A 224,424-nucleotide genomic window follows, 5' to 3' on the forward strand; every position below is an offset into this window, starting at 1 on the left:
CAGCGCGTGGGTGATGCCGTCATCGGCGATATGCGCCATCAGCGCGGCCTTCATATCAGGGTCGTTGTGGCCATAGTTCAGAGACGAACAGCCCGACAGAAAATCGGTATAGCTGTTGCCCTCGGCATCAAGCAGGGTCGAGCCTATGGCGCGGTCAAACACCGCGTCAAAGCTGCGGCAATAGCTGCGCACCTGGGATTCGCGGCGCTCAAAGATGGTCTTGTCGGCTGAAGTCTCAGTCGTCATAACAGGTTCCTCTTCTTTTGTGGGTATTCGGTCCGGCATCAGGCGCGGCGTTCAGGCCACCGCCCCCAGCTCGTCGGACTCGGGCAGCTGGATCGTCACCATGTGCTCGGTGTCCTGCTCGCCCTTGAAATGGGTGTCTTTTTCGAAATGGGCCTCATGGTCCAGTTCGCCGTCCTGCGCGTCCGCGAAGCTGCGAAACAGCGCCCAGCTTGCGTCGTTGTCCTTGGTGATCGTGGTCTGCATCCGGGTCACGCCCTGGCATTCGTCGCGCGCCAGCAATTGCTCCAGCATCCGCGAGGCCAGGCCCAGACCGCGCGCTTTTTGCGAGACGGCGACCTGCCAGACAAAGAACGATTCCGCATCATTGGGCAGGACATAGCCGGAAATCCAGCCGACCGGCGTGCCGTCCAGTTCGGCCAGGATGCAGGTATCGCGGAAATGATCGCACTGGATCAGGTTGCAATACATAGAATTCTCGTCGAGCGGCTTGCACGCCGCGATCAACTCCCAAATAGCCGCGCCGTCCTCGGCGTCGGGTTTGCGGAACTGAACGTCATCGTGACGCGACTTGATCTGGTGGATATCGACCACGGGCTACCTCGGCTTCTGCTTCGTTCAGGTGAATAGATATACGAACCTTCATCATAAAATCAATTAGGCTAAGCAATAATATTCCAACTGTTTTTTATCGTTATATTACCTATACTTGATATCTCATTAACGCAGACACCAGTGCGACACCGCGCTTTTTACATATCCTTTAGTTTGTTAGGCTAACTAAAAAATTACCTTGCGAACCAGAGCTTGAATCTGTAGTTTACCTCTGTGATCTGGTGCAGGAGAGTGTGTGGATCGGACCGACATTTCCCTCATCGCCCTGCGCCGAATCCTGCGGGCCACCGAACTCTACGGCCGCACGCTGGCCCGGACGGCGGGACTGACCCCGGTGCAGGTTCGCGTGCTGCAAATCGTGCTGAGCCGTGACAGCGTCACGCCAAAGGAGATATCAAAGCAGTTGGGCGTCAGCCCGGCTACGGTCTCCACCTTGCTCGACAGGCTCGCCGCCAAGTCAATGATCGAGCGCCAGCGCTCGGATGTCGACCGGCGCCAGACCAACATCGTGCTGACCGACACCGGGCGGGGCACGATCGAAGGCGTGCCAGACCCCCTTCAGCAGAAATATGTCGACGAGTTCGAGGCGTTGGAAGATTGGGAGCAGGCAATGATCGTGGCCGCGCTGGAACGGGTGGTATCCATGCTGAATGCGTCGGCCTTGGACGCATCGCCCCTGCTCGACATGGGAGAGATACATCGGGCCCAATCGCCAGACCTGCCGCTTCCTGACTGATATTTCAAAAGCGCGTTCTGCGCCGGAATGGATCGGGCAGCATAGGGCGGTTTTCTCGAACCTATACGATGATCATGACCACGGCGAATGAGTCGGTAACTCCCGTGCATCCGGACCGTATCCCCGGTCATCCTGCGGCCTGGTGATTATGAGCAATAGCTACATGGCAGCGGCAAAGACGCGCGACAGGATAATGGGCTACAGATCAAAGCCGGGCTACATTATATTGACCGTATTCAGGTTGGTTGCACAGTTACAATAATCCATATACGTTATTGTTTTCGCTAACCTCGATCAGTTGTCCAGCCTCTCACCCTTTCCCTACCCAACACTTTGTGACGACAGGAAGGCCCGGCGTGCAAATGTTTGCGTCCGGTCCATAGCGACGCTCCCGGTTTCAAACCTGACTCTGCCTGGCTGGCAAGGTTTGCGACATGACAGGGCATGACGCATGTCGAGCGCACCACTCGCGAGACTTCGGGTGAGCAGATAATCAAAATGGTCCGCAACCACCCTGCCCACTCGGCCTGGAAGACGCGCGCGCGTTCGACATGGCATCTTCAGGATGTTCGTGAATGACAACGAGATGCGTGACATCGCGATGACCAACAGGGCGACGCGCAGGCACGCCACTGGACATTTCTCACGACGGGCGCGGAGGGTGGCGCCAACAGGTCGAAGCGCAGAAGACTACGGCGGCTCAGAGCCTTGCAGACAAGGCGATCCTCTCAGAGCGTTCGCGAATGCCCTGCAATGGATCGTCCATACACGGCCACAGCCCGGCGCCACCTCGGCGATAGTCGAAATTCCGGAAATCCGGCGAGGCGCCGCCCGGCGTTGCAATTGAATGACGCGCGGCGCGATCGCGCGGAACCGGGCGTAGAAGTGAAACGTCACGCCGTGCTTGCGCGTCATGAGGTTGGCGGTCTTAAGATCGACCTTGTCGACCAGATCGACATCGCCCGAGGCGGCGGCTGTCATGCGCGCGTTGGTGCCGAGGAGCGCCGGCCGGCGCCACCCACCCACATGCGCGACCTCGCTGTTCCAATTGTTCTCAAAGCGCGACAGATCGGCCGAGACGCCCGGCTTGAAGCTGTTGAGGCGGTAAGGCCCGGTACTCCAGACGCATCATCCGGCCTGTCACACCGACTGCATGAGCAGCGCTTTGCCAGCCCAGCGATCGTCCTCGACGGCGTTGGCGAGGACATGGGCCACATCGCCCCGTGCCGCCTTTCCCTGGGCGTCCACTGCGTCTCCGAACACCATGTCACGGGAGCCATCATCATCCGTCAGGTTGACAGGCCGAACAATGGCATACCCCATACCGGACGCCTTCAGATGCTCATCCGCCTCATGTTTGGCCATAAGGTAGTGGCCTAGGTCGCTATCAGGATCGGGATTGTCCGCCCCGACGGAGCTGAGCATCACAAACCGCGCCACGCCCGCCTTGACGGCCAGATCAATCAGCTTTTTCGCACCGTCGCGATCAACCTTGTCGGTCATCTCGGCGCTTGTATCGCCGCCCGATCCAGCCGCAAAGATTACAGCGTCACAACCGGAACAAACCCCATCCTGCAAGTTCGTCAGATCGCCTTTGCGCAGCTCGATGTCCGTTGGCAAGGTCGACGTATCAGACGTCTCGCGCACCAATGCGATGGGCGAATGGCCCTTGCTCTTCAATTCATCGACCACTCTCAGGCCGGTTTTGCCGGTCGCTCCGGCGACGAGGATTTTCATTTTCGATCTCCTATTTTTCTGAAAAATGTCAGGGTGGCAAGGACATCGCGCCGCGATCCCCTTGCCGACCTTCTTCACAGTAGTGCGAGCAACTTTCGGGCCGCCTCTTCGGATGAGGCCGGGTTCTGACCGGTTACCAGCTTGCCATCGACCACGACGAAGGACGTCCAGTCGTCGCCTTTCTTGTAGTTGCCGCCTTTTGCCTTGAGCATGTCCTCGACCAGAAACGGTACGACATCGGCAAGGCCGACGCCCTCTTCCTCGGTATTGGTGAAGCCGGTGACGCTCTTGCCCGACACGAGCGGCGCACCCCCCGCCCCTTTGGTGTGCTTGAAAACAGCGGGCGCGTGACAGACCGCGCCGACGGGTCGGTCGCTGGCGGCAAATGCCTCGATCAGCTTCGCACTGTCCGCGCTTTCAGACAGGTCCCACAGGGGTCCGTGTCCGCCGGGATAAAAGACGGCGTCGAACTCGGCTGCCGATACGTCGGCAAGCATCTCGGTATTGGCCAGATCCTTCTGCGCCGCATCATCCCCCTTGAAGCGCTTGGTCGCCTCGGTCTGGGCATCGTCGCTGTCGCTTGTCGGGTCCAGCGGGGGCTGGCCGCCCTTGGGCGAGGCCAACGTTATTTCTGCGCCCGCATCCTTGAAGACGTAATAGGGCGCAGCGAACTCCTCGAGCCAGAAGCCCGTCTTGTTGCCTGTGTCGCCGAGCTTGTCGTGCGACGTGAGAACCATGAGAATTTTCATTGAAAGTGCCTTTGCAAATCGTGTTTCAGTCGCTCAGCTTGACGACGCGTTTGCCGAAAGCCTTGCCATTGAGCAGACCAACAAATGCCTGCGGTGCTTGTTCCAGGCCGTCGATCACCTCTTCGCGATACTGGATTTTGCCCTGGCTCACCCATTCGCCCATCTGGTCGGCGAATTCGGGGTAAAGGTGGCCGAAATCGTTGAAGACGATAAAGCCGCGCAGGGTCATTCGCTTGCGCAGGATGGTTCCCATCAGCAGGCTCAGGCGATCGGGGCCGTCAGGCAGTGACGTAGCGTTATATTGCGAGATGAGGCCGCAAACCGGAATGCGGGCCGAGGTATTGAGCAGCGGCAAGACGGCATCGAAGACCGCGCCGCCGACATTCTCGTAGTAGATATCGATGCCATCTGGCACCGCGTCCTTCAGAGCGTCCGGAAAGCCATCGGCCTTGTAGTCGATGCAGGCGTCGAAGCCCATATTATCGACGACATGGCCGCATTTCTCGGGCCCGCCCGCGATGCCAACAACGTGGCACCCCAGGATCTTGCCGATCTGGCCTACCGTAGCACCCACCGGGCCGCTGGCCGCCGCAACCACGAGGGTTTCGCCCTCCTTGGGCTGGCCGATCTGGGTCAGGCCCGACCAGGCGGTGAGCCCCGGCATGCCGAGAACGCCCAGCGCCCAAGACGGATTGTCGGGATTCTTGCCCAGGTTGATTACGCCCTCGCCACTCGACAGAGCATAATCCTGCCAGCCGCCAAAGGCCGAAACCCAGTCACCGGCCTCGAACCCCTCAATGTTCGAGGTGATCACCTCGGCAACCGTGCCGCCAACCATGACCTCGCCGATCTCGACCGGATCGGCATAAGAGGGCGCATCGCTCATCCTGCCGCGCATATAGGGGTCAAGCGATAGATACACGTTGCGCAACAGCATCTGGTCCTTGCCAGCTTGGGGGCGCGGCTCGGTCTCCAGGCGCAGGGTATTATCATCCGGCTCGCCCTCGGGGCGCTCGGCCAGCACGAATTTTCGGTTCTGGGTATCGGATTGTGTCATGGCTTGTCTCCTTTTTCCGCCGGCCCGTGGTACGGCGGGTCTTGGATCAACGCGGCGGCGGCCATTTGGCTCCATGATCGCCGCAACGTCAGGGGTGCGATCATCTGCGCCAGTTGAAAACCCTCGGCTTTGGCACGCTTCCCGTTCGGCTCGCTTATGCAAACGATCTTTTCTCGCTGAACTTTCCGGACGAATTCGAGGGGCCCGAGGCCTTGCGCATCCGCACATTCGGCAAGCAGATCGGCCAGCTCAACGCGCCGATAACCGAAGGTGATCGGCTATAACCTGCTGTTTCAAATTGGCGTCGATGCCTTTTCAGGCAAGAACCGCATTCGCGTTCCCCGGCTCCCCGAGGGCAGCATCATGATTTATCGGTCCTGCCGTCATTTACCGTGAAACAGGCGCCCGGTACGCGCCGGAAGCCTGGATCGCAGCGCCCCGGCCGGTCACTCCATTTCGCGCAGGCCCTGCGTGCCATGTTCCGACAGGCACTCGCCATGATCGCGCAAGACTTCAAGGACGCGGCAATCTGCCACCGCCCCGCCGGAGCATTCCGCAATCATGCGCTTCAACTCCTTGCGCAGGGCATTGAGGCGCACGATCCGCGCCTCGACCGCCTTCAACTGCTTTTGCGCAATGGCATCGACATGGGCGCAGGCATGGTCAGGGGTGTCCGAAAGGTCGATCAACTCTCGTATCGCCCCCAGAGAAAATCCCAAATCGCGCGCGTGACGGATAAAGGACAGCCGGTCCAGCGCAGCCCCGTCATAGCGGCGCTGCCCGCCTGCGGTGCGCCCCGGCTCGGGCATCAGGCCGATCTGCTCGTAATAGCGGATCGTCTGCACCTTGCTGCCGGTCCGCTTTGCCATTGCTCCAATCGTCAGCATGATCCCTCCAAATTCTACGAAGATAGTAGGTTTTACGCGCAATACCGGCAATGGTACGGGTGCATTTTTCGCGCGAGCAAAGAATTTGAAACTCCCCTTGAACCTAAAGCGGCTGTAGCTCTTACATTGCCTGCCATGGCACAGACAAGGCGTGGACAGACGACATGAACACCATTTCCCCCGATCCGATCGAGTGGCGCGTGACAGGCATGGATTGCGGCGCGTGCGCCGCCAAGGTGCGCGGCGCGGTTGAGCGCTTGCCGGGTGTCAGCGAGGTGGACGTCGCCCTCATGGCCGAACGGCTGCGCCTGCGGCTGGATGCGGATCAGACCTCGGCGACGCAAGTCGAAAAGGCGGTGCGGGGGCTGGGCTTCGGCATCGCGGCAAAGGGCGCCGCGCCGGAAAAGCCGAAGGGCGGATTCATTCTGCCGGATAGCGCCGAGGCGGCGCTGCAGCCCGGCGCGCCCGAGGGGGAGGCGCCACGCGCGGCTTCGTGGTACCAGACCGGCAAGGGCCGGATGCTGATCGGCACCGGCGCCTTGCTGGCGCTGGCCTGGAGTGTCGAGCTCATCATCGGCGGTGCCGCCGCGCATTGGGCCTTCGTGGTGGCGACGCTTCTTGGCGTCGCGCCGATTGCCAGAAAAGCTGCCTTGATGGCGCGCTCAGGTATGCCTTTTACCATCGAAATGCTGATGAGCATTGCCGCGCTCGGCGCACTTGTCATCGGTGCGGCGGGCGAAGCGGCTTTGGTCGTCTTCCTCTTCGCCGTCGGCGAGATGCTGGAAGGGCTGGCCGCGGGCAAGGCCCGCGACGGCATCCGCGCCTTGGCCGATCTGGTGCCAAAGACGGCGCGCGTGGTCGTCGGCCCTCGCATCCGTGAGGTACCGGCCCAGCAGCTGGTCATCGGGCAGATCGTGCAGGTCCGGCCCGGCGACCGCGTGCCAGCGGATGGCACCGTGGCCAGTGGCACCTCGGGCGTGGATGAGAGCCCCGTCACGGGCGAGAGCGTGCCCGTGCTGAAAGAGCCGGGTGCCGAGGTCTTTGCCGGGTCGATCAACGCCGAGGCCGAGCTGCGCGTCCGCGTCAGCCGCGCCGCCGAGGACAACACCATCGCCCGGATCGTCCGCCTCGTGGAAGAGGCCGAAAGCACACGCGCGCCCACCGAGCGCTTCATCGAACGCTTCAGCCGCTGGTATATGCCTGCTGTCGTCGGCGCCGCTGCGCTGGTCGCGGTGCTGCCGCCGCTGGTGGCCGGCGGCCTGTGGGAGACGTGGATCTACCGCGGCCTCGCGCTCCTGCTGATCGGTTGCCCCTGCGCGCTGGTGATCTCGGTTCCGGCCTCGATCGCCTCCGCGCTCTCAACCGGCGCGCGGCACGGATTGCTCGTGAAAGGCGGCGCGGTGATCGAGAGCGCGGCGCGCACCGATCTGGTGGCATTTGACAAGACCGGCACGCTGACCGAAGGCCGCCCGCAAGTCACCGAGATCGTCGCGCTATCGGGGAGCGAGCGGGATGTGCTGCGCATCGCCGCCGCCGTCGAAACAGGGGCCAGCCATCCCTTGGGCAAGGCCATCACCGACCGCGCCGAGGCGGACGGCGTCGACTGGCCCGAGATCCGCGATGCCGGGGCCATCCCCGGCAAGGGCGCCTTCGCCGTGCTGGACAGCACGCGCTGGACTGTCGGCGCACCGCGCCTTGCGGTGGAGGCAGGCGTCATGTCCGGCGATGGCAGCGCGCAGGCCGAGGCGCTGGAGGCCGAGGGCAAGACCGTGGTCGCCGTCTTTTCCTCGGACCGCCTTCTGGGCCTTCTGGCGCTGCGCGACGAGCCGCGCGGCGATGCCGCAGCCGCCGTTTCGGAACTGGCGCAGATGGGTGTGACCAGCATCATGCTGACCGGCGACAACGCCCGGACCGGCGCGGCCCTTGGCCAGCAGATCGGGCTGCAGCATCAGGCGGGCCTTTTGCCGCAGGACAAGGTGGACGCCCTCAAGGAGTTGATCGCGGGCCACCATGTCATGATGGTCGGCGACGGCATCAATGACGCGCCGGCGCTGGCCACCGCGCATGTCGGCATCGCGATGGGCTCGGGCACGGACGTAGCGCTGGAGACGGCGGATGGCGCGCTCCTGCGCAACAGGGTGGCAGATGTCGTCGCCATGCTGCGCCTATCGCGCGCGACCATGGCCAATATCCGGCAAAACGTCCTCATCGCGCTGGGTCTGAAAGGCGTATTTCTGGTCACTACCGTGCTGGGCGTGACGGGGCTTTGGATTGCGATCCTTGCCGATACCGGGGCGACTGTGCTGGTCACGCTGAACGCGCTGCGCCTGCTGGGCTTCCATCCGGACCGGCGCCGGGCGCGCGGGGGCGGATGACCCCTTGTGTCAGTTGCAATATCGCGACTGCACATCAAGACCCTGCATCTCGGTATAGGGCGGGAGGTCTTCGGGATAGCGCAGCTTTTCGAAGAAACCAAGCGGCCGTCCGGTGACCCGACTGCCATGCGCCCATACATCCTCGGGCGGGTCGACTTCCCAAGCGCGCCCTACCTCCAGACCCTCGTAAATCGAGGTCGGAAAATCCAGCCGGACGGATTGGCAGATCAGCTGATCCTTCACTCTGGCTTCGACAATTTCACCCTGCGGTGCGCCCACCAGATCCACCAGATGACCTGCCTTGGTATCGTAGCCGCGCGTCTCGAATGTCAGTGGATCGCGCAATTCAAAGATCTGTGTCTGCGCGCCAGGTCCGAACAGATCGTCCTCGCCCTGCCACTTGTCTCCGGCGGCGAATTTCACCCTGAATATGCCTGGGGGAACGAGAACCTTGAAGAAGGTGCCGCCCTCGATATAGGCGGCCAGGGCGGGGCTGTCGGTGCTGGCATCGATCAAGGTCAGGAAATAGTCCTGCCCCGGCGGCGTCTTGACCTGCAAAGGGAACACGGCCGGCAAGCCGGACCTGTTCCACATCAGCCCGGCCGCCTGCTCGGATCGGGGCTCCGTATTTTTCGCCGCACCAGCCGCTGGCGCAGACAGGCAAATAGCCATCAGTATCGCAGCAGCGGCCAGTCCTCCCCTGTGTATCAAATCCACCACATCAGCCCCATTCGCATCCAGTGTTATGAATTCAAATGCCGTTATGAAACCTAATGCCGAGAGCCGCGCGTTTAAAGGCACGGCCAGTTTTCGCCGCATCTGTCACGAAAATGGCGGCGCCGGGTTAGATTGATGCGGCCAACGCGCTAACCTGACCCATGTCGGTTCGGCGCCAGATCAGGCGCCCGGCCTGCCTGACCTGTGGAGTTGCGCCATGATCCCGGAACCGATGACCCGCCTGCATACACCGCTATGTGACATGCTGGGCTGTGATCTGCCCATTTTGTTGGCGGGAATGGGCGGTGTGGCGCGATGGGAATTGGCCGCCTCTGTTGCCAATGCGGGCGGCTTCGCGGCGCTCGGGATGGTGCGCGAAAGTCCCGCGTTGATCGCCGCCGAGATCACGGCGCTGCAGGCCGCCACGGACCGCCGGTTTGCGGTCAACCTGATCCCCGCCGCGACCGACCCCGCGCTGCTGGATGCCCAGATCGATCAGTGCCTCACGCTGGGCGTCGACGCCTTTTCGTTCTTTTGGGACGTGCGCGCCGAGGTGATCGCCAGGGTCAAATCCGAGGGCGCGCTGGTGCTGCACCAGGTTGGCAGCATGCGTCAGGCACGTCTGGCCGAACAGGCCGGCGCCGATGTCATCATCGCGCAAGGCATCGAGGCGGGTGGGCACGTGCATGGCCGCTGCGGATCTTTCGCACTGGCTGAGGCGATCCTGCAGGAGACGGCGCTGCCTGTCGTGGTGTCGGGCGGTATCTCGACGGGCAAAGGCCTTGCCTCGGCGCTGATGCTGGGGGCGCAAGGCGTGCAATGCGGCACTGCCTTTCTGGCGACGGACGAATCCTTCGCCCATACCTATCACAAGCAGCGCGTCGTCGAGGCAGAAGGCGAGGACACGGTTCTGACCGATATCTTTGTACTGAACTGGCCCAAGGGCGCTGCGGTGCGCGTGATTGGCAACAGCATCACCGACACGCTTGATGGTCAGCTGATTGGCCATGACCCGGACACCCTGCCCCGCGATACCATCGCGTGGGAAGACGGGCAGAACCGCTATCGCTACAGCACCGACTCGCCCCTGCGCACGACAACCGGCGATCTTGAGGCGATGCCGAATTACGCGGGCCAGGGCGCCGGTCTGATCCGGTCGATCCTGCCGGCGGGTCAGCGGGTTACGCAGATGGCGCAGGAAGCGATGACCTGCCTTGACAAGGGGGCGGTGCCCGCGCACCGGCAACGCATATGAGTGATAAAACCGATAAAAAGCGGGTATCTGGCACCTATGCCTCCCCGCCATGTCTGGCGCATGAGATCGATCCGGCCTATTTTGACCCCATGGCAGTCGATCCTGAACAGGCGCATGATGTGGCCCGCTGGCGCAAGTCCAAGCGGCAGGAACTGCTGGCTGCCCGCAAGGCGCTAAGCGTTGAGGATCTTAACGCTGTCTCGCAGCGGATCGCGAGTCGGGTGGCCAAGATCCTGCAGGACAAGTTCAACGGCGCCAAAGGCCTCACCTTCTCGGCCTATTGGCCTATCAAGGGCGAGCCCAATCTGCGCCCCCTGATGGAAGAACTGCACCACGAGGGCGTCCGGATTGCGCTGCCCGTGGTCGTTACCAAGGCCGCGCCGCTTGAATTCAGGCTCTGGACGCCCGACACGAAAATGGTGCGCGGCGATTGGAACATTCCCGTGCCGCCCGATGACGCGCCGGTGGCGCACCCGGTTATCGCCCTCGCGCCGCTCGTGGGCTGGGACCGCGAGGCTTACCGTCTGGGCTATGGCGGCGGGTATTTCGACCGGACCCTGGCCGCGCTCGACCCGCCTCCGTTCAAGATCGGGGTTGGATATGCCTCGGCAGAACTGGGGACGATTTTTCCGCAGCCGCATGATATCGCGATGGACATGATCGTGACGGAAAACACTACCTTCCCGGCGGGCCACTCCACCTAAGTACGCGGACCAACGGCGCCGCCACCCGAGAATGGGCGGCGGCGCCATGAGCCTTTCTGAGCCTCGCTCGACGTGCTCGGGCAGGTCCCTATTCCCCGACATCCGGGCGCGGATCGGAGACAAAGCCATCCGCGTTGGGCATTTCGACCTTCGCAAATGCCTCGGCGTCCATCACACTGTCCGGCTCGGTGCTGGTGATGCCGGCTTTGCCCAGCACATAGGCGCTGATTGCATAGACCTCGTCGGCGCTTAGCGATCCGGGTTCGGTCATTGGCATCGCCCGGTGCGTGTAGTCGAAGAACGTGCTGGCATAGGGCCAGTAGCTTTCGACCGTCTTGACCGGCGCGTCGGTGGCCAGCGTGCCGCGTCCGCCGATCAGCTGGGGCGCGCCCAGCTCTGCGATGCCCATCATGTCCGGGCCATGGCAGGCGGCGCAGATCGTCTCGTAGAGCTCCTCGCCCTCGGCATAGGTGCCGCTGCCATCCGGCAGGCCGCGCCCGTCCGGCATCACGTCGATATTGATCGCCGCGATCTCCTCCTCGGTGGCGGGCTGGCCGACGCCAAAGGCATTCTCGGCGGGCGCGATCTCGCCCACCTCCCCGGCGCTGGATTTCGGCACCTCCATCGGGGCGCGCTCGCCGGATTCCAGTGTCTCCGGCAGTTCGGCGAAACTGCGCGCGACGTCCTGCGCAAAAGCAGGCAAGGCCAGCGCCGAGACGGCGCAGATGAGTGTCAGGTTACGCGTGAACATTGTGCACCTCCCCGTCCGGCGCGATATGCCAGCTCTGGATTGCGTTGAGATGATAGACCGATTTCAGCCCGCGCACCTCGACCAGCTGTTCGAGGGTCGGCTGCACATAGCCCGTGTCGTCCACAGCGCGGCTTTGCAGCACGGCTTCCTCGCCCGTCCATGTCCATGGCAATCGGAACCGCGTGTGGCACTTGTCGAGCACGGGGCTGTCCAGCGTGGCCTCCTGCCATGTCTCGCCACCATCGGCCGAGACCTCGACTTTCGTGATCTTGCCGCGGCCGGACCATGCGATGCCCGTCACCTCGTAGAACCCCGCGCGCGGCAGCTTCATCGCGCCCGAAGGGAAGGTGATGACAGATTTCGCCTCCATCTCCAGCGAGAATTGGCGCGCGGTGCCATCCGGCATGAGGTCAGTATATTTCGACGTTTCCTCGCGGGTCATGAACGGCTTGTCGCTGACCTCCAGCCGGCGCAGCCACTTGATATGCGTGTTGCCCTCATAGCCGGGCAACAGCAGGCGCAGAGGGTAACCTTGTTCAGGGCGGATCGCCTCGCCGTTCTGGGCATAGGCCAGGATCGCGTCGTCCATTGCCTTGTCCAACGGGACCGAACGGGTCATCACCGCCGCGTCCGCACCTTCGGCGAGGATCCACGCGGCGCTGTCCTGCACGCCCGCCATCTCCAGCAGTGTCGACAGGCGCACGCCGGTCCATTCCGAGGTCGATGTCAGGCCATGCGTGCCCTGCACCGTCTTGAGCGTCGGCTTGGCCCATTCGGTCAGGCCGTTGCCCGAGCATTCGATGAAGTGGATCTTGCTGACCGAGGGCAGCCGTTTCAGATCATCCATGGTAAAACGCATCGGCTGATCGACCATGCCATGCAGGATGAGTTCGTGCGTCTGCGGGTCGATCGTGGGGATGCCCGCATGATGCCGCTCGAAATGCAGGCCCGAGGGGGTGATCATCCCCCGCCCCGAGGCGAGCGGCGTCATCGACCAGCTGGAGTCAATGCTGGCAGTTGGATAGCGCCAGCGCACTTCGTTCTCGAACTGCGAGCGCGAGCCATAGCCGCCGTCGTCGAGGATGAGGCGCCCCTGCTCCTTGGTCGGGTCGGGCTGCACGTCGTATTCGATTGCACCGGGAGGCGCCTCGGCCCGCGCGCGGCCACCGGCCAATGCGCTGCCGCCGAGGGCCACACCGCCCATCAGGAGGCCGCGACGCGTCAGGCCGTTGAACATGCCGTCCTTGCAGTCGCAGTCTTCGTCATCCTCAAGGGCCTGGCGCTCGATCTCGACCAGGCTTTCGGCCATGCGCTTTTCGGCGGGGCCATACAGAGATGCGGGAAATCTATCAGTTTCGGACATTGCAACCTCCAATGCAATTGCGCGACGTCAAGAGTCTACATGCTAGGGAGGGATCCGGTTCCCTGAACGAATGGCATGGAATCACACTGACGCCCTTGCCCGTTCCCAGAGGTGATCCTGGGCGGACTGCGACATGATAGCACAGGATGAACGACCTCCCGAGGCTCTTTGTCGAATGAGGGGTAGTGGCTGCGCCTATGGCCGCGCCGCGGTCACGCCTCCAGCTCGGCATCCCAGTAGAGGAAATCCAGCCAGCTATCATGCAGATATCCCGGGGGAAACTTTCGGCCCGTGTTGCGCAGCTCTTCGGCGCCGGGTGGGCGCGGCGGCTTGCGCAGCGACATGCCCGAGCGCGCGAGGCTCTTCGATCCCTTTGCAAGATTGCAGCGCGCGCAGGCCGCGACGACGTTTTCCCAACTGGTGCGCCCGCCACTGGCGCGCGGCACCACGTGATCAAAGGTCAGATCGCCTCGTGCGCCGCAATACTGGCAGCAGAACTCGTCCCGCAGAAAAAGATTGAAGCGCGTGAATGCCACGCGCTTCTGAGGTTTGACGAAGTCCTTCAGGACAATGACCGAGGGGATCCGTATCCTCGTACTGGGCGAGTGGACCACATGGTCATACTCGGCCACGATATCGACCCGGTCCAGCCAGACCGCCTTGATCGCATCCTGCCATGACCAGAGCGAAAGTGGATAGTAACTGAGCGGCCGGTAATCGGCGTTGAGAACCAGCGCCGGGTGCTGGCGCAGCGCCGATGGCGCGCGTACGAATTCGGTCCTGAAATCACCTTCCATTATCGTGATCGTCCCCGCCTGCGCTGATCCGTCCCGATGACTATATCTCGTATGCGGTGATCGGCAACCCTGCCGTTCATGGCGCATCTGGGTATGCCATCGCAAGATTGCGTGACAGGCGCATGACAGGGAACGGATTGATCGCAAGGGGCGTGGCCGGCGGGCCGGGATCCAGGCTGCGCGGAGCCGCCGGCATCACATGCTCAAAGCTGGGCCATGACCTCGTCCGAGGCTTCGAAATTGGTGGTGACGCGCTGCACGTCGTCGTCATCCTCCAGCGCATCGACCAGCTTCATCAGCTTTTGCATCGCGTCCAGGTCCATCTCGGTCGTTGTCACCGGACGCCAGGCCAGGCGGGTCGCTTCACTCTCGCCCAGCGCCGCCTCGAGCGCGGTGGAGACGTCATTGAGATCGGTATCGGCGCACCAGATCGTGTGACCATCCTCCGAGGATTCGACATCCTCGGCCCCCGCCTCGATCGCGGCCATCATCACGGTGTCGGCATCGCCTACATCGGCGCCATAGACGATCTCGCCCTTGCGCTCGAACATGAAGCCGACGCTACCCGTCTCGCCTAGGTTGCCACCATTCTTGGTGAAGGTGCTGCGCACGGTGCTGGCGGTGCGGTTGCGGTTGTCGGTCATCGCCTCGACAATGACGGCCACGCCATTGGGGCCGTAGCCCTCATAGCGGATTTCCTCGTAATCTTCGCTGTCGCCAGCCTGGGATTTCTTGATCGCGCGGTCGATCACGTCCTTGGGCACGGATTGCGTCTTGGCCTCCTTGACGGCCATGCGCAGGCGCGGGTTCTTCTCGGGGTCGGGATCGCCCATCTTGGCGGCAACGGTGATTTCCTTGCTCAGCTTGGAAAACAGCTTGGAGCGTGCGGCATCCTGCCGTCCCTTGCGGTGCTGGATGTTTGCCCATTTGGAATGGCCGGCCATGAATTACCTCTGAAAAGGATGATGTGGATTTTGCGCCTCTATAAGACACGAGGCGCCCTGCGCGCAAGCCGCGCCTAAAGCGGCCAGATGAACGGGATCAGGGCCGAGGCCACAAGGCCGACGCTCAGGTTCAGCGGCACTCCGATGCGCAAGAAATCGGTAAAGCGATAGCCGCCGGGGCCGTAGACCAACGTATTGGTCTGATAGCCGATGGGCGTCGCGAAACTGGCCGAGGCCGCGACCATGACCGCCACCACCAGCGGGCGCGGATCGATCCCCATCGCCTGCCCCAGCCCGATGGCGATGGGGGTGACGACGACGGCGACGGCATTGTTGCTGACCATCTCGGTCAGGATGGAGGTCATCAGGTAGACCGAATAGATCAGCAGAACGCCCGGCAGCAGCATCAGCGAGGGCGCGATACTGCCCACGATCAGCCCGACCGCGCCGCTTTCCTCCAGTGCGGCCCCGATGGCCAGCATGGCAAAAATCAGGGCCAGAAGCCGCCCATCGACGAATGAGAACGCCTCGTCTGCATCGATGCAGCGTGCCAGCAGCACGGCGGCGACAGCCACCACTGCCAGCGCAAGGATCGGCGCTACACCGAGGCCCGCCAATCCGACGATGGAGATCAGCGCGGCAATGGCGATCGGCGCATGGCCCCGGCGAAAGGCCCGCGCCGAGGGTTGCGAGACATCGACCATGTCCATCTCGGACGACAGGCGCCGGATATCCTCGGGCGCGCCTTCCAGCAGAAGGGTATCGCCCACCTTGACGATCAGGGTGTCCAGTTGGCGGCCAATATTCTGGTTCCGCCGGTGCACGGCCAGCGGATAGACACCATAGCGCCGCCGCAGCCGCAGCGAGCCAAGGCTGCGCCCCACCATTTTACAGCCCGGCGTGATCAGCACTTCGACGGTCGTTGTTTCGACCGCGCTGACCTGATCGACGCGGCGCAGGCTCTTGTTGTTCTGCAGGCTAAGAAGTTCGGTCATCTGGGTGCGCAGCACCACGCGGTCCCCGACTTCCAGCGCGACACCCGTCAGGTCCCGGCGCAGCGACTGGTCGCCGCGCACCACGTCGACCAGGCGCACGCCCTCACGCTTGAACAGTTGCACGCCGGTGACCTCGCGCCCGATCAGGTTGCTTTCGGGGGGGATCACCGCCTCGGTAAAGAACTTCATGCGGCTGCGATCCGACAGCATGTCGGCCATGCTGTCGCGATGCGGCAGCAACAGCGGCCCGATGAAACGCAGATAGATCATGCCCCAGGCGACCAGCACGATGGCCAGCGGCGTGATCTCGAAAATGCCGAAGGCCTCCATGCCGCGCGCCCGCGCCACACCGTCGACCAGGAGGTTCGTGGAGGTGCCGATCAGGGTCAGGGTGCCACCAAGAATCGCCGCATAGCTGAGTGGAATCAGCAGCCGCGAAGCCGGGATCTTCAACGTGCGGGCCAGTTGCACAAAAACCGGGATCATCACCACGACGACAGGCGTGTTGTTCATCACCGCCGAGCCGATGATCACCAGCCCCAGCAGCATCACCACCGCCAGCTTGGGATTGGTGCGCGCCTGCCTGTCGGCCAGCGATGTGAACGCTTCCAGCGCACCAGTGCGCACCAGTGCCCCCATAATGATGAACATGACCGCGATGGTCCAGGGCGCAGGGTTCGACAGCACCTCCAGTGCGGCGTCGTAGGGCAGCAGCCCCAGCACCAGCATCGCTGCCGCCCCGGACATCGCCACCACCTCGGTTGGATAGATCTCGCGAATGAAAAAGACGAACATCACCGCAACGACGCCGAGCGTCATGACAGCCTGCGTCGTTTGCGACACGTCGAAATATGCAATCACCGGGGGGATCTGCCTTTTACTGGTTCACACCATTTTCGCCGATGGGCCGCACCGGTGCAAGCGGCGACGTGCGGGACCGCGGCTGGACCAGAGCGATGCCGATCATCATGATGCCCAGCGCCAGCCAGACCCAGATGGCATAGCGCTCGTGCAGCAGCAGCATGGACCATATCACGCCAAATCCTGTCACCAGATAGCTGGCCTGCGCGGCAAAGACCGATCCCGCGCGGCCCACCAGCCAGACGTAGACGGCATAGACCAGCCCGTGTAGGGCCGCCGAGGCGGCCAGCGCCAGTTCGGGTGCACCAAAGCTGTCCAGCGGGTTGATCCACTGGCCCGTCAGCAGCGCCAGAGGCGCGGTGACGACCATGCCAAGCAGCGAGGCACCGAGGATCACCTGCATCGAATCCAGCCCCTGGATACCCCATTTCGCCACCAGGTTCCCCTCGGTCGCATAAAGCAGCGGCGCCATCAGGGCGACGGGGATGAAAACGGCCATCGCCTTTTCGGGCAGGCTGGCCTCAGGCCCGATCAGCAGCAGGATGCCGATGATGCCAAAGCTGAGGCCCATGACCCGCCGCCATGAAAAGGCTTCGTTGCCGAGCGCCAGCGCGATGGGCAGCGAGAAAAGCGGCACGCTCGCGATGATGATGGCCATGATCCCGCCCGGCAGCCGCGCCGCCGCGAGGTAGAAGAATATATCCGGCAGCACCGCGCCGCAGAGCGCCACAACCGCGTAAAGCCGCCAGTATTGGCGGCCCAGTTCCAGCGGCTTGCCGCGCACGGCGCAGATCGCGCCCAGAAGCGCGACGATCACCACCTCCTGCCAAAAGATCAGGCCAAGGGGCAGATGCCCGGTGCTGACAGCGATCTTGGACAGGGGCACGCTTAGCCCCCATCCCGCCCCCATCACCATCAGGATGGCATAGGGGCCAAGCTCGCGCCCGCTCACGGCCCTGCCGGGGCAAGGCGCCCGCCTTGGCGCACCATCTCGATCCGGGTGGCGCGGCCGGTGCGGTCGTCGGTTTCGACATAGACACCCGAGACGGTGACTTCCTCCATCGCAGGCGAGAACCGACCCTTGGGCATTCCGGTGACAAAGCGGCGCAGCGGCTCTTCCTTGTCCATGCCGATGACGCTGTTGTAATCGCCGCACATGCCCGCATCGCTCAGAAATGCGGTGCCGCCCGGCAGGATCTGCGCATCGGCGGTGGGCACATGGGTGTGCGTGCCCACAACCAGCGACGCGCGCCCGTCGCAGAAATGTCCGACACCCATCTTCTCACTTGTCGCCTCGCAATGAATGTCGATGATCGCGGCCTGAACGGCACCGCCCAGCACATGCGCACGCAAGGTGGCATCCAGCGCCGAGAACGGATCATCAAAGGCCCGTTTCATGAAGACCTGACCCAACACCTGCGCCACCAGAACCTTGCGCCCGCGCGCATCGGAAAAGACGCGCGCTCCGCGTCCCGGCGCGCTCTTGGCAAAGTTTATCGGCCGGATGATGCGCGGCTCGCACTCAATGGCGCGCAGCATGTCCTTTTGATCGAACGCATGATCGCCCAGCGTCACGCAATCCGCGCCCGCATCCAGAATACCCTTGGCATGCTCGCCGCTCAGGCCCATGCCGCCGGTCGCATTCTCGCCATTGACCACGACGAAATCGAGACCCCATTCCGCGCGCAACCCCGGTAGCATCTCTGCTATCGCCCGGCGGCCACCGCGCCCCATCACATCGCCAAGAAAGAGTAATTTCATGGGTCAAGTGTTAGGCTGCGCAAGGTGCACGCGCAAGAGCACATGATCGCGCGGACAGTGTGCGCCACAGGTGGCGGAACAGAGTATTTCCGCCAAGATGAAGCCATGGACGCGCAAGGTTTTTTCTTGGTGCCAAATACCCCCGCCGGAGGAAACAAAGACGGATCCGGCTCGGCCAAATCCGGCGGGTCGTTGATACGCTCGAAGCTGTCGCAGAAGACGCCTATGAGACACATGGAAAGACATTGAAGCGCGATGACGGCCGCTAGTTTGGCCCGCTGCGTCGGCATGTGCTGCCCAAACTCAGAAGGACTCCGATCGACCGGATCGACCAGCGCGACATCAAGCGAACGCTCCAGCGCGCAGCTTCTCTCACAGCCCTCCCAGGTCCGGTGGCCGGACCCGCTGTAATCGATGATGCGCTCCAGCTCCACCTCAGTCCGAGGGACGCGGGCAGTCGGCCCAACGAAGAAATTGTGCCGGTGCCTCGCAGTACCGCGCGGACCGTATCCCAAGCCAGACCGCTGTCTTGTACCAGCTTATAGAGAGATACCTGCATGCGCTCGAAGCCCGTCGGAAGAATGATTGGGCCCATGTCGAATTATTGGAGCTTACGATCCAGCTTTTCGACACACCGCAGTTCCGCTCGGGTCATGAGGTCCAATACGCTTTTTGCCCTTGTCGTCGCGGTGCTTGCGGCTGTCGTTGTTGGGCGGATTGGTCATCGAAGGCGTCACGTTCACCGACGGTGTCGCAGAAGCCGACGCGGATAACCGCGCCACTTGATCAAGCCGCATCACTCAAAATCTCGCATTTCTCTCGCAGTTACAATCAACAGCCTTTGGGGCCGTATGCATCGTCATGCCCACCTATCACTACAAGTCCCGGCGAGCGGACCGGATGGGCTCAAGAAGCTTGAGACAGAGAACCACCGGCTGACACGTGCTGTCTTGGATCTCACGCTTGAGAAGCTGATCCTGATCGGGACCGCAAAGGAAGATTCCTGAGCCCTTAACTTCGCCGCAGATTCATTGATCAGGTGCGGCAGGTTCTGGGCATACCAGCCCTCGACATATGCATTGATTGGAATTTGAGATCCTGTCAATATGATTGAACACACTGATAATGGGGGAAGTCATGAGAATACTATTCGCAGCCCTGATTATAGCGGGCGTATCTGTGACGCAGGTTTCTGCAGAGGAGCTTGACGTAAAGATAAATGGAGACCTCAGCAGCGTCACCGTCGAAACGTCGGGCGGACCGGTCGAAATCATTCGCAATCAGGACACTGATGCGACGATTGATCCGAGCTACGCCAAGACATCGCGCAAATGTCCCCCTTTTTGCATTCAGCCCATGCAGATCGCGCCCGGCGTGACCACTGTCGGCGAGATCGAAGTTCTGAAATTCGCCGAAAAAGGTGGCAAACTCATCGATGGCAGAACCTTGGACTGGCATCTCGATGGAACTATCCCGAGCGCAATCAATATGCCCTATACGGAAATGGCCAGCCGCCTCGACGAAATCGGCTGCACTGGCAGTGAGGGCAGTTGGGATTGCACGAGTGCAGAAGAGGTCCTGTTGTTCTGCAATGGCCCGTGGTGCGGCCAATCCCCAATGGCGATCAAGGCGATGCTCCGCGAAGGGTATCCGCCCGAAAAGATATTTTATTATCGCGGTGGCATGCAGGGGTGGAACAGCCTCGGCCTGACCGTCATCGAAGGTGAGATGTGATCGACACTGGCTGCGGAAGTTAGTCAATGAAATCCAAACTCCGCGCTCGAGACATTCCGGAGCGCAAAACCTGCTGACAGCAATGTCAGCCCGGCGCAGACTGCGCCGGGCATTCACTGGAATTGGCGGCCAGCTGGTATGACGCTTGTTATAGAATTATCGCCAAGGCTTTGGAGCGGTCTTTTGCAGCAATGACGCTCGACGTCCGCAATGGGCCAATGCGTGCTATCGTCGGCCTGCATCAACATCAGAGAGACGGGCCAAAAACCGCTTCATGACTGCAATAGCGTCTCGAAATGTTGCTTCACCAGTTCTAGAAAGCGGGAGGCCACCCTGGACGGGCGGCGCATCGCAGGCAGCAGAAGATCGTAGCGGAACGGCTGTTCAGGATCGAGCAGCCGCGTAGAGATCTTTCCTGCGGTCGCAAAATTCGTCGCGGTGACGGGTTCGACGATGGATAGTCCGGCACCGCTGGCGACCAGCTCGCAGATGGAAGCCGACAACTGAGCTTCGGCAATGATCCGCGGCCGCGCGTTTCGCGACGCAAAGAAAAGATCGGTCTCGGAGCGGGTCCCTATCTCGGCGCCGAGGGCGATGAAGGATTGCTGGTCGAAGTCTGACGGCGTGAGGCTGTCCTTGCGCTCAAGTTCGTGGCCCGGGGGCAGCACGGCAAGCATCGGCGCGGTGAAAATCGGTGTGCGTGTGACGGCGGGATGATCGTTATCAAGTGCGGCGAACCCAAGATCGAATTGCTGCGAGCTGAGATGTCGCAGCACAGCCTGTGAGCTGCGGGCGCGCAAGGATACAGTGATGCCCGGCTCTTCAGCGACAAACTGCGCAATCACGTCGGGCAGGAACTTGAGCGCGAGTGCGGGCATTCCGGCTATCAGCAAGCTGCCTTTACGAAAATCACGTATATCCTCAATGACGCGGGAAATTTCGGACATTCCGACGAAGGATCGCTCGACTTCCTCGTATAGTGCCAGTGCCTCGGACGTGGGGATGACCTGTCGCCCGCGCCGCTCGAAAAGTGCGAAGCCGGCGGCATTTTCTAGATCGGCAATCAGTTTGCTGATGGACGGCTGCGTCGTCGCCAAGACCTCTGCGGCCGAAGTGACCTTGCCGGTCTCGATAACGGCGCGAAAGGCTTCGATCTGACGGTGAGTGAGGCGAGGGAGCATTGCTAATGCATATCCAAATGGAATGTATAAAGCAAATATTACGATTATTATTATGCCTCCGCTTTAGCCATGATGACGGCGGAGGAGCCCTATGGATCGCAAGTTGCCTGATATCACAGTCATCGGAGGCGGCGTCGTCGGCCTTTCGGTCGCGCTCGGCCTGCTGCTGGCCGGACGGCGGGTGCGGGTGCTTGATGGAGCCGATATTGATGCGCGCGCATCGCAGGGCAATTTCGGATTGGTCTGGGGCCAGGGCAAGGGATGGAATTTCGCGCCCTATGCCCGGTGGACGAGTGATGCGCTGGCCGCTTGGCCTGAATTTTCGAAGCGTCTTGAAGATCTGTCAGGTATCGACGTCGCGCTCGATCAATGCGGTGGCTTTGAATTCTTTACCTGCGAAGAGGAGCTGCGCTCTTTCGCCCGTATCCTCATGGAGCAGCAACGGCATCTCGGCAACCGCTTCGCCCATGATGTGCTCCACGGTGACGATCTGCGCCGGGACATTCCCGGGATCGGGCCCGAGGTGGTCGGCGCTACATTTTCGCGAGCCGACGGGCATGTGAACCCGTTGCGTCTCTTGCGGGCTCTGCGGCGCGGCGTGTTGGCTGCAGGCGGCCACATCAGCGCTGGATCGCATGTGACAAGCGTCACCGCGCGCCCGGGTGGCGGCTTCGAGATTTCTGTTGCTGACCGCGCACCGCTGCACGCCGGAACGGTCGTTCTATGCGCCGGTCTGGGCACGGCCTCGCTCGCCTCGGATCTGGGGTTCGAGACGAAAGTCACGCCGCAGCGGGGCGAGCTGCTCATTACCGAAAAACTGGCGGATCGTCTGCCCTTTCTGTCCAGCACGATCCGGCAGGTCGACGAAGGGGGCCTCCAGATTGGCGGCACCAAGGCGGATGCGGGCTATGACGATGGCGAAACGCTGGACGTGATGGCGGGCCTGGCGCGACATGCCGTCTCCGTTTTCCCCGCCCTCGCCGATGTGCGTGTGATCAGGTCATGGGGGGCGCTGAGGGTCATGTCGCCGGACGGCTATCCCGTCTATGCGCGCTCTAACGCCTGCCCGGGCGCGTTTCTGGTTACCTGTCACAGCGGCATCACCCTTGCGCCGCTTCATGCGAATGTCCTGCCCGGCTGGATCGAAGGACGCGCTGATGCGCCAGAACTGGAGGCATTCGATGAACGTCGTTTCGCGCTTTCAAGCGCCGCCTGAGCCGGGCGCGCTGGTAGAGTTTGATTTTGAAGGCACGCCCGTCTCGGCGCCAGCCGGTGCATCTGTGGCTGCGGCCCTACTGGCGCATTCCGGCGCGCCAACCCGCCAGACGGCGGGGGGCGCCGCGCGCACGCCTTACTGCATGATGGGCGTCTGCTTCGATTGTCTGGTCGAGATCGACGGCAGGCCCAACGTGCAGGCCTGCATGACACCTGTCCGCGAGGGCATGATCGTGAAACGCCAGATCGGCCTGCGGAAGCTGGCGGAGGCGCGCGATGTCTGACGCTGACATCATCATCATTGGCGCAGGGCCAGCAGGCATGACGGCAGCCAGCATTGCTGCGCAGAACGGTCTGCGCGTATTGCTGCTTGATGAGCAGTCCCGGCCGGGTGGGCAGATTTTCCGCAACGTCTCACAGAGCGGCGACCGCCTCAATTGGCTCGGTAAGGATTACCGGGCAGGCGCAAGGCTTGTAGACGCGCTGGATCATCCGAACATCGACCATCGGCCGGGTGCCCGCCTCTGGCGGATCGAGGCCGGCCCCCGCGTGATCTGGTCCGATGGCGAGGCCAGCCATGTCGCCGTTGCGCCACATGTTCTTTTGGCCAGTGGCGCGCAAGAGCGGCCCGTGCCATTTCCCGGCTGGACGCTTCCGGGTGTCATGACCGCGGGGGCTGCGCAGATACTGATGAAGACGTCCGGGCTGCTGCCGCGAAACGCCGTTCTCGCGGGTTCTGGGCCTTTGCTTTATCTCGTGGCCGCGCAGATGATCAACGCGGGCCACGCGCCGCTGGCGCTGGTTGAAACGCAGGGCAAGCGGATGCTGCTGCGCGCGCTGCCGCACTTGCCGAAGGCGCTCTTCGGCGCAAGAACGCTGGCGAAGGGGCTCGGCCTTCTGGCCAGGATTCGCGCGGCGGGCGTGCCGCGCTACACGGACGCCTCATGCTTCAGCGCAAGCGCAGATGACGATGACAGGATTGAGTTCAGGTTTCGCAGGAAAGGGCGCACGGAGCGCATCGCCTGTGATCTTTTGCTGACGCATCAGGGCGTGATTCCATCAACCCACATGAGCCGATCTGCAGGAATTGCCCATGTCTGGAACCCGGCCCAGGTCGCGTTGCAACCTGTCTGCGACGCCTGGGGCCGGACCGATCGGCCGGGGGTTTACGTCGCCGGCGACGGCGCCGGGATCGGTGGCGCCGAGGCGGCCGAAGCGGCCGGTGAGATGGCCGCGCTGGACATATTGCGCAGCAGCGGGCGCATCAGCGAGGATGCGCGCAACCAAGGGTCGGCGCCCGCCCGCGCGACGCTCTTTCGTGCCCGTGCGATCCGGCCTTTTCTGGATGCCGCCTACAGGCCACCCGCCGAAATCCTGTCGCCGCCCGACGAGACCATCGTCTGCCGCTGCGAAGAACTGAGTGCAGGCGCCATACGGCAGGGCATCGCGGAAGGCGCGGCGGGGCCTCGCCAGATCAAGACAGCTCTGCGCGCCGGTATGGGCCCTTGCCAAGGGCGCATGTGCGAAGGCACCATACGCGGCATCGTTGCAGACGGTGACGCAACTGCAATGGCGCGGGTCGATCCGCCGCGGGCGCGCACACCGGTCACGCCGGTCCGCCTCGGAGAACTGGCCACCCTGAAAACCCGACTGGAGGAAAGCGCATGAGCGATCCCGCCGCATTGAAGGTCACCGACCTCTACAAGAGCTTTGGCGCACATGACGTCATCAAGGGCGTCTCGCTCGAAGCGCAAAAAGGCGAGGTGATCGCCATCCTCGGCGCGTCCGGTTCGGGCAAAAGCACGTTCCTGCGCTGTATCAATCTGCTTGAGACGCCCAATTCCGGCGAGGTTTGGCTGGCGGGCGAGCAGATGCGGATGACACGCAACCGCCGCGGCGAGACGGTGCCCGAAGATATCCGCCAGGTCGAGCGGATGCGTGCGCGGCTGGCCATGGTGTTTCAGGGCTTTAACCTCTGGTCGCACATGACGGTCATGGAAAATGTCCTTGAGGGACCGCTCTACGTGCAAAAGGCGCCCAAGCGTGATGCCCGCGACAAGGCGGCGGCGCTGCTGGAGAAGGTCGGTCTGTCGGACCGCGCCGACTATTACCCCGCGCACCTCTCAGGCGGTCAGCAGCAGCGCGTGGCAATCGCCCGCGCGCTGGCCATGGACCCCGATGTGATGCTGTTTGACGAGCCGACCTCGGCGCTCGATCCCGAGCTGGTCGGCGAAGTGCTGAGCGTGATGCGCGATCTGGCGGACGAGGGCCGCACGATGCTGGTTGTCACGCACGAAATGGGCTTTGCCCGCGACGTGTCGTCCAAAACCGTGTTCCTGCATCAGGGCGAGGTCTGCGAACAGGGCCCGCCGGCGCAACTCTTTTCCAACCCGGAGACGCCTGAATTCCAGGCGTTTCTGTCCCGCATGAACTGACCCAAACACCAAAAGAAAGGACTACCCCATGTTTCGCAGAACCCTAATGACCACCGCCGCGGCAGCCGCCCTTGGACTGATGGCGATCCCCGCCACCGCGCAGGAGACTTTGCGCATCGGCGTCGAGGGCGCCTATCCTCCGTTCTCGTCCAAGGAGGCGGATGGCACGCTCGTCGGCTTCGACATCGAGATCGCGCAGGCGCTGTGCGCCGAGATGCAGCGTGAATGCGAGCTGGTCGAGCAGGAATGGGATGGCATGATCCCGGCGCTCAAGGCCCGCAAGTTCGACGCCATCGTCGCATCGATGTCGATCACCGAAGAGCGCAAGCGCCAGATCGACTTCTCGGACAAGTATTACCAGACGCCCGCTCGTCTCGTCGCAGCGAAGGATGCCGGTTTCGAAGGCACGCCCGAGGGCCTCGCTGGCAAGCGTATCGGCGTTCAGCGCGGCGCAACGCATCAGTGCTACGCTGAAAAGATGTTCCCGGATGCCGAGATCGTTCTTTACGGAACGCAGGAAGAAGTCTTCCGCGACCTTTCGCTCGGCCGTATCGACGCACAGCTTTCGGACAGCCTGATCGCGCAGGAAGCATTCCTTACCAAGGAAGAAGGGGCCGATTATACCTTTCTCGGCGGCGATCACACCGATGTCGAATGCTACGGCGAAGGCGTCGGGATTGCCCTGCGGCAGGGCGAGGAAGACCTCAAGCAGGCACTGAGCGAGGCCATTCTGGCCATCCGCGAGGACGGCACCTATGCGGAAATCAACGACAAGTATTTTCCGTTCGATATCTACGGCGCCCGCCCCGAGGGTCAGTAAACCATTCGCCGGAGCGGGCCGCGCCGCTCCGGCCATTACCCCGAAGGACGCGCGATGGACCTGATACTGGAATATCGATCCCAACTGATCGACGGCACGCTGATGACGATACAACTCGCGCTGTCATCTTTGGCAATCGCGCTGGTCTTCGGCCTTCTGGGCGCCTGGGCCAAGCTTTCAGCCAGTCGCGCAGCACAGCGCATCGCGGGGCTTTACACGACCATCGTGCGCGGCGTACCGGATCTGGTGCTGATCCTGCTGGTCTTCTTCGGCGGTCAGGTGACGCTGAACAATATCGGCGCCGCGACGGGCCTTTGGGGCTATGTCGAGGTCAGCCAGTTCGCGGCCGGCGCCTGCACGATCGGCGTCATTTTCGGCGCCTATTTCACCGAAACGTTTCGCGGCGCCATCATGGCGATCCCGCGCGGCCAGATCGAGGCCGGTATCAGCTGCGGAATGCCCCGATCTTTGATCTTTCGCCACATCATCTGGCCGCAGATGGTGCGTTATGCCCTGCCCGGCTTTACCAACAACTGGCTGGTCCAGCTCAAGACGACGGCGCTGGTGTCGGTCATCGGACTGCAGGATCTGGTCTATAACGCCTTCACCGCTGGCCGCTCGACCGGGCAGCTCTTTACCTTCATGGCGGCCGCTTTCGTCATCTACCTTGCGCTGACCGGCATTTCGGATCTGGTCCTGCGGGCGGTCGAACGGCGCTATAGCCGCGGCGTGGTGAGGGCGTAGCCATGGAAACCTTGCTCAACTACATCCCCCTAGATATCGCGCTGATCGCCGAGAATTTCGATCGCTTTCTCTACGGCGTCTGGACCACGCTGAACCTCACCTTTCTGGCGCTGCTTCTGGGCGGGCTGATGGCGATCCCGATGGCGATCGCGCGCGCGTCCGGCCACCGTGTCTTCAACCCGCTCGTACAGACCTACACCTATGTTTTCCGCGGCACGCCGCTCTTGGTGCAGACCTATCTGATCTATTACGGCGTGGGCCAGTTCGCCGTGATCCGCGAAAGCTTCCTCTGGGATCCGATCCTGTCTTCGGCCTGGTGGTGCGCGCTGATCGCCTTCACGCTCAACACCGCGGCCTATACGACCGAGCTCCTGCGCGGCGCCATCGCCGACACGCCGAAAGGCGAGGTCGAGGCCGCCATCGCGACGGGCCATTCCTATCGCAGCCGCATGCGCCGCATCATCCTGCCCTCAGCCTTTCGCCGCGCGATCCCTGCCTATTCCAACGAGGTGATCTTCATGCTGCACGGCTCGGTCATCGCCAGCACCATCACGCTGCAGGATATCCTGGGCGTCGGGCGCTGGCTGAACGGGCGCTACTACCTGGCCTATGAGGGGTTCATTACGGCGGCAGTCCTCTATTTCCTGATTGTCCTGTGCATCGCATGGGCCTTCCGCTGGTTCGAGCGGCGATACCTGCGCCATCTCGCCACCCGAAAAACCACCTCTGCGCCCGTTGCCAACGTGGCGCCCTGAACCCGGGGAGACATCCATATGATCGAACGTCAAAAGACCGGCCCGAGGATGAGCCGCATCGTCAAACATCGCGGCACCGTTTACCTGTGCGGACAGGTCGGCAGCGGCGCAGGTGTGTTGATGAGCACTCTTTACTGGTTGAGCGAAGATCAGATGGCGCGGCGTCGGCCAAAGTAAATGGCCTACGCTGGTGCTTTGCTTTGTCGGTCACAAGATTGCAAAGAGCAAATATGACAGGCCATCAGACTGATGTGCCATCAGTCCATAAACACTGCGAGATGTCCTTCGGTCTTGACGCCTCGGCGTTCTGAAGACCGAGGCGTTCCATCGAAATGTGTGTCCGCAATGATGGGGCCGACCGTGGCACTGCCTGACGGCGACTTGCGAGCTGAGCGACTAGACGTTTGCCGTCGTCCGACATAACTTCTCAATTAGAAATGAACCATATGGGACAGAAAGGAGGAGCAATGCAGTTCATCCAGATGTTGGTGGAACTTTAATGTTCTGATGGTGGATCAGCTGGTAGATACGAAATCAGCATCTTTCGTCAATCGCCGCTTTCAGAATGAAAATTCTTCATTGACAGTACCCCCGCCGGAGGCCCCGCCATCTCAGTCCTCGACGTCTTCGGTTACGAGGCGATAGTCCAGCAACTCCTCGGGCAAGAGCACGTAGATATCATCCGGCCCGGTCGCCAGTGCCGGACGCATCAGGCGGATATCGACGCCCATGTCATGCAGGTATTCCATCACCTCGCCCTGCCCGCGCTGGATATCCTCGACCGCCAGAAAGGCGGGTAGCACGGTATTCTTGCCAAAATAATGCTGGTGCACGCCCACCTGGGCTCCGTCGGGCGCGCTGCGCGCCACGCCGGCCGCCAGCATGTAGGGACAGGCGGAAAAGCAGACATCGCCCGCCTCGACCTTCGTGTCGAGCGCGCCAGCGCGAATGCTGCGACCGATCTCCAGCGCATCGCGGACCGACCCGCCAGGGCTGTTCAGCACGACAAGTTCCAGCCCGGCCTCGGTCCCCAGCCGCTCGGCCAGACGCTCATCGTCGCCGGGGGCGATGGTGCCGGTCACGCGCAGCGCAGCGCCCTCGCGCAGAAATTCCAGCCGGCCGGGCATGTCGCCGGTGTTGCGGTAAGGCCGCTCAGGCGCGCCCGGCGCGCGTTTGGGCAACGGCATGTCGCGCGGGGCATAGCGGCGGATCTGATCACCCGGCGCAACCGGGCTGTCGACGCCCGGCGCGGTGGACGGCCAGCCAGGGCGCGGCAGCGCGCCCAGCACGTCAGAACCAGCCAGAAGCCCGGCCATGACCAGTTGCAGCCCCAGCACTGCATAGAGAACACGGCGCGCGTCCCAGCCGCGTTTTGCCTTTTCGATCATGGCGTGGCGGACCCGTTGCCGCCCGCCCTGCTGGGCGCCTGCACCGGGGCGCTATCGGCCCGCGCGACGGGCGGCACCGGATGGCGCACCTCGTCCATCTCGTGCAGGACCATCATCGCCGCGCGCAGCTCGGACAGGGTCAGCGTCTGCTCGATTCCAACGCCCTCTCGCCCTGACCGGATCGCCGCCTGGGTCACCATCAGGATAAAGACCAGAACCGCCGGCAGAAGGTCAATCGCGATGGCCCCTGCCCAGGATGGGGCGAAATTGCCAGCATAGCGGATCACCGCATCCGCCGTCGAGATCGGCGTATAGGTCGTCTCGCTCGGCGGCGGCATGGACACGACGGCATCGGCGGCACTGCGCAGCGTCGCCGCCCGCTGGCCCAAGACCTCAAGAACCGAGCTGATCGTGGTTTGCTGATCGCCGCGCGCCGCATCGCTACGCCCGTCCAGTTCGGGCAGCACGACAGAGGCTGCCAGATCCTGCGCCGCGCGAGATACAAGAGGCGCGACCGACAACTGCCGCAGTTGCGTGATCAGGCCCGCAAGGCGCACTGCCTCTTCGGAAAACTGGACCGAGCGGGGCTCGACCGGGCCCGGCTCGACCGTCAGCGCGCGCATCCGGCTGAGCGTCGCGTTCCCCTCGGCAAAGGCCGCCTCGACCAGCGGCTGCTGCGAGGCGATCTGCGCCTCAAGGCCGCGCAACTCGTCCGACTTCTGGCTGAGCACCCGAAAGACCGCGCCGCGGCCGGCTAGGCCCGAGAGATCCCCGCTGGCCTCCTGCGCGCTCAGATCCTCGAAGGACTGGCGGACGCGGGCCACGTCACGCTCCAGCCCCTGCGCCGAGACGGCGATATCATGCGCCTGCTCCAGAGAGGACTGGTAATCCTGCACCGTCTTGGCCAGATGCTGCTCGACCGCGGCCGAGCCTGCCAGCGCGGCGGCATTCAGCCATGAGGACATGGCGATGATCGCAAGCGAGCCGATCCCCATCGAAACCAGCAGACCGATGCGCGACGCCATGCTGCGCACCGAGGGCAAAAGCCGCATGAGATAGGACCAGAAGACGAAGATGCCCACCGAAACGGCAATGGAGTAGGACGCGGCGGCAAAGAAACTGAGCGCGCCATTGTCGTCCAAGAGCGACGACACCCCCAGATAGGTATAAATGCCCGAGGCCGTCGCCAAAACGCCCAGCGCCGCGCCCGTGATGGCATCGAGCCAGCGAACATGGCCCTCCAGCTCGGCGGCATAGCGCACGCCCTGTGCCTCGGCGCGGCTGATGCCCGGTTGCGGGGGCGGTGCTTTGGTCTCGCTCATGCGCGGCTCTCCTGCTTGGCTTCGGTCCAATATGGGGCCGCGTGTGCGATTGGCAAAGTGACGGCTGTGCTAGAGCGCAAAGAGACGACCCGGACCCCAGCCCTCCGCGCCCGACTTGGCAAGCCGCAGCATATGCCAAAGGAGCGCCTGGTTGGACGTGATGACCGGCAAGCCCGTCTGCGCCTCGACCTCTGCGATGATGGGAAAGGTTTGCAAATTCGTGCAACTGGCAAAGAGCGCGTCTATTCCCGGCGCCTTGGCCGCCTCCAGCAGCGCCGCGCGGGTCGAGGCCGGATCGATGCGCGCCACACGCCGGTCATCGCCTTCGGCAAAGCTGACCTCGTGCAGCGTCTCGACACCGTTCGCCGCGAGAAGCGCGCGCATCGGGGCGGTCACGCTGGCAACATAGGGTGTGACCATGCCGATGCGCCGCGCACCCACCTGTGACAGCGCGGCGATCACGGCGCTGATCGGATCGGTCACTGCCGCTTCGGGATACACCGATTGCACTTGGGCGGCCACCCGCGCCTGCCCGATGACCGTCGCGCCCGAGGTGCACGCATAGCCGATCACCTCCAGCCCCTGAGGCAGGAGGGCGGCGGCGACGGGCATAGCCGCATCCATCTGCGCCAGCGTATTAGGCGTGATCTGCGCGGCCACCGGGATGCGCGCATGCAAAAGCTGCACGTCGCGGCCCGCCAACATCTGCCGCGCCTCGAATTCCAGCGTCTCATCCGTGGCCAGCACGATCAGGCCCAGCCGCGCGCTGCCGCCCCCGGCGCCGTTGTTCAGAGCATAGTCCATCACGTCTCTCCCGGCCTGCTGAGCGTGCCGCCCGATACCGCCGCGCGCACGCCTGTTGTCGCGCTGCAAGATGTCGGCAACCCGCGCGTCACCCGCACGGCCAGATAGCCAAAGGCCTGCGCCTCAAGCATATCGCCATCAAGGCCGACCTCCTCGACCGGCGCCACCTCGCAATCGAGGGCGGCGCGCAGCATGTCCATCATCACCGGGTTGTGCCGCCCCCCGCCGCAGACCAGCAGACGCGCGGGCGGCTCGGGGCAATGCTCCATTCCACGCAGCACGGCAGCAGCCGACATGGCGGTCAGCGTTGCGGCGGCATCGGCATCGGGCAGTTCCTCGACAAGGTCGATCATGTCGGCAAAGGCGTCCCGGTCCAGCGATTTGGGCGGCATCTTCAGGAAATATCCCTCGTCGAGGAAAAGCTCCAGCGCGCCCTCGGCCACGGTGCCCGCTTTGGCCAGCCTGCCGCCCTCGTCATAGGGCACACCGCGCCGGGCCATCATCAGATCGTTGATCGGCGCATTGGCCGGCCCTGTATCAAAGGCCACCAGCGCGCCGGCATCCTCGGGGCGGCGCACAGAAGGATCGACCCATGTCAGGTTGCCGACCCCGCCCAGATTAAGGAAGGCAATGGGCGCATCCGCGCCGACATAGCGCGCGCAGGCATGGTGGAAAAACGGCGCTAGCGGCGCGCCCTGCCCGCCCAGGCGCATATCCGCGCTGCGAAAATCCCAGACCACCGGCAGGCCCAGCGCGTCCGCCAGCGCCGCCCCGTCGCCCAGCTGATGCGTGCCGCGCCCGCCCGGCTCATGCGCCAGCGTCTGGCCGTGAAAGCCGACGAGGGCGGCATTGAGGCCGCTGAGCGCCTCGATATGCGCCTGCATCACCACGGCCTCGGCCGCGTCCAGATCATCGCCCGGCCAGCGGCCCAGCGCGGCGCTCAGCACCGCCTGCTCGTCCGCGGTATAGGCGCGATAGCGGCTATCCCCGAAGCCGAAAATCGACGCGCCATCGGTTTCGACAAGCGCGGCATCGACGCCGTCCAGAGACGTGCCTGACATCGCCCCCAGCGCCCACATCCGTTCGGCCTTCAACATGCTCTTTTCCTTTGCCCGATGCGCACCTATACATGCCGCGCAAAGCAATCCGGGACAAGCGCCATGACCTATCACCCCAAATCCGAATTCCTGAACGTCATGGTCTCGCGCGGCTATCTGGCCGACTGCACCGACATGCAGGGCCTCGACGATCGGTTGATGGCGGGGGTGACCCCCTGCTACATCGGCTATGATGCCACGGCCAAGTCGCTGCATATCGGGCATCTGCTCAACATCATGATGCTGCGCTGGCTGCAAAAGACGGGCCACAAGCCGATCACTCTCATGGGCGGCGGCACGACCAAGGTGGGCGATCCCAGCTTCCGCGCGGAAGAACGGCCGCTGCTCACGAACGAGGTGATCGACGAGAATATCAACGGCATGCAGCAGGTCTTTGCGCAATACCTCAGCTACGGCGAGGGTACGACCGATGCGATCATGGTCAACAATGCCGAATGGCTCGACGGGCTGAATTACCTCGAATTCCTGCGCGATATCGGACGGCATTTCTCGGTCAACCGGATGCTCAGCTTCGAGAGCGTGAAGTCGCGCCTCGACCGCGAGCAATCGCTGAGCTTTCTCGAATTCAACTACATGATCTTGCAAGCCTATGATTTCCTTGAGCTGAACCGCCGCTATGGCTGTGCGCTGCAGATGGGCGGATCGGACCAGTGGGGCAATATCGTCAACGGCATCGACCTGACTCGCCGCGTGATCGAGGGCCATGTCTTTGGCCTGACCTCGCCGCTGTTGACCACGTCGGACGGCAAGAAGATGGGCAAATCCGAAGGTGGCGCCGTGTGGCTCAATGGCGAGATGTGCAGCCCCTATACGTTCTGGCAATTCTGGCGGAACACCACGGATGCCGATACCGGACGCTTCCTCAAGCTCTATACCGAGCTGCCGTTGGACGAATGCGAGCGTCTGGGCGCGCTGGGAGGCTCCGAGATCAACGCGGCCAAGGTGATTTTGGCCAATGAAGTCACGGGGCTACTGCACGGAGTTGAAGCGGCGAAAGCCGCCGAGGCAACCGCGCGCGAGGTCTTCGAGAAGGGCGGCGTCGGGGACGATCTGCCGACGCTGGTGCTGGAACCCGGCGAGGCGGCAGAGGGCGTGTCGATCGTGCAGTTGATCGTGCGCACGGGCCTCGCCAAGTCCGGCAAGGATGCCAAACGTCTGATCGCCGAGAGCGGCGCGCGGATGAACGATGCGCCACTGGAGGATGCAGGGCTGATGATCGGGACGGCGGATCTTGCCCAGCCGATCAAGCTGAGCGCGGGCAAGAAGCGTCATGCGCTGGTGAAGTTGGGCTGAATTGCTGGCGCCAGCGCCTCGGGCGGGCGCCGGGATGTAAGTATTTTTGCCAGGATGAAACTGGAGTGCTCAGCGGGTGGCGAGCGCGTCCTGCAGCACCGAGAGGACAGCATCCGGTGGCACATCCGAGGTGACGAAAGCCTCGCCAATACCGCGCGCAAGGATGAAGTGCAGGCGCCCGTCCTTGACCTTCTTGTCTTGGGCCATGAGATCGAGGAGCCCCTGTGCGTCCGGCAAATCCCCTTGGATATCAGCCAGATCGGTCTTCATCTTCATCTGGCGCAGATGGGCGTGCACACGGCTGGGCGTCTCCTGCGGGCAGAGGCCGAGACGGGCCGACAGCTCAAACGCCAGCGCGCAGCCGATGGCGACGCCCTCGCCATGGAGCAGGCGATCCGAATAGCCGGTGGCGGCCTCGAGCGCGTGGCAGAAGGTATGGCCGAGGTTCAAAAGCGCGCGGTCGCCCTGCTCGGTCTCGTCGCGGGCGACGATATCAGCCTTCATCTGGACCGACCGCGCAACGGCATGGATGCGCGCGTCCATATCGCCTGCGGCCATCGCAGAGGCATTCTGCTCCAGCCAGTCGAAGAAGGTGGCATCGCCCAGCAGGCCATACTTCACGACCTCGCCATAACCGGCGAGGAAGTCACGGCAATTCAGCGTTGCCAGCAAGTCCGTATCGGCCAGCACGAGGCTGGGCTGGTGAAAGGCGCCGATGAGATTCTTGCCCTTGGCCGAGTTGATGCCGGTCTTGCCCCCGACCGAACTGTCGACCTGCGCCAGAAGGCTGGTCGGGATCTGCACGAAACGCACGCCGCGCCGCAGGATCGCCCCCGAAAAGCCCACCAGGTCGCCGATCACACCGCCGCCGAGGGCGATGACGACATCATTCCGCTCGACCTGTGCGGCCAGCAGCCATTCAGTGACATGCTCCAGCTGCGTCCAGCATTTCGTGGCCTCCCCTGCAGGGAGGGCCAGCGCGGTCATCCCGATGCCTGCCTCGGCCAGCCCGGCGCGCAGCGCGTCCAGATGCAGCGCGCCCACGGCCTCATCGGTGACGACCGCCACGCGGGGGCGGCGCAGCAAAGGCGCAATGAGCGCGCCCGAGCGCGCGAGCAGGCCGGGGCCGACATGGACGTCATAGGCGCGGTCGCCCAGGGGGACGTGGACGATATGGCTCATTCGGGCTCCAGTATTCCGGGGCGGGCGGCAAGCGCCTCGATCACGCGGGTGGTCATTGTTTCGATCGTGTAGCCGGGGCGACTGACGACCTCGATATCGGCCTGGGCGTAGATAGGCACGCGAGCCTCGTAGAGGCTGCGCAGCGTTGCATGTGGATCGGGCGTGCGCAGCAGCGGGCGCGTGTCCTTGTTCTTGACCCGATTCCAGAGCAGCCCCAGATCCGCGTTGAGCCAGACTGACACGCCCTTCTGCGCGATGATCTCCCGGTTGCGCGGCTGCAGAAAGGCACCGCCTCCGGTGCTGAGGATGCTGCGCTCGCCCGACAGAAGGCGATCAATGACTTCCGTCTCGCGGCAACGAAAGAACGCCTCGCCATCACGCTCAAAAATCTCGGAGATGCTCATCGCGGCAGCCGTCTCGATCTCAGCGTCGGAATCACGGAAGGGCACGCCCAGCCGCGCCGCCAGCGCCTTGCCCACTGCCGTCTTGCCGGCCCCCATCATGCCGATCAGGACCACTGTCCGGCTCAAGGTTGACGGCCCTTTGCCTGCCACTGTCGGCACTCCCCCGCCCATTTGCAACAATCCGTGACTGAATGACGTGATCTTGCCCGAAAGGCCAGTTATAAGTTGGGCAAAACGGATCGAACCGCAGGCAGGCATATCGTGTTCAGACTTATCAAGTGGTTGTTTTATCTCGCTATCCTGGGCTTCATCGCCCTGGTGGGATACGCCTATCTGGGCCCGTTCTTTGGCGCGGATTTCACGCCAGAAGCGACCGAGATTCGTCAGGACATCCTGCTAGATGCACAGTAGCCCCGGACGCGCCGCCGCGATTGCGCTGGCGCTGATGCCCGGCGCGGGTCTGGCGCAGGAGGTCGCGCCGCTCTCGGCGATCGACTGGCTGAACCAGCCCGGCGCGGGGCAATCGACGCCGGGCCGCCCGATCAGCGAGCCGCCGGTCGCCGGCGAGGTGAATATCCCGAGCATCGAGATGACCCCCCTTGCCGACGCGACCAGCGGCGCTGTGGGCCTTTTGCCGCCCTCGGTCACGGGCCTGCCCGCCACGCTCTGGGCGCAGAGCGGCGCCGAAGACCTGACCGCCCTCTGGCGCAGTGCGACGCAGCAGCCCCCTCCGGCCATCACGGCCCTCTATCACTCGCTCTTGCTGGCCGAGGCCGAGCCGCCCCATGGGCGCGAGGGCGCTTATCTACGCACACGGGTCGACATGCTGCGCCGTTTCGGTGCGGTCGAGCCTGCCATGGAGCTGCTGGCCCGCGCCGGCCCCGAAACACCTGGCATCTTTCCCGCATGGTTCGATTTGGCCCTGCTGGCAGGCGCTGAGACCGAGGCCTGCACCGCGCTTCAGGGATCGCCGGGGTTGATGGCGGGCGATGCCGCGCGGATCTATTGCGCAGCGCTGACCGGCGATTGGGCGACGGCCGCGCTGATGTATGACACCGGCGCCGCCCTTGGCACGATCAAGGGCACCGAAAGTGCCCTTCTGGCACAGTTTCTGGACCCCGAGCTGGCCGAAGAGGCCCCCGTCCCGGTGCCCAGCAGCGCGCCCTCGCCTCTGGAATTTCGCCTGTTCGAGGGGATCGGCGCGCCCCTGCCGACGCGCGGGCTGCCGCTGGCCTTTGCGATGTCGGATCTGCGCGGCACCGTTGGCTGGAAGGCCGAGATCGAAGCTGCCGAGCGCCTCACGCGCGCGGGCGCGCTGGCGCCGAACCGGCTGATGGGGCTTTACACGCGGCAGGATGCCTCGGCCTCGGGCGGGGTCTGGGATCGGGTGAGCGCCATTCAGGGGCTGGAGACCGCCCTGGCGGCTGGCGATGCCGCGCGCATCGGCGCCGCACTGGATGACGCTTGGGGGCAAATGCGCAGCGAGGGGCTGGAAGTGCCTTTTGCAGAACTTTTTGCCGAGGGCGTGAAGGATGCGAACCTTCCCGCTCGGCTGGACGCGCTGGCGTTTCAGATGGCACTCTTGACGCCCGATTACGAGGCGGCGGCAGCTCGCGTCCCGGCCGGGCGGGCCATGAAGTTTCTGGCCGGTCTGGCCCAAGGCCGCCCCGATCCGGCCCTGGCCGAGCGCCCGGCCGAGAGCATGATCGCCGCCGCCTTTGGTCAGCCCCCCGAGGCCGCACCCGAACATGCCTACCTGATCCGGCAGGGCAAGCTGGGCGAGGCGATCCTGTCGGCCGCGCTGCAATTCGACCGCGCCGATAGCGATCCGGGCGAAATGGCAAGCGCCCTGCGCACCTTGCGGGCCGTCGGCCTCGAGGATGCGGCCCGGCGCGCGGCGTTGCAGGCGCTGATCTTAGGGACGCCCGCATGAGCAATGCGGGCCAATGGTGCGCCGCCTTTCTAGAGGCGCAGGCCGCCGAACAGGGCGCAGCGCGCAACACGCTTGAGGCTTATGCGCGCGATCTGTCCGATTTCACCGGCTGGCTGACGCGGGAGGGCCTTGCACCCGATACCGCCAGCCAGGCGGATATCGAGCGCTACCTCGTCGGGCTGGAGGCGCAAGGGCTGGCCAAATCCACCCGTGCGCGGCGGCTCTCGGCGGTCAAACAGCTCTACCGCTTTGCCTTCGAGGACCGGCTGCGCGCCGACAATCCGGCGATGCGCATCAAGGGGCCGGGCCGCGACGCGCGCCTGCCCAAGACGCTGAGCGAGGACGAGGTCGACCGCCTTCTGGAGGCCGCCCGCACCACCGGGCGCAATGCGCGTGACCGGTGCCGCAACACCTGCCTGATGGAACTGCTCTATGCCACCGGCATGCGGGTGACCGAGCTCGTGTCGCTGCCCATCGCTGCGGCGCGGGGCAATCCCCAGATGCTGATGATCCGTGGCAAGGGCGGCAAGGAGCGGATGGTCCCCCTGTCGCCACCCGCCCGCGCCGCGTTGCAGGAGTGGCTTGCCATGCTGGACGCGCAGGCCGAGGCGGACCGCGCCAGGGGCAAACCGCCCTCGCCCTATCTTTTCGCCTCGTCGGGCAAATCGGGGCACCTGACCCGGCATCGCTTCTATGCGCTGATCAAGGAACTGGCCGTCGAGGCGGGCGTCAGCCCGGCGTCCGTTACACCGCATACACTTCGACACGCCTTCGCGACACATCTGCTGGCCAACGGGGCGGATCTCATGGCGATCCAGGCCCTTCTGGGCCATGCCGATGTCGCCACGACCGAGATCTACACCCACGTGCTCGACGCGCGCCTCTCGGCCCTCGTATTGGAGCATCATCCTCTCTCCGAGACGGCCACACGCAAATCCTCTGCAAGCGCGGCGCCGGAAGGCGAGTAGCGCGGACCAAGCGGGGAACGCCGCAGGATCATTGCTATCTGACGGCCATGATCCCTTGATCGTGGCCGCGGCAAACCCCATAACCCCTGTGGCACAAAAGGACAAAGGCCCCAATGGACGCGATCACCACGACTTTCGACGCCGCCTTCTGGATCACAGCGGCGGCGATCCTGCTGCTTTTGGTCATGTCGGGGCTTTTCTCGGGCAGCGAGACCGCCCTGACCGCCGCCTCGCGGGGCAAGCTGCGCGCCCGCGCCGACAAGGGCGACAAGGGGGCCGAGCGCGCGCTCAGCATCACCGAGGATAACGAGCGACTGATCGGCAGCGTCCTTTTGGGCAACAACCTGGTCAACATCCTTGCCACATCGTTGGCCACGGCGCTCTTTACCCGGCTTTTCGGGGAATCGGGCGTCGCACTGGCGACGCTGGTGATGACGCTGCTGGTCCTGATCTTTGCCGAGGTGCTGCCCAAGACCTATGCCATCACCAATGCCGAGGTGGCGGCCAGCCGCGTCGCGCCGGGCATCACCATCGTCATCCGCATCTTTTCGCCCATCGTGTCCGCTGTCCGAGTGCTGGTGCGGCTGATCTTGCGCCTCGTCGGCGTCAAGACCGACCCTGACGGCCAGATCCTCGCCGTGCGCGAGGAGATCGCCGGCGCGCTCTATCTCGGTCATTCCGAGGGCGTCGTTGAGAAGGAGGACCGCGACCGCATTCTGGGCGCGCTCGACCTGGGCGAGCGTGCCGTCGAGGAGATCATGCGCCACCGTAGCCAGATCGAGATGATCGACGCGGAACTCGAGCCCGTGGCCATCCTTGACCAGTGCCTCAAATCGCCCCATACCCGCCTGCCCGTCTACCGCAGTGATCCCGATAACATCATCGGCATCGTCCACGCCAAGGACCTTCTGCGTGCCATGCACAAGCTGGCGCTGGGGGATGGTGGCAGCACCGATGCCTGGCGCGCCTTCGACATTACCTCGGTCGTGATGAAGCCCTATTTCGTGCCCGAGACGACGACGCTTGATGACCAGATGCGCCAGTTTCTACGGATGCGCACGCATTTCGCGCTTGTGGTGGATGAGTATGGCTCACTGCAAGGGCTGATCACGCTAGAGGATATCCTCGAGGAGATCGTGGGCGAGATCACCGACGAATTCGACGCCGATGCCGAGCACCCGATCCGCCGCAGCGAGGACGGCCAATACCTGGTGGACGGCGCCATGACGATCCGCGACCTGAACCGCGCGACCGATTGGTCGCTGCCCGATGATGCCGCCAACACCATCGCGGGCCTGGTGATCCATGAGGCGCAGATGATCCCCAAGGTGAACCAGGTGTTCAACTTCCACGGCTTTCGCTTCGAAGTCATGGCGCGCAAGGACAACCGCATCACACGGCTGAAGATCGGCAAGGTCTAGGCGGCGCACCTAGCCGACGGCAGCGTTGATCAGCAGAAAGATACTGCCCGAGAGGATTGCGGCGGCAGGCACCGTTATAATCCACGCCGCAAGGATGGTCATGAAATGCGCGCGCCGCACCAGCTTGCGGCGGCGCCGCTCTTCGGGCGCGAAAGAGGCGCGGTCCGGCATGGCGAGGCGCGCGTTGCGCATCCGCCGCTCGGCATCCCATTCGCGGAAAAACCCGACGCCAAAAACGCCTCCCACCGCGATATGGGTCGAACTGACAGGCAAGCCCAGCCAGCTGGCAAGGATCACGGTGATCGCCGCCGACAGTGCCACGCAATAGGCGCGCATCGGATTCAGCTTGGTGATCTGGCTGCCGACCATGCGGATCAGCTTGGGGCCGAACAGAAAGAGACCGAAAGAGATACCGAAGGCACCGATCACCATCACCCAGAACGGCAGGCTGACAGCATCGGTAAAGCTGCCCGATTGTGAGGCCTGAACGATGGCCGCGAGCGGGCCGACCGCATTGGCCACGTCATTGGCCCCATGCGCAAAGCTGAGCAGCGCCGCAGAGGCAACCAGTGGAATACCGAAAAGGACCTTGAGCGACTTGTTCCGGTTCTCCAGGCCCACGGACTGGCGGCGCGTCACCGGGATCATCAACAGCCAGATCGGCACACCGATTCCTGTCCCGATCAGCAGCGCCAGCGGAAAGGTGACGTCCAGCACCTGTTTCAGCCCCTTGAGCGAAAGATAGGTGGCAAAAGCGCCTGCCATGATTCCGACAAGGATGGGCACCCAGACGCGCGCCGCCGCGATCTTGTCGTCGCGGTAGATGATGCGCGACTTGATCAACCACAAGAACCCGGCGGCCACCGCGCCCCCCATCAGGGGCGAGATCACCCAACTGGCGGCGATAGCGCCCATGGTGGGCCAGTTCACGGCGGCAAAGCCGGCCGCCGCGATGCCCGCGCCCATCACGCCGCCCACTACCGAATGCGTGGTCGAGACCGGCGCGCCGATCCATGTGGCCAGGTTCACCCATAACGCCGCCGACAACAGCGCCGCCATCATCGCCCAGATAAAGATCGAAGCGGTGCCCATGGTTTCGGGCGCGATGATGCCCTTGGCGATGGTCGACACCACGTCGCCCCCGGCCAGAAGCGCGCCCGCGCTCTCGAAGATCACCGCAATGGCGATGGCGCCGCCCATGGTCAGCGCATTGGCGCCCACCGCCGGCCCCATGTTGTTGGCGACATCATTGGCGCCGATGTTCAGCGCCATGTAGGCGCCAAGGCAGGTGGCGATCACCACGATGGCGGCATTGCTGGTCTGCCCGAAGAACAGCATCGCCGCGATGCCCGCCATCAGGATAAAGACCAGCGCGATGCCGGGACCGACCATGGGCCGCGAGATATAGCTCGTTGCGACCTCGAGGTTGGAATATCTGGCCAGATCGCGGTCCAGCGTATCAAGATGGCGCGCGTCGCCCTGATCGTCGTTCATATCGGTCATCCCCTTGACTGGCTGCGACGAGTAGCGCCACACGGACGACAATGGCAACCCGTCCATGCGATATCGCGGCGGAAAAGGCGGGGATCAGGCCCTGAGCCGGGCGCCCTCGGGGTCGAATGGCGGCCGTCCCAGGATCACGGCGCGGTGCGGGAGGCCCAGCAGCATGACCTCGACCGTATCGCCGGGCATCGCGCCTTTCACATAGCCCAGCGCGAGGCTCATCCCGACCGAGTAGCCATAACTGCCCGATGTGACGCGCCCGATACCATGGCCGTCCTTGAAGATCGGCTCGCCGCCGGTCGCGTCTGCATTCGACGCTTCGGTGTCTTCTTCGTTCAACTGCATCAGCACCAATGTCTCGCGCGCGTCATTCTCCATGTGAGCGGCGGCGGCCGCCTTGTGCAGAAAGTCCTTTTCCATCTTGCAAAGCCCCGCCAGCCCTACCTCCTGCGGCCAGTATTCGGGGCTGTATTCGCGCCCCCAACTGCCATAGCCTTTCTCGATGCGCAGGCTCATCAACGCGCGGCTGCCCACCGGGCCTGCGCCGATTTCGCGGCCCGTCTCGATCAGCACGGTGTAAAGCTGCACCTGGTCCTCGGCGGCGCAATGCAACTCCCAGCCCAGATCGCCGGTAAAGCTGACGCGCAGGGCAAGGCAGCGCACGCCGCCCAGCTCGATCCAGGCTGAGCGCATGAACGGAAAATCCGCCGTTTCCAGCGAAGCGTTCGTCAGCCGCGCCAGCATCTCGCGCGATTTGGGGCCGGCGACGTTGAAGCCACAGACCGCCTCGGTCAGGCTCTCGAATGTCGTGCCCTCGGGCAGCGGCACCATATCGAAGAATCGCTTGTGATAGCGTTCGGCCATGCCCGAGCCGATGATCCAGAACTCATCCTCGCCGGTACGCGTCACGGTGAAATCCCCGGCGATGCCGCCCCTTACGGAGATCAGCGGCGTGAGGCAGGACCGGCCGACGGCCTTCGGCATGGTATTGGCGAAAACGGCGTTCAGCCAGTACTCGGCCCCCGGCCCCTTGCAGCGGTATTTGGCGAAGTTCGAGATGTCGATGATGCCCGCCGCCTCGCGCAGCATGCGGCACTCGGCGCCCACAGTTGCCCACCAGTTCTGGCGGGTGAAGCCTTTGGTCTCCGTCACGCCGGGCTGATCCGCAAACCATAGCGGATGCTCCCAGCCGTAGTTGAGGCCGAAGACGGCGCCCATCTTCTTTTGCATTTCATAGACGGGCCGCACGCGGCAGGGACGGCCTGCGCTGCGCTCCTCATAGGGGAAGTGGATCGCGAAACGGTTGGCGTATTGGTCGCGCACGCGGGCCTTGGTAAAGGCCTTGTCGGCCCAGTCGCCGAAGCGGGCCATGTCCCAGGCGAACATGTCGTAGCGCATCTCGCCTTCGACGATCCAGTCGGCCACCATCAGGCCCATGCCAGCCGATTGGCTGAAGCCGGGGATGATGCCGTTGCAGCAGAAATAGCCGCGTCGCTCCGGCACCGGGCCAAGGATCACATTGGCATCGGGCGACCAGATCATCGGGCCGTTGATGACCCGCTTGATCCCCGCCTCTCCCACGGCAGGCACGCGGTCGATCGCGCGCATCATGTTGTCTTCGATCCGGTCCAGATCATCGGCGAAAAGCTCATGTGCGAAGTCAAGCGGCGTGCCCTCCTCGGCCCAGAAGCGCATGTCCTTCTCATAGGCGCCGATCAGCAGGCCCTTGCCCTCCTGCCGCAGGTAATATTCGCCATCGCGGTCGGCAACGGAGGGCAGGCGCCGATCCAGCGCCGCGATTTCCGCGATGGTCTCGGTGACGAAATACTGATGTTCGGTCGGTTGCAGCGGCAGGGTGATGCCCGCCAGCGCGGCCACCTCGCGGCCCCATAGTCCGGCAGCATTGATGATCCAAGGAGTCCTGATATTGCCCTTGGGCGTCTCGACGATCCATGTGCCATCGGGTTGCTGCACCGTCGCACTCACGGGGGTGAAGCGGTGGATCTCGGCCCCCGCCGCACGCGCACCCGCGGCATAGGCGGCGGTCACGCCCGAGGGGTCCACGTTGCCACCATCCGGCTCCCACATGATGCAGCGGATGCCGTCGAAATTGACCAGCGGATGCAGGCGCTCGGCCTCGGCGCGGCTCACTTCGTGGAACTTCATGCCATAAAGCTGGGCCTTGGCCGCTTGCAGGCGCAGCTGATGCTCGCGCGCCTCGGTCTGCGCAAGGTAGAGCGAGCCGGGCTGGAACACACCGCAGCTTTGCCCCGTCTCGGCCTCGAGCCGGTTGTAGAGCGTCATGGTGTAATGCTGCAGCCGGCTGATATTGGCGCTGTCATGCAGCCCATGGATATTGGCCGCCGCGTGCCATGTGCTGCCCGAGGTCAGCTCGTCCCGCTCCAGCAGCACGACATCGCTCCAGCCCAGCTTGGTCAGATGATAGAGGATCGAGCATCCGATGACGCCGCCGCCGATCACGACGGCCTGTGCGTGGGTTTTCATGGGCGCTGCTCCTGACCTGCGATTCGCGCCCAACTTGGCGCGCATGAGGACCAGCCGATTGCCTTGCCGCGACGGTGCATGTCGCGGTGAGACAACCGCGCTCAGGTTTCGGTCACGCGCAAGCGCAGCCGCTCGCTGACGCTGTCCAGCAGGCGGGTGCGGTCCGGCTCGAACTCCATCGACTGCAGCGCGCGGCGCAGGGCCAGTTCGGCAAAGTCGAAGGCGGCTTTGCGCAGCCCCTCGTCCGGGTGGCGCATCAGACCTGCCAGCGTTGCCTGCAGGCGGTGCTGCACCTCGTAGACCTGCGCGCCGTCACGCGTGAGCGCCCCGAACCCGTCATCCAGCAATTCATCCGGCGATAGCGGCGGCACCCAGAGACGGTCCAGCTCGGGGCCGGTGCCCTCCTTGTCCGGATCCTCTTCGCCGTCCTCATGCGCCTCGCGCCGCGTGTCGGTGCTGGAATAGCTCGACAGGATGCGCCCCACGCGGGTGATGACGTCGATGGCCGTGCCCGGATCGTTGATGCCGGGCGACAGCGCCTTGGACGCGATCTCGCCCATCACCACGAGGCCAAAGCGCGGGTCCTGATCGTAGTCGCGCAAATCCTCGACATTGATATGGCCCAGCACCAGCGATTCGAATTCCTCGCGATCCTCCTCGGCCACCTCGCCCTCGACCCAGACCAGGGGCTCGTGCAGGAAGACGAAATAACCGATGGGGCTCGGCAGGTAGAGCTTGACCTCATAGCGCTCGGCCACGGCATTGAGGCCTTCGGGATAGATATGCTGGATATACCCGCTTTGATCCGACTCTATGGGCCGCGCCGCGTCGGGCACCTCCTCGGTCAGCGGATTGGCCCCGAGGCAGGGCGTGCGCAGGCGTTCCTGAAAGCGTGCTTTGGTAATATCCTCAACCTGACGCGTGGTGTGCAGAAGGCTGCCGAAGGTCTGCAAATGCAGCACCCACCGGATGAGCGACCAGATCACCCAAGCCAGCACCAGCACCGTCAGCCAGAACAGCACCAGCGCATGATCGTCGCCGAAAATCCCCATCTCCCGCAGGATGATGGCGACCAGCGCATAGACATAGGCCCCGATGAAGGCGGCCAGAGTCTTTTGCGTGACGCTGTCCTTCATGATCAGGCGGTGCACCCGCGGCGTCCATTGCGAGGCCGAGCTGCGATAGACCGATACCATTACCGTCATCGAAAAGATCGTGACCGACAGCATGGCCGACGCGATGATGTCCAGCAGGCGGTCTGCAGACGCGCCCGACATGCTGGAGGATAAATCTTCGGGGATGAACAGCTCGATCAGCTGCGTGACCCCCAGCGACAGCACCGACAGAAGGCCCATCGCCAAGACCCGCACCCAGAGTTTCTGCGCATAGACGCGCGCCTTGCGCCAGAGCGTCGCCGGGATGAGGAGAATGTTGTTCATACTTGCCAATACCCCGCCTGCGGTCGCGGTTCCAGTCCCACGCAGCGTGGGGCGCGCCCCGTGCCCGCGCCGCCCGGCGGGATTGCCCGATCCCGACAGATGATGTCGCAAGCGTGCATGCGGCGCGCGGCGCCGCACGCGCATGCTGAGCCCAAACGAGGGGAGTGATCTGATGAAAACCACAGCTCGGGCCGTGATCATTGGCGGCGGTGTCGTCGGATGCAGCGTTCTTTATCACCTGACGCGGGCGGGCTGGACCGATGTGATGCTGATCGAACGGTCCGAGCTGACCTCCGGCTCCACATGGCACGCGGCGGGCGGGTTTCATACCCTGAACGGCGATACCAACATGGCCGCGCTGCAGGGCTACACCATCCGCCTCTACAAGGAGTTGGAGGAGATCACCGGCATGTCCTGCGGCCTGCACCATGTCGGGGGCGTCACTCTGGCCGACAATCAGGACCGCCTTGACATGCTGCTGGCCGAGCGGGCCAAGCATCGCTACATGGGCCTCGACACCCATATCGTGACGCCTGACGAGATCGCGAAGATCGCACCGGTGACGAATGTCGACGGCATCTTGGGCGGGCTCTACGACCCGCTCGACGGGCATCTGGACCCGTCCGGCACCACCCATGCCTATGCCAAGGCGGCCCGCATGGGCGGCGCTGCGATCGAGACGCATTGCATGATGCACGAAACGCGCCAGCGCCCCGACGGCACATGGGATGTGGTCACCGACAAGGGCACGGTGCACACCGAGCATGTCGTGAACGCAGGCGGCCTCTGGGCGCGGGAGGTGGGGGCAATGGCGGGCATTTACCTGCCGCTGCACCCGATGGAGCATCAGTATATCGTGACGGATGACGTACCCGAGATTGTGGAGCGGATTGAAGAGCATCCCCATGTCATGGACCCCGCCGGCGAAAGTTACCTGCGACAGGAGGGCCGCGGCCTTTGCATCGGCTTCTACGAGCAGCCCTGCAAGCCCTGGGCCGTGGATGGCACGCCCTGGGATTTCGGGCATGAGCTGCTCCCGGACAACCTCGACAAGATCGAGGACAGCATCGAGTTTGCCTATCGCCGCTTCCCGGCCTTGGGCCGCGCGGGGGTCAAATCGGTCATCCATGGCCCTTTCACCTTCGCCCCCGATGGCAACCCACTGGTCGGGCCGGTGCCGGGAATGCGCGGCTATTGGTCGGCCTCCGGCGTCATGGCCGGATTTTCCCAAGGCGGCGGCGTCGGCCTGATGCTGGCACAATGGATGACCGAAGGCGAATGCGAGCGCGACGTGAGCGCGATGGATGTGGCGCGCTTCGGCGACTGGATCACGCCCGGCTACACCCGCCCCAAGATAATCGAGAACTACCAGAAACGCTTTTCCGTCAGCTATCCGAACGAGGAGTTGCCCGCCGCCCGCCCCTGCCGCACGACCCCCATGTATGACATCTTCGACGGCCGTGGCGCGATCTGGGGTGCGCAATTCGGGCTGGAGGTTGCCAATTACTTCGCCGAGGGCGATGAGCCGCGGTACGAGACGCCCAGCTTTCGCCGCTCGAACGCCTTTGCCGCGACGGCGCGCGAGGTTGCCGCCGTGCGCGGCGGCGTCGGCATCAACGAGCTGCAGAATTTTGGCAAATACCTGGTGACGGGGCCGAATGCGCGCGCTTGGCTGGACCGGATCATGGCGGGCCGCATCCCGCAGCCGGGCCGGATGAGCCTGACGCCCATGCTCTCGCCCAAGGGGCGCCTGCTGGGTGATTTTACCGTCTCATGCCTCTCGGACGCGGCGTTCCAGCTGACCGCGTCCTACGGCGCGCAAGCGATCCACATGCGCTGGTTCCGGCAGAACGGGCGCGACGGAGTGCACCTGGAGAATGTCAGCGACCGCCTGACCGGCTTCCAGATCGCGGGACCAAAGGCGCGCGAAGTTCTGATGGCCGCAAGCCGCGATCCCTTGGGCGATATGCGCTTCATGGATCTGCGCCACGGCACCGTCGGCATGGCCGATTGCCTGATCCAGCGCGTCAGCTATACCGGCGATCTGGGCTACGAGATCTATTGCGATCCGATGGCCCAGCGCAGCCTATGGCAAACGCTGCAAGAGGCGGGCGCGCCGCACGACATGCACCCCTTCGGGATGCGGGCGATGATGTCCCTGCGGCTCGACAAATTCTTCGGCGCGTGGGGCTCGGAATTCTCGCCTGACTACACACCGGGCGAGACGGGGATGGACCGGTTCATTCACTGGACCAAGGATACCGATTTCATTGGCCGCGCCGCGGCCGAGGCAGAAAAGGCCCGGGGCGCGGAGCGCCAGCTGGTCGCCTTCGCGGTGGAGGCGCAGGATGCCGATGCGCATGGCTACGAGCCGATCTGGCTGGACGACGAGGTGCGCGGCTTTGTCACCTCGGGCGGTTATTCGCACCATGCGGGCCAGTCCGTCGCTCTGGGCCTGATTCCCCGGAACGCGGAAGGCACGGCCCAGATCGAAATCCTCGGGCAGATGTGCAAGGCCACCCGCCTCAACCAGCCGCTTTTCGATGCGGACGGCGCGCGAATGCGGGGGTAGCCCAAGGACGTCCAAGACTTTTGCCAATACCACTGGCGCCTTATCCGCGCGGCCTGATCCTGAGCCAGATGCCATCCTTGCCGCGCACCGTCAGATGCGCGACCGGCATTGCGGGGCGCTCTGGCACCGCCTCGAATCGATAGGCGCGCACCAACATCGCCAGCAGCAGCACGCCCTCGATCATCGCAAACCCCGCGCCGGGGCAGACGCGCTGCCCGGCGGAAAAGGGAATGAACGCCTCGCGCAGGCATTTGCGGCCCTCTTCGGTCGCGTAGCGTGCAGGGTTGAAAGCGTCCGGCGCGTCCCAGATCCGCTCGTGCCGGTGCAGGTGCCATGGGCTGAGCACGATCTGGCTGCCGCGGGCGATGGCCCGGTCGCGGAAGGTTTCGGGGCAGCGCGCCTCGCGCACCATCATCGGCACGGGCGGATAGAGGCGCAGGGTCTCGCGAAAGACGTCGCGCGTCAGCGTCAGCTTGGACATATGCGAGAATTCGGGTGCGCCGGTGCCGAACGCCTCCTCCGCCTCGGCAGCCACCTTCTTCTGCCACTCCGGGTATAATGCCAGAAGGTAGAGCGCCCAGCCGAGGGCCGAGGCGCTGGTCTCGTGTCCGGCGAGGAAGAAGATGGCGACCTGGTCGACCATCTCCTCGGTGTCAAAGCGCGCGCCCGTCTGCGGATCCGCTGTCGTGATGATCTTCGTCGCCAGATCCTCGGGCGCGGTGCCGGCGCTGATTTCAGCCATCCGGGCCGCCGTCAGTTGCCGGATGAGGCCGCGTATCACGCCAGCGGTCCGGCGCGTCGCACGATTATGCGGGCGCGGCATCCATTTGGGTAGCGGGATCAGCGCGGCAAGGTTAACCACCGGTTGCGAGCGTTGATGGGCCCGAAATTCGTCGAACACACGCGCCGCCACCTCGTTTTCAATCGGGATGGAAAACAGCGTGCGAAAGATCACATCTGCGGCGACATGGCTTGCCTCCCCCTCGATATCGCGGGGCGTGCCATCGGCCAGCGCGCCAAGGCGGCGAACAGCGCTTTGCCCGGCCTCCAGCATCGCCGGAAAGACATGGCGCAGGCGCCCGCCCTCGAAGGCCGGATCGATGATACGGCGCTGACGCTTCCACACCTCGCCATTGGTGACGAAGACCGAATTGCCAAGGAGCGGCGTCAGCCCCTCGCGCACGCGGTTCGATTTCGGGAAATCATCAGGTCGGCCCTTCAGTACCAGATCGACCAGATCGGGCTGATTGCAGAGGTAGGATCGGAAGAACGGCGTGCGAAACTCGGCCATCCAGGCGCGATAGAGGCGCGCCGGCTGGGCCGAGAGGATGTCGGCCCGAAAAAGACGCATGTACCGCCACAGCGAGACGCTCTCAGGCCGCGCCGGGGGTTTGGGCGGCAGGCTCATGCAGGCGTTTCGGCAGATTGGGAGGTGTATTTGTTGACCGGCGCCTCGATCCGGCTGGCCGAGGGCGCGCGGCCCGCATAGCGCGCGCCAAGGGTCTGCGGCCCGGCGGTAATGCGGAAATAGTCGTAGTCTCCGGGACGGTCGAAAGCGCAAAGATACTGGAAATGCAGGCGAAAGAACTTCCACCGCAGCTCGCGCCAGCGCATCGGGCTAAGCGTTTGAGTGAAGGCCGCCGAGATCACCAGCGGCCAGCGGCGGCGCGGCGGCGCGACACCCGAAACGGCCACGGGATCACAAAGCGCAAAGGCGCAGCCATCGCCCGGCGCGGTCACATCCACCCATGTCAGCGCGCGCGACGTGCTGAGATAGGCCAGATCCGCGCGCAGGCGGTGCGCGCCCGGCAGGAAGGACACCATCGGCACTACTTGGCCGAGCGACAAAAAGGACAGCGCAGGGCCGTCCTTCGGCACGCGGCCCGCGCGGATCAGATCGGCCAGAATCGAGACGCCAAGATGGGCGCCCGAGGAGTGGCCGACGACCAGCACCTCGTCCACGTCGCTGGTGAGGGCCGCAGCGATCTCGTCCCCGAACTCGGCCATTCGCGCCTCGAGGGCGGGTGGATTGGCGCCGCCATGGCGCGCGGCATAGGCGTAGTCATGCATGAGGTAGTAAGCGTAGAACTTGCCATCCTTGCGCTTGAACCAGCTGAGCACGGCCCAGGCGACAACTCCCATTGCGCCGTAATGGACGAGATCGAGCAGAACCATGCGTGCGGCAAAGACCGTGCCCTCGGCCCCAAGGGGGATCTGCGCGGCCACGCGTGTCAGACCCTGCCCCGCCCAATGCCCCAGAATGAGCGCGATCGCGAGTTGCACCAGCAGGAACCCCACCGGATAGAGGGCGGCGATCACCGGCCCCTTGCGCAGACGCATCAACCGAAAGAGCGCGCCGCTTGCGATGTAGGCCCAGGCGGTACGGACGAGTTGCATGTAGGTGGCGGGGATCGTCTGGCTCATCGAGGCCCGCACGATATCGGACCAGACCAGCACGTCGACCTCGGCGCTGACGTCCCGTCCCTCCATATGGCCTGCCACGCTCCAGCCATAGCGCCCGCCGGGCCGGGATTTCCGCGCGCTCAGCGTCAGATCATAGCCCGAGATCGCGGCCTGATCGGCCCCTTCCTTGCGGTAAAGCTCACGGTAGCGGCGCGGATGGATGGGGTCATAGCCAGGGATATAGAAGACGCGCCGCCGCACTACGCGGCGCGCGGTGACATCGGCATTGGGTGAGTGCGAAATACTCATGCGCGGGGCGTCCGGATCTGACCTTTGCGCGCCATGCTAGGCCAGGAACGGGGCAAGAGTAAGGCCGCGCGGCTATCCCAATGCGGCCAGCGCCGGAAATGTCTCGAGCAGCCAGAAGGCAAAGGCAGAAAACCCCCCGGTCACCATCATCAGACCGATCGTCCACAGGAGCAGGCCCATGATCCGCTCGATTCGCGCCATGTGACGCTTCATCCAGCCCATGACGCCCGTAAGACGGGGCAGAAAGGCCGCAACGAGGATGAAGGGCACGCCCAGCCCGATCGCGTAGACGGCCAGCAGCGCGGTGCCGCGCGCCACCGAAGACTCGCCCGCCGCAAGGCTGAGGATCGCGCCCAGTTGCGGGCCGATGCAGGGTGTCCAGCCGAAGGCGAAGGCAAGGCCGAGGATATAGGCGCCGAATGCGCTGCCGCCGCGGTCGCCCGCATCCATGCGCATCTCGCGGTCAAGAAACCCTATGCGGATAATACCGAGGAAATGGAGGCCAAAGATCATAACCAGAACGCCCGCAATACTGCTGAGCGTCGACTGGTATTGTAGGAAGGCCAACCCCAGCGCCGAGGCCGCGGCGCCCAGAAGCAGGAATATGGTTGAAAGGCCAAGGACGAAGAAGAGCGCGGGCACGATGGCCCGGCGGCGATTTACGCCCCCCTCCTGTGTCAGGTCGGGCAGGGTCACACCGCTCATATAGGCCAGGTAAGGTGGCACAATGGGTAGCACGCAGGGGCTGAGGAAAGACAGCGTCCCTGCCAGCAGCGCCACGATCATCGCGGGGATGAGGCCCGCGTCCATGATTTCTATTCCGAACATGGGGCTGGCTTAGCGCATCGCCGCAGCGACGTCACGCGGCACCTTGTCACAAGTCTGTGGACAGCCGGACAGCAGCGAGGCAAAAGGGCCGCATGGAAGAGATCGACGCCATCGGGCTGCTGTGCCCCCTGCCCGTCCTCAAGCTGCGCAAGCGCCTTGCTGGTCTGCGCGCGGGCGACGAATTGCGCCTGCTCTGCGATGACCCGGCGGCGGCGGTGGACGTGCCGCATTTCTGCGCCGAGGCGGGCCACATACTGGTTTCGGTCGAAGAGCGCGGCAAGGTCAGCGCCTATGTTTTGCGCAAGGGGCATCGCGCGGGCCAATAGGGCAGCGCATCCCGGCGGCTGGCGCGGATTTGGCTGCCCGTCGGCCAGTTTGAGTATTTTCACCAGGATGAAGCAGGGCGGCCCGCGCCGGTCGTGCGGGGGTGTTCAATAGCAGAAGGCGCGGCCAATACCGGCCGCGCCTTCTGGCGTTCTTGGAATGTGCAGTGCCGCAGCTTAGCGGCCCAGTGACCACCAGCCTTTGCGCTTGGGCTTGGCCGGCTCTTCGCCCGACTGCTCGGGCGCGGGCGCCGGCTTGGCCTGAGCGACCGGCGCTGGCTGTGGCTCGGGCTGAGGCTCTGGCTCCGGCGCAGGCGTCGGCTCATCCGCTGTCACCGGGGCCGCTTCGGCCTCGGGCGCAGGAGCGGGCGGCGCTGCCACTTCGGGTGCCACATCGGCGACCGGCTGCGCGGGAGCCTCGTCAGCCTTCTTGGCGCGCGGCTTGCGGGCACGCTTGGGCTTGGGCGCGGCCTCAGCCTCGGCCGTTGGCGCAGCGTCCTCTGCGGCTGCCTCGGCGATGTCGGCCTTCTTGGCGCGGGGGGCGCGGGTGCGTTTTGGCTTTGCAGCGGGCTCCTCGGCGGTCTCGGGTTGGTCGGCCGTCTCTGTAGTCTCTGACGCTTCCGCGCCCTCATCAGCCTTCCCGGCGGATTTCGAGCTGCGGCTGCGCGAGCGCGACCGGCTGCTGCTCTTCGCGGGTTTGCTGTCCGCTTCGGCCTCGGCAGTCACCTCGGCGCTGTCGGCATCCTCATCGGCGCCGTTGTCGCCATTACCATTCTCGCCGTTGCCGTTATCGCCATTGCCGTTATCGCCATCCTCGCGCGAACGCGACGATTTGCTCCGGCGCCGACGGCGACGGCGTTTCTTCGGTTTGTCGTCATCGTCCTCACCATTGCTGTCATCGCCGCTGCGGCGACTTTGCTGGCGGGTGTCCCCGTCATCCTCGTCCTCGTCCGAGGGCAGCTCGTCCGGATCCGCCTCGGTCTCGCTGTCGATATCGTCCATCAGCGAGCTGTCGACCGACACCACGCGCGTCACCTGTTCGGGCACGGCGCGGGTCGCCGTCTTGAACTTCTCGAGGGCAAAATCGGGACTGATCAGCGAAGGATCCCCTTCGATCCGCACCGACAGGCCATAGCGCACCTCGATCTGGGCGATATGCTCGCGCTTCTGGTTCATCAGGAAGTTGGCGATGCCCACCGGCGCGCGTACCAGCACCTCGAGCGAGCGGCCCTTGGTGCCCTCTTCCTCGATTTGACGCAGGATGTTGAGCGCGAGGTTGTCATCCGAGCGGATGAGGCCCGTGCCGTGGCACGAGGGGCATGGCTGCGTTGTCGCCTCGATCATGCCGGGGCGCAGACGCTGGCGGCTCATCTCCATCAGGCCGAAGCCCGAAATGCGGCTGACCTGGATGCGCGCGCGGTCGGTCTTCAGCTTGTCCTTCATGCGCTTCTCGACGGCAGCGTTGTTCTTGCGCTCGTCCATGTCGATGAAGTCGATGACGATGAGGCCCGCAAGATCGCGCAGGCGCAGCTGGCGCGCGACCTCCTCGGCGGCCTCAAGATTGGTCTTGAGCGCGGTTTCCTCGATCGAGCCTTCCTTGGTGGCGCGGCCGGAATTGACGTCAACGGCGACAAGCGCTTCGGTCACGCCGATCACGATATAGCCGCCGGATTTCAACTGCACCGTCGGGTTGAACATCGAGTTCAGGTAACTCTCGACTTGGAAGCGCGCAAAGAGCGGCATCGTGTCGACGTAATGCTTCACGTTCTTGGCGTGAGACGGCATGATCATCTTCATGAAGTCCTTGGCGATGCGGTAGCCGCGATCGCCCTCGACCAGAACCTCGTCAATCTCACGATTGTAAAGGTCGCGGATCGAGCGTTTGATCAGGTCGCCCTCTTCGTAAATCTTCGCGGGGGCGATGGATTTCAGCGTCAGCTCGCGGATCTGCTCCCACATGCGCTGCAGGTATTCGTAATCGCGCTTGATCTCGGACTTGGTGCGCTTGGCCCCTGCGGTTCGCACGATCAGGCCCGCGCCCTTGGGCACGTCGATCTCGGTCGCGATCTCCTTCAGCTTCTTGCGGTCGACGGCATTGGTGATCTTGCGGCTGATTCCGCCACCGCGCGCCGTGTTGGGCATCAGGACGCAATAGCGGCCCGCGAGCGACAGGTACGTGGTCAACGCCGCGCCCTTGTTGCCGCGCTCTTCCTTGACGACCTGCACCAGCAGGATCTGGCGGACCTTGATGACTTCCTGGATCTTGTATTTGCGCGGACGCGGCTTGCGCGGCGGGCGGATGTCATCTTGGCTGTCCTCATCGGCGACGACCTCGATGTCGTCGTCCTTTTCGGCGGCGTCGTCGATGCTGTCATCCGAGTCGTCGCCCTTGCGCGAGCGGCGCGTGCGGGACGAGCGGCGCGATTTACGCGGCGCGTCCTCATCCGAGGCGTCCTGGGTCGCGTCGTCATTGTCGCCAGCGCCCTCACCGGACTCGCCATTCGGCTCTTCGACGGGGGTTTCGGACACGCGGTCCATGGGGGACGAGCCTTCCTCGTCCTCGCTGAAGTCGATCGTCTCCATACCCGAAACATCGGCGCTGGTGACCGCGTCGCCATCGTCCGCGCGGGCCGCCTTGGACCGGCTGCGGCCACCGCGCGAGCGGCTCTTTGGTTTGGCGCGCTCTTCTTCCTCGGCCTCCTGGGCCGCGGCATAGGCACGCTCTTCCTCCATCAGCGCCTCGCGGTCGGCGACGGGGATCTGGTAGTAATCGGGGTGAATTTCCGAGAAGGCGAGGAAGCCGTGGCGATTTCCACCGTAGTCGATGAAGGCCGCCTGAAGCGACGGCTCGACCCGGGTTACCTTGGCGAGATAGATATTTCCGGCGAGTTGCCGTTTGTTCTCGGATTCGAAATCAAATTCTTCGACTTTGTTTCCGTCGACCACCACAACGCGAGTCTCCTCGGCGTGGGTGGCATCGATAAGCATTTTCTTGGCCATGTTTTCCGTTCGCATCCGCGCACGCGCACCTGCCCGGGTGGGGCGGCGTCGTGAAGGGGATGTCTGATTGTGGCGAAGTCAGGCGCGCAAGCGAGGGCGCCATGCTGGCCCCCCGGCGGAATGTGATCCTGTGTTGCGCGCGTCATCGCGTTTCTTCTCCGGCGCCGTTTGGGGCGCCCATGATGTATCCGAAGCGGTCCCGAGGGATTGTCCGGCGTTAATGCGGCCCTTTGCAAAAAGAGCCTGATCGGTCTGCGCCAACATGCCGGCCTTGTGTGCCATGGCGGTGTCGGGCGCAGCGAAACTCAAAAGGAAGGGCGCGGCGTTTTGCGCGCACTCCATCCCCACACCCTAAAGCGCGGAGGGGTTCAATGACAATGGGCAAAATGTCCGGAGCCGAAACGGGCGCCTCTGCGGGCGCCCCCGATGCTAAAGGTAATCCGAGCGCTGCAGCGCGTATTTCGCCATCTTCTCATTCAGCGTGCGGCGCGGCAGGCAAAGCTCGTCCATCACTGCCGCAATGCTCCCCTTGTGGCGGCGCATGGTGTTGTCGATCAGCATCCGCTCGAACGCTTCGACATATTCCTTGAGAGGCTTGCCCTCGGTCGTCATCACCGGCTGCATGTCCTGATGATCGCTCATCAGCAGCGACACGATGGTACCCGAGCCACGCCGAGATTGCAGCACCGCCCGCTCGGCCACGTTGAAGAGCTGGCGCACATTGCCCGGCCAAGGTGCCTGCAGCAGCTGCGCCGCCTCTTGAGCGCTGACCTGCGGCGCATCGCAACCGTAGTCATCCGCAAACTGATCGGAAAAGCGGGTGAAAAGCGTCAGGATATCCTCGCCGCGCTGGCGCAAAGGCGGCACTGTAATCCTGAGGGCCGCAAGGCGGTAGAAAAGATCGGGGCGCAGCGCATCCTCGGATGTCTTGCCCTCGTCCTGCAGGTTCGAGATGGCGACGATACGCGTCTCCGGCGGCGTGCCCTCCTCATTGGCCCATGTCAGCAGACGGGCTTGCAAGCCGTCGCTGAGCGCTTCGATATCCTCCAGCACCAATGTGCCGCCGCGCGCCTCCTCGACGGCCGGCAGGCGGCTGTCCTCGGGGTTCATCGGGCCGAAAAGGCGTTTCGCGAGTTGATCCTGCTCATATGCAGCGCAGGAGACCAGAACGAATTTCTTGCCCGCGCGCGCGCCGACGGCGTGCAGCGCATGGGCGACCAGCGTCTTGCCAGTGCCGGTCTCGCCGTCGATCAGGACATGGCCATCAGCCTGACCAAGATCGAGGATATCCTCCTTGAGCCGCTCCATTACCGGGGACGAGCCGATCAGCTTCTTCATCAGTTGCCCGCCGTCCGACAGCTCGCGCCGCAGCGCGCGGTTGTCCAGCGTCAGGCGGCGCGAATGGGTCGCCTTCTTGGCCAGCTCGGTCATCCGGTCGGGGTTGAACGGCTTTTCCAGAAAATCATAGGCGCCGACGCGCATCGCCTCGACCGCCATCGGCACGTCGCCATGCCCGGTGATCATGATCACCGGCAGGGTGCTGTCGGTGCCCATCAGCTTTTTCAGGAACTGCATCCCGTCCATGCCGGGCATACGGATATCGGTCACCACGATGCCGGGATAATCCGGCCCCAGCGCCTTCAACGCGTCCTCGGCGCAGGCAAACGTTTCGGTGTCATAGCCCGACAGCGCCAGCCATTGGCTGATTGATTGGCGCATATCCTTTTCATCGTCGACAATCGCAATCTTCATCGCATTGGCCATTATATCGGTCACTCCGCTGCACGCGTCTCTTCTGTCAATATAGGGAGGCGCATCTCAAATACAGCACCGCCCGCTGCCGCATCGCGCGCGGTCAGCCGTCCGCCTAGGTCGTTGACGATCCCCGAGGAAATGGCAAGCCCCAGTCCCACGCCCTCGCCCGGCTGCTTGGTGGTGTGGAAAGGCTCGAAGAGGTTTTCGAGATCCTTGATGCCGGTGCCGTTGTCGCGAACGGTCAGCACGGCCATCGACCCCGCGGCCAGAACGATATCGATCTGCGCGTCGTCCACAGCCTGCGTCGCGTCCAGCGCATTGCGCAAAAGATTGATCATCACCTGCTCGATGCGCACCCGGTCGCCCATCACCATCACCGGCTCATCCGGTAGCGTGCGGTTGATCGTGACGCGTCTCTGACGCAGCTGCGGCTCCATCATCGACAGCGCTGAGGCCAGCGCATCCCCTATGTTTACAGGTTCGAACGTATCGCCCGAATGGCGCGCGTAGGATTTCAGCTGCCGGGTGATCGCGCCCATCCGCTCGATCAGATCGTCAATCCGCTGGAACGACGATAGCGTCTCGTCCGGCCGGTTGCGCGTCAGCAGCAGGCGCGCGCCCGCCAGATAGGTCTTCATCGCTGCCAGCGGCTGATTGAGCTCGTGACTGACGGCGGCCGACATCTCGCCCAGCGCCGCCAGTTTCGACGATTGCGCCAGCGTCTGTTCGGCCACGGCAAGGTTCTCCTGCACGCGCTCGCGTTCGGCGATTTCTCGCTGCAGCCGCAGGTTCAATGCGCGAAGCTCTGCCGACTCGCGCTGAAAGAGCGCCATGCGCACAGCCGTCTTGCGACTGAGGAAATAGAATGCCATCGCCAGAAGAATCGCGAAGGCCATGATTTCCAGCGCGAGAAAGCCGTTCACCTTTTCGCGCACCGAGTCGAAGGTGGTGAAATTGGCGATGCGCCAGCCGCGAAACGCCACGCGCCCCTCGACGCGCATCACCGCCTCGCCGCTGACATAGGCATCGGCGGGCAAGAGCGTCCAGTCGGCAGTGGCCTGAATGGCGCGCTCGAACGCGCTGCTGACGGGCTGCTCGGCCAGCGCCTCGGCCTCGGTCACACCGCGCCAGCGCGGCTCGGTCGACAGGATGATACGGCCCTCGGAATCGGTCACGATGACAGCATCGGTAATGCCCGCCCAGGCGCGCTCGTATTTGTGCAGATCGACGGCCACCATGATGACGCCGATCAGCGCACCCTGGCTCTCGACCCGGCGCGAATAGTAGAAATCGAACCGGCCCGTTTCGTGCTGGATCAGCGTGAATACCGTATCCTTGGAGCGGGTCGCATCGACATAGTACGGCTTGGTGCGGTGCGATTCGCCCAAGGATTCGCGATCTGTCGAGGCAACGGTTCGCCCGTCATTGTCCAGCAAGGTCAGAGACGCGGCGCCAATCTCGTCCACGAAGGAAATCAGTCGCTGCGTCGATTGCGAATAGTTGTTGGAATTGAGTGCCGAAATCAGCGCCGGGTCGCGCGCCAAGAGCTGCGGCACGATGGCGTTCTGACGTAGCTCGCTCAGCAGGTTGCCGGAGTAGAGCACAAGACGCAACTCGGCCCGGTTGCGCGTGTTCTGGGTGAAGCGGTCCGTCAACAGGCGGTTGGTCACATAGACCGTCGCAATCGCAATCGCCGTCAACACGATCAGCGCGATGCGCACGCGCCAACTGGTCATGCGTGTATCGTCCTCCGCACGCGGCCGCGCCGGCTTGGGGCTGCCCTTGACAGGGGAGCGCGAGGGATCGGTTTTGCTCATCTCAACACGCTACGGCGGCAACGGTGCCGCCTCAAGCCCTTCGCATGCCCGGCGCCCGTTTCAGGCGTTTTCCAGCTGCCTCACCAGCCCGGTGAACATCGCCGCCCCGTCCGTGCCGCCATGCGCGGGCTCGGCCATCCGCTCGGGGTGGGGCATCATGCCCAGCACGCGGCGGTTTGCCGACAGGATGCCCGCGATGTCGTCAGCCGAGCCATTGGGGTTATCGACATAGCGAAACGCGATGCGGTCCTCGTCGGCCAGCGCCTTTAGTGTATCGGTATCGGCGTGGTAATTGCCGTCATGATGGGCGATCGGGACGGTGATCGTCTGGCCTGCCTCGTAGCCACAGGTAAAGGGGCTGTCGGCGGTGGTCACGGTCAGGGGCACGGGGCGGCAGATATATTTCAGCCCTGCATTGCGCAGCAACGTGCCCGGCAAAACGCGCGTCTCCGTCAGGATCTGAAAGCCGTTGCAAACGCCGAGCACGTAACCGCCCTTGTCCGCATGCGCCTTGACCGACCGGCAAATAGGCGAATTGGCCGCGATGGCGCCGCAGCGCAGGTAATCGCCAAACGAAAAACCGCCGGGCACGGCGATGATGTCGATACCAGCCGGCATCGACGTGTCCTTGTGCCAGACCATGGTCACCCTGGCCCCTGCCCGCTCGAACGCCACGGCCAGATCCCGGTCACAGTTGGAGCCGGGGAATACGACGACGGCAGCGTGCATCAGAGGATCTCCACCCGATAACTTTCAATCACGGTATTGGCCAGAAGGCGCTCGCACATGTCGTTGATGGTCGACTCGTCGGTGCCATCGGCCAGATCCAGTTCGATCACCTTGCCTTGGCGCACCGAATTGACGCCCTCAAAGCCGAGGCTGCCCAGCGCGTGGCGCACGGCCTCGCCCTGCGGGTCGAGAACGCCCGTTTTGAGCATGATGTAAACGCGGGCTTTCATCGGCGGAATCCTCGGGTCTTGGGGTAGATGATCGGGGGCGGAAAATCAGGCATGGTCACTCGCAGGAATGGTGTTTTCAGTTGATCAGGGTAGGCCGCGCCATGGGCGTCGCGCCCTTGGGCAGCACGCCAAGGCGCTTGGCGACTTCGGTATAGGCATCCGTCAGGCTGCCCAGATCGCGGCGGAACACGTCCTTGTCCAGCTTTTGACCTGTCTCGATATCCCACAGACGGCAGCTGTCGGGGCTGATCTCGTCGGCGACGATGAGGCGCTGGAAATCGCCGTCATAGACGCGGCCGATCTCGATCTTGAAGTCGATCAGCTTGATCCCGACGCCATACATGACACCGGCCATGAAGTCATTGACGCGCAGCGCGAGGCTGAGCATGTCGTCCAGATCCTGCTGGCTGGCCCAGCCGAAGGCGGCGATATGCTCTTCGGTGACCAGCGGATCGCCCAACTTGTCATCCTTGAGGCAATACTCGACGATCGGGCGCGGCAATTGTGCCCCCTCTTCCAGACCCAGACGCTTGGCCATAGTGCCGGCAGCGTAGTTGCGCACGATCACTTCCAGCGGGATGATCTCGACCGCGCGGACCAGCTGTTCGCGCATGTTGAGGCGCTTCAGGAAGTGCGTCGGCACGCCGATATTGTTCAGCCCGGTCATGAAATATTCGCTCAGGATGTTGTTCAGTACACCCTTGCCTTCGATCACGGCCTTCTTCTCGGCGTTGAACGCGGTGGCGTCATCCTTGAAATACTGGACAATCGTGCCCGGCTCGGGGCCCTCATAGAGGGTCTTGGCCTTGCCTTCGTAAATCTTCTTGCGACGTGCCATGATCTGCCTACCCTTGCCAATGGGGATACATCCCCGCGCTGTCATGGCCCTGTATGTAGAACAAGGCCCGCCCTGCCGCAAGCGGGCACGCCTCGCCCTTGCGGTCAGGCCGTCATGCGGCCATATCTGAAAGGACGCAGACCGCGCCATTGCCAAAAAGAAGGGACACCGCCGATGAACACTTTCAAGGACCGCGAAAACGCATTCGAGAACAAATACGCCCATGACGAAGAGATGAAGTTCAAGGCCGAGGCGCGCTGCAACAAGCTGCTGGGCCAGTGGGCCGCCGATCTTCTGGGCAAAAGCGGCGATGAGGTCGACGCCTACGTGCGCGAGGTCATCAAGGCCGATTTCGAGGAAGCCGGGTTCGAGGACGTGATCCGCAAGGTCGCGGGCGACTTGGGCGACAAGGCCGATCCCGACACCGTGCGCGCCAAGCGTGCCGAGCTTATGGCCGCCGCCAAGGCGCAGCTGGTCGCGGAAAACTGAGGCTTTCGCGCGCCGCACATTATAAATGCGCGATATGAGTTTGCGGCGCGCGCCCGGCCATGAGACATGAGCCATGATTTACCAGCCTGCCCGGTTCGGGCGCCACACCGCATTTGGATGATTTGATGAGCAACGCACTTTCCCGGATGATGTCGCAGCGCGACTGGATTCTGGCCGATGGGGCCACGGGCACCAACCTTTTCAATATGGGGCTGGAATCGGGCGATGCGCCCGAATTCTGGAATGAGACCCATCCGGACCGGATCACAAGGCTCTACAAGATGGCCGTCGATGCGGGGAGCGACCTCTTCCTGACCAACAGCTTTGGCGGCAACGCGTCGCGCCTCAAGCTGCACGGTGCGCAGAAGCGCGCGCGCGAATTGTCGCGCATGGCGGCCGAAATCGGGCGCGAAGTGGCCGATACTGCGGGCCGCGACGTGATCGTTGCAGGCTCGGTCGGGCCGACGGGTGAAATCATGGCGCCGATGGGCACGCTGACCCATGAGATCGCGGTCGAGATGTTCCACGAGCAGGCCGAGGGCCTGAAAGAAGGCGGCGCGGACGTGCTGTGGCTGGAAACAATCTCGGCCCCAGAGGAATACAAGGCCGCCGCCGAAGCGTTTCGGCTGGCGGACATGCCTTGGTGCGGCACGATGAGCTTTGATACCGCGGGCCGCACGATGATGGGCATGACCTCCTCCGACATGGCGGACATGGTTGAGACACTGGATTACAAGCCGCTGGCCTATGGCGCGAATTGCGGCGTCGGCGCGTCCGACCTCTTGCGCACCGTGCTGGGTTTCGTCGCCCAAGGCAGCGAGCGGCCGATCATCGCCAAGGGCAATGCGGGCATCCCGAAATTCGTCGATGGCCATATCCACTATGACGGCACGCCCGAATTGATGGCCGAATATGCCTGCCTCGCGCGCGATGCCGGCGCCACCATCATCGGCGGCTGCTGTGGGACCATGCCCGAGCATCTGTCGAAGATGCGCGAGGCGCTGGACACGCGCGAGCGCGGCCCGCGCCCGACGCTGGACCAAATCACCGAAACGCTGGGCGGATTCTCTTCGACGGTGGACGGCACCGGCGACGATGCCCCCACCCCGCGCCGCACACGCCGCCGCGGCGGCTGATCGGCGCGCTAGCTCAACTTTCTGTCCCTAAAAAAACGCGGAGGGCTTTTCCAAAAGCCTTCCGCGCGTTCAAAACAGCGATAGCTGGTCGCCCGTTCGCGCGGGTAGCCTGAAAAGATCGCAGCGCAAATCCGGCAGCTTGCGCGCATAGTCATAGCGGCGCAGCGCCGCGTCAAATCGCTGAGCGATCATCTGGGCATAGGGCCCGGTGCCCCGCATCCGCGTGCCGAATGTGCTGTCATAATCCTTGCCGCCCTGCATATCCCTGACATGCCCCATGACCCGCGCCGCCCGATCCGGGTACTGCGCCTCCAGCCATTCGCGAAAGAGCGGCGCCACCTCCAGCGGCAGGCGCAGCATGATCCAGCTGGCGGCAATCGCGCCCGCATCGCGCCCCGCCTTGAGCAGCGATTCGACCTCGTGGTCCGTCAGGCCCGGAATGATGGGCGAGGTCATGATCCGCGTCTCGATGCCCGCGTCGCTTAGCGCGCGGATGATCGCCAGCCGCCGCTGCGGCGCGGGCGCACGCGGCTCCAGCTTGCGCGACAGCTCCGCATCCAGCGTCGTGACCGAGATGCCGACGCGCACCAGCCCCTTACGTGCCATATCGCTCAGGATGTCGATATCGCGCTCGATCAGCATGCCCTTGGTGACGATGGCGACCGGATGGCGGAAATCGCGCAGCACCTTGAGGCAGGCGCGCATGATTTCGTGCTTTTTCTCGATCGGCTGATAGGGGTCCGTATTGGTCCCGATGGCAATGGTGCGCGGGGTATAGGCACGGTGCCGCAGCTCGCGCGCCAGAACCTCTGGCGCCTCGGGCCGCGCAATAAGCCGCGTCTCGAAATCGAGACCCGCAGACAGGCCCAGCCAGGCATGGGTGGGCCGGGCAAAGCAATAGATGCAGCCATGCTCGCACCCGCGATAGGGATTGATCGAGCGATCGAACGGCAGATCGGGCGAGCGGTTATAGCTGACCATCCGGCGCGGCACCTCGATGGTCGTCGAGGTGCGCAGCGGCGCCTCCTCCTGCACCTCCCAGCCATCCGCCTCGAAATGGCGCGCATGCCGCTCGAACCGGCCCGCATCGTTCGAGACGGCGCCGCGTGCGCGCCGCTCCATACCGAAAGGAAATGTCTGATGCTGGCCCATGCGTCAACATTTAGAACAAAAAGTGAACAAATGCAAGAACACCATAATCAACATGCATATTTCGGCTCTTCCCGCGACGAATTGAACCCTGTAGGTCGGTCCAGAGGCGGCCAGTGTCGTAATTCGCCAAGTGTCACGGGCCCGAATTGACGAAATGTGGCGCAAGCAAACACCCGGGGGGCCAATGGCCCTTCCACTGCAGGGGGATCCCATCATGTCCGAAGACCAAGACGACATCATCCTGGCGGATCTGGACGACGACGAACTTGTCCAGCAGATGTTCGACGACCTCTATGACGGTCTGAAGGAAGAGATCGAAGAGGGTGTCAACATTCTGCTTGAGCGCGGCTGGACTCCCTACGACATCCTGACCAAGGCGCTTGTCGGCGGGATGACCATCGTCGGCAAGGATTTCCGCGACGGGATCCTCTTCGTTCCCGAAGTTCTGCTGGCCGCCAATGCGATGAAGGGCGGAATGCATATCCTCAAGCCGCTTCTGGTCGAGACGGGCGCGCCCCGCGTCGGCAAGATGGTGATCGGCACGGTCAAGGGCGACATCCACGACATCGGCAAGAACCTCGTCTCGATGATGATGGAAGGCGCCGGGTTCGAAGTGGTCGATCTGGGCATCAACAATCCGGTCGAGAACTACCTCAACGCGCTTGAGACCGAAGGCCCCGATATCCTCGGCATGTCAGCCCTTCTGACCACGACCATGCCCTACATGAAGGTCGTCATCGACACGATGGTCGAGCAGGGAATTCGCGACGATTACATCGTCCTCGTCGGCGGCGCACCCCTCAACGAGGAATTCGGCAAGGCCATCGGCGCCGATGCCTATTGCCGCGATGCCGCCGTGGCGGTCGAGACGGCCAAGGACTTCGTGGCGCGCAAGCACAACCAGGCGGCAACGGCCTAAGCGTTGCCCGTCCCTGAAAGTCACTAAAATGGCCGGGCCCATCGCGGATCCGGCCTCTTTTCTCTGAGCTACTGCCGCACCGTCATCGCGCGGCTCCTGCGCACCTTGCAAGCGGCATGTCCGCGCCGAGATCCGGCCGCGCATCCCCACCATCCGACCAAGTCCCTCCTTTGAATGAGCTTTCCCACGCGCCTATATTCACAGAAGACCCCGACGGAGCCGAATACGCCATGTCCGACCTGTCCCAGCGCACCCTGCCCCCCGATCATGAGCTGACCGAAACCGGCCTCGCGGCGCCGCAGGCAGGAAGCATCCTGATCATCGCCTGCGGCGCACTCGCGCGCGAAATCCTCGCCCTGATTCGTCTGAACGGGTGGGATCACATGAGCCTCGCCTGCCTTCCGGCCAAGCTCCATCTCTACCCCGAGAAGATCACCGAAGCAGTCGAAGCCGCGACCCTCAAGCATCGCACACAGTTTGACCGGATCTTCGTCGCATATGCCGATTGCGGCACCGGCGGACTCCTTCAGGACAAATGCGACGAACTGGGTGTCGAGATGATCGCCGGCCCTCACTGCTACAGCTTCTTCGAGGGCAACGACGCCTTCGGTCGCCATGAGGACGAAATCACCGCCTTCTACCTCACCGATTTCCTGGTCAAACAGTTCGACGCTTTCGTCTGGCGCCCCATGGGCCTGGACCGCCACCCCGAGCTCCGGGACATGATCTTTGGAAATTACACCAAGCTTGTCTATCAGGCCCAGACCGAAGATCCGGCACTCTATGCCAAGGCCGAGGAATGCGCCGCGCGATTGGGCCTCGCCTTCGAGTATCGCCATACCGGCTATGGCGATCTGCAGACGGCTCTGGCGGGGGCCGCAAAGACATAGGCGCGCCGCTCATGCAGCGCGCCTCTGTTTAATCCGGGCGAAAGCACTCAAAAATTCCACCGGGTCGCACGGCGCAGGGATCGCCTCAGGCGTTGGCTTCGCGGATCTTCTCCGCCGCTTCCTTGTTGTAGGTCACGCCGTTCTGCTCGAACAGAGTGTCAAGCTCGCCCGACAGCGTCATCTCGGTGATGATGTCGCAGCCGCCGACGAACTCGCCCTTGACGTAAAGCTGCGGGATCGTAGGCCAGTCGGAGTAATCCTTGATCCCCTGGCGGATCGCTTCATCCTCGAGCACGTTCACATCGCTATAGTCGATGCCCATGAAGTTCAGCACTCCTGCCACGCGGCTGGAGAAACCGCATTGCGGCATTTCCTTTGTGCCTTTCATGAACAGCACCACATCGGATGCTTTGACGGTTTCATCGATTCGGGTCTTGGCGTCGCTCATCTCGTATCCTTCCGGTGGTTTTCGGGTGGCACTGCGCGGGCACTCAGCCCGGTGCGCGGGTTGTCAGGGCCAAGGCGTGCAATTCCCCTGCGGGGCCATCCATCTTGCCCTTCAGCGCGGCATAGACGGCGCGCTGCTGCTGAACGCGGTTCATTCCTGCAAAAGAGGGGTCGACCACCTCGGCGGCGAAATGGGCGCCGTCATCGCCCTGCACGCTGACCTGCGCATCGGGGAATGCCTCGCGGATCATCGCTTCGATATCGGTGGCAAGTATGGCCATCTGCGCGCTCCTCGATCTGCCGCCGCACTCGCGGCCTTTCGGACAGGATGTAGAGCCCCGCCCGCACGAGTGCAAGATGCAACCCTGCTCAGATGTCGCGCCCCCGCTGCAGCAGAAGCTGGAGCAGGCTGCGCTGCGGCAGGTCGCTGTCACCGCCCCCGAAGATCAGCGGCCCACTGGCATAGGATACGCCATAACTCTGCGCCAGTGTCACCACCTGCGCCAGCCCCGATATCAGCTGCGTCTTGTCCAGCCCCTTGATGGGCCGCACGAAAAGCGACCAGATCAATCCGTCGGCAATGGCATAGCGCCCGTCGAGCGCGGTATCGAAATTGGCCTGCATCATGCGCTGGAAGTCGTCAGTGCCGAGGTTATCGGCGCTGCGGATGGGTACCATCACGCGCAGACGGCCCGCGGCGCTGTCAGTCACCAACAGGACGATCTGGCCCTCGATGCTCAGCCGCCAGCCATTGCCATGCGCAACCGCGCCGGGATCAAGCGCACGGACCAGCAGCCCGAGGCGCGCGTCGCTGAGATCTGTGGGGAGGTCGCCGCAGGGCATCGCCGCGCGTGGCATGGCCTCTGCTGACGCAGGACCTCCCTGCGTTGCGCTGCCTTGCTGTGCGACCTGCCCCTGGCCCTGACCCTCGCCCGCATAGCCGGCGCCGATCGAGACCATGACAAGCGCGGTGCAAACACACACCATTAGAACTCGAAACATTGTCACTCCACCACTCGTCACACTCCAAACTGACATCACTCCCGTGCGTCGATCAACTCGCTGTGTAAAATTTTACTCAAACATGTCGGATCGGCCACGCGGCAGAGGCCGCTTGCAAGCGTTTGGCGGGCGCTGCATCCTGCGGGCGGCGCATAACTTCGCGCGGGGAAGTCACGGACGGGCGGCATGACTGAAATCACATGGGGCCTCGTGTCGACCATCAAGGCGCCCGCCGAGAACATCCTTGCGTTTGCCGCGCATCACCTGGAGCTTGGCGCACATCGCCTGCATATCTACCTCGACGAGGATTGCCCCAAGGCGCGACGCGCCCTGCGCGCCGATCAGCGCTGCACTGTCACGGTTACCGATGACGCCTATTGGGCCAAGCGGCGCCAGCGCCCGGCCAAGCATCAGGCCCGGCAGAGCGCCAATGCCACCCGCGCCTACCGCCGGGGCCCCGGCGTTGACTGGCTGGGTCACATCGACGTGGACGAATTCCTGATGCCGGGCGATGTGCCACTGGCACGTCAGCTTGCCGCCCTGCCCGCAAATACGCGCACGGCACGCATCCGGCCTGTCGAGGCGCTGGCCCAGCCGGGCGGTGGCGCGCCCCAATGGTTCAAGGCCTGCCATCCGCGCCAGCAGCCACGCAACCGCCAGACGCAGGAGATCTATCCCAGCTACGGTGCGCTATTGAATGGCGGGTTTCTCAGCCATGTCGCGGGCAAGATTTTCGTGCGCACCGGATTTGACGATGTCAGCCTGCGCATCCACAACGCATTCGGCGCGTCGGGTCGGATGCCCAATGATGTCGATCTCAACGATACACTCCTATGTCATCTGCACGCGCCCAGTTGGCAAGCATGGCAGCATGCCTACCGATACCGCCTGAACGCCGGATCCTATCGTCCGGACCTTCAGGGCGCGCCCAGTATACCCATCACGATGCACGCGCTCTTTACTGCGATCGAAACCGAGGGCGGCGAAGAGGCGTTGCGCCATTTCTACCAGGAGGTCTGCATCGCCACACCCGAGCTTCGCGCGCGGCTGGAGGCACACGGGCTTCTGCACCGGATCGACCTCGATCTGGAGGGCGCGCGCGCCCGCGTGTTCCCCGGCCAATGCTGACGCCCGCAGCCCTTCGCGCAAATTATAGCAAAGAAGGCAACAATCAGCGCCAAATACCGCCCATTGACCGCGAAACGGCACGGCCGATTGACCATTCCCCCAATCTTGGGATAAATGCGCGTCAAGGGTCCACATATGTGGAGAACCACGGGGCCGTACGGGCCCGGACCCGATCAGACGTGCGGGCCAAGTTGTGTCCGTAAGCTACGGATATACATGACTAAATTTTCCGACTTAAATCTGAACCCGAAGGTCCTAAAGGCCATCGACGAGGCTGGCTACACCAGCCCCACCCCCATTCAGGCCGGCGCGATTCCCCCCGCGCTGGAAGGGCGCGACGTTTTGGGCATCGCCCAGACCGGCACCGGCAAGACGGCCAGCTTCACGCTGCCCATGCTGTCGCTGCTGGCCCGTGGTCGCGCTCGCGCGCGCATGCCGCGCAGCCTCGTGCTTTGCCCGACGCGCGAATTGGCCGCGCAGGTGGCCGAGAATTTCGACACCTATTCCAAGCATCTGAAACTGACCAAGGCGCTGCTGATCGGCGGCGTCAGCTTCAAGGAGCAGGACAAGCTGATCGACAAGGGCGTTGACGTGCTGATCGCGACTCCCGGCCGCCTTCTGGACCATTTCGAGCGCGGCAAACTCTTGCTAACCGGCGTGCAGATCATGGTCGTAGACGAGGCGGACCGGATGCTGGACATGGGCTTCATTCCCGATATCGAGCGCATTTTTTCACTCACGCCCTTCACGCGCCAGACGTTCTTCTTCAGCGCCACGATGGCGCCCGAGATCGAGCGGATCACCAACACCTTCCTCAGCAACCCCGAGCGGGTCGAGGTCGCCCGGCAAGCCACCGCCAGCGAGACGATCGAGCAGGGCGTCGTGATGTTCAAAGGCTCGCGCCGCGACCGAGAGGCGAGCGAAAAGCGCAAGGTGCTGCGCATGATGATCGACGGCGAGGGCGACAAATGCACCAACGCCATCGTCTTCTGCAATCGCAAGATCGACGTCGATACAGTCGCCAAATCGCTCAAGAAATATGGCTATGATGCCGCGCCCATCCATGGCGACCTGGACCAGAGCCAGCGCACGCGCACGCTTGATGGCTTCCGCGCAGGCGATCTGCGCATTCTCGTCGCGTCGGACGTGGCCGCGCGCGGCCTCGACGTGCCGGCGGTCAGCCATGTCTTCAACTTCGATGTGCCCTCGCATCCCGAGGATTATGTCCACCGCATCGGACGTACCGGCCGCGCGGGCCGCGACGGCAAGGCGATGATGATCTGCGTGCCCAAGGACGAAAAGAACATGGCCGCGATCGAGGCGCTGATCCAGAAGGACATCCCGCGCCTGCCCAATCCGTTGGGCCATGCAGAGGATGCCGCGCCAGCACAGGACGCGCCTGATACCGCCGCCGACGAGAGCAAACCTGCCAAGCCGCGCCGCACCCGCAGCCGCCGCAAACCGGGCGACGCGCCGCGCGATCAGGCCGACACGCCCAAGGATGCAGCCCCGGAGCAGCCCGCCAAGGCAGATAGCCCGCAGCCCGAGGCCAAGCAGCCAGATACCAAGCAGCTCGAGCCGCGCAGTGACGCCAAGCAGGACGAGCCCGCTCAGGACGCTCAGCAGGAGAGCAAATCTTCTCGCTCGCGCAGCCGTGGCGGGCGTGGCCGCTCGGGCAATGGCAATGGCGGCGACAACAAGGTCGTCGGCATGGGCGATCATTTGCCCAGCTTCATCGCTCTCAGCTTTGAGGATCGCCGCGCGGGTTGATCCACCTCAGTACCGGACATGCAAAACGCCCCGGCCATGATGATGGCCGGGGCGTTTTCGTATTCAGCATCTGCCTCTGCGATCAGGTCAGGCGACTCACAATCACGGTGATTTCCGGCTTCTTGCCGATTTCGTTGCTGGCCGACTGGCGCGTGATGCGGCGCAGCTCGTCGTCCAGCTTGTCCTCATCGGCCAGCGTCTTCTTGGCCGCACGGTTCAGGAACTGCGCCAGATCCTCTTCCAGCACGTCCACCAGTGGAGCGTTGGAGGTGCCCGTCTCGGGCAGGCCCTTGATCTCGCACCAGGGATCGCCAAGGCTCTCGTTATCCTCGTCGAGGATCACGTTGACCGTGACATGCCCGTTCAGCGCCATGCGGATCCGGTCGCGCACAACCCCGTCCAGCGCGCCGATCCGTACCGTGCCGTCCAGATAGGTGCGGCCTGTCTCGATATGTTCGGCAGGGCCGGGCGATTTGGCGGTCAGATCGATCATCATGCCATTGACCGCAAGAACGCCGCGTACGCCCTTGGCATTGCAAATCTTTACATGCTCCCGCAGATGGCGGTGTTCACCATGCATCGGCACTACGATCTGCGGCTTGATCAAGTCATGCATTGCCTCGATATCGGGGAGGTTGGCATGGCCCGACACGTGATAGCGGCCGGAATCATCATCCACCACATCAACGCCCATTTCCGAGAACTGGTTCATGATGCGAATGACGCCGCGCTCATTGCCCGGGATCGTCTTGGACGAGAAGAGGAACAGATCCCCCTCTTTCAGCGTCACGCCCTGATACTTGCCATTCGCCAGCTGCGCGGATGCGGCGCGCCGCTCGCCCTGGCTACCGGTGACGATCAGCATCACGTTGTCGCGCGGCAGGTTCTTGACCTCTTCTGGGCTGACCGTGGACGGAAAGTTCTTCAGCACGCCCGTCTCGACAGCCGCTTCGATCATGCGGCGCATCGCGCGCCCCATCAGGCAGACGCTGCGCCCGGCCCGCTCGCCCGCCTCGGCCAGTGTCAGCACGCGCGCCACGTTGCTGGCAAAGGTGGTCGCGGCGACCATGCCCTTGGCCGAGGCCACCAGCTTCTCGATCTCGGGGCCGACGGTGGATTCAGAGCGCCCCTCATGCTGGCTGAACACGTTGGTGGAATCGCACATCAGCGCCAGAACACCGTCCTTGCCGATCTCTTCGAACATCGCGTGATCAAAGGGCTCGCCCACGCCGGGGCTGGTGTCGATCTTGAAATCCCCGGTATGCACGATGCGCCCCTTGGGCGTGTCGATCACGAGGGCCGAGCTTTCGGGGATGGAGTGCGAAATCGGTACGAACCCCACGGTAAAGGGTCCGCTTTTGACTGTCTCGGGCCAGGGCTGCACCACCTTGACCGATTTTTCGGGATGCCCATGCTCGGCCAGCTTGCGCCGTGCGATATTGGCGGTGAAGGCGCGCGCATAGACCGGCGCGCCCAGTTGCGCGTAGTAATGCGCGATTGCGCCCACATGGTCCTCGTGGGCGTGGGTGACGTAGATCGCCTCCAGGTCGTTCTTGCGCTTTTGCAGCCACGAGATGTCGGGCAGGATCAGGTCCACGCCGGGGCTGCCATCCATATCGGGGAATGTCACGCCCAGATCGACGAGAATCAGCTTTTCCTTGCCGGGTTTTCCATAGCCGTAGACATAGGCGTTCATACCGATTTCGCCCGCCCCGCCGAGGGGCAGATAGATTACACGTTCATTGCTCATGAGGCATCAGCCTTTCTTGTTGTAGTCGTGGATCACGGTCAGGCCGTGCATCGTCAGATCATCTTCAATTTCATCGAACAGATCGGCGCCCTGAGCAAAGAGCGGTGCAAGGCCGCCCGTTCCGATCACTTTCATCGGGCGCGCATACTCGGCCCGGATCTTGTCACAAAGGCCCTTCACAAGGCCGATATAGCCCCAGTAGACCCCCGACTGCATGCAGTCGACAGTATTGGTGCCGATCACGCGCGGCGGAGTCGTCACATCCACATGCGGCAGGGCCGCGGCGGCCATGTGCAGCGCTTCGAGGCTGAGGTTGACGCCCGGCGCGATGACCCCGCCCACATAGGCGCCATCCTCGGCCACTACGTCGCAGGTGGTGGCGGTGCCGAAGTCCACTACGATCAGATCACCCCCATGCCGCGAATAGGCGCCCGCCGTGTTCACCAGCCGGTCCGGCCCCACCAGCGTGCCCGCATCGACGCGCGGCTGCACAGGCAGCGCGCAATCGGGCTTGCCCACCACGATCGGCCGGCAGCCAAAGAAACGGTCCGCAAAGACGCGCAGGTTGAACACCACGCGCGGCACCGTCGAGGAAATGATCACATCGGTAATGTCCACCTCGATGCCGTAATGCTTCACAAGGGTCGAATACCAGGTGAAATAGGCATCCGCCGTGCGCGCATGATGGGTGGACGTGCGCAACGTGCACAGAAATTCCGTCCCGTCCCAGATGGAAAAGACCGTATTGGTATTCCCGCAATCAATCGCCAACAGCATCACGCCGCCCCCTGCGCAAAGAAAACATCCGCAGCCGGAATGACCCGGCGACCGCCCGGCGTAGATAGAACCAGTTGGCCATCCGCGTCCACCGTCTCGAAAATGCCGCGCGTCTCCCCTTGCATGGTGCGTGCGATCACCTCCTGGCCCAGCCGCGCGGCTCGCGCCAGCCACGCGTCCCGAATGGGCGCAAACCCTTCGGCGACGAACTCGGCCTCGCGCCGTGCATAGGCGGCGGCCAGATGGCCCAGCAGTGCCTCGGGCGGCACGTCAACTCCCGCACCGTCCCGCAAGGACACAGGCGCCACTGCCGCATCGCCCCGAGGCGGCGTCTCGGCCAGGTTGACGCCAAAGCCGATCACCAGATGCTCCATCCGCTCCGCGCTGCTGGCCCCTTCCAGCAATATCCCGGCCAACTTGCCCCCCGACAGCAGTACGTCATTGGGCCATTTCAGCGCCAGATCGACATGGGGCGCCAGTGCGCTCAGTGCGTCATGCAGCGCCAGCGCCGCCACGAAGGACCGCAACGCCGCCCGCCCCGGCGCGCCCTCGGGCCTCAGCACCAGGGAGGCCGCGAAATTTCCGGCGGGATCGGCCCATGCACGCCCTCGCCTGCCACGCCCGGCCACCTGCCGCTGCGCAAAGATCCAGGTCGGCCCCGCCAGGGTCCGCGCAAGACGGAGCCCCTCGGCATTGGTGCTATCCACCTCGCCCAGCATGCGGCGCGCATACTCTTCTGGCCAATCCGGATCTTTCATCGTTCTTCAAATACTCCCGCGCAGAGCGTGCTCAGACCGAAGGTCTGTAAAAACAAAAGCGACGCGCCGTGGCGCGTCACCTTGATTGCACATATGGGGCAATCCGCTCAGTTGACCAGCGTCGCCGCCGCTGCCTGCGCGGCCCCTTCGATGCCGAAAAGGTTGATCCCCGGCAGCCAGGCCAGCCCGATGATCGCCGCCGACACCATGAGGAAACCCCAAAGCACGGCCGATCCCGGCGGGTCCAGCGTCTCGCCCTCTTCGCCGAAATACATGTAGTAGACGATGCGCAGGTAGTAAAACGCCCCAATCACCGATCCGACGACGCCCAGCACAGCCAGCCAGACAAGCCCGCCCTCATAGGCCGCGCGCAGCACGTAGAACTTACCGAAGAACCCGACCAGCGGCGGCACACCCGCCAAGGAGAACAGCAGCACCAGCATCGCGAGCGCCCGGCCCGGATGGGCCTTGGAATAGAGGTTCAGACTGCGGATATCCGTCGTCGGAAGGCCATCCTTCTGCATCGAGAGGACAAAAGCAAAGGTGCCGACGTTCATCGTGACATAGATCGCCATGTAGATCAGCATCGCCTGCACGCCGAACTCGGTCCCCGAGGCGAGGCCCATCAGCGCAAAGCCCATATGGGCGATGGACGAATAGGCCAACAGGCGCTTGATATCCGTCTGCCCGATCGCGGCAAAGCTGCCCCAGAAGATCGACAGCACGCTCAGCACGGCGATGATCTGCTGCCAGTCGGGGATGATCCCCCCGAAGGCATCGAACACGACCCGCGCGAAAAGGGCCATCGCGGCCACCTTGGGCGCCGTGGCGAAGAAGGCGGTGACCGGCGTTGGCGAGCCTTCATAGACGTCGGGCGTCCACATGTGGAACGGCACGGCGCTGACCTTGAAAGCAAGGCCCGACATGACGAAGACGAGGCCCAAGAGCAGACCCAGAGGCGCACGGCCCTCGGCGGCATCGATGATGCCCGCAAATCCGGTTGTGCCCGCATAACCATAGACCAGCGACGCGCCATAAAGCAGCATCCCCGAGCTGAGCGCGCCCAGCACGAAATACTTGAGGCCCGCCTCGGTCGACTTGGCACTGTCACGGCGCAGGGAGGCGACGACATAAAGGGCCAGCGATTGCAGCTCGAGCCCCATATAGAGCGACATCAGATCCCCGGCGCTGACCATCATCATCATGCCGACAGTGCCAAGCGCGATGAGGATCGGATATTCGAACCGCAGTATGCCGCGCCGCGCCATGTAATCCTGCCCCATCACCATCACCGCAGCGGCGCTGATCAGGATCATGATCTTGGCAAAGCGCGAGAACCCGTCGTCGATGAACATGCCCGAGAAGGCCACATGCGTGCCGGATCCGGTCGTGCCGATCCAGAAGGCCATCGCGACGAAGAGCGCGGCGGTTAGCCAGATCAGGACGCCAGCGGCCTTGTCTTTGATCGTGTAGACCGCCCCCAGAAGGGCCAGCATCGCGTAGACCGCGATGACGATCTCGGGCAGGATAATATTCAGATCAGCCTGGATCATCTGGGCCTCCTCAATGCGCGGCTTCGGCGGTCTGGACGGCGGCGCGTCCATCTGCCAGCGCGGTGTCATATTGCGAAATCAGCGCCTCGGTCGAAGGGCCGATGATATCGGTGACCAGCGACGGGTAGACGCCCAGAAGCAGGGTCATCACCACCAGCGGCGCAAAGATCGCCCGCTCGCGGCCGGTCATGTCGCTGATCGACTTGAGGCTTTCCTTGATCAGATCGCCCAGCACCACCCTGCGATAGAGCCAGAGTGCATAGGCCGCCGAAAGGATCACGCCCGAGGTGGCGACCAGCGCGACCCATGTGTTGACCTGGAACACCCCGATCAGCGTCAGGAATTCGCCCACAAAGCCCGAGGTGCCCGGCAGGCCGACATTGGCCATGGTGAAAAAGAGGAAGATCAGCGCATAGGCCGGCATCCGGTTCACAAGGCCGCCATAGGCGTCGATCTCGCGCGTGTGCATCCGGTCATAGATCACGCCAACGCAGAGAAAGAGCGCCCCCGAGATGAAGCCGTGCGACAGCATCTGAAAGATCGCACCGTCGATGCCCTGCTGGTTGGCCGCGAAGATGCCCATCGTCACATAGCCCATATGTGCAACCGACGAATAGGCGATCAGCTTTTTCATGTCCGCCTGCGCCAGCGCAACGAGAGACGTGTAGACGATCGCAATCGCCGACATCCACAGCACCAGCGGCGTCATGACTTCGGAGCCGATGGGGAACATCGGCAGGCTGAACCGCAGGAAGCCATAGCCGCCCATTTTCAGCAGGATCGCGGCCAGCACGACCGAGCCTGCGGTCGGCGCCTGAACGTGCGCATCGGGCAGCCAGGTATGCACCGGCCACATCGGCATCTTGACCGCAAAGCTGGCAAAGAAGGCGATGAACATCAGCGTCTGCATGCCGCCCACGACGGAGAAGCCGAGCACGTTGAATGTTTCGGCATCGAAGGCGTGCCGCATCAGCGTGGGAATATCCGTGGTGCCGGCATCCGAGAACATGGCAACCATCGCGACCAGCATCAGGACCGACCCGAGGAACGTGTAGAGGAAGAACTTGAACGCGGCGTAAATACGCTCCTTGCCGCCCCAGATGCCGATGATCAGGAACATCGGGATCAGGCCCGCCTCGAAGAAGAGGTAGAACAGCACCAGGTCCAGCGCCATGAACACGCCCAGCATCAACGTCTCGAGGATGAGGAACGCGACCATGTATTCCTTGACCCGCGTCTTGACGTTCCACGATGCGGCGATGGTCAGCGGCATCATGAAGGTGGTCAGCATCACGAAGAGGACGCTGATCCCGTCAACCCCCATCTTGTATTGCAGGCCCAGCAGCCATTCACGCTCTTCCACGAACTGAAAGCCGGTATTGGACGGGTCGAAATCGAGCAGGATGAAAAGCGAGACGACAAATGTCACGACGGTCGCGGCCAATGCCACCCATTTGGCGTTGCGCTGTGCTGCCGCGTCCTCGCCCCGCAGAAAGATAGCCAGGATGGCCGCCGCGATGAGGGGGATGAACGTGGTGATCGACAGAACGTTTTCCATCAGTTTGCCCCTCCGGTGAACGTCATCCATGTGACGAGGACCGCGATCCCGATCACCATGGCGAAGGCGTAGGTAAAGATATAGCCGGACTGCGCGCGCCCCGCGAGGCGGGTAAAGAAGGGCACGATACCCATCGCCAGCCCGTTGATGCCGCCGTCGATGACGCCGCCGTCACCGCGCTTCCATAGGAAGCCGCCCAGTTTCTTGGCAGGCTGAACGAAGATCACGTCGTAAATTTCGTCGAAATACCATTTGTTCAGCAGGAAGTTGTAGAGCGGACGCTGCGCAGCCACCCATTTGCCGGGAGTCGCCGGGCTCCAGATGTAGAACCACATTGCGATGAGAAAGCCGATGGCCATGGCGATGAACGGGCTGACCTTGACCCAGACCGGCGCGTGATGCGCGTCGTCGATCACGGTGTTGTTCGCACCCATGTAGATCGCGCCCTCGGGCGCGATGCCGGGAACGACGCCGCCGGGCGCCTCCGCCTCGGCATGGGCCTCGCCCGCCTCGGTGGCCTCGCCTTCGGGAATATCGGCGGTCACCGCATCGGCTGCGGCGGCGACATCACCCTCGGCCAGCTCTTCGGTGGCTGCCACGGCGCCCTCACCGTGGGTGCCCTCGCCCTCGCTCGCCTCGGCGTGATTCGCCGGGATGCCGAAGAAGCGGTTGATCTGCGCGTGATCGCCAAAGAAGCTGCCATACCAGATCATGCCCGCAAAGATCGAGCCGATGGCCAGCACGCCCAGTGGGACCAGCATGACCATGGGCGATTCATGCGCGTTCTGATGCGTGTGCTTGTCGCCGCGCGCGGTGCCGAAGAAGGTCAGGAACATCAGGCGCCAGCTGTAGAAGCTGGTCATCAGTGCGGCAATCACCAGCATCCAGAACGCATAGCCGCCTGCCGTGCCAGCCCATGCACTCTCGATCACCGCGTCCTTGCTGAGGAAGCCGGCAAAGCCGATATGCGTCAGCGGAATGCCCACGCCGGTGATGGCCAGCGTGCCGATCATCATGGCCCAGAACGTGTAGGGCAGTTTCTTGCGAAGGCCGCCATAGTTCCGCATGTCCTGCTCGTGATGCATCCCGTGGATGACCGAGCCGGCGCCAAGGAAGAGCATTGCCTTGAAGAAGGCATGAGTCAGCAGGTGGAACATCGCCACCGAATAGGCACCAACGCCAGCCGCGACGAACATGTAACCCAGCTGGCTCATGGTCGAATAGGCGATCACACGCTTGATATCGTTCTGCACAAGGCCGATCGTCGCCGCGACGAATGCCGTGGTCGCGCCGATAAACGTCACGAAAAGCAGCGCCTCGGGCGCATATTCCATGATCGGGCTCATGCGGCAGATCAGGAAAACGCCCGCGGTCACCATCGTTGCCGCGTGGATCAGAGCCGAGACAGGCGTCGGGCCTTCCATCGCGTCGGGCAGCCATGTGTGCAGGCCAAGCTGCGCGGATTTGCCCATCGCTCCGATGAAGAGGAGGAAGGCGATCAGGTTGGCCGCGTTCCAGTCCGTCCAGAGAAAGCGCAGGTTCGTCTCGGCCAGTTGCGGCGCGGCGGCGAACACATCGTCAAAGCGGATCGAGTCGGTCAGCAGGAATAGCGCCATGATCCCCAGCGCAAACCCGAAATCGCCAACGCGGTTGACGACGAAAGCCTTGATCGCGGCGGCATTGGCCGAAGGCTTGCGGTAGTAGAAGCCGATCAGCAGGTACGAGGCAAGGCCCACACCCTCCCAGCCGAAGAACATCTGCGCCAGATTGTCTGCGGTCACCAGCATCAGCATCGCGAAGGTGAAGAGCGACAGGTAGGCAAAGAAGCGGGGGCGATAGCTCTCGCTGTCCTTGAAATTATGGTCATGGGCCATGTAGCCCATCGAATAAAGGTGCACGAGCGCCGAAACCGAGGTGACGACAATCAGCATGATCGCGGTCAGCCGGTCCATCCGGATCGACCAGCTGGTATCTAGGAGGCCCGACTGGATCCAGTCGAGGATATGGATCTGCTGCGTCGTGCCGTCATGGCCGATGAAGACCACCCAGCTGAGCGCGCAGGCAAGGAAGAGGAGCGCGGTCGAAACCCACTGCGCGCCCTTGTCTCCGATGATGCGCCAGCCGAAGCCCGAGATGATCGCGCCCACCAGAGGGGCAAAGAGAATGATCTTTTCCATGATCTCAGCCCTTCATCACGTTGACGTCTTCGACCGCGATCGTGCCGCGGTTGCGGAAGAAGCAGACCAGGATCGCAAGGCCGATCGCGGCCTCGGCGGCGGCGACGGTCAGGACCAGAAGGGTGAACACCTGCCCCGCCAGATCGCCGGCAAAGCTGGAGAAGGCAACGAGATTGATGTTCACGGCCAGCAGCATCAGCTCGATCGACATGAGCAGGATGATGACGTTCTTGCGGTTCAGGAAGAGCCCGAAGATGCCGATGACGAACAGCGTCGCCGCCACCGTCAGGTAATGTTCAATTCCGATCATGTCTGTCCCTCAGTCTTTCCTGTCGCGCGCCTCTGGCTGGGCGCCTTGGCGGCTGACTAGCCGATCAGAGAATATCCGCCAAAGATGATGATCAGCACCACCACGAGCACGACAATCGTATTTCTGGACATGCGTTTCATCCTTGGTTTGTGACGAGGCCCGCAGGCCCCGTATTGATTGATGGGGCGGGCGCCTAGAGGCCCTGCCCCGGTTTGACGTCCTTCAACTCCATCGCCTTTTTGGGATCGCGCCACATCTGGTGCAGCACGTTCTGCCGCTTGATGTCGACGCGGTGGCGCAGCGTCAGAACGATGGCCCCGATCATGGCGACCAGCAGGATCAGCCCCGCCAGCTGGAAGAGAAGGAAATACTTGTCATAAAGCAGCAGACCCAGCGCGGCCGTGTTATGCACATCCACCGGCGCCGGTGCGGCAGCGGCGGCCTCGGCCCCGGCCGAGACTTCCCACGCACCAAAGGCGATGCCGAACTGCATCAGAAGGATCACGGCGATCAGCAGCGCAAGCGGCATGTACTTGGCCATCTCGGCCTTCAGCTCGGCGAAATCCACGTCCAGCATCATCACGACGAAGAGGAACAGCACCGCGACCGCGCCGACATAGACGATGACCAGCAGCATGGCGACGAATTCGGCGCCCAGCAGCACGAAAAGGCCCGCAGAGCTGATGAAACTGAGGATCAGCCAGAGCACCGAATGCACCGGGTTGCGGCTGATGACGGTAAAGAGGCCACCGGTCAGCGCCGAAATTGCAAAAAGATAGAAGGCAAATGCCATAGCGGTCATGTGTCTTTTCCTTCCTCGTTGTCCCCGTCCAGCACTTCGCGGGCAAGATCCATCGCGCGGGTGGTGGCCGGAACGCCGGCGAACATCGACATGGTTGCGATGGTTTCGGCAATCTCGGCTTTGGTCGCGCCTGCCTCGAGGGCGTGGCGCACGGTGAGGCGCACCGCCGTATCAGCCTGCGCGCCCTGCATGGTCAGCCCTGCCAGCGTCAGCAGCAGGCGCGTCTTGGCATCAAGCCCATCGGGGTTCAAGCCCTTGCCGAAGGTCATCTCCATCAGATCCCGCGGCATGGTCTGCCACATCGCCTCGAAGGCCTTGGGCGAGAACGCTTCCATCGCTGGATTCATGGCCTTGGCCATGTCCTGCATCTGGCGCATCATCTGCTCGAAGGGGTTTTTCGCGTCGCTCATCTGTAGGGCGCATCCAGTTCGAGGTTGCGGGCAATCTCGGCCTCCCAGCGGTCGCCATTCTCCAGCAGCTTGTCCTTGTCGTAGAACAGCTCTTCGCGGGTTTCGGTCGAGAATTCGAAATTGGGACCTTCGACGATGGCATCGACGGGGCATGCCTCCTGACAGAAACCGCAATAGATGCATTTCGTCATGTCGATGTCGTAGCGCGTGGTGCGGCGGCTTCCATCGTCGCGCGGCTCGGCGTCGATGGTGATGGCTTGCGCCGGGCAGATCGCCTCGCAGAGCTTGCAGGCGATGCAGCGCTCTTCGCCATTGGGATAACGGCGCAGCGCATGCTCGCCCCGAAAGCGCGGCGATAGATAACCCTTTTCATGCGGGTAGTTCAGCGTAGCCTTGGGCGCGAAGAAATACTTGAGCCCCAGCCCCAGCCCTTTCCACACATCGCTCAGCAGAAAGTAACCGGCTGCGCGTCCATAGTCGATATTCGCCATTTCGTCAGCTCCTTGTTGTCGCTTCGGCCTGAGTCTCGGTCTTCAGCCGCGTCTTACCCTCATTGACCGCGCCATTCCAGCGGGTCTCCCGTCCCACTGCCTTAGCTCCCCATCGCGAAGCGGGCCCAGAACGCGCCCAGAACTTCGAACTTCGCGAGGAAGGCGATGATCACCACCCAAGCGAGGCTCAGCGGCAGGAATACCTTCCAGCCGATGCGCATCAACTGGTCATAGCGGTAGCGCGGCGTGATCGCCTTGACCATCGCGAAGAGGAAGAAGAAGAACGCCATCTTGCCGACCATCCACAGCACGCCGTCGGGCAGGCCAGGGATCGGCGACAGCCAGCCGCCGAAAAACAGCAGCGAGGTCAGCGCGCACATCAGGAAGATCGCGATATACTCGCCGGCCATGAAGAGAAGGAAGGGCGTCGCGGAATATTCGACCTGGTAGCCGGCGACCAGTTCCGACTCGGCCTCGGGCAGATCGAAGGGCGGGCGGTTCGTCTCGGCCAGGCAGGAGATGAAGAAAAGGAAGACCATCGGCAGATGCGGCAGCCAGTACCAGCCGAAGAAGCCGTATTTCGTATCCTGCGCCGCGACGATCTCGCCAAAATTGAGGCTGCCGGTCGAGATGATGACACCGACGATGATCAGGCCGAGACTGACCTCATACGAGATCATCTGCGCCGCCGAGCGGAGCGAGCCGAGGAACGGATACTTTGAGTTCGACGCCCAGCCGCCCATGATCACGCCGTAAACCTCCAGCGAGGAGACGGCGAAGACGTAGAGAATGGCCACGTTGATATCCGACAGCACCCAGCCATCGGCCATGGGAATCACCGCCCAGGCGATGACGGCCAGAACAAAGCTGACAATGGGGGCCATGATGAACACGGTCTTGTCCGCGCCCGCCGGCACCACCACTTCCTTGATGACGTATTTCAGCGCGTCGGCCACGGATTGCAGCAGGCCGAACACGCCCACCACGTTAGGGCCGCGACGCATCTGCACAGCGGCCCAGATCTTGCGGTCGCCATAGACGAGGAACAGAAGGCTGATCATCACAAAGCCGAGCATCGCAAGGCATTGCGCAAAAATCAGCAGGAGGGTCCCCGCAGGGGTGGTAAAGAATTCAGCCATCAGGTCCTCATACCATCGGTATTCCGTTTTCCGCACAATCGGCGGCCACGACTTCGGCGTCGATTGTTTTCAGCCCGCGCGGCAAGGCAGGCGAGATCGTATAAACCGCATCAGCGCGCCAGATGCCACCCTCATCCGCGATATTCGTGCGCACATGACGCGCAAATCCGTATCCGCGGATCAGCGCATATTGCGCCGCGGCGCATTCCGCATAGCGCGCAATATCGGCGCTGCCGCGCGCGCCGCTCATGGATACGTGAAAATTCACCAGATCGCCATCCAGAAGGTCGGTCTTGACGCCGCGATACTCGGGCGTGAAGGGCAGTCCCGACTCGCCCGCGCCGCCGTCTGTCGTCGCGCAGCCCGCCAAGGCAAGTGCCGCCGCGAGGGCCAGCAGCGCCGAAAAATGCCCCCGCACCGCGCGCATCAGGCGCAACCCGGGGTCGGCTTGCGAAATTCGCTGACGATCCAGTCATCGCCACGCTTGTCGCTTATCAGGGTGTAGCGGCAGGTCTTGGAATAGGGAATGTAATCAGTGCCGATGGTGGTCAAGCCGCCCCCCCAGCCGCCCGTGCCGATTCCGACGCCCACGCCGATGCGGGGCCGCGGCGAGGGGCGAAAGCCTGTCTTGGTCAATTCCCACTGATATGCGCGGCGCCCGTCCGACAGCTGGAAAACCTCGGTCGGGCTGCCATGGTCCAGAACCGCCTCACCGATGGGGCGGCCCACATAGCTCTCCATCTGGTTCGGCGCGGCGCAGGCCGCCACCGTCAATGCGGCGACCGCAGCAAAGATATGGCGCCCCGCGCCCACGGCTTATTCCGCCGCCATCTTGGGCGCGCGGCGCGCCTTGGCGTTCGCGCTTAGCTCGGCCATCAACTGGCTCGCGCGGGCGACCGGGTTGGTCAGGTAATGGTCCTTGATCGCGCTGCGGAAGGTCGCCTTGCCCATCTCGCGCAGCTCCAGCGGTTGCCATTCGTTCTCGGGCACCTCGTCGATCTGTGCCAGATGCGGGACCTCGGCCACCAGCGCCTGGCGCAGTTGCGGCAGGCTGTCATAGGACAGCGTGGCACCCATCTCGCCCGAGAGCGCTCGCAGGATCGCCCAGTTTTCCTTTGCTTCGCCCGGCGCGAAATTGGCACGCAGCGCCAACTGTGGACGCCCTTCGGTGTTGACGAAGAGGCCCTGCTCCTCGGTATAGGCGGCGCCGGGCAGGATGATGTCGGCGCGGTGCGCGCCGCGGTCGCCGTGGCTACCCTGGTAGATCACGAAGGGCCCGTCCTTGATCTCGGTCTCGTCCGAGCCGAGGTTGTAGATCACCTCGGCGCCGTCAAGCGCCGCCTCAAGACCGCCCTCGGTGGTGCAGCCTGCATCCATCGCGCCCACGCGGCCCGCAGCGGTGTGCAGCACCATCAGCATGCCGCCGGTCTTCTCGGCCAGCTGCATCGCATGGGCCAGAACAGCCTCGCCATCGGCCTCCTGCAGGGCGCCTTGCCCGACGATCACGATGGACTTGCCATCAGACGTCGTGGCGTCCTTCACCAGCTTTTCCAGCGCCGCGCGGTCATTGCCCAGATGCTCGTGCTCGTAGGTCAGATCGCAGTCCTCGCCGATCAGGCTGACGGCCCCACCGCGCAGCCATGCCTTGCGGATGCGCGCATTCAGAACCGGCGCCTCGATGGCGGGGTTCGAGCCGATGATCGTGACGCTGCTGGCATCATCCAGATCCTCGACGCGCGCCGTGCCGACATAGCCCGAGCGATTGCCAGCGGGCAGCTTGGCGCCATCGGTGCGGCACTCGACATGGCCGCCCTGCCCCTCGATCAACTGCTTGAGCGCGAAGGCCGCCTCGACGGGGACCAGATCGCCGACGAGTCCGGCGATCTTCTTGCCCTTCATGGCCGTCGCCGCAGCGCTCAGTGCCTCGGGCCAAGTGGCGGGGCGCAGCTTGCCGTTTTCGCGGATATAAGGCGTGTCGAGACGCTGGCGGCGCAGCCCGTCCCAAACGAAACGCGTCTTGTCGGAGATCCACTCTTCGTTCACCCCGTCATGGTTGCGCGGCAGCATCCGCATGACTTCGTGGCCCTTGGTATCGACCCGGATATTCGAGCCGAGCGCGTCCATAACATCGATCGTCTCGGTCTTGGTCAGCTCCCAGGGGCGGGCGGTGAAGGCGTAGGGTTTGGAGACAAGCGCGCCGACGGGGCAAAGGTCGATGATGTTGCCCTGCAGGTTGCTGTCCAGCGTCTCGCCCAAGTAAGACGTGATCTCGGCATCCTCGCCCCGGCCGGTCTGGCCCATCTGGCTGATGCCCGCCACCTCGGTGGTGAAGCGCACGCAGCGGGTGCAGGAAATGCAGCGCGTCATATGCGTTTCGACCAGCGGGCCGAGGTCCAGATCTTCGGTCGCGCGCTTTGGCTCGCGGAAGCGGCTGAAATCGACGCCGTACGCCATCGCCTGATCCTGCAGATCGCACTCGCCGCCCTGATCGCAGATCGGGCAATCCAGCGGGTGGTTGATCAGCAGGAATTCCATCACGCCCTCGCGGGCCTTCTTGACCATGGGCGAATTGGTGCGCACTTGCGGCGCCTCGCCATCCTTGCCGGGACGCAGGTCGCGCACCTGCATGGCACAGCTGGCCGCCGGCTTGGGCGGGCCGCCGACGACCTCCACAAGGCACATCCGGCAGTTGCCGGCGATCGACAGACGCTCGTGATAGCAAAAGCGCGGAATTTCCACGCCCGCCTCTTCACAGGCCTGGATGAGGGTCATCGCCCCATCCACCTCGATCTCGGTTCCGTCGATGTTCACTTTGCGAAGGTTCGTCATGGTGTTCACTTTGCTTTCAGGAATGAGCCGATCCGGCTGCGGTTCTTGATCTCGTCCTTGCCCAGTTTGCACAGGCTGCCAGCATCCAGATTGCTGGCGCCCTTGGATTTGAAATAGGCGTTGCGGCGCTCGCGCATCTTGGCCTGTTCGGCGTCGTCGTTCACATAGGCGTCGATCTCGGCCTCGGTATAGCCGCGCTCGATGGCCATGCCCTTGAGCTGGTTCACATAGCTCCGTGCGGCCCAGAACTTGCCGGAAATATCCCCGCATTCGCGGCGGATCTTGTCGGCGGCGGCAACAGCCAGAAGGCCGGCATTGATGTCCTGCTCCGCGGCCAGATCAGCGCGGGCGGCGCTTGCCCCTCCGGCCACCGAGAGAGCGATAAGCGTGGTGATTACGAGGCGCATGGCGTTACTCCTTTCATGCGTGTGGTGGCGCGTGCGGGCGCACGCTCCTTCACATCGCAGATGGAGATCCGGGCCGCCGATATGCAATAACATGCGCAGAATGCCGCCAGGATCGTCAGCCAATCTACCATATCACGCAACTCCCGCGCAAAATGAGCTTGCCATTGTCGAACACTGCCGCACCCGCGTCAGGATCATAGCCGGTCAGCCAGTTGATTGTGCTGTCGCCAAAGGTCTCGACGCAATAGCGTGTCGCCGCGAACCGGCCCGCCTCGCGCGCGCCCTCGATGCCCTGTCCCGGATCGCGCACGGCGATAACGAAAACCTCGCGCCGGTCGCCCACCTGGTTCAGGTCGGTCGGGTAATAGTTGCCGTTGAAGCGCACCCGCTCACCCGGCTTGCCGCAAGCGGTGAGGGTGAGGGCGGCGCAGATGGCGAAGATGATGGGGCGGGTCAGAACCATGCCTTGTTCCCGTCTATGTAGTCGCGTTTGAAATCATCCTCGGATTTCACCAGATAGATGATCCCTTCGATAAAGGCGATGACGCCGATGATGAAAGTCGGGATGAACAGCAGGATGACCCCGCCCAGCGAGATCACCAGCATGATGATCCCTGCGTTTTTCTTGCCCAGGTAGAACTTGTGAATTCCGAGGCCGCCCAGAAAGATCGCCAAAAGCGCTGCCACCAGTTTATCCTTGGGCCCCATGCTCAGGCTCAACCCAGCGCCCTCCGTGATGTAGATTGACCGTGCAGCCGTATCTTCGGTGGTAAAGTCCACCTTGGCGCCGGGCGCTACGGCGCTAAAATTCTCCTGCACATCCAAGCCGGCAAAGCTGTAGCGATTGCCATCTTCGCCGCTGATGACGCCGGTGCTGGCCTGTTTGTCGAAGCCGAGGATTTCTCCGCGCATATCAAATCTCTCCGCTGTTCGTTATTCCGCCGCCACCGGGGCGCTCACGGGCCGCGATGTGGTGCTGCGCTTGTGCTTGATGCGGTCCTCGATCTCGTCCCGGAAGTTGCGGATGAGGCCCTGGATCGGCCAGGCTGCCGCATCGCCGAGTGCGCAGATCGTGTGTCCCTCGACCTGCTTGGTCACATCCAGCAGCATGTCGATTTCTTCGGGCTCGGCATCGCCGGTCACAAGACGGTCCATCACGCGCATCATCCAGCCGGTGCCCTCGCGGCAGGGCGTGCACTGGCCGCACGACTCGTGCTTGTAGAACTTCGACAGGCGCCAGATCGCCTTGATGATGTCGGTCGACTGATCCATCACGATCACGGCGGCGGTGCCAAGGCCGCTACGCTGTTCGCGCAGGTAGTCGAAATCCATGATCGCCTCGCGCATGTTCTCGCCCCGGATGCAGGGCACGGAGGAGCCGCCGGGGATCACAGCCTTGAGGTTGTCCCAGCCACCGCGAATGCCGCCGCAATGCTTTTCGATCAGCTCCTCGAAGGTGATGCTCATCGCCTCTTCGACCACGCAGGGGTTGTTCACATGGCCCGAGATCGCAAACAGCTTGGTGCCCGCATTGTTCGGGCGGCCAAAGCTTGCGAACCATTCCGGCCCGCGCCGCAGGATCGTGGGGACCACCGCGATGCTCTCGACGTTGTTCACCGTGGTCGGGCAGCCATAGAGGCCCGCGCCCGCCGGAAAAGGCGGCTTCATGCGCGGCATGCCCTTCTTGCCCTCGAGCGATTCGAGCAACGCGGTCTCTTCGCCGCAGATATAGGCGCCAGCACCGTGGACCAGGTAGAGGTCGAAATCATAGCCGGACTTGCAGGCGTTTCGGCCGATCAGGCCCGCGTCATACGCCTCGTCGATGGCGGCCTGCAGGGCCTCTTTCTCTCGGATATATTCGCCGCGGATATAGATATAGCACGCATGGGCCTGCATCGCGTAGCTGGCAATCAGGCAGCCCTCGATCAGCGTATGCGGATCATGGCGCATGATCTCGCGGTCCTTGCAGGTGCCGGGTTCGGATTCGTCCGCATTGACCACCAGGTAGGAAGGCCGGCCATCGCTCTCCTTGGGCATGAAGGACCACTTGAGGCCAGTCGGGAAGCCCGCCCCGCCGCGCCCGCGCAAGCCGCTGGATTTCATCTGCTCGACGATCCAGTCGCGGCCATTCTGCAGGATCTTGGCCGTGCCATCCCAGTGGCCGCGCGCCTGCGCGCCTTTCAGCGTGCGGTCATGCATCCCGTAAAGGTTGGTAAAGATACGGTCCTGGTCTTTCAGCATTGCGCCGTTACCCCTGATTGTCCTGACGCGCGCGCCAGATATTGTAGATCATCCAGACGGCCCAGAGGAATCCTCCAAGCGCCATGAGATCGAACAGTGCCAGCTGTCGCTGGGTCAGTCCGAATTTCGTCCCGATCATGGTCGCGGCCACCCAGAGGATGGCCGTTCCCGCGATCACCATCGCGGCGCGGCGGCCTGCGCGGGCCTGGTCTGCGCCCTTATCGCTCACGCCGGTACATCCTACGCGGCACCGTTCTTGCCGGTGCGGCTGGCAAACTCGGTCGTGCCACCACTAGCCAGCGTCGCCGCCTGCCCGGTCCAGTCGTCCCGCGTCGCACGGCCTTTGAAACCCTGCAGGTTCTGGTCGACCCATGCCACCTGCGCATCCGTCCAGTTCGCGATCTGCTCGTAATGGTAAAAGCCCATGCCGTTCAGCATCTTCTCCAACTTCGGCCCGACGCCTTTGATCAGCTTGAGGTCATCCGCCCCGTCCTTGCGCGGCGCGCTGAGGGTTTCGGGCTTCTCGCTCTCATCCGTGCTCGCAGCGCTCGTGTCGGCCTTGGGCTTTCTCGCCTCGGATGCGACCGGATGCGCCTGAGGCGCAGGGGCGTCAGTCTCGGCCGGCTCATCGAAATGCGGCGGGGTCGCGGCGGCAGCCGACGCGGCGGCGGCATGTGCACCGCCCGGCTGAGGCGCAGGCGGATCGCCCGCCACGAGGCTGGAGGGCGCTGCGGTCGCGGCCAGCGGACGCACGGCTCCGCTGGTGCAAACCAGCTGCGGCAAAACGAAACCCAGGACAAGGAAAGCCAGTACACCAAACAATATTGCCCAAAGCAAGGACCAGCCTGACGCGGCAATCAGAACGATAGCCAAAAGCAAGCCCAGACCCACAGCAACATACCAGCAGGTGCTGGCACATTTCTTGGCAGATTGGTCACTCGTCATGGTCATGTCCCCCTTGAGGCACGGCGCGCACGGCTAGGATCAGTCGTAAACGTCGCCTTTTTTGACACGCTTAGCAAAGTCCGTTTCGCCGCCCGATGCCAGCGTCTTGGCCTGCCCTGCCCAATCGTCGCGGGTAGCGCGGCCCTTGAAGCCTTCCAGATGCTCGTCGACCCATGCGGTCTCTTCGGGCGTCCAGGAAGCGATCTGATCGAAATGGTAAAAACCAAGGCTGTGCAGCAGACCTTCCAGCTTGGGACCGACGCCCTTGATCATCTTGAGATCATCAGCGGATCCGCCGCGCGGAGCATCCAGCGCCTCGGGTTTCTTGCCGGGCGCGGTGCCTTGCGGCGCGGGTTTGGCCGTGCCGGTGGATTTGGCCTTGGCCTTGGCGGCCCGAGCATCCCCCGGCGCGCCTGCGGTGTCGCCCGGCACTTGCGGCGCCTTCGGAGACGCCTCGGAAGTCTTGGCGGTCTTGTCGTTCTTGGGGCCCGGCTCGCCTTTGGGCGCCTTGGCGACTGTGCCCTCTTCGGGCTTGCCCTTGGATTTGGCGGCATCGCCCTTGGCGGCCTTGTCCGCGTCGATGCGGCCCGTTTCCTTGACGATGTCGAGCGGCGCATCCAGCACCTTGACGTTCGGCTTGGCGGGCTGGTGCATCGCACCCTTGTCGCGCCACGGCGCCAGCATCGGCACTTCGGTGCCGTCGATGCGCTTGACCGTCTCGCCCAGATCGGTGGCCAGTTGCACCGAAGCGTTGTATTTATTCTGTCCGCTGTCGAATTCCTTGAGGCTGGTCAGACCGCTCGCCGGCTCGGATGCAAAGCGCCCGTTTTGAGGACCGGGCGTCGGAACCTTGCCGGCGGCCAGCTCGTCAATAATCTCACCAAGGCGTTCGGCGGTCAGATCCTCGTAGTAATCCTTGCCGATCTGGGCCATCGGCGCGTTGGCGCAGGCCCCGAGGCATTCAACCTCTTCCCAGCTGAACTTGCCATCGGCGCTCAGCATGTGGGGCTTGTCGGCGATCTTCTCGCGGCAGACGGCCACAAGATCCTCGGCCCCGCAGATCATGCAGGACGTCGTGCCGCAGACTTGAATATTCGCAACTGATCCAACCGGTTGCAACTGAAACATGAAGTAAAAAGATGCCACTTCCAGCGCCCGCATATAGGCCATGCCCAGCATATCGGCGATGCCCTCGATCGCCGGGCGGGTCAACCACCCCTCCTGCTCCTGCGCGCGCCAGAGCAGCGGGATGATGGCGCTAGCCTGACGGCCCTCGGGATACTTGGTGATCTGCGCCTCGGCCCATGCCTGGTTGGCAGGGGTAAAGGCGAAACTCTCGGGTTGTTCGTGGTGGAGGCGACGAAGCATCAGGCGCTCTCTTTCGTGCGTGTCATGTCAGCGCTCTGCGCGGGCGCACAGATCGCAACAGGTTTGTCAGTGGCCCGCGCCGCGGCGCAGGTGGCAAAAAAGGCGGTGGTCACCTGTCGATCTCCCCGAACACGACGTCCATCGTGCCGATGATCGCCGCCACGTCGGCCAGTTGGTGACCGCCGGCGATATAATCCATCGCCTGCAGATGCAGGTATCCCGGCGCGCGGAGTTTCGCACGATACGGCTTGTTGGTGCCGTCCGAAACCATGTAGACGCCGAATTCGCCCTTGGGCGCCTCGACGGCAGCATAGACCTCACCCGCGGGCACATGAAAGCCTTCGGTGTAGAGCTTGAAGTGATGGATCAGCGCTTCCATCGAGGTCTTCATATCGGACCGCTTGGGCGGAGAAATCTTCCCCCGATGTATGATGTCCCCCTTGCCCTCCGGTGCGCGCAGCTTCTCGATGGCCTGCAGGATTATGCTGGTCGACTGGCGCATTTCCTCCATGCGGACGAGGTAGCGATCATAGCAATCGCCATTCTTGCCCACGGGGATCTGGAAGTCGAATTCGTCATAGCATTCATAGGGTTGCGCCCGGCGCAGATCCCATGCCATGCCGCTGCCACGCACCATCACGCCGCTAAAACCCCAATCGAGCGCGTCTTTCTCGCTCACGACACCGATATCGGCGTTGCGCTGCTTGAAGATGCGGTTTTCGGTCAGCAGGCCGTCGATATCCGCCATCACCTTGGGGAAGTGCTTGGCCCACGTCTCGATATCGTCCAGCAGATCGCCGGGCAGGTCCTGATGCACGCCGCCGGGCCGGAAATAGGCCGCATGCAGGCGCGCGCCGCAGGCCCGCTCGTAGAAGATCATCAGCTTTTCGCGCTCTTCAAAGCCCCAGAGTGGCGGCGTCAGCGCGCCCACATCCATCGCCTGAGTCGTGACGTTCAGGAGGTGGCTGAGAATGCGCCCGATCTCGGAATAAAGCACCCGGATCAGGCTGGCGCGGCGCGGTACCTCGATGTCGCACAGACGCTCGATGGCCAGGCACCAGGCATGCTCCTGATTCATCGGCGCCACGTAATCGAGTCGGTCGAGATAGGGCAGGTTCTGCAGGTAGGTGCGGCTCTCCATCAGTTTCTCGGTGCCGCGATGCAGCAGGCCGATATGCGGATCGCACCGCTCGACGATCTCGCCGTCAAGTTCCAGCACAAGACGCAAAACGCCGTGCGCGGCAGGGTGTTGCGGGCCGAAGTTGATGTTGAAATTGCGGATCTGCTGCTCACCCGATTCAAAATCGCGCGATCCGTCATCATAGGTGTTGGTGCGGATATCGCCGTCCATCATGTGCGTGCCTCCGAACTGCGGCCCTGCACGGGCTCCATGAACGCGATCACCCACAGCAAAACCAGCGGCGCCGCGGGAATGATCGCAAGTATCGATACCCATTTGCTGATGCCGAATTTCGGCAGCAAGCGCCAGAACGGCACGATCAGCACCGTGAGGATCACAAGCATCAAAATCAGACCAGGCAATCCGATATTGTTCAGCATCACTTCGCACCCTCTTTCTTGGCATCCGTCTTCTCGTCGCCCGGCAGGACGTACTCCGCCCCTTCCCATGGCGACATGAAGTCGAACTGGCGGTATTCCTGCACGAGGCTCACCGGCTCGTAGACGACGCGCTTCTTGTTCTCGTCATAGCGCACTTCGGTATAGCCGGTGGTCGGGAAATCCTTGCGCAGCGGATGCCCGCGGAACCCGTAATCGGTGAGAATGCGGCGCAGGTCGGGATGGCCCGAGAAGAGAATACCGAACATGTCGAACACCTCGCGTTCGAACCAGTTGGCCGACGGGTGGATGTCGGTGATCGAGGGCACCATGTCATCCATGCGCGTCGCGACCCGCAGGCGGATGCGCTGGTTCTGGTACATGCTGAGGAAATGATACACCACGTCGAACCGCTTGGCCCGCTCAGGATAGTCCACGGCAGTGATATCGACCAGCGTCGAGAAGCGGCAGGTGCTGTCGGTCTTTAGAAACTCGACCAGCCCCTTGATGCTGCTGAGGGCCACGTCAACGGTCAGCTCGCCGCGATCAACGGACCATCCCAGAACGCAATCCTTGCGCTTCGTCTCGATATGGCTGCCCAGTTCCTTGAGCGCTTCGGTCATGTCATTCCCCTTGCGTCACAGCGCCCGCCCGCCTCAGCGGACGATGGTTCCCGTGCGGCGGATTTTGCGTTGCAGCTGTAGAATACCGTAAAGCAGCGCCTCGGCAGTCGGAGGGCAGCCCGGCACGTAGATATCCACCGGCACAATGCGGTCGCAGCCGCGCACAACGCTATAGCTGTAGTGGTAATAGCCGCCGCCATTGGCGCAACTGCCCATCGAGATCACGTAGCGCGGCTCGGGCATCTGGTCATAGACCTTGCGCAGGGCGGGCGCCATCTTGTTGGTCAGCGTGCCGGCGACGATCATCACGTCAGACTGGCGCGGAGAGGCGCGCGGCGCGATGCCGAAGCGCTCGGCATCATAGCGCGGCATGGAGGTGTGCATCATCTCGACTGCGCAGCAGGCAAGCCCGAAGGTCATCCAGTGCAGCGAGCCGGTGCGCGCCCAGTTGATGATGTCCTCGGACGCGGTCAGCAGGAATCCCTTGTCCTGTAGCTCGCGGTTCAGATCCTGCGTGGCGACCTCGCGGTCGGCGCCCGCATGATTGGGCGAAGTGGCTACTCCCATTCCAGGGCTCCCTTTTTCCATTCATAGGCAAAACCGATGGTCAGCACGCCAAGGAACACCATCATCGACCAGAAGGCCGTCATGCTGATGTCCTGGAACGCCACCGCCCAGGGAAACAGCATCGCGATTTCCAGATCGAAAATGATGAAGAGGATCGACACGAGATAGAACCGCACGTCAAATTTCATCCGCGCGTCGTCGAATGCGTTGAAACCACACTCATACGCGCTGACCTTTTCCGGGTCGGGATTGCGCCCGGCCAGAACAAGCGAGGCGACGATCAGGATGACCCCGAGGCCGATGGCAATGGCCAGAAAGACCAGAATGGGAAGGTATTCCCTCAACATCTCTTCCAAGAGCGGCTCCTATTCTGCTGCGGCCTCCGGGGCCCTGCACGCAAGTTGCAAAGGTGGCTGGCATGTATCTATCGCCGCCCCCTGATGGGGTCAACCGACGCGTGACAGTTTGGTTGCGCGCAAATGGTGCCATCCAGCCCGCAGATCATGCGCGAATGGTCGCAGGCGCAACATGTGCCGGCGCGGACGGCGTTCGGCCTAGAAGGTCAGCTTGGCCCCGACGATGAGCGTGTGGGATTGCACGCTGCGATCGCCCGTGATGGTTGGCAGAATCAGCGGCACGAACCCATCGTTGAAAATGTATTCCGCGCCAAGTTTTACGTGCGGAACCGGCTCGATCTCGATCCCGAGAATGGCCTGCTGCATGAACTCCCACTCGGTGCCCTCGGCCCCCTGCTCGCCCCGGCTCAGCGCCAACGAATAGGTTGCCGGCTTGCCGAAAAGCTGGGATTTGTAGCGCCCCTGCAGCGTTGTGGCCGAAACGGCATGGCCTGTCGCCGGCCAGCGGTCGGCGGTGAAGGTGTGCTCGGCCATCAGATCGTAGGTCGGGGTGCTATAGGTGGCATTCACGTTGAAGGCATTATTCCACGAGCCATCTATCCCAACGGTGGGCGGATGATGCGCCAACGTGCTGTCATAGATCGTGCCACGCAGAAACCCCGCTCCCAATGTCAGGCTGCGACCCTCCGCATAGTCGAACCGGTGCGCGCCATTGATCGCGATGTTCGACAGATCGCCGTCATTGTCCGGGCTGCTGACGACGCGGAATCCGCGATGCTCGGGAATGAGCGACAGGGCAAGGCTGGTCCGGTCGGTCACATAGCCAAGCTCGATCAGCGGATTGCGCGATTGCGCCCAAAAATAGTGGTTGCTGTGGCTATGGGTAAAAGGCGCATAGGTCGAGAAATTGCCGAAATTGACCGTCTTGCGTCCGATGGCGGCATAAAAGGGCGAGGTATCCAGATCTCCGACGACCAGCCAGTAAGAGCGAAGTTGCGTGGCGTCCTGACCAGGATACGCGACCTCCGTGTATTCGCCTTGAACGACCGCCGTGACATAGGGCAGCGTCACCGTTGCATTGAGGGACGCCTCATTGACCACACCATAGGAATCGGATGTACCAGAAGTGTGGGTGGGTGGAAGGCGCGACAGGATCGGGAACTTGCCCGCCGTATTCGTATCCTCCCAGATGTAGGTTCCGAGGAACCGCCCACCAAAATAAAGGCTTTGCGGATCGAGACTGCCGTCCTGCCGGGCGCGCAATGCAACCGCGACCTTGTTCGTGACGTTTTCCTGGCGGTCGAACATCTTTTCGGAGTAGCGCAGATTGGTCTTGATCGCCCCGCCGCCGATTGAATAGTTGCCGGTGCTGCTGGCTGACTGTGCAAAAGCTGTCGGTGAAAAACACACCGTCACCGCCAAAACGGCGGCTGAAAAGACACATTTCATGACAACATCCCCAACAAGCCACCCCGGACACGTACCCGTCCTGAACCTGCAGGATCTTTACCGCGTTACCCTTGTCTATCTCAAGGATGAGTTTATTAAACGTCAATTGTCGTGCTTATTGTGGTACAGTGTCGACAGTACAGCCCTTCGCATCCATCAGGCATTGCCGCCGGACGTCATAGCCACGCTGCTGCGCTAGTCTTCGGACGCAGGATAAAACTCCTTTTCGAACATGCGGCTACTTTCCGCGCCCGGCAGGGCGTCGCGGTAGCTTTGCCGCTCGGTGATCCTCTCGAACCATGCGGACAATTCCGGGTGCCGGTCCACCACCGCAAAGTGCCGCGCCATGTAGACCGCCTGCCCGACGCAGATGTCAGCCGCCGAATAGCCGCCCGTCAGTAGATAGTCGCGATTCTCGACCGGTGTGCTGAGTCGCGCCTCGATCGCATCATAGCATTGGATCAAGCGCTGCACCTCGATGCGCTTGACCGCAGCGCAGCTCTCCTCCCCCAAGACCACATGCTGCAGCGTCAGCGCCGCAACATGCTGGCTGACCGTCTCGGCGAAATGCACCCAGACCAGCCATGCCATCCGGTCCATCGCACCCGGCAGGCGGCCCATGCCGCGCTCGGGGAAACGCTCGCACAGGTATTCCACCATGGCGCCGCTCTCGAACATGCGCTCGCCCTCGATTTCCAGCGCCGGCACCCGGCCGGCGGGCGACCGGGTCAGGAACTCTTCGGTGCCCAGAGATCCGTCGAACGGCATTTCGACGAGTCGATGTTCAACATCCAGCTCGTTCAGCAGCCAAAGCACCCGCATCGAGCGGCTTTGCGGCACGTGATAGAGCGTGATCATGTCATTTTTCCTTGCTGTTTCGTGATCGTGATTTCGGTCAGGTAACCGGCTTGGCAGAGCACAGTCTTTTTACTGTAACTCCGCGCCCTCGGCTCAGGATGCACCCGCCAGGGCATTTTCTTGGCAAAAATACCCAAGAACAGCCTTGGCCAGACGCGCTCTATCCGCCTCACCTGTGGCACCGGTGCATCACTCACGCCATCGCGATCCCGTTTGACCCAAATCAACTCGGCGCTGCGCGGCTGAGCCTATGACACCGGCGAGCTTAGAAGGAGAAGAGCCATGAATACCCGCATCACCATCGCTGCCGCGGCCCTGATGGCCACCGCCGCAGTCCCCGCCCTCGCCCAAAGCAAAGGCGACATGACCGTCGGTATCGGTGTGCACAATGTCAACCCGCAGGGCAGCTCGACCACCACCGCAGGCGAGATCAGCGTCGGTGACAACACCCGCCCGACCCTGACCTTCGAATACTTCATTGCAGACAAGATCGGCATCGAAGTGCTGGCAGCATGGCCCTTCGAGCATGACATCAGCCTCGCCGGCGCGGGCACCATCGGCAAGACCAAGCACCTGCCCCCGGTCCTGTCGCTTCAGTATCATTTCGTGAACAGCAGCACCGTCACGCCCTTCGTCGGCCTTGGCATCAACTACACCACGTTCTTTGACGACGTGGGCACCGGCGCGCTGGCCGGCGCGGCGCTTGACCTCGATGACAGCTGGGGCGTTGCCGTTCATGCGGGCCTCGACTTCAAGGTGTCCGAGCATGGGTCGCTGCGGCTCGACATGCGCTACATGGATATCGGCACCGACGTGAAGGTGAACGGCACCAAGATCGGCAAGGTCGATATCGACCCTTGGGTCGTCGGCGCGGCCTACGTCTACCGCTTCTGAGCATTGCCTCATTCGGCTTGATCCATATGGGCAATCGCGCCGAACCGGTCGATATAGTAGATCCTGCCTGCGCGCCGCAGCGGCGCGCAGGTCACCACCAGCCAGAGCGCTTCGGCCGTGGCAAGCCGCGCGGTACAGTCCGTCTCGGCGGCGCCCGGCCCCTCCTCCTCGACATATTGCCTGACGATGCGCGTGATCACCTCGGTCTCGTCGCTGCGCAGGGCCGCCTTGCGCCCCAATGACAGGCCGATCATCGCCGTGGTGGCGACAAGCGCGATCAGCGGCGCAAAGAACATCCAGCGCGGCACCTTGTCCCTCCTCGAACGCTGCGGCCTTGCGCCGGGAACCCCGCGGGCCTGCGCATCGTTTAGCGGATGAACGCAATGACACGACAAGGGGATCGACATGAGCGACCAAGACCTCAAAGCCACCTTCTGGGACCGTATCGAAAACGTCAATGTGGGGATGCTCTCGGCCACCGGCACCGATGCGCGCCCCATGGTCCACCATGCGCGGCAGGACGACGGCGCACTGTGGTTCCTGACCGCGAATCATACTGAAATTGGCGAGGATGCAGCCGCCGGCAAAGACGCGCGCTACCTGGTTGCCTCGGGCGATGCCAAGATCTACGCCGTGATCGACGGCAGCCTCGCCATCGAGACCAGCCGCGACAAGCTGGACGAGATCTGGTCGCCCATGGACGCCGCCTGGTTCGAGGAAGGCAAGGACGATCCCGATGTCCGCCTCGTGCGCTTCACGCCCAAATCGGCCGAGGTCTGGGCCCATGACAGCAACGCCAAAGCCTTCTACGAGATGGCCAAATCCGCCATGACCGACGACACCGCCAATCCCGGCGGCCATGCCAAGATCCGTTTCTGATGGGCCGGGTTATACAGATGCTGGGGGTCGCCGCGCTGGCGTCCCCTTTAGCGTGGCAGGCCAGCGCCGAGCAAGTCGGCGAGATCGGCGTCGACTGGGCCGGCAATGACATCGTGATCGAGGCGATCGCCGATCCCGAGGTCAGCGGCGTCACCTGTCATCTTGCCTATTTCGAGCGCGGCCTGATCGACCGCCTCGCCAATGGCAATTGGTTCGAGGACCCATCGAACAGTGCGATCGAATGCCAACAGACCGGCCCCATCACCTTGGGAAATATCGACCGCAGCGAGGACGGCGAGGACGTGTTCCGCGCCAGCCGCTCGATCATCTTCAAGACCTTGCGGGTCAAGCGCATCTATGATGAGGCGAACCGCACGCTAATCTATGTCGCCCATGGCCGCGAGTTGACCCAAGGCTCGGCCAAGGTGTCCATCTCGACCGTGCCGATTAGGGATGATGCCGACCGCCGTTAGTCCAGCGATTGCCAGACCGCACCCACCTCGGCGCGGATGATGCGCGCGATCAGGGCGCAATCCGCCTCGCTGAAGGTCAGCGGCAGGCGCATGTCGACGATGGCGCGCAGGATACGGTCGCTGTCTGGCATGCGCTCGCTTGGTGCGTAATGCCAGCTGTCATAGCGGCTGGTAAAGCCCTCGGGTTCGGCCCCGCCGAACCATTTCAGCTGCACACCGCGCGCCGCGCAGCGGCGCAGAACCTCGCCCAGTGCCGCATCGGGCCAATCCTTCAGCAGGAATTGGATGGAAGAACCGACGAATGTTTCCTCGTCAGGCCGCTCGACCACCGTCAGGCCCGGGGTGCCGCGCAGGCCCGCCTCGACAACGCGATAGCGTGCCGTCCAAGCCGCGCATTGTGCGTCCAGCTTGCGCAACTGCGGCCTCAGGATGGCCGCGCGCAGGTTGTCCATCCGGCCAGAAACGTTAGGCGTCAGATACTTGGCGCGCTCAAACGCCGCCTCCGGTGGGCGCGTGCCATGCCGACTGTATAGCATGTAGGACCCCGAGAGCAGGATCGCCCGCGCCGCCACGTCATCATCGTCAGTGATCAGGAAGCCGCCCTCGCCGGCGTTCATGTGCTTGTAGGTCTGCACCGAATAGCAGCCGATCAGCCCGTCACGCCCCGACATGCGCCCACGCCACGCGGCGCCCATCGTATGCGCGCAATCCTCGATCACGGTGATGCCTGCCGCGTCACAGATCTGCATCAGACGGTCCATATCGGCCAGATGGCCGCGCATGTGGCTCAGCATCAGCACCTTTGCCTCGCCCGCCTTGGCCTCCAGATCGTCCAGATCAATCGTCAGCGCCTCGGTCACGCCAACAAAGACCGGCACCGCGCCCACGCCCGCAACCGCGCCCGGCACGGGGGCGAGCGTGAAGGCATTTGTCAGCACCTTGTCGCCCGGCCCCACCCCGATCGCCCGCAGCGCTGCACCCATTGCATACCCGCCCGAGGCCACGGCCAGCGCATATTTTGCACCCGTGTAAGCGGCAAATTCACGCTCCAGCGAGGCCACCTCGCCATCCTCGGTGTTATAGCGATGCAGTCGCCCCGAGCGCATGACGGCAAGGGCGGCGTCGATGGCGTCCTCGGGAATCGGCTCCTGCTGGGTAAAGCTGCCCGTGAATATCTCCGGCGCGCCGCTCATATCAGAAGGCGCGCGGCGATGCCGGGCAGGTCCGCGAAATCATCCAAGAGCGCATCTGGCGCCAGAGCGGGCATCTCCGCGCCGTTCGGCCCGAACGTGACCAGCACCGAGGGCACGCCCGCCGCGCGCGCTGTGTCGTGATCGGTGATCGTGTCGCCCACCATCAATGCACGCGCCGGATCGCCGCCCGCGCGGCGCGCCGCCTCGCGCAAGGGCTCGGGGTCGGGCTTGCGCACATGCAGCGTATCGGCGCCGATCAGGGCGCCGAAAAGGTCCAGCGCGCCCATGCGGGTCAGCAACTGGCGCGCAAGGTATTCCGGCTTGTTCGTGCAGACTGCCACCTTGAAATCTGCCGCGACCAGCGCGGCGACAGCATCCAGCGCGCCCGGATAGAACACCGTATGCGTGTCGATCTCGGCCTCATAGGCATCCAGCAGGATCGGATAATAGCGATCGAGAACGGCGGCATCCTCGGCCTGGCCCATGCGCTGAAGGCCAAGCGTCAGCATCGCGCGCCCGCCGCGCAGCGCCGTCCCGGCATCAGCCGCGCTCAGCTGGTCCCCCGCCCCCATTTGTCGAAAGCAATGATTGGCGGCGGCCACCAGATCGCCGCTGGTATCGGCCAAGGTGCCGTCAAGATCGAAGATGATGCTGCGCATCTGCGCGCCTCCCGCTCAATTTGCGCCCGGCGGCGCCTTTCCGCCCGGCCCTGTCACAATCGCAATCTAGATTGATCGCCGCTCTCTTGCACCTGCCTGTCAGGCAGATAAAACGACCCTGCCCGCGATACAAAGGAAATCTTGGAAGGATTCCGTCGATGAGCACCGCCCTGATCGTCCTTGCCGCCGGCAAGGGCACGCGCATGAAGTCCGATCTGCCCAAGGTGCTGCATCCTATCGCGGGTGCGCCGATGCTGATCCACGCCCTGCGCGCGGGTGCTGCCTTGGAACCGACGCGCATCGCCGTGGTCACGGGCCACGGGGCCGAGGCCGTCGAGGCCGCGGCGCAGGAGCATGACGAAGAGATCCGCTGCGTCCGCCAGGAAGAGCAGCTGGGCACCGCCCATGCCGTCGCACAGGCGCGAGGTGCATTGGACGGGCATGATGGCGACGCGCTGGTCCTTTACGGCGATACCCCGTTCATCCGGCCCGAAACGCTGGAGCGGATGATCGCGGCACGGCAGGAACATGACGTCGTCGTGCTGGGGTTCAAAGCCGCTGATCCGGGCCGCTACGGCCGCCTGATCATGCAGGGCGATGCACTGGACCGGATCGTCGAATTCAAGGATGCCACGGACGAAGAACGCGCCGTAACTTTTTGTAATTCAGGTGTTATCGCGGCAGACTCCGCCACCCTGTTGGATCTGATCGAAGCAGTCGGCGATGACAATGCCTCGGGCGAGTATTACCTGACCGACATCATCGCTATCGCCCGCGCGCGCGGCCTCAGCGCCACCGCCATCGCCTGCGACGAGGCCGAGACGCTGGGCGTCAATTCGCGCGCCGAACTGGCCGCCGCCGAGGCGCTGTTTCAAGCGCGCGCCCGCACGCAGGCCTTTGAGGATGGTGTCGCGATGCAGGCGCCGGATACGGTCTATTTCGCCTATGACACGATGATCGGCCCCGATACGCTGATCGAGCCGAATGTCGTTTTTGGTCCCGGCGTGACGGTTGAGAATGGCGCGCATATCCGCGCCTTCAGTCATCTCGAAGGGTGCCATGTCTCGCGCGGTGCGGTCGTCGGCCCTTATGCCCGCCTGCGCCCCGGTGCCGAGCTGGCCGAGGATGTGCGCGTGGGCAATTTCGTGGAAATCAAGAACGCGGTATTGGAGGCGGGCGCCAAGGTGAACCACCTGACCTATATCGGTGATGCCGATCTGGGCGAGGCCTGCAATGTGGGCGCAGGCACCGTCACCTGCAACTACGATGGCGTGATGAAGCACCGCACCACTATCGGCGCAGGGGCCTTCATCGGGTCTGGCACGATGCTGGTCGCGCCGGTCTCGGTGGGGGCTGGGGCGCTGATCGGATCAGGCTCGGTCATCACGCGGGACGTACCCGAAGATGCGCTGGCGATTGGCCGCGCGCAACAGGTCATCAAACCCGGTTTTGCACGCAAATTGTTCGATATGTTAAAGGCCAAGAAGGCCAAACAGGATAAAGGGGCGGTATAATGTGCGGTATTGTAGGGATACTGGGCCAGCACGAAGTTGCCCCAACACTGGTCGAGGCGCTGAAACGGCTGGAATATCGCGGTTATGACAGCGCCGGGATCGCCACCGTCAACGAGGGCACACTGGATCGCCGCCGCGCGGTCGGCAAGCTGGTCAATCTCAGCGACCTTCTGGTGCACGAACCCCTGGCCGGTAAATCCGGCATCGGCCATACTCGTTGGGCCACCCATGGCGCGCCGACGCTGATCAACACGCACCCGCACCGGGCGGGCCGCGTCGCCGTGGTGCATAACGGCATCATTGAGAATTACCGCGACCTGCGCGCCGAACTGGCCAAGGCGGGCATCGCGCACCAGACGGAAACCGACACCGAAACCGTCGCGCTCATGGCGCAGCAGCATATCGACGAAGGCGCCACGCCCGAAGAGGCCGCCCGCTGCACCCTCGCCCAACTGCAAGGCGCCTATGCGCTGGCGTTCCTGTTTGAAGGCGAGTCCGATCTGATGATTGCCGCGCGCAAGGGTAGCCCGCTGGCCATCGGCCATGGCGAGGGCGAGGTATTCATCGGCTCGGACGCCATTGCGCTGGCGCCGATGACCGACCGCATCACCTATCTGGAAGAGGGCGATTGCGCGGTGCTGACCCGCAACTCGATCAAGATCACGGATGCGCAGGGCCAGGCCGTTCAGCGCGAGGCGCGCACGATCCGCGTCGATGCCGCGCGCATCGACAAAGCCGGGCACAAGCACTTCATGTCCAAGGAGATCGCCGAGCAGCCCACCGTCATCAGCGAGACCTTGGCCGCTTACATCGCGCCCGATGCGGGAGACATAAACCTTCCGGGGCAAGGCATTGATTTTGCGAATATCAACCGCATCGTCATGGCCTCCTGCGGGACCGCGTATTATGCCTGTCTCACCGCAAAATACTGGTTCGAGCAGCTGGCCGGCCTGCCGGTCGAGGTCGATTTCGCCTCGGAATTCCGCTATCGTACACCGCCCGTGACCGAGGGAACCGCCGCCCTCTTTGTCAGCCAATCGGGCGAGACGGCCGATACGCTGGCCGCGCTGCGCTATTGCGCGGGCAAGGCCAGCACGATCCTTGCGGTGACCAACGTCCCCGAAAGCTCGATCGCGCGCGAAAGCGATCTGAACATGCCGATCCACGCGGGCGCCGAAATCGGCGTCGCCTCGACCAAGGCGTTCACCTGCCAGTTGACCGTGCTACTGCTGCTGGCGCTCAAGGCCGCCCATGCGCGCAGGCGCCTGACCGATGCAGAGCTCAAGGCCAAACTGGCCGGGTTGCGCGGGCTTCCGGCGGTCTTCAACCAGGCGATGAGCATCGAGGAGACAGTGCGCGGCATCTCGCAGCGTCTGGCAAAATCGCGCGATGCGCTTTTCATGGGGCGCGGCGTGATGTTTCCACTCGCGCTTGAAGGCGCATTAAAGCTAAAGGAAATCAGTTACATCCACGCTGAAGCTTATGCGTCTGGCGAGTTGAAGCATGGCCCCATCGCTCTGATTGACGAGAATATGCCCGTGGTCGTGATGGCCCCGCGCGATGCGCTTTTCGACAAGACCGTGTCGAACATGCAGGAGGTGATGGCGCGTGGCGGCAAGGTGATCCTGATCACAGATGCGGCGGGCGCGCATGAGGCGTCGGACGGGGTGTGGCAGACCATCATCATGCCCGAAATCGACGATGCGATCGCGCCGATCCTTTATGCGCTGCCGGTGCAATTTCTGGCCTATCACACCGCAATCACCAAGGGCACGGATGTGGACCAGCCGCGCAACCTGGCGAAATCGGTGACGGTCGAGTAGCGCCTAGTTCAGGCGAAACACCTGCACTTCGGGCAGCCCCGTCAGGGGCGCCTCGATCACGCGCAGCGCGGCCAGCGACATACGGCTGCCCGCCCCCGGCTCGGCATCCAGCGGAATCAGATCGACCTTCACCGATTTGCCATTGGCCGGATAGACAACGCGGCCCGGCCCCGCCGTCCTCACCAGCGGCGTCTTCAGCCAGAATCCCGGCTCGCCCGGCGCGCCCAGGCTTGCGATGGTCAGGCCCAGATCGGTGCCGCCTGCCGCCGGCTGCGCCGCAGCGGCCTTGTCGGCGTCGGTGGTGGTGTCGAATTGCTCAACCGTGCGGGCGTTTGCAGGCGGCGGGGTGCCGGCAGGGGTCGGCGCCTCGGGCGTGATAGCGGCCTCATCGATCGGGGCGACCTCGGGCCGGGGGGCATCAGCACGCATCCAGTCCGGCATGGCGGCGCAACTGGCAAGACCCGCAAGGGCCGCGATTGAGACAAGATGTTTCATATGGCCGACCCTATGCCGCGCCGCCGCGTCGATCAATCCCTGACGAGCAGCCCCGGTGGAGGGCATATCGCCCTTGCCTCGCACCGCCACGGGCCTTACCTTTGCGAGTATGAATACACCTTTGATCGACCCCTTTCAGCGCGCTATTGATTACCTGCGTGTCTCGGTGACGGACCGCTGCGATTTTCGCTGCGTCTATTGCATGTCCGAGAACATGACGTTCCTGCCCAAGAAGGAACTCCTGACGCTGGAAGAGCTGGACCGCATGTGCAGCACGTTCATCGGCCTCGGCGTGCAAAAACTGCGCATCACCGGCGGCGAGCCTTTGGTGCGGCGCGGGATCATGACCTTCTTCGACTCAATGACCCGCCATCTCGACAGCGGCGCCTTGCGCGAATTGACGCTGACGACGAACGGCTCACAGCTTGAGCGGTTCGCGGGCGATCTCTATGCTGCGGGCGTGCGGCGCATCAACATCTCGCTCGATACGGCGGATGAGCAGAAATTCGCGGACATCACCCGCTGGGGCCGTCTGCCGCAGGTCTTGCGCGGCATCGATGCCGCTCAGGCGGCGGGCATGCGGGTCAAGATCAACGCCGTCGCGCTCAAGGGTTTCAACGAGGATGAGCTGTTTTCCCTCACCGAATGGTGTGCTGATCGCGACATGGACCTGACCTGGATCGAGGTCATGCCGATGGGCGACATCGGCAACGAGGACCGGCTGGACCAGTATTGGCCGCTCAAGGATCTGCGCGCCCGGCTAGCCGAGCGCTATACAGTCACCGATATCCCCGAGCGCACGGGCGGCCCCGCCCGCTATGTTCGGCTTGAGGAGACGGGGCAGAAGATCGGCTTCATCACGCCGCTCACGCATAACTTCTGCGAAAGCTGCAACCGCGTGCGGCTGACCTGTACCGGCCAGCTTTACATGTGTCTCGGGCAGGAGGATATGGCTGATCTACGGCCTGCCCTGCGCAATCACCCCAGTGACACCGCCCCCCTGGAGGACGCGATTCGCGCCGCCATCGCGCGCAAGCCCAAGGGACATGATTTCGACTATTCGCGGCAGACGGTGGATGGCCAGATGCCCCGCCACATGAGCCACACAGGCGGCTAGGCGCATGCCCCGCGACACCGGGCGGGCGACGCCGCTGGTGCGGGCCTATGCGCTTGCCTCCAAGGCGCTGATGCCGTTCGCCTTTCGCCGTAGCGCGCGCAAACTGTCCGAGCATGGCATGGAGAAAGGCCGTCTCGCCGAGCGGATGGGCCACGCCACATTGCCGCGCCCTGACGGCACGCTGGTCTGGTTTCACGCCGCCAGCGTCGGGGAAAGCCTGTCGGTCCTGCGCCTCATCACCTTTCTGGGCGAGGCGCATCCGGCGCTGCACTTTCTCATCACCACTGGCACAGCCACCTCGGCGCGCATCATCGCGGGGCGGATGCCACCGCGCTGTCGCCACCAGTTCGCGCCGCTCGACAGCCCCGCCGCCGTCGCGCGGTTTCTGGATCACTGGCGCCCCGATGCCGGCGTCTTTGTCGAAAGCGAGCTTTGGCCCAACATGCTGCGCGGGGCGGCCGCGCGGGGCATCCCCCTTGCGCTGCTGAACGCGCGGATCTCGGACCGCTCGGCGCGCGGCTGGACGCGGATCGGGGACACGGCGCGTTACCTGCTGGGCCATTTTGACATGGTGCATTGCCAGGACGCACGCACGGCAGAGCATCTGAGGACACTTGGTTGCGCCCACGCCGCGAAGGGCGCAAATCTCAAGGCGATGGCCGGGCCCGTGCCACATGATTCCGAGATGCTGGAAAGCTTGCGCAATACGGTTGCACAGCGCCCCGTCTGGGTCATGGCATCGACCCATCCCGGCGAGGAGGAGGTCGCGATTGCCGCGCATCGCAGCGTGCTGGCCCGGCACCCGGGCGCGCTGATGATCCTCGTGCCGCGCCACCCCGAGCGGGCAGGCAGCATCGCGCGCCAGTTGACCGACGCCGGGCTGGGCCATACGCGCCGCAGTGAGGGCGCGCAAATCGGCGATGCGCCGGTTTATCTGGCCGACACACTGGGCGAGATGGGCCTTTGGTATCGCCTCGCCCCGCTGGTCTGCGTCGGCGGGACATTCGTGCCCGTCGGCGGGCATAACCCATTTGAGGTCGCCCATGGCGGGGCGGCGGTGCTGCACGGCCCGCTCTATGCCAATTTCACTGAGGGCTATGCGCAGATGGATGCCGCCGGCGCCGCGCGCGAGGTGGCGGATGCTGCGGCTTTGGGCGCGGCACTCACGCATCTTCTGGCCGCGCCCGAGGATCTGGGCACAATGCAGAACCGCGCGTCGGAATTCGCCGCCGCGCAAGAGGACAGCCTGGCCGATCTGGGATCGAAGCTTTGCGCCGCGCTCGGCCTGCGCTAGGACGGGGGCGGGCCAACTACCGGAGCGCGCCGTGACCGAGCTGATCGTCACCAATTTCAACCGCAATTTCACTGGCGTGTCGGCCACGGCGGCGGGCGTCCTGCGGGCGCAAGTGCCGCGCTATGATCTGGCGCTGGCGGGCCAGCCCCTGCCCGGCTGCCCTGCTCCGGTTTCGGTCGCGGAGGCGCGGCGCCTGACCCGGCGTCCGCCCGAGGGTCGCGATTTCGCGATCTGGCATGTGCGCCGCAACACCGAGATGCGCGCCGCCCTCTGGGCGCGCGATGTGCTGCGCCTGCCCATCCGCATCATCTTTACCTCCGCCGCGCAGCGGCGTCATTCAGCCCTGCCCCGCTGGCTGATCTCGCGCATGGACGCGGTCATCGCCACCACGCAAAAGGCCGCCGAGTTCGTACCTCATGTGCGCGCCGTTGTGCCCCACGGCGTCGACTGCGGCAGCTACAGGCCAGCCGAGGATCGCGCCGCCGCGTGGCACGCCACAGGCTATCCCGGCACGCGCGGGATCGCCACAATCGGCCGTATCCGCCCCGAAAAAGGCACCGACCGCTTTGTCGAGGCGATGCTGCGTTTGCTCCCCGATCACCCGGACGTCACCGCGCTGGTGCTGGGTCGCGCCGGGCGCAAGGATCTGCCTTTTCTGGAAGGGCTCAAGGCACAGGTTGTCGAAGCGGACCTGCAGCGCCGTATCCTCTTTCCCGGTGAAATCGCGCCCCAGACGCTGCCCGCGTTGCTCCGAGGCCTCTCCGCGGTCGTGCAACTGCCGATATATGAGGGCTACGGCATGGCCCCACTCGAAGGCATGGCAAGCGGCGTGCCATTTATTGCGACCGAGGCGGGGTATTACCGCGATTTCAGCGCCGGGCAATCGGCTGGCTGGATCGTCAAGGATGCCGAAGATGCCGCAATGGCGCTCAGCGCCCTCTTGCGCGACCCAAAGCGCCACGCCGCCATGGCCGAGGCCGCACGCGACACGGCGATGACCCGTTTCAGCATCGAGAGCGAGGCCGATGGCATCGGCGCGGTTTATGACGCGATGTGGCGCGGGGAGGCCTAGACCGGCATCCGCCGCTCGACGATCTCGGCCCACCAACTGCATCCAGCAGGGATGATCTCGTCATTGAAATCATAGTCCGAGTTGTGCACCGCGGCAGTATCGCCATTGCCGACAAGGATGTAGGCGCCCGGTCGCTCCTCCAGCATATAAGCGAAATCCTCGCCTCCCATGACCAGAGGCGCCTCGGCGCAGTCGCCCGCGATACCGCGCGCCACATCGGCGGCGAAATCGGTCTGATCGGGGTGATTGACCATCACCGGGTAGTTGCGCTGATAATGCAGGGCGATCTCGGCCCCCATCGCGGCGCCCAGGTGGCCGCAGACGCCGCGCAGTCGCGCTTCCGCCAGATCGCGCATGTCGTTGTTGAGCGTGCGCACCGTTCCCTTGAGATGGACCGAGCCGGGAATAACGTTGAGCGCCTTGGTCGAGGATTCGATCGATGTGACGGAGACGACCAGTTGCTCGGTCGGGTCGGCATTTCGGCTGGAGATGGTCTGCAGCATCGTGACCAGCTGCGCCGACGTCACGATGGGATCGATCCCCTCATGCGGCTTCGCCGCGTGGCCGCCCCTGCCGGTCACAGTGATCTCGAACTCGTCCGTCGAGGCGAAGAAGCCGCCGGGCCGAATCGCAAAGGTGCCCGCAGGCACGCCCGGCCAGTTGTGCATGCCGTAAACCTCCTGGATGCCGAAACGCTCCATCAGCCCGTCTTCGCACATGACAGCGGCGCCGCCGCCGCCCTCTTCGGCAGGCTGAAAGATGACGATGGCCGTGCCGTCGAAGTTACGGGTCTCGGCCAGGTATTGCGCCGCGCCAAGCAGCATGGCGGTGTGCCCGTCATGGCCGCAGGCATGCATCGCGCCCGGCACCGTGCTGGAATAGGCGGCACCCGTTGTCTCATGGATGGGCAGCGCATCCATGTCGGCGCGCAACCCCACGACTTTGCCCGATGCGCTGGCACGGCCCTTGATGACCCCGACGACGCCGGTGCGCCCCAGCCCCGTCACTACCTCGTCGCAGCCAAATTCCCGCAGCTTTTGCTCGACCAGCGCGCTGGTGCGGTGTGTGTCGAACATCAGTTCGGGATTGGCATGGATGTCGCGGCGCCATGCGGTGATGTCGGCATGGGTTTCGGCAAAACGGTTCTTGATGGGCATGGGGTGTCTCCTTGGGCGCCGGGCGCGTTTGGCGCGCTGCGGCGCAGGATGAACCTCGGGGGCATCGCCGTAAAGAGGCTATTGCGCCGGCGCCGGATTACCCAGCTCCGAGGCCGCGACCAGCGCGCGGGTATGCGGATGCGCAGGCGCGCTCAACAGCCGCGCGGCAGGCCCCTCCTCGACGACGCGCCCCTCCTCCATGACGGCGATTCGGTGGGCGATAGCGCGCGCGGCCTTCAGATCATGGGTGACAAAGAGGATGGCGAGGCCGCGCCGCGCCTGCTCGGCCCGAAGCAGCGTCAGGATGGCCGCCGCCTGCACGCTGTCGAGCGCCGACAGCCCCTCGTCCACCACCAGGATATCGGGATCGAGCGCAAGGGCGCGCGCAATCGCGACCCTCTGGCGCTGCCCGCCCGAGACCTCGTGCGGCAGACGCTCCATCAGCTCGGGCGCAAGGCCGACCTGCGTGAAGGCACGCGCGATTGAAGCGTTATCTGCCATGCGCCCATAGTTGCGCAACGGGTCGGCCACCTGCCGCCCCAGCCGGCGCCGCGGATCGAGCGATGTGACCGGGTCCTGAAAGACCATCTGGATACGCGTTCGTATCTGGCGCAGCGCCGCGCCGCGCAACCGCGCGATATTCGTACCGTCGATGCACACTGTCCCGTGCTCGGCAGGCTCCAGCCCCAGCGCCGCCCGCGCGAGGGTGGATTTTCCGCTGCCCGACGCTCCGACCAATGCCAGCGCCTCGCCGCGGGCGAGTTGGATGGTGACGTCGCGGACGGCCGGGCGCTCTGATCCATAGCTTACGGTCAGCCCTGCGATCTCAAGCAGCGGCGCTCCTTCGGGCCAGGTGGCGGGGGGCGGCAGCGGCTTGGCCGCGTCGATCAGCGCGCGGGTGGCGCCGTGCTGCGGCGTGCGAAGGATCTGCTCCACTGGCCCATCCTCGACGATCTGCCCCGCCTCCATCACAAGGACGCGTCCGCCGATGCGGCGCACGGCGTCCATGTCATGGGTGACCGTCAGAAGGGCCATCCCCGTCTCGCGGCGCAGGCCGTCCAGCAGATCCAGGATGCCGGCCCGGAGCGGTGCATCCAGAGCGGTGGTCGGCTCGTCTGCAATCAAAAGGCGCGGACCCGAGGCCAGCGCAGCCGCAATCGTCACGCGCTGTCGCATGCCACCCGACAGCTGATGGGGATATGCATTGTAGACAGATTCGGGATCCGGCAGGCCCACCCGCGCCAGAAGCGCAGTGGCGCGCAGACGCGCCTCGGCGGCGCCAAGGCGCAGGTGAATTCGCATCGGTTCGGCCACCTGCGCGCCGACCCGAATCACGGGGTCGAGCGCCGTTGCCGGATCCTGAAAGATCATCGCGATCTCGCGCCCGCGCATTGCGCGCAGCCGCCGCTGCGGCAAGGCCAGAAGATCGCAGACCGCGCCATCAGCGCCTTTCCACAGCGCGCGGCCCGCAACCTCAGCCTGCGGCAGTAACCCGACAAGCGCCCCGGCCAGCGCGGATTTGCCGGCGCCCGACGCGCCGATGATGCTCAGCGCTTCGCCCGGTGCGATGCTGAGCGCCGCATGGCGGACCGCCTTCACGGGTGCGCTGGCACGGCGGCTTGCATAACGCACTGTCAGATCGCGGATATCCAGCAATGGCAGGATCGTGTCCCCTCCCGGTAGAAATGGTCCGGGGCGTTGGGCGGACCGAAAATGACGCTGCATAAGGGCATGATGCATGCTTTATGTATATTTTTGTAAATTCCCGCTGCGCCTTGTGTCATCTCACTGCATATTTCAGTTAATGAGAAGCTGAAAGCCCTCGGTCGGCCTTTGCCGGCATTCCCATCTGCAAGGACATTCTGATGATTGCCAGACTTGCCGCATCGCTGACCCTCTCTGCGCTGGTTCCGGTCCTTGCAGCGCCCTCCGCAGGCCATGCAGAAGATGCCGAACGGGGCCGCGACGGCACGGTGCGCGTGATCTACTGGCAGGCTCCGTCCAGCCTCAATCCCTATCTCTCCGGCGGGGTCAAGGAAATCGACGCAGCCTCGCCCGTGCTCGAGCCCTTGGCGCGGCTCTCGCCCGAAGGTGATTTGATCCCATGGCTCGCCCGGGAAATTCCGACTCTCGACAATGGCGGCGTCGCGCCTGACATGCACAGCATCACATGGCGACTCAAACCGGGGCTCGTATGGTCCGACGGCACGCCTGTCACCTCGGGCGACATCGCGTTCACCTATCGCTATTGCACGGCTCCCGGTGCGGGTTGCGCGCAGCTGGCCAAGCTGCGCGATATCGAGCGGATCGAGACACCTGATCCGCTGACCGCCGTGGTGCATTTCTCGGTCCCCAAACCCTATCCCTATGCGGCGTTTGTCGGGCCCCAGACGCCTCTGATCCAAGAGGCACAGTTCAAGGACTGTCTCGGCCACGATGCCGCCAGTTGCACCGAGGAAAATTTTGCCCCCATCGGCACCGGCCCCTTCACCGTCGCCGAATTCCGGCCCGGCGACACCGCGCTCTATACAGCCAATGACGCCTATCGCACGCCCGGCCAGCCCGCCTTTGCCGAGCTGTTGCTGAAAGGCGGGGGCGATGCCACGTCTTCCGGCCGCGCGGTTCTGGAGACGGGCGAATTCGACTACGCGTGGAATTTGCAACTGGCGCCTGAGGTGCTCTCGGCCATGTCCATGCGCGGCAAGGGCAAGATCATCACCGCCTTCTCCACCCTGGTCGAACGCCTGGCGTTCAACCTGCGCGAACCTGGCGAAAGCGCGAGTGACCATATTCCGCATCCCGCGCTGAAGGATCTGGCGGTGCGCCGCGCGCTGACGCTCGCGCTGGATCGCGACATCATGGCGCAGATCGGATACGGCCCCACCGGGCGCGTCGCGTGCAATATCCTGCCGGGACCGCCAATCTATGCCTCGGACGCCAATGATCCGTGCGGAGATCAGGATATCGAGGCGGCCCGCGCCCTTCTGACCGACGCAGGCTGGATCGACAGCGATGGCGACGGCGTCCGCGAACGCGGCGACAAGAAGCTGGAGCTGGTCCTGCAGACTTCGACCAATGCCGTGCGCCAGGATTTTCAAACCTTGGCCAAGGAATGGTGGCGCCAGATCGGCGCGCGCACCGAGCTGCGCGCGGTCGACGGCTCGGTCTTCTTTGGCAGCGATCCGGGCAATCCCGACTCGTTGGTCAAGTTCAATGCCGATATCCAGATGTATGCGGGCGCATCGGACGGACCTGACCCCGAGGCCTATCTGGCCGGCTGGTCCTGTGATGACACGCCCTCGGCCGAGAATGGCTGGCGGGGCCGGAATATCGGGCATTGGTGCGATCCGGCCTACGACGCCTTGCTGGAGCGCCTGTCCGGCACGACGGGTACGCTGGACAGGGCCGCGCTGGCACGCAAATTGAACGATATGCTGGTGCAGCAGCACGTCGTCGTGCCCTTGATCGACCGGGGGCGCACCTCTGCCCATGCCACATCGCTTGGCGGTGTGCGCCTCAATGCCTGGGATAGCGAGTTGTGGAACATCGCCGAGTGGCATCGCCTGCCAGCCGAATGATCGGGCTCCGCGCATTGCCAGCGGGGCCGCACGCATCCTAGAGTGGCCCTGCGGCCCGTCCCTCGCCCGCGGCCCCCGACCCAAGGCACCCACCCCATGCGATCTCCCCTTCTGTCCCGTCTGATCATGGCCATCCCGACGCTTCTGGTCATCTGGGCGGTGATCTTTGCCCTGCTCGAACTTGCCCCCGGAGATCCGATGGCCCAGCTGCCCTCGACCATCCCCGAGGAGGTGCGCGCCCAAATGCGCGAGGCGCTTGGCCTTGGGCAGCCCGCCCCGTTGAGGTTCGGCAAATGGCTGGTCCAGATGCTGCTGATCGAGCCGGGCATCGCGCTGGATGCCGCGCTTGGGACTGACCTGACCGCAGGCGCGGCGCGCATCCTTAGCTGGCAGACGCGGGGGCCGGTCATGGCGCTGATCGCACAGCGCCTGCCCCAGACGGTGATCGTCGTAGGGACAGCCTATCTGATCGGTATCGGTGTAGCCATCGCCCTCGGCGTGGCCTCGGCGCGGTGGCGAGGTGGGATTCTGGACCGGATAGGCACCGCGCTGGCGACGCTTGGCTATGCGCTGCCACCGTTCTTTACTGCGGCAGTGCTGATCTATGTCTTTGCCATCCAGCTCGGCTGGGCGCCCTCGGTCTATGATACGACGCTTGCGGTCAGCGGCTGGGACAGTCTGCGCACACAGCTGGGCCAGATGGCATTGCCGATCGCCGTGCTCAGTCTGCAGACGACGGCGCAGATCACCCGCTACATGCGCGCGTCAATGCTCGATACACTGGGTCTCGACCACATCCGCAGCGCCCGCGCGCTTGGTCTGCCCGAGAGGCGGGTCATCTGGCATCACGGGCTGCGCAATTCGCTGATCCCGGTGGTTCCGATCATCGCCCTCGGTGCACCACAGATCTTTGCCGGGGCCATCATCACCGAGACGATCTTCGGCGTGAACGGCATCGGCCAACTGCTGATCACCTCGCTGCAATCCACCGATCTGCCCACCGTGCAGACAATTACGGCCCTCATCGCGCTGATGATCGTGTTGGCTAATCTGGCCTCGGATATTGCGCTGACACGGCTTGACCCCCGGCTGCGCACGTCGGGCCTCCGCAATGCATAGGCAGCGCGGTCTGATCGCAGGCGCGGCGCTGCTCGGCCTCATCGTGTGCTTCGTGTTGCTGGGCCCGGTTGCCTGGACCCTGTCGCCCGGCGCGATGGACATGACCGCGCGCAATGCGGGCGGCAGCCTTGCGCATCCGCTCGGCACCGATCAGTTGGGACGCGACGCCCTGGCGCGGCTGATGGCTGGCGGGCGCCTTTCGCTGGCCGTCGGGCTGGCCGCGACGATTCTCGCCATCACCATCGGCGCGGCCATCGGCATCGCGTCGGGCCTCTCACGGCGGCTCGATGGCCCGCTCATGCGCCTGACGGATCTCTTTCTGGCGCTGCCGCTGCTTCCGCTTCTGCTGATCGCGGCAACGCTCTTTCGCGGCCCGCTGGCGGAGCGTTTCGGCCTCGAGGCGGGACTCTTCGTGCTCATCACCGTCGCCATCGGCGCCACCAGCTGGATGGCGCCCGCGCGCATCCTGCGCGGCAAAGTGCAGAGCCTCAGCCAGCGCGACTATATCCGCGCCGCGCGCAGCACCGGCACAAAGCTGCCGCAGATGATCTGGCGCCATATCCTGCCTGCCATTGCCGGCCCGCTTGGCGTTACTGCGGCGCTTGGCGTCGCGTCCGCCATCCTCATGGAAAGCGCGCTTAGCTTCCTCGGTCTCGGCTTTCCGCCCGACATCGCCAGCTGGGGGCGCCTGCTGCATGATGGCACGCCTCATCTGGGCGCCCACCCGGGCCGCGCGCTCTGGCCCGGCATGCTGATTACGCTGACGGCGCTGGGTGCCACGCTTCTAGGGGACGCGCTGCGCGATCTGGCGGACCCGCATCATCGCACGCGCATGGCCCCCTGAGCGGCCCCCTGAGACGACCGTCTGGTTTTTTCTTGGTAGAAATACCCAAACCCAATGCCAAAAACGTGCGCCATACACCGCCATGGCTCGACACGTCTGCCATGAAGGCTAAGGTGCGCAAAGCACTTAGCAGGAGGTTTTCATGAATTACGGCAACGATCGCCCCGACACGCTCAGGCACAACCCGCTCAAGGCGATCATCACGCCGCGGCCCATCGGGTGGATCGGCACCCTCGACCCCGGCGGCCTGCCCAACCTCGCGCCCTATTCGTTCTTCAACGCCATCGGCTCGGACCCGGATATGGTGATGTTCTCCAGCGAAGGGGCCAAGCATTCGGCCATCTACGCGCGAGATCAGGGTGAATTCACTTTTTCGCTGGCCACCGAGGCGCTGACGCATGAGATGAACAAAAGCTCCGCAGCCGAGCCGGCGGGCGTCAACGAGTTCGATACGGCAAGGCTCGAACAAGGCCAGCCCGCCGTCATCCGCACGCCCTTCGTCGCCGCCAGTCCTGCGGCGCTGGAATGCGTGACACTGGACGTGCAGCAATTGCGCGATCGCCACGGCACGCTGCTGGATCGCTACTTGGTGCTGGGCGAGGTCGTCCAGACGCATATCCGTGACGAATACATCAAGAACGGGCGCTTCGACACGGTCGGCGCGCGGCCCATCGCGCGCATGGGCTATCGCGATTACACCACCGTCACGGACTCGTGGGAGCTGGGCCGCCCGGACGACTGACCTGACGACGGATCCCGGCCCGCGGCATCCGCCAGACGCGCCGCCAGAGCCAGATCGGCGCGGAAATCAGCGGTGGCGTGGGCGCGCGCCGCCTCTTCCGGCAGGCGCAGCAGGTAGGACGGATGAAGCGTCAACAGAACGTCATGCCCGGTCAGCGCCCTTTCGATCCTGCCGCGCCGCGCGGTGATCCCCGCGCCAGAGCCGGTCAGCGCCAGCGCAGCCGTGGCGCCCATAGCCAGAATCAGCGCGGGTTTCATGCGCGCGATCTCGGCCTCCAGCCACCATTTGCACTGCTCGACCTCGCCCGCATCTGGGCGCTGGTGGATACGTCGCCGCTCGCGCGGGATATGCTTGAAATGCTTGACGGCATTGGTCAGATAAGCGGTGCTGCGGTCAAGGCCAGCCTCCCTGGCGATCTGCCCGAACAACTGACCCGCTGGCCCGACGAAGGGCCGCCCGGCCAGATCTTCGCGGTCGCCCGGCTGCTCGCCCACGATCATCAGGCGCGCATCCTCGGGCCCTTCGCCGCAGACCGCTTGCGTCGCGCGGCAATGCAGCGGGCAGCGCGTGCAGGCGCGGATTTCGGCCTCGAGGCCGACGCCGGTATCGACCCAGGCCGAGCGGTGCGCGGCCAACTGCGCCTGCGCACGGGCCGCTCGCATTGGCGGCAAGGTGGGCGCGGCCTCGGCCATGGCACGTGCGCGGGCGGGCGCGCCCGCTATCATGCTTGGAATGGCCACCGCCTCGGGCAGGTTTTTCCAGTATTTGCGCGGCATCTCCGACGTCATCGCGCTGATCTTGAGCCGCGCGGGATTGAAGATGTTTCGGAAATATGTCAGCCACAGCTCTTCGCTGGCATCCTCGGGCAGGTTGGGTGCGGCCTGCCCCGGCTCCAACCGCACGTCGGCGCCATCGTAGATCGCCGTGACATCCGGCGTCACGATGCGCCAATTCATATCGGCAAAGCGATCACGGAAAAAAGCCGTGTTCATTTCCAGTGTGTAATGCGTCGGCTCGAACCATGCGGCAAAGCTGCGCCTGTTCGCGCCCGGCATGTCGATCTCGCGAAATCGCACGAAGGCGCGCATCTTGTGGCGGCAGCGATGCACCGCCTTTTCCATCGCGCGCAGCTTGACCAGATCAGGGTCAGCGCGGTCCGACATCAGATGCGGCGCCGTGCGCAGCCGCCCGAGAAAGGCGTAAAGCCGCGCAAACCGTTGCGGATCACTGTGAAAGCAAACACTATTCGCCAAGTCGATAAAACTACGCGGCACATTGATGGTGTCGCCGCCCGACGGCGCATCTTCCCTACTGCCAAAGAGGTCCGGCGCATCGTTCTGCCCCTCGGCATTCCACAGCACGCCGTGAGGTGGCACGCCCTCGGCCAGAAGGCTGCGGGCCGCGTCGCGCCATGCAGCGGCAGCCCCGATCAGCGGCACCGTCACCTGCCGCATCAGAAAAGGCTCATCTGTTCCCGCGGGGGCGCGAACCGTGCACGTAGATTGGCGCTGTCGGTTATCGCGCCGGGCGTCCAGCCGCCCGCCGTCACGAACGCACCCGCCTTTTTCATAGACGCGCCCATCCGCGCGATATCCTCGTAGCGGATATGGCGGTGACGCCGCGTTGTGAGGATCCGGTTCACGGTCTTGACGCCAAAGCCCGGCACACGCAGCAGCAAATCGCGGCTGGCGCGATTCACGTCCAGTGGGAAAAGACCGCGATGCTGCAGCGCCCAAGCCAGCTTCGGGTCGATATCAAGGTCGAGATTGCCATCCGGCGTGACCGATGTGATCTCATCCACGCCAAAGCCGTAGAAGCGCAGAAGCCAATCCGCCTGATAGAGCCGATGCTCGCGCTGCAAGGGCGGGCTGATGAGCGGCAGCTTGGCCGAGCTGTCGGGGATAGGCGAAAAGGCCGAGTAATAGACCCTGCGCAGCCCGTAGCCCGAATAGAGACGCGTCGATTGCCCCAGAATGGTCGCGTCGGTCGAGCCATCCGCACCGACGATCACTTGCGTCGATTGCCCGGCCGGCGCGAATTTCGGTGGCCGCTTGCCCGTATGGCTGCGATCCTTGGCCACCTCGCGGCGCTGGCGCACATCGGCCATGGCGCGGCGGATCTGGCTGGGGTTCTTTTCCGGCGCATACGTCTGCACGGCGGCATCCGTAGGTAGCTCGACATTGATCGACAGGCGGTCCGACAAAAGACCAGCCTCGGTGATAATTTCGGGCGCGGCGTCGGGAATGGTCTTGAGGTGGATGTAGCCCTTGAAATGCTCCTCATGGCGCAGCTTGCGCGCGATCTGCACCATGTCCGACATGGTTGCATCGGGCGAGCGGATGACACCTGAGGACAGGAACAAACCTTCTATATAATTGCGGCGGTAGAACTCGATGGTCAGCTTGACCACCTCATCGACCGAAAACCGCGCGCGCGGCACGTTCGAGGACACCCGATTGATGCAATAGCTGCAATCGTAGATGCAGAAATTTGTCATCAGGATCTTGAGAAGGCTGATGCAGCGGCCATCGGGGGCGTAGCTGTGACAGATCCCGGCGCCGGTGTTCGAGCCCAGGCCCCCGCCCCGCGCATTCCGCTTGGTGCCGCCGGACGACGCGCAGGAGGCATCGTATTTGGCGGCGTCAGAGAGAATCGCAAGTTTTTGGTCGAGGGTTTGGCGGGTCATATGTTCTTTATATGTTCTCACCACCTCCCTCGCAAGAGGTTGGCCATCAGCCGGGCGTAAATCGCGCGCAAAGAAAAAAGGCGGGTCTTTCGACCCGCCCCCTGTCTTTCGCCCTTATCGCGCAGCCTTACGCCGCGCGCGCCGCCGCGATCGACTCTTCCAGGATATCCATCGCCTCGGCGAAGATCTCGTCCTGAATGGTGATCGGTGCGAGGAAGCGGATCACGTTGCCATAGACGCCGCAGGTCAGCAGAATCAGGCCGCGCTTGAGCGCTTCCATGCGGATGCGGTTGGTCATGTCGGGGTTGGGCGCGCTGCCATCGGGCAGGTTGAACTCGGCCGCCACCATGAAGCCGGGGCCGCGCACATCCACCATCTCGGGCGTGGTCGAGCGGATCGATTCGAGCCGCTGCTTGAGGCGCGAGCCAAGCTCGTTCGCGCGGTTGCAGAGGTCTTCCTCCTCAATCACATCGAGAACGGCGTTCGACGCCGCGATACCCAGCGGGTTGCCGCCATAGGTGCCACCCAGACCGCCCGGATGCGCGGCATCCATGATCTCGGCGCGGCCCGTCAGCGCCGCCAGCGGCAGACCGCCAGCGAGTCCCTTGGCCATCGTTGTGATGTCCGCCGCGACGCCGTAGCCTTCCATCGCAAAGAGATGACCGGTGCGCGCGAAGCCTGTCTGAACCTCGTCCGCGATCATCACGATGCCATGCTCATCGCAGAGCTTGCGCAGGCCGCGCATCAGTTCGGCAGGCGCCGGATAGAAACCACCCTCGCCCTGCACAGGCTCGATGATGATGGCTGCAACGCGGCCCGGATCCAGATCGGACTTGAAGAGCTGCGTCATCGACGCCATCGCGTCCTCGGTCGAGATGCCGTGCAGGTCGATCGGGAACGGGATGTGATAGACATCCGGCATCATCGCGCCAAAGCCCTTCTTGTAGGGCGCGACCTTGCCCGTCAGGGACATACCCATGAACGTCCGGCCGTGAAACGCTCCGCCAAAGGCGATGACCGCCGACCGGCCCGTGTGGATACGCGCGACCTTGATCGCGTTTTCCACTGCCTCGGCGCCGGTGGTGACAAAGACGGTCTTCTTTTCGAAATCGCCCGGGACCTTCTCGTTCAGGCGCTCGGCGAGGCGGATGTAATTCTCATAAGGCAGAACCTGGTGGCAGGTATGGGTGAACTTCGTCACCTGATCTGACACGGCCTGCATCACCTTGGGGTGGCAATGGCCTGTATTGACCACGGCGATCCCTGCGGCAAAGTCGATATAGCGGTTGCCCTCGACATCCCACACTTCGGAGTTCTTGGCGTGGTCGGCATAGACCTGGGTCATCATGCCCACGCCTTGGGAAATGGCGCCCGTGCGGCGTTCAGCGATCTCGGCGTTCAACATGACGCATCCTTTCGAGAAATTGTACCATATCCGGCGCGGATTCGCCCCGCCGGTTTCTGACGCCTGCTGTACGCCGTTTTGTCAGCGCTCAAAAGTCTGTTTCTTGCGCAAGCCAAGCCATTGATTTAATTGTAGCTGGGTTAAAACTGTTCAGGAACGCAAACATGGCCGAGAGTAAGGGTGATCTGGAATTGGGGCCGCGACTCAAGGCGGTACGGGCGCAGGCGGGCCTGTCGCAACGGGCGCTGGCCAAAAAGACGGGTGTACCCAATTCGACCATCTCTCTGATCGAAGCGGGCAAGATGAACCCCTCGGTTTCGGCCCTCAAGCGCATCCTTGAAGGGGTCCCGATCGCCTTGTCCGAGTTCTTTGCCTTTCAGCCTGAGGCCGAGCGCAAGGTCTTCTACGCTGCCGAAGAGCTGACCCAGATCGGCAAGAACGGCGTCTCGCTGCGCCAGGTCGGCACGACGCTTTATGGCCGCGCGATGATGATCCTTGCCGAAACCTATGAGATTGGCGCCGATACCGGCCGCACAATGATCGGCCACGAGGCCGAGGAAGGCGGTATCGTGGTCAAGGGCCGCGTCGAGGTCACGGTGGGCGACCAGCGCAAGGTACTGGGACCCGGCGACGCCTATTATTTCGACAGCCGCAATCCCCACCGCTTTCGGCAGGTCGGCCCCGAGCCCTGCCAGATCATCAGCGCCTGCACGCCGCCGACGTTTTAAACGAACAAGGGCAGACCCGCAGGTCTGCCCGTTCTCCTATCCCTGCGAAAATATCAGAACGGATCGTCGATCCGCATCGTCACCGTCATCGTGCCACGCACGGGCGTGCCGAATTGCAGGCGCACCCAATTGTTGTCAGGCCCCTGCTTGGCCTCATAATAAGGCGCAACATGCACGATTGCTCCGGAAGCGTTGCGCAATGGCCCTGCGGGGATGGCAGATGTGACGGTCTGTGCGAAGGCGCCGAACGGCAAGCTTTGGCCGACGTCTATGGTCCAGGTCTGCTCGGGCGAGGATTGCTCGTACTCGATCATCAAGGGGCTGGAAACCGGGTGGTAGATATTGCCGAACGTGTTGTCTGCGAATGCAATATTCTTGATCCGGTTGTAGTCCAGATTGGCAAAGGTCGTATCAATCCGCTCGATCCTGTCGATGGGGTCGTCGATGATCCGGAACGAGTTGCCACTGACGTTGACGCCGTTCAGGAAATGCCCCGACCCGTGCGGCTTGACCACGATAAAGGTGAACCAGGGCGCTACATTCCCGGCCAGGAACACATTGTCCACGATATTGAGCGCGCTGAAGGAAAACTCGCTGGAAAACTCCGGCGCCGCGTCATGCTCGTTGCTCCACTCGATAAAGCAATTATCGACATAGTTCGAATTGACCGTGCTGCGGCTGTTGGTGCGCGTCAGGATCAGGCCCGCCGAGCGCGTGCCGTCATTGGACGCGTCCCCCTGAAACCAGTGATTGCCCGAGACGATATTGCTGGAGCCGGCCAGCAGCGCGAAATGGCGGAAACGCGTGACGCGGTTGTCCCGCAGCTTGACGTCATTGGCGTTGGCATTCAGCGCGATAGAGGTGCGGTCGGCCACCAGTTCGGCATCCTCGTTTGACAGAAATTGGCATCTGTCCACGATCATGCCCTGATCGCCCACCGACAGGCTGGAAATCCCGCGATCCTTGGGCCGGGTAAAGAAACAATCGCGGAAATGAAACCCGGTGCCCGCCTGCGGCAGCATCACACAGCTGCAATCACCGCCGGCCTGAAATTCAATATTCGACAGGCTGAACTTGCTCAGCTTCTCGAAGCCGCTGAAATCCAGCATGTATTTGAACCGGCGAAAGGTGAAATTTTGCGTGCCTGCCGCATCATATAGCTGCTGGCTCAGCCGCACCTCCTGCGCCGGAATATCGATACCCGCGACATAGACCTCGCGCCCGACGCCACTGCCCTCGACAACCGCGCCCAGCGGAATATTGGACACGCCAACCACATTGGTCAGGCGCAGGGGGTCATTGGCCGAATAGGTCGCGCGCGAGGTGACCACCTCGGTCTCCCAAGCCTCGCGCTCCAGCGCCGAGAATTGGCCGTTCTTGATCAGGCGGCGCTGCGAATAGGAAGTCTTGTCGGGCACTGCGGCGGCCATGTCGATCGGGCCTGTCAGCGAAATGATGCGTCCCTGCATATCAAGCGAATCGTGACCCGAATTGTTCAAAAGTGCCTGAAATGCCTTGCGGAATCCTTCCTGCTCATCGCCGAAGGCGTCGATATACGCGGGCAGGTTGAAATTGCGCGTCAGGGACAGGATATGCTCGCGCGCCATGACGACCGTGCCGTCAAATCGGACCGACGATTGCATCGTCACGCTGTCACCCAGCCGGTAGGTCCCGTCCGGCACCAGAACGTCACGGCCCGATGCGGCCGCATCGGCCGCCTCAAAGGCCGCGGCGTCGTCATGCACGCCGTTGCCGATGGCGCCGAAATCGCGCACATCAACCGTGTCGATCAGATCGCGCAGGAAAACACGGGTGATATCCTCGATCACCAGATCATCGATGCGCACGATACCGCCATTGCCGCCGGTCAGGTCCAGCCCGAAATGGCCATAGGCGGCGCTTGGCCCCCATACCATATCGACGCCGGGCCGCTGACCTGTGCCGACGATCGCGCTGACTTCAACCACCTCACCATATTGCGTCAGCGTGATTTCGGGGCCAGTCTCATCCACGCCGCTGATCCCACCGCCGGTCGCCAGGCTGGCGCGGCCCGCGATACGCACCGTTGGCAGGTTGCCCGACACTGCCTTGATCCGGGCCGTGACACGCAGATAGCAGCCCGGCAGGATCGGCGTCTGCCCCATATAGCGCAGCCGCTGCACCGTTTGTGCTTTCTGCAGCTCAAGAGCCCCGCCGAAATCCTGATCGGCGGGCAGAAAAGCCGCATTCGGCGCGTTCAGATAGGTGTCGGAGCCTGGCGTGCCATCACCGCTCGACCAGACGCCCAGCCCATCCGCAAAGTTCGGCGGCATGAAGAGGATGCCGTCGGTTACTGCCTTGTTCATCTTGCTTTCCCTTTCGCACCCGGCCCGGCCAGCGGACGGCGGATGTCACTATTGACGCCAGACCGGGGCGCGCCCGGTTGGCTGAGGGATTTAATGATGCAAGGTTAACGCATGCTGGCAGCACCGTGACGATGGGAACGCCTCAGGCTGTTCCGGCAGTCGCGCGGCGGATGGTCACGCCGTTGATTTTCCACCCATCTTCGCCCTGCTGCATCTGGTATTCAAGAATATGCAGCGCACCGTCCAGATCACGGATCATCACGTCCTGATAGAGCTGCCCGGCCCGCTCTTCCAATGCCAGAAACCGCAGATCATCCGGGCGCCAAACCATCGGATAGCCGCCCTTGACCATCGCGCCAAAATTCTGCGCGGTGCCGAACATGCCCTGGATGGTCGGGCTGGCATAAGTAAAGGCCGTGGCGAAATCATCCGCTTCGAAGGCTTCGATCTGCGCCTCGATCACGGCGCGGATCGGCTCTTCTTGCGCGCTGGACGCTTGGGGCAGGCCAAGCGCAGCCGCAGCGCATAGTGCCAGTATGAAATGTCTCATAGTATCTCTCCCTACCGGAGAAGATACGCCGCCCCTTCACTCGGGCAAATGACAAAGCCGTCAGCTGCGCCCGGCCAGCCCCTGAAGCTGCGCCCAGAGGGCATCCGGGACGTCGACGCTGTTAGTCTCATTGCGCCCCTGCCCCGGCATCCGCGCGCCTTCATTGGCGGCTACGCCCTCGGCAAGGCGGGCAAGGCGGGCGGCGAAATGCTCGGACATCCCAGGGTCGATGAGCAGATAGAACTGGCCCAAATCATGCGGCGGCCCCTCGGGCGCTTTCAGCGGCGCCACATCGAGGCTGGCAAGGCCTCCGGTCATGCCTGCCCCCAGCACTTCGGCCATGAGGCCGAAGCCCCAGCCCTTGTAGCCCGCCGCGCTGCCTCCAAGGCTGACCAGTGAGCCGGCCAGCGCTGCCTCGGGATCGGTCGTCGGACGACCCTCCTTGTCGACGGCCCAGCCTTCGGGGATCGCCTCACCCGCGGCCTTGGCCATCGTGATCTTGCCCAGCGCAACCGTTGTCGTTGACTGATCGAACTGCATGGCGATGCCGTCTTGCCCGTCCGGCACAGAGAATGCGATGGGGTTAGTACCGATCACCCGCGTGCTACCGCCGGGCGGCGCGACGATGGGCGTCGCGTTGGTCAGGCCCAGCCCGATCAGACCCGCACGCGCAATCTGCCCGGTGAAATAGCCCAGAGAGGTGCAGGTATGCGCATGGCAGACCGCAAGTGACGCCGTGCCATTCTCGCGCGTGGCTGCGATCGCTTCGGGCAGCGCTTTCTGAAACGCCGCCTGCGCAAATCCGAACCGCGCATCCACCCGAACCGAGGCCGGCCGCGGACGCGTCACTTCGGGCACGGCCGTGCCCATGACCCGGCCACTGCTCAGTTGTTGGCAATAGCTTTCCAGATAATAAAGTCCGCAAATCCGGTTGCCCGTCGCCTCCGCCTCTCGGATGGCATCCGCCACGCTGGCGGCAATCCACTCCTCGGCGCCATGACGCATCAGCGCGGCCTTGGACAGGAATTCGATTTCACGTGTCTCGATCACGGGCATGACAGGCTCCTTGGGCTATGCCGCCTTTTGCGCCGCGCCGGCCACCGCGTCAATCACCCCGGCACGATTCCCCCGTGATCCAGCTTGACCACCCGGTCCATGCGCCCTGCCAACTCGAGGTTGTGGGTCGCAATCAGCGCCGACAGGCCCGTCTCGCGCACGAGCCCCATCAGCGTGGCAAAAACCTGGTCCGAGGTGGCCGGATCGAGGTTACCCGTGGGCTCATCGGCCAGAAGAAGGCGCGGCTTGTTCGCCAGCGCGCGGCAAAACGCGACGCGCTGCTGTTCGCCCCCCGACATGGCCGAAGGACGATGCCCCGCTCGCGGCCCGACGCCGACATGATCCAGTAGTTCCTGCGCGCGCGCATCCGCCTCGCGGCGCCGCACACCCTCGGCCAATTGCGGCAGCGCGACATTCTCCAGCGCGGTGAACTCGGGCAGCAAGTGATGAAACTGGTAGATAAATCCCACGTCCCGCCGCCGCGCAACCGTGCGCCGACGATCGCCAAGACCGGTCATAACCTCGCCGCCGATCGACACCTCGCCCGCATCCGCCGTGTCCAAAAGCCCCGCAATATGCAGGAGCGTGGATTTGCCGGCCCCCGAAGGCGCAACCAGCGCCACGATCTCGCCCCGCGCGATCTCCAGATCGACGCCGCGCAGGACAGCAATCTCGGCCTCCTTGCCGCGGTTATAGATCTTCTCGATACCCCTCAGTCGCAGTACGGGATCACTCATAGCGCAGCGCCTCCACCGGGTTCATGCGCGCGGCGCGGCGCGCGGGGAAAATCGTCACGATGAAGGACAGCGTAAGCGACAGGGCGACGGCCGACATCACATCGCCAAATTGCAGCTTGGCGGGCAGGTAGTAGATGCCGCGCACCGAAGGATCCCATATCTCGCCCCCCATCGCCCAATTCACAAAGGCAAAGAGCGGGTCGATATAGATGGCGAAAAGGCACCCTAGGATCACGCCCATCGCCGTGCCGATGATGCCGGTAAACGCACCGCAAATGAAGAAGACACGCAACACCGAGCCCTCGGTCAGGCCCATCGTGCGCAGGATCCCGATATCGCGTCCCTTGTTTTTTACCAGCATGATGAGGCCCGACGTGATGTTCATTGCCGCAATCAGCACGAGAATGGACAGGATGATGAACATCACGTTGTCCTCCACCTCCAGCGCGCGCAGAAAGCCGCCCGACTGGTCCTTCCACGTCCAGAGAAGCGCGCCTTCGCCTGCCGCCTGCATCAGGGGTACGGCCATGTCGCTCACATGTTCGGGGTCGGTGACCATCACCTCCAGCTCATCCGCCGCGCCCTCGCGGTTGAAAAACGACTGCGCCTCGGAAAAGGGCATGTAAACGCGCGTTCGGTCGATATCCCAGCGCCCGGCGCTGAAGATATAGGCCACGTCATACGCATTGACGCGCGGGGTGGTGCCAAAGGCCGTCTTGACCCCGCCGGGCGAGATGATCTTGACTCGGTCGCCCACGCCCACACCCAGCTCGCGCGCCACGCCCGAGCCGATGGCGATACCGGTCCCGAACTGCGCGATATCACCCTGCCCGGTCTTGGGGTCCGCGATGCGAGGAATGCCTTTGAGATCCTCCAGTGTGATCCCGAACACCTCGACCCCGGCGTTGCGGTCGCGCGCGTTGGCCATCACCTGCCCCTTGATCAGGGGGGCGACGCGCGTCACGCCTGGGACGGCGCGCACACGCTCGGCCATGGCGGGATAATCCTCGATCAGCCGGTCGATCCGGCCCGATGCGGCGTCGACCTCGCCCGCGTCATAGACGGTGACATGCGCGTTCGACCCAAGGATCGTATCGACGAATTCCGCGCGAAATCCGGCTCTTACGGCCAGTGTCGCGATCAGGGCCAGCACAGCCAGCGTGATCCCGATAAGGCTGATCCAAGTCATTACGCTGACGCCGCCTTCGGCCCGCTTGGCGCGCAGGTAACGCCAGGCGATCATCCATTCATACGGCGCGAAGGGGGGCGATTTGCCTGCCACGTCAGGAACCTTTCCTCAAAATTCGGCGCAACTTGCGCCGGGTGGCCGCCCGCCGTCAAGCGACGCGGGCACGTCTCCGGCGGAACGGCGCACGCAAAAGCGCCAGAACGCCTCCGACCGTGGCCAGCCCGCCCAGAAATCCAGCCCCGGCAAAGATGCCGCCCGCCGCGGTCAGCGGCACGGCGGGCTGAAACGCCTGCCACGCGGCCCCGGCGATTTCGGGATCGGCGAACTTGCCGATCCGGTGGGCGCGAGTAAACGGCCCGGCCTTGCGCAGCGCCGCCAAGTCCTCCGCGAGACGCTGATGGCGTTGGATCACGCCCTCCATCGTCTCGGCCCGCTGCCCCCCCATCACGCCGCCCTGCGCCAGATCGGACAGCGCGGTCTCGCGACTCAGCCCGACCTCGGCGGCATCGGCATCGAACTCGGCCACGAACCGGCCCAGTTCATCCACCGCGCCCCCCAGACGCTGCACATATTGCTGCGAGAACTCGGGAAACTGCGATAGCCCCGCCGCCCCGGCAAGACCGCCCACCAATGTGAGGGCGCGCAGCATTCAGAACGGCATCGCCACGCGGTGGGGCGCATAGATCTCGGCAAGGCGCTTGATCGCATCTTCGGGCGGCATTTCCTCGCTCTCGCCGGTGCGGCGGCTGGTCAGCTCGACCACACCGTTCTTCAGACCGCGCGGCCCGACGGTAATCCGCCACGGCAGGCCGATCAGGTCCATCGTGGCGAACTTGCCGCCCGCCCGCTCGTCCCGGTCGTCGTAGAGAGGGTCGAGGCCCAGCGCGACCAGCCCGTCATACAGCGCCTCGCAGGCCGCATCCGCCTCGGCATCGCCCTGCTTGAGGTTGACGATCCCCGCATGGAAGGGCGTCACACCCTCGGGCCAGATGATGCCCTTGTCGTCATGGCTGGCCTCGATGATCGCGCCCACAAGACGGCTGACACCGATCCCGTGGCTACCCATATGGACTGGCACGGATTTGCCATCGGGGCCTTGGACAGTTGCGCCCATGGCGTCCGAATACTTGGTGCCGAAGTAGAAGATCTGCCCCACCTCGATGCCGCGCGCCGTGCGGCGGCGCTCTTCGGGGATATCATTGAACAGCGCCTCGTCATGCGTCTCGTCAGTGCGGGCATAGCGCGACGTGAACTCGTCCAGGACCGCGCGGCAGGCCTCGTGCGATTGGTAGTCGAGATCGCGGTCGCCGAATTTCAGATCGGTGATTTCGCTGTCGTAGAACACCTCGCTTTCACCGGTTTCGGCCAGTACCAGGAACTCATGCGTGTCGTCGCCGCCGATCGGGCCGCTATCGGCACGCATCGGGATGGCTTGCAGGCCCATACGCTCGTAGGTGCGCAAGTAGCTGACCAGATGGCGGTTATAAGCGTGCAGCGCATCCTCCTTCGTCAAATCGAAGTTGTAGCCGTCCTTCATATAGAACTCGCGGCCCCGCATCACGCCAAAGCGCGGTCGCATCTCGTCGCGGAATTTCCACTGGATCTGGTACATCGTCAGCGGCAGATCCTTGTAGCTGCTGACATTTGCGCGAAAAATATCTGTGATCAACTCTTCCGCTGTGGGCGTGAACAGCATATCACGGTCCTGCCGGTCCTTGATGCGCAGCATCTCAGCGCCATAGGCGTCATAGCGCCCGCTTTCGCGCCAGAGATCGGCCGGCTGGATCACCGGCATCAGCATCGGCATATGGCCTGCGCGAATTTGCTCGTCGTGGACGATATTCTCCAGCTTTCGCAACACCTTGAAGCCCATCGGCAGCCACGAATAGATCCCGGCCCCCGCCTGCTTGATCATGCCCGCGCGCAGCATGAGGCGGTGGGACACAATCTGCGCCTCGGCGGGCGTCTCTTTCAGAACGGGCAGAAAATAACGGGACAGGCGCATGACGATCCTCTCGGAGGGACAGGGACATTTGCCCCCCGTTTATGGCCTGACGCGCCCCCCGGCAAGCCAAGCGTGGTGCACAAGGCACCGTTTCGGCGCAAACACGCACTTGAAAGCGCGCTCTGCTTGGGCGACATGTGTCAGACGCCCACCTGAAAGGACATCATGGCCCTGCCCGTATCGACGCAGCTGAAATATTGGGGGATCGCTGCGGCGGTCTTTCTCGGCGTACTCTGGGTGCTTGGCGATGTGATCCTGCCCTTTGTCGTCGGCGCGGCCATCGCCTATTTTCTCGACCCCGTTGCCGACCGGCTTGAACGTCTGGGGCTCAACCGCGCCATGTCGGTTGCAGTCATCACGGTCCTCTGTTTGCTGGTCTTCATCGCGATGACCCTCTTGGTGGTGCCGACCCTCGTCAATCAGGCCACCGCCCTGATCGATAGCGCGCCGGAACTGACGCGCAAGCTGCAAGTCTTTGCCAACAAGCACTTTCCCGACATTGCTGATGCCGACAGTGCACTGCGCCAGTCGCTGACGGCCATCGGCGAGACAATCCAGGAACGCGGCGGCCAGATGCTGGAGGCGGTGCTCGGCTCGGTCTCTTCGCTGATCAGCGTGCTTGTTCTTTTCGTCGTGGTGCCGGTCGTCGCAATCTATCTCCTTTATGATTGGGACCGCATGGTGGCGCGCATAGACGACCTGCTGCCACGCGAACATGCTCCCGTGATCCGGTATCTCGCCGGCGAGATCGATGCCACGATGTCAGGCTTCATCCGGGGAATGGGCACTGTTTGCCTCATCCTTGGAACCTATTACGCTGTGGCGCTAATGCTGGCCGGTCTGCAATTCGGGCTCGTCGTGGGCTTTGCCGCGGGCCTTCTGACCTTCATTCCCTATGTCGGCGCGCTGGTGGGCGGCATTCTGGCCATTGGCCTCGCGCTCTTCCAGTTTTGGGGGGATTGGCTGCAAATCGGCCTTGTTGCGGTGATTTTCGTGCTGGGGCAGACGATCGAGGGCAATATCCTCACGCCCAAGCTGGTCGGCAGTTCGATCGGGCTGCATCCTGTCTGGCTGATCTTTGCCCTGACGGTTTTCGGCACATTGTTCGGCTTTGTCGGGATGCTGGTGGCGGTCCCTGTCGCGGCGGCAATCGGCGTCTTGGCGCGCTATGCCATCGGGCGCTACAAGGACAGCCAGCTCTACCGCGGGGCCCCAAAGCAAGACGGCCTCTGATGGCGCGCCGGATTGCCCCGCCCCGTCAGCTCAGCCTCGATCTGGTCACCGTGCCCGCGCAGGGCCGGGATGATTTCTACGTCTCCTCTGCCAATGCCACCGCCGTCGCCCTGATCGAAGGGTGGCAGGACTGGCCCGCGCGAAAGCTGGTGCTGAATGGTCCGCCCGGCTCAGGCAAGACGCATCTGGTCCATGTCTGGCGCGATCTCTGCGGAGCGGTCATCCTGGCGGCACGGGATTTGCCCGGCGCCGATATCCCTGCCCTCGCCGCAGGCCATGTGGCCATCGAGGGAGCCGATACCGTCGCAGGTCAGAAGGACGCGGAAGAGGCGTTTTTCCACCTGCACAACCTCACACTGGCCGAGGGTAATTCGCTGCTGATCACGGCGCGCAGCGCCCCCAATCACTGGCCGCTGATTCTGCCCGACCTGGCCAGCCGGATGCAGGCCACGCCGACCTGCACCCTGAAAGAGCCGGATGACGAACTGCTGGCAGCGGTCCTGATGAAGCAGATGGGCGACCGGCAGATCCTGCCAACGCCGGGCACCATCCCCTACCTCGTGCGGCGCATGCCGCGCGCCTTCGGGGATGCGAGCCGCGTGGTGGCCGAGCTGGACCGGCTCGCGCTCGAGCGGCGGCGTCCCGTCACGCGCGCCCTGGCCGCCGAGGCGCTGGACAAGCTGGGCCTCTAGCGCCACACTCGCGCTTGCCGCGCTTTGTCACATTCCAGTCATATCAGGCCGCTATTTCCCCCACATGAATCACGCCGATTTCCTTGCCTCTCCGTTCCCGCCCGCTCAGGATCTACCGGATCTGGACCGCACCGGTCCCGGCCGGTTCTACAACCGTGAGCTTAGCTGGCTCGGCTTTAACTGGCGCGTGCTGGAGGAGGCGCAAAACCCCCGCGTGCCCCTGCTGGAAAGGCTGCGCTTCCTGTCGATCTCGGCCACTAACTTGGATGAGTTCTACAACGTGCGCGTCGCCGGCCTGCGCGAGCTAGCCCGCGCGGGCAACACGACGCCCGCCGCCGACGGTCTGACCCCCGCCGAGCAGCTGGTGCTGATCAACGAGAATGCCCGCCGCCTTTTGGGCGCGCAGCAGCAGACCTATCAGAAGCTCCGTGATGAGCTGGAGGGCGAGCAAATCACCATCATGTCAGGTGCGGACCTGACCGAAGATGATCAAACCTATCTGAACGACGTTTTCCTGAATAATGTCTTTCCGGTCCTCTCGCCGCTGGCGATCGACCCGGCGCATCCCTTCCCCTTCATTCCAAACCTTGGCTATACCCTCGCGCTGAACCTTATGCGCACCCGCGACAAGCGCCCTTTGCAGGCGCTCCTGCCTATCCCGCAGCAGATCGACCGCTTTGTCGCCCTGCCCGCGAGTGGCGGTGCACACCGTTTCCTGCCGCTTGAAGAACTGCTGATACTGCACCTGCACAGCCTCTTTCCTGGCTATAAATACAAAGGCCATTGCGCCTTTCGGGTGCTGCGCGACAGCGATCTGGAAGTCGAGGAAGAAGCCGAGGATCTCGTGCGCGAGTTCGAGGTCGCGCTGAAACGCCGCCGCCGCGGCGAGGTGGTGCGCATGAACATCACCGCCGATGCCCCCGAGGCGCTGCGCAGCCTCGTGATGGAGGAATTGCACGTCACTGCCGACGAGGTGGTCGAGGTCGAGGGCATGATCGGCCTTGCCGACCTCAAGGAACTGGTGCTGGACGCCCGCCCTGACCTGCTCTGGCCCAGCTTTTCGCCCCGCGTGCCCGAGCGGGTGCAGGATTTCGACGGCGACATGTTTGCAGCGATCCGGCAAAAGGACATGCTGCTGCATCATCCCTACGAGACGTTCGACATGGTCGTCCGCTTTCTCAAACAGGCCGCAAACGATCCCGATGTGGTGGCGATCAAACAGACGCTCTACCGCACATCCAACCTCTCGCCCATCGTCGAGGCGCTGTGCGAAGCTGCCGAAAATGGCAAATCCGTCACCGCGCTGGTCGAGCTCAAGGCGCGCTTTGACGAGGCTGCGAATATCCGCCAATCGCGCAGGCTGGAGCGGGCCGGCGCTCATGTGGTCTATGGCTTCCTCGATCTGAAAACCCATGCAAAAATCAGCACGGTGGTCCGGCGCGAGGGCGATCATCTGGTGACCTATACCCATTACGGCACCGGCAATTACCACCCCATCACCGCGCGCATCTATACCGATCTGTCCTTCTTTACCTGCAACACCGCGCTGGGGCGCGATGCCACCAAGGTCTTCAACTACCTGTCTGGCTATGCCCTGCCCGAGATGCTGGAAAACCTCGCCATTTCGCCCACCACGCTGAAGCCCCGCCTGCTGGAAATGATCGGCGCCGAAATTGAACATGCCAAGGCAAGCCGCCCCGCCGAGATTTGGGCCAAGATGAACGCGCTGATCGAGCCGGATATCATCGATGCGCTCTACGCCGCCAGTCAGGCCGGGGTCCGCATCAGCCTTGTGGTACGGGGCATCTGCGGGCTACGCCCCGGCGTCATGGGCCTCAGCGAGAATATCCGCGTCAAATCCATCGTCGGACGCTTTCTGGAACATAGCCGCATCGTCTGCTTCGGCGCGGGCCATGGCCTGCCGCACAAGAAGGCGCGCGTCTACATCTCTTCCGCCGACTGGATGGGCCGCAACCTCAACCGCCGCGTGGAAACACTGGTCGAGATCGAGAACCCCACCGTCAAGGCGCAGATCACCTCGCAGGTTCTGGCCGCGAACATGGCCGATACCGCACAAAGCTGGGTGATGAAGCCCGATGGCAGTTTCGAGCGCACGCCGGTACCCGAAGGCGAATTTGCCTTCAACTGCCACCGTTTCTTCATGGAAAACCCGTCGCTGTCCGGGCGCGGCACGGCGGGGGCCGCCGATGTGCCCAAACTGACCCATGCCGAAGACTGATTCTGCCCCAGATGGTCCGGCACGCAGCACATGCGTTGACGGCGGATACTCGCGTGTTTCATAAGACGGCAGGAAAACGACGAGGGCTGGTGAGAGTATGAGCACACCCGAAACCGAAGGCGACAGCGCCGATAGCGGCGCGGCTTTCAGCCCATTTGGCCGCTCTCTCTTCGATTCACCCTCTGCACGCGGCCTGCGCCGGGTCGGCGTAGTCGATGTTGGCTCCAACTCGGTCCGAATGGTGGTGTTCGACGGAGCGGCGCGCAGCCCGGCTTATTTTTTTAACGAAAAGATCATGTGTGGCCTTGGCGCGGGCATGTCCGAAACCGGGCGGCTCAACCCCGAGGGCCGCGCCCGCGCGCTCAGCGCGCTGCGCCGCTTTGCCCATCTTGCCCGCGCGATGGAGACCGGACCGCTGACCTGCGTCGCGACCGCCGCCGTGCGGGAGGCGCTGGATGGCGATGATTTCCGCCGCGAGGTCGAAGAGGAAACCGGCCTCACGCTTTGGGTTATCGACGGGCGCGAAGAGGCGCGCCTTTCGGCGCAGGGCGTCCTGCTGGGCTGGCCCGGCGCCTATGGCCTTGTCTGCGATATCGGCGGCTCGTCCATGGAACTGGCCGAGATCAACGGCGGCACCGTTGGGCGGCGCGTCACCTCGCAACTGGGTCCACTCAAACTGCGCGATATGAAGGGTGGGCGCCGCGCACGCCGGGCCTATATCTCGGAGACGATCGAAGCCATGACCGCCGAGCTGGGCGAGCAGCGCAACCGCCTCTTCCTTGTCGGCGGCTCATGGCGCGCCATCGCGCGCATCGATATGGAGCGGCGCGCCTATCCGCTGCACGTTCTGCATGAATACCGCATGCGCGCCTCCTCCGTACGCGACACGCTGGCTTATCTGCAATCCTCGGGCGATCTCAACTCGTTGCGCCAGCGCGCGGGCGTCTCGTCGGCGCGTATGGCGCTGGTGCCGCAGGCCGCCGAAGTGCTGCGCGAGGTGGTGCGCATCTTCAAGCCGCATGACATCGCCGTCTCAAGCTACGGCATCCGCGAGGGGATGCTCTATGAGCAGATGCCCCAGCAACTGCGCGACCGCGATCCCCTGATCGAGGCCTGCCGCTTTACCGAGGCGAAGGACGCGCGCGTGCCCGGCTTTGGCAAAGTGCTCTATCATTTCATCATGCCACTGTTCAAAGCGGCGAAACCCGAGCGGGTGCGCCTGATCAAGGCCGCCTGCCTGCTGCATGACGTGAACTGGCGCGCGCACCCCGATTACCGCGCAGATATCTGCTTCGACACCGCGACGCGCGCCAATCTGGGTGGCTTGAAGCACTCCGAGCGTATTTTCCTCGGGCTGGCCCTCTTGCACCGCTATTCCAACTCGACTGGGCACACCCGCTTTGAGGACGTCAATCGCCTGATCGACGAATCGCTGCGCCGCGATGCCGAAATCCTCGGCCGCGCGATGCGCTTTGGCGCGATGCTTTGGCTGCAGCGCGAGGCGCCTCCAGGCGCCCTGCACTACTATCCCAAGAAAAAGGTTCTGGAACTGGGTCTCGCCCCCGAGGCCAAACCACTTTTCGGCGAGGTCGCGCAGGCGCGCTTCGCCTCGCTGGCCTCGTCGCTGGGGGCCACTCCCACGGTCAAGGACGCGGCGCCCTCCTAGATCTCGATCTCGCTGTCTGCTCTCGGAACGTCATTGCTTGGGGAAGGCCGCTCCCGACGGTCATCTTGCGGCCTCTCCCGATCCGGCTCCAGAGGCACCTTGCGGCGGATGATAATGTCCCCATTCGGCAATCGCTCGGGCGCGGCGTAGACGCTCAGATCATCGACATCCTTCAGGATCTCGGCCAGCGCCGGCCCCATCTCCTCAGCAAAGCTGCGCAGTTGCGGGCCAAACCGCTCGGCCATATCGCGCAAGCCCTCCATCGCCGGCTGCGCCTCTTTCATCAGACCGTCCAGCAGCATACGCGCGCCGTCTTCAATGAGCGATCTGCCATCCTCGGACGGATCAGCCTCCTGCGCGGCGGCGGGCATGGCAAGAGTGGCGGCAAGCGCAAGGGGAAGAAAAATCTGTCTCATAGATTCAATATAGCGCCTCTGCCGCGCCGATTTAAGTCCCAAGATCAATATCCAGCGTCACCGGGAAGTGATCGGACGCCGTCAACAGCGCCTCGCGCAGCGCGGGTGTTCCATAGCACTCCGCGTCGTCGAACGGATGCCAGATCCGCCAGACCGGCTGCCGTTCCCGCAGATCAGGCGAGATCATGATGTAGTCCAGCAGCGCCTGCATGTAGCGGCCCTCATGGTTCATGTAGAATCGAGATGTGCTGTAGGGCGCGCCGATGCGCTGGCCCAGCGCAGAATGCGCATGCGGATCAAACAGCTGCGCCTCCCGCCCATCACCCAGCACCACCTCCACCGAGGAGCGGCCAAAGAGATCCTCGTAGACATCGAGGCCGGGACCGTCGTTCAGATCGCCCATCACGATCAAGGGCTCCCCAGCCGCCAGATGCTCAATCACGCGGCCGCGCAGCCATATCGCCTGCGCCAACTGCTTGCGCCGGTTCGCAATCGCCATTCGCATGACATCCGCAGGCGTCGCTGCCCCGTAGGGCGCCTTGGATTTCAGGTGCACCCCGATCAATCGCACCGCGATGCCGCCATGTGGCACCAGCCGCACCTCCAGCGGCGGCTTGGAAAACCGCACCAGATCCTCATTGGCGTCGATATCCAGATCGATCCGGAATGTGCCATCAAACCGGGGCGCACCCGTCGCGCCCTGCTTGCCGGTCTGCGCACCCATCGGTTCGTGCGCCGCGCTTACCACGTAGGGGTCATATAGCAGCGCGATTTCTTGCTGTGTGTCATTGCGAAACCCCATCAGGGCGCACCGCGTGCGCAGCCCTTTGGCCTCTGCAAACCCCTCCAGCGCGGTCACCGTGCTGCGCTGGCCATTGTCATCCGGTGCCTCGATGATCATCAGCGCATCGGCATCCAGCGCGCGCATGATCGCCGCAATTGCCGCCGACTGATCCTGCCGCGTTACATCGCGGCGCGCCGACCAGTCCCCGTCTTCCATCAATCGCCCCGCATCATCGAACAGGCTGTTGAACCATTCGATGTTCCAAGTGGCCAGTCTCATGCGCCGCGCGCCGCGCGGATCTGATCCCATGCGCGATTGATATCGACCATGCGCTTCTCGGCCAATCGCATCGCTTCGACTGGCACACCGCGCGCAACCATGCGGTCAGGATGCGATGCTCGCACCTTCTCGCGATAGCGTTTGCGCAACGTCTGCATGTCGTCATCCGGCGACGCGCCCAGCACCTGGTAGGGGTCGGGGGCGGCATCGGGCACGAAACGGCAGCGCATCTGTTGAAAGTCGCGCTCGGGCAACTCGAATATCTGGGCGACCCTTTCAAGAAACAGGTTCTCATCAGGGTGATACTGGCCATCTGCCATCGCGATGTGAAAGAGCCCCTCCAAGAGATCGCTCAGCGCATCAGTCTGATCGCCGAACATCGCTTTGATACGCGCGGCATACTCCTCGAAGCCCGCCACGTCCTGCCGCGCCAGGTTGAAAACCCGCGCCGCGCCGGCCTCGTCATTACGCGCGATCTGAAATACCTCGCGAAAGGCCGAAACCTCGCCCCGCGTTACTTGCCCGTCGGCCTTGGCCATCTTGGCGCCCAGCGCAATCACGGCGATGGCAAAGGCCACGCGCCGCTCGGGCGGCGTGCGCAGACGCTCGAACACATGGCTCAGCCCCTCACCATTGGCGAGAGCCGACACGGCCTCGGTTATGCGGGTCCAGAGCGACATGGCGCGATCCTACTGCCTTTGCGCAGCAGTGTCAGTGCGATGCAGCATTCCGCGCCGAAAAAGCGCCTCAGAGAATTTTCTGCTACAGGGCAAGGTCCATCCACCGTCCGAATTTACGGCCGACCTGTGGCATTCGTCCCACCTCGGCAAAGCTCAGCGCCTCATGAAACGCGATGCCGCTTGAATTCTCGCCGGCGACACCCGCAACCAGGACATACACGCCAAGTGCTTGCGCGCGCTCTTCAAGGGCGCTCGTCAGTGCGCGGGCCGCGCCGCGCCTCCGAGCCTCCGGCGCCAACACGATGGTATGTTCCGCCGAATGCGCATAGCCCGGTCCCTTGCGAGACATAAACCAGATGGCCACACCGATCCTGCCCCGCTTCTTCCGCCACCAGCAATGCACGGTCCTCTTCGGCGCAGGCGTCGATCTCGGCAGCCAGCATCGCCTCTGTCTTATCGGCGGTCGTAAAGATGATGGCCGTATCGCGGACCTGCGGGTTCCAGAAGTGCATGATCCGCGTGACAGCGTCCCCCGCGCAGGCCGCATGATCATCCCAGGAACCTGCATCCGCCGGGCGTGTCGAATTCGGCGCGCAGCCCGGCCTGTCCCGTCTCGAAGACAACGCGGCGGTCCGACAGATGGCCTTCCAGCCGCGCCTCCAGATCCTGCGCCTCGGGATGCGTCACGATCAGCCGCCGCAGCGATATTCCGTGATCCGCCAGAAGCGCGGCGGGATGCGTGTCGCAATCCCATTGAATGACCGCCGGATGGCAGTCATCGAAAGGCAGCTTTCCATCCTCAGGCACCGCCATACGCCATTTCAGATCGCCGCGCACCAGCGCAACCTGCGGCCCCATTCCCGGCAGCGCCTTCTGAGCGCCTTCCAGATCCCTGGTGCGGCAAATCCAGTTGTGCAGCCGCGGTGGACCGGAAAAACGATCCAGATCGAACCAGCGCGCATGATCCAGCGGGGCCGCCTCCGGATCAATCGCGATCACTTCCAGATAGAGGCCGCCGGACAGGCCCAAAAGACGATTATGCGTACCGAAATACGCATGCTGTCCGCCCGGTCCGGCACTCGCATCGATGGCATGATGCAGCCACTCACACCCCTCCCCCAAAGTTTCGGCGGCGATGGCAAGGTGATCGAGTTCAAGCAAATGAAGGACCTTTCGGATCGGGTTCATATCGCGCCTGACCTTAAACGCCCCCGCAGGCCAAGTTCAATCCCACTCGCCGCCGGCGCACCCGCCGCAAATTAACCGGCTTGGAAGTCTGATTTGCACCTTGACGGGCGCGCGGCTCTGCCTTAGCCACGCGCCCATGGCGTGGTAGCTCAGGGGTTAGAGCAAACGACTCATAATCGTTAGGTCGGTGGTTCAAATCCACCTCACGCCACCATAAACACTTTGCAGCGCAAAGTGCGCCTGCTTCAAAGATAACCTCCCGCCCCTAATGCTGTCTTCCCAGCGATGAAATCGTCTCGCGGTTTGCTAGGCAAAAAGCCCGCGCAAATGACTATTTGCGCGTCCCGGTAGCAGCGGACGAAGGCGCGGCAGTCTCCCGCCGCGCCGTGATGGATTACTTTCGCGCTTCGCGGATCATCTTGAGGATGTCCTGCGCGGCATCGGGGATATTCGTGCCCGGCCCGAAGATCGCCTTTACCCCGGCTCTTCTCAGAAAATCGTAATCTGCCTGCGGGATTACCCCGCCGCAGATCACCAGGATATCCTCTGCACCCTGGGCCTTCAGCGCCTCGACCAGCTTGGGCGCAAGCGTCTTGTGACCGGCGGCCTGGCTGCTGATACCGATGACATGCACGTCGTTATCTATCGCATCCTGCGCGGCCTCTTCGGGCGTCTGGAACAGCGGGCCGACATCGACGTCGAAGCCGATATCGGCAAAGGCTGTCGCAATCACCTTGGCGCCGCGATCATGCCCGTCCTGACCCATCTTGACCACCAGCATCCGGGGACGGCGGCCTTCTTCCTCGGCGAAATCCTCGACCGATTTTTGAATGGCGGCAAAACCCTCGTCGCCCTCATAAGCGGCGCCATAGACTCCGGCCAGCGTTTTCACTTCGGCGCGATGGCGGCCGAACACCTTTTCCATGCTCATCGAAATCTCTCCTACCGTGGCGCGGGCGCGGGCCGCCTCTACCGCCGCTTCCAGCAAGTTGCCGCCCTCGCGCGCCCGGCGCTCGACCTCGTCCAGCGCGGCGGTGCAGGCATCTTCATCGCGTTCGGCCCGTATCTTTTCCAGCCGTGCGATCTGGCTGTCGCGCACTTTGGAATTGTCGATATCCAGCAGGTCAATCGGATCCTCGCTATCGCGGCGGTACTTGTTGACGCCAACGATCACCTCGGTGCCCCGGTCGATCATCGCCTGCCGCTTGGCCGCCGATTCCTCGATCCTCAGCTTGGGCATGCCGCTGGCCACAGCCTTGGTCATGCCGCCCATTTCCTCAACCTCTTCCATCAGCTCCCACGCCTTTTCGGCCAGCTCGGCGGTCAGGCTCTCGACATAGTAGCTGCCAGCCAGCGGGTCGACCACGGCGCTCACCCCAGTTTCCTCTTGCAGGATGAGCTGGGTGTTGCGGGCGATCCGCGCGCTGAAATCGGTGGGCAGCGCCATCGCCTCATCCAACGCATTGGTGTGCAGCGATTGCGTGCCGCCCAGAACCGCACTCATCGCCTCATAGGCGGTGCGCACGACGTTGTTGTAGGGGTCCTGCTCCTGCAGGCTTACCCCCGAAGTCTGGCAATGGGTGCGCAGCATTTTCGAGCGGTCATTCTTGGCGCCGAAATCGGTCATGATGCGGTGCCACAGCAGACGCGCGGCGCGCAACTTCGCGGCCTCCATGAAGAAATTCATGCCAATGGCAAAAAAGAAGCTCAGCCGTCCCGCGAACTTGTCGACATCCATACCCGCCTCGATCGCGGCCCGCACATATTCGCGCCCATCGGCCAGCGTATAGGCCAGCTCCTGCACCAGGTTCGCGCCCGCCTCCTGCATGTGATAGCCCGAGATCGAAATCGAATTGAATCTGGGCATCCCGTTCGAGGTGTATTCGATGATGTCCGAGATGATCCGCATGCTGGGCTGGGGCGGATAGACATATGTATTTCGCACCATGAATTCCTTCAGAATGTCATTCTGAATGGTGCCGGACAGAACCGATTTGTCATGCCCCTGCTCTTCGCCCGCGACGATGAAATTTGCGAGAACCGGGATGACCGCGCCATTCATGGTCATCGAGACGCTGACCTGATCCAGCGGAATCTGGTCGAAGAGGATCTTCATGTCCTCGACCGAATCGATGGCGACGCCGGCCTTGCCCACATCGCCCTCGACGCGGGGATGATCGCTGTCATAGCCGCGATGCGTCGCCAGATCGAAGGCAACCGAGACGCCCTGCTGCCCGGCCGCCAGGTTGCGGCGATAAAAGGCGTTCGATTCCTCGGCGGTGGAGAACCCCGCATATTGCCGGATCGTCCAGCGGCGCCCGGCATACATGGTCGCCTTGACCCCCCGGGTGAAAGGCGCGGCGCCCGGAATGCCGCCCACATGCTCCAGCCCCTTGATATCCTCGGCCGTATAGAGCGGCTTCACGTCGATCCCCTCGATCGTGTGCCAGGTCAAATCCTCCAGCGGGCGGCCCTTCAGCTCAGCCTCCGCCAGCTTGCGCCACTCGGCTTGCACCTTCTTGGTCATGATGTCGTCCTCTTGTCTCCGCAGGAACGGGCGGTGCTTGCCCCGCCTCGTCCTGGCTCGGTTCTTCTCTCAAAGTCGCCAGACCATCCGCACCGGCCCGCAGCCAGTAGAGATCGTCCAGATAGGCCTCGCGCAGGTCTGCACGTTCCTCGCCCGAGAACGGCTGCCAAGCCCCCTGCCCGGCGGGCAGGATCGCAGGATCGCCGCCGCGCTCGAATATCAGTCTCCGCAATCCGGGCAGATCCGGCGCGCGGTTCAACCATTCGCGCGCGTGAGCCTGAGGCACGCCGCAGTGGCCGGTCAGCGCCTTTAGGCGCGCCTCGGGCCGCGCCGCAAATATCTCGTGCGGCATCACCATCACCTCGGCCTCCGGAACCGCGCAACTGAGATCGGTGATCACGTTGCGCCAGCCGCGCCCGCCCGAGGCGATTTGCGCAAGATGTTTTGACGTCGGCACCTGTGCCCCCCGCGCCACTGCGTATGCGATGCACGAGGCCCACCATGCATCCTGTGCGCGTATCGAGATCGCGACGCGTGTGATCCGCCCCCCGAAGGCTGTTTCGTAGCGCGCCATGCGCTCTCCAATGGCCGGATAGAGGCGCAGGCCGCGCAACGTGCCGCGCGGCGTGCCGATCATGTTCTCGTCCGAGACGATTAGTTGGCGTATCCCGGCTTCCTCGGCGGTGCAAAGCGCCAATGCAATCCGCCCGCGCGCCCGCGCCGCCTGTTTCGCGGCGCTGAACATGCTCGTCCCCCCCAGAACGCCCTCCAACAAACCCTTGCGAGTCTGCTGCGGCGTCCACACGCCTATACCGGATGCTGCAAGGCGCGCACCGTTCTTGCGCAGATAGTGTTGAAAGCTGGTCGAAGCGCTGCGATGCACCCCAAGATGCAGGATAATCTCCATTCAAATGCCCGCCTTTGGCTGTGGCGCCGCGCCGGAATGGGCGACGCACTTTTGTGCCAACGGTGCTAGCCTGCATGTCTGATGATGCTCTTAACGAGAAAATTTGCGCCAAATGGGTCATTTTGCGCATCGCAATCGGCATACACCCGCTTATATGATACGCGATAGGAGTGCCGATGAAACCATTACTGAGCCTTGTTTTTGCTAGTCTTTTGGCGGGTTCGCTTGCCGCGCAAGAGGCGTCGACCGCAGGGGGCGAACCTGCCCCCGAGAGCATCGTGATCGAGGGTAGCGATATCGATTTGAAGCAATTTCTATGGGAAAAACGACCCATCGTGGTTTTTGCCGACAGCCCGAACGATCCGCAATTCGTTCGCCAGATCGAACTTCTGACCAACGAGCTGCCCGCGCTCATCGAACGCGACGTGGTCATTCTGACCGACACCGATCCAGACGCGAACAGCGCCCTGCGCGAGCAATTGCGCCCGCGCGGCTTCATGCTGGCGCTTATCGTGAAGGACGGCACGATATATCTGCGCAAGCCGGTGCCTTGGGACGTACGCGAGATCAGCCGCACCATCGACAAGCTGCCCATGCGCGAACAGGAAATCGAAGAGCGGCGCGGTCTGCCTGATTGAGGAGACAAAAGCTTGAGCCGTTCCATCACTCGGCCCCCATTGCTGCGACAAGGATGCCCGCGTCGACATCCATGACCCCCAGAATGCCCTGATCACGGCCAACCATCAGCACCGCCCGCGGGTTGGTCAGCGCGGAGGCTAGGGCGGCCTCGGTCCCGGCATCCATGCAGGCGCGCCCCTCGAGGCCAGCCATGCGCATTGCCATCCCGGCACCGCGATCAGCCTCTATCAACGCGGCGATGGCAGCATCCGGGGTAAGGCGGATATCATCGATTGCGACCGCGCCCTGACCGCGCAGGACCATCGCCGCCTCGCGCGCGTCCCCGGCCACTCTCATGCGCGACGCGATGCGCGCGTCCACCAATTCGAAACGGCCCGCCGCGCAGTCCCTTCGGGACGTGAAGCTGAGCGTTTCGCCCAAGGGCGCCCACCCTTCCAGCACCGCGCGCATGTCATCCTCGCTGCTGCGCTGGCAACCGGTCACCGCCAGCGCAGCGAGGCCCAGCATGGCCGCGCGGCAGGAATATGACAAAGCGTGCTGCATTGGGGGTTATTCGAACTCCATGATGACTTCGTCCACGGCCAGACTATCGCCCGGTCCGGCATTAACAACGCTGACAACGCCCTGCTTTTCAGCGCGCAGGATGTTCTCCATCTTCATCGCCTCGACGGTGCAAAGCGCCTGGCCCTCCTGCACCTCCTCGCCTACGGCCACGTTCATCTTGACCACCAGGCCCGGCATCGGGCAGAGCAGCATCTTGGACGTGTCGGGAGCCTGCTTTTCCGGCATGCGGCCGGCCAGTTCGGCCTGACGGGGCGTGCGCACATGCACTTTCAGATCGGCACCTCGGCATCGGATGCGGAATCCGCCCGAGATCTTGCCGACCTTGAGAACCAGAGGCGCACCATCCACATCGATCCGGGCCAGATGGTCGCCCGGCGTCCAGTCGCTGACGACCTCGACGGCCGAACCATCTTCGAAATGCACCGTGGCCCCGCCGCGGCGCGCCTCGATATGCAGATCAAAGCTCGTGCCCTGCAGGGCGACGTTCCAGTCATCGCCTACCTTGCGCTCGTGATTGTCCATGCGCCCTGAAATTCGCGTGCGGCGGATCTCGCCCACCCGGTGCATAGCGGCGCATGAGGCGGCAACGCGGCGCAGCGTTGCATCGTCCAGAACGGCGCCGTCGAACCCATCGGGATACTCCTCGGCGATAAAGGCCGTCGTGATGTCGCCCGAGACAAACTTGGGGTGATCCATCACCGCAGACAGGAAGGGCAGGTTATGCCCGATGCCTTCGACCTCGAAACTGTCAAGCGCGACGCGCATCCCTTCGATCGCCGCATCGCGGTCCGGTCCCCATGTGCACAGCTTGGCAATCATCGGGTCGTAATACATGCTGATCTCGCCGCCTTCATAGACGCCGGTATCGTTACGCACGATGGCGCCCTCAACGTCCAGCTCCTCCGGGGGGCGATAGCGCGTAAGCCGCCCGATGGAGGGCAGGAAGTTGCGATAAGGATCCTCGGCATAAAGGCGGCACTCCATTGCCCAGCCGTTCAGCTTGATCTCATCTTGGCTGAGTTGCAGCACCTCGCCATGCGCCACGCGGATCATCTGCTCGACCAGGTCGACACCGGTAATCAGCTCGGTCACCGGATGCTCAACCTGCAAGCGCGTATTCATCTCGAGAAAGTAGAAATTCCGCTCGCCATCGACGATGAATTCCACCGTGCCCGCGCTGGTGTAATCCACCGCCTGCGCCAATGCGACCGCCTGTTTGCCCATCGCGGCGCGGGTCTTCTCGTCCAGAAACGGGCTCGGCGCCTCTTCAATGACCTTCTGGTTGCGGCGCTGAATGCTGCATTCCCGCTCGCCTAGGTAGATGCCGTTGCCATGGCTATCGCACAGCACTTGGATCTCGATATGGCGCGGCTGCGTTACGAATTTCTCGATGAAGATCCGGTCATCCCCAAAGCTGCTGGCCGCTTCGTTCTTGGAGCTTTGGAAGCCCTCGCGCGCCTCGTCATCGTTCCACGCGATGCGCATACCCTTGCCGCCGCCCCCGGCGCTGGCCTTGATCATCACCGGATAGCCGACCTCGTTCGAGATCTTGACTGCCTCCTCCGCGTCCTCGATCAGGCCCATATAGCCAGGCACCGTCGAGACGCCCGCCTCCTGCGCCAGCTTCTTGGACGTGATCTTGTCGCCCATCGCCTCGATCGCGCCCTTGGGCGGCCCGATGAAGGCGACACCAGCTGCCTCCAGCGCCTCGGCGAACTTGGCATTCTCCGACAGGAAGCCATAACCGGGATGCACCGCCTCCGCGCCCGTCTCCTTGATCGCAGCCATCACCTTGTCGATGACGATATAGCTCTCGTTGGCCGGAGCGGGGCCGATATGCACCGCCTCATCGGCCATGCGCACATGCAGTGCGTTCCGGTCAGCATCGGAATAGATCGCGACGGTCTGGATACCCATCTGCTTGGCCGTCTTGATGACGCGGCAGGCGATTTCGCCACGGTTGGCGATCAGGATCTTCTTGAACATGGGTATGTCCCCTTATGATTGGGTCTTGAAACGAAAAAAACCACCCGCGCCCGGTGGCACGGATGGTTCGATGAAACTCGCGCGATGCGCGGTGATATCAGTTGCAGCGGTCCGGGAAGGCCTGGCAATAGGCGACGTTGCCAGCGGCGCCCACGACGGCGCCTGCCGCAAGGTTGCCGCCGAGCACGGCCGACGTCCCGAGGCCGCCCACCCCGCCGATGGCTGCCTGCTCGACGACGGTATCCCCGCACGCCGCAAGGGTTGATAGCGCGACGATAGCGAATACCACCCTAGGTTGTTTTCTGATCGGTCTAAACATGCTCTCTTGCCCCTTGGTTGTTCTGCGCGAAGCGCAAAGTTATCAGAGGTCAAAATCGTTGTAACGTCAAAAGGCTCCGCACATTCTGGCCGCCTATGGGCGGGCTGCCGCCGATTGATCCAAGCATTTGGTTTGCAGTAAAAAAAGAGCGACGCCCGCAATTCTGCGAGACGCCGCCCGTCAGGGGAAGGGTAACGGTGTGGACATGGTGCCCCGGACCCTTGGGGAAGGTCCGCCACTACGTAGACAAAGGTGCCACCGCCACAGCGCCCCGCCAAGTCAAATTCGGGTGCGATACAATTATCGGCTGCATTCCGCGCAGACGCGAAAACCATGGGCAAATTCATGCCGGAGCGGTCAGCAGGATGAGCGGCGCACAGGCTCATGCACCGTCCTCGTCATCGAAGGCTGCAGGAAAGGACCGGCGCGCCGCCTCGACGTCAAGAACCAGGAGCGCCTCATAATCCGTGGGATCGAACGGATCGGACACTGGCAGCACCTCGCGCCCCAGCAGCCACGAGAGCCGCCCTGCGTCGAGATTGCCCCGCTCGAACGGCTCGTCACCGAAGCACTCGTAAAGTGCCCGGACAAAGCCGGTATCGGCACGCCGGTCAGGCGTGCGCCGGTCGGCATAACGCTCGCGCCGAATGAGGGGCGTGGCGCCTTTGGGATTGGCGCGGCGGATGGTGAATTGAAAATCGGAGGACGGCAATCTGCCGGGGAAGCCGCGATGCTTGATCATGCCACGCCCTCCGATACCGGGCGCTGGCGCAGGCTATGAGCGAGGGTCGAGGCAGGCCCAGCGGCCTGCCCCGGTATCAAGGTCCGACAATGCGGATTAGTACTTGCCGGTCTGAACGGGCTCGACGGTAACGGGCTCGACCACGACGTAATCGTCCTCGGGCGCCTGCTGGCAAGCCGAGACTGCGACGACCAGGCCGAGGGCCATAAGGCTCTTGATAGCATTCGACATTGAATTCTCCTGTCACTTTTTGAAAGCGGGGTCGCGCATAGGCAAACGCCCCACCGTGTCTTCGAGATATGGATTGCTTGGGTGCAATCGGTGCCGAGAATAGTGCAGTTTCGCGCAAAGCGATACGTCATTGCACGAATGCGCGAGGTATGTGTCCTCAAAGCCTCACAAACCCGTGAGGGTGAACAACTCCGCGCAAGATATTGTGGATACATCAAAATGCCTCCCAGATGCAGGTGCCATCGGCCATGGTGAAGGCGTCGAAACTTTGCCGAATATCGGTGTTCAATATGCCGAATTCCGCCGGCTGGTCGGCAATGGACACGATGACATGTACCGTGCCGCCGGGCTGGGTGATTGGCGCCAAGTTACTGTTTTCGCAAAGGAAGGTCATATCGACCAGCAGGCTTTCCGGGTCCATGCCCAAAGGATCGAACCCTTCCGAGACATAGCGCAGCCGGATCTTGAACTGGTCCTCCACGATGACCTCGTGAAGCTGGGCGGTCAGACCGGATGGCAGCGTGACACTTTCGGCAGCCGCAGGCGCCGCAAACAGCGCGGCGGCCGCACCGATTGCGGCGGCAAACCGCCGGCGCGTCAGTGGTTTCGCAGCGCCTTGATCAGCTCGTCCTTGTCCATGTCCGAGCGTCCCTCGATTCCGATTTCCTGCGCGCGCTCGTAGAGGTCGTCCTTGCTCCACTCCTCGTAAGGCGGCGCCTTGCCGCCCTTCTTCGAGGGGCTCATGCTGTCGTTCGCCTTGGCATTGGCAATCCGCGCCGCCTTCTCCTTGGATGCACCCTCGTCGCGCAGCGACTCGTAGGTATCCGCGTCCTTGATGCTGTTTCCGTCGTTCGATTTGGCCATGACATGCCTCCTTTATTGCGAAAAACGCGCTTGGTGGCAGCGCGGTTCCCACTGCGCGGCCTGGCCCTGTAATCTGCTGCTGCCTCTTCATGCCAATGCCTCCAGCCTCTTGCCGCGCCCGCCTACAGCGGGATGTTGTCGTGCTTTTTCCAAGGCATCTGCGCCTTTTTCCCGCGTAGCGAGGCGAAGGCCCGCGCAACGCGCTTGCGCGTGGAATGCGGCATGATCACCTCATCGACAAAGCCGCGCTCAGCGGCGACGAAGGGGCTGGCGAAACGGTCCTCGTAGTCCTTGGCATGGGCCGCCAGTTTCTCGGCATCGCCGCGATCGGCGCGGTGGATGATCTCGGTCGCGCCCTTGGCGCCCATCACCGCGATTTCCGAGGTGGGCCACGCGTAGTTGAAATCGGCGCTCAGATGCTTGGACGCCATCACCACATACGCCCCGCCATAGGCCTTGCGGGTGATGACAGTCACCTTGGGCACCGTCGCCTCGCCATAGGCAAAAAGCAGTTTGGCTCCGTGCTTGATCACGCCATTATATTCCTGCGTGACGCCGGGCAGGAAACCGGGCACATCGACCAGCGTCAACAGCGGGATCTCGAAGCAGTCGCAAAAGCGCACAAAGCGCGCCGCCTTGCGGCTGCTGTCGATGTCGAGGCACCCGGCCAGCACCATCGGCTGGTTGGCGACGACGCCCACGGTCTGCCCCTCGATCCGGACAAAGCCGGTGATCATGTTCTTGGCGAATTCCTCCTGAATCTCGTAGAAATCGCCCTCATCCGCGATCTTGAGGATCAATTCCTTCATGTCATAGGGCATGTTGGGATTGTCCGGCACCAGCGTATCGAGGCTGTCCTCGATCCGGCCCGGCTCGTCAAAGAACGGGCGAACAGGTGGTTTTTCGCGGTTGGACGAAGGCAGGAAATCGACGAGGCGACGCACCTCGGCCAGCGCCTCGACATCGTTCTCGAAGGCGGCATCGGCCACGCTGGATTTACGGGTATGCGTGGTCGCGCCGCCGAGCTCCTCGGCGGTGACCTGCTCATTCGTCACGGTCTTGACCACGTCGGGGCCGGTCACAAACATGTAGCTGCTGTCTTTCACCATGAAGATGAAGTCCGTCATTGCGGGGCTATAGACCGCGCCGCCCGCGCAGGGGCCCATGATGACGCTGATCTGCGGCACGACACCCGAGGCGGTGATGTTGCGCTGGAACACCTCGCCATAGCCGGCAAGACTGTCGACACCTTCCTGAATGCGCGCGCCGCCCGAATCGTTGATGCCAATGACCGGCGCGCCGTTCTGCACGGCCATATCCATGATCTTGCAGATCTTCTTGGCATGCGTCTCGGACACCGAGCCGCCCAGCACGGTGAAATCCTGAGAGAACACATAGACCAGACGGCCATTGATCGTGCCCCAGCCGGTGACGACGCCGTCGCTGTAAGGGCGGTCCTTTTCCATGCCGAAATCGGTGCAGCGGTGTGCGACGAACATGTCGAACTCTTCAAAGCTGCCTTCGTCCAGCAAGAGCTCGACCCGCTCGCGCGCCGTCAGCTTGCCCTTGGCGTGCTGGGCCTCGACGCGGCGGGCACCACCACCTGCACGCGCTTCGGCGCGGCGGTTCTCAAGTTCCTGCAAGATGTCCTTCATGGCGCTCTTCCCCTGTCCTCTTGGCTGACTGGCCGTCTGACCATTTGGCGCAGGCTATACCGCATCGGTTATCATGCGACAGCAAATTTCGGCAAATTTGCAAACACAGGCAATTCCGCCCATTGCAATTTGCAAACTTGCATAACCGCCTGCGCCCAGATGGACTCTGTCGCAGCGTCGGCCTAGCCATTGCGCATGCCCTCAAAGACCCAAGTCAAATTCCTGGATCGCTCGACGCCGCCGCATATCTCGACGCTGATCGTCATGACGGGGCTGTCGGCGCTGGCGATGAATATCTTCCTGCCCTCGCTGCCGAACATGGCCACCTATTTCGATGCGCCCTATCGCCTGATGCAGCTGTCGGTCGCGCTCTACTTGGCGGTAAATGCGGTACTGCAAATCCTGATCGGCCCCGTCTCGGACAAACTGGGCCGCCGCCCGGTGATCATGGCAGGCATGGTCATCTTCATCCTTGCCAGTATCGGCTGCGCGCTATCGACCAGCGCCGCCATGTTCCTGACGTTTCGTATGGTGCAGGCGGGCATCGTAGTGGCCATGGTTCTCAGCCGCGCCGTGGTGCGCGACATGGTCCCCCAAGACCGCGCTGCCAGCATGATCGGCTATGTCACGATGGGCATGGCCGTGGTGCCCATGGTCGGCCCGATGTTTGGCGGCATGCTGGAGCAAGCCTTTGGCTGGTAAGCAAATTTCTGGGTTCTGGCGGCAGTCGGCATCCTGATCTTGGCGCTGACATGGGCCGATCTGGGCGAGACGGCGCAGGGCAGCGGGCTTAGCTTCTCGCAGCAGTTCCGCGAGTATCCGGTGCTTTGCAGGTCGTTGCGGTTCTGGGGCTATGCGGGCGCGGCGGCGCTCTCCTCGGGCGCGTTCTTTGCGTATTTGGGCGGCGCGCCATATGTGGGCGATCACGTCTTCGGCCTCGCCCCGCACGAGATCGGATTTTATTTTGGCGCACCTGCGGTGGGCTATTTCGCCGGAAACTACCTGTCGGGCCGCTTCTCGGTCGAGGTGGGGGTTAACCGCATGGTCTATTGGGGCACCATCGCCAATGCGGTGGGCATCGCCATAAATCTGAGTCTCTTCTACGCCGGTTTCGGCACCGCGCTCAGCTTTTTCGGGCTGATGATGCTGATGGGGCTTGGCAACGGGATGACCATCCCCAACGCCACGGCGGGCGCGCTCTCAGTTCGGCCCGATCTGGCCGGCACGGCAAGCGGCCTTGCGGGCGCGCTGATGATCGGCGGGGGCGCGGCGCTGTCGGCGCTGGCGGGCGCCTGGCTGACGCCGCAATCAGGCGCCTATCCGCTGCTTTGGATCATGCTGGTCACGGCCCTCGGCGCGGTGGCGACCATCCTGCTGGTGATGCGGCGCGAGGCACGGCTGGGCGTGCTGTGATCTGGGTGCTTGCACGCGCGAATTTGCAAACATAGTCTGCGCATCAGGCTAACTTGCAAATGAGGCGCGCATGGCGACCCGAAAACTCTACGCCGGGGCCAAGCTGCGCGAGACGCGCCAGCGCATCGGCCTCACGCAAAAGGATTTCGCCGCCCGTCTTGGCGTGTCCCTGCCCTATCTGAACCAGATGGAGAATAACAATCGCCCCGTCAGCACCACCGTCGTGCTGGCGCTGGCGCAGGAATTCGGCTTTGACGTGACCGAGCTGGGGTCGGGCGAGGCCGAGCGCATGGCCGGCGACATCCGCGAGGCGCTGGCCGATCCAATCTTTGCCGACCCGCCGGGGCTGGCCGATCTGCGCCTTGTCGCCTCCAATGCCCCCGCCTTCGCCCGCGCCTTTCTGGAGCTGCACGGCGCCTATCGCCAGACACACGAGCGGCTAGCCTCGCTAGATGAGGCCCTGGGGGCAGATGATGCCCTCACCCAGCAAAGCCCCTGGACCGAAGTGCGCGATTTCTTTCACTATTGCGACAATTACATCGACGCCGTCGACCGCGCCGCCGAGCGGTTTGCCGCCTCGGCCCCCGATGGCGCAACCGAGGCGCTGGCGCGGATCGGGATCACGGTGGTCAATACCGATGACGGCCCGCTGCGGCGGTTGGACCGGAGTAGCGGCATCCTCTACCTCAGCGCCCGCGCCGCGCCGGAAACTCGGCGATTTCAGCTATTGCTACAACTGGCGCTGCTGACCCAGGAGCAACTGCTGGAAGCGACGCTGGACCTGGCCCGGTTCCAGTCGGACGAGGCGCGCGCCATCGCGAAAATCGGCCTTGCCAACTATTATGCGGGCGCGGCGATGATGCCCTACACTGCCTTCCTCACAGCCGCGCGCGACTGCCGGCATGATCTGGAGGTGCTGGCGCATCGCTTCGGCGCGTCGATCGAGCAGGTGTGCCACCGACTCAGCACCTTGCAGCGCCCCGGTGCCAAGGGCATTCCGTTCTTTTTTGTGAGGGTCGATCAGGCGGGCACAATCACCAAGCGGCACTCGGCCACGCGGATGCAGTTCGCGCGCTATGGCGGCGCTTGCCCTCTCTGGAACGTGCACCGCGCGTTCGAGACGCCCGGACGCTTCCTGCGCCAACTGGCCGAGACGCCGGACGGCGTGCGCTACATCAATCTTGCGCGGGACGTCTCAAAGCCGGGCGGCCATTTCGGTGCGCCCGTGCGCCGCTTTGCCATAGCTCTGGGATGCGAGGTCAAGCATGCGCCCGCCCTCGTCTATGCCGATGGGCTGGACCTCAGCAGTCCGGCCGCGTTCGAGCCCATCGGAATTTCCTGCCGCATCTGCGAGCGGACGGAGTGCCATCAGCGCTCCATCCCCCCGCTCGAGCGGCGCCTGACCATAAGGCCGGACGCGCGCGGCGTGCTACCTTACGAGGTCGGCTAATAGTTTTGCGAAAAACCTGATTCACAGCTTTTCGAAAAACGCGAGCAACGTTTGAACGATGCGCGCGTTTCGCATTAAGTGAATGCTTCAAGTTTAAGCTTGAACGCTTCAAGCAGCCTTGGTCAGCATGGCATAGATCTCGTCCTTGAGTACGGCGCGCTTGCGGCGCTGCTCGCTCTCGGCCAACTCATCCATCGGGGCGACATTGGTTTCGGCCTTGTGGATGATGCGGTTCACCTCGTCATATTCTTTGGACAGCCTGGCGAAATGGGCGTTGGTTTGCTCCAGCTTGGCAATTTCCTCGGTCTTGTCCGGGAATTCTTCGCTCAGCTGGTGGGGGACATGGGTCATCTGCGGACTCCTCTTGTTGCAGGTTGTGTACAGTTTGCGCGGGCAAATCCGCCCGCGCATTGACTCGAATCAAACCGCGCTACTCCCCGCGCGGAAAACGCGCATTTTCTTCAACCACGTTCAGGTCCATGTGATTGCGCATATAGCGCTCGGACGCCTTTTTCAGCGGCTGATAGTCCCATGGGTAATAGCCACCCTCGCGCAGCGCCTCGTAAACCACCCAGCGCCGCGCCTGGGATTCGCGCACCTGCGCGTCGAAAGCCTGCAGATCCCAGCGCGCCTCGGCCATGTCTGAAAACGCTTTCTGCGTGTCGGCATGGGCCGGATCAGCGGCCAGATTGGTCAGCTCATGCGGATCGGCCTCAAGATCAAAGAGCTGATCAGGATCGAGGCTGCAGCGGTTGAACTTCCACTTGCCCTGCCGCAGCGAGACGAGCGGCGCGTAGGACGCCTCGGCGGCGTATTCCATCGCAACCGGCGCCTCGCGCGTCTGGCCCTGACCCAGCGGGACCAGCGATTGTCCCGCGACCCATGGCGCGATCTCCTCAATACTGACACCCGCCAGATCGCACAGCGTCGGGCAGACGTCGATATTGCTGACGGGCGTGTCGATGCGCCCCGGCTCCATCCCCGGTGCCGCGATCATCATCGGCACGCGCGACGAGCCCTCAAGGAAGCTCATCTTGAACCAGAGCCCGCGCTCGCCCAGCATGTCGCCGTGATCCGAGACGAACAGAATGATCGTTTCCTCGGTCTGGCGCGTACCGTCTAGCGCCTCCATCACCTCGCCGATCTTGTCGTCGAGATACGAGATATTGGCGAAATAGGCCCGCCGCGCGCGGCGGATGTGATCCTCTGTGATGTCATAGCTGCGCCAGTCATTGGCGTCGAAGATGCGCTGCGAATGGGGATCGTGGTCTTCGTAGGCAAAGGCCGGAACCTCGGGCAGCAGGTGCTCGCAATCCTCGTAGAGATCCCAGTATTTCTTGCGCGCCACATAGGGATCATGGGGATGGGTGAAGCTGACCGTCAGGCACCACGGGCGCAGATCCTTGCCACGCGCCAGGTCATAGACCTTGCGCGTTGCCTCGTAGGCGACCTCGTCATCATACTCCATCTGGTTGGAAATTTCGGCCACACCCGCGCCGGTGACGCTGCCCATGTTGTGATACCACCACTCGATCCGCTCGCCGGGCTTGCGGTAATCGGGCGTCCAGCCGAAATCGGCGGGATATATATCAGTCGTCAGGCGCTCTTCAAAGCCATGCATCTGGTCGGGGCCGACGAAATGCATCTTGCCCGAAAGGCAGGTCTGATAGCCCGCGCGCCGCAGGTGATGCGCGTAGGTGGGGATATCAGCGGCGAATTCCGCAGCGTTGTCATAGACGCGGGACCGCGAGAGCAAAAGGCCCGACATGAAACTGGCGCGCCCCGGCGCACAAAGGGGGCTGGCGGTATAGGCATTGGCAAAGCGTGTGGAGCGCGCGGCGAGCCGCTTGAGATTGGGCGCGTGCAGCCAGTCGGCAGGGCCATCGGGAAACAGCGTGCCGTTCAACTGGTCGACCATGAAGATCAGGATATTGGGACGGCTCATGTGCGGACTCCTCTCAGGCTGCATGGGCGGCAGGGCGCAAGGCGCGGCCCGTCCCTCCTTTGGCACCGGGGCGCGCGGCTGCACTCGTGCTGTCACACAAGGTTCACCGCGGCGCTATTGAAATTTCATTGACTCGTCAATCTGCAGACTGAATGCTCAGCGGCGCCCGCAACGCTGCCCCGCGGCGCGCCCGTAAATGGTTGCAACCCGGCGCAACGGTATCATAACGTTGTGAGGCGCATCATCGCCTGCCCGCCCCGACAGAGGCGCCGCAGGCCGCGGATCCGGAAACCGCAGCGCGGCAATGACCAACCGGAAGAGACAAGGCACCCCCCTGCCACGTGTGGCGGGATGAAAAACAAGACCTTGATAGAAACGATAAAAGGGAAGATTTACATGTCGCTCATCACGAATGGACGCCTTGACCGGCGCGGATTTCTGAAAACCACCGCTGCAGGTGCCGTTGCGGCCTCTCTGCCGCTGGGCGGCGCCATGGCCGCCACGCCCAAGAAGGGCGGCCACCTGCGCGTCGGCAAGGGACATGGCCAGACAACCGATACGCTGAACCCCGGCCAGTGGGAAAACGGCTATATGATTGCGCTGACCTTCGCCAAGGACGGCCACCTGACCGAAGTGCTGGCCGATGGTTCGATCGGCCCCGAGATCGCCGAAAGCTGGGAGGCGTCCGAGGATGCCGCAACATGGCGCTTCAAGATCCGCAAGGGCGTCACCTACCATTCGGGTAAGACGGTCACACCCGAGGACGTGGCCGCATCGATCAATTTCCATCGTGCCGAAGGCACCACCTCGGCCGCCGCGCCGATTGTCGCCCCGATCCAGGAGATCACAATCGAAGGCGATACCGTGATCTTCAAGCTCGATGGCGGCAATGCCGACTTCCCCTTTATCCTTAGCGATTACCACCTTCCTGTTCTTCCCGCCGACGGTGAGGCCGGCATTGACTGGAAGTCGGGCGATGGCTGCGGCAGCTACAAGATCCGCGATTTCAACGCAGGCGTGTCCACCACGTTCGAGCGCAACGAGAATCACTGGCGCGATGATGTCGCCTGGTTCGACACGATCGAAATGCTGTCACTGACCGATCAGAACGCCCGCACAACGGCCCTGGTGTCGGGCGATGTCGATACCATCGACAAGCTGGATCTCAAGACCGTCGGCCTGCTGGCGCGCAACGCTGATCTGAACATCAGCTCGATCGCGGGCACACAGCATTTCACTTTCGCCATGGATTCGCGCGCAGAGCCCTATACCGACAACAACGTGCGGCTGGCGATGAAATACGCGGTCAACCGCGAGGAGCTGGTCGAAAAAATCCTCTTCGGCTACGGCTCGGTCGGCAACGACATGCCGATCGGCTCGGGCCAGCAGTTCTACAATACCGAGCTGGAGCAAAAGACCTTCGATCCCGACAAGGCCAAATTCTATCTGAAGGAAGCCGGGCTCGACAGTCTCGAAGTCAGCCTTTCGGCCTCGGACGCCGCCTTTGCCGGTGCGGTCGATGCCGCCACGCTCTATCAGAATTCGGCCAAGGAGGCGGGCATCGATCTGAAGGTCGTGCGCGAGCCGAATGATGGCTACTGGTCGGACGTGTGGATGAAGAAACCCTTCACCGCCGTCTATTGGGGCGGCCGCCCCGTGCAGGACCAGATGTTCGCGACCGCCTTTACCTGCGGCGCCGACTGGAATGACGGTTTCTGGTGCAACGAACATTTCGATACGCTGCTCAAGCAGGCTCGTGCCGAACTGGATCAGGACAAGCGCCGCCAGCAATACTGGGAGTTGCAGGAGATCGTCAGCACCCAGGGTTCGATCGTGATCCCGATGTTTGCCAACTACGTCTACGGCTCGCATAAGAAGATCGGCATGCCCGAGAATGTCGCGTCAAACTGGGACATGGACGGCGAGCGCTGGGCCGAGCGTTGGTGGTTCGCCTGATTCAGGCTTAGGGGCGGCGCGCCGCCCCACTGACCGGAAAATCAATGCTGCCGCGCCGCACCACGGCCCGGCAGCATTTTTCGTGTTGGACGCCCTCGGGCACGTTCCGAGGCTTGCGCAGAACGCAAGTCCCGTGGTTCTAATCAGGCAAAGCCCCTGCCCGGATACCGACATGAGCGATCTGCCCCCCACCGACGATGCCCGCCTCCCGGCCTCCGCCGAGGCGCATATGTCAGACGCGCCGCGCCTGACGGACAGCCCCGACTGGCTCTATCTTTTGCGCGAGTTCGACGCACTCTACCGCTTCGGCTCGGACGGGGGCAGCCCTGTCATCCGCAGTCATCGCAAGCGGGTGCGCGACGGGCTGTCGGCGACGATTGCCGCAAACCTGCCCATCTTAGCACGCCAGCCCGAAACGCTGCCCGTGACCGCTCACCTCGCACGCGCCCTCGATCTGGGCGAGCGGGCGGCGATGCAGGGCATGGCCCGCGCCTTGCGCGAAGTCCGCGCCTCGCTGACATGGGAATATGGCTACGAGCAGATGCCCAAGGCACTGGCACGCAAATACGCGTTCTGCGAAATCCTTGGCCAAAAGGGGCCGGTTCAATCGGACCGGCTCAACCTCGGGTTCGTTCTTTTTGCGCCAACGACGACCTATCCGCAGCACAGCCATCAAGATATCGAGGAAAGCTATATCTCGATCGCAGGTGCCTGGTCAGAAAACAACGGCGCAGTCTATGCGCCCGGATCGCTGATCTATAACGGCTCGGGCGTCGAGCACCGCATCACGACCGGCGACCGCGATCCCTGCCTGCTGGCCTATGCCTGGGTTGGCCCTGCGCATCGCCTTGCCTCCCCGGGCATGAAACTCAGCCCGACACGGCGGCCCAAGGCGGGCTGACAGGGCGGCTGAGCCGCTCAGACCTTTGTGGCGGTACTGTGCGGCGTGATCGCCCGGCGCTTCAGTATGGCCTCGCGCCAGGTGATGAAGCTGACCGAGCCGACGATGACCAGCCCGCCCAGCACCACGTAGGGATCCACCGCCTCGTCAAAGACCAGCGCGCCCAGCAGAACCGCCCAGACCAGTTGAAGGAACGTCATCGGCTGCGTCACCGCCAGTGGCGCGGCGCGAAAGGCCAGCATCATCGTGTAATGCCCCGCCGTCGCCAACACCGCGACACCGAAGAGCGTCACCAGCTCCAGCAGCGTGGGCGTCACCCAATGCAGCGCGGCGAAGGGCGCAAGGCCAACCGTTACAGTCAGCGACAGCATCGCCACGACGACCACCGGCGATGCCTCATCCGTCGCCAGCTTGGCCAAGAGGTAGGAGGCGCCGAAGCTGATGGCCGTGACCAGCATAGCCATATGGCCCGGCCCCACTTCGCGCAGGCCGGGGCGCAGGATGATGACCGCGCCTAGCAAGGCCACGAGGATCGCTATAAGGCGGCGCATCGCCAGCCGCTCGCCGAGGAACAGCGCGGCGCCGATCGTCACGTAGATGGGCGACAGGTAATTCATCGCCGTGACATCCGCGAGAGGGATATGCGCCATCGCATAGAACCACAGCGCCACGCCGATGGTATGCACCGCGCCACGCCCGCAGAAGATGCCCAGAAGGCGCGGTGTAAGATGCGCGCGCCGGATGGCTGGTATGGCCGGGATCAGCAGCACAAGGCCGAGGGCATAGCGCAGAAACGCGGTTTCGGCTGCCGGGATGCGTGACCCGATCGTCTTGACCAGTGCGGTGACGCCCACGAAGAGCAGGCCGGTCACCACCATCCAGAAGATGCCCCAGCTGGGCCGCGTATTGATCTCACTAGCCATTCGCGCATTGAGAGATGAATTGAAAGGGAATGTCGAGGGACGATCTGCTTGATACCTCGCGCGTTTTCTAGCGGCCCTTGATGCTGATGGTAAAGCTTCGCTGCGCGCCTGGCGGCGGCGCGGGGAACGGGGCCGCGCGCCGGATCATCTGGAGCGCCGCATTGTCCAGCTGCGACGAGCCCGAGCTGGACGCAATGTCCAGTCCCGCCAGACCGCCGCCAGCCGCCACGCTGAAATTGACCACCGCGGTCCCTCGCGAGGTCGAGCGCGGGCGCGCTACGCGCGAGATTTTCGCCATCACGACGCCCGGATAGTTGGACGCCGCCGCATTACCCGCCGCCTGCGGTTTTTGCGCGCCTGCGCCGCTGGTCGCGGCCTTGGCGCGCTCCATGCCGGAAGCGGTGCCTTTGGCCGCATTCTGCTCGGCATTGCCGCGCGGGGCTGGCTGGGCCTGTTGCTGGAGTTCCGGCTTGGGCTTGGCCTGCGGCGCGGCCCGCGCGCGCGCATTTGCCGCCTCGAATTCGGGCGTGCGAAGTTTGGGGCGCAGGGACTTGGCGACGGCGTGGCTGGCCTCTTTCGCCGGGCGCACCGCCTTGGCGGGTGCAGGTACGTCCGGCGCGGGCATCTCCACAGTATGCGGCATCACCTCGGGGCTAGGGGCGGGCTCTGCCGCGACAGGCTCGCCGCGCTGCGGCTGCAGGGCGGCTTGCGGCGCGGGTGTCAGCGCCGCCCGGGGCGTCACTTCGGCAGGCGGCAGCGCCTCGGCAGGCTCGGTCGCGCGCGCGGCGGTCAAGGTGCCGGCCGCCATGTCGGCAAAGCTGGTGCCCAGCCGCGTCTCGGGCGCGCCGGCGCCGCCCTCGATCTGGGTCTCGGACGTGTCCACCAGCACCAGCGCCAGCGCCGCATGCACCAACAGCGCAATGCCCAACGCCACCAGCGCGATATTGCGCGAGGCGGCGATCACGGCGCGCGCCGGTCCCAGACCTCGGCAACCTGATGATATCGGATGAGAGCCATCATTTCTTTCCCTCGGCGGCCTCGCCCCTCCGCACGGTACGAGCAAACCCTTACAGTAACATTCAGGCAGTCACCACATTCCCACTCGAAGTGGTGCCACATCGCGGCCGCTATGGACAAGGCGCGCTCCACTACGCCAAATGCGGCGCATGAGCCACGACGCAACATACCCCGCCATCAGCGATCTCAAGGACCGCGCCCGCGCGCGCCTGCCCCGTTTTGTCTGGGAGTATCTCGACAGCGGCACGGGCACTGAGCGCGCGCGCCACGGGGGTCCCGCCGCGCTGCAAAGCGTCGAGATGATGCCTTCGATCCTGCATGGCGAATTCACGCCGGACCTTGGCACGACCCTCTTTGGGCGCGCGCACCCCGTGCCCGTCGGGATCGGCCCGGTGGGTATGTCCGGGCTGGTCTGGCCAGACGCCGAGCGCCACCTGGCCCGCGCTGCAGCCACCGCGCAGATCCCCTACACCCTCTCGACCGTTGCCGCGCAGACGCCCGAGACTATCGGCCCGCTGGCGGGCGATGACGCGTGGTTTCAGCTCTACCCCCCGCGCGACGAGGGCATTCGCCGCGACATGCTGGAGCGGGCGCGCAAGGCGGGTTTCAAGGTGCTTGTGCTGACCGTCGATGTGCCTGTCGCCTCGCGGCGCGAGCGTCAGACACGCTCGGGGTTGACCCAGCCGCCGCGCCTGACACCCCGCCTGATGGCGCAGGTGGCGCTGCGCCCAGCCTGGGCGCTGGGCATGGCGCGGATGGGCATGCCGCGCATGCGCATGATCGACAGCTACGCGGGCGACACCTCGGGCCTGCCATCGACGGCGCATGCGGGATACCTTTTGCGCACCTCGCCCGATGCGGGATATCTGGACTGGCTGCGCGCAAACTGGGACGGCCCGTTGGTCGTGAAAGGCGTGCTCGATCCCGCCGACGTGCCAAGGCTGCAAGCGGCCGGTGTCGATGGCATCTGGATTTCCAACCATGGCGGACGCCAGTTCGACGGCGCGCCAGCCACAGTGCGCCAACTGCCCCGCATCCGCGCGGCGACGGACCTGCCTTTGATCTTCGACGGGGGCGTCACCGGCGGGCTCGACATCCTGCGCGCGCTGGCGCTGGGGGCCAATTTCGTGATGATGGCGCGGCCCTGGCATTACGCGCTGGCCGCCCTTGGCCCCGAGGGGCCGGCGCATCTGGTGCATATCCTTGCCGCCGATATGACGGCCAATATGGGCCAGCTTGGCGCGCGCCGCCTGGCGGACCTGCCCGGTCGGCTGATCCGAGACCAAACCGGGTAGGAAATGTCGCAAAAGGATGGGCCACGCGCCGCATCTGTTGCGCGAATCCGGCGCGATTTCTACAAAAGTAGAAATAAGTTGCGCTGCGCTGCGGCAATTCGCACTCTGCGCGCAACCGGGCAGTGACCCGCGCAGACATAACGGGGGACGCGCCGATGACCGAGTTCAAGAAGATACTGATCGCCAACCGCGGCGAGATCGCCATCCGCATCATGCGCGCCGCCAACGAGCTCGGCAAACGCACGGTCGCCGTCTTTGCCGAAGAGGACAAGCTGGGCCTGCACCGCTTCAAGGCGGACGAGGCGTATCGCATCGGCGAGGGTCTCGGCCCCGTCGCGGCGTATCTGAGCATCGACGAGATCATTCGCGTCGCCAAGGAGAGCGGTGCCGACGCCATCCATCCCGGCTATGGCCTGCTGTCCGAGAACCCCGATTTCGTCGATGCCTGCGAGGCGAACGGCATCACCTTCATCGGCCCGAAGGCCAGGACGATGCGCAGCCTCGGCGACAAGGCCAGCGCGCGCCGCGTCGCCATCGAGGCGGGCGTGCCCGTCATCCCGGCAACCGAGGTGCTGGGCGACGATATGGATGCCATCCGTGCCGAGGCCGCGGAGGTGGGGTATCCGCTTATGCTCAAAGCGTCCTGGGGCGGCGGCGGGCGCGGCATGCGCCCCATCAACGGACCGGACGAGCTGGAGGAAAAGGTGCTCGGAGGCCGGCGCGAGGCCGAGGCCGCCTTCGGCAATGGCGAGGGCTATCTGGAAAGGATGATCCTGCGCGCGCGTCATGTCGAGGTGCAGATCCTCGGCGACAAGCACGGGAACATGTATCACCTTTATGAGCGGGACTGCTCGGTCCAGCGCCGCAACCAGAAGGTGGTCGAGCGCGCGCCGGCGCCCTACCTGACCGAGATCCAGCGCGCCGAGATTTGCGAACTGGGCTACAAGATCTGCAAGCATGTCGATTACGAATGCGCCGGTACGGTCGAATTCCTGATGGATATGGACACCAACCAGTTCTACTTCATCGAGGTGAACCCCCGCGTGCAGGTCGAACATACCGTGACCGAGGAGGTCACCGGCATAGACATCGTGCAAGCCCAGATCAAGATCGCCGAGGGCAAGACGCTGGCCGAGGCGACGCGCAAGAAGAGCCAGGACGATATCCGCCTGCATGGCCACGCGCTGCAGACGCGCATCACGACCGAAGATCCGCAGAACAGCTTCATCCCCGATTATGGCCGCATCACCGCCTATCGCTCGGCCACCGGCATGGGCATCCGCCTCGATGGCGGCACGGCCTACGCGGGCGGCGTCATCACGCGCTTCTACGACAGCCTGCTGGTCAAGGTGACGGCCCACGCGCAGACGCCGGAGGCGGCGATCGCGCGGATGGACCGCGCGCTGCGCGAATTCCGCATCCGGGGCGTTTCCACGAACATTGCCTTTGTCGAGAACCTGTTGAAGCATCCCACGTTCCTCGACAACACCTACACGACCAAGTTCATCGACGACACGCCCGAGCTTTTCAACTTCCGCAGTCGCCGCGACCGGGGCACAAAGGTGCTGACCTATATTGCGGACATCACCGTCAACGGGCACCCCGAAACCAAGGATCGCCCCCGCCCCCGCGCCGACCTCAAGGATCCGCGCCCGCCCAAGCCCCGCTGCGCGCCGCAGCACGGCACACGCAATCTGCTTGAGGAAAAAGGCCCGCAGGCCGTGGCCGACTGGATGAAGGCGCAAAAACAACTGCTGATCACCGATACTGCCATGCGCGATGGGCACCAGTCGCTGCTGGCGACACGCATGCGCAGCCGCGACATGATCCGCATCGCCCCCGCCTATGCCGCGCATCTGCCGCAGCTCTTCTCGGTCGAATGCTGGGGCGGCGCAACCTTCGATGTCGCCTACCGCTTCTTGCAGGAATGCCCGTGGCAGCGCCTGCGCGATCTGCGTTCGCGCCTGCCCAACGTGATGACACAGATGCTGCTGCGCGCCTCGAACGGCGTGGGCTACACCAACTACCCCGACAACGTGGTGCAGGAATTCGTGCGGCAGGCCGCCGAGACGGGCGTTGATGTCTTTCGCGTGTTCGACTCGCTCAACTGGGTGGAAAACATGCGCGTGGCGATGGATGCTATCGTGGACTCCGGCAAGATCTGCGAAGGGTCGATCTGCTACACCGGCGACATCCTGAACCCCGACCGCGCCAAGTATGACCTGAAATACTATGTCGGCATGGCCCGCGATCTGGAGAAGGCGGGCGCGCATGTGCTGGGCCTCAAGGACATGGCGGGCCTCTTGAAGCCCGCCGCCGCGCGTAAGCTGATCGCAGCGCTCAAGGACGAAGTGGGCCTGCCGATCCATTTCCACACCCATGACACCGCCGGCATTGCCAGCGCCACGATCCTCGCCGCCGCCGATGCGGGCGTCGATGCGGTCGATTGCGCGATGGACGCGCTTTCGGGTAACACCTCTCAGGCCACGCTCGGCTCGGTCGTCGAGGCGCTGGCGCATACCGAGCGAGACACCGGCCTCGACATCGCTGCCGTGCGCGAGATCTCGGATTACTGGGACAATGTGCGCGGACATTACGCCGCGTTCGAGTCGTCCATGCAAGCGCCCTCGTCAGAGGTCTATCTGCATGAAATGCCTGGCGGTCAGTTTACCAATCTCAAGGAGCAGGCCCGCTCGATGGGTCTTGAGGATCGCTGGCCCGAGGTGGCGCAGACCTATGCGGATGTGAACCAGATGTTCGGCGATATCGTCAAGGTAACGCCCTCCTCCAAGGTGGTGGGGGACATGGCGCTGATGATGGTCAGCCAGGGCCTGACGCGCGCGCAGGTCGAAGATCCCGCGCATGACACGTCATTCCCCGATTCGGTGATCGACATGCTGCAGGGCAATCTGGGCCAGCCTCCGGGCGGTTTTCCCTCGGCGCTGACCGCCAAGGCGCTGAAGGGTGAGGCCCCCAATACCGAGCGTCCCGGCACGCATCTGGCGCCCGTCGATCTGGAAGGCACCCGCGCCGAGCTGCGCGCGCAACTGGAAGGCCGTGCCGTCGATGACGAGGACCTGAACGGATATCTCATGTATCCCAAGGTATTCCTCGATTACATGGGCCGCCATCGCATCTACGGCCCGGTGCGTACTTTGCCGACTCGCACCTTCTTCTACGGAATGGAGCCGGGCGAGGAGATTACTGCAGAGATCGACCCTGGCAAGACCCTGGAAATCCGCCTGCAGGCCGTGGGCGAGACGGGCGAAGATGGCGAGGTCAAGGTTTTCTTCGAGCTGAACGGCCAGCCCCGTGTCATCCGGGTACCCAACCGGCTGGTCAAGGCCAGCACAGCGGCGCGCCCCAAGGCCGAGCTGGGCAACCCCGATCATGTTGGCGCGCCCATGCCGGGCGTCGTGGCCAGCGTCTCGGCCACGCCGGGCAAGAGCGTCAAGGCGGGGGACCTCTTGCTGACCATCGAGGCGATGAAGATGGAGACAGGGCTGCATGCCGAGCGCGACGCGGTGGTCAAATCCGTCCACGTCACTCCTGGCGGGCAGATCGACGCCAAGGATCTCCTGATCGAGCTGGAATAAGCGGCATGCGCAAAATCCTGATCTTTACTGATTTGCACTATACAGCCCCCGGCACACCGATCGGCCATCTGGATCCCGACGCGCGCTTTCGCGAGGGGCTGGCCCATGCGCTGGCGCAGTTCCCCGAGGCCGAGCGCGTGGTCATCACCGGTGATCTCACGCATCACGGCCACCCCTCGGAATACGCCCGGTTGCGCATCGCGCTGGCGGACTGTCCCCTGCCCGTGCATCTGACCATCGGCAATCACGACCGCCGCGCGCAGTTCATCGGGGCTTTCCACGAGGCGCCCCTGACCCCCGAGGGGCATGTCTGTCAGGTGATCGACACGGGCGACACGCGGCTGATCGTGCTTGATACGGTCAATGATGGTCATCATGCCGGCTTGCTATGCAGCGCGCGACTTCAATGGCTGGACGCGGCACTGGCCGCTGCGGAGGGACGCCGAACGGTTATCTTCATGCACCATCCACCGATGCCGGTCGGCTTTGCCGCGATGGACGATATCGGCCTCGCGAATCGGGCCGAGTTCCTCGCGCTGCTCAGCCGCCGCGCCAGCACCTGCCAGATCGTCGCGGGCCATGTGCACCGCACGATCTCGGGCGCGGCGGGCGGAATCGCGACGACAGTGCTCAAAAGCCCCTGCCACCAATCGCCGATCCTGCAGCCCGGCATGGACGCGCACACCTCGATTGACGAGCCCGGCGCCTATGGCATCCTCTACCTGGGCGACGAAGGCCCCGTCATCCATTCGGAGGATTTCGGGATCCCCGGCAGGCGGACGCTGAGCTACGTCTGAGACCGTCAAGCCTGCATGTGGCGGTCGGGGGTTTTACCCCTGGGCCTCCAGAGTATTTTTTGAACAATGAAAGATGTCGCACCATCAGCCTCTCGCAATTCGACTTTTTTCATTTAGCCCGAAATTTGCCCTTGCGGCGCCCGTCCGCAATTTGTAGATACCCCTCAATCGGTGCGGGCGTAGCTCAGGGGTAGAGCATAACCTTGCCAAGGTTAGGGTCGGGCGTTCGAATCGCCTCGCCCGCTCCAATTAGACCGCTACCCACGGTCACAAGATCAAGGCCGCCTTCGGGCGGCCTTTTCTTTTTTCGGCATGCGCGTTTTGCCGGGCAGCCCTTGGCGGGGCGCCGCGATCTGCCTATAAGCGCGGCAAAGATCAGGAGAGCGACATGCGCAGCGCCACGATTACCCGCAGAACCGCCGAGACCGATATTCGCGTTGCCATCACGCTGGATGGCTCGGGCAGCTACGACAACAAGACCGGCATCGGTTTCTTCGATCATATGCTGGACCAGTTGGCACGCCACTCGCTGATCGACATGCAAATCGCCTGCGAGGGCGACCTGCATATCGATGATCACCACAGTGTCGAGGATGTGGGCATCGCGTTGGGACAAGCGCTGGCCGAGGCGCTGGGTGACAAGCGCGGGATCCGCCGCTACGGCGCCTGCCTTTTGCCGATGGATGACGCGCTGGTGCGCGCGGCGCTCGACCTCTCGGGGCGGCCCTACCTCGTGTGGAACATGGACCTGCCCACCGCCAAGATCGGCACGTTCGACACCGAACTGGTGCGCGAGTTTTTCCAGGCGTTTGGGGCGCATTCCGGCATGACCCTGCATGTCGATGCGCTGCACGGGATCAACAGCCACCACATGGCGGAAGCGGCGTTCAAAGCCGTCGCCCGCGCGCTGCGCGAGGCCGTCGAGACCGATCCTCGCAAGGCGGACGCGATTCCGTCGACCAAGGGGATGCTGTGATCTGATGCGCACCGTCATCGTCGATTACGAGAGCGGCAACCTGCACTCGGCCGAAAAGGCGTTTCAGCGCATGGCGCGCGAGGTGGATGCGGGCGAGGTGATCGTGACCTCGGACCCCGAGACCGTGCGGCGTGCCGACCGGATCGTGCTTCCGGGCGACGGTGCATTCGCCGCCTGCCGGGCCGAGCTATACGACCATCGCGGGCTGTTCGAGGCGATGCGCGAGGCGGTGATCACCCATGCCCGCCCCTTCATGGGCATCTGCATCGGGATGCAGATGCTGGCCACGCGCGGGCTGGAGCATGGCGAGACGGCGGGTTTCGATTGGATCGGCGGCACGGTCGAGGCGATCACGCCGTCCGATCCGGCGCTGAAAGTGCCGCATATGGGCTGGAACGATCTGGTGCTGGATAGGGCGCACCCCGTGTTCGACGGTATCGAGACCGGCCAGCATGCCTATTTCGTCCATTCCTACCAGTTCCAGGTGGCCGATCCGGCGCATCTGCTGGCGCATGTGGACTATGGCGGGCCGGTCACCGCCGTGGTGGGCCGCGACAACCTGATCGGCACGCAATTCCACCCCGAGAAGAGCCAGGTGACGGGGCTACGCATGATCTCGAATTTCCTGCGCTGGACGCCCTGAAACTTTTTTTGTGAGTGACACCATGATCTTATATCCCGCCATCGACCTTAAGGACGGACAAGCCGTGCGCCTTCTGCGCGGCGAAATGGATGCCGCCACCGTGTTCAATGACGACCCGGCGGCGCAGGCCGAAGCCTTCGTCGCGGCGGGCTGCGAATGGTTGCACCTTGTTGATCTGAACGGGGCCTTCGCCGGTGCGCCCGTCAATGCCGCGCCGGTCGAGGAGATCCTGAAACGCTGCAAGGTGCCGGCGCAGTTGGGCGGCGGCATCCGCGACATGGCGACGATCGAGGCGTGGTTGTCGAAAGGTCTGGCGCGGGTGATCCTCGGCACCGTAGCCGTCGAAAATCCGGCGCTGGTGCGCGAGGCGGCCAAGGCGTTCCCCGGTCAGGTGGCCGTGGGCATCGACGCGCGCAACGGGCGGGTTGCGACCAAGGGATGGGCCGAAGAAACCGAGGTGATGGTGACTGATCTTGCCCGCAGCTTTGAGGACGCGGGCGTGGCCGCAATCATCTACACCGATATCGAGCGTGACGGCGCAATGCAGGGTCCAAATATCGAGGCGACGGCGGCGCTGGCGCATGCGGTCAGCATCCCGGTCATCGCGTCGGGCGGGGTCAGTTCGCTGGATGATCTGCTGGCGCTGCGTGATTGCGGCGCGCCGCTGAACGGTGCCATTTCTGGCCGCGCGCTCTATGACGGGGCGCTGGATTTGCGCAGCGCGCTGGACGCGCTGCGCTAAGCCTTAGTTGGCGGGGCCAGCGGCCTTGCTGGTCAGCTTGCCAAGGGCGGCACGCATTTCCGCGATGTAACCGGCGCCCGGCTCGACCCCGCTGAGATTGCCCAGCATGACCGCCGGATCCTCGTAGGCGAGGTACACCTGCCCGTCGAGCGACTCGTAGACCAGTACCTTCATCGGCAGATGCAGACCGGCAAGAATATCATCCTCCATCGCCTGCGAGCCCAGCTTGGGATTGCCGAAGATCAGAAGCTGCGACGGCTTGAGATCAATACCCACGCCTTCGGCCCCTGCCCCGTGATCAACGCGGGCAAAGACGGTGGCCCCGGCCGAGGTGACGGCCGCTTCGAGGCTGTCCATCGTCTCGCTCACGCTGCCTGCGGCCTCGACATGGGTTACGCTCTCTTCGCTGGCAAAGGCGGCGCTGCCCATCACGGCAATCAACGCGGCTGCGATAAGTCGTCTCATATGAAATCTCCTTGTCCGGTTTTTATCCTCTGGCCCTAGCATGTAGCGCGATTTGGCCATAGACAATCGCCTGACACGCCAAGGGCCGGATCAACCATGCTGAAAACCCGCATCATTCCCTGCCTCGACGTGGCCGATGGCCGCGTGGTCAAGGGCGTCAACTTCGTCGATCTGCGCGATGCGGGCGATCCGGTGGATGCCGCGCGCGCCTATGACGCCGCCGGTGCGGATGAGCTATGCTTCCTCGACATTCACGCAACGCATGAGAATCGCGGCACCATGTTCGACGTGGTGCGCCGCACGGCCGAGCAATGCTACATCCCCCTCACCGTGGGCGGCGGCGTCCGCACGCCGGCAGATGTGCGCGCGCTACTTTTAGCGGGGGCCGACAAGGTCAGCTTCAACTCCGCCGCCGTGGCCCGGCCCGAGGTGGTGCGCGAGGCATCGGACCAGTTCGGCAGCCAGTGCATCGTGGTCGCCATCGACGCCAAGACGGTCAGCCCGGGCAAGTGGGAGATTTTCACCCATGGCGGGCGGCGCGAGACGGGCATCGACGCGGTCGAGTTCGCGCGGCTGGTCGCAGGCTATGGCGCGGGCGAGATCCTGCTGACCTCGATGGACCGGGACGGCACGCGGGCGGGTTTCAACCTGCCTCTCACGCGGGCCATATCGGACGCGGTGGATGTGCCGGTCATTGCCTCGGGCGGAGTCGGCACGCTGGATCACCTGGTCGATGGTGTGAAGGAGGGCGGCGCCAGCGCGGTGCTCGCCGCATCGATCTTTCACTTCGGTGAGTTCACCATAGGTGAGGCCAAGGCGCATATGGCCGCCGCCGGAATTCCGATGAGGACAGGACTATGACTCTGGACGATCTGGAGGCTGTCATCGCCCGGCGCGCCGAAGCGGACCCCAAGAGCAGCTGGACCGCGAAACTGCTGTCCACGGGCCCTGAGAAATGCGCCGAGAAATTCGGTGAGGAGGCTATCGAGGCCATCATCGAGGCGGTAAAGGGTGACCGCGAGGCGCTGACCAGCGAGGCGGCGGATGTGCTTTTTCACCTCATGGTAATGCTGCGCGCGCGCGGTGTCGCCCTGAGCAACGTGATGGCCGAGTTGGAGCGCCGCCAATCCCAATCCGGCCTCGCCGAAAAAGCCAGCAGACAAGAGGGCTGAGATGATCAGGCACGTCGTTTTCTTTTCCGCGAGCGCGGATCAATCCGTGGACGAGGTCCGGGAGGGCCTGATGATGCTGGCAGAGATACCGCATGCCGAGCATTTCGAGGTGGGCCGCAACCTGCACAGCGACGCCATCACGCAGGAGGCGCCCGACCTGATCGTCTATGCCGAATTCGCCAATGAGGCCGCGCTGGCCGCGTTCAAGGCGCATCCCACCTATGCCGCATGCATCGCGCATGTGCGCCCCATGCGCGAGATGCGTATCGCAGCGGATTTCGTGGCGGGCTGAGGCTTAGGCCATCAGGCGCGGATACTCGATGGCCGGGCAGCGATCCATTATCACCTCAACACCGCGCGCGCGGGCCGTCTCGGCGGCCTCTTCATGCACGACGCCCAGCTGCATCCAGATCGTCTGCAGGTTCGGCAACGCGGCCAACGCCTCGTCCACGACACCGGGCACGTGTTCGGGGCTGCGAAAGACATCGACCATGTCGATATCGCCCTCGATGTCGGCAAGGTGAGCGACCACCTCCTGTCCCAGCAGGGTCTGGCCCGCAAGGCCGGGATTGACCGGGACCACCTCATAACCCTTGCCCAAGAGGAAACGCATCACGCCATGGCTGGGCCGCGCCGGATTGGCCGAGGCGCCGACAAGCGCGATGCGCCGCGTGGATTTCAGTATCTGCCGGATCGTGTCGTCTGTCATGGTGGCTCCCTCGCGTCTGCCTGTCCGCTGCAACGCTCCACAAAAAAGCGCCCGAAGTACAGACTTCGGGCGCAGTCACGGAACGAGGGACAGTGATAATAGACACCGAAGTTCCGGTCCGGCGTCTGTGCAATATCATTTAGGACTGAATCTCAGATTAAGAAGAGGCGGTAATAGACCTGTGATCGGCATGTGACCTTTTGCAGCATGACGGGCGTGCGGACCGTCCGCGCCAAGGGCCTCAATCAAAGATATCCTCGACCACATCCCAAATCTCTTCCAACGCCTTGCGCAGCAAGGGTTTGCGCCGTTTGCGCCTGCGGGAAGGCTGGCGATAGGCCTCGCGCTCGGCCCTCCGGCGCTGCTCCGGATCGTCGCGCCCCGTGTCGTAGGGATGGGGCGCGGGTTTGCGCCGCGGCGCGGGTTTGGGGGCGGATCCATCCCGCGATGGAGCATTGCAGGGCATCGCCTTCATCTCGTGCAGGGGTGCACCGCATGCCGCGCAGGACAACTCATGGCGGCCTTCGCCGCGCAGCACCAGCGCGGCGCGCGTCCCGCAATAGCAACACGTGGCGATCTTGCGCATGGTCTCTCCCGCTACGGCGCGGCCTGGTCCGGCGCCTGAGTGGCATATAGGGCCACCGCCGCCGCATTTGAGACGTTGAGCGAGCCAAAGCCGCCAAAATACGGGATTTTCACCAAAATGTCGCAGGTCTCACGGGTTTTTTGGCGCAGTCCCGGCCCTTCGGCCCCCAACACCAGCGCAACGGGGCGATCGCGCCGGCCCTCCATCGCCTGCTCGATCGTCTGGTCGGCCTCGCCGTCGAGACCCAGCACCAGGTAGCCCATCTTCTGCAGCTGCTGCATCGCATCGGCAAGGTTGCGCACCTGTTTGTAGGGCTGCCGCTCCAGCGCGCCGCTGGCGGTTTTCGCCAGCGCGCCGGTCTCGGGGGCGCTGTGATGGCGCGGCGCGATGACTGCGCAGGCGCCGAACACCTCGGCCGAGCGCAGGATCGCGCCCACGTTATGCGGATCCGTCACGCGGTCGAGCAGGATGATGCGCGGCGGGCGCCCGCCCTCGCCGCCGCCCAGCGCCAGCGTCTCCAGATCGCCCCAATCCAGCGGCTTGACCTCAAGCGCCGCGCCCTGATGCACCGATCCGGGATCGAGCGGCGCACTGAACTTGCGTGGATCCACCTCCTCGGGTGTCATGCCGGATGTGTCGATCGCCTTCTGCAACTTGTTGCGGGCGTTCAGCGTCACGATCAGGCGCAATTTCTCGCGTGCCGGATTCAGCAGCGCATCGCGCACCGCGTGCAGACCAAAGAGCCAGACCGTCTCGGCATCCGCCGCCTTCTTGGCCTGCTCCTTTTCGACCACCCATTTCGGTTTTTTCATGGCGCGTGGCCCCTTCTGCTTAGGCCGCGCAATATCGGGCGCGCCCGGCCTGCGTGCAAGGCGTTTTCCGCGCGGCGCGCCTGTCCGCACATGGCGGCCATTTTCCGGTTGACGCCTCACGGGCGCGCTTGTAATCAGCCCCCCACGTCAGGCGCTTGTGCGACTGGCCAAGTGGGCGACAGGCCGCAAGGTGTGGCAGGGGACTGTAACTCCCTCGCGGAGACGCACGCCAGGTTCGATTCCTGGGTCGCCCACCACTTTTCCATTTACGATGTCCGAATTGATGCGATGTCCATATTGATGCCGCGCATGACACAATCGCGCGCATTATGGGCATCTTTCCCTCGTGCATCGACAATCTGCGTCCTATAGTGCGAAAAAACGCATCTCACCAGCAGGATGGACATGGCAGGGCAGCCGGCAGCACCGCAGCATTTCAACGTGATGATCGTGGCGCAAGGCGGGCGGCTGCAATACGAGGCGCTGCTCTTTTGCCTGTCGCTGCGCAGCTATTGCCCGGACTTTTCCGGACGCCTGCTGATCGCCGAGCCGCAGCCCGGCCCCCTATGGCCGAACGATCCACGCGTCAAGGGCGATGAGACGCGCGCCATGCTGGAGGAATTGGGTGCCGAGATCGTCCCGTTTCACAACCAGCATTTCGGCCATGCCTACCCCTATGGCAACAAGATCGAGGCGCTGGCTGCGCTGCCCGAGGGCGAGCCTTTCGTGTTCTTCGACACCGACACGCTGATCACCGGCGATCTGGCCACCGTCCCGTTTGATTTCACCCGGGCCAGCGCATCGCTGCGGCGCGAGGGCACATGGCCCAAGCCCGAGCTTTATGGCCCCGGCTACGGCGCGATCTGGAAATCGCTCTATGACAAGTTCGGGCTGGATTACGAAGCCTCGCTCGACCAGAGCCAACCGGACGAATATTGGAAACGCTACCTCTATTTCAACGCCGGGTTCTTCTACTACATGTGCCCCCGCGCCTTCGGACAGCGCTTTCTCGACTATGCGCTCGCCATCCGCGACGATTCCCCCGAAGAGCTGATCTGTCAGGAGCTGGACCCGTGGCTGGACCAGGTGGCGCTGCCATTGGTAATCCATTCTCTGGGCGGCGGGCGCGATACCCTGCCCGAGGGCTATCTGGACGGCGCGGTCAGCTGTCACTACCGCCTGCTTCCGCTGCTCTATGCGCGTGAAGGCGATCACGTGGTCGACGCGCTGCACCACATCACCAACCACAACCGGGTGAAAAAGGTGCTGAAGGAATACGAGCCGATCAAGCGCATGGTCTATCAGGGCCGCGGCATGAAGGTGCGCGCGCTGTTCGACCAAGGCGATCTGCCGCGGCGCGAGCAGGCGATCCGCAATACGATCAAACGCAACGGGTTCTGGATGCGCTAGGCGACGTCGCCCGCCGGGATGGAGTCTCGCCACGCCGTCATCCCCCGCCTCATGATCAACCTGAATCGCATGATCATTGCCCGTTCCCCCGCCATCCCCTACAAATCCGCCAAGGGAATTTTCAGGAGGGGGCATCCCATGACACTCGGTTTTGACACTTTACAGGTTCACGCAGGCGCACGTCCGGATCCGGCCACCGGCGCGCGGCAGGTGCCGATCTACCAGACCACCGCCTACGCCTTTCGCGATGCCGAACATGCGGCCAAGCTCTTCAACTTGCAGGAAGTCGGCTATATCTATTCGCGCCTGACCAACCCGACCGTCGCCGCGCTGCAGGAGCGGGTTGCCACGCTGGAAGGGGGCGCGGGCGCCGTGTGCTGCTCATCCGGGCATGCGGCGCAGATCATGGCGCTGTTCCCGCTGATGGGACCGGGCAAGAACGTGGTCGTCTCGACGCGGCTTTACGGCGGCTCGATCACGCAGTTTAGCCAGACGATCAAGCGCTTCGGCTGGTCCGCAAGGTTTGTCGATATCGACGACATGGACGCGATCGCAGACGCCATCGACGACGACACGCGCGCAATTTTCTGCGAATCCATCGCCAATCCGGGCGGACATATCGCCGATTTGCGCAGCGTCGCGGATATTGCGGACAAGGCTGGTCTGCCGCTGATCGTGGATAACACCACCGCCACGCCCTATCTCTGCCGTCCGATTGAGCATGGGGCCACCCTCGTCGTCCATTCGATGACGAAATACCTCACCGGCAATGGCACCGTCACTGGCGGCGCGGTCGTGGATTCGGGCAAGTTCGACTGGTCCGCCTCGGACAAGTTCCCGTCGCTCAGCGCATCCGAGCCTGCGTATCACGGCCTCAAGTTCCACGAGACCTTCGGCGCGCTGGCCTTTACCTTCCACGGCATCGCCATCGGCCTGCGCGATCTGGGCATGACGCTGAACCCTCAAGCGGCGCATTACACGCTGATGGGCATCGAAACACTGTCCTTGCGCATGGAGCGTCACTGCGCAAACGCGCAGAAGATCGCGGAATGGCTGGAAGGCCATGATGCGATTTCGGGCGTGACCTATGCGGGTCTCAAAAGCTCGCCCTATCATGGGCGCATGGCGCAGGTCTGCCCCAAGGGCGCCAGCGGGCTCTTCACCATTTCGCTGAAAGGCGGCTATGACGCCTGCGTCAAGTTCGTCGATGCGCTGGAGCTGTTCAGCCATGTGGCCAATCTGGGCGATACCCGCAGCCTGGTGATCCACCCCGCATCGACCACGCACCGCCAGCTGAGCGAGGATCAGCAGCGCGCCTCGGGTGCAGGCCCCGAGGTGGTGCGTATCTCGATCGGCATCGAGACAGCGGATGATCTGATCACCGATCTGGACCAGGCCCTGACCAAGGCGGGATAGCGCGGGCGGGGGTTTGCCGGGCGGCGGGGCTTTTCCTTCCGTTCGGCAGGAACCTGCTATAGAATCATGTGGTGTGTGGCAGGACTCCCGCCGCGCAGCCTTGGGTGCTAGAGACGTGCAATGAAACCGAATTTTGCCTTGATCCTGTCCAGTGAGGACCTGACCCTTTTGCACCGGACCTATTCCGGATGGGCGCGGGTCGGCGATGTGCGTTTCGACGATCCGGATTTGCCCGGCGCCATTGCAGCGCTGCAGGAACGTGCGGGGCGACTACCCGGTGATCAGACATGCAAGATCGTGATCCCCGAGGATCAGATCAAATACCTCACCATCGAGGCAGAGGGCGATCCCGACACCGCCGTGCGCGCCGCGCTGGACGGCGCGACACCCTACGCGGTTGACGAGTTGGAATATGACTGGACCGCCGAAGAGGGCGTGATCCACATCGCCGCCGTCGCGCTGGAGACGTTGGGCGAGGCCGAGAGTTTTGCCGTCGAGAACGGCTTCGAGCCTGTCGGCTTTGCCGCGATCCCCGCGCATGGCGATTTCCGGGGCGAGCCGTTTTTCGGAGCCACGGCATGGGCCGGCACCGCCCTGCCCGAGGGCACCACGATCGAGCGAGACGCAGCCCCGATTCGCATCACCGGCGATGCCGAAATACCCGCCGAGGGAGATGCCGATGCGCCCGTTGCCGCAGCCGCGGCGCAAGCTGTGGCCGAGGCAGGCCCGGCCCCGAAAAAGGACAAGGCGGCATCCGGCGATGCGCCCCTCGCAAAGCCGGATAAGGGTGCCGAGACTCCCGCTCCGTCGCCCAAGGCCGAGCCCGTCAAGGGCACGGATGCAGGCAAGGCCGAGCAACCGGCGCCGACCGCCTTTACCTCGATCCGCGCCAGCCGCAGCGCCGAGGGCGCGCCGCGTGCGCCGCTTGTTTCAGGCGAGCCGCGGCTCAGCCGTCTGGGCGGGGTCGAGCCGGCACCCGCAACAGGCGCCGCCCCGCCCCTGCCCAGCCCTGCCGATAGCGGCGTCAACGACCCTGCCATGATGGCCGAGCTGGCCGCCAGCCTTCAGCCCGATCCCGAGGCGCGACTGGACCGCGACGCCGCCGCTGCCAGCCCCGAGCAAGAGGCCGAGGCCCCCGCCAGCGCAAGCCTGCCGGGCCTTTTCGGCACCCGAGCCGACAAAGAGGCGAGGGAAACCGCGCCCAAACCCGCCAGATCCCGCCCCCGCGAGGATGAAAAGCAGCGCATGACCGTATTTGGCGCGCGCCAAGCCGAAGTGCGGGGCAAACCGCGCTTTCTCGGCCTGATCCTGACGGCGATCCTGCTGCTCTTTCTGGTGGGCGTCGCGGCTTGGGCCTCGATCTTCCTCGATGACGGGCTGGCGCGGTTCTTTGGCGGCGGCGACATCAAGCTGGCGGACGTCCCTGCGACGAGCGAAGAGCAAGCTGATCCCGCCGCGCCCGAGGCCGAGGCAAGCGCACCCGCGCGAATCGCCCCGCTTCCGGATGGCGACGACGCGCGCGTTGCATCGCTGCCCGATGATGCTGGCGCAGCCCGCCCCGAGGTCGCCAGCCTGCCGGATCGCCCCTTGTCCCTGTCGCCGAGCGAGGCGCTGGCGCGCTATGCCGCCACCGGCATCTGGCAGATGGCCCCGTCCCCGCCGGAGACGCCAGGCGCAGGCGCACCGATAACCGATCTTTACCAGGTGTCGCTGGACCCCGGCGTCAATCTGGGCCTGCCCGCCACCCTGCCGCGCCGCGCCCCCGATGCAATCGACACCGCGCCCGAGGCCCCCGGTGCACCGCCGCCCGCCGGCACCCGCTTTGACTTCGACGCGCGCGGTTTCGTCCGCGCGACCCCGGACGGGGCCATGACGCCAGAGGGCGTTCGAGTCGTTGCGGGCCGCCCGCCCCTGACGCCGCCCGCCGACATGGCGCAGACTGTCACTGTGACAGCCGAAGTGCCCGTCACTGAGCCGGGTACCGGAGATGGCGCGAATGGTGCACCTGCGACCGAAGTGATCACCTTCACCGGCGATCCCGCTCTCGCAACAATCCGTCCCAAGGTGCGACCAAGCACCGCGATCGCCGATGAAACTGGCGGCGAGCAGGAGGAATCGGACGCGACCCAAGCGCCCGGCGTGCCCGAGACGCGCATTGCCGCATTGGAGGATCCCGTCATGGCTGGCGGTGGTGCCTCATCTCTGGCCGCCCTGCGTCCGCAGCCGCGTCCCGCAACAATGACAGCCGCGGCCGCCACACTGGCCAGCGCAAATGGCGCCGCCGCCGCACCCTTGGTCGACGGGGCCGCACTGACCCGGGCGATCGCCACCGCGCAACCTGACGCTGGCGCCGCGCAGCCGGACGCTGCAGAGGCCGATCCCGAAGAGCTGGAGGATGCGTTCGACAACGCGACCCCCCAGGCTGTCACCGCATCGCTGACGCCACTGCGCCGGCCCGGCGATTTCGATACGACCGTCAAGCGCACGCGCGAGCAGGCCGCAGCACAGCCGGTGCCAAGCTCTCAGCAGATTCAGCCCACCTTCCCGACCAGCGCATCAGTGGCCAAACAGGCAACAGAGAAAAACGTGTTGAAGCTGCGCGAGATCAACCTGATCGGCGTCTATGGCTCCAGCGCCAGCCGCCGCGCTCTGGTTCGGCTTGGCAACGGGCGTTACAAGAAGGTGCGCGTTGGCGATGCGCTGGATGGCGGACAGGTGGCCGCCATCGGCGATAGCGAGTTGCGCTACGTCAAGCGCGGCCGCAATGTTGTGCTGCGAATGCCGCAAGGCTGACCTCGCCGCTCACTGGCTCCCGCGCAAATTCCGTGTAAATGGACAAGGATCCTGTGTAAACGGCCATGCGCCCTCCGCTTGGCCGTTGCGACATTTCGTTCTGCCTTTATGCTTGGAGGTCAAACCCGCCGGGCAAAGGCCGCAAGCGCCGCGTCACGGCGCTCTGCGCACCCGTTTTCAACCGCGACGACCGCCGTCTTCGTCGCGGTAGTCCGTTCCCCCCAAGGAGACCGCGATGGACGCCTTTCTCTTCCAGGCCTCGATCTATCTGGCCGCCGCCGTGATCGCAGTTCCCATAGCGGCGCGGTTGGGTCTCGGATCGGTGCTGGGGTACTTGGCGGCGGGCATCCTGATAGGTCCGGTCGCGGGGCTTGTCGGGCAGGAAACGGCGGAGTTGCAGCATTTCGCCGAATTCGGCGTCGTGATGATGCTGTTCCTCATCGGCCTCGAGCTGGAGCCGCGCGCGCTATGGGACATGCGCCACCGCCTTCTGGGCCTTGGCGGGATGCAGGTGGTGCTGACCACACTCGTCATCATGCTGGGGACCATGGCACTGGGACATGACTGGAGTGTCAGTCTGGCCGTCGGCCTGATCTTTGCGCTCTCCTCGACCGCGATCGTGCTACAAACCCTTTCGGAAAAAGGCCTGATGCAGACGAAGGGTGGGCGCTCGGCCTTTTCCGTGCTGCTGACGCAGGATATCTCGGTCATCCCGATGCTGGCGCTGCTGCCGCTTCTTGCGATGCGCAAGACGCCAGAGACCGTTTTGGAGGGCACCCTGCAGCGCCCGATGGGCGGCACGGCCGAACACCTGGCCACGGGCGCCCATAACGATAGCAGCCTGTCGTTGGTTGCAGGACTGCCGGGCTGGGGTGTCACGCTTGTCACGCTCGGCGTGGTCGGCGCGATCATCGTTTCGGGGGTCTACCTGACGCGGCCCGTTTTCCGCTATATACACGCCGCGCGCCTGCGCGAGATGTATACCGCCCTTGCCCTGCTGATCGTCTGTGGCATCAGCTTCTTGATGTATCTGATCGGCCTCTCGCCCGCGCTTGGCGCCTTCCTTGCCGGCGTCGTCCTGGCCAACAGCGAATTTCGTCACGAGCTGGAAAGCGATATCGAGCCGTTCAAGGGCCTGCTTCTGGGCCTCTTCTTCATCACCGTGGGCGCGGGCATCAACTTCGCGCTGCTCTTTGGCGCACCGTTTCTGATCGTCGGTCTTGCGCTGATGGTGATCGTGCTCAAGGGCGCAATTCTCTATGTCCTTGGGCGCATGTTCGATCTGCGCGGGCGCAATCTGTGGCTTTTCACCCTGTCGCTGGCGCAGGCGGGCGAATTCGGCTTCGTGCTCATTTCCTTCTCGGGTCAGCAGAATGTCTTGCCCGCGGACATGACCGAAACGCTGCTGCTGGTGGTTGCCATGTCCATGCTGATCACGCCGCTTCTCTTCATCCTCTATGACTGGCTCTCGAGCCATATGGATGAGGCCGCCGAGGCCGCCGAGCCGGATGACGTGGACGAGCAGGCCCGCATTATCATCGTCGGCATCGGGCGGTTCGGGCAGATCGTCAATCGCCTCGTGCGCTCTTCGGGCTACGAGACGGTCGTGCTCGATCACGATCTGGGAGCGATCCAGCGGATGCGCCGCTTTGGCGTCAAGGGCTTCTTTGGCGATCCGACCCGCCCCGAGATGCTGCACGCGGCGGGTCTGCGCGAGGCCAAGATACTGGTCGCAGCGCTGGACGATCCTGACGCAGCCGTGCGGCTGGTGACCTTCGCCCGGCGCGAGCGGCCCGATCTGCACATCATCGCGCGGGCGCGCGACCGCAACCACGTTTTTCGCCTCTATCAGGCGGGCGCCAATGACATCGTGCGCGAGATGTTCGATGCCTCCCTGCGTGCCGGTCGATACGTACTTGAGAACATGGGACTATCCGAATTCGAGGCCGCCGAGCTGGAGGATATGTTCTACCACCATGACCGCAATTCAGTGCGCGAACTGGCCTCACTCTGGGATCCGGATGTACCCACGGTCGAGAACGAGGAATACCTCGCCCGCGCCCGCGAGCTGGAGCGCGAGCTGGAGACGATGCTGCTGTCACAGCTGGAGGAATCGGACGACGACACGCCGCGAAAAAGCGCCTGACCGGCGAGCATCAGCAGCTGTCAGCCGCCGCTGACGCCCGCCTCATCGAAGGTCGCCATGCCCGAATGGCAAGCCAGCGCGCCCTGCAGGATGGCGATGGCCAGCGCCGCGCCCGATCCCTCGCCCAGCCGCATACCCAGCGACAATAGCGGCGCCTTGCCCAAGCGCGCCAGAAGACGGGGATGCCCTGCCTCGGCGCTGACATGGCCCGCCACGCAGTGATCCAGCGCGCCGGGCGCCTCGGCCTCTAGGCAGGCGGCAGCGGCGCAACAGATAAACCCGTCGAGGATCACCGGGAGGCGCATGTGCCGCGCCCGCAGGATGGCCCCCGCCAAAGCCGCCAACTCGCGTCCGCCCAGTGCGCGCAGCACCTCCAGCGGTCTATCTCGCATCGCATCATGCCGTGCGACGCCCGCCGCCACCACGCGCGCCTTGAGCGAGACCTCATCGGGCCCAAGTCCCGTGCCGCGGCCCGTCCAGTCGGCAGCCTCCCCGCCATAGAGCGCGGTCGCGATGGCGGAGGCCGAGGTGGTATTGCCGATGCCCATCTCACCCGTCACCAGAACGTCGGCACCCGGATCCACGGCGTCCCAGCCGGCGCGGATAGCAGCCATGAAGCTCGCCTCGTCCATCGCCGGACCTTGCGTGAAATCGGCGGTCGGATTGCCCAGTTCCAGCGGAACAACGTGCATTTTTGCCCCGAACTGGTGTGCCAGTTGGTTGATCGCCGCCCCGCCCGCCTTGAAGTTCGCCACCATCTGCACCGTCACCTCGGGCGGGAAAGCGGACACACCCTGCGCGGTGACACCGTGATTTCCGGCAAATACAATGACCTGCGGCGCACGGATCTGCGCCCGCGCATCGCCGCGCCAGCCGCAGTACCAAGCCGCGAGTTCCTCAAGGCGGCCTAGCGCGCCGGGCGGTTTGGTGAGGCTGGCATCACGGGCGCGTGCAGCGTCAAGCGCCGCCTCATCCGGCTCGGGCAGATCCTTCAGGCGCGCCGCCAGATCCGTCATGCTGTGCATTTCCGCGTTCATCCCGCTGGCCCCCGTTGCATAAGCGTTTGGCGTCGGTGTATCGCAGAGGGGCTGAATGTGGCATCCCCAAAAAGGTCCGATCCGATGCGGAAAAACGACGGCATGACGCCCTATCTGAACGATTTTCGCGCAGCGATGGCCCTGTTGACCCGCCTGCCGCTGCCGGACGCCCCGATGCGCGGCGCCAAGGCGGCATGGGCCTATCCTCTGGTGGGCGCGCTGGTGGGCCTCGTCGCGGGGTTGCTCGGGCTGATTGCGCATTGGTGCGGCCTGCCTTCGGCGCTGGCCGCCCTCACGGCCCTTGCGGCGCAGGTGATCGTCACGGGTGCGATGCACGAGGACGGGCTGGCCGATACGGTCGACGGGTTCTGGGGCGGCTGGACGCGCGCCAAGCGGCTGGAGATCATGAAAGACAGCCATGTCGGCGTGTTTGGCGTCATCGCGCTGATCCTGTCGCTCAGCGCCCGCTGGGCGGCGCTTTGGCTGTTGTTTCAACTGGATGAGGGCTGGACCCTGGCAGCCATCATCACCGCCGGCGCGGTATCACGCGCGGCCATCCCGGCCATGATGTGGGCCCTGCCCCATGCGCGCGACGCGGGGCTATCACATGGCACGGGCCGCCCGGATGCGCGCCTCTGCGGCGCGGCGGCGGGGCTGGCCGCGCTGATCGCTCTGATGCTTGTAGGCTGGTCGGCCTTCGGTGTTCTGATCTGGGCCGCACTGGTGACCTTCGCCTTGGCGTGGGTCACGCGGGACAAGATCGGCGGCCAGACGGGCGACACGCTGGGCGCGGCGCAGCAACTGGCCGAAATCGCCGTGCTGCTGTCGATCTTGGCCTGATACGGCATGAAAAAGGCCGCAACCCATGGAGGGATGCGGCCTTTTACACAATTTAGCGGCTATCAGGCCGCCCGCGACACCAGAACATCTCCAACCTGGCGCGCCGCTTCGACCTCGCCATCGCCGCTGACAGCTGCGACTTCGCGGGTCAGACGCTCAAGCGCGGCCTCGTACAGCTGACGCTCGGAATAGCTCTGCTCGCGCTGGTCATCGGTGCGGTGCAGGTCGCGCACGACCTCGGCAATGGCGATCAGATCGCCCGAGTTGATCTTCTGCTCGTATTCCTGCGCGCGGCGCGACCACATGGCCTTCTTGGCCTTGGCTTTGCCCTTGAGCGTCGTCATCGCCTTCGAGACGATATCGGGACTCGAGAGCGAGCGCATGCCGATCTCGGTCGCCTTGTGCGTAGGCACGCGCAGGGTCATCTTGTCCTTCTCAAAGTTGATGACAAAGAGTTCCAGTTCGATCCCCGCGATCTCTTGGCTTTCGATCGAGACGATCTTGCCCACGCCATGCGCGGGATAGACGACAAAATCATTCGGGCTGAAGTCGGGCTTTTTGGCTTTGCTCATTCAAAACTTCCTTTCCTGCTGGCCCGAATGTCATCGACAAATCACATGCGGCCCGGCGCGGCGCCGGTGGGGCATGTCACACTGTCTTGGCACAGGAAAATCCACACCCAAGCAGTAGCAGGGGAGAGTGGATATCGGGCATGGCGTTACATCTGAGATACTTATACCACGAATCGCCGCGCTGCGGAAGGGCGCGCATCGTATCCCGGCACACAAGCCCGTGACGCAGCGCAATCACGCGGCAACCTTCGGCATCAACAGCCTCAGGGATTACCGAATTTGGCATGGCGCCGTGCGCGATGGGTCTCAGCCACCCTCGCCCGGCGCTTCGGAGAAATATTTCTCCAATTTATCGCTTTCGCCGTCGCGCTCCTGCGCCTCGGGCAACTCGTCCTTCTTGGTGACGATCACGGGCCAAAGCTCGGCGTATTTGCGGTTGAACTCCACCCATTTTTCCATGTCCGGCTCGGTATCCGGGCGGATCGCGTCCGCCGGGCATTCCGGCTCGCAGACGCCGCAATCGATGCACTCGTCCGGGTGGATGACCAGCATGTTCTCACCCTCGTAAAAGCAGTCGACAGGGCACACCTCAACGCAGTCGGTGTATTTGCAGGCGATGCAGGCATCGTTGACGATATAGGTCATGTCGGCCTCTTGAGAGTGGGTCGGGCGACAGATAATCCAGCCTCTTCGATCATTCAAGCGCCCCGGGCGGATTGAAGTCCAGTTTGCGTCGGTCCTTCTTGGTGGGGCGCCCTTTTCCCTCGTATCGCGGGTTGGGCGAAACAGGTGTTTCGCCTTTCGGCTCAGGGGCTGGCGTCAGATCGTCATAGAGGGTTTGCGCCTCAGCCGCCGGGCCGCGCCGCAGGCCCGGCGCGATGATGCATACAACGCGTATCTGCCGGGCCTGGGCAAATGTCAGAACGTCGCCGGGCCGCACCAACTGCGCCGGTTTTCCAGCCCGGTTTCCGTTGACGCGCACATGACCAGACTTGACGACGGCTGCGGCTAATCCGCGCGTCTTGAAGAAACGCGCCTGCCAGAGCCATTTGTCGAGGCGAATCCTTCCCGCCTCGGCAGTCTCACCGGCGGGTGTCGTCACTTGTCTTTCTTGAAGCCCATGAGGGCTGCGGCAAAGGGATTGTCCGGGTCGATCTTGTCCTTCTTGGGCGCAGGCTTGGCCTCGAAGCTCTTCGCGCCCGCATTGCCGGGCTTGCCGCCCCGGTCGCCGCCCCGATCGCCGCCCTTGGGCTTGCCTTTGCCACGCGGCTTGCCGCGCCCCTCTTGCGGTTTGCCGCGACCGCCCCCGTCTCGCGCGCCAGCGGGCGGGCCGCTGCGGCGGGCGCGTCCGGCCCAAGTGAAGGTATAATAAACCTCGGGCTCGGCCGAGGGCGCGATGGGATCGGCAGGCGTGCCGGGGGCGACCTCGGTCTCGCTCATCTCGGGGATGTCGGCGGACACCTCTGTCTGCTCCTCGGGCGTTTCGGCCACCGGGGCGATGCCTTCGGCTTCGATATTCTCGACCATATCGCCAGCTGTCTCGGCCTCGGGCTCGACGCCCGGAGCCTCTCCCATAATCTGATCTACGGGCTTGACCTTGGCACGCTCGCCGCGCTCGGCCTTGTAGCCAAGGCCTTCCATCAGGTCCGCGAACTGCTCCAGCGTCATGCCGGTGATCGACAGCATGTCCGCTTTGGCCTCGAACCCGCCGCGGCTATCCTCGGCGCGCAGCATGTCGGCCAGACGCTCCAGCATGTCGATGCGAATGGCGCGCGCCCCAGCGGCGCGATAGCCAGCCATTGTATAGTAGCCTTGCGGCATCTTGGCGGCGGGTACGGTGACAAGGCCCGGAGGCGGCGCCTCGGGGAATTCGTCCATGCCATTGGCAAGGCCCCAAAGCACCAGGCGCAGGCGCGTGGGTGCGGGCTTCAAAAGCAACGGCATGAAGATGGTGAACTGACCAAAGCGCACACCATGCTTGCGCAGAGCGCCGCGCGCGTCCTGCTCCAGCGATTTGACCTCATCGGCCACGTCACCCCGCGGAATGATCCCCATCGTTTCGACCATGCGAAAGCCGAAGCCGCGCGCGAGGCCGGTCAGCGTCTCGTCCCGGCTGATGTTCAAGAGCGGCTCGAACAGCGTCGCTACCTTGCGGTCAATGAAATGCTGCAAGCGCCGCTCGACCTTCTGCGCGACATCGGGGCCAGCCTCGTCATCAACAAAGGCTTTAACGCTGGGCTTCATCGGGTCCGAGCCGGCGATAAGCTTGCCCACGGCATCCTTGCCCCACATGAGGCCGCCCTGCTCGGTGAAATCGATCTCTGTATCGGGCGCATTGTAGAAACGATCGGCGCGCAGGTTGAAGTGTGGCGCAAGCGCCTGCAGGCTGGCCTGGCCCAGCGTCTTGGCCTCTTGCCCTGACGCCGTCTTGTCCTGCACAAAGCGGAACCCGTCCAGACGGCCGACGAATTCGCCTTCGACCGTCACTTCACCAGTATCGTTAACCTCTGCCACGATGGCTTCCTTCTGCTTGAGCCGGCGCAAGAGCACGGATGTGCGCCGATCCACAAATCTTTGCGTCAACGCCCCATGCAGCGCGTCCGACAATCGGTCTTCTACAGCGCGCGTCGCCTCGCGCCAATGCGTTTCGTCATCCACCCAGCCTTTTCGCTGTGCGACGTATGTCCATGTGCGGATATACGCCAGACGTTTCGACAACGTGTCAATGTCGCCATCGGTTCGGTCGATGCGATTGATTTGTCGCGCCAGCCAGTCATCGGGGATGCGGCCCCACTCATGCAGATCGCAATATATGGTTTCCAGGAGGCTCGCATGCTCGGCTTGGCTGATACCGCGAAAATCGGGGATGCGGCAGACGTCCCACAGCAGTTTCACCGCTGCGCCACCGATTGCGCGGGCCTGCACATCGGGGATTCCCGACAAGGTGCGCAGTGCGGTCAGGTCATCCGCCTCGCGGGCGCGGACCAGAATATCATGCTCGGGCTTGGCTTCGAGCGAGGCGATGAGCGCGCCAGTCGAGCCCATCTGCAGCGCGGCGTTGCGCCACTCCAGCTTGCGGATGGGGGCAAAGCGGTGCTCCATGATCGCCTCGGCCACGTCCGGCGTCAGTTCGGGCGCCTCGCCGGTGACGCCGAATGTACCATGCCTCATCCCCCGCCCCGCCCGGCCTGCGATCTGGGCCAACTCGTTCGGCATGAGCTGCCGCATGCGCCGCCCGTCGAACTTGGTCAGCGAGGAAAACGCGACATGGTCGATATCGAGATTGAGGCCCATTCCGATGGCATCCGTCGCCACCAGATAGTCCACATCGCCGTTTTGATACATCTCCACCTGCGCGTTGCGCGTGCGCGGTGACAAAGCGCCCATCACCACGGCCGCGCCACCCTTCTGGCGGCGGAGCACCTCGGCGATGGCGTATACATTATCCACCGAAAACCCGACGATTGCGCTACGCGGTGGCATCTTACTTATCTTTTTCGAACCTGAATACACCAGATCCGACATCCGGCTGCGCGGCACGAATTCCGCCTCAGGGATCAGCTGCGCGATCATGCTGCGCATCGTTCCGGCGCCCAGGAACTGCGTCTCGCGCAAGCCGCGCATCCGCAAAAGACGGTCGGTAAAGACATGCCCCCGCTCGGGATCGGCGCAAAGCTGGATCTCGTCCACCGCGACGAAGTCTGCGCCGATGCCCTCGGGCATCGCCTCGACCGTGCAGACCCAATACTTGACGCGCGGCGGCACGATCCGCTCTTCGCCGGTGACCAGCGCCACCACCGACGGGCCGCGCGCGCGCACGATCTTGTCATAGACCTCGCGCGCAAGCAGGCGCAGCGGCAGGCCGATGACGCCCGTGGGATAGCCCAACATCCGCTCGATCGCGAAATGCGTCTTGCCGGTATTGGTAGGGCCCAGAACCGCAAGGATCCGTGCGTTGTCGGCCATGGGCCTCGTCTCCGGTGGTTCAGGATTGCGTCAGAGATCAGCGCCCTGGGTTTCGGCGTCGATCCGGGCCATGTTGGCCTCGGTATCATCGAAATGCGGGTGGATCTCGGCCACGCGGGCATAGGCCTCGCGGGCAAGGACGGGCTGGCCGATCTCTTCCAGCAGCGCGCCAAGGCTGTAGATCGCGGCGAAATTGCGCGGGTCGAGCGCCAGCGCCCGCTCCAGATCCGCCATCGCGGGGCCAATCAGGTCAGCGTGGGCAAACGCGACCGAGCGTGCGTGCCAGCCTTCGGAAAAATCCGGGGCATGATCGGTGAGCGCGCTCAAAAGTTCGATGGCAAGGCCGGTATCGCCCGCCGACAGCGCATCGCGCCCACGTTTGAGCAGCAGGTTCATCGCGGGCGAGCCGGATTTTGACAGCTCCAGCCGAATCTCCCGGCCCAGCCGCACGGCCTCGCGCGCCGGCGCGGTTTTCAAATCTTCATACATGCCATCAAGCCGCGCGGTATCCTGCGCCTGCGCACTCAAAGGCGCGGCCAGCGCCAGACACAGCGCGAGGGCAGGATTGAGATTGATGCGAAGAGCGCCCATAACAGGTCCAAGTTTAGCGCCACTGGCGGGAAAGCAAACCCCCTGCAAGAGCGCGGTACATCAAAAAGGCGGGAGCGGCGAATGAGCGACAGGGTAAACGAGGCGGTCGAGGCGCTGAACGCGCGCCTTACCGGCGAGCCGATGGACGGCTCGGCCAAGTTCGTCGTTACCGGCGAGGGCGCGATCATCATCGACGGGGCCGGGGCGCGCGCCTCGGATGCGGCCGCGGATGTGACACTGACTGCACCGGCGGATATCTTTCTGGCCATCGTGGAGGGCGATCTGGACCCGGCCAGCGCATTCATGAGCGGCAAGCTGGATGTCGAGGGCGACATGAGCGTCGCGATGCAGCTGGGCCGGGTTCTGGGCTGATGAAGGAGGCGCCGCTGCTGGAGGATATCGCGGACGGCCCGCCGGGCGGCCGCGCGGTCTGGGCCACGGCGGCAGATGGCGTGCGTATCAGGGTGGCGCACTGGCCGCGTGAGGAGGCATGCGGCACGGTGCTGCTCTTTCCGGGGCGGACGGAATTTATTGAGAAATACGGGCCTGCGGCGCGGGATCTGGGCGCACGTGGCTATGGCGTGGCGGCGATAGACTGGCGCGGACAGGGGCTTTCGGACCGGCTGACAGGGGACACGCTGACCGGCCATGTCGGCAGCTTTGCCGAGTACGGCCATGACGTGGCCGCAATGGCCGGCATCGCCGAGGCGCTGGACCTGCCGCGCCCGTGGCACCTTCTGGCGCATTCCATGGGCGGCGCGATTGGCTTGCGTGCCGTAATGGAGGGCCTGCCCGTTGCCACCTGCGCCTTTACCGCGCCGATGTGGGGTATTCGCCTGCGCGCGGCGCTGCGGCCAGTGGCCTGGTCGCTGGGCTGGGCCAGCGGGCATATCGGCCTCGGCACTCGCTATGCGCCCAGCACCGGGCCGGACAGCTATGTGCTGAGCGCGCCGTTCGAGACAAATGACCTGACCCGCGACGCCGAAATGCTTGAACAGATGCGCGCACAGCTGACCTCCCATCCCGAACTGGCGCTTGGCGGGCCCAGCCTCCGTTGGCTCTTTGCCGCGCTGCACGAGTGCCGCCGCCTTCACGCGCTGCCCTCGCCCGCGCTGCCGTGCCTCACCTTTCTGGGCTCCGAAGAGCGCATCGTCGACACGGCCCGCATCGAGGCGCGCATCGCCCGCTGGCCCGAGGCCCGGCTGGAGCGGCTGGAGGGCGCGCTGCACGAGCCAATGATGGACCGGCCCGAGACGCGCGAGGCGATATGGACCATGCTCGACGCATTCTGGCGTGCGCGCGCCTAGCGGTCCTGCCGCACCTCCTGCCGCTGCGCGCCGAGACCGGCGATGGAGAGCGTCATCACATCCCCCTCGCGCAAGTATCGAGGCGGTTTCATCCCCATGCCCACCCCCGGCGGCGTGCCGGTGGCGATGATATCACCCGGGTGCAGCGTCATCATCTGGCTAAGATACGAGATCACCCCGGCCACGCCGAAGATCATCGAGGCCGTGCTGCCGCGCTGCGCAGGCTCGCCGTTGAGATCCAGCACCATATCCAGCGCCTGCACATCGCCCAACTCCTCAGGCGTGACCAGCCAGGGGCCGATGGGGCCGAAGCTGTCGCAGCTCTTGCCCTTGGTCCATTGCCCGCCCCGCTCGGCCTGAAACGCGCGCTCCGACACATCGTTGACGATGGTATAGCCCGCGACATGGCCCAGCGCGCCCTCCTCGCTGACGTATTTCGCGCGCCGCCCGATCACGATGCCCAGTTCGACCTCCCAATCGGATTTCTCCGACCCGCGCGGCATGTAGACCGGATCGTTCGGCCCCGTAATGGACGAGGTCGCCTTCATGAAGACAATCGGCTCCTTCGGCGGCTCAAGCCCCACCTCGGCGGCGTGGTCATAATAATTCAGCCCGATTCCGATCAGCTTGCCCACACCGCCCACGGGCGGGCCAAGGCGCGGCGCACCGGCCACTTGGGGCAACGTATCCACATCCACCTGCGGCAGCGCGGCCAGCACATCGCCCGCGATGTCCTCTACCACGCCCGACAGATCGCGCAGCTCGCCCGCGCTATCCAGAACGCCCGGCCGCTCGGCCCCCGCCTCGCCATATCGCACGAATTTCATATCCAGCTCCCTTGCCTGCTTCGGCGGCAGACTAGACACCCCACCACTCTGTGCAAGAGGCTGGCAATGATCGCGGCGCAACCTATCCTTCCTTTCATGGTGCTGACCTTCAAACCCGAGGGCATTTATTGCCCAGCAGGCGACTTCTACATCGACCCGTGGCGTCCGGTTGACCGCGCATTGATCACCCATGGCCACGCCGATCACGCGCGTCCGGGGCACCGGCGCTACCTTGCCACCGATATCGCCGGGCCTGTCATGCGCCACCGCCTCGGGCAGATTGACCTCGATTCGATAAAGTACGGTGAATCCCGCACCATCGGCGGCGCCAAAGTCTCCTTCCATCCCGCCGGGCACATTCCCGGCTCGGCTCAGATCCGGGTTGAGGTGGGGGGTGAGATCTGGGTCGTTTCCGGCGACTACAAGACGGTGCCCGATGCGCTCTCAACCCCATTCGAGAGCGTGAGATGCCACAGCTTCATCACCGAATGCACCTTCGGCCTGCCGGTCTTCGAGTGGCCGTACGAGGCCGAGGCCGCGCGGCAGATCAACGACTGGTGGGCCGCCAACGCCGCCGAAGGAAAGTTCAGCCTGCTGGGCGCCTATTCGCTGGGCAAGGCTCAGCGGGTCATGAGCCTACTCAACCCCGAGATCGCACCGATCCTGACCCATGGTGCGGTCGAAAACACGAATGCCATCCTGCGGGACCAAGGCTTCGATCTACCCGCCACGACCTACGTCACGCCGGACCTCGCGCCCAAGGATTACTCCGGCGCCATGGTCATCGCGCCCCCCGGCGCGCTGGGTAGCGATTGGGCGCGCAGGTTCCGCCCCCATGCCACCGGGTTTGCCAGCGGCTGGATGCGGATGCGCGGTGTGCGGCGACGGCGCAGCGTTGACCGGGGATTTGTCGTCTCGGACCATGCGGACTGGAACGGTCTTAACGAGGCGATCAAGGCGACGGGTGCAGAAAACATATATGCGACACACGGTTACACAGATATCTTCGCGCGATGGCTGAAGAGCGAAGGCTATAATGCCGAAGCGCTGACAACGGAGTTCACCGGCGAGGTTCTGGACGCAGAGGAGACCGAATGAAACGGTTCACCGCGCTTTATGCCACCATCGACCAGACGACGAAAACCAACACCAAGGTCGCGGCCCTCGCCGCCTATTTCGACGCCGCGCCAGAAGGGGACCGCCTCTGGACCATCGCACTTTTCTCGGGCCGCCGGCCGCGCCGCGCCATCACCACGACCAAGCTGCGCGAGTGGGCCGCCGAGCGGGCAAACGTCCCCCTCTGGCTCTTCGAGGAAAGCTATCCCATTGTCGGCGATCTGGCCGAGACGATCGCCCTCATCCTGCCGCCGCCCAGCCGCACACAGGATCGCAGCCTGACGGACTGGATAGGCTATCTGCGCGCCCTCGATGGCGCCGAAGAGGAGGCGCGCAAGACCGCCGTTCTTGACGCGTGGGACCAGATGGACGCCGCCGAGCGCCTCGTCTTCAACAAGCTGCTGACCGGCGGCTTTCGCGTCGGGATCAGCCGCAAGCTGATGACCCGTGCGCTCAGCGCCGCCACCGGCCATGACGAGGCTGAGCTGGCCCATCGCCTGATGGGTGACTGGACGCCCGACACGACAAGCTACCGCGCCCTGATCGAGGCGCCCGACCCCGAGGCTGCGCAATCGCGCCCCTATCCATTTTGCCTCGCTTATGGGCTGGAAGAGGCGCCAGAGACGCTGGGCGCGCCGGAGAACTGGCTGGCCGAGTGGAAATGGGACGGCATCCGCGGCCAGCTGATCGCGCGGGGGGCCGCGCATTTTGTCTGGTCGCGCGGCGAGGAACTGATGACCGACCGATTCCCCGAATTCGCCCAAGCCGCCGATTTCCTGCCCCCCGGCACCGTGCTGGATGGCGAGATCGTGGCTTGGGACGGCGCCGCGCCACTGCCCTTCAACGATCTGCAAAAGCGGATCGGTCGCAAGACAGTGCCGAAAAGCTTACTGAAAAGCGCGCCGGTGATCCTGTTGGCCTACGACCTGCTGGAGGAGGATGGCGAGGATCTGCGCGCCCTGCCCTTTGCCGAGCGGCGTGCGCGGATGGATGCGCTGCTGGCCAAACTGCCTGAGGACGCGCCCGTGCGCCCCTCTCCGCTCATTGAGCATGACAGCTGGGACTCTCTGGCACTTATCCGCAGCACCGCCCGCGAGAACCGCGCCGAGGGCCTCATGCTGAAATCCGCCGCCAGCCCCTATCACGCGGGGCGCAAGCGCGGCGATTGGTGGAAATGGAAGCTGGACCCGCTGACGATCGACGCGGTGATGATCTATGCACAGCAAGGTTCGGGGCGGCGCGCCAACCTCTTCACCGACTTCACCTTCGCAGTCTGGAGCGGCAATGATCTCGTGCCCTTCACCAAGGCCTATTCCGGCCTGACCGATACCGAATTTCGCAAGATCACCGCCTGGGTGCGCAAAAATACCCAAGAGCGCTTCGGACCCGTGCGGCGCGTCACGCCCGAGCACGTCTTTGAAATCGCCTTCGAGGGCATCGCCCCCTCGCCGCGTCATAAATCCGGCGTCGCCCTCAGATTTCCCCGCATGAAACGCTGGCGCCATGACAAGCCGCTGCAGGAGGCCAATACCCTGGACGACCTGCACGAGATGCTGCGCCAATACGGGTAAAATGGGCCCCTTGAGGGCGCGCCGCGCGCCGCCTATGTCTGGTGCAACGCATATTTTAGGAGCTTACCCGATGATCCATCTGTCCCAGCCCGTCCATGACGCGAACGCCAATGCAAAGGGGAAGGATCTGGGCGATCTGCCGGAATGGGATCTGAGCGATCTCTACTCTGCCCCGGATGCGCCTGAAATCAAGCGCGACATGGACTGGCTTGAGGCCGAATGCGCCGCCTTTGCCGCCGATTACGAGGGCAAGCTGGCGGATCTTGACGCCGATGGGCTGCTGAAATGCATCCACCGCGACGAGGCGATCAGCAATATTGCCGGGCGCATCATGTCCTATGCGGGCCTGCGCTATCACCAGTTGACGACGGATGCCTCGCGCACGAAGTTTCTCTCGGATGCGCAGGAAAAAATTACCAACTTCACCACCCCACTGGTGTTCTTCACGCTTGAGCTGAACAAGTTGGACGAGGATCACCTGTCATCCCTTCTGGCGCAGAATGCCGATCTGGCGCGCTACAAGCCCGTGCTGGACCGCATTCGCGCAATGAAGCCCTATCAGCTATCCGATGAGATGGAGAAGTTCCTCCACGACATGGGCGTCGTCGGCGACGCGTGGGAGCGTCTTTTTGACGAGACGATTGCCGGCCTGACCTTTGACGTCGATGGCGAGGAATTGGGCATCGAAGGGACACTGAACCTTCTGACCGAGCAAGACCGCTCCAAGCGCGAGGCAGCGAGTCGGGAGCTGGCCCGCGTTTTTGGCGAAAATATCCGGACATTCTCCCGCGTGCACAACACCTCGGCCAAGGAAAAAGAAGTGATCGACCGCTGGCGCGGCATGCCGACGGCCCAAACCGGTCGCCACCTTGCCAATGATGTCGAGCCCGAGGTGGTCGAGGCACTACGCGACGCGGTCGTCGCCGCCTACCCCAAGCTGAGCCATCGCTATTACGAGCTGAAGCGCAAATGGCTTGGTCTCGACCGGATGCAGGTCTGGGATCGCAACGCGCCTCTGCCGATGGAGCAGACCAAGATCGTCGGGTGGGACGACGCCCGCGACACGGTCATGAACGCCTATACCGAATTCGACGCGCGCATGGGCGATCTGGCGCAACCCTTTTTCGACAAAGGCTGGATCGACGCGGGGGTGAAGCCGGGCAAGGCCCCCGGTGCCTTCGCGCATCCTACGGTGACGAATGTGCACCCTTACGTGATGCTGAACTACCTCGGCAAACCGCGCGACGTGATGACGCTGGCGCATGAGCTGGGGCACGGCGTGCATCAGGTGCTGGCGGCGGATCAGGGCGAGCTTTTGTCCTCGACGCCCCTCACGCTTGCCGAGACGGCCTCGGTCTTTGGCGAGATGCTGACCTTCCGCCGGATGCTGGCAAACGCCAAATCCGACGCCGAGCGCAAGGTGATGCTGGTCGGCAAGGTCGAGGACATGATCAATACGGTCGTGCGACAGATCGCGTTCTACGATTTCGAGTGCAAGCTGCACGCCGCCCGCCGCGAGGGAGAGCTGACGCCGGACGACATCAATGCGCTCTGGATGTCCGTGCAGGCGCAGTCACTGGGACCGGCATTCGACTTCATGGACGGGTACGAGACGTTCTGGGCCTATATCCCGCATTTTGTCCACTCGCCCTTCTACGTCTATGCCTATGCCTTCGGCGACGGCCTCGTGAACGCGCTTTATGCCGTTTACGAGGAAAATCCCGAAGGCTTCCAAGATAAGTATTTCGACATGTTGCGGGCGGGTGGGTCCAAGCATCACTCCGACTTGCTGAAACCTTTCGGCCTCGATGCCAGCGATCCCAAGTTCTGGGACAAGGGCCTCAACATGATATCAGGCATGATCGACGAACTCGAGGCGATGGAGGACTGAACGCCTCCCGTCTACTCCGCTGGCACCGCCGCGCCGCCGGGCGCTGTGTCCGGCTCCAGCCCGGTGCGCCCGTCTGGCGCGACGTAGATCAGGAAAGGCAGCCGAGCGGCGACGTGGCGAAAAATGCTGCGCTGGTTCATCTCCAGAGCGTAGGCCACGTAAGCGGGATCGTCTGACAGGTGCTTCTCCTCCATGCGGCCCCGGCCGAAATAGATGCCGATAACCACGGTCAGCGCTGCGCTGGCGGTGATCGCTTCCCACTTAGTGAGCGCGGTCATGAATGGCGCGGCCGTCAGCACAAAGAACAGGCATTTGGAGGTATAATCCGGATGCTTGGTATATTTGTAAGGGCCATTCGTGATGATCCCGCGGTTGGTCAGGTTGGACCAGCGCAGGCCGAAAATGGCCGTTGCCCAGAGCCAGACGAAGAAGGACAACAGGATCAGCCCCAGCCACGGCCAGAAGAGCATCGGATGATTATGGATCACGTCGATCCAGGAGCGGTCCGGGCGGTAGTCAAAAACTCGCCCCGTCACGATTTGGTTGATCGGCTCATAGCAGACAAGCGTTACGATCCATGCCACCGGTAACGCGTTGGCCGAGCGGATATGCGCATCGAAAAGGCGCATGGTCATGGTATAGCCGACCACGACGATGACCAGTTCCATCACGATCATCACCTTTGTCAGATAGGCGGCCGCGTCTACCGGGCCGGCAAAGGCCCCGGCAATACCGCCGCTCAGGCCTGGTATGTTCATGGCGAGATAATTGAACATGACCGGAAGGAAAAATCCCTTGATCGCCCACCCCAACATGAAGTTTCGTAGATAAGCCCAGTCAGGGGAAGGATTTTGTCCCGTCACCCACGCACCCAACTGCCAATAGCCATCATGCGGCTCGACCATGCGCCGGTCCACCTCGATGAAATAGACCAAAGTCACCGGCAGCGCGGCGGGCGCCAGAATGACGATCGCCACCAGCGGGTCGACCAGCCGCCAGACAGGATAGATGCGAAACAGGCTGTGGATCACGACGAGCGCTGCAAGAAGGATGAAAAGGCCCAATAGCTTGAGGCCGACACGCCGCGGATCGCGGCGGCCGGGTGCGGACCAATCCAGACCCGTTGATGGCTGCCGGTGAATATGACGAATGCCGATCTCATAGAGCGCGACCGGTATGAGAAACGAAAAGATCAGCATCAGCGCAGCCGAGATCGACGAAGCGGCTGGATACGCGACCTGCCAGGCGATCGCTGCCCCAAGGCACGTCAAGCCGATGACGGCAGTCACGGAACTTGCGACGGATGTCTGATGGCTCATGTCTCACTCCTTGGGCAATCGGCCCAGAGTCGCGGTGCCATCACCGCGCCGGACGCTGCTGAGGTGAATTCATCAGGGCATTCTGTCCATTCTTGGGCGCGCGCTGGGCGCATGTCGGGCTTTTTCAGGAGGCGTGGGTTTTGGGTTCAACTGGCTTTGTTGCACAACTGATGTGAGGAATTCATCTCGTGACTCCCACGTGGTAGCCGGGATGCATGAGCAGACCGATAGCCCCAAACTACAAGACCAGGAGCTGGCCGGTCGCTAATCAAGTGCTCCAGCGCCGCGACTCGTTGACGTTCTGGTTCGACCGCCAGGTCGCCGTGCGCCAGGACGCCGTACGCCAAGTTTGCATCGCAGTCCTGAACGACGCCGCTGCGTTCGGCAATCTTTCACGGAATCTGGAGGATGTGTTTTTCGGGAGAAAAGAGGCCTCGACCGTCAGACGAAACAAGCAACGAAGCCTTCAAGCTTGGGATATTCGCACCCGTGCATTGTAGGCGGGTGCCGCACGTGAGCCTAAGCTTCATTTGCAACGGGGCAGTTCACCCTCTGATTCGCGACATGCGCAACACTTGTCGGCCAAATATCGCCGGGCCGCTTGTGTTGCCATGCATTCCACCTATTTTCTTAATGGAAGGTCATTGGGGGATGATACATGCCAAGATCCAGCCTCATCCGGTTCGGACGGACCTACACCCGCCACGCGGTCGCAGGTTTTGGGATGGCGGCAGCGATGGTTGCGCTGCTTTTCTGGTTCGACACCGGGCAGTTGAAGCAGATCGTGGCCTTATCCGGCGGCGTCTGGAGCGCTGCGGCAGTGATGTGGCTGACAATCGGAGCGGTCTTTGCCGGCCTGAAATGCGTGTTGGCGCGCGATGGCGGGGACAATGATGACGATCACGGGCCGCGCGGCGGCGGTGGTCACCGCAATGACCACGATGGCCGCATGATCCCCATCCGTGTCGAGGCGCGCAGCCGGAATCGCCGCTAAATGCCTTGAGGTTTGTGCGAAAGTGGCGGGCCCGCACGCAACCGTTTGGTTCCTCATTCCCGAGAGCCTGCATATACAGGTGGGCGCCGGGTAACCGGACCAGGGCCCGGACAGAGCCAGCTCCCTCGGAAGTGATTAAGGCCACTGGAATGAAACCGATCACGAGAAGGGCAGAACCCGCCACTGCGTGAGATAGGACGCATCGGGGCCTTCGACAAGGGGTTGTGGATGTTCGATCTTTGTTCATAATTGCGGCCATGCAGGAAACGTCTCTCATCCTCCGCCAGCCCGGCCAGATCCTTGCCCGTGGCGTGTGCCGCTATTTAGGCGAAATGAACTTTGCCGCGCTTGAGGAGTATGTCCCCGAGCGGGGGCGCCGTGTCGATGTCATGGCACTGGGGCCCAAGGGCGAGTTATGGGTGATCGAGTGCAAGTCGAGCCGCGCCGATTTCATGTCCGACAGCAAATGGCAGGGCTATCTGGACTGGGCCGACCGGTTTTTCTGGGCGGTAGATGCCGATTTTCCCGCCGAGATCCTGCCCGAGGAGACCGGCCTGATCCGCGCCGATGGCTATGGCGCCGAGATCATCCGCTTGGGGCCGGAAACCAAGCTGGTCGGCGCTCGGCGTACCGCCGTCACACGCAAGTTTGCCCGCGATGCGGCGCGGCGCCTGCAAGCTTGGCGTGATCCGCAGGTTTGACGCGGTATCAGGAGGCCGCGGCGCCTTTGGCGGCAGCCATGATTTCGGCCGCGATCTCTTCGGCCTCTTCGGGGGTGAAATCCATCGGAATCTCGACGCCCTGCGATTCGACATAAATTCGCACCATTCCCTGATCGGTCGGCCCGATCTGCAGATTGGCCTCGACGTCGCGTTCGCTGTTGATGCCCATGATGCGGCTCCTTTTCGTTGCGGGCGGGGATAGCCCGGCAAGCCCGGATTGACAAGGTGCGTGCCCTCTGCGGACGTGAACGGCAAGGGGCAGACAGGGGCGCATATTCACGCGCTTTTGGGTTGCAATCATGCGGCGCCGGGGCTAAATCGGCCACCAGTGCCGCCTTAGCTCAGTTGGTTAGAGCGCTTGATTGTGGATCAAGAGGTCCCCCGTTCGAGCCGGGGAGGTGGTACCACCCTCACTTCATTCGGAAATGTCGATGCGGATCGTCTGGCGCAGTTGGCCCGTGGCACGGTCATAGATCAGGATCTCGTCCGTTTCCGTAACCACGGCATACCAGTCATCGCCTTGGGTAAAGGCGGCGGGTGCGGTCCCATCCGGCAACGCAATCGCCCCCGGCAGCGTCACATCGGCACCGCGCGCGAAGCGGGTGACAAAGAGCGCGACGATCACTATGAACCCGATGATCATGGTCGCCGACAACACGGTGACCAGTACGCGCAGATATCGCACCATCGCCGGATCGACCGGCTGCATCTGGGGATCTTCATCCATGGGCTCGACCTCTTTGACCTTGCGGATCGGTATGGACCCGCCAAAGCGGCTTGACAAGGCGCTGGCGCGTGACGTGCCGGGTGATGCGGCCCTGTCGCGCACACGGTTGGCAAGGCTGATCGCAGATGGGCAGATCCGCATCAATGGCGCGGTGGTGACCGACCCGAAGGCGCGCGTGTCCGAGGATGACGAGGTGGATATCACCGTGCCGGTGGCCGAGGACACGCATATCATGCCCGAGGATATCACGCTCGATATCCTTTACGAGGACGCCGATCTGCTGGTGGTCAACAAACCTGCGGGCATGGTCGTCCACCCTGCCCCCGGCACGCCCGGCGGCACGATGGTCAATGCGCTGCTGCATCATTTCGGCGGCGATCTGTCCGGCGTCGGCGGGCAAAAGCGGCCCGGTATCGTGCACCGCATCGACAAGGACACCAGCGGCCTTCTGGTCGTCGCCAAATCCGACCCCGCGCATCACGGCCTTGCCGTTCAATTTGCCAAACACACTGCCCAGCGGCGCTACATCGCGCTCTGCCACGGCACGCCCGAGGCATCGGACCCGCGCCTGCGCGGCCTGCGCGGCGTGGATTTCGAGCCGGGCAACATCCTGCGCATCGTCTCGCACCTGGCGCGCCACCGCACGGATCGGCAAAAGCAGGCGGTCTGCTGGTCCGGCGGGCGGCATGCCGTTACCCGCGCCCGAACGCTCGAACGGTTCGGCACGCCGGCCGCTTGCGCGCTGCTGGAATGCTGGCTGGAGACGGGCCGCACGCACCAGATCCGCGTGCACATGGCCTATGCAGGTCACGGCCTGATCGGCGATCCGGTCTATGGTGCGGGCCGCAAGCTGGCGCAAAAGGCGCTCCCGCCCGCCGGGGCCGCCATGGCGCAAAGCTTTCCCCGGCAGGCGCTCCATGCCGCCAGTTTGGGCTTCACGCATCCGCTGAGCGGCGAGGAAATGCTGTTTGAGGCCCCCCTGCCCGCTGATATGACTGCTCTCATCGCCGCCCTCACGCCGGATCCCGATCCCAGCACGGTTGCGTGAGCACGATGTCACATGGCTGGCGCAAGGAACGAGCCCGGTTCATGGTAAGTTAAGTCAATGATGCGACACGCATTGAAAACGCGCGAGGCAGCGCCCAAATAGATGTTAAAGCCGTAAACATCACGGCACGCAAAAGGGGCAAGATATGGCAAATTATGCAAATCTGCCGGCACCGACGCCGGAAGGCGGGCTGAACCGGTACATGCAGGAAATCCGCAAATTTCCGCTGCTGGAGCCCGAAGAAGAATACATGCTGGCCAAACGCTGGGTCGAGCAGGAGGACACCGAGGCGGCGCACCGCATGGTGACGTCGCACCTGCGCCTCGCGGCCAAGATCGCGATGGGCTATCGCGGCTATGGCCTGCCGCAGGCCGAGGTGATCTCGGAGGCGAATGTGGGCCTGATGCAGGCCGTGAAGCGCTTTGATCCCGAAAAGGGCTTCCGCCTTGCGACCTATGCGATGTGGTGGATCCGCGCCAGCATTCAGGAATACATCCTGCGCTCGTGGAGCCTTGTGAAGCTGGGCACCACCTCGGCGCAAAAAAAGCTCTTCTTCAACCTGCGCAAGGCCAAGAACAAGATCGGCGCGCTGGAGGAGGGCGACCTGCGCCCCGAGAACGTTAAAAAGATTGCGACCCAGCTGGGCGTAACCGAGGCCGAAGTCATCTCGATGAACCGGCGCATGTCGGGAGGTGACGCGTCGCTCAACGCCACCGTCGGCTCCGAGGGCGAGGGCACGATGCAATGGCAGGACTGGCTCGAGGATGAAGACGCCGATCAGGCCACTGACTATGAGGAACGCGACGAGTTGACCGCGCGCCGCGAAATGCTGGCCGAGGCGATGGATGTGCTGAACGACCGCGAGAAGGACGTGCTGACCCAGCGCCGCCTCAGCGATCAGACCGTCACGCTGGAAGAGCTGAGCGGGCAATACGATGTCAGCCGCGAACGAATCCGCCAGATCGAGGTGCGCGCGTTCGAGAAGCTGCAGGAGCGGATGCGCGAGTTGGCGCAGGAAAAAGGCATGATGGAAGACGCCTGAGCTGCCTCCTCTTTGCGGAAACACAAAGCGCCGCGTCCGGCCTGGACGCGGCGCTTTTTCATTTTTTTGCTGCTGAGTGCGCTCTAAAACGCCTCGGGCCGCGCCTCGCGCGCCATGTGATCCAGCACCGCATTGACGAATTTCGGCTCCTTGCCCTCGGGAAAGAAGCTGGTCGCGACATCGACATACTCTGTGATGATCACCCGCGGGGGCGTCTCATCGCCCAGAAACTCGGCGCCGGCGGCGCGAAAGAGCGCGCGCAGGGTCGGGTCGATCCGCGCGATCGGCCATTTGGCCACCAGCGCGCGGTCGGTCATCTGGTCGATGGGCCGCTGCTGATCGACGGCGCGGTCCAGAACCATGCGAAAATGATCCTGATCCCCCTCGATCATGTCCGTCTCGTCATCGAATTCCGCGCCGAAACGATGATCGAGAAACTCCAGGTAGACGGAATTCACATTCTGGTCCGAATGCTCCATCTGGAACAGCGCCTGCACGGCATAAAGCCGCGCGGCCGAGCGCATCTTGCGCTTCTGGTTGCCGGAAATAGATGCCGCGTCTGTCATGCCGAGGGAGTATCCTTGGGTTTGCCTGCGATCTGCAGTTCGTCCGCACTGGGCATAAAGCCGACGCCCTTGCGCGGAGCGCCCCATTTACGGGTCAGCGCGATCAGATGCAAGGCGGCGGCGGCGGCCCCTGCCCCCTTGTTCATGCGCGCGGGATCGGCACGCACCTCGGCCTGATCGCGGTTCTCGACCGTCAGAATACCGTTACCGATGCAGACCCCTTGCAGACCCAACAGGGTAATGCCGCGGCTGGAATCGCTGCACACCGTCTCGTAATGCGTTGTCTCGCCGCGAATGACGCAGCCGAGGGCAACATAACCGTCGAAATTGCTGAGCCGCTCGGCGATACCGATGGCCGTGGGCAACTCCAGCGCGCCGGGCACTTCGATCAGATCGTAGGTAGCATCCGTTGCCTCAATCTCGGCCACGGCGCCCTTGATCAGATTGTCTGCGATATCACGGTAGAAGGGCGCGACGGCAATCAGCAGTTTCGCGGGCTTCGATAGTTCTGCGCGGGGCATGATGTATTCGGTGCCGGCCATTGCCTTATCCTTTGCTGAGCGGGCGCGTGCCCGTGATCGAGATGCCGTAGGCGTCGAGGCCCAGATAGCGCGTCTCGGGATTGTCGGTGACGAGGATCAGCTCGTGAATGCCCATTGTCGACATGATCTGCGCGCCAAGACCGGTATGTTTGATCGTGCGGGGGCCGTCCTCGTCCAGCTCTTCTGCCAGTTCGGGCCGGGGCTGGCGGAAAAGGAAGATCGCACCGCGCCCCTCGTCCGCGATGATCTGCATCGCACTGCGCAGCTTGCCCGCGGGCGCGCCGCCGATGCCCAGCACATCCTCCAGCGCGTTGAGAGCGTGCGTGCGCGCCAGCACCGGCGCGCCATCATCCAGATCGCCCTTGACCAGCACGACATGCTCGGTCCCGCTGATCTGATCCGCAAAGATGCGCATTTCCCATGTCCCCCCGATATGGGCGGTCACCTTTTCACGGCGCAGCTCGCGCACGAGGTTATCATGCTTGTGCCGGTAGGCGATCAGATCGCTGATCGTGCCGATTTTCAGCCCATGTTCCTTGGCGAACTCGATTAGATCGGGCAGGCGCGCCATGGTACCATCAGCCTTCATGATCTCGCAAATCACGCCCGAGGGGTTCAACCCCGCCAGCCGCGCGATATCGACCGCAGCCTCGGTATGGCCGGCGCGCACCAACACGCCGCCCTGCCGCGCGCGCAGCGGAAAGATATGACCGGGCGTCGCCAGCGCGGCCATCGTGTTCTGCTCATTGATCGCGGTGGCCACGGTATGCGCGCGGTCGGGCGCGGAGATACCTGTGCTGACGCCCTCGCGCGCCTCGATCGACACGGTAAAGGGCGTCTCGTGACGCGAGGAATTGTTGACGGCCATCATTGGCAGGCCCAGCCGGTCCACCCGCTCGGCCGTCATCGGCAGGCAAATCAGGCCGCGGCCATGGGTTGCCATGAAGTTGATCGCCTCGGGCGTCGCGAACTCGGCGGCCACCACCAGATCGCCCTCATTCTCGCGATCCTCATGATCGACAAGGATGAACATCCGGCCCGCGCGCGCCTCGGCGATGATCTCTTCAGTGCTCGACATGGCCGTGCGCAGGTCGGCTTCAACCGGGCCGGGCGTTCTGTAGGCTGTGCTATCGGGCATGTGACCCCCACGAAATCTCTGGAAACGTTCGCCGCCCGAGATAGCGCGCGCGGCCGCTATTGACCAGAGCCGAGTGCCGCCGCCACGCAGGTGGCAAAATCCTCACCACGTTTCTCGAAACTGTCGTACTGGTCAAAGCTGGCCGCGGCCGGGGCCAGCAGCACGGTATCGCCCGGCTGCGCCTCAGTGTGGGCGCGGCGCACGGCCTCGGCCATTGTGGTGCAGACCTGCGCCTCGATGCCCTCAAGCTGCATGGCGAAATGCGCGGCCTCGCGCCCGATGACATAGGCGCAGGCGACATTGCCCAGTGCGGGGGCCAGCGCGCTCAGCCCGCCCTCCTTCTCCAGCCCGCCACAGATCCAGCGGATCGACGGAAACGCCTGCAGAGCCTTGAGGGCGCTATCGACGTTGGTCGCCTTGCTGTCATTGACGTAAGTCACGCCATGCGCCTCGGCGATCACTTGGCTGCGATGCGGCAGGCCGGGATAGGAATGCATGGCCTGCTCGATCACACGCGGGGCAAGGCCCATCGCACGGCAGGCGGCATAGGCGGCGCAGGCGTTCTGGTGGTTATGCGCGCCCGGCAGCCCCTTGATGGGGCGCAGATCTATGCTTCCCGCCTGCCGGCCCTTGCGATATTCCGACAGGAACCCTTTGCGCGCGAAGATGTTCCAGCCTGGCCCGGTCAGCTTATCGACCACCGAAATGCGCATGACCCGATCATCCGCTGCGCTCTCACTCAGCTGCCCGGCCAAGAAGCGTCCCTCGACCTCGTCCACGCCGATGATGGCGCGGTCCGGCCCGCCCTCGGCAAAGAGGCGACGTTTGGCCGCGAAATAGCCGCCGAGGCCGCCGTGTCGATCAAGGTGATCGGGGGATAGATTGGTGAAGATCGCGATATCGGGCGTCAGGGCGCGCGCCAGTTCGGTCTGATAGCTCGACAGCTCCAGCACCACCGCGCCGCCATCCTGAGGCGGGTCGATATCCAGCACGCCCCGCCCGATATTGCCCGCCAGCTGCGCATCGCGCCCGGCCTCGGACAAAATATGGTGGATCAGCGCCGAGGTGGTAGATTTGCCATTCGATCCGGTGACGGCGATGACGCGCGGCGGCTGGTCGAAATCATTCCACTCCGCGCCCGCAAAGCTGCGAAAGAAGAGCCCGATGTCGTTATCCACTGGCACGCCCGCCGTCTGGGCGGCCGCGACGATGCGGTTGGGCGCGGGGTAGAGATGCGGGATGCCGGGGCTGACGATCAGGCAGGCAATGCTGTGAAACGCGCCCTCGGCGCTCAGGTCCAGCACCTCCAGCCCGTATTCCTCGGCCTTGGTGCGCGCGGCCTCGTTATCATCCCAGCAGACCGGCTGCGCGCCCCCCGCCTCAAGGCTGCGCGCCGCCGACAAGCCCGACCGGCCAAGGCCCAGCACCGCCACGCGCGCGCCCTCATATCCGCGAACCGGGATCATCGCCTAGCGCACCTTGAGCGTCGCCAGACCGATCATCGCGAGAATGAGCGCGATGATCCAGAAGCGGATGACGATCTGCGGCTCGGCCCAGCCCTTCTTTTCGTAATGATGATGGATCGGGGCCATCAGGAATACGCGCTTGCCCGTGCGCTTGAAATAGAGCACCTGGATGATGACGCTGAGCGCCTCGACGACAAAAAGACCACCGACAATGGCCAGAACAATCTCGTGCTTGGTCGCGACGGCAATCGCACCCAGCGCGCCGCCAAGGGCGAGCGAACCGGTATCGCCCATGAAGACAGCGGCAGGTGGTGCGTTGTACCACAAAAATCCGAGGCCGCCGCCAACAAGACCAGCGACGAAGATCAGGATCTCGCCCGTGCCATCGACATAATGCACGTCCAGATATTCGGTGAAATCGACGCGGCCGACAACATAGGCGATCACGCCCAAAGTGGCCGAGGCGATCATTACAGGCATGATGGCAAGCCCATCGAGGCCATCCGTGAGGTTCACCGCATTGGCCGCGCCGACGATCACGATCATGGAGAACGGCACGAAGAAGACGCCCAGATTGATCAGCGTGTCCTTGAAGACGGGCAGCGCCAGTTGATATTGCAGCGGCTCGGGGTGATAGGCCGACGCCCAATAGGACGCGATGGCAGCGATGAGAAAACCAAGCGCGAGGCGTAGTTTGCCCGGCACGCCCTTGTGGTTCTGCTTGGAGACTTTCGCGTAGTCATCGGCAAACCCGATGGCGCCAAAGCTCATCGTGACGAAAAGAACCAGCCAGATGAAAGGGTTGTCCAGCCGCGCCCAGAGCAGCGTCGAGGTCAGCAGCGCGCCCACGATCAGAAGGCCGCCCATCGTCGGCGTACCCGCCTTGGTGAAATGCCCCTCGGGGCCGTCGGTGCGGATCGGCTGGCCCTTGCCCTGACGCTTGCGCAGGACGTTGATCAGGGGCGGGCCAAAGAGGAAACCGAAAATCAGCGCCGTCAGGAAGGCACCGCCAGTGCGAAAGGTGATGTAACGGAAGAGATTGAAGAAATCGCCACCATCGGACAGGGCGGTGAGCCAGTAGAACATTCAATCATCCCTCGTCTGAGAGCGGTTTGCCCGCCCCGATTTGCGCAGAGCGTCGACAATGACACTCACCTTGCTGCCTTTCGATCCCTTGATCAGCAGCACATCGCCCGCGTCTATCACGCCATGCACCTTGAGCGCCAGTTCCTCTGCCGTCTCGTACCATTGCCCTCTTTGGGCGCGCGGTAGTGCCTTCCAAAGCGCGCGCATGCGGGGGCCGACGCAGTGCACGGTGGTCAGTGCAGCCATATAAGGCAGGTCCACCAGAGCGCGGTGCATCTCGCCCTCGCCCTCGCCCAACTCCAGCATGTCGCCGAGGATGGCGATGCGCCGGCCCTTGGCAATCCGACCGATATTGTCGCGCGGCGTGCTGGCGGCCAGCACCTCGAGTGCGGCCGCCATGGAGGTGGGATTGGCGTTGAAGGCGTCGTCGATCAGGTCCAGCGTCCACTCCTCATCGCCACTGTCCAGTTCCAGCACCTCGCGCGTGCCGCGCCCGGCTGGCGGCTGCCAGCGGGCCAGGTCGGGCGCGGCAAGGCCCGTATCGGCGCCCAGCGCCTCGCAGGCGGCCAGCACGCCCAAGCCATTCATCGCGAAATGCCGCCCGGCCGAGCTGATCTTGAAGATTACGGGCGTGCCGCCCAGATTGGCCCGCACGATGGTGCGGTCATTGTTAAGACTGACATCGTCCAAGTGATACATGTCACTGGCGATGCCGAAGGGCACGATACGCGCGCCCGCCCGTTTGGCCGCCTCGACCAGGATCGGCGTCGTGGGCAGATCGGCATTGATGATCGCAGTGCCGGCGGGCTCCAGCCCTTCGAAGATGGCTGCCTTTTCATGGGCGATGCCCTCGATATTGTCGAACGCCTCCAGATGGGCGGCGGCGACGGTGGTGATCATCGCCACATGAGGGCGCGCCATCTTGCTCAGCGGGCCGATCTCGCCGGGATGATTCATCCCGATCTCGATCACGGCAAATTCGGTGTCCTGCGGCATCCTCGCAAGGGTCAGTGGCACGCCCCAATGGTTGTTGTAGCTGGCCTCGGCGGCATGGGTGCGGCCCTGAACCGAGAGCACATCGCGCAGCATTTCCTTGGTCGAGGTCTTGCCCACCGATCCGGTGACCGCAACGACGCGCGCCTCTGTCCGCGCGCGCCCAGCGCGGCCCAGCGCGCCCAGCGCCTCCAGCACTTCCGGCACGATAAGAAGCGGCGCATCGGGCGCGACGGCCGCGGGCAGGCGGCTGACCATCGCGGCGGCGGCGCCCGCCTTCAGCGCCTGCGCGACAAACTCATGCCCGTCGCGCGCGGCGCTGAGGGCAACGAAGAGATCGCCGGGCGCCAGCGTGCGCGTGTCGATGGACACGCCATTCACCGCCCAATCGCCCTGAATGCGCCCCCCGGTGGCGGCAGCGGCTTCCGAAGCCGTCCAGAGGGTCACGCGCCTTCCCCCGCTTGGGCTGAATCGAGAGCCATGACCGCGACGCTGGCCTGCTCGGCATCGTCGAAGGGTAGCACATCGGCGCCCACCGTCTGGCCCGTCTCATGCCCCTTGCCGAGAATGAGCAGGGCATCCCCCGGCCCCAGCGCATCGACGCCGCGCAGGATCGCTTCGGCACGGTCGCCGACATTGGCGGCCTCGGGGCAGCCCTCCATCACGGCGGCGCGGATCGCGCTGGGATCTTCGCTGCGCGGGTTGTCATCGGTGACGATGACCAGATCGGCATGGCGGGCGGCCGCCTGCCCCATCAGGGGGCGTTTCTTCGCATCGCGGTCGCCACCCGCGCCGATGATGGCAACGAGGAGGCCCATAACATGCGGACGCAGCGCCTCGATCGCGGTGGCGACGGCATCGGGCGTATGCGCGAAATCCACAAAAACCGCCGCGCCGCTGCGCCGCGTCGCTGCAAGCTGCATCCGGCCCCGCACCGTCTGCACCTCGGGCAGCACCTGAAACACGCGGTTGGCGTCGGCGCCCGCGCCGATGGCAAGGCCTGCGGCCACAAGCAGATTTTCCCCCTGAAACCCGCCGATCAGCGGCAGATCGACTTGGTTGATCTCATCGAGCCACGAAAAGCGCAGCGATTGCCCCGTCGGGTTGAACCGCTGACTGAGCAAGCGCAGCTGCGCCGTGTTGTGCCGCCCGACGCGCAGAACGTCCTGGCCGCGCGCCTCGGCCAGATCCGCAATCTCGGCACCTTTGGGATCATCCATGTTGATCACGGCCACGCCGCCCTCCGGCAAAACGCGGGTGAAGAGCGCCGCCTTGGCATCGAAATAGGCCTCGAACGTGTGGTGATAATCCAGGTGGTCCTGGCTGAAATTGGTGAACGCGGCGGCGACCAGTTGCACCCCGTCGAGCCGGCGCTGATCGAGGCCGTGGCTCGATGCCTCCATTGCGGCATGGGTGATACCCGCATGGGCGGCTTCGGCCAGCACCTTGTGCAGGGTGACTGCATCAGGCGTGGTATGGGCCAGAGGCGCGGCGTAACTGCCCTCGACGCCGGTCGTGCCCACGTTGATCGCCTCCAGGCCCATCGCCTGCCAGATCTGCCGCGTGAAACTGGCGACGGATGTCTTGCCGTTGGTGCCGGTAACGGCCACCATCACCTCGGGCTGCGCGCCGAACCAGAGCGCGGCGGCGCAGGAGAGGGCGGCGCGCGCGTCCTCGGTGACGACCAGCGCAGCGCTGGAACCGGCGAGCACATCCTTGGCGATCCGCGCGCCTTCGGCATCAGTGAGGATGGCAGACGCGCCCATGCGCAACGCGTATTGGATAAATTCGCCGCCATGCACCCGCGTGCCCGGCAGCGCGGCAAAGAGGCTACCGTCGCGCACCTGGCGGCTGTCGATGACCAGCCCGGTAACCTCGGCCTGCGCGCCGCCTGTGGCCGCGAGCCCCAGCTGCGCCAATGTCTTTGCCTGCCCGCCGCTCATCGTTCGCTCGCCTCGTCTGCTGCCTAGTCGCCGTCTGCCATGGATGTCAGCTTTATATCAGTCAAGGGAGTCTGTTCAATCTCGGGACGCAGGCCCAAGAGGGGTGCCACGCGCGCCACGATCTCGGACGAGACCGGCACCGCTGTCCAGCCCGCCGTCCGGCGCGGCTTGTCTCCGGATGTCTCGACCGGCTCGTCCAGCGTCACAACCAGCACGTATTTCGGATCATCCGCCGGGAACATCGAGGCGAAGGTGGCGATCACCTTGTCCTCGTAATAACCGCCGCCGTTTTCCTTGGGCTTGTCCGCCGTGCCGGTCTTGCCGCCGACCTTGTAGCCGGGCACCTCGCCCATGGAGGCGGTGCCGTTGGTCACCACCGCGCGCAACATCTTGCGCGATTCGGCGGCGACGGCGGCGGACATGACCCGCTCGCCCATCTGCGGGCCGTCCTGCTTGAGCAATGTCGGCTTGATGTAGCGCCCGCCATTGGCGATAGCGGCATAGCCTGCGGCCAGATGCAGCGGACTGGATGACAGGCCATGGCCATAGGAAATGGTCACGGTCGAAAGCTCGGTCCAGCGCCTGGGCAAGAGAGGCTGGCCGCCGCTCGCCTCGATCATCTCGAAATCGACGGGCTTGAAAAAGCCGAGTGATTTCAGGAACTCTTGCTGACGCTCGGCCCCGATGCCCAGCGCGATGCGCCCCGTGCCCCGGTTCGAGCTGTGCACGATCACATCCGAGACACTGATCATGCCGTAATTCTTGCGGTTGAATTCACCGATGGGAAAGCCGCCGACACGCATCGGCGGGGTCGCGTCGATGATCGTCGAGGGGCTGACCAGCCCCAGCTGCATCGCCTGCGCCGTGGTGAAGATCTTGAAGGTCGAGCCCAGCTCATAGACCCCCTGAACCGCCCGGTTGAAAAGCGGGCTATCCGCCGCATTGCCCTGCACCAGAGGGCGCGGGCGATCGTTGGGGTCGAAATCCGGCAGCGACGCGATCGAGATCACCTCGCCCGTCTGCACATCCATCAGCACGGCAGCGGCGCCCTTGGCGTTCATGATGCTCATGCCGCCCGCCAGCACACGCTCGACCGCGGCCTGCACCGGCAGATCCAGCGACAGGGTCAGCGGCTGATGGTTCTGCGCCGGATCGCGCAGGCGGTCGTCAAAGTATTTCTCGATGCCCGCGACGCCGATCACCTCGGCGGCATGTACCCCCTCACGGCCAAAGCCGGCACCGCCCAGAACATGCGCGGCCAATGTGCCGTTGGGATAAAGGCGCATCTCGCGCGGACCAAAGAGAAGCCCCGGCTCGCCGATATCATGCACGGCCTGCATCTGCTCGGGGCTGATCTTCTTCTTGATCCACAGGAACTTGCGCTTGCCTGAGAAATCCTTGAGCAGGCGATCTTCCTTGAGATCCGGGAAAATCTGGACCAGCGCCTTGGCCGCCTTTTCAGGTTCGATCATCTGCTGCGGCTGCGCATAGAGGCTGTGCGTGTCGAAATTCGTCGCCAGGATGCGCCCGGCGCGGTCCACGATATCAGCGCGCTGCGCGAGGATGCCCGCACCCGCCGCGCTTGTGCGCGGCTCGGCAGGCTCGGTCTGGGCCAGAACGCCCATGCGCAGGCCGATCACGGCGAAGGCGCAGAAAAATGTCGCCCCCAGCACCAGGAGGCGCCCCTCGGCGCGGCGGCGCGCCTTGTCGCGCATGGCCTCGTGACGCAGGCGGATATTCTCGCGCTCGATTGCGTCGGGATTTTCGCCCTTGGCGCGAGCGGGCAGGATACGCGCCAGCGGGCGCAGCGGCGTGCGGATCATTCTGCCACCTCCTCGGAAGGCTGGTTGGTCACCTCGACCGAGCCGGAAAAGTCGATGCGCAGATCCGTCTCGGGCGGGTAATCCACATCGTCGATCCGGCCAAACTGCTGCGCCTCCAGCGGCATGAGACCAAGACGGTCAAAGTTGATATCCGCCAGCTCCCGCAGGCGCGCGGGGCGGTTGAGATAGGCCCATTCGGCATTGAGCACGCGCAGACGCTGGCGCGCGGTGGCGATCTGCCCCTCCAGCCGTTCGGCATGGCTGATGGCGGCCTGCGTGCGGTAATTCTCGTGATAGGCCCAATAGGCCAGGCCGATCACGGCCAGTGCACTGAGAACGTAGAAAAAACTGCGCATCACTTCCCCCCTTTGAGCAATGGCATGCCCAGTGCCTTGCGGTCTGTCACGCCCGGTGCCGCATCCGTGCGGAACGCGACCCGCAGCTTTGCGCTGCGCGACCGCGGATTGACCGCAAGTTCATCCTTGTCTGCGGTGATCGCCTTGCGACTGGTCAGTGTGAACTGGCGCGGGCGCGCCTCTTGGGCGGGCGCGTGGCGGCTACCGCCCCCGCCCCCATCCGAGCGGTCCTGCAGGAAACGTTTGACCATGCGATCCTCGATCGAATGAAAGGTCACGACCGCCAGCGCCCCCCCAGGCTTCAGCGCGCGCTCGGCCGCCTCCAGCCCTCCGATCAATTCGCCATATTCATCATTCACCGCGATGCGGATCGCCTGAAAGCTGCGCGTCGCAGGATGGGCCTGACCGGGCTTCGAGCGTGGAAGGCATTTCTCTATGATCTCGGCCAGTTGCAAGGTCGAGACGATCGGCACCTCGGCGCGCTTGCGGACGATGGCCTTGGCGATCCGGCGACTCGCCCGCTCTTCTCCATAAAGATAGAGAATATCGGCCAACTCACTTTCTTCGGCGGTGTTGACCAGATCGGCGGCGGTCGGTCCCTCCTGGCTCATCCGCATGTCCAGCGGCCCGTCGCGCATGAAGGAAAAACCGCGCTGCGCCTGGTCCAATTGCATCGAGCTGACGCCAAGGTCCAACACGACGCCGTCCAGATCGCTTGCAAATTCATCGAGGCGCGAGAACACGCCCTCGACCAGTTCAACACGGTTTCCGTACGGCGCTGCCCAGACCTCGGCCATCTTCAGCGCGGCCGGATCGCGGTCCACGCCGATCACCTTGGACGCCCCCGCCTCCAGCAGCGCGCGCGTATATCCGCCCGCGCCCAGTGTGCCATCCAGCCATGTGCCGGCGATCGGCGATGCCGCCTCAATCAGCGGCGCGATCAGAACGGGGATATGAGGAGCATCATCGGAGGGTGTGGCAGCCGTCGACATCGCCTATTCCCCCTTGGCCCCGTCCAGGAAGATCAGCGGGTCGAAATCGTCAGGGAGCTCGTCCAGCCACTCCTCGGTCTTCGCGGCCTCTTCGGCCTCGTATGTCTCGGGCTTCCAGATCTGGAACGTATCGCCCGCGGCGATAAAGAACGCTTCACCTTCGAGGCCGATCTTCGCGCGCAGCTTGGCGGGCAGCACGAGGCGCCCGGTATCATCCACAGTGGTGGGAAAGGACTGGCCGTGAAAGAGGCGCTGCAGCATCTTGCGCTCCATCGAGCCGCGTGGCATCGCGTCGATCTTGGCGTCCACCTCGTCGATGGCCTCGACGGTGTAGCATTCCAGGTAATTGCGGCGATGATCGCCATAGACAATGACCAGTTCGGGCGCGAGGCCTTCGGTCCAGTTCGGATCCGAGGCTTCGATCACACGGCGAAAAAGGGCCGGGATCGAGACCCTGCCCTTCGCATCCACCTTGTGATGGCTTTCGCCTCTGAACCTGCGTGCCACGCTCGGCGTCCCTTGCCCTGCTTCGCTTGTCGTACTTGTCGCTCAAACGAAAACGACGGATCGAGCTGCTGCCACTGCTCGATCCGCCGCCCTCGTCCCGCATCTGCGGGGTGTCCAGCTACGCGCGCCACCTGGGGGGATGTCTGCTCGCTGCGCGCCGGATCTCTTCGTTTCGGATGAAGGCGGATGCCTGTATGAAACCTGACTTTGGTTGTTTTGTTCGGGATCGTTTGGTGTCCCTTGTCTTCGTCCCGTCCTCATCACGCTTATAGGGATGACATGGGAATTCATGGGACGCAATAAAAAAATAACAGCTTCAGCTACAGGATATAGTTATCCACAGGGGTACAAAACAAGATCATGTGACACAGAAACGTGATGAAACGCTTTCCCTAGATTGAGAACACGCCCAAACCACCATATTTAGCGTCACGCATTGTGACCCATATTTTTCCCACGAAATCCCGATTTTTTTCAGATTTAGCGTGAACTTGGCCTGAATTCTGCCGGAACAAGGCAAATCACATTGCGGCACCGCCCGGAATCACACGCTTGATTCCTCGGGATTCGCGCAAATCGACCGCAGTCAGGCCCTTGGAACAGGATATGGCCGTGCGTCCGTCCCATGAATTCCCGGATGTCCCATGAATTCCCGCCAAATTCTGCGCGGATCGGCAATTCTGCCCCCCGCCGCTACTTCATCTTGGCAATGAATAAACAAGAATGCGCATCAGCGGGCGCCGGTCTCGCCCTCGGGCGCGTCCGGGTCTGCCTGGCCGATCCCGAGAAACACGAATTTCAGAGGCAGCATCCAGGCAAATCCGACGATCACATAGACAAGGAATGTCACGAAGCCCGGCAGGTCCGGCAGCCACGCGATCAGGCTGATCGCCGCCACGATATAGGCAGGCAGGCCGATCAGCAGGATCACCAATGACCAGCGCCGCCGCGCCTTGTAGCTCAACCGTGTCTCAGCCATGCCGCCTCCTCAGATCAATCCGCGAAAGGATCCGTCACCAGGATGGTATCCTCGCGCTCGGGCGAGGTAGAGAGTAGTGCGACGGGGCAATCGATCAATTCCTCGACACGGCGCACATACTTGATCGCTCCGGCGGGCAGATCGGCCCAGCTGCGTGCGCCTTCGGTCGACTCGGACCAGCCGGGCATCTCTTCGTAGATCGGCTTGCAGCGGCTTTGCTGATCGGCGGCGGTCGGCAGGTAGTCCAGCGTCTTGCCGTCCAGCTCGTAGCCCGTGCAGATGCGCAGCGTCTCGAACCCGTCGAGCACGTCCAGCTTGGTCAGCGCGATACCCTTGACGCCCGAGGTCGCGCAGGTCTGGCGCACCAGCGCCGCATCGAACCAGCCACATCGCCGCTTGCGCCCGGTCACGGTGCCAAACTCGTGGCCGCGCTCGCCCAAGCGCTGGCCATTCGCATCATCGAGTTCGGTCGGGAACGGGCCCTCGCCCACGCGGGTCGTGTACGCCTTGACGATGCCGAGCACATAATTGATGGCCCCTGGCCCCACGCCCACGCCCGTGGCCGCCTGCCCCGCGATCACGTTCGAGGACGTGACGAAGGGATAGGTGCCAAAGTCGATATCCAGAAGCGCGCCCTGCGCCCCTTCAAAGAGGATGCGCTTGCCGGCCTTGCGCTGATCGTTCAGCACCTTCCAGACGGGGGCGGCATATTCGAGGATCGCCGGTGCGATCTCCTGCAGTTGAGCGATCAGCGCGTCGCGGTCCACCGCCTCGATCCCCAGACCCTTGCGCAGCGGGTCGTGATGCTGCAGCGCGCGGTCCACCCGCGCCTCGAGCGTGGCGGCATCCGCAAGGTCCGCCACCCGGACCGAGCGGCGCCCCACCTTGTCCTCATAGGCCGGCCCGATGCCGCGCCCGGTGGTACCGATCTTGGTGCCCTTGCTGGCCGCTTCCTCGCGGGCGCGGTCAAGCTCGCCGTGGATCGGCAGGATGAGCGGCGTGTTCTCGGCGATCATCAGCGTTGCGGGGGAAATCTCGACGCCCTGCTCGCGAATCTTCTCGATCTCGGCCACCAGATGCCAGGGGTCCAGCACCACGCCATTGCCGATCACCGACAGCTTGCCGCCCCGCACCACACCCGAGGGCAGCGCGTTCAGCTTGTAGACTTTGCCATCCACGACCAGCGTGTGCCCGGCATTGTGCCCGCCCTGAAAGCGCGCGATGACATCGGCACGCTCGCTCAGCCAATCGACGATCTTGCCCTTGCCTTCGTCACCCCACTGGGCGCCTACGACGACCACGTTTGCCATGCCGGACCTCTTGTCACTACGGATTGAAACCGGCGTCGGTATAGCGGCGCACCGTGGCGGGCGAAACCTCTAAATCGGGGCACGGCACTGGACAGTCGTACCGCTCCATGTCCCACTAGGTGAGGGGCCTCTGAAGGAGAATGCAATGGGATTCGTGCTGCGCTGGCTGATCGCCTTCGTGCTGCTGACCGTCACGTTCAACCCCACGTCTTGGAATTACGTGGTCTGGGCACGGCAAAGCTACGGCGAACAGTTGCCGTTGGTCGTTCTGGCCGGGCTGCTGCTTCTGGTGGTGTATGTCGTCTATTTGCGCGCGACACTGCGTTCGATCGGGGGCGTTGGCATGACCATGGTGCTGGCCATCACCGCGGCGGGCCTTTGGGTGCTGCATGACTATGGGCTACTGAGCCTCAGGGACACGTCCCAGGTTGTCTGGCTGGCGCTGATCGCGCTGTCGCTGGTCCTTGGCATCGGCCTCAGCTGGAGCCATCTGCGCCGGCGCCTCTCGGGCCAATCCGACATGGATGATGTGGGCGACTAAGCAGGGATGCCGCCCGGCGGGCGATGCCGGGTTGCGGGGGCGCGGGAAATTCCCTAGATACCGCGCAAGAGTTTCTCACATGTCCCTATCCGGCAGGCCGCTCAATGGAAAACGTCATCCTCATCATCCACCTGCTTTTGGCGCTGTCGCTGATCGGCGCCGTGCTTTTGCAACGCTCCGAAGGGGGCGGGCTGGGCATGGGCGGCGGTGGCGGCGCAGGCGGCCGCGTGGCGGGCCGCTCGTCCGGCACGGCGATGGGCAAGGTGACGTGGATCCTGGCAGGCGCCTTCATCTGCACCTCGATGGTGCTGACGGTGATCGCGGCCAGCAATTCCTCGGGTTCTTCGGTGCTTGACCGTATTACGGATGCCCCAGCCCGCGACGAGGCTCCGGCCGATGAAGGCTTGACCGCGCCGCTGGCTCCCGCTGCGGGCGATGACGCGCCGGTTCTGCCGACCGCCGACTGATCCAATCACATGATCCGGGCCGCCTGGATGCGGCCCATCATCCTGCTGCGGCGCGGTTGCGCGCCGCCACCGAATCCTCTATGGCTCAAGTCCCGTGGTGCTGCGGTTTTTTGACGCCGATTTTGCACGATTTCCGGCCCGATTGCGCGGCCCATAAACACGGGGGGACCGCCACCCAATGGCTCGTTACATCTTCATAACCGGCGGTGTCGTCTCATCTCTGGGCAAGGGCCTTGCCTCGGCTGCTCTCGGCGCGCTTTTGCAGGCACGCGGTTTCTCGGTGCGGCTGCGCAAGCTGGACCCGTATCTGAACGTCGATCCCGGCACGATGAGCCCGTTCGAACATGGCGAGGTTTTCGTCACCGATGACGGCGCCGAGACCGATCTCGACCTTGGCCATTACGAGCGTTTCACCGGCGTTCCCGCCCGCATGACGGACTCGGTCAGCTCCGGGCGCATTTATTCAAACGTGCTGGAAAAAGAGCGACGCGGTGACTACCTGGGCAAAACCATTCAAGTGGTTCCCCACGTCACCAACGAGATCAAGGAATTTTTGGCCATCGGCGAGGACGAGGTCGATTTCATGCTCTGCGAGATCGGCGGCACGGTGGGCGATATCGAGGGCCTGCCCTTCTTCGAGGCGATCCGCCAGTTCAGCCATGACCAGCCGCGCGGGCAATGCATCTTCATGCACCTGACGCTCCTGCCCTATCTGGCCGCCTCTGGCGAGCTGAAAACCAAGCCGACCCAGCACAGCGTCAAGGAGTTGCAGAGCATCGGCATCGCGCCCGATATCCTCGTCTGCCGGTCCGAGCATCCGATCCCCGAAAAGGAGCGCGAGAAGATCGCCCTTTTCTGCAACGTGCGCAAGGAGGCCGTGGTGGCCGCCTATGACCTCAAGTCGATCTACGAGGCGCCACTGGCCTATCACCGTGAGGGGCTGGATCAGGCGGTGCTCGACGCGTTCCAGATCGCGCCCGCTCCGCGTCCGGATCTGAGCATCTGGCAGGACGTGGCCGATCGCATCCACAATACCGACGGCGCAGTGAATGTCGCCATCGTGGGCAAATACACCCAGCTTGAGGATGCTTATAAATCGATCAAGGAGGCGCTGACTCATGGCGGCATGGCCAACCGGGTCAAGGTGAATGTTCAATGGGTCGATGCCGAGGTTTTCGACACCGAGGACCCCGCGCTGCATCTAGAGGGCTTCCACGCCATCCTCGTGCCCGGCGGCTTTGGCGAGCGCGGCACGGAAGGCAAGATCAAGGCCGCGCAGTTCGCCCGCGAGCGCAAGATTCCCTATATGGGCATTTGCCTGGGCATGCAGCTGGCGGTGATCGAGGCGGCGCGCAACGTCGCGGGCATCAAGACGGCCGGCTCGGAAGAGTTCGACCACGAGGCGGATGTACGCCGTTTCGAGCCGGTGATCTACCATCTCAAGGAATGGATCCAGGGCAACGAGAAGGTCAAGCGCAAGGTCACCGACGACAAGGGCGGCACCATGCGCCTCGGCGCCTATGACGCCACGCTCAAGGAGGGCAGCCGGGTCGCCGAGATCTATGGCACCACCGCCATCGAGGAGCGCCACCGTCATCGCTATGAGGTGGATACCAAATATCGCGAGAAGCTGGAGGAATGCGGCCTCCATTTCTCGGGCATGTCCCCCGATGGCCGTCTGCCCGAGATCGTCGAATGGGCGGATCATCCGTGGTTCATCGGGGTGCAGTTTCACCCGGAGCTGAAATCCAAACCCTTCGCGCCCCATCCCCTCTTCAGCGATTTCGTGCGCGCCGCGGTCGAAACCTCGCGCCTCGTCTAGGGCGTCTTGCCTCTCCGGGGGACGGGCAGCGGCCCTATCCCCGGAGGCGCAAACGCCATGCGCCTTCTATTAAAGCCAAACGTCCCAAATGCTTAGCCGCCGGCGGCGTCCCGTGTCCATCACCGGACCGTCACGACCGTGCAGGTGGCGTGACTATTCACCTTATGCGCCACGCTTCCCACCAGCAGGCTGCGAACGCGGCCAAGGCCACGATGACCGATCACGATCATGTCGGCCCCGACGTCCTTCGCCATTTCCAGAACGCCATTGGCAGGGTCATCGTCCACTGTCCGGGTGTCGACCTTGCTGGCGCCGATGTCTCTGGCACGATCTGCCGCGCGCTTCACGAGCTCTTCACCGATCAGCGTGATTGCCCGCACCGTGTCCGACGGTGGATCGAAGCTGCTGAAGATATTGCGGTTCTCCGCTTCCCGCATCTTGTCGAAATCGATCTTGGACGCGGATTTGACGGAATCGAGGATATGCTCTGCCTCCGCCATGCGAACCAGGTCGTTTGAAATCTTGCCGAATTGAAGCGCGTGCCCGATCGTCAGCGGAATATCGAATTTCGCCGCAAGCTCCGCCGCCATGGTGACAGCTTTCTGCGCTGTCTCGGACCCGTCTGTTGCAACCAGAATATGCTGTTTCATCGCTTGCCTCCATTTTTCCGGTGTGAAGCGCGCCGGTTGACCGAGTTGTCTCCACCCATCTCAGTTTACCACCCCACGCAGGAATGGCTTTTGACCGTGGTCAAGCGTGGCTTCGCGCTGGCCGGCATGGCGGATGGCGATGATTTGCGGCGGCCAAGCCGCGTCGCAGGCGGCGCTCACCCCGCCGGGCAGGCTCAGCCAAAGACGACATCCATGAACATCATCACAACGACACCGGCCATAAGGCCCGCAGTCGCCCCCTTATGATGCCCGTGGCGGTGCGTCTCGGGGATGATCTCATTGCTGATCACGTAGAGCATTGCCCCCGCCGCGAAGGTCAGTCCCCAGGGCAGAAGGAGCTCGGATACGCTGATCGCGATGACACCTAGGAGACCTGCAATCGGTTCGACCAAGCCGGTGGCGGCAGCGACCAGGAAGGCAAATCTGCTCTTGTATCCTTCGCTATGCAGCGCCAGCGCCACGGCCAAACCTTCGGGCGCGTTCTGCAATCCGATGCCAACCGCAAGAGCCGTCGCGGCGCCGATATCCCCACCGCCAAAGCCGACGCCGACGGCAAGACCCTCTGGGATATTGTGTAGCGTTATCGCAATCACGAAGAGCCAGATTTTCCGCACAGACTCGGCCCTCGGCCCTTCCAGCCCCGAGACGAAATGGCGATGAGGCAGCCTTTCATTGAGAAGAGATATCGCGCCCGCGCCCAAAAGAATTCCGCCCACCGCGATCAGTCCCGGAATGATCCCCTCCCCGTATTGCGCGCGCGCTATGTCGAGACCCGGGAGGATGAGGGAGAAATACGAGGCCGAGAGCATGACCCCGGCCGCGAAGCCGAGCAGAATGTCATTCACCTTGCGCGAAACCGTCCTTCCGATCAGTATGGGCAAAGCACCGATCGCGGTCATCAGGCCCGCGGCCAGACTGCCCAGAAATCCAAGCGCAATTATGTTCATTCAGACACCCCGGCTTGCTGATCGAAGCTTCCCGACACCTTGAATTCCGGCAGACCGCCGGCCCCTTTTTGCAGAGCGTCGAAATGACGTCACCGGACAATCGGCCAAGACATGTGCAGGTGCAAGCACGCCGTGGGCTTGCCCGCAACGGCGGTTGTCTGCTCGAAGCGCTGACATATTGATGCTGATCAACTCGTGATCCGGCTGTCCGCACTAGGATTGGTTGCAATTGCTGCGAAGATGCAAACAGTGGAAGCGCATCAGCCATGCACCAGGGGATAAGACAATGAAAAACGCCAGCGTTCTTATGCTTGTCGGCGGGTCCGCCAAAGGCGTGGACCTTGATCCGGTACTGGAAACGGCGGCCGCCGATGAAACGCATGTTTCGGTTCTTGTGCTGGAGGCGCAGCACCGCCCGCAAGTCTACACGGATGGCGTGGGATTTTACGGCATGCCCTTGATGTCCAAGACCTGGCAGAAAGACATCGAAAAGGCCAAGGCCGATCTGTCCGACAATGCGAAAAGGCTGGAAAAGCGTATTTCGGATGCCGGTGTGAATTGCGATGTCGACATTCTCGGATGCGATCAGGCGGCGTTGCCATCCATCATCGGGCGACACGCATCGACATTCGATGCGGTAATCATATCAAACGATCTGCGCGATCAGGAAATTACCTTTGGCAGCGCGGTTCACGGCGTGTTGTTCCAATCCTCCACAGCCGTCATTCTGAACCCCGGCGCCTCCCGCAGGGCGCTGAGACCGGCGCGCGCCTTCATTTCCTGGGACACGAGCATTCCGGCAGCGCGGGCCGTTCATGCGGCCCTCCCCATGCTGACCGCCGCCGAGGAGGTCACGGTGGGGATTTTCGACCCCGTCGAGTCTGTAGACCGGTTTGGGGAGAATCCCGGATCCGATGTTGCAAGGTGGCTCAGCCATCATGGCTGCCACGTAACCGTTCAGAGCTATCCCAGCGGGGGACACGAGATCGGCAAATGCATCCACACACGCTCCACCGAGATCGGCGCCGATCTCGTGGTAATGGGTGCCTTCGGTCATTCGCGTCTGCGCCAAGCCGTCTTTGGCGGTACGACGCGGTCGGTTGTCGATCAGACGGAGTTTCCGGTCCTACTGGCTCATTGAGCGGAGCGGCGCGCAAGGCTGCCGTCTAGTGCTTGATCATCTCCAGCAGCGCATCCAGCGGGCGGGTGTTCAGCACATCGCCCGCCTCAAGCCAGCCGCGCCCGGCCTGTCCCACGCCAAAGCGCATCATCTCCAGCCCGTTTACCGAATGGGCATCTGTCGAGATGGCCACAGTCACGCCGATCTCTTTCGCCATCTTGCAATGCGCATCGTCAAGATCGAGCCGGCTGGGATGGCCGTTGAGTTCCAGAATACGGCCCCGCTCCTTGGCCGCCAGCATCACGTCCTCCATCGCGATCGCGTAGGCAGGGCGCTGGTTGATCAGCCGCCCCGTCGGGTGCCCAAGGATGGTGAAATGCGGATTGTCCATGGCGCGGATCACACGCTGGGTCTGTTTTGCGCGGGAGAGGCCAAAATTGGAATGGATGGAGCAGACGGTGTAGTCCAGGCGCGTCAGAAGGTCGTCCGGATAATCCAGACTGCCATCCGGGAGGATATCGACCTCGCTGGATTTCAGCACGCGAAGCCCGTCGAGCTCCGCGTTGAGCGCGTCGATCTCATCGATCTGGGCGGCAAGTTCGTCTGCGCTCAGCCCGCCCGCGACGGTCTGGCTGCGGGAGTGATCGGTAATGCCGAGATACGCGTATCCCTTGTCCTTGGCGGCCTCGGCCATGGCGCGGATGCTGAACTTGCCGTCGCTGGCCGTAGTGTGGCAATGCAGGTCGCCGCGCATGTTCGCCAATGTCACCAAATCCGGCAAGGTGCCAGCCTCGGCGGCTGCAATCTCTCCACGGTTTTCGCGTAGCATGGGGGCGATGAAGGGAAGACCCAGCTTACCGTAGACGCCCTCCTCGCTCTCCCCGGCGATACGGTCAACCCCGTCGAACAGGCCATACTCGTTCAGCTTCCAACCGTTGCTCGTCGCCCGCCGCCTCAGCGCGATGTTATGCGCCTTCGAGCCGGTAAAATAAAGCATGGCGGCACCATAGCTTACCTCCTCAACCACGCGCAGATCGACGGTCAGCCCCGAGCGCAGGATGGCCGTGGACCGGGTGGTGCCCTGACTGACAATCTCCTCGACCTCGGCGTAATCAGAGAAGGCCTGCGTGACATCATTCCCGCGTTTCGCCGTCACAAGGATATCAAGATCGCCCACGGTTTCCTTGCTGCGCCGGAAACTGCCCGCGATTGTGGCCCGCTTGACCCCGGTGATCGCATTGACGAATGCCATCAGCGGCTCGGCGACATGCTCGGCATCCATCAGGCGAAATCGCTTTTCCTGCTGCTCGAAACGGTCCAGTGCGATGTGAATTTTCTCTTCGGACTTTGCCCCGAAGCCGGGCAAGCCCCGGATTTTTCGGGCCTCTACTGCCTTGCGCAACGCCTCGAGGCTGTCCAAGCCAAGCGCATCGAACAACGCCTTGACCTTCTTGGGCCCAAGACCGGGAAGCCGGACCATGTCGGACAGGCCCGGCGGCACGCGGGTCTCGACATCGTGCAGCGCCTCCAGCGCGCCGGTATCGACAAGCTCCGCGATCTTGCCCGCCAGATCGTCCCCAATGCCGGGCAAGTCGGACAGATCCTGCCCCTCGGCAATCATACCGGCCACATCCCGCGGCAAGCCGGACAGCGTGCCCGCCGCGGTACGGTAGGCGCGCACGCGAAACTGGTTGGCCCCGTCGATTTCAAGAAGGTTCGCCATCTTGCGGAAAACCTCGGCGATTTCGGCGTTATGCATTGGCATGTTCGGCCCCCGTGAATGCTTATTGCGCGCGCCCCTCAGGAGGCGCAGGCGCGGCAAGGGCTGCGATGCCCTGACCCAGAATATATTGCAGAAGGCTTACCCCAAAGGCGAGCGCCAGCCCCTCACGGCCGGGATCGGGCAGCTTCAAGATATCCGACAGGCCCGGCAGCCACAGCGCCGCCGCGATCAGACCGAGGCAGAGCGCAAGCGCACCCCACACATAAGGGTTCCGCGTCACTTCATTGAAGATCAGGCTGCTGCCGGCCTTGCGCATGTTGAACACGTTCCACAGTTGCGCCAGTGCCAGCGTCAGGAAGGACACCGTTACCGCAGGCCCGATATCCAGCCGCAACCAGAAGAGCGCCAGCGCAAAGGCGCCCAGCGTGAGGGCCGTGATCAGCGCGCCAAGCGCCCCGATCAGCACCCATTGATCGCGCGCAACGATCCCTTCGGCCGGATCGCGTGGGGGCCGGGTCATCACCGCAGCATCCCCGCGCCCGAGACCCAGCGCGAAGGCGGGAAAGACGTCCGTCACGAGGTTCAGAAACAGGATCTGCAGCGGCAGAAGCGGTGCAGGCAGCCCCATCCCCACGGCCAGCCCGACCACGAGGATCTCGCTGACATTGCAGGACATCAGGTAGACGACAAAGGAACGTATATTACCAAAGATCACCCGCCCCTGCTGCATCGCCGAGATGATGGTGGCGAACTTGTCGTCTTTCAGCACCATATCCGCCGCCTCACGGGCGACCTCGGTGCCGCGCTGGCCCATCGCGATGCCGATATCGGCCTTTTTCAGCGCGGGCGCGTCATTAACGCCGTCACCCGTCATCGCGACGATCGCGCCACACCGCTGAAAGAACGCAGCAAGCCTCAACTTGGTCTCGGGCTGGACGCGGGCGAAAACGTCGGTATTCCTGAGCGCCCGGCCCTCATCGCCATCGCAAGCAACGGTTTCGAGATCGCCAAGATCGGCCTCTTCCAGCACCGCGATTTCTTTGTTCCCCAGCCCGGCGTGCCCGGCAATCGTCACAGCGGTGTCGGCATGATCACCGGTCATCATTATCACCTGAACGCCTGCCCGGCGCGCAGCGCTGATGGCCTCTGGAATGTCGGCGCGGATCGGGTCGAGCAGGCACACCATGCCTGCCAGCGTGAGATCGTCATAAGGGTCGGCATTGTCGCTGGTAGCGGTTTTCGAGGCCAGGCCAAGAAGGCGCAGCCCCTCGCGCGCTGCCGCCTCGGAACGTGCTTGCCACTCGGCGCGCGCGGCGCCCTCCATCGGCTGGGCCGTACCGTCCTTGGCCATCACGTGGGTGCACACCGCCAGCACCGCCTCCGGGGCACCCTTGACCGCAAGAAATGTTTGGCCATCGCGCTCATGGAGCGTGGCCATCATCTTTTCGGTCGGATCGAAGGGGTGCTGGCCGGTCTGCGGATACTCTTGCTCCAGAGTGTCGCGCGAGAAGCCTGCCGATCTGGCGGCGAGCAGAAGGGCCTGTTCCATCGGATCTCCGTTGGCCTCGGCCTTGCCTGCCCCCTCATCGAGCGTCGCGGTATTGCACAGCGCGCCAATCCTCAGGCATTGCTCCAGCGCGCCGCTCTGGCTTACCGAAACATTCTCTCCGTTCAGCGCGAAACGCGTATCCTTGCCCCTTTCCTCAAGCAAAATGTCCCCTTCCGGCACCAGGTATCGATTGGCGGTCATGCGGTTTTCGGTCAGGGTTCCGGTCTTGTCAGTCAGGATGATGGTCGTGGCACCCAGCGTCTCGACAGATGGCATGTTCGAGATCAGGGCGTTGCGGGCCGCCATGCGCCACATGCCGCGCGCCAGCGTCAAAGTGGCGACCACCGGCAAGCCCTCGGGCACCGCTGCCACGGCCAGCGCCACCCCGGTCTCGATCATGTCGCTCAGCGCATGTCCCCGCAGAACGCCGAGGAAGGTCGTGAACGCTGCCAGTCCCAGCGTCAGCCACACGAGGCGGTGGCCCAGCCTGTCAAGCCGGCGCTCCAGCGGTGCGACCTCTCCCTTGGCCGATTGCGCCAGATCGCTGATCCGGCCCAACTCCGTTTGCATACCGGTGCTCATGGCGACGGCCTCGGCCCGCCCGCGCGTGACCGAACTGCCTTTGAAGGCCATGTTCACGCGGTCAGCCAGCGGCGTGTCCGGGTCCAGCCGACCTGCATCCTTGACCACGGGGGCGGATTCGCCAGTCAGTACGCTTTCGTCGCAATGCAGATCGGCAACCTCGATCAGCCGCAGATCGGCCGTGATCACGTCGCCTTCTTCGATCAGAACGATATCGCCGGGCACAAGCTCCTGCGCATCCAGCGTACGCTCGGCGCCGTCCCGTCGCACCCGCGTGCGAACCCGCGCGATCCGGCGCAGGGCCGTCATCGACTTTTCAGCGCGCAATTCCGTGAAGAACCCGATTGCGGAGTTGATGATCAGCACGACGATGATCGCGCCCGCCTCGACCAGATCCCCCAGCCAGATCGAGAACCCTGCCCCAACAACCAGAAGCCAGACGATAACGCTCTTGAATTGGTGCAGAAGGATCGACAGGGCGCTCTTGCCCTTCGCTTGGCGCAACTCGTTGCGCCCGTATTTCTTGCGCCTTGCGAGAACGTCTTCGGCCGAAAGCCCGGTTTCAGGCGCCGTCCCCACCCGGGCCAGAACCTCTTTGGTCGCTGCGGCGAAGGCCTGCATTTCCGGATCGCCCGCCATCATTCTTCCTTTTCGTGGATTTTTTCACGCACCTTCACCCGGCGGTGTCGCGGATACTTCTCGCCGCCCAATCCGGTTCGGCCTCGCTTTCGGAATACCCGACGATCAACAAAACCGGAAGCAATCCGGATTCGATCAAGAGCCCCCGGCACTTGAGGCGCGATCCATCACCTTGCTTGCATTCGCAAAGGTCGTCACGCTTTGCCATCGATCCTCCAGATCTGCCTGAGCTCTGTGACACGCCTGCAGGGCATCCTGAAATATTGGCCGATCTCGACGTCGGACATGCCCAGATCCGCAAGTGCCTCAAGACAGCGTTTTGGGGTCGGACCCAAGACGTGCATGTATTTTTGCAATTCGGGTGTCAACTCAGGGCGTCCCGGCGTGTCTCGCGTCGGAAACGCATAGCTTCCGGGCGCGAGCCTTCTCACAAAATCTCTGCCACCCGCCTTTTCCACCACGCTTTATCTTGCACCTCCCCGCCTCCAAAAGCACGAACGCGATCAGTGTAGGAAAAAATACACCGCTCCATTGATTTCGATCAAGATACTCGCAAGCGCCCAGCCGATCGGCAGAACTTGGCTGGCCCCATGACATTCATGAGCCGCATACCGCGCCGGTCGCGATGAAGGAATGGCGCCCTGAAACGCTTAGCAGGGAAACCGATTCCGGCCGTCCTCATTGAGAAAAATCAACCTGGTCCATTGCGCAGCCCGCTAGACTGGATGCCATGAACAGCTCTACCCGCGAATTCAAGAACCGATCGGATGCCGGCCGAGAGATCGCCGGGCTGCTGGCGAGTCTGGAATTGGACAATCCGCTGATCTATGCCCTGCCGCGCGGCGGCGTTCCAGTGGCGGTCGAGGTTGCAAAGGCGCTGGGGGCTCCGCTTGACCTGCTTTTGGTGCGCAAGATCGGCGCGCCGGGAAACCCCGAGGTGGCGCTTGGCGCGCTAGTAGAGGGCGCCGACGAACAGATCGTCATAAATGAGGATGTTCGCAGGCTTTCGGGTGCGGATGACGCCTATATCGCAAAAGCCGTCGCCGATCAGCGGGCCGAACTAGAGCGGCGCAAGGCGCTCTATCTTGGCAACCGGACCCGGCTGGACCCCAGGCGCCGAACAGTTGTCGTCGTCGATGACGGACTGGCCACAGGGGCCACGATGAAAGCGGCCCTGATCGGCCTCAAACGCTTTGGCCCGAACCGGATCGTGGTGGCACTGCCTGTCGCGCCGAAATCCGCCTTGCAGGAAATATATGATCAGGCCGACGACATCATCTGCGTCCATCCTGTCTCTGAATTTCGCGGCGTCGGGGCGTTCTACCAGGACTTTCATCAGCTGTCGGACGAGGAAACCGTTTCATTGCTGAAGGCGGCCCCAGCGGGCACCGATGCGAAATCGCCCCATCTCTACCGAAGGCAGGTGGCCATTCCCCCGCTCGGTCTGACCGGAGATCTGACCGTTCCCCGCGACCCCAAAGGCATAATTCTCTTTGCGCATGGAAGCGGGTCCAGCCGACTCAGCCCGCGCAACACCTATGTTGCCGACCAACTGAACAGCCACCGCTTCGCCACGCTTCTGATCGATCTGTTGACGCCGGACGAGGGACAGGATCGGCGCAATGTCTTCGATATCCCGATGCTGGCGGACCGAGTGCTGGAAGCGTCGATCTGGATCACGTCCGAGCCCGATCTTGAGGATTTGCCGCTGGGCCTTTTCGGATCCAGTACGGGCGCCGCTGCCGCCTTTGTGGCTGCTGCCGAACTCCGGGGGCGGATCGCGGCTGTGGTGTCGCGTGGTGGCCGCCCGGATCTGGCAATGGACTACCTGCCACAGGTTCAGGCACCGTCCCTTCTGATCGTCGGCGGCGAGGACCATGATGTCATCAGGCTGAACAAACAGGCGCGCGCGGTGCTAGGGTGTCCGAAACAGCTTGAGATCGTGCCGGGCGCCGGGCACCTCTTTGAAGAGCCGGGAGCGCTGGATGCCGTGATCGGTCATGCCTCCGATTGGTTCAAAACGCATCTGCACGCCCCCGGGTCCGCAAGAACCCCGACGGCGCCCACGACGCTCACCAAAGACGAGCGCAAAGTTCTGATGGACGCGGCCGAGCCTCTACCACATATCGAGGATCCCGCTTTTGCAAAGGCATTTGACCGTTTCGGATCAAAGCGGGTCGTGCTCTTGGGAGAGGCCTCGCATGGCACATCCGAGTTCTACGCCGCACGCGCCGCCATCACCCGGCGGCTTGTCGAAGAGCACGGCTTTTCGATTGTCGCGATCGAGGCCGACTGGCCGGACGCCGCGATGATCGACCGCCACATACGCCAGAAACCATATGAGGCGATGTCCGGCACGCCCTTTGCGCGCTTTCCCACATGGATGTGGCGCAACAAAGAATTCGACTCCTTCATGCATTTTTTGGCGCAACACAACCGCGCCAGACCGATGGAGGATCGCGTCGCCTTCTACGGGCTGGATCTTTACAACATGAATGCCTCGATGGCTGCCGTCCTGTCCTATCTCGACAAGACGGATGACCAGGCGGCGGCGCTTGCGCGCGAGCGTTACGCCTGTCTGGCACCTTGGGCGCGCACCCCCGCAGCCTATGGGCGGGCGGCACTGACCCAGGGTTTTTCTCTTTGCGAAAAGGCAGTGACGCAGATCCTTGTCGATCTGCTCAAAAAGCAGCTTGAGTATAACAGCAAGGACGGCGACCGGTTCTTTGACGCGGCCCAGAACGCGCGGCTTGTCGCCAATGCCGAGCGCTATTACCGGGTGATGTATCACGGCTCGGCCCTGTCATGGAACCTGCGCGACCAGCACATGTTCCAGACACTACGCCAGATCCTGGATCATGCAGGGCCGGACAAGAAGGTGGTGGTCTGGGCGCATAATTCGCATATCGGCGACGCGCGCCATACGGATATGGGCCGCAGCCGGGGCGAATTGAATATCGGCCAGCTTTGCCGCGAGGAATATGGCGATGCGGCGGCGCTGGTCGGATTCGGAACGGCGTCGGGCACCGTCGCGGCGGCGTCCGAATGGGACGCGCCGATGGAGATCAAGACCATCCGGTCCCCGCTGCCCGGCAGCCATGAGGAAATGTGCCATGCGCTCGATCTGGACCGCTTCCTCTGGGACTTCAGGAAGGATCAGCCTGACGCCTTCCGAAACCTGCTCTCGCGGGACCGGCTGGAGCGCTATATCGGCGTGATCTACCGGCCCGAAACCGAAAGGGCGAGCCACTACAGCCCCGCCAACCTGTCCGAGCAATATGATACCTTCGTCTGGTTCGATCGCAGCCGGGCCGTGACCCCTCTCGCCACGCTGAGCAACGTGGCCGAGGATGAAACCTACCCGTTCGGTCTGTAAGAGACGCCGCCGGATGCGGACACGCCTGCCCCTGCACGCCCTTCTGCCCGGAGTCCAGGTATTGACCACCATCAATTTCAAAAGATGACCATGCGCTTTCATGGCGGCCAGCCGCGCAACGCGAGGCCCATGACATGAGACGTGCAAAGCAGACCGAAGGCGCACCTGCGGAAACGGGCATGCGCCATTTCACTTGGCACAGGACCTCATGTATATTTTACAAATGACGTTCCGTGAATGAACGGAACGCAAAGGAAACAGGAGAAGCCCATGTGGGGTAGCGCCGTTCGGATTGCACGCATCAGCGGCTTTGACATCAAAGTGGATGCCAGCTGGCTCGTGATCGCCGCACTGATCGTCTGGAGCCTTTCGACCTCCTACTTCCCAACTGTCTTGCCGGACGCCACCAGGGGTACGTTGGTTACGCTCGCCGTGATCGCGATGCTGGGCCTCTTTGCGTCCCTCATCCTTCATGAATTGGCACATGCCGAGGTTGCAAGGCGGTTCGACCTGCATATTTCCGGCATTACCCTCTTTCTTTTCGGCGGCGTTGCAGAACTGAAATCCGAGCCGGCCGACGGCAACAGCGAATTCTGGATCGCCATCGCGGGACCCATCGCCAGCCTTTGCATCGCGGCCACCTTCTGGACCGTCGCGTGGATCGCCGAGATCGCCGCAATGCCCGAAACGGCGATTATGCTCCTGTCCTATCTTGCCAGTATCAACCTGATCCTGGCCGCGTTCAATCTGCTCCCGGCGTTCCCGATGGATGGCGGGCGCGTCTTGCGGGCATGGCTCTGGACGCAGTCGGGTGATCTGCTGAGCGCAACCCGCCGCGCAACCCATGTCTCGGCCATCTTCGCCTACGGGTTCATGGGCCTCGGACTCTACATCATTTTTTCGGGTGCGGTGGGCGTTGGGCTCTGGCCGGTGCTCATCGGTCTATTCGTTCTTGCCACCTCGCGCGCCGCACTTCTGCAACTTGAAAGCAAGACGGCGCTGGAGGGGCGGACGGTTGCCGATCTGATGACGCGCAATCCGTGGACGGCGCATCCGGATACCACTCTTGCCCATCTGGTCGATGATGTGTTTCTCGAGCATGGCATCAGCTTCGCTCCAGTCGTCGAGAATGGCGCGCTGCTCGGCTATGTCGACTACCACCTGATCCGAGGCGTTGAGAGGGCGCGTTGGGCCCAGACGACCGTCGGCGACATCTTCGAGCCTGTCGCGCCCGACAACTCCGTGCCTCCCGCGATGGCCGGAACCAAGCTGATGTCCGTCATCATGGAAACCGGCCGACGAAAACTCCTCGTCATCGACAATCATCACCTCGAGGGTGTCATCACCCTTTCGGATATCTCGGCCTATCTCGGCGTCTTCCGGCAGGTCTCCGGCTAGCGGCATCGCGGCACGGCAGAGCGTTCCCGCAAGCCTGGGGGGGTTGACCACTATCAATGCGCGCAGCGCAAAAATGCGCAAGTCTGGACCAGACCTTGTCAGGAGGACATCATGAAAATCAGCGATGCAATGCATGGCCCGGCAGAGTGGGTCGAGGCCGACACGCCGGTCAGTGAGATCGCCGAGCGCATGGCCAAGGAGGATATAGGTGCCGTCATGATTGGCCAGGACGACAGACTGGTCGGGATGATTACCGATCGGGACCTTGCCTTGCGCGTGGTGGCAAAGGGACTCGACGCGCACAAGACCAAGGCCGAAGACGTGATGAGCAAGAATGTCGTCTATTGCCGCACCGAGGAGACGGTGGAAGACGCCATCCACCTCATGGATCAGAAAAAGATCCGGCGGTTGCCAGTGCTTGACGATGATAAACGGATGGTCGGAATGCTCAGCCTTGGCGATGTGGCCCATTCGTCCGCGCTCCAGCTTGCCGGGGAGTTGACACGTGCCGTCGCCGGCCATCACAAGTAGGCACAGGGCGATGCAACCCGTACGCATCTGGTATGTGGTTCTGAATACGACCCGCGCGCGCATATTGAGATCCCTGCCCGGACCAAACGACAGGATCCCGGTCGAGGTGACGATACAGGGCCGCAGCCTGAACCTTGGCGGCGCAATCGAGGAGCGCAGCCAGACCGCCCCTGCGACGGGTGGTGGCAACGGACGCTTTGCAGATGGCGGTGAGCCGGAGTCCTTGCAGAAAGAGGCCCGCACCTTCGTGCGCGAAGTCCTCAGCTATCTGGAGCAGCAAAGAGACGCAGACGGATTCGACGAGCTTGTGGTCATATGCCCCTCCGAAATCATCAGCCTCTGGCAAGCGGAAATATCGGGCGATCTGCAAGGTACCGTGCGCCGGGAATTCAACAAAAGCCTCGTGCGGTTCTCATCGCGCGAACTTGCGGCAGCCATTCGCGCCCTGCAATCCAGTTGCACGGCTCGGTAATGGCCGAGTGGGCCAGCATGGGAGAGACAGCCCCACGATCTGTTCGGCCTGCACCTATTTCTGAATTGTCTGCAGATAGTCGGCAATCGACAGAACGCGGCCGCGGATCAACACATTTGTCGCACCAGCCATCCCATATGGCGGCTGGATTTCATCCCTGAACTTGGCGCCGAAGGGAGGCATCGGGTTTTCATGGGCGCGCAATTCGCTGCGGCCATCAACGATATGGATCACGCGCAGCATCGGAAACTCGCCACCGTTGCGCTCGCTGAGCATGGTGAGGTCAGGCACCTCAATGCTGAGCCACTCAGCCAAGTTGCCGTTCCCCTTGCCTTCTGCGCCGTGGCATGTCGCGCAGTTCTGATCGTAGAAATGCTTGCCCCAAGCGTCTTCCTCGGCCAGCGCGGAATTGGCAAGGAATGCCGATCCAATAAAATATGCAATTTTTCGAAATGCAGTTTTCATAACGATCCTCCACCCCCTGTTCTTTGCAATATGCCTCGGACAGGCGCCGGCCTCATTGACGCTGATCAATGCTGACACACGCCGACTCGGCCATCATGCAAGCGTTCGTGAACCTTCCGCACTCTGCGACGCGCAGTGATCCGCCCGTCGCCGGAGGATGCGGAAAATGCCGTTGGCTGTGCATCCGGTCGCGGTGCACAGCCAACGGCGGCAAGCCAAAAGGAGAGATGTAAATGCCCAAGCAATCCGGCAATGTGCCTGTCTCGCGTGAGAGCGGTAATGCGTCGCGCGGGCTTAGTCCCTGGACAGGATTCGGCAGCCTTCGCGATGAGATGGACCGCCTCTTCGACGCTTTCGAGCCCGGCCTGTGGTTCGACCGCAGCCCCGGGCAAACCCGAGGACAGGGACACGCATTTCCCCTGTTTCCGGCAATGGACCTGACCGAGACGGAGAAAGCCTACAAGATCACCGCCGAGCTTCCCGGGATGGATCCCGAAGCGGTCCACGTGAAGACCAGTAACGGGGCGCTTGTCATCAGTGGCGAGAAATCCGAGGAAACCAAAGAGGAAGATGCCAGCCATCATCTCAGCGAACGCCGCTGGGGCAGCTTCCAACGCTCGATCCGCCTGCCCGAGAATGTCGATTACGGCAAGATAGACGCGCAGTTTTCGAAGGGTGTGCTGACGATCGATGTCCCCAAATCGCAAGCGGCGCTTGAGTCCGAAAAGACAATCAAGATCAAAGCCGGGTAAGACGCTATTGGCATCCGCATCTCACGCTCGTGCGGATGCCGCCGCTTTTCCCAGATCTACGAGGGTCAGTTCGTCAGATTATGAACAGCGGCAATGCTTTGATATCTCGCTTCTTTCTGATTTAACGTCTTTGCAACTGAACGAGGTTCAAGACTGACCTGCCATGGCCACCGTTTCTGTTCTTGTCGTTGAAGACGATCCTGAAGTCAGAAAGACGCTCCGCCTGGGATTGATGTCCCAAGGGTGGCAGGTGTTCGAGGCGTGGGACCGCGCCTCGATGCTTGGATCCATTAATGATCACGACATCACGCTGATTACCCTCGATCTCAATCTGGGCGAGGAAGACGGGCTGAAACTTGCCCGCGAATTGCGTGCCCAACGCAATATTCCGGTGGTC

General features: G+C 63.6%; 215 protein-coding genes, 4 tRNA genes, 1 other RNA gene and 1 pseudogene (2 of these 221 running past the window's edge). 86 read left to right on the forward strand and 135 right to left on the reverse strand.

Annotation, left to right across the window (positions count from 1 at the left end; genetic code table 11):
• Positions 1 to 246, reverse strand: partial view of a diaminobutyrate--2-oxoglutarate transaminase gene (ectB, locus tag ACEWPM_RS05910; protein WP_393961508.1) — the 5' portion only. Its footprint begins 1,041 nt before the window's first position; 246 of the gene's 1,287 nt are visible here — the first part of the coding sequence; the start codon lies at positions 244 to 246; its stop codon lies beyond the left edge, outside the window.
• Between the two features lie 51 nt (positions 247 to 297).
• Positions 298 to 828, reverse strand: a complete 531-nt coding sequence (ectA, locus tag ACEWPM_RS05915; protein ID WP_393961689.1) for a diaminobutyrate acetyltransferase — start codon at positions 826 to 828, stop codon at positions 298 to 300.
• A 265-nt stretch (positions 829 to 1,093) separates the two neighbouring features.
• Here ectA and ACEWPM_RS05920 point away from each other — a divergent pair, with 265 nt between their 5' ends.
• Entirely contained in the window at positions 1,094 to 1,594 is a 501-nt protein-coding gene (locus ACEWPM_RS05920; protein WP_393961509.1) for a MarR family winged helix-turn-helix transcriptional regulator, read from the forward strand.
• 690 nt (positions 1,595 to 2,284) lie between these two features.
• Here ACEWPM_RS05920 and ACEWPM_RS05925 read toward each other — a convergent pair.
• The 4 genes from ACEWPM_RS05925 to ACEWPM_RS05940 all read right to left on the reverse strand — a co-directional run bounded on the left by ACEWPM_RS05925 (position 2,285) and on the right by ACEWPM_RS05940 (position 5,137).
• A complete protein-coding gene (locus tag ACEWPM_RS05925; protein WP_393961510.1) occupies positions 2,285 to 2,575 on the reverse strand; it encodes a hypothetical protein in 291 nt (96 codons plus the stop codon).
• 159 nt (positions 2,576 to 2,734) lie between these two features.
• A complete protein-coding gene (locus ACEWPM_RS05930; protein WP_393961690.1) occupies positions 2,735 to 3,331 on the reverse strand; it encodes an SDR family oxidoreductase in 597 nt (198 codons plus the stop codon).
• A 74-nt stretch (positions 3,332 to 3,405) separates the two neighbouring features.
• On the reverse strand, positions 3,406 to 4,080 hold the full coding sequence (locus ACEWPM_RS05935) for a type 1 glutamine amidotransferase domain-containing protein (protein WP_393961511.1): 675 nt from the start codon (positions 4,078 to 4,080) through the stop codon (positions 3,406 to 3,408).
• Positions 4,081 to 4,105: 25 nt separating this feature from the next.
• Positions 4,106 to 5,137: an NADP-dependent oxidoreductase gene (locus ACEWPM_RS05940; protein ID WP_393961512.1), complete on the reverse strand. Its 1,032-nt coding sequence runs from the start codon at positions 5,135 to 5,137 to the stop codon at positions 4,106 to 4,108.
• Between the two features lie 113 nt (positions 5,138 to 5,250).
• On the opposite strand from ACEWPM_RS05940, the gene ACEWPM_RS05945 reads away from it, so the two are divergent.
• The gene (locus ACEWPM_RS05945; RefSeq protein WP_393961513.1) at positions 5,251 to 5,421 is read left to right on the forward strand and encodes a hypothetical protein; all 171 of its coding nucleotides are present in this window, start codon (positions 5,251 to 5,253) and stop codon (positions 5,419 to 5,421) included.
• 162 nt (positions 5,422 to 5,583) lie between these two features.
• Here ACEWPM_RS05945 and ACEWPM_RS05950 read toward each other — a convergent pair whose 3' ends face one another.
• Positions 5,584 to 6,024, reverse strand: coding sequence for a MerR family transcriptional regulator (locus ACEWPM_RS05950; protein WP_393961514.1), 441 nt, complete (start codon positions 6,022 to 6,024; stop codon positions 5,584 to 5,586).
• Positions 6,025 to 6,188: 164 nt separating this feature from the next.
• Here ACEWPM_RS05950 and ACEWPM_RS05955 point away from each other — a divergent pair, with 164 nt between their 5' ends.
• Entirely contained in the window at positions 6,189 to 8,399 is a 2,211-nt protein-coding gene (locus ACEWPM_RS05955; RefSeq protein ID WP_393961515.1) for a heavy metal translocating P-type ATPase, read from the forward strand.
• Between the two features lie 9 nt (positions 8,400 to 8,408).
• On the opposite strand, the gene ACEWPM_RS05960 is transcribed toward ACEWPM_RS05955, so the two are convergent.
• Positions 8,409 to 8,993, reverse strand: a complete 585-nt coding sequence (locus ACEWPM_RS05960; protein ID WP_393961516.1) for a hypothetical protein — start codon at positions 8,991 to 8,993, stop codon at positions 8,409 to 8,411.
• 340 nt (positions 8,994 to 9,333) lie between these two features.
• Between ACEWPM_RS05960 and ACEWPM_RS05965 the strand changes: the two genes are divergently transcribed.
• Together ACEWPM_RS05965 and ACEWPM_RS05970 are read left to right on the forward strand one after the other, a co-directional pair.
• Entirely contained in the window at positions 9,334 to 10,371 is a 1,038-nt protein-coding gene (locus tag ACEWPM_RS05965) for an NAD(P)H-dependent flavin oxidoreductase (protein ID WP_393961517.1), read from the forward strand.
• A complete protein-coding gene (locus ACEWPM_RS05970) occupies positions 10,368 to 11,075 on the forward strand; it encodes a 5-formyltetrahydrofolate cyclo-ligase (protein WP_393961518.1) in 708 nt (235 codons plus the stop codon). The genes ACEWPM_RS05965 and ACEWPM_RS05970 overlap by 4 nt, the downstream gene beginning before the upstream one ends.
• 88 nt (positions 11,076 to 11,163) lie before the next feature.
• Here the strand turns inward: ACEWPM_RS05970 and ACEWPM_RS05975 are convergent, their stop codons facing one another.
• From ACEWPM_RS05975 to ACEWPM_RS06005, 7 genes are all read right to left on the reverse strand, one after another.
• A complete protein-coding gene (locus ACEWPM_RS05975; protein WP_393961519.1) occupies positions 11,164 to 11,826 on the reverse strand; it encodes a c-type cytochrome in 663 nt (220 codons plus the stop codon).
• Positions 11,813 to 13,189 (reverse strand): sulfite dehydrogenase, encoded by a 1,377-nt coding sequence (gene soxC / locus ACEWPM_RS05980; protein WP_393961520.1) that lies wholly within the window; start codon positions 13,187 to 13,189, stop codon positions 11,813 to 11,815. Before soxC ends, ACEWPM_RS05975 begins: the two co-directional genes overlap by 14 nt.
• Before the next feature lie 212 nt (positions 13,190 to 13,401).
• The gene (locus ACEWPM_RS05985) at positions 13,402 to 13,986 is read right to left on the reverse strand and encodes an HNH endonuclease (RefSeq protein WP_393935036.1); all 585 of its coding nucleotides are present in this window, start codon (positions 13,984 to 13,986) and stop codon (positions 13,402 to 13,404) included.
• 203 nt (positions 13,987 to 14,189) lie between these two features.
• Positions 14,190 to 14,930: a YebC/PmpR family DNA-binding transcriptional regulator gene (locus ACEWPM_RS05990; protein WP_393961521.1), complete on the reverse strand. Its 741-nt coding sequence runs from the start codon at positions 14,928 to 14,930 to the stop codon at positions 14,190 to 14,192.
• 74 nt (positions 14,931 to 15,004) lie between these two features.
• Positions 15,005 to 16,744 carry an SLC13 family permease gene (locus tag ACEWPM_RS05995; RefSeq protein WP_393961691.1) on the reverse strand — a complete coding sequence of 580 codons (1,740 nt, stop codon included), beginning with the start codon at positions 16,742 to 16,744 and terminating at the stop codon, positions 15,005 to 15,007.
• Positions 16,745 to 16,802: 58 nt separating this feature from the next.
• A complete protein-coding gene (locus ACEWPM_RS06000) occupies positions 16,803 to 17,738 on the reverse strand; it encodes a DMT family transporter (protein WP_393961522.1) in 936 nt (311 codons plus the stop codon).
• Positions 17,735 to 18,547, reverse strand: a complete 813-nt coding sequence (locus tag ACEWPM_RS06005) for a TIGR00282 family metallophosphoesterase (RefSeq protein ID WP_393961523.1) — start codon at positions 18,545 to 18,547, stop codon at positions 17,735 to 17,737. Before ACEWPM_RS06005 ends, ACEWPM_RS06000 begins: the two co-directional genes overlap by 4 nt.
• Before the next feature lie 1,137 nt (positions 18,548 to 19,684).
• Between ACEWPM_RS06005 and ACEWPM_RS06010 the strand changes: the two genes are divergently transcribed.
• The gene (locus tag ACEWPM_RS06010) at positions 19,685 to 20,281 is read left to right on the forward strand and encodes a rhodanese-like domain-containing protein (protein WP_393961524.1); all 597 of its coding nucleotides are present in this window, start codon (positions 19,685 to 19,687) and stop codon (positions 20,279 to 20,281) included.
• A 272-nt stretch (positions 20,282 to 20,553) separates the two neighbouring features.
• Here ACEWPM_RS06010 and ACEWPM_RS06015 read toward each other — a convergent pair whose 3' ends face one another.
• Positions 20,554 to 21,462: a LysR substrate-binding domain-containing protein gene (locus ACEWPM_RS06015; RefSeq protein WP_393961525.1), complete on the reverse strand. Its 909-nt coding sequence runs from the start codon at positions 21,460 to 21,462 to the stop codon at positions 20,554 to 20,556.
• Between the two features lie 103 nt (positions 21,463 to 21,565).
• Here ACEWPM_RS06015 and ACEWPM_RS06020 point away from each other — a divergent pair, with 103 nt between their 5' ends.
• From ACEWPM_RS06020 to ACEWPM_RS06055, 8 genes are read left to right on the forward strand one after another with little or no spacing between them, the layout of a single operon-like run.
• Positions 21,566 to 22,678: an NAD(P)/FAD-dependent oxidoreductase gene (locus ACEWPM_RS06020; RefSeq protein WP_393961526.1), complete on the forward strand. Its 1,113-nt coding sequence runs from the start codon at positions 21,566 to 21,568 to the stop codon at positions 22,676 to 22,678.
• The gene (locus tag ACEWPM_RS06025; protein WP_393961527.1) at positions 22,644 to 22,961 is read left to right on the forward strand and encodes a (2Fe-2S)-binding protein; all 318 of its coding nucleotides are present in this window, start codon (positions 22,644 to 22,646) and stop codon (positions 22,959 to 22,961) included. The genes ACEWPM_RS06020 and ACEWPM_RS06025 overlap by 35 nt, the downstream gene beginning before the upstream one ends.
• Positions 22,954 to 24,345: an FAD/NAD(P)-dependent oxidoreductase gene (locus ACEWPM_RS06030; protein ID WP_393961528.1), complete on the forward strand. Its 1,392-nt coding sequence runs from the start codon at positions 22,954 to 22,956 to the stop codon at positions 24,343 to 24,345. The genes ACEWPM_RS06025 and ACEWPM_RS06030 overlap by 8 nt, the downstream gene beginning before the upstream one ends.
• Positions 24,342 to 25,112 (forward strand): ABC transporter ATP-binding protein, encoded by a 771-nt coding sequence (locus ACEWPM_RS06035; RefSeq protein ID WP_393961529.1) that lies wholly within the window; start codon positions 24,342 to 24,344, stop codon positions 25,110 to 25,112. The genes ACEWPM_RS06030 and ACEWPM_RS06035 overlap by 4 nt, the downstream gene beginning before the upstream one ends.
• 28 nt (positions 25,113 to 25,140) lie before the next feature.
• On the forward strand, positions 25,141 to 25,932 hold the full coding sequence (locus tag ACEWPM_RS06040; RefSeq protein WP_393961530.1) for an ABC transporter substrate-binding protein: 792 nt from the start codon (positions 25,141 to 25,143) through the stop codon (positions 25,930 to 25,932).
• A 54-nt stretch (positions 25,933 to 25,986) separates the two neighbouring features.
• Entirely contained in the window at positions 25,987 to 26,676 is a 690-nt protein-coding gene (locus ACEWPM_RS06045; protein ID WP_393961531.1) for an ABC transporter permease, read from the forward strand.
• A gap of 2 nt (positions 26,677 to 26,678) precedes the next feature.
• Positions 26,679 to 27,431, forward strand: a complete 753-nt coding sequence (locus ACEWPM_RS06050) for an ABC transporter permease (RefSeq protein WP_393961532.1) — start codon at positions 26,679 to 26,681, stop codon at positions 27,429 to 27,431.
• Between the two features lie 18 nt (positions 27,432 to 27,449).
• Positions 27,450 to 27,608 (forward strand): RidA family protein, encoded by a 159-nt coding sequence (locus ACEWPM_RS06055; RefSeq protein WP_393961533.1) that lies wholly within the window; start codon positions 27,450 to 27,452, stop codon positions 27,606 to 27,608.
• Between the two features lie 434 nt (positions 27,609 to 28,042).
• Here ACEWPM_RS06055 and ACEWPM_RS06060 read toward each other — a convergent pair whose 3' ends face one another.
• From ACEWPM_RS06060 to ACEWPM_RS06075, 4 genes are all read right to left on the reverse strand, one after another.
• The gene (locus ACEWPM_RS06060) at positions 28,043 to 28,819 is read right to left on the reverse strand and encodes a COG3904 family protein (protein ID WP_393961534.1); all 777 of its coding nucleotides are present in this window, start codon (positions 28,817 to 28,819) and stop codon (positions 28,043 to 28,045) included.
• Positions 28,816 to 30,141, reverse strand: coding sequence for a hypothetical protein (locus tag ACEWPM_RS06065; protein ID WP_393961535.1), 1,326 nt, complete (start codon positions 30,139 to 30,141; stop codon positions 28,816 to 28,818). Before ACEWPM_RS06065 ends, ACEWPM_RS06060 begins: the two co-directional genes overlap by 4 nt.
• Positions 30,142 to 30,210: 69 nt before the next feature.
• Positions 30,211 to 30,945 (reverse strand): maleate cis-trans isomerase family protein, encoded by a 735-nt coding sequence (locus tag ACEWPM_RS06070; RefSeq protein WP_393961536.1) that lies wholly within the window; start codon positions 30,943 to 30,945, stop codon positions 30,211 to 30,213.
• Entirely contained in the window at positions 30,945 to 32,042 is a 1,098-nt protein-coding gene (locus tag ACEWPM_RS06075; protein WP_393961537.1) for an anhydro-N-acetylmuramic acid kinase, read from the reverse strand. The genes ACEWPM_RS06070 and ACEWPM_RS06075 overlap by 1 nt, the downstream gene beginning before the upstream one ends.
• Before the next feature lie 63 nt (positions 32,043 to 32,105).
• Here ACEWPM_RS06075 and tyrS point away from each other — a divergent pair, with 63 nt between their 5' ends.
• The gene (tyrS, locus tag ACEWPM_RS06080) at positions 32,106 to 33,356 is read left to right on the forward strand and encodes a tyrosine--tRNA ligase (RefSeq protein WP_393961538.1); all 1,251 of its coding nucleotides are present in this window, start codon (positions 32,106 to 32,108) and stop codon (positions 33,354 to 33,356) included.
• Positions 33,357 to 33,425: 69 nt separating this feature from the next.
• Here the strand turns inward: tyrS and aroB are convergent, their stop codons facing one another.
• Both aroB and ACEWPM_RS06090 read right to left on the reverse strand, forming a co-directional pair.
• Complete coding sequence (aroB, locus tag ACEWPM_RS06085; RefSeq protein ID WP_393961539.1) at positions 33,426 to 34,538, reverse strand: 3-dehydroquinate synthase; 1,113 nt, start codon at positions 34,536 to 34,538, stop codon at positions 33,426 to 33,428.
• Positions 34,535 to 35,113: a shikimate kinase gene (locus ACEWPM_RS06090; protein WP_393961540.1), complete on the reverse strand. Its 579-nt coding sequence runs from the start codon at positions 35,111 to 35,113 to the stop codon at positions 34,535 to 34,537. Before ACEWPM_RS06090 ends, aroB begins: the two co-directional genes overlap by 4 nt.
• A gap of 90 nt (positions 35,114 to 35,203) precedes the next feature.
• Between ACEWPM_RS06090 and ACEWPM_RS06095 the strand changes: the two genes are divergently transcribed.
• From ACEWPM_RS06095 to ACEWPM_RS06110, 4 genes are all read left to right on the forward strand, one after another.
• Positions 35,204 to 35,353 (forward strand): hypothetical protein, encoded by a 150-nt coding sequence (locus tag ACEWPM_RS06095; RefSeq protein ID WP_393931585.1) that lies wholly within the window; start codon positions 35,204 to 35,206, stop codon positions 35,351 to 35,353.
• Positions 35,343 to 36,875, forward strand: coding sequence for a hypothetical protein (locus ACEWPM_RS06100; RefSeq protein WP_393961541.1), 1,533 nt, complete (start codon positions 35,343 to 35,345; stop codon positions 36,873 to 36,875). The genes ACEWPM_RS06095 and ACEWPM_RS06100 overlap by 11 nt, the downstream gene beginning before the upstream one ends.
• A complete protein-coding gene (locus ACEWPM_RS06105) occupies positions 36,872 to 37,843 on the forward strand; it encodes a tyrosine recombinase (protein WP_393961542.1) in 972 nt (323 codons plus the stop codon). The genes ACEWPM_RS06100 and ACEWPM_RS06105 overlap by 4 nt, the downstream gene beginning before the upstream one ends.
• Positions 37,844 to 37,956: 113 nt before the next feature.
• Entirely contained in the window at positions 37,957 to 39,264 is a 1,308-nt protein-coding gene (locus ACEWPM_RS06110) for an HlyC/CorC family transporter (RefSeq protein ID WP_393961543.1), read from the forward strand.
• A 9-nt stretch (positions 39,265 to 39,273) separates the two neighbouring features.
• On the opposite strand, the gene ACEWPM_RS06115 is transcribed toward ACEWPM_RS06110, so the two are convergent.
• The 3 genes from ACEWPM_RS06115 to ACEWPM_RS06125 form a co-directional block, all read right to left on the reverse strand.
• Positions 39,274 to 40,758, reverse strand: coding sequence for an inorganic phosphate transporter (locus ACEWPM_RS06115; RefSeq protein WP_393961692.1), 1,485 nt, complete (start codon positions 40,756 to 40,758; stop codon positions 39,274 to 39,276).
• A 93-nt stretch (positions 40,759 to 40,851) separates the two neighbouring features.
• Positions 40,852 to 43,272 (reverse strand): GcvT family protein, encoded by a 2,421-nt coding sequence (locus tag ACEWPM_RS06120; RefSeq protein ID WP_393961544.1) that lies wholly within the window; start codon positions 43,270 to 43,272, stop codon positions 40,852 to 40,854.
• Positions 43,273 to 43,373: 101 nt separating this feature from the next.
• A complete protein-coding gene (locus tag ACEWPM_RS06125) occupies positions 43,374 to 44,711 on the reverse strand; it encodes a DUF2254 domain-containing protein (RefSeq protein WP_393961545.1) in 1,338 nt (445 codons plus the stop codon).
• 172 nt (positions 44,712 to 44,883) lie between these two features.
• Here ACEWPM_RS06125 and ACEWPM_RS06130 point away from each other — a divergent pair, with 172 nt between their 5' ends.
• The gene (locus tag ACEWPM_RS06130) at positions 44,884 to 47,283 is read left to right on the forward strand and encodes a GcvT family protein (protein ID WP_393961546.1); all 2,400 of its coding nucleotides are present in this window, start codon (positions 44,884 to 44,886) and stop codon (positions 47,281 to 47,283) included.
• A 40-nt stretch (positions 47,284 to 47,323) separates the two neighbouring features.
• Here ACEWPM_RS06130 and ACEWPM_RS06135 read toward each other — a convergent pair whose 3' ends face one another.
• The 3 genes from ACEWPM_RS06135 to ACEWPM_RS06145 form a co-directional block, all read right to left on the reverse strand.
• On the reverse strand, positions 47,324 to 48,691 hold the full coding sequence (locus ACEWPM_RS06135) for a cytochrome P450 (RefSeq protein ID WP_393961547.1): 1,368 nt from the start codon (positions 48,689 to 48,691) through the stop codon (positions 47,324 to 47,326).
• Positions 48,688 to 49,995 (reverse strand): hypothetical protein, encoded by a 1,308-nt coding sequence (locus ACEWPM_RS06140; RefSeq protein WP_393961549.1) that lies wholly within the window; start codon positions 49,993 to 49,995, stop codon positions 48,688 to 48,690. The genes ACEWPM_RS06135 and ACEWPM_RS06140 overlap by 4 nt, the downstream gene beginning before the upstream one ends.
• 72 nt (positions 49,996 to 50,067) lie before the next feature.
• Complete coding sequence (locus ACEWPM_RS06145) at positions 50,068 to 50,823, reverse strand: cytochrome c biogenesis CcdA family protein (protein WP_393961550.1); 756 nt, start codon at positions 50,821 to 50,823, stop codon at positions 50,068 to 50,070.
• Between the two features lie 92 nt (positions 50,824 to 50,915).
• Here ACEWPM_RS06145 and ACEWPM_RS06150 point away from each other — a divergent pair, with 92 nt between their 5' ends.
• A complete protein-coding gene (locus ACEWPM_RS06150; RefSeq protein WP_393961551.1) occupies positions 50,916 to 51,149 on the forward strand; it encodes a sulfurtransferase TusA family protein in 234 nt (77 codons plus the stop codon).
• 174 nt (positions 51,150 to 51,323) lie between these two features.
• On the opposite strand, the gene ACEWPM_RS06155 is transcribed toward ACEWPM_RS06150, so the two are convergent.
• The 6 genes from ACEWPM_RS06155 to purC form a co-directional block, all read right to left on the reverse strand.
• Positions 51,324 to 54,146 carry an Rne/Rng family ribonuclease gene (locus ACEWPM_RS06155; RefSeq protein WP_393961552.1) on the reverse strand — a complete coding sequence of 941 codons (2,823 nt, stop codon included), beginning with the start codon at positions 54,144 to 54,146 and terminating at the stop codon, positions 51,324 to 51,326.
• A 429-nt stretch (positions 54,147 to 54,575) separates the two neighbouring features.
• The gene (locus ACEWPM_RS06160; RefSeq protein ID WP_393961693.1) at positions 54,576 to 55,910 is read right to left on the reverse strand and encodes a sigma-54-dependent transcriptional regulator; all 1,335 of its coding nucleotides are present in this window, start codon (positions 55,908 to 55,910) and stop codon (positions 54,576 to 54,578) included.
• Positions 55,911 to 55,918: 8 nt separating this feature from the next.
• Entirely contained in the window at positions 55,919 to 57,637 is a 1,719-nt protein-coding gene (locus ACEWPM_RS06165) for a sensor histidine kinase (protein ID WP_393961553.1), read from the reverse strand.
• Positions 57,638 to 57,778: 141 nt separating this feature from the next.
• Positions 57,779 to 58,447, reverse strand: coding sequence for a phosphoribosylformylglycinamidine synthase subunit PurQ (purQ, locus tag ACEWPM_RS06170; protein WP_393961554.1), 669 nt, complete (start codon positions 58,445 to 58,447; stop codon positions 57,779 to 57,781).
• Entirely contained in the window at positions 58,447 to 58,677 is a 231-nt protein-coding gene (gene purS / locus ACEWPM_RS06175; RefSeq protein WP_393961555.1) for a phosphoribosylformylglycinamidine synthase subunit PurS, read from the reverse strand. Before purS ends, purQ begins: the two co-directional genes overlap by 1 nt.
• 76 nt (positions 58,678 to 58,753) lie before the next feature.
• Positions 58,754 to 59,515: a phosphoribosylaminoimidazolesuccinocarboxamide synthase gene (gene purC, locus ACEWPM_RS06180; protein ID WP_393931552.1), complete on the reverse strand. Its 762-nt coding sequence runs from the start codon at positions 59,513 to 59,515 to the stop codon at positions 58,754 to 58,756.
• Between the two features lie 174 nt (positions 59,516 to 59,689).
• Between purC and ACEWPM_RS06185 the strand changes: the two genes are divergently transcribed.
• Positions 59,690 to 60,004 carry a DUF1476 domain-containing protein gene (locus tag ACEWPM_RS06185; RefSeq protein ID WP_393931550.1) on the forward strand — a complete coding sequence of 105 codons (315 nt, stop codon included), beginning with the start codon at positions 59,690 to 59,692 and terminating at the stop codon, positions 60,002 to 60,004.
• A gap of 125 nt (positions 60,005 to 60,129) precedes the next feature.
• Positions 60,130 to 61,140, forward strand: a complete 1,011-nt coding sequence (gene bmt / locus ACEWPM_RS06190) for a betaine--homocysteine S-methyltransferase (RefSeq protein WP_393961556.1) — start codon at positions 60,130 to 60,132, stop codon at positions 61,138 to 61,140.
• 69 nt (positions 61,141 to 61,209) lie between these two features.
• Here bmt and ACEWPM_RS06195 read toward each other — a convergent pair whose 3' ends face one another.
• Positions 61,210 to 62,292 carry a PA0069 family radical SAM protein gene (locus ACEWPM_RS06195; protein ID WP_393961557.1) on the reverse strand — a complete coding sequence of 361 codons (1,083 nt, stop codon included), beginning with the start codon at positions 62,290 to 62,292 and terminating at the stop codon, positions 61,210 to 61,212.
• A gap of 214 nt (positions 62,293 to 62,506) precedes the next feature.
• On the opposite strand from ACEWPM_RS06195, the gene ACEWPM_RS06200 reads away from it, so the two are divergent.
• Complete coding sequence (locus ACEWPM_RS06200) at positions 62,507 to 63,211, forward strand: corrinoid protein (protein WP_393961558.1); 705 nt, start codon at positions 62,507 to 62,509, stop codon at positions 63,209 to 63,211.
• Positions 63,212 to 63,441: 230 nt separating this feature from the next.
• Positions 63,442 to 64,101, forward strand: a complete 660-nt coding sequence (locus ACEWPM_RS06205; RefSeq protein ID WP_393961559.1) for a DUF1638 domain-containing protein — start codon at positions 63,442 to 63,444, stop codon at positions 64,099 to 64,101.
• A gap of 85 nt (positions 64,102 to 64,186) precedes the next feature.
• Here the strand turns inward: ACEWPM_RS06205 and grxD are convergent, their stop codons facing one another.
• The 3 genes from grxD to ACEWPM_RS06220 form a co-directional block, all read right to left on the reverse strand.
• Positions 64,187 to 64,549, reverse strand: a complete 363-nt coding sequence (grxD, locus tag ACEWPM_RS06210) for a Grx4 family monothiol glutaredoxin (protein ID WP_393961560.1) — start codon at positions 64,547 to 64,549, stop codon at positions 64,187 to 64,189.
• A gap of 43 nt (positions 64,550 to 64,592) precedes the next feature.
• Positions 64,593 to 64,829: a BolA family protein gene (locus ACEWPM_RS06215; protein WP_393961561.1), complete on the reverse strand. Its 237-nt coding sequence runs from the start codon at positions 64,827 to 64,829 to the stop codon at positions 64,593 to 64,595.
• A gap of 88 nt (positions 64,830 to 64,917) precedes the next feature.
• Complete coding sequence (locus tag ACEWPM_RS06220) at positions 64,918 to 65,550, reverse strand: type III secretion system chaperone family protein (protein WP_393961562.1); 633 nt, start codon at positions 65,548 to 65,550, stop codon at positions 64,918 to 64,920.
• Between the two features lie 186 nt (positions 65,551 to 65,736).
• Between ACEWPM_RS06220 and ACEWPM_RS06225 the strand changes: the two genes are divergently transcribed.
• Together ACEWPM_RS06225 and ACEWPM_RS06230 are read left to right on the forward strand one after the other, a co-directional pair.
• Positions 65,737 to 66,678, forward strand: coding sequence for a glycosyltransferase family 2 protein (locus ACEWPM_RS06225; protein ID WP_393961563.1), 942 nt, complete (start codon positions 65,737 to 65,739; stop codon positions 66,676 to 66,678).
• 216 nt (positions 66,679 to 66,894) lie between these two features.
• Positions 66,895 to 68,448 (forward strand): DEAD/DEAH box helicase, encoded by a 1,554-nt coding sequence (locus ACEWPM_RS06230; RefSeq protein ID WP_393961564.1) that lies wholly within the window; start codon positions 66,895 to 66,897, stop codon positions 68,446 to 68,448.
• Between the two features lie 82 nt (positions 68,449 to 68,530).
• Here the strand turns inward: ACEWPM_RS06230 and ACEWPM_RS06235 are convergent, their stop codons facing one another.
• The 28 genes from ACEWPM_RS06235 to ACEWPM_RS06370 all read right to left on the reverse strand — a co-directional run bounded on the left by ACEWPM_RS06235 (position 68,531) and on the right by ACEWPM_RS06370 (position 93,373).
• Positions 68,531 to 70,198 carry a ribonuclease J gene (locus ACEWPM_RS06235; RefSeq protein ID WP_393961565.1) on the reverse strand — a complete coding sequence of 556 codons (1,668 nt, stop codon included), beginning with the start codon at positions 70,196 to 70,198 and terminating at the stop codon, positions 68,531 to 68,533.
• A gap of 6 nt (positions 70,199 to 70,204) precedes the next feature.
• Complete coding sequence (locus ACEWPM_RS06240; protein ID WP_393961566.1) at positions 70,205 to 70,975, reverse strand: type III pantothenate kinase; 771 nt, start codon at positions 70,973 to 70,975, stop codon at positions 70,205 to 70,207.
• Positions 70,975 to 71,733 (reverse strand): biotin--[acetyl-CoA-carboxylase] ligase, encoded by a 759-nt coding sequence (locus tag ACEWPM_RS06245; RefSeq protein ID WP_393961567.1) that lies wholly within the window; start codon positions 71,731 to 71,733, stop codon positions 70,975 to 70,977. Before ACEWPM_RS06245 ends, ACEWPM_RS06240 begins: the two co-directional genes overlap by 1 nt.
• A gap of 107 nt (positions 71,734 to 71,840) precedes the next feature.
• On the reverse strand, positions 71,841 to 73,286 hold the full coding sequence (gene nuoN / locus ACEWPM_RS06250) for an NADH-quinone oxidoreductase subunit NuoN (RefSeq protein ID WP_393961568.1): 1,446 nt from the start codon (positions 73,284 to 73,286) through the stop codon (positions 71,841 to 71,843).
• A 10-nt stretch (positions 73,287 to 73,296) separates the two neighbouring features.
• A complete protein-coding gene (locus ACEWPM_RS06255) occupies positions 73,297 to 74,844 on the reverse strand; it encodes an NADH-quinone oxidoreductase subunit M (protein ID WP_393961569.1) in 1,548 nt (515 codons plus the stop codon).
• Positions 74,844 to 77,021: an NADH-quinone oxidoreductase subunit L gene (gene nuoL, locus ACEWPM_RS06260; protein ID WP_393961570.1), complete on the reverse strand. Its 2,178-nt coding sequence runs from the start codon at positions 77,019 to 77,021 to the stop codon at positions 74,844 to 74,846. The genes ACEWPM_RS06255 and nuoL overlap by 1 nt, the downstream gene beginning before the upstream one ends.
• Positions 77,022 to 77,025: 4 nt before the next feature.
• The gene (gene nuoK, locus ACEWPM_RS06265; protein ID WP_108690608.1) at positions 77,026 to 77,331 is read right to left on the reverse strand and encodes an NADH-quinone oxidoreductase subunit NuoK; all 306 of its coding nucleotides are present in this window, start codon (positions 77,329 to 77,331) and stop codon (positions 77,026 to 77,028) included.
• A gap of 193 nt (positions 77,332 to 77,524) precedes the next feature.
• Complete coding sequence (locus ACEWPM_RS06270) at positions 77,525 to 78,133, reverse strand: NADH-quinone oxidoreductase subunit J (RefSeq protein ID WP_393931516.1); 609 nt, start codon at positions 78,131 to 78,133, stop codon at positions 77,525 to 77,527.
• Entirely contained in the window at positions 78,130 to 78,543 is a 414-nt protein-coding gene (locus ACEWPM_RS06275) for a carboxymuconolactone decarboxylase family protein (protein ID WP_393961571.1), read from the reverse strand. The genes ACEWPM_RS06270 and ACEWPM_RS06275 overlap by 4 nt, the downstream gene beginning before the upstream one ends.
• Positions 78,540 to 79,034, reverse strand: a complete 495-nt coding sequence (gene nuoI, locus ACEWPM_RS06280; protein WP_281968130.1) for an NADH-quinone oxidoreductase subunit NuoI — start codon at positions 79,032 to 79,034, stop codon at positions 78,540 to 78,542. The genes ACEWPM_RS06275 and nuoI overlap by 4 nt, the downstream gene beginning before the upstream one ends.
• 101 nt (positions 79,035 to 79,135) lie before the next feature.
• Positions 79,136 to 80,173 (reverse strand): NADH-quinone oxidoreductase subunit NuoH, encoded by a 1,038-nt coding sequence (gene nuoH, locus ACEWPM_RS06285; protein WP_393961572.1) that lies wholly within the window; start codon positions 80,171 to 80,173, stop codon positions 79,136 to 79,138.
• Positions 80,174 to 80,180: 7 nt separating this feature from the next.
• Complete coding sequence (locus ACEWPM_RS06290) at positions 80,181 to 80,600, reverse strand: hypothetical protein (RefSeq protein WP_393961573.1); 420 nt, start codon at positions 80,598 to 80,600, stop codon at positions 80,181 to 80,183.
• The gene (locus tag ACEWPM_RS06295; protein ID WP_393961574.1) at positions 80,600 to 80,986 is read right to left on the reverse strand and encodes a hypothetical protein; all 387 of its coding nucleotides are present in this window, start codon (positions 80,984 to 80,986) and stop codon (positions 80,600 to 80,602) included. The genes ACEWPM_RS06290 and ACEWPM_RS06295 overlap by 1 nt, the downstream gene beginning before the upstream one ends.
• Before the next feature lie 3 nt (positions 80,987 to 80,989).
• A complete protein-coding gene (gene nuoG, locus ACEWPM_RS06300) occupies positions 80,990 to 83,002 on the reverse strand; it encodes an NADH-quinone oxidoreductase subunit NuoG (protein WP_393961575.1) in 2,013 nt (670 codons plus the stop codon).
• A 5-nt stretch (positions 83,003 to 83,007) separates the two neighbouring features.
• The gene (locus ACEWPM_RS06305) at positions 83,008 to 83,409 is read right to left on the reverse strand and encodes a DUF5333 domain-containing protein (RefSeq protein ID WP_393961576.1); all 402 of its coding nucleotides are present in this window, start codon (positions 83,407 to 83,409) and stop codon (positions 83,008 to 83,010) included.
• Positions 83,410 to 83,533: 124 nt separating this feature from the next.
• Positions 83,534 to 83,872, reverse strand: coding sequence for a hypothetical protein (locus ACEWPM_RS06310; protein ID WP_393961577.1), 339 nt, complete (start codon positions 83,870 to 83,872; stop codon positions 83,534 to 83,536).
• A complete protein-coding gene (locus tag ACEWPM_RS06315) occupies positions 83,863 to 84,321 on the reverse strand; it encodes a TM2 domain-containing protein (RefSeq protein ID WP_393961578.1) in 459 nt (152 codons plus the stop codon). Before ACEWPM_RS06315 ends, ACEWPM_RS06310 begins: the two co-directional genes overlap by 10 nt.
• Before the next feature lie 21 nt (positions 84,322 to 84,342).
• A complete protein-coding gene (nuoF, locus tag ACEWPM_RS06320; protein WP_393961579.1) occupies positions 84,343 to 85,650 on the reverse strand; it encodes an NADH-quinone oxidoreductase subunit NuoF in 1,308 nt (435 codons plus the stop codon).
• 7 nt (positions 85,651 to 85,657) lie between these two features.
• Positions 85,658 to 85,879, reverse strand: coding sequence for a DUF5337 domain-containing protein (locus tag ACEWPM_RS06325; protein WP_393961580.1), 222 nt, complete (start codon positions 85,877 to 85,879; stop codon positions 85,658 to 85,660).
• Positions 85,880 to 85,890: 11 nt separating this feature from the next.
• Positions 85,891 to 86,595, reverse strand: a complete 705-nt coding sequence (locus tag ACEWPM_RS06330; protein ID WP_393961582.1) for an NADH:ubiquinone oxidoreductase — start codon at positions 86,593 to 86,595, stop codon at positions 85,891 to 85,893.
• Positions 86,596 to 86,634: 39 nt separating this feature from the next.
• Entirely contained in the window at positions 86,635 to 87,963 is a 1,329-nt protein-coding gene (locus ACEWPM_RS06335; RefSeq protein ID WP_393961583.1) for an NADH-quinone oxidoreductase subunit E, read from the reverse strand.
• 109 nt (positions 87,964 to 88,072) lie between these two features.
• Positions 88,073 to 89,317, reverse strand: coding sequence for an NADH-quinone oxidoreductase subunit D (locus ACEWPM_RS06340; protein ID WP_393961584.1), 1,245 nt, complete (start codon positions 89,315 to 89,317; stop codon positions 88,073 to 88,075).
• The gene (locus tag ACEWPM_RS06345) at positions 89,314 to 89,523 is read right to left on the reverse strand and encodes a hypothetical protein (protein WP_393961585.1); all 210 of its coding nucleotides are present in this window, start codon (positions 89,521 to 89,523) and stop codon (positions 89,314 to 89,316) included. The genes ACEWPM_RS06340 and ACEWPM_RS06345 overlap by 4 nt, the downstream gene beginning before the upstream one ends.
• The gene (locus ACEWPM_RS06350; protein ID WP_393961586.1) at positions 89,523 to 90,143 is read right to left on the reverse strand and encodes an NADH-quinone oxidoreductase subunit C; all 621 of its coding nucleotides are present in this window, start codon (positions 90,141 to 90,143) and stop codon (positions 89,523 to 89,525) included. Before ACEWPM_RS06350 ends, ACEWPM_RS06345 begins: the two co-directional genes overlap by 1 nt.
• A gap of 33 nt (positions 90,144 to 90,176) precedes the next feature.
• Entirely contained in the window at positions 90,177 to 90,710 is a 534-nt protein-coding gene (locus ACEWPM_RS06355) for a NuoB/complex I 20 kDa subunit family protein (protein ID WP_393961588.1), read from the reverse strand.
• Positions 90,701 to 91,066, reverse strand: a complete 366-nt coding sequence (locus ACEWPM_RS06360; protein ID WP_393961589.1) for an NADH-quinone oxidoreductase subunit A — start codon at positions 91,064 to 91,066, stop codon at positions 90,701 to 90,703. Before ACEWPM_RS06360 ends, ACEWPM_RS06355 begins: the two co-directional genes overlap by 10 nt.
• Before the next feature lie 198 nt (positions 91,067 to 91,264).
• Positions 91,265 to 92,515: a hypothetical protein gene (locus ACEWPM_RS06365; RefSeq protein WP_393961590.1), complete on the reverse strand. Its 1,251-nt coding sequence runs from the start codon at positions 92,513 to 92,515 to the stop codon at positions 91,265 to 91,267.
• A 195-nt stretch (positions 92,516 to 92,710) separates the two neighbouring features.
• The gene (locus ACEWPM_RS06370) at positions 92,711 to 93,373 is read right to left on the reverse strand and encodes a glutathione S-transferase family protein (protein WP_393961591.1); all 663 of its coding nucleotides are present in this window, start codon (positions 93,371 to 93,373) and stop codon (positions 92,711 to 92,713) included.
• A gap of 282 nt (positions 93,374 to 93,655) precedes the next feature.
• Between ACEWPM_RS06370 and ACEWPM_RS06375 the strand changes: the two genes are divergently transcribed.
• On the forward strand, positions 93,656 to 94,267 hold the full coding sequence (locus ACEWPM_RS06375; RefSeq protein WP_393961592.1) for an OmpW/AlkL family protein: 612 nt from the start codon (positions 93,656 to 93,658) through the stop codon (positions 94,265 to 94,267).
• Positions 94,268 to 94,275: 8 nt separating this feature from the next.
• Here ACEWPM_RS06375 and ACEWPM_RS06380 read toward each other — a convergent pair whose 3' ends face one another.
• Positions 94,276 to 94,575, reverse strand: a complete 300-nt coding sequence (locus tag ACEWPM_RS06380; RefSeq protein ID WP_393961593.1) for a hypothetical protein — start codon at positions 94,573 to 94,575, stop codon at positions 94,276 to 94,278.
• A 97-nt stretch (positions 94,576 to 94,672) separates the two neighbouring features.
• Between ACEWPM_RS06380 and ACEWPM_RS06385 the strand changes: the two genes are divergently transcribed.
• Both ACEWPM_RS06385 and ACEWPM_RS06390 read left to right on the forward strand, forming a co-directional pair.
• Entirely contained in the window at positions 94,673 to 95,146 is a 474-nt protein-coding gene (locus tag ACEWPM_RS06385; protein WP_393961594.1) for a pyridoxamine 5'-phosphate oxidase family protein, read from the forward strand.
• Entirely contained in the window at positions 95,146 to 95,619 is a 474-nt protein-coding gene (locus ACEWPM_RS06390; RefSeq protein WP_393961595.1) for a CreA family protein, read from the forward strand. The genes ACEWPM_RS06385 and ACEWPM_RS06390 overlap by 1 nt, the downstream gene beginning before the upstream one ends.
• On the opposite strand, the gene ACEWPM_RS06395 is transcribed toward ACEWPM_RS06390, so the two are convergent.
• Positions 95,616 to 96,812 (reverse strand): DegT/DnrJ/EryC1/StrS family aminotransferase, encoded by a 1,197-nt coding sequence (locus ACEWPM_RS06395; protein WP_393961596.1) that lies wholly within the window; start codon positions 96,810 to 96,812, stop codon positions 95,616 to 95,618. The genes ACEWPM_RS06390 and ACEWPM_RS06395 overlap by 4 nt on opposite strands.
• A complete protein-coding gene (locus ACEWPM_RS06400; RefSeq protein WP_393961597.1) occupies positions 96,809 to 97,471 on the reverse strand; it encodes an HAD-IA family hydrolase in 663 nt (220 codons plus the stop codon). Before ACEWPM_RS06400 ends, ACEWPM_RS06395 begins: the two co-directional genes overlap by 4 nt.
• Positions 97,472 to 97,629: 158 nt before the next feature.
• Here ACEWPM_RS06400 and glmU point away from each other — a divergent pair, with 158 nt between their 5' ends.
• Together glmU and glmS are read left to right on the forward strand one after the other, a co-directional pair.
• On the forward strand, positions 97,630 to 98,985 hold the full coding sequence (gene glmU, locus ACEWPM_RS06405) for a bifunctional UDP-N-acetylglucosamine diphosphorylase/glucosamine-1-phosphate N-acetyltransferase GlmU (RefSeq protein ID WP_393961598.1): 1,356 nt from the start codon (positions 97,630 to 97,632) through the stop codon (positions 98,983 to 98,985).
• The gene (glmS, locus tag ACEWPM_RS06410; RefSeq protein ID WP_393961599.1) at positions 98,985 to 100,808 is read left to right on the forward strand and encodes a glutamine--fructose-6-phosphate transaminase (isomerizing); all 1,824 of its coding nucleotides are present in this window, start codon (positions 98,985 to 98,987) and stop codon (positions 100,806 to 100,808) included. The genes glmU and glmS overlap by 1 nt, the downstream gene beginning before the upstream one ends.
• A 3-nt stretch (positions 100,809 to 100,811) precedes the next feature.
• Here glmS and ACEWPM_RS06415 read toward each other — a convergent pair whose 3' ends face one another.
• The gene (locus ACEWPM_RS06415; RefSeq protein WP_393961600.1) at positions 100,812 to 101,303 is read right to left on the reverse strand and encodes a hypothetical protein; all 492 of its coding nucleotides are present in this window, start codon (positions 101,301 to 101,303) and stop codon (positions 100,812 to 100,814) included.
• A 109-nt stretch (positions 101,304 to 101,412) separates the two neighbouring features.
• Between ACEWPM_RS06415 and moaA the strand changes: the two genes are divergently transcribed.
• The 3 genes from moaA to ACEWPM_RS06430 are packed head-to-tail and all read left to right on the forward strand — an operon-like array spanning position 101,413 to position 104,786.
• Positions 101,413 to 102,420, forward strand: coding sequence for a GTP 3',8-cyclase MoaA (gene moaA, locus ACEWPM_RS06420; protein WP_393961602.1), 1,008 nt, complete (start codon positions 101,413 to 101,415; stop codon positions 102,418 to 102,420).
• 4 nt (positions 102,421 to 102,424) lie between these two features.
• Positions 102,425 to 103,714, forward strand: a complete 1,290-nt coding sequence (locus ACEWPM_RS06425) for a 3-deoxy-D-manno-octulosonic acid transferase (RefSeq protein WP_393961603.1) — start codon at positions 102,425 to 102,427, stop codon at positions 103,712 to 103,714.
• Positions 103,715 to 103,745: 31 nt separating this feature from the next.
• Positions 103,746 to 104,786, forward strand: a complete 1,041-nt coding sequence (locus ACEWPM_RS06430) for a glycosyltransferase family 4 protein (RefSeq protein ID WP_393961604.1) — start codon at positions 103,746 to 103,748, stop codon at positions 104,784 to 104,786.
• On the opposite strand, the gene ACEWPM_RS06435 is transcribed toward ACEWPM_RS06430, so the two are convergent.
• Positions 104,783 to 105,943 (reverse strand): M20 aminoacylase family protein, encoded by a 1,161-nt coding sequence (locus tag ACEWPM_RS06435; protein WP_393961606.1) that lies wholly within the window; start codon positions 105,941 to 105,943, stop codon positions 104,783 to 104,785. The two genes, ACEWPM_RS06430 and ACEWPM_RS06435, sit on opposite strands and share 4 nt — an antisense overlap.
• 78 nt (positions 105,944 to 106,021) lie before the next feature.
• Positions 106,022 to 107,599 carry a nickel ABC transporter ATP-binding protein NikE gene (gene nikE / locus ACEWPM_RS06440; RefSeq protein WP_393961607.1) on the reverse strand — a complete coding sequence of 526 codons (1,578 nt, stop codon included), beginning with the start codon at positions 107,597 to 107,599 and terminating at the stop codon, positions 106,022 to 106,024.
• 209 nt (positions 107,600 to 107,808) lie between these two features.
• On the opposite strand from nikE, the gene ACEWPM_RS06445 reads away from it, so the two are divergent.
• From ACEWPM_RS06445 to ACEWPM_RS06460, 4 genes are all read left to right on the forward strand, one after another.
• A complete protein-coding gene (locus tag ACEWPM_RS06445) occupies positions 107,809 to 109,521 on the forward strand; it encodes a peptide ABC transporter substrate-binding protein (protein ID WP_393961608.1) in 1,713 nt (570 codons plus the stop codon).
• Between the two features lie 96 nt (positions 109,522 to 109,617).
• Positions 109,618 to 110,640: an ABC transporter permease gene (locus ACEWPM_RS06450; protein WP_393961609.1), complete on the forward strand. Its 1,023-nt coding sequence runs from the start codon at positions 109,618 to 109,620 to the stop codon at positions 110,638 to 110,640.
• Positions 110,633 to 111,484, forward strand: a complete 852-nt coding sequence (locus tag ACEWPM_RS06455; RefSeq protein ID WP_393961610.1) for an ABC transporter permease — start codon at positions 110,633 to 110,635, stop codon at positions 111,482 to 111,484. The genes ACEWPM_RS06450 and ACEWPM_RS06455 overlap by 8 nt, the downstream gene beginning before the upstream one ends.
• Before the next feature lie 142 nt (positions 111,485 to 111,626).
• The gene (locus tag ACEWPM_RS06460) at positions 111,627 to 112,226 is read left to right on the forward strand and encodes a flavin reductase family protein (protein ID WP_393961611.1); all 600 of its coding nucleotides are present in this window, start codon (positions 111,627 to 111,629) and stop codon (positions 112,224 to 112,226) included.
• Here the strand turns inward: ACEWPM_RS06460 and ACEWPM_RS06465 are convergent.
• From ACEWPM_RS06465 to ACEWPM_RS06475, 3 genes are all read right to left on the reverse strand, one after another.
• Positions 112,178 to 113,680 (reverse strand): UdgX family uracil-DNA binding protein, encoded by a 1,503-nt coding sequence (locus ACEWPM_RS06465; RefSeq protein ID WP_393961612.1) that lies wholly within the window; start codon positions 113,678 to 113,680, stop codon positions 112,178 to 112,180. The two genes, ACEWPM_RS06460 and ACEWPM_RS06465, sit on opposite strands and share 49 nt — an antisense overlap.
• Positions 113,680 to 114,912: a putative DNA modification/repair radical SAM protein gene (locus tag ACEWPM_RS06470; RefSeq protein ID WP_393961613.1), complete on the reverse strand. Its 1,233-nt coding sequence runs from the start codon at positions 114,910 to 114,912 to the stop codon at positions 113,680 to 113,682. Before ACEWPM_RS06470 ends, ACEWPM_RS06465 begins: the two co-directional genes overlap by 1 nt.
• 127 nt (positions 114,913 to 115,039) lie before the next feature.
• On the reverse strand, positions 115,040 to 116,317 hold the full coding sequence (locus ACEWPM_RS06475) for a 4-aminobutyrate--2-oxoglutarate transaminase (protein WP_393961614.1): 1,278 nt from the start codon (positions 116,315 to 116,317) through the stop codon (positions 115,040 to 115,042).
• Positions 116,318 to 116,481: 164 nt separating this feature from the next.
• On the opposite strand from ACEWPM_RS06475, the gene ACEWPM_RS06480 reads away from it, so the two are divergent.
• The gene (locus tag ACEWPM_RS06480; protein WP_393961615.1) at positions 116,482 to 117,045 is read left to right on the forward strand and encodes a cupin domain-containing protein; all 564 of its coding nucleotides are present in this window, start codon (positions 116,482 to 116,484) and stop codon (positions 117,043 to 117,045) included.
• Positions 117,046 to 117,098: 53 nt separating this feature from the next.
• Here ACEWPM_RS06480 and ACEWPM_RS06485 read toward each other — a convergent pair whose 3' ends face one another.
• The 7 genes from ACEWPM_RS06485 to proS form a co-directional block, all read right to left on the reverse strand.
• Positions 117,099 to 119,390, reverse strand: a complete 2,292-nt coding sequence (locus ACEWPM_RS06485) for a right-handed parallel beta-helix repeat-containing protein (RefSeq protein WP_393961616.1) — start codon at positions 119,388 to 119,390, stop codon at positions 117,099 to 117,101.
• Between the two features lie 142 nt (positions 119,391 to 119,532).
• Complete coding sequence (locus tag ACEWPM_RS06490; protein ID WP_393961617.1) at positions 119,533 to 119,940, reverse strand: DUF4864 domain-containing protein; 408 nt, start codon at positions 119,938 to 119,940, stop codon at positions 119,533 to 119,535.
• A gap of 60 nt (positions 119,941 to 120,000) precedes the next feature.
• The gene (locus tag ACEWPM_RS06495; RefSeq protein WP_393961618.1) at positions 120,001 to 120,996 is read right to left on the reverse strand and encodes an Ldh family oxidoreductase; all 996 of its coding nucleotides are present in this window, start codon (positions 120,994 to 120,996) and stop codon (positions 120,001 to 120,003) included.
• A gap of 53 nt (positions 120,997 to 121,049) precedes the next feature.
• On the reverse strand, positions 121,050 to 121,733 hold the full coding sequence (locus ACEWPM_RS06500; protein ID WP_393961619.1) for an ABC transporter ATP-binding protein: 684 nt from the start codon (positions 121,731 to 121,733) through the stop codon (positions 121,050 to 121,052).
• Positions 121,726 to 123,015 carry a lipoprotein-releasing ABC transporter permease subunit gene (locus ACEWPM_RS06505; protein WP_393961620.1) on the reverse strand — a complete coding sequence of 430 codons (1,290 nt, stop codon included), beginning with the start codon at positions 123,013 to 123,015 and terminating at the stop codon, positions 121,726 to 121,728. The genes ACEWPM_RS06500 and ACEWPM_RS06505 overlap by 8 nt, the downstream gene beginning before the upstream one ends.
• A 55-nt stretch (positions 123,016 to 123,070) precedes the next feature.
• Positions 123,071 to 123,571 (reverse strand): DUF2937 family protein, encoded by a 501-nt coding sequence (locus tag ACEWPM_RS06510; protein WP_393961621.1) that lies wholly within the window; start codon positions 123,569 to 123,571, stop codon positions 123,071 to 123,073.
• On the reverse strand, positions 123,572 to 124,927 hold the full coding sequence (proS, locus tag ACEWPM_RS06515) for a proline--tRNA ligase (RefSeq protein WP_393961622.1): 1,356 nt from the start codon (positions 124,925 to 124,927) through the stop codon (positions 123,572 to 123,574).
• 165 nt (positions 124,928 to 125,092) lie between these two features.
• On the opposite strand from proS, the gene ACEWPM_RS06520 reads away from it, so the two are divergent.
• From ACEWPM_RS06520 to ACEWPM_RS06535, 4 genes are all read left to right on the forward strand, one after another.
• Entirely contained in the window at positions 125,093 to 126,160 is a 1,068-nt protein-coding gene (locus ACEWPM_RS06520; RefSeq protein WP_393961623.1) for an AI-2E family transporter, read from the forward strand.
• Positions 126,160 to 126,852 carry a P-loop NTPase family protein gene (locus ACEWPM_RS06525; protein WP_393961624.1) on the forward strand — a complete coding sequence of 231 codons (693 nt, stop codon included), beginning with the start codon at positions 126,160 to 126,162 and terminating at the stop codon, positions 126,850 to 126,852. Before ACEWPM_RS06520 ends, ACEWPM_RS06525 begins: the two co-directional genes overlap by 1 nt.
• A 64-nt stretch (positions 126,853 to 126,916) precedes the next feature.
• Complete coding sequence (locus tag ACEWPM_RS06530; RefSeq protein ID WP_393961625.1) at positions 126,917 to 129,091, forward strand: RNA degradosome polyphosphate kinase; 2,175 nt, start codon at positions 126,917 to 126,919, stop codon at positions 129,089 to 129,091.
• Between the two features lie 97 nt (positions 129,092 to 129,188).
• Positions 129,189 to 130,757: a Ppx/GppA family phosphatase gene (locus tag ACEWPM_RS06535; protein WP_393961626.1), complete on the forward strand. Its 1,569-nt coding sequence runs from the start codon at positions 129,189 to 129,191 to the stop codon at positions 130,755 to 130,757.
• Here the strand turns inward: ACEWPM_RS06535 and ACEWPM_RS06540 are convergent.
• The 6 genes from ACEWPM_RS06540 to ACEWPM_RS06565 all read right to left on the reverse strand — a co-directional run bounded on the left by ACEWPM_RS06540 (position 130,754) and on the right by ACEWPM_RS06565 (position 134,077).
• On the reverse strand, positions 130,754 to 131,173 hold the full coding sequence (locus ACEWPM_RS06540) for a hypothetical protein (RefSeq protein WP_393961627.1): 420 nt from the start codon (positions 131,171 to 131,173) through the stop codon (positions 130,754 to 130,756). The two genes, ACEWPM_RS06535 and ACEWPM_RS06540, sit on opposite strands and share 4 nt — an antisense overlap.
• A gap of 31 nt (positions 131,174 to 131,204) precedes the next feature.
• A complete protein-coding gene (locus ACEWPM_RS06545; protein ID WP_393961628.1) occupies positions 131,205 to 132,236 on the reverse strand; it encodes an endonuclease/exonuclease/phosphatase family protein in 1,032 nt (343 codons plus the stop codon).
• Positions 132,233 to 132,916 carry a TerB family tellurite resistance protein gene (locus ACEWPM_RS06550; RefSeq protein ID WP_393961629.1) on the reverse strand — a complete coding sequence of 228 codons (684 nt, stop codon included), beginning with the start codon at positions 132,914 to 132,916 and terminating at the stop codon, positions 132,233 to 132,235. The genes ACEWPM_RS06545 and ACEWPM_RS06550 overlap by 4 nt, the downstream gene beginning before the upstream one ends.
• 82 nt (positions 132,917 to 132,998) lie before the next feature.
• Positions 132,999 to 133,265 (reverse strand): GNAT family N-acetyltransferase, encoded by a 267-nt coding sequence (locus ACEWPM_RS06555; protein ID WP_393961694.1) that lies wholly within the window; start codon positions 133,263 to 133,265, stop codon positions 132,999 to 133,001.
• Positions 133,159 to 133,428: a hypothetical protein gene (locus ACEWPM_RS06560; protein WP_393961696.1), complete on the reverse strand. Its 270-nt coding sequence runs from the start codon at positions 133,426 to 133,428 to the stop codon at positions 133,159 to 133,161. Before ACEWPM_RS06560 ends, ACEWPM_RS06555 begins: the two co-directional genes overlap by 107 nt.
• Positions 133,429 to 133,465: 37 nt before the next feature.
• Positions 133,466 to 134,077, reverse strand: a complete 612-nt coding sequence (locus ACEWPM_RS06565) for a VOC family protein (RefSeq protein WP_393961630.1) — start codon at positions 134,075 to 134,077, stop codon at positions 133,466 to 133,468.
• Positions 134,078 to 134,242: 165 nt separating this feature from the next.
• On the opposite strand from ACEWPM_RS06565, the gene ACEWPM_RS06570 reads away from it, so the two are divergent.
• Positions 134,243 to 134,318: transfer RNA gene (locus ACEWPM_RS06570), tRNA-Met, on the forward strand.
• Between the two features lie 180 nt (positions 134,319 to 134,498).
• On the opposite strand, the gene scpA is transcribed toward ACEWPM_RS06570, so the two are convergent.
• Together scpA and ACEWPM_RS06580 are read right to left on the reverse strand one after the other, a co-directional pair.
• Entirely contained in the window at positions 134,499 to 136,631 is a 2,133-nt protein-coding gene (gene scpA / locus ACEWPM_RS06575; protein WP_393961632.1) for a methylmalonyl-CoA mutase, read from the reverse strand.
• Positions 136,585 to 137,538 (reverse strand): hypothetical protein, encoded by a 954-nt coding sequence (locus ACEWPM_RS06580; protein ID WP_393961633.1) that lies wholly within the window; start codon positions 137,536 to 137,538, stop codon positions 136,585 to 136,587. Before ACEWPM_RS06580 ends, scpA begins: the two co-directional genes overlap by 47 nt.
• Before the next feature lie 176 nt (positions 137,539 to 137,714).
• On the opposite strand from ACEWPM_RS06580, the gene ACEWPM_RS06585 reads away from it, so the two are divergent.
• Positions 137,715 to 138,176, forward strand: a complete 462-nt coding sequence (locus tag ACEWPM_RS06585; RefSeq protein WP_393961635.1) for a DUF4174 domain-containing protein — start codon at positions 137,715 to 137,717, stop codon at positions 138,174 to 138,176.
• A gap of 25 nt (positions 138,177 to 138,201) precedes the next feature.
• On the opposite strand, the gene ACEWPM_RS06590 is transcribed toward ACEWPM_RS06585, so the two are convergent.
• The 8 genes from ACEWPM_RS06590 to ACEWPM_RS06625 all read right to left on the reverse strand — a co-directional run bounded on the left by ACEWPM_RS06590 (position 138,202) and on the right by ACEWPM_RS06625 (position 144,538).
• Positions 138,202 to 138,708 carry a hypothetical protein gene (locus ACEWPM_RS06590; protein ID WP_393961636.1) on the reverse strand — a complete coding sequence of 169 codons (507 nt, stop codon included), beginning with the start codon at positions 138,706 to 138,708 and terminating at the stop codon, positions 138,202 to 138,204.
• Between the two features lie 18 nt (positions 138,709 to 138,726).
• On the reverse strand, positions 138,727 to 140,727 hold the full coding sequence (accC, locus tag ACEWPM_RS06595) for an acetyl-CoA carboxylase biotin carboxylase subunit (RefSeq protein ID WP_393961637.1): 2,001 nt from the start codon (positions 140,725 to 140,727) through the stop codon (positions 138,727 to 138,729).
• Positions 140,728 to 140,824: 97 nt separating this feature from the next.
• On the reverse strand, positions 140,825 to 141,046 hold the full coding sequence (locus tag ACEWPM_RS06600) for a hypothetical protein (protein ID WP_393961638.1): 222 nt from the start codon (positions 141,044 to 141,046) through the stop codon (positions 140,825 to 140,827).
• Positions 141,047 to 141,428: 382 nt separating this feature from the next.
• Positions 141,429 to 141,788 carry a hypothetical protein gene (locus tag ACEWPM_RS06605; protein ID WP_393961639.1) on the reverse strand — a complete coding sequence of 120 codons (360 nt, stop codon included), beginning with the start codon at positions 141,786 to 141,788 and terminating at the stop codon, positions 141,429 to 141,431.
• A 96-nt stretch (positions 141,789 to 141,884) separates the two neighbouring features.
• Positions 141,885 to 142,019: a hypothetical protein gene (locus ACEWPM_RS06610; protein WP_393961640.1), complete on the reverse strand. Its 135-nt coding sequence runs from the start codon at positions 142,017 to 142,019 to the stop codon at positions 141,885 to 141,887.
• A gap of 214 nt (positions 142,020 to 142,233) precedes the next feature.
• Complete coding sequence (locus ACEWPM_RS06615; protein ID WP_393961641.1) at positions 142,234 to 142,719, reverse strand: DUF6497 family protein; 486 nt, start codon at positions 142,717 to 142,719, stop codon at positions 142,234 to 142,236.
• Positions 142,617 to 142,883 carry a DUF7218 family protein gene (locus tag ACEWPM_RS06620; RefSeq protein ID WP_393961642.1) on the reverse strand — a complete coding sequence of 89 codons (267 nt, stop codon included), beginning with the start codon at positions 142,881 to 142,883 and terminating at the stop codon, positions 142,617 to 142,619. The genes ACEWPM_RS06615 and ACEWPM_RS06620 overlap by 103 nt, the downstream gene beginning before the upstream one ends.
• 122 nt (positions 142,884 to 143,005) lie before the next feature.
• Positions 143,006 to 144,538, reverse strand: coding sequence for an acyl-CoA carboxylase subunit beta (locus tag ACEWPM_RS06625; RefSeq protein WP_393961643.1), 1,533 nt, complete (start codon positions 144,536 to 144,538; stop codon positions 143,006 to 143,008).
• A gap of 195 nt (positions 144,539 to 144,733) precedes the next feature.
• Here ACEWPM_RS06625 and ACEWPM_RS06630 point away from each other — a divergent pair.
• Together ACEWPM_RS06630 and ACEWPM_RS06635 are read left to right on the forward strand one after the other, a co-directional pair.
• Positions 144,734 to 145,951, forward strand: a pseudogene (locus ACEWPM_RS06630) (multidrug effflux MFS transporter).
• 70 nt (positions 145,952 to 146,021) lie between these two features.
• Entirely contained in the window at positions 146,022 to 147,401 is a 1,380-nt protein-coding gene (locus ACEWPM_RS06635) for a helix-turn-helix domain-containing protein (protein ID WP_393961644.1), read from the forward strand.
• Between the two features lie 108 nt (positions 147,402 to 147,509).
• Here ACEWPM_RS06635 and ACEWPM_RS06640 read toward each other — a convergent pair whose 3' ends face one another.
• Both ACEWPM_RS06640 and betC read right to left on the reverse strand, forming a co-directional pair.
• A complete protein-coding gene (locus ACEWPM_RS06640) occupies positions 147,510 to 147,752 on the reverse strand; it encodes an HP1242/YdcH family protein (protein WP_393961645.1) in 243 nt (80 codons plus the stop codon).
• A 79-nt stretch (positions 147,753 to 147,831) separates the two neighbouring features.
• Positions 147,832 to 149,346 (reverse strand): choline-sulfatase, encoded by a 1,515-nt coding sequence (gene betC, locus ACEWPM_RS06645; RefSeq protein ID WP_393961646.1) that lies wholly within the window; start codon positions 149,344 to 149,346, stop codon positions 147,832 to 147,834.
• A 396-nt stretch (positions 149,347 to 149,742) separates the two neighbouring features.
• Here betC and ACEWPM_RS06650 point away from each other — a divergent pair, with 396 nt between their 5' ends.
• A complete protein-coding gene (locus ACEWPM_RS06650) occupies positions 149,743 to 151,302 on the forward strand; it encodes an ABC transporter substrate-binding protein (RefSeq protein WP_393961647.1) in 1,560 nt (519 codons plus the stop codon).
• Between the two features lie 229 nt (positions 151,303 to 151,531).
• The gene (locus ACEWPM_RS06655; protein WP_393961695.1) at positions 151,532 to 152,203 is read left to right on the forward strand and encodes a dimethylsulfonioproprionate lyase family protein; all 672 of its coding nucleotides are present in this window, start codon (positions 151,532 to 151,534) and stop codon (positions 152,201 to 152,203) included.
• A gap of 17 nt (positions 152,204 to 152,220) precedes the next feature.
• Here the strand turns inward: ACEWPM_RS06655 and ACEWPM_RS06660 are convergent, their stop codons facing one another.
• The gene (locus ACEWPM_RS06660) at positions 152,221 to 153,126 is read right to left on the reverse strand and encodes a DMT family transporter (protein ID WP_393961648.1); all 906 of its coding nucleotides are present in this window, start codon (positions 153,124 to 153,126) and stop codon (positions 152,221 to 152,223) included.
• Between the two features lie 67 nt (positions 153,127 to 153,193).
• Positions 153,194 to 154,090, reverse strand: coding sequence for a TonB family protein (locus ACEWPM_RS06665; protein WP_393961649.1), 897 nt, complete (start codon positions 154,088 to 154,090; stop codon positions 153,194 to 153,196).
• Positions 154,091 to 154,292: 202 nt separating this feature from the next.
• Between ACEWPM_RS06665 and ACEWPM_RS06670 the strand changes: the two genes are divergently transcribed.
• The 7 genes from ACEWPM_RS06670 to hisA all read left to right on the forward strand — a co-directional run bounded on the left by ACEWPM_RS06670 (position 154,293) and on the right by hisA (position 162,192).
• On the forward strand, positions 154,293 to 155,438 hold the full coding sequence (locus ACEWPM_RS06670) for an alpha-hydroxy acid oxidase (RefSeq protein WP_393961650.1): 1,146 nt from the start codon (positions 154,293 to 154,295) through the stop codon (positions 155,436 to 155,438).
• A 155-nt stretch (positions 155,439 to 155,593) separates the two neighbouring features.
• Entirely contained in the window at positions 155,594 to 159,034 is a 3,441-nt protein-coding gene (locus tag ACEWPM_RS06675) for a pyruvate carboxylase (RefSeq protein WP_393961651.1), read from the forward strand.
• Positions 159,035 to 159,039: 5 nt separating this feature from the next.
• The gene (locus ACEWPM_RS06680; protein ID WP_393961652.1) at positions 159,040 to 159,831 is read left to right on the forward strand and encodes a phosphodiesterase; all 792 of its coding nucleotides are present in this window, start codon (positions 159,040 to 159,042) and stop codon (positions 159,829 to 159,831) included.
• Between the two features lie 173 nt (positions 159,832 to 160,004).
• Positions 160,005 to 160,079 (forward strand) — tRNA-Gly (locus ACEWPM_RS06685).
• A gap of 140 nt (positions 160,080 to 160,219) precedes the next feature.
• Positions 160,220 to 160,807 (forward strand): imidazoleglycerol-phosphate dehydratase HisB, encoded by a 588-nt coding sequence (gene hisB, locus ACEWPM_RS06690; protein ID WP_393961653.1) that lies wholly within the window; start codon positions 160,220 to 160,222, stop codon positions 160,805 to 160,807.
• Positions 160,808 to 160,811: 4 nt separating this feature from the next.
• On the forward strand, positions 160,812 to 161,450 hold the full coding sequence (gene hisH, locus ACEWPM_RS06695; RefSeq protein WP_393961654.1) for an imidazole glycerol phosphate synthase subunit HisH: 639 nt from the start codon (positions 160,812 to 160,814) through the stop codon (positions 161,448 to 161,450).
• A 22-nt stretch (positions 161,451 to 161,472) separates the two neighbouring features.
• The gene (gene hisA, locus ACEWPM_RS06700) at positions 161,473 to 162,192 is read left to right on the forward strand and encodes a 1-(5-phosphoribosyl)-5-[(5-phosphoribosylamino)methylideneamino]imidazole-4-carboxamide isomerase (RefSeq protein ID WP_393961655.1); all 720 of its coding nucleotides are present in this window, start codon (positions 161,473 to 161,475) and stop codon (positions 162,190 to 162,192) included.
• A gap of 3 nt (positions 162,193 to 162,195) precedes the next feature.
• Here the strand turns inward: hisA and ACEWPM_RS06705 are convergent, their stop codons facing one another.
• Positions 162,196 to 162,657, reverse strand: coding sequence for a DUF302 domain-containing protein (locus ACEWPM_RS06705; protein ID WP_393961656.1), 462 nt, complete (start codon positions 162,655 to 162,657; stop codon positions 162,196 to 162,198).
• 96 nt (positions 162,658 to 162,753) lie between these two features.
• On the opposite strand from ACEWPM_RS06705, the gene hisF reads away from it, so the two are divergent.
• From hisF to ACEWPM_RS06720, 3 genes are read left to right on the forward strand one after another with little or no spacing between them, the layout of a single operon-like run.
• Positions 162,754 to 163,518, forward strand: coding sequence for an imidazole glycerol phosphate synthase subunit HisF (gene hisF, locus ACEWPM_RS06710; protein ID WP_393961657.1), 765 nt, complete (start codon positions 162,754 to 162,756; stop codon positions 163,516 to 163,518).
• A complete protein-coding gene (locus tag ACEWPM_RS06715) occupies positions 163,515 to 163,829 on the forward strand; it encodes a phosphoribosyl-ATP diphosphatase (RefSeq protein WP_393961658.1) in 315 nt (104 codons plus the stop codon). The genes hisF and ACEWPM_RS06715 overlap by 4 nt, the downstream gene beginning before the upstream one ends.
• Position 163,830: 1 nt before the next feature.
• Positions 163,831 to 164,121 (forward strand): Dabb family protein, encoded by a 291-nt coding sequence (locus ACEWPM_RS06720; protein ID WP_393961659.1) that lies wholly within the window; start codon positions 163,831 to 163,833, stop codon positions 164,119 to 164,121.
• 3 nt (positions 164,122 to 164,124) lie between these two features.
• Here ACEWPM_RS06720 and ACEWPM_RS06725 read toward each other — a convergent pair whose 3' ends face one another.
• The 3 genes from ACEWPM_RS06725 to rlmB form a co-directional block, all read right to left on the reverse strand.
• Positions 164,125 to 164,538, reverse strand: coding sequence for a CoA-binding protein (locus ACEWPM_RS06725; protein ID WP_393961660.1), 414 nt, complete (start codon positions 164,536 to 164,538; stop codon positions 164,125 to 164,127).
• Positions 164,539 to 164,779: 241 nt separating this feature from the next.
• The gene (locus ACEWPM_RS06730; RefSeq protein ID WP_393961661.1) at positions 164,780 to 165,124 is read right to left on the reverse strand and encodes a hypothetical protein; all 345 of its coding nucleotides are present in this window, start codon (positions 165,122 to 165,124) and stop codon (positions 164,780 to 164,782) included.
• Between the two features lie 11 nt (positions 165,125 to 165,135).
• Complete coding sequence (rlmB, locus tag ACEWPM_RS06735; RefSeq protein WP_393961662.1) at positions 165,136 to 165,936, reverse strand: 23S rRNA (guanosine(2251)-2'-O)-methyltransferase RlmB; 801 nt, start codon at positions 165,934 to 165,936, stop codon at positions 165,136 to 165,138.
• A 173-nt stretch (positions 165,937 to 166,109) separates the two neighbouring features.
• Here rlmB and ACEWPM_RS06740 point away from each other — a divergent pair.
• The 5 genes from ACEWPM_RS06740 (at position 166,110) to ACEWPM_RS06760 (ending at position 173,701) form a co-directional block, all read left to right on the forward strand.
• A tRNA-Tyr gene (locus ACEWPM_RS06740) sits at positions 166,110 to 166,193 on the forward strand.
• A 148-nt stretch (positions 166,194 to 166,341) separates the two neighbouring features.
• Positions 166,342 to 167,346: a hypothetical protein gene (locus tag ACEWPM_RS06745; protein ID WP_393961663.1), complete on the forward strand. Its 1,005-nt coding sequence runs from the start codon at positions 166,342 to 166,344 to the stop codon at positions 167,344 to 167,346.
• 138 nt (positions 167,347 to 167,484) lie between these two features.
• The gene (locus tag ACEWPM_RS06750; protein WP_393961664.1) at positions 167,485 to 168,762 is read left to right on the forward strand and encodes an O-acetylhomoserine aminocarboxypropyltransferase/cysteine synthase family protein; all 1,278 of its coding nucleotides are present in this window, start codon (positions 167,485 to 167,487) and stop codon (positions 168,760 to 168,762) included.
• 120 nt (positions 168,763 to 168,882) lie between these two features.
• A complete protein-coding gene (locus ACEWPM_RS06755) occupies positions 168,883 to 171,555 on the forward strand; it encodes a hypothetical protein (RefSeq protein ID WP_393961665.1) in 2,673 nt (890 codons plus the stop codon).
• A 235-nt stretch (positions 171,556 to 171,790) separates the two neighbouring features.
• Positions 171,791 to 173,701, forward strand: a complete 1,911-nt coding sequence (locus ACEWPM_RS06760; protein ID WP_393961666.1) for a cation:proton antiporter domain-containing protein — start codon at positions 171,791 to 171,793, stop codon at positions 173,699 to 173,701.
• 20 nt (positions 173,702 to 173,721) lie between these two features.
• Here ACEWPM_RS06760 and cobT read toward each other — a convergent pair whose 3' ends face one another.
• Positions 173,722 to 174,738: a nicotinate-nucleotide--dimethylbenzimidazole phosphoribosyltransferase gene (cobT, locus tag ACEWPM_RS06765; RefSeq protein WP_393961667.1), complete on the reverse strand. Its 1,017-nt coding sequence runs from the start codon at positions 174,736 to 174,738 to the stop codon at positions 173,722 to 173,724.
• Between the two features lie 84 nt (positions 174,739 to 174,822).
• Between cobT and cobS the strand changes: the two genes are divergently transcribed.
• Positions 174,823 to 175,578 carry an adenosylcobinamide-GDP ribazoletransferase gene (gene cobS, locus ACEWPM_RS06770; protein ID WP_393961668.1) on the forward strand — a complete coding sequence of 252 codons (756 nt, stop codon included), beginning with the start codon at positions 174,823 to 174,825 and terminating at the stop codon, positions 175,576 to 175,578.
• A gap of 62 nt (positions 175,579 to 175,640) precedes the next feature.
• Here cobS and ACEWPM_RS06775 read toward each other — a convergent pair whose 3' ends face one another.
• The 5 genes from ACEWPM_RS06775 to ACEWPM_RS06795 all read right to left on the reverse strand — a co-directional run bounded on the left by ACEWPM_RS06775 (position 175,641) and on the right by ACEWPM_RS06795 (position 180,707).
• Positions 175,641 to 176,150, reverse strand: coding sequence for a CarD family transcriptional regulator (locus ACEWPM_RS06775; protein ID WP_393961669.1), 510 nt, complete (start codon positions 176,148 to 176,150; stop codon positions 175,641 to 175,643).
• Between the two features lie 306 nt (positions 176,151 to 176,456).
• Complete coding sequence (gene fdxA / locus ACEWPM_RS06780) at positions 176,457 to 176,795, reverse strand: ferredoxin FdxA (RefSeq protein ID WP_393961670.1); 339 nt, start codon at positions 176,793 to 176,795, stop codon at positions 176,457 to 176,459.
• A gap of 49 nt (positions 176,796 to 176,844) precedes the next feature.
• The gene (locus ACEWPM_RS06785) at positions 176,845 to 177,252 is read right to left on the reverse strand and encodes an RNA-binding S4 domain-containing protein (RefSeq protein WP_393961671.1); all 408 of its coding nucleotides are present in this window, start codon (positions 177,250 to 177,252) and stop codon (positions 176,845 to 176,847) included.
• Positions 177,249 to 180,116 (reverse strand): helicase-related protein, encoded by a 2,868-nt coding sequence (locus ACEWPM_RS06790; RefSeq protein ID WP_393961672.1) that lies wholly within the window; start codon positions 180,114 to 180,116, stop codon positions 177,249 to 177,251. The genes ACEWPM_RS06785 and ACEWPM_RS06790 overlap by 4 nt, the downstream gene beginning before the upstream one ends.
• A 30-nt stretch (positions 180,117 to 180,146) precedes the next feature.
• Positions 180,147 to 180,707 (reverse strand): tetratricopeptide repeat protein, encoded by a 561-nt coding sequence (locus ACEWPM_RS06795; RefSeq protein WP_393961673.1) that lies wholly within the window; start codon positions 180,705 to 180,707, stop codon positions 180,147 to 180,149.
• Positions 180,708 to 180,788: 81 nt separating this feature from the next.
• On the opposite strand from ACEWPM_RS06795, the gene ACEWPM_RS06800 reads away from it, so the two are divergent.
• Together ACEWPM_RS06800 and ACEWPM_RS06805 are read left to right on the forward strand one after the other, a co-directional pair.
• A complete protein-coding gene (locus tag ACEWPM_RS06800; RefSeq protein WP_393961674.1) occupies positions 180,789 to 181,079 on the forward strand; it encodes an SCP2 sterol-binding domain-containing protein in 291 nt (96 codons plus the stop codon).
• The gene (locus ACEWPM_RS06805) at positions 181,079 to 182,014 is read left to right on the forward strand and encodes an alpha/beta hydrolase (protein ID WP_393961675.1); all 936 of its coding nucleotides are present in this window, start codon (positions 181,079 to 181,081) and stop codon (positions 182,012 to 182,014) included. Before ACEWPM_RS06800 ends, ACEWPM_RS06805 begins: the two co-directional genes overlap by 1 nt.
• On the opposite strand, the gene ACEWPM_RS06810 is transcribed toward ACEWPM_RS06805, so the two are convergent.
• The gene (locus ACEWPM_RS06810) at positions 182,011 to 182,841 is read right to left on the reverse strand and encodes a fumarylacetoacetate hydrolase family protein (protein ID WP_393961676.1); all 831 of its coding nucleotides are present in this window, start codon (positions 182,839 to 182,841) and stop codon (positions 182,011 to 182,013) included. The two genes, ACEWPM_RS06805 and ACEWPM_RS06810, sit on opposite strands and share 4 nt — an antisense overlap.
• A 66-nt stretch (positions 182,842 to 182,907) precedes the next feature.
• Here ACEWPM_RS06810 and ACEWPM_RS06815 point away from each other — a divergent pair, with 66 nt between their 5' ends.
• From ACEWPM_RS06815 to ACEWPM_RS06825, 3 genes are all read left to right on the forward strand, one after another.
• Entirely contained in the window at positions 182,908 to 183,939 is a 1,032-nt protein-coding gene (locus ACEWPM_RS06815; RefSeq protein WP_393961678.1) for a ligase-associated DNA damage response exonuclease, read from the forward strand.
• Complete coding sequence (locus tag ACEWPM_RS06820; protein ID WP_393961679.1) at positions 183,936 to 185,528, forward strand: ATP-dependent DNA ligase; 1,593 nt, start codon at positions 183,936 to 183,938, stop codon at positions 185,526 to 185,528. The genes ACEWPM_RS06815 and ACEWPM_RS06820 overlap by 4 nt, the downstream gene beginning before the upstream one ends.
• A 70-nt stretch (positions 185,529 to 185,598) precedes the next feature.
• Positions 185,599 to 187,419: a M3 family oligoendopeptidase gene (locus tag ACEWPM_RS06825; RefSeq protein WP_393961680.1), complete on the forward strand. Its 1,821-nt coding sequence runs from the start codon at positions 185,599 to 185,601 to the stop codon at positions 187,417 to 187,419.
• An 11-nt stretch (positions 187,420 to 187,430) separates the two neighbouring features.
• Here ACEWPM_RS06825 and ACEWPM_RS06830 read toward each other — a convergent pair whose 3' ends face one another.
• Positions 187,431 to 188,738, reverse strand: coding sequence for an isoprenylcysteine carboxylmethyltransferase family protein (locus ACEWPM_RS06830; RefSeq protein ID WP_393961681.1), 1,308 nt, complete (start codon positions 188,736 to 188,738; stop codon positions 187,431 to 187,433).
• A gap of 658 nt (positions 188,739 to 189,396) precedes the next feature.
• Between ACEWPM_RS06830 and ACEWPM_RS06835 the strand changes: the two genes are divergently transcribed.
• Entirely contained in the window at positions 189,397 to 189,732 is a 336-nt protein-coding gene (locus ACEWPM_RS06835) for a hypothetical protein (RefSeq protein WP_393961682.1), read from the forward strand.
• Between the two features lie 24 nt (positions 189,733 to 189,756).
• On the opposite strand, the gene ssrS is transcribed toward ACEWPM_RS06835, so the two are convergent.
• Positions 189,757 to 189,912: non-coding RNA, 6S RNA (gene ssrS / locus ACEWPM_RS19795), on the reverse strand.
• A 77-nt stretch (positions 189,913 to 189,989) separates the two neighbouring features.
• Between ssrS and ACEWPM_RS06840 the strand changes: the two genes are divergently transcribed.
• Positions 189,990 to 190,433: an MmcB family DNA repair protein gene (locus ACEWPM_RS06840; RefSeq protein ID WP_393961683.1), complete on the forward strand. Its 444-nt coding sequence runs from the start codon at positions 189,990 to 189,992 to the stop codon at positions 190,431 to 190,433.
• A gap of 7 nt (positions 190,434 to 190,440) precedes the next feature.
• Here ACEWPM_RS06840 and ACEWPM_RS06845 read toward each other — a convergent pair whose 3' ends face one another.
• Positions 190,441 to 190,623, reverse strand: coding sequence for a DUF6324 family protein (locus ACEWPM_RS06845; RefSeq protein WP_393931307.1), 183 nt, complete (start codon positions 190,621 to 190,623; stop codon positions 190,441 to 190,443).
• 161 nt (positions 190,624 to 190,784) lie between these two features.
• Here ACEWPM_RS06845 and ACEWPM_RS06850 point away from each other — a divergent pair.
• A tRNA-His gene (locus tag ACEWPM_RS06850) sits at positions 190,785 to 190,861 on the forward strand.
• An 8-nt stretch (positions 190,862 to 190,869) separates the two neighbouring features.
• Here ACEWPM_RS06850 and ACEWPM_RS06855 read toward each other — a convergent pair.
• Positions 190,870 to 191,181, reverse strand: a complete 312-nt coding sequence (locus ACEWPM_RS06855) for a DUF6476 family protein (RefSeq protein ID WP_393961684.1) — start codon at positions 191,179 to 191,181, stop codon at positions 190,870 to 190,872.
• Here ACEWPM_RS06855 and ACEWPM_RS06860 point away from each other — a divergent pair.
• Entirely contained in the window at positions 191,180 to 192,229 is a 1,050-nt protein-coding gene (locus ACEWPM_RS06860; protein WP_393961685.1) for a pseudouridine synthase, read from the forward strand. The two genes, ACEWPM_RS06855 and ACEWPM_RS06860, sit on opposite strands and share 2 nt — an antisense overlap.
• A gap of 145 nt (positions 192,230 to 192,374) precedes the next feature.
• A complete protein-coding gene (rpoH, locus tag ACEWPM_RS06865) occupies positions 192,375 to 193,271 on the forward strand; it encodes an RNA polymerase sigma factor RpoH (protein ID WP_393961686.1) in 897 nt (298 codons plus the stop codon).
• A gap of 83 nt (positions 193,272 to 193,354) precedes the next feature.
• On the opposite strand, the gene nusB is transcribed toward rpoH, so the two are convergent.
• From nusB to ACEWPM_RS06930, 13 genes are all read right to left on the reverse strand, one after another.
• Positions 193,355 to 193,837 carry a transcription antitermination factor NusB gene (gene nusB, locus ACEWPM_RS06870; RefSeq protein ID WP_393963379.1) on the reverse strand — a complete coding sequence of 161 codons (483 nt, stop codon included), beginning with the start codon at positions 193,835 to 193,837 and terminating at the stop codon, positions 193,355 to 193,357.
• A complete protein-coding gene (locus tag ACEWPM_RS06875) occupies positions 193,834 to 194,379 on the reverse strand; it encodes a 6,7-dimethyl-8-ribityllumazine synthase (RefSeq protein WP_393963378.1) in 546 nt (181 codons plus the stop codon). The genes nusB and ACEWPM_RS06875 overlap by 4 nt, the downstream gene beginning before the upstream one ends.
• Before the next feature lie 4 nt (positions 194,380 to 194,383).
• The gene (gene ribB, locus ACEWPM_RS06880) at positions 194,384 to 195,517 is read right to left on the reverse strand and encodes a 3,4-dihydroxy-2-butanone-4-phosphate synthase (protein ID WP_393963377.1); all 1,134 of its coding nucleotides are present in this window, start codon (positions 195,515 to 195,517) and stop codon (positions 194,384 to 194,386) included.
• A gap of 56 nt (positions 195,518 to 195,573) precedes the next feature.
• Positions 195,574 to 196,983 carry a UDP-N-acetylmuramoyl-L-alanine--D-glutamate ligase gene (murD, locus tag ACEWPM_RS06885; protein ID WP_393963376.1) on the reverse strand — a complete coding sequence of 470 codons (1,410 nt, stop codon included), beginning with the start codon at positions 196,981 to 196,983 and terminating at the stop codon, positions 195,574 to 195,576.
• 3 nt (positions 196,984 to 196,986) lie between these two features.
• A complete protein-coding gene (gene mraY, locus ACEWPM_RS06890) occupies positions 196,987 to 198,069 on the reverse strand; it encodes a phospho-N-acetylmuramoyl-pentapeptide-transferase (protein ID WP_393963375.1) in 1,083 nt (360 codons plus the stop codon).
• The gene (locus tag ACEWPM_RS06895; RefSeq protein WP_393963374.1) at positions 198,070 to 199,509 is read right to left on the reverse strand and encodes a UDP-N-acetylmuramoyl-tripeptide--D-alanyl-D-alanine ligase; all 1,440 of its coding nucleotides are present in this window, start codon (positions 199,507 to 199,509) and stop codon (positions 198,070 to 198,072) included.
• Positions 199,506 to 201,005, reverse strand: a complete 1,500-nt coding sequence (locus ACEWPM_RS06900; RefSeq protein ID WP_393963373.1) for a UDP-N-acetylmuramoyl-L-alanyl-D-glutamate--2,6-diaminopimelate ligase — start codon at positions 201,003 to 201,005, stop codon at positions 199,506 to 199,508. The genes ACEWPM_RS06895 and ACEWPM_RS06900 overlap by 4 nt, the downstream gene beginning before the upstream one ends.
• A gap of 23 nt (positions 201,006 to 201,028) precedes the next feature.
• Complete coding sequence (locus ACEWPM_RS06905; RefSeq protein WP_393963372.1) at positions 201,029 to 202,828, reverse strand: peptidoglycan D,D-transpeptidase FtsI family protein; 1,800 nt, start codon at positions 202,826 to 202,828, stop codon at positions 201,029 to 201,031.
• Positions 202,825 to 203,184 (reverse strand): cell division protein FtsL, encoded by a 360-nt coding sequence (gene ftsL, locus ACEWPM_RS06910; protein ID WP_393963371.1) that lies wholly within the window; start codon positions 203,182 to 203,184, stop codon positions 202,825 to 202,827. The genes ACEWPM_RS06905 and ftsL overlap by 4 nt, the downstream gene beginning before the upstream one ends.
• Positions 203,184 to 204,176: a 16S rRNA (cytosine(1402)-N(4))-methyltransferase RsmH gene (rsmH, locus tag ACEWPM_RS06915; protein WP_393963370.1), complete on the reverse strand. Its 993-nt coding sequence runs from the start codon at positions 204,174 to 204,176 to the stop codon at positions 203,184 to 203,186. Before rsmH ends, ftsL begins: the two co-directional genes overlap by 1 nt.
• Positions 204,177 to 204,179: 3 nt before the next feature.
• Positions 204,180 to 204,683 carry a division/cell wall cluster transcriptional repressor MraZ gene (gene mraZ / locus ACEWPM_RS06920; protein WP_393963369.1) on the reverse strand — a complete coding sequence of 168 codons (504 nt, stop codon included), beginning with the start codon at positions 204,681 to 204,683 and terminating at the stop codon, positions 204,180 to 204,182.
• A gap of 730 nt (positions 204,684 to 205,413) precedes the next feature.
• Complete coding sequence (locus ACEWPM_RS06925) at positions 205,414 to 205,662, reverse strand: DUF2842 domain-containing protein (protein WP_393963368.1); 249 nt, start codon at positions 205,660 to 205,662, stop codon at positions 205,414 to 205,416.
• Between the two features lie 14 nt (positions 205,663 to 205,676).
• Complete coding sequence (locus ACEWPM_RS06930; RefSeq protein WP_393963367.1) at positions 205,677 to 206,972, reverse strand: adenylosuccinate synthase; 1,296 nt, start codon at positions 206,970 to 206,972, stop codon at positions 205,677 to 205,679.
• 145 nt (positions 206,973 to 207,117) lie between these two features.
• On the opposite strand from ACEWPM_RS06930, the gene ACEWPM_RS06935 reads away from it, so the two are divergent.
• The 3 genes from ACEWPM_RS06935 (at position 207,118) to ACEWPM_RS06945 (ending at position 209,802) form a co-directional block, all read left to right on the forward strand.
• On the forward strand, positions 207,118 to 207,513 hold the full coding sequence (locus ACEWPM_RS06935; protein WP_393963366.1) for a DUF6524 family protein: 396 nt from the start codon (positions 207,118 to 207,120) through the stop codon (positions 207,511 to 207,513).
• Between the two features lie 104 nt (positions 207,514 to 207,617).
• Positions 207,618 to 207,980 (forward strand): preprotein translocase subunit SecG, encoded by a 363-nt coding sequence (gene secG / locus ACEWPM_RS06940; RefSeq protein WP_393963365.1) that lies wholly within the window; start codon positions 207,618 to 207,620, stop codon positions 207,978 to 207,980.
• A gap of 178 nt (positions 207,981 to 208,158) precedes the next feature.
• Positions 208,159 to 209,802 carry a CTP synthase gene (locus ACEWPM_RS06945; RefSeq protein ID WP_393963364.1) on the forward strand — a complete coding sequence of 548 codons (1,644 nt, stop codon included), beginning with the start codon at positions 208,159 to 208,161 and terminating at the stop codon, positions 209,800 to 209,802.
• A 119-nt stretch (positions 209,803 to 209,921) separates the two neighbouring features.
• Here ACEWPM_RS06945 and ACEWPM_RS06950 read toward each other — a convergent pair whose 3' ends face one another.
• Together ACEWPM_RS06950 and ACEWPM_RS06955 are read right to left on the reverse strand one after the other, a co-directional pair.
• Entirely contained in the window at positions 209,922 to 210,452 is a 531-nt protein-coding gene (locus ACEWPM_RS06950; RefSeq protein ID WP_393963363.1) for a universal stress protein, read from the reverse strand.
• A 194-nt stretch (positions 210,453 to 210,646) separates the two neighbouring features.
• The gene (locus tag ACEWPM_RS06955) at positions 210,647 to 211,420 is read right to left on the reverse strand and encodes a ZIP family metal transporter (protein ID WP_393963362.1); all 774 of its coding nucleotides are present in this window, start codon (positions 211,418 to 211,420) and stop codon (positions 210,647 to 210,649) included.
• Between the two features lie 286 nt (positions 211,421 to 211,706).
• Here ACEWPM_RS06955 and ACEWPM_RS06960 point away from each other — a divergent pair, with 286 nt between their 5' ends.
• Complete coding sequence (locus ACEWPM_RS06960; protein ID WP_393963361.1) at positions 211,707 to 212,561, forward strand: universal stress protein; 855 nt, start codon at positions 211,707 to 211,709, stop codon at positions 212,559 to 212,561.
• A gap of 25 nt (positions 212,562 to 212,586) precedes the next feature.
• On the opposite strand, the gene polX is transcribed toward ACEWPM_RS06960, so the two are convergent.
• Both polX and ACEWPM_RS06970 read right to left on the reverse strand, forming a co-directional pair.
• Entirely contained in the window at positions 212,587 to 214,305 is a 1,719-nt protein-coding gene (polX, locus tag ACEWPM_RS06965) for a DNA polymerase/3'-5' exonuclease PolX (RefSeq protein ID WP_393963360.1), read from the reverse strand.
• 19 nt (positions 214,306 to 214,324) lie between these two features.
• The gene (locus ACEWPM_RS06970; protein ID WP_420768010.1) at positions 214,325 to 217,033 is read right to left on the reverse strand and encodes a cation-translocating P-type ATPase; all 2,709 of its coding nucleotides are present in this window, start codon (positions 217,031 to 217,033) and stop codon (positions 214,325 to 214,327) included.
• A 730-nt stretch (positions 217,034 to 217,763) separates the two neighbouring features.
• On the opposite strand from ACEWPM_RS06970, the gene ACEWPM_RS06975 reads away from it, so the two are divergent.
• From ACEWPM_RS06975 to ACEWPM_RS06990, 4 genes are all read left to right on the forward strand, one after another.
• A complete protein-coding gene (locus ACEWPM_RS06975) occupies positions 217,764 to 220,409 on the forward strand; it encodes an erythromycin esterase family protein (protein WP_393963358.1) in 2,646 nt (881 codons plus the stop codon).
• Positions 220,410 to 220,679: 270 nt separating this feature from the next.
• On the forward strand, positions 220,680 to 221,807 hold the full coding sequence (locus ACEWPM_RS06980; protein WP_393963357.1) for a site-2 protease family protein: 1,128 nt from the start codon (positions 220,680 to 220,682) through the stop codon (positions 221,805 to 221,807).
• Positions 221,808 to 221,918: 111 nt separating this feature from the next.
• Positions 221,919 to 222,338, forward strand: a complete 420-nt coding sequence (locus ACEWPM_RS06985) for a CBS domain-containing protein (protein WP_393963356.1) — start codon at positions 221,919 to 221,921, stop codon at positions 222,336 to 222,338.
• 10 nt (positions 222,339 to 222,348) lie between these two features.
• The gene (locus tag ACEWPM_RS06990) at positions 222,349 to 222,810 is read left to right on the forward strand and encodes a host attachment protein (RefSeq protein WP_393963355.1); all 462 of its coding nucleotides are present in this window, start codon (positions 222,349 to 222,351) and stop codon (positions 222,808 to 222,810) included.
• A gap of 54 nt (positions 222,811 to 222,864) precedes the next feature.
• Here the strand turns inward: ACEWPM_RS06990 and ACEWPM_RS06995 are convergent, their stop codons facing one another.
• Positions 222,865 to 223,353, reverse strand: coding sequence for a c-type cytochrome (locus tag ACEWPM_RS06995; RefSeq protein ID WP_393963354.1), 489 nt, complete (start codon positions 223,351 to 223,353; stop codon positions 222,865 to 222,867).
• A gap of 155 nt (positions 223,354 to 223,508) precedes the next feature.
• Between ACEWPM_RS06995 and ACEWPM_RS07000 the strand changes: the two genes are divergently transcribed.
• Together ACEWPM_RS07000 and ACEWPM_RS07005 are read left to right on the forward strand one after the other, a co-directional pair.
• On the forward strand, positions 223,509 to 224,027 hold the full coding sequence (locus ACEWPM_RS07000) for an Hsp20/alpha crystallin family protein (RefSeq protein ID WP_393963353.1): 519 nt from the start codon (positions 223,509 to 223,511) through the stop codon (positions 224,025 to 224,027).
• Between the two features lie 163 nt (positions 224,028 to 224,190).
• On the forward strand, positions 224,191 to 224,424 hold the 5' end (the start) of the coding sequence (locus ACEWPM_RS07005) for a response regulator transcription factor (protein WP_393963352.1). 480 nt of this gene lie beyond the right edge of the window; only the first 234 of its 714 coding nucleotides appear in the window; the start codon lies at positions 224,191 to 224,193; its stop codon lies beyond the right edge, outside the window.

This window comes from Roseovarius maritimus (genome assembly GCF_043355895.2).
GTDB lineage: Bacteria > Pseudomonadota > Alphaproteobacteria > Rhodobacterales > Rhodobacteraceae > Roseovarius > Roseovarius maritimus.

Bases quoted from the DNA above. Each gene is read 5' to 3' on its own strand.
- ACEWPM_RS06455 (WP_393961610.1), top strand. From the start codon at position 110,633: ATGCATAGGCAGCGCGGTCTGATCGCAGGCGCGGCGCTGCTCGGCCTC.
- ACEWPM_RS06755 (WP_393961665.1), top strand. From the start codon at position 168,883: ATGAAACCGAATTTTGCCTTGATCCTGTCCAGTGAGGACCTGACCCTT.
- ACEWPM_RS06800 (WP_393961674.1), top strand. From the start codon at position 180,789: ATGAGCGACAGGGTAAACGAGGCGGTCGAGGCGCTGAACGCGCGCCTT.
- ACEWPM_RS06790 (WP_393961672.1), bottom strand. From the start codon at position 180,116: ATGGCCGACAACGCACGGATCCTTGCGGTTCTGGGCCCTACCAATACC.
- ACEWPM_RS06395 (WP_393961596.1), bottom strand. From the start codon at position 96,812: ATGAGCGGCGCGCCGGAGATATTCACGGGCAGCTTTACCCAGCAGGAG.
- nusB (WP_393963379.1), bottom strand. From the start codon at position 193,837: ATGACAGACGCGGCATCTATTTCCGGCAACCAGAAGCGCAAGATGCGC.
- ACEWPM_RS06545 (WP_393961628.1), bottom strand. From the start codon at position 132,236: ATGAGACTGGCCACTTGGAACATCGAATGGTTCAACAGCCTGTTCGAT.
- cobT (WP_393961667.1), bottom strand. From the start codon at position 174,738: ATGAACGCGGAAATGCACAGCATGACGGATCTGGCGGCGCGCCTGAAG.
- nuoG (WP_393961575.1), bottom strand. From the start codon at position 83,002: ATGACGAACCTTCGCAAAGTGAACATCGACGGAACCGAGATCGAGGTG.
- nuoK (WP_108690608.1), bottom strand. From the start codon at position 77,331: ATGATCGGAATTGAACATTACCTGACGGTGGCGGCGACGCTGTTCGTC.
- ACEWPM_RS06030 (WP_393961528.1), top strand. From the start codon at position 22,954: ATGTCTGACGCTGACATCATCATCATTGGCGCAGGGCCAGCAGGCATG.
- ACEWPM_RS06560 (WP_393961696.1), bottom strand. From the start codon at position 133,428: ATGCACTTCTGGAACCCGCAGGTCCGCGATACGGCCATCATCTTTACG.
- ACEWPM_RS06620 (WP_393961642.1), bottom strand. From the start codon at position 142,883: ATGGCCAAATCGAACGACGGAAACAGCATCAAGGACGCGGATACCTAC.
- ACEWPM_RS06520 (WP_393961623.1), top strand. From the start codon at position 125,093: ATGGCCCTGCCCGTATCGACGCAGCTGAAATATTGGGGGATCGCTGCG.
- ACEWPM_RS06160 (WP_393961693.1), bottom strand. From the start codon at position 55,910: ATGGCCAATGCGATGAAGATTGCGATTGTCGACGATGAAAAGGATATG.
- ACEWPM_RS06815 (WP_393961678.1), top strand. From the start codon at position 182,908: ATGATCGCGGCGCAACCTATCCTTCCTTTCATGGTGCTGACCTTCAAA.
- ACEWPM_RS06230 (WP_393961564.1), top strand. From the start codon at position 66,895: ATGACTAAATTTTCCGACTTAAATCTGAACCCGAAGGTCCTAAAGGCC.
- ACEWPM_RS06725 (WP_393961660.1), bottom strand. From the start codon at position 164,538: ATGACAGACGACACGATCCGGCAGATACTGAAATCCACGCGGCGCATC.
- ACEWPM_RS06075 (WP_393961537.1), bottom strand. From the start codon at position 32,042: ATGTTGAAGGCCGAACGGATGTGGGCGCTGGGGGCGATGTCAGGCACG.
- accC (WP_393961637.1), bottom strand. From the start codon at position 140,727: ATGTTCAAGAAGATCCTGATCGCCAACCGTGGCGAAATCGCCTGCCGC.
- ACEWPM_RS06400 (WP_393961597.1), bottom strand. From the start codon at position 97,471: ATGCGCAGCATCATCTTCGATCTTGACGGCACCTTGGCCGATACCAGC.
- ACEWPM_RS06145 (WP_393961550.1), bottom strand. From the start codon at position 50,823: ATGTTCGGAATAGAAATCATGGACGCGGGCCTCATCCCCGCGATGATC.
- ACEWPM_RS06005 (WP_393961523.1), bottom strand. From the start codon at position 18,547: ATGAAATTACTCTTTCTTGGCGATGTGATGGGGCGCGGTGGCCGCCGG.
- ACEWPM_RS06290 (WP_393961573.1), bottom strand. From the start codon at position 80,600: ATGCGCGCGGTGCGGGGGCATTTTTCGGCGCTGCTGGCCCTCGCGGCG.
- ACEWPM_RS05970 (WP_393961518.1), top strand. From the start codon at position 10,368: ATGAGTGATAAAACCGATAAAAAGCGGGTATCTGGCACCTATGCCTCC.
- ACEWPM_RS06415 (WP_393961600.1), bottom strand. From the start codon at position 101,303: ATGAAACATCTTGTCTCAATCGCGGCCCTTGCGGGTCTTGCCAGTTGC.
- ACEWPM_RS06775 (WP_393961669.1), bottom strand. From the start codon at position 176,150: ATGAGCAAAGCCAAAAAGCCCGACTTCAGCCCGAATGATTTTGTCGTC.
- hisH (WP_393961654.1), top strand. From the start codon at position 160,812: ATGCGCACCGTCATCGTCGATTACGAGAGCGGCAACCTGCACTCGGCC.
- ACEWPM_RS06760 (WP_393961666.1), top strand. From the start codon at position 171,791: ATGGACGCCTTTCTCTTCCAGGCCTCGATCTATCTGGCCGCCGCCGTG.
- ACEWPM_RS06025 (WP_393961527.1), top strand. From the start codon at position 22,644: ATGAACGTCGTTTCGCGCTTTCAAGCGCCGCCTGAGCCGGGCGCGCTG.
- polX (WP_393963360.1), bottom strand. From the start codon at position 214,305: ATGCCAATGCATAACGCCGAAATCGCCGAGGTTTTCCGCAAGATGGCG.
- ACEWPM_RS05960 (WP_393961516.1), bottom strand. From the start codon at position 8,993: ATGTGGAACAGGTCCGGCTTGCCGGCCGTGTTCCCTTTGCAGGTCAAG.
- bmt (WP_393961556.1), top strand. From the start codon at position 60,130: ATGAGCAACGCACTTTCCCGGATGATGTCGCAGCGCGACTGGATTCTG.
- glmS (WP_393961599.1), top strand. From the start codon at position 98,985: ATGTGCGGTATTGTAGGGATACTGGGCCAGCACGAAGTTGCCCCAACA.
- ACEWPM_RS06035 (WP_393961529.1), top strand. From the start codon at position 24,342: ATGAGCGATCCCGCCGCATTGAAGGTCACCGACCTCTACAAGAGCTTT.
- ACEWPM_RS06875 (WP_393963378.1), bottom strand. From the start codon at position 194,379: ATGGCCGGCACCGAATACATCATGCCCCGCGCAGAACTATCGAAGCCC.
- hisB (WP_393961653.1), top strand. From the start codon at position 160,220: ATGCGCAGCGCCACGATTACCCGCAGAACCGCCGAGACCGATATTCGC.
- ribB (WP_393963377.1), bottom strand. From the start codon at position 195,517: ATGCCCGATAGCACAGCCTACAGAACGCCCGGCCCGGTTGAAGCCGAC.
- moaA (WP_393961602.1), top strand. From the start codon at position 101,413: ATGAATACACCTTTGATCGACCCCTTTCAGCGCGCTATTGATTACCTG.
- ACEWPM_RS06950 (WP_393963363.1), bottom strand. From the start codon at position 210,452: ATGAAACAGCATATTCTGGTTGCAACAGACGGGTCCGAGACAGCGCAG.
- murD (WP_393963376.1), bottom strand. From the start codon at position 196,983: ATGATCCCGGTTCGCGGATATGAGGGCGCGCGCGTGGCGGTGCTGGGC.
- scpA (WP_393961632.1), bottom strand. From the start codon at position 136,631: ATGACCAAGAAGGTGCAAGCCGAGTGGCGCAAGCTGGCGGAGGCTGAG.
- ACEWPM_RS05975 (WP_393961519.1), bottom strand. From the start codon at position 11,826: ATGTTCACGCGTAACCTGACACTCATCTGCGCCGTCTCGGCGCTGGCC.
- ACEWPM_RS06220 (WP_393961562.1), bottom strand. From the start codon at position 65,550: ATGTTTCGAGTTCTAATGGTGTGTGTTTGCACCGCGCTTGTCATGGTC.
- ACEWPM_RS05950 (WP_393961514.1), bottom strand. From the start codon at position 6,024: ATGCTGACGATTGGAGCAATGGCAAAGCGGACCGGCAGCAAGGTGCAG.
- ACEWPM_RS06070 (WP_393961536.1), bottom strand. From the start codon at position 30,945: ATGGACTATGCTCTGAACAACGGCGCCGGGGGCGGCAGCGCGCGGCTG.
- ACEWPM_RS06825 (WP_393961680.1), top strand. From the start codon at position 185,599: ATGATCCATCTGTCCCAGCCCGTCCATGACGCGAACGCCAATGCAAAG.
- ACEWPM_RS06120 (WP_393961544.1), bottom strand. From the start codon at position 43,272: ATGAAAACCCACGCACAGGCCGTCGTGATCGGCGGCGGCGTCATCGGA.
- ACEWPM_RS06200 (WP_393961558.1), top strand. From the start codon at position 62,507: ATGTCCGAAGACCAAGACGACATCATCCTGGCGGATCTGGACGACGAC.
- ACEWPM_RS06060 (WP_393961534.1), bottom strand. From the start codon at position 28,819: ATGATCGAAAAGGCAAAACGCGGCTGGGACGCGCGCCGTGTTCTCTAT.
- ACEWPM_RS06225 (WP_393961563.1), top strand. From the start codon at position 65,737: ATGACTGAAATCACATGGGGCCTCGTGTCGACCATCAAGGCGCCCGCC.
- ACEWPM_RS07000 (WP_393963353.1), top strand. From the start codon at position 223,509: ATGCCCAAGCAATCCGGCAATGTGCCTGTCTCGCGTGAGAGCGGTAAT.
- ACEWPM_RS06745 (WP_393961663.1), top strand. From the start codon at position 166,342: ATGGCAGGGCAGCCGGCAGCACCGCAGCATTTCAACGTGATGATCGTG.
- ACEWPM_RS06900 (WP_393963373.1), bottom strand. From the start codon at position 201,005: ATGAGCGGCGGGCAGGCAAAGACATTGGCGCAGCTGGGGCTCGCGGCC.
- ACEWPM_RS06425 (WP_393961603.1), top strand. From the start codon at position 102,425: ATGCCCCGCGACACCGGGCGGGCGACGCCGCTGGTGCGGGCCTATGCG.
- nuoF (WP_393961579.1), bottom strand. From the start codon at position 85,650: ATGCTGAAAGACCAGGACCGTATCTTTACCAACCTTTACGGGATGCAT.
- ACEWPM_RS06820 (WP_393961679.1), top strand. From the start codon at position 183,936: ATGAAACGGTTCACCGCGCTTTATGCCACCATCGACCAGACGACGAAA.
- ACEWPM_RS06375 (WP_393961592.1), top strand. From the start codon at position 93,656: ATGAATACCCGCATCACCATCGCTGCCGCGGCCCTGATGGCCACCGCC.
- ACEWPM_RS06990 (WP_393963355.1), top strand. From the start codon at position 222,349: ATGCAACCCGTACGCATCTGGTATGTGGTTCTGAATACGACCCGCGCG.
- ACEWPM_RS06055 (WP_393961533.1), top strand. From the start codon at position 27,450: ATGATCGAACGTCAAAAGACCGGCCCGAGGATGAGCCGCATCGTCAAA.
- ACEWPM_RS06680 (WP_393961652.1), top strand. From the start codon at position 159,040: ATGCGCAAAATCCTGATCTTTACTGATTTGCACTATACAGCCCCCGGC.
- ACEWPM_RS06045 (WP_393961531.1), top strand. From the start codon at position 25,987: ATGGACCTGATACTGGAATATCGATCCCAACTGATCGACGGCACGCTG.
- ACEWPM_RS06090 (WP_393961540.1), bottom strand. From the start codon at position 35,113: ATGGGCGGGGGAGTGCCGACAGTGGCAGGCAAAGGGCCGTCAACCTTG.
- ACEWPM_RS06470 (WP_393961613.1), bottom strand. From the start codon at position 114,912: ATGACCCGCCAAACCCTCGACCAAAAACTTGCGATTCTCTCTGACGCC.
- ACEWPM_RS06365 (WP_393961590.1), bottom strand. From the start codon at position 92,515: ATGAAATGTGTCTTTTCAGCCGCCGTTTTGGCGGTGACGGTGTGTTTT.
- ACEWPM_RS06475 (WP_393961614.1), bottom strand. From the start codon at position 116,317: ATGTTGAACGCCGAGATCGCTGAACGCCGCACGGGCGCCATTTCCCAA.
- glmU (WP_393961598.1), top strand. From the start codon at position 97,630: ATGAGCACCGCCCTGATCGTCCTTGCCGCCGGCAAGGGCACGCGCATG.
- ACEWPM_RS06605 (WP_393961639.1), bottom strand. From the start codon at position 141,788: ATGATCAAGCATCGCGGCTTCCCCGGCAGATTGCCGTCCTCCGATTTT.
- ACEWPM_RS06805 (WP_393961675.1), top strand. From the start codon at position 181,079: ATGAAGGAGGCGCCGCTGCTGGAGGATATCGCGGACGGCCCGCCGGGC.
- nuoL (WP_393961570.1), bottom strand. From the start codon at position 77,021: ATGGAAAAGATCATTCTCTTTGCCCCTCTGGTGGGCGCGATCATCTCG.
- secG (WP_393963365.1), top strand. From the start codon at position 207,618: ATGGAAAACGTCATCCTCATCATCCACCTGCTTTTGGCGCTGTCGCTG.
- ACEWPM_RS06655 (WP_393961695.1), top strand. From the start codon at position 151,532: ATGTCAGACGCGCCGCGCCTGACGGACAGCCCCGACTGGCTCTATCTT.
- ACEWPM_RS05965 (WP_393961517.1), top strand. From the start codon at position 9,334: ATGATCCCGGAACCGATGACCCGCCTGCATACACCGCTATGTGACATG.
- ACEWPM_RS06050 (WP_393961532.1), top strand. From the start codon at position 26,679: ATGGAAACCTTGCTCAACTACATCCCCCTAGATATCGCGCTGATCGCC.
- ACEWPM_RS06110 (WP_393961543.1), top strand. From the start codon at position 37,957: ATGGACGCGATCACCACGACTTTCGACGCCGCCTTCTGGATCACAGCG.
- ftsL (WP_393963371.1), bottom strand. From the start codon at position 203,184: ATGCGCAGTTTTTTCTACGTTCTCAGTGCACTGGCCGTGATCGGCCTG.
- purS (WP_393961555.1), bottom strand. From the start codon at position 58,677: ATGAAAGCCCGCGTTTACATCATGCTCAAAACGGGCGTTCTCGACCCG.
- ACEWPM_RS06335 (WP_393961583.1), bottom strand. From the start codon at position 87,963: ATGCTTCGTCGCCTCCACCACGAACAACCCGAGAGTTTCGCCTTTACC.
- ACEWPM_RS06185 (WP_393931550.1), top strand. From the start codon at position 59,690: ATGAACACTTTCAAGGACCGCGAAAACGCATTCGAGAACAAATACGCC.
- ACEWPM_RS06235 (WP_393961565.1), bottom strand. From the start codon at position 70,198: ATGAGCAATGAACGTGTAATCTATCTGCCCCTCGGCGGGGCGGGCGAA.
- ACEWPM_RS06195 (WP_393961557.1), bottom strand. From the start codon at position 62,292: ATGGGCCAGCATCAGACATTTCCTTTCGGTATGGAGCGGCGCGCACGC.
- ACEWPM_RS06955 (WP_393963362.1), bottom strand. From the start codon at position 211,420: ATGAACATAATTGCGCTTGGATTTCTGGGCAGTCTGGCCGCGGGCCTG.
- ACEWPM_RS06830 (WP_393961681.1), bottom strand. From the start codon at position 188,738: ATGAGCCATCAGACATCCGTCGCAAGTTCCGTGACTGCCGTCATCGGC.
- proS (WP_393961622.1), bottom strand. From the start codon at position 124,927: ATGCGCCTGTCCCGTTATTTTCTGCCCGTTCTGAAAGAGACGCCCGCC.
- rpoH (WP_393961686.1), top strand. From the start codon at position 192,375: ATGGCAAATTATGCAAATCTGCCGGCACCGACGCCGGAAGGCGGGCTG.
- ACEWPM_RS06840 (WP_393961683.1), top strand. From the start codon at position 189,990: ATGCAGGAAACGTCTCTCATCCTCCGCCAGCCCGGCCAGATCCTTGCC.
- ACEWPM_RS06115 (WP_393961692.1), bottom strand. From the start codon at position 40,758: ATGAACGACGATCAGGGCGACGCGCGCCATCTTGATACGCTGGACCGC.
- ACEWPM_RS06970 (WP_420768010.1), bottom strand. From the start codon at position 217,033: ATGGCGGGCGATCCGGAAATGCAGGCCTTCGCCGCAGCGACCAAAGAG.
- ACEWPM_RS06485 (WP_393961616.1), bottom strand. From the start codon at position 119,390: ATGAACAAGGCAGTAACCGACGGCATCCTCTTCATGCCGCCGAACTTT.
- ACEWPM_RS06925 (WP_393963368.1), bottom strand. From the start codon at position 205,662: ATGGCTGAGACACGGTTGAGCTACAAGGCGCGGCGGCGCTGGTCATTG.
- ACEWPM_RS06495 (WP_393961618.1), bottom strand. From the start codon at position 120,996: ATGCCCGTGATCGAGACACGTGAAATCGAATTCCTGTCCAAGGCCGCG.
- ACEWPM_RS06675 (WP_393961651.1), top strand. From the start codon at position 155,594: ATGACCGAGTTCAAGAAGATACTGATCGCCAACCGCGGCGAGATCGCC.
- ACEWPM_RS06450 (WP_393961609.1), top strand. From the start codon at position 109,618: ATGCGATCTCCCCTTCTGTCCCGTCTGATCATGGCCATCCCGACGCTT.
- ACEWPM_RS06860 (WP_393961685.1), top strand. From the start codon at position 191,180: ATGGGCTCGACCTCTTTGACCTTGCGGATCGGTATGGACCCGCCAAAG.
- ACEWPM_RS06315 (WP_393961578.1), bottom strand. From the start codon at position 84,321: ATGCGCGGAGAAATCCTCGGCTTCGACAAACAGGCCAGCACCGGCGTC.
- fdxA (WP_393961670.1), bottom strand. From the start codon at position 176,795: ATGACCTATATCGTCAACGATGCCTGCATCGCCTGCAAATACACCGAC.
- ACEWPM_RS06345 (WP_393961585.1), bottom strand. From the start codon at position 89,523: ATGCTGAACAATATCGGATTGCCTGGTCTGATTTTGATGCTTGTGATC.
- soxC (WP_393961520.1), bottom strand. From the start codon at position 13,189: ATGTCCGAAACTGATAGATTTCCCGCATCTCTGTATGGCCCCGCCGAA.
- ACEWPM_RS06715 (WP_393961658.1), top strand. From the start codon at position 163,515: ATGACTCTGGACGATCTGGAGGCTGTCATCGCCCGGCGCGCCGAAGCG.
- ACEWPM_RS06625 (WP_393961643.1), bottom strand. From the start codon at position 144,538: ATGAAGGACATCTTGCAGGAACTTGAGAACCGCCGCGCCGAAGCGCGT.
- ACEWPM_RS05940 (WP_393961512.1), bottom strand. From the start codon at position 5,137: ATGACACAATCCGATACCCAGAACCGAAAATTCGTGCTGGCCGAGCGC.
- ACEWPM_RS06465 (WP_393961612.1), bottom strand. From the start codon at position 113,680: ATGCGGCAGGTGACGGTGCCGCTGATCGGGGCTGCCGCTGCATGGCGC.
- ACEWPM_RS06105 (WP_393961542.1), top strand. From the start codon at position 36,872: ATGAGCAATGCGGGCCAATGGTGCGCCGCCTTTCTAGAGGCGCAGGCC.
- nuoH (WP_393961572.1), bottom strand. From the start codon at position 80,173: ATGGCTGAATTCTTTACCACCCCTGCGGGGACCCTCCTGCTGATTTTT.
- ACEWPM_RS06245 (WP_393961567.1), bottom strand. From the start codon at position 71,733: ATGAAAGATCCGGATTGGCCAGAAGAGTATGCGCGCCGCATGCTGGGC.
- ACEWPM_RS06660 (WP_393961648.1), bottom strand. From the start codon at position 153,126: ATGGCTAGTGAGATCAATACGCGGCCCAGCTGGGGCATCTTCTGGATG.
- ACEWPM_RS06125 (WP_393961545.1), bottom strand. From the start codon at position 44,711: ATGAACAACATTCTCCTCATCCCGGCGACGCTCTGGCGCAAGGCGCGC.
- ACEWPM_RS06215 (WP_393961561.1), bottom strand. From the start codon at position 64,829: ATGGCCATACTTGCCACCGATATCGAAGCGATGATCCGCGAGGCATTC.
- ACEWPM_RS06490 (WP_393961617.1), bottom strand. From the start codon at position 119,940: ATGAGACATTTCATACTGGCACTATGCGCTGCGGCTGCGCTTGGCCTG.
- ACEWPM_RS06255 (WP_393961569.1), bottom strand. From the start codon at position 74,844: ATGGAAAACGTTCTGTCGATCACCACGTTCATCCCCCTCATCGCGGCG.
- ACEWPM_RS06510 (WP_393961621.1), bottom strand. From the start codon at position 123,571: ATGCTGCGCGCCCTCACATTGGTGGGCGGTCTTGCCGGGGCGGCGGGG.
- hisF (WP_393961657.1), top strand. From the start codon at position 162,754: ATGCTGAAAACCCGCATCATTCCCTGCCTCGACGTGGCCGATGGCCGC.
- ACEWPM_RS06480 (WP_393961615.1), top strand. From the start codon at position 116,482: ATGGCCGAGAGTAAGGGTGATCTGGAATTGGGGCCGCGACTCAAGGCG.
- hisA (WP_393961655.1), top strand. From the start codon at position 161,473: ATGATCTTATATCCCGCCATCGACCTTAAGGACGGACAAGCCGTGCGC.
- ACEWPM_RS06150 (WP_393961551.1), top strand. From the start codon at position 50,916: ATGGAAGAGATCGACGCCATCGGGCTGCTGTGCCCCCTGCCCGTCCTC.
- ACEWPM_RS06610 (WP_393961640.1), bottom strand. From the start codon at position 142,019: ATGTCGAATGCTATCAAGAGCCTTATGGCCCTCGGCCTGGTCGTCGCA.
- rsmH (WP_393963370.1), bottom strand. From the start codon at position 204,176: ATGTCGACGGCTGCCACACCCTCCGATGATGCTCCTCATATCCCCGTT.
- ACEWPM_RS06530 (WP_393961625.1), top strand. From the start codon at position 126,917: ATGAATCACGCCGATTTCCTTGCCTCTCCGTTCCCGCCCGCTCAGGAT.
- ACEWPM_RS06730 (WP_393961661.1), bottom strand. From the start codon at position 165,124: ATGCGCAAGATCGCCACGTGTTGCTATTGCGGGACGCGCGCCGCGCTG.
- ACEWPM_RS06555 (WP_393961694.1), bottom strand. From the start codon at position 133,265: ATGTCTCGCAAGGGACCGGGCTATGCGCATTCGGCGGAACATACCATC.
- ACEWPM_RS06435 (WP_393961606.1), bottom strand. From the start codon at position 105,943: ATGCCCATCAAGAACCGTTTTGCCGAAACCCATGCCGACATCACCGCA.
- ACEWPM_RS06305 (WP_393961576.1), bottom strand. From the start codon at position 83,409: ATGCGCCTCGTAATCACCACGCTTATCGCTCTCTCGGTGGCCGGAGGG.
- nuoN (WP_393961568.1), bottom strand. From the start codon at position 73,286: ATGATCCAGGCTGATCTGAATATTATCCTGCCCGAGATCGTCATCGCG.
- ACEWPM_RS06140 (WP_393961549.1), bottom strand. From the start codon at position 49,995: ATGAGTATTTCGCACTCACCCAATGCCGATGTCACCGCGCGCCGCGTA.
- ACEWPM_RS06930 (WP_393963367.1), bottom strand. From the start codon at position 206,972: ATGGCAAACGTGGTCGTCGTAGGCGCCCAGTGGGGTGACGAAGGCAAG.
- ACEWPM_RS05985 (WP_393935036.1), bottom strand. From the start codon at position 13,986: ATGGAAGGTGATTTCAGGACCGAATTCGTACGCGCGCCATCGGCGCTG.
- ACEWPM_RS05990 (WP_393961521.1), bottom strand. From the start codon at position 14,930: ATGGCCGGCCATTCCAAATGGGCAAACATCCAGCACCGCAAGGGACGG.
- ACEWPM_RS06640 (WP_393961645.1), bottom strand. From the start codon at position 147,752: ATGACCCATGTCCCCCACCAGCTGAGCGAAGAATTCCCGGACAAGACC.
- ACEWPM_RS06135 (WP_393961547.1), bottom strand. From the start codon at position 48,691: ATGAGCCTGCCGCCCAAACCCCCGGCGCGGCCTGAGAGCGTCTCGCTG.
- ACEWPM_RS06350 (WP_393961586.1), bottom strand. From the start codon at position 90,143: ATGACCGAAGCGCTCAAGGAACTGGGCAGCCATATCGAGACGAAGCGC.
- ACEWPM_RS06165 (WP_393961553.1), bottom strand. From the start codon at position 57,637: ATGACCAGTTGGCGCGTGCGCATCGCGCTGATCGTGTTGACGGCGATT.
- betC (WP_393961646.1), bottom strand. From the start codon at position 149,346: ATGAGCCGTCCCAATATCCTGATCTTCATGGTCGACCAGTTGAACGGC.
- ACEWPM_RS06355 (WP_393961588.1), bottom strand. From the start codon at position 90,710: ATGGGAGTAGCCACTTCGCCCAATCATGCGGGCGCCGACCGCGAGGTC.
- ACEWPM_RS06795 (WP_393961673.1), bottom strand. From the start codon at position 180,707: ATGGGCGCTCTTCGCATCAATCTCAATCCTGCCCTCGCGCTGTGTCTG.
- ACEWPM_RS06635 (WP_393961644.1), top strand. From the start codon at position 146,022: ATGGCGACCCGAAAACTCTACGCCGGGGCCAAGCTGCGCGAGACGCGC.
- ACEWPM_RS06670 (WP_393961650.1), top strand. From the start codon at position 154,293: ATGAGCCACGACGCAACATACCCCGCCATCAGCGATCTCAAGGACCGC.
- ACEWPM_RS06065 (WP_393961535.1), bottom strand. From the start codon at position 30,141: ATGAGCGAGACCAAAGCACCGCCCCCGCAACCGGGCATCAGCCGCGCC.
- ACEWPM_RS06535 (WP_393961626.1), top strand. From the start codon at position 129,189: ATGAGCACACCCGAAACCGAAGGCGACAGCGCCGATAGCGGCGCGGCT.
- ACEWPM_RS06330 (WP_393961582.1), bottom strand. From the start codon at position 86,595: ATGACGAGTGACCAATCTGCCAAGAAATGTGCCAGCACCTGCTGGTAT.
- ACEWPM_RS05955 (WP_393961515.1), top strand. From the start codon at position 6,189: ATGAACACCATTTCCCCCGATCCGATCGAGTGGCGCGTGACAGGCATG.
- ACEWPM_RS06540 (WP_393961627.1), bottom strand. From the start codon at position 131,173: ATGAGACAGATTTTTCTTCCCCTTGCGCTTGCCGCCACTCTTGCCATG.
- ACEWPM_RS06385 (WP_393961594.1), top strand. From the start codon at position 94,673: ATGAGCGACCAAGACCTCAAAGCCACCTTCTGGGACCGTATCGAAAAC.
- ACEWPM_RS06040 (WP_393961530.1), top strand. From the start codon at position 25,141: ATGTTTCGCAGAACCCTAATGACCACCGCCGCGGCAGCCGCCCTTGGA.
- ACEWPM_RS06240 (WP_393961566.1), bottom strand. From the start codon at position 70,975: ATGCTGTTGGCGATTGATTGCGGGAATACCAATACGGTCTTTTCCATC.
- purC (WP_393931552.1), bottom strand. From the start codon at position 59,515: ATGGCACGTCGCAAGAAGATTTACGAAGGCAAGGCCAAGACCCTCTAT.
- ACEWPM_RS06985 (WP_393963356.1), top strand. From the start codon at position 221,919: ATGAAAATCAGCGATGCAATGCATGGCCCGGCAGAGTGGGTCGAGGCC.
- ACEWPM_RS05930 (WP_393961690.1), bottom strand. From the start codon at position 3,331: ATGAAAATCCTCGTCGCCGGAGCGACCGGCAAAACCGGCCTGAGAGTG.
- rlmB (WP_393961662.1), bottom strand. From the start codon at position 165,936: ATGAAAAAACCGAAATGGGTGGTCGAAAAGGAGCAGGCCAAGAAGGCG.
- ACEWPM_RS06015 (WP_393961525.1), bottom strand. From the start codon at position 21,462: ATGCTCCCTCGCCTCACTCACCGTCAGATCGAAGCCTTTCGCGCCGTT.
- ACEWPM_RS06205 (WP_393961559.1), top strand. From the start codon at position 63,442: ATGTCCGACCTGTCCCAGCGCACCCTGCCCCCCGATCATGAGCTGACC.
- ACEWPM_RS06275 (WP_393961571.1), bottom strand. From the start codon at position 78,543: ATGAGCGACGCGAAAAACCCCTTCGAGCAGATGATGCGCCAGATGCAG.
- ACEWPM_RS06845 (WP_393931307.1), bottom strand. From the start codon at position 190,623: ATGGGCATCAACAGCGAACGCGACGTCGAGGCCAATCTGCAGATCGGG.
- ACEWPM_RS06980 (WP_393963357.1), top strand. From the start codon at position 220,680: ATGTGGGGTAGCGCCGTTCGGATTGCACGCATCAGCGGCTTTGACATC.
- ACEWPM_RS06460 (WP_393961611.1), top strand. From the start codon at position 111,627: ATGAATTACGGCAACGATCGCCCCGACACGCTCAGGCACAACCCGCTC.
- ACEWPM_RS06650 (WP_393961647.1), top strand. From the start codon at position 149,743: ATGTCGCTCATCACGAATGGACGCCTTGACCGGCGCGGATTTCTGAAA.
- ACEWPM_RS05935 (WP_393961511.1), bottom strand. From the start codon at position 4,080: ATGAAAATTCTCATGGTTCTCACGTCGCACGACAAGCTCGGCGACACA.
- mraY (WP_393963375.1), bottom strand. From the start codon at position 198,069: ATGTTCTACTGGCTCACCGCCCTGTCCGATGGTGGCGATTTCTTCAAT.
- ACEWPM_RS06390 (WP_393961595.1), top strand. From the start codon at position 95,146: ATGGGCCGGGTTATACAGATGCTGGGGGTCGCCGCGCTGGCGTCCCCT.
- aroB (WP_393961539.1), bottom strand. From the start codon at position 34,538: ATGAGCCATATCGTCCACGTCCCCCTGGGCGACCGCGCCTATGACGTC.
- ACEWPM_RS06370 (WP_393961591.1), bottom strand. From the start codon at position 93,373: ATGATCACGCTCTATCACGTGCCGCAAAGCCGCTCGATGCGGGTGCTT.
- ACEWPM_RS06525 (WP_393961624.1), top strand. From the start codon at position 126,160: ATGGCGCGCCGGATTGCCCCGCCCCGTCAGCTCAGCCTCGATCTGGTC.
- ACEWPM_RS06945 (WP_393963364.1), top strand. From the start codon at position 208,159: ATGGCTCGTTACATCTTCATAACCGGCGGTGTCGTCTCATCTCTGGGC.
- ACEWPM_RS05925 (WP_393961510.1), bottom strand. From the start codon at position 2,575: ATGACAGCCGCCGCCTCGGGCGATGTCGATCTGGTCGACAAGGTCGAT.
- grxD (WP_393961560.1), bottom strand. From the start codon at position 64,549: ATGAGCGACGCCAAGACCCGAATCGATGAAACCGTCAAAGCATCCGAT.
- ACEWPM_RS06600 (WP_393961638.1), bottom strand. From the start codon at position 141,046: ATGTTTAGACCGATCAGAAAACAACCTAGGGTGGTATTCGCTATCGTC.
- ACEWPM_RS06810 (WP_393961676.1), bottom strand. From the start codon at position 182,841: ATGAAATTCGTGCGATATGGCGAGGCGGGGGCCGAGCGGCCGGGCGTT.
- ACEWPM_RS06705 (WP_393961656.1), bottom strand. From the start codon at position 162,657: ATGAGACGACTTATCGCAGCCGCGTTGATTGCCGTGATGGGCAGCGCC.
- ACEWPM_RS06750 (WP_393961664.1), top strand. From the start codon at position 167,485: ATGACACTCGGTTTTGACACTTTACAGGTTCACGCAGGCGCACGTCCG.
- ACEWPM_RS06500 (WP_393961619.1), bottom strand. From the start codon at position 121,733: ATGAGTGATCCCGTACTGCGACTGAGGGGTATCGAGAAGATCTATAAC.
- ACEWPM_RS06975 (WP_393963358.1), top strand. From the start codon at position 217,764: ATGAACAGCTCTACCCGCGAATTCAAGAACCGATCGGATGCCGGCCGA.
- ACEWPM_RS06905 (WP_393963372.1), bottom strand. From the start codon at position 202,828: ATGATCCGCACGCCGCTGCGCCCGCTGGCGCGTATCCTGCCCGCTCGC.
- ACEWPM_RS06960 (WP_393963361.1), top strand. From the start codon at position 211,707: ATGAAAAACGCCAGCGTTCTTATGCTTGTCGGCGGGTCCGCCAAAGGC.
- tyrS (WP_393961538.1), top strand. From the start codon at position 32,106: ATGACCTATCACCCCAAATCCGAATTCCTGAACGTCATGGTCTCGCGC.
- ACEWPM_RS06580 (WP_393961633.1), bottom strand. From the start codon at position 137,538: ATGGAGATTATCCTGCATCTTGGGGTGCATCGCAGCGCTTCGACCAGC.
- ACEWPM_RS06445 (WP_393961608.1), top strand. From the start codon at position 107,809: ATGATTGCCAGACTTGCCGCATCGCTGACCCTCTCTGCGCTGGTTCCG.
- ACEWPM_RS06585 (WP_393961635.1), top strand. From the start codon at position 137,715: ATGAAACCATTACTGAGCCTTGTTTTTGCTAGTCTTTTGGCGGGTTCG.
- ACEWPM_RS06855 (WP_393961684.1), bottom strand. From the start codon at position 191,181: ATGGATGAAGATCCCCAGATGCAGCCGGTCGATCCGGCGATGGTGCGA.
- cobS (WP_393961668.1), top strand. From the start codon at position 174,823: ATGCGGAAAAACGACGGCATGACGCCCTATCTGAACGATTTTCGCGCA.
- nuoI (WP_281968130.1), bottom strand. From the start codon at position 79,034: ATGGCGAATATCGACTATGGACGCGCAGCCGGTTACTTTCTGCTGAGC.
- purQ (WP_393961554.1), bottom strand. From the start codon at position 58,447: ATGCACGCTGCCGTCGTCGTATTCCCCGGCTCCAACTGTGACCGGGAT.
- ACEWPM_RS06010 (WP_393961524.1), top strand. From the start codon at position 19,685: ATGAGAATACTATTCGCAGCCCTGATTATAGCGGGCGTATCTGTGACG.
- ACEWPM_RS06100 (WP_393961541.1), top strand. From the start codon at position 35,343: ATGCACAGTAGCCCCGGACGCGCCGCCGCGATTGCGCTGGCGCTGATG.
- ACEWPM_RS06340 (WP_393961584.1), bottom strand. From the start codon at position 89,317: ATGATGGACGGCGATATCCGCACCAACACCTATGATGACGGATCGCGC.
- ACEWPM_RS06270 (WP_393931516.1), bottom strand. From the start codon at position 78,133: ATGACCGCTATGGCATTTGCCTTCTATCTTTTTGCAATTTCGGCGCTG.
- ACEWPM_RS06835 (WP_393961682.1), top strand. From the start codon at position 189,397: ATGCCAAGATCCAGCCTCATCCGGTTCGGACGGACCTACACCCGCCAC.
- ACEWPM_RS06550 (WP_393961629.1), bottom strand. From the start codon at position 132,916: ATGTCGCTCTGGACCCGCATAACCGAGGCCGTGTCGGCTCTCGCCAAT.
- ACEWPM_RS06720 (WP_393961659.1), top strand. From the start codon at position 163,831: ATGATCAGGCACGTCGTTTTCTTTTCCGCGAGCGCGGATCAATCCGTG.
- ACEWPM_RS06155 (WP_393961552.1), bottom strand. From the start codon at position 54,146: ATGGCCAAGAAAATGCTTATCGATGCCACCCACGCCGAGGAGACTCGC.
- ACEWPM_RS06310 (WP_393961577.1), bottom strand. From the start codon at position 83,872: ATGGTTCTGACCCGCCCCATCATCTTCGCCATCTGCGCCGCCCTCACC.
- ACEWPM_RS06935 (WP_393963366.1), top strand. From the start codon at position 207,118: ATGGGATTCGTGCTGCGCTGGCTGATCGCCTTCGTGCTGCTGACCGTC.
- ACEWPM_RS06130 (WP_393961546.1), top strand. From the start codon at position 44,884: ATGAAAACCACAGCTCGGGCCGTGATCATTGGCGGCGGTGTCGTCGGA.
- ACEWPM_RS05995 (WP_393961691.1), bottom strand. From the start codon at position 16,744: ATGACGCTCGGCGTCGTTGCGGTGATGTTCGTCTTTTTCATTCGCGAG.